Origin of the sequence: Pseudobutyrivibrio sp. YE44 (assembly GCF_900104335.1) — a bacterium.
Classification (GTDB): Bacteria; Bacillota; Clostridia; order Lachnospirales; family Lachnospiraceae; genus Pseudobutyrivibrio.
The window spans coordinates 1-230,686 of the sequence record NZ_FMXT01000002.1; the positions used below are offsets into that span (position 1 = coordinate 1).

At 40.1% G+C, this 230,686-nt stretch carries 196 protein-coding genes, 6 tRNA genes, 1 pseudogene and 1 riboswitch (1 of these 204 cut by a window edge); of the genes and pseudogenes, 25 read left to right on the plus strand and 178 right to left on the minus strand.

Annotated features, from left to right (window positions below; all coding sequences use genetic code 11):
- Window positions 1-1,126, plus strand: a 1,126-nt coding sequence (locus BLR54_RS04235) for an IS110 family RNA-guided transposase (protein WP_143008396.1), incomplete at its 5' end; no start/stop codon positions are given.
- 186 nt (window positions 1,127-1,312) lie between these two features.
- On the opposite strand, the gene BLR54_RS04240 is transcribed toward BLR54_RS04235, so the two are convergent.
- The 22 genes from BLR54_RS04240 to BLR54_RS04345 form a co-directional block, all read right to left on the minus strand.
- On the minus strand, window positions 1,313-1,648 hold the full coding sequence (locus tag BLR54_RS04240) for a helix-turn-helix transcriptional regulator (protein WP_090417318.1): 336 nt from the start codon (window positions 1,646-1,648) through the stop codon (window positions 1,313-1,315).
- Between the two features lie 308 nt (window positions 1,649-1,956).
- Window positions 1,957-4,593: a pyruvate, phosphate dikinase gene (gene ppdK, locus BLR54_RS04245; RefSeq protein WP_090417320.1), complete on the minus strand. Its 2,637-nt coding sequence runs from the start codon at window positions 4,591-4,593 to the stop codon at window positions 1,957-1,959.
- A gap of 208 nt (window positions 4,594-4,801) precedes the next feature.
- Window positions 4,802-6,151, minus strand: coding sequence for an accessory Sec system glycosylation chaperone GtfB (gtfB, locus tag BLR54_RS04250; RefSeq protein WP_090417323.1), 1,350 nt, complete (start codon window positions 6,149-6,151; stop codon window positions 4,802-4,804).
- Window positions 6,124-7,620, minus strand: coding sequence for an accessory Sec system glycosyltransferase GtfA (gene gtfA / locus BLR54_RS04255; protein ID WP_090417325.1), 1,497 nt, complete (start codon window positions 7,618-7,620; stop codon window positions 6,124-6,126). The genes gtfB and gtfA overlap by 28 nt, the downstream gene beginning before the upstream one ends.
- Window positions 7,621-7,633: 13 nt before the next feature.
- A complete protein-coding gene (gene secA2, locus BLR54_RS04260; protein WP_090417327.1) occupies window positions 7,634-9,982 on the minus strand; it encodes an accessory Sec system translocase SecA2 in 2,349 nt (782 codons plus the stop codon).
- A complete protein-coding gene (gene asp3 / locus BLR54_RS04265; protein WP_090417329.1) occupies window positions 9,979-10,422 on the minus strand; it encodes an accessory Sec system protein Asp3 in 444 nt (147 codons plus the stop codon). The genes secA2 and asp3 overlap by 4 nt, the downstream gene beginning before the upstream one ends.
- A gap of 19 nt (window positions 10,423-10,441) precedes the next feature.
- Window positions 10,442-12,061, minus strand: a complete 1,620-nt coding sequence (asp1, locus tag BLR54_RS04270) for an accessory Sec system protein Asp1 (protein ID WP_090417331.1) — start codon at window positions 12,059-12,061, stop codon at window positions 10,442-10,444.
- A gap of 49 nt (window positions 12,062-12,110) precedes the next feature.
- The gene (locus BLR54_RS04275; protein ID WP_143008397.1) at window positions 12,111-13,256 is read right to left on the minus strand and encodes a preprotein translocase subunit SecY; all 1,146 of its coding nucleotides are present in this window, start codon (window positions 13,254-13,256) and stop codon (window positions 12,111-12,113) included.
- A 117-nt stretch (window positions 13,257-13,373) separates the two neighbouring features.
- Window positions 13,374-13,940, minus strand: coding sequence for a manganese efflux pump (locus tag BLR54_RS04280; protein ID WP_090417335.1), 567 nt, complete (start codon window positions 13,938-13,940; stop codon window positions 13,374-13,376).
- A gap of 167 nt (window positions 13,941-14,107) precedes the next feature.
- Window positions 14,108-14,677: a TetR/AcrR family transcriptional regulator C-terminal domain-containing protein gene (locus BLR54_RS04285; RefSeq protein ID WP_090417338.1), complete on the minus strand. Its 570-nt coding sequence runs from the start codon at window positions 14,675-14,677 to the stop codon at window positions 14,108-14,110.
- A gap of 9 nt (window positions 14,678-14,686) precedes the next feature.
- Window positions 14,687-14,932: a hypothetical protein gene (locus tag BLR54_RS04290; RefSeq protein WP_090417341.1), complete on the minus strand. Its 246-nt coding sequence runs from the start codon at window positions 14,930-14,932 to the stop codon at window positions 14,687-14,689.
- 22 nt (window positions 14,933-14,954) lie between these two features.
- Window positions 14,955-15,524, minus strand: coding sequence for an HdeD family acid-resistance protein (locus BLR54_RS04295; RefSeq protein WP_090417343.1), 570 nt, complete (start codon window positions 15,522-15,524; stop codon window positions 14,955-14,957).
- Window positions 15,525-15,644: 120 nt separating this feature from the next.
- Window positions 15,645-16,532, minus strand: a complete 888-nt coding sequence (locus tag BLR54_RS04300) for a DegV family protein (RefSeq protein ID WP_090417345.1) — start codon at window positions 16,530-16,532, stop codon at window positions 15,645-15,647.
- A gap of 62 nt (window positions 16,533-16,594) precedes the next feature.
- Window positions 16,595-17,095, minus strand: a complete 501-nt coding sequence (locus tag BLR54_RS04305; RefSeq protein ID WP_330388139.1) for a Gx transporter family protein — start codon at window positions 17,093-17,095, stop codon at window positions 16,595-16,597.
- Window positions 17,096-17,118: 23 nt separating this feature from the next.
- Window positions 17,119-17,496: a NusG domain II-containing protein gene (locus BLR54_RS04310; protein ID WP_090417348.1), complete on the minus strand. Its 378-nt coding sequence runs from the start codon at window positions 17,494-17,496 to the stop codon at window positions 17,119-17,121.
- 2 nt (window positions 17,497-17,498) lie between these two features.
- Window positions 17,499-18,575, minus strand: coding sequence for an FAD:protein FMN transferase (locus BLR54_RS04315; protein WP_090417350.1), 1,077 nt, complete (start codon window positions 18,573-18,575; stop codon window positions 17,499-17,501).
- A 4-nt stretch (window positions 18,576-18,579) separates the two neighbouring features.
- On the minus strand, window positions 18,580-19,704 hold the full coding sequence (locus tag BLR54_RS04320) for an FMN-binding protein (RefSeq protein ID WP_090417352.1): 1,125 nt from the start codon (window positions 19,702-19,704) through the stop codon (window positions 18,580-18,582).
- Window position 19,705: 1 nt separating this feature from the next.
- A complete protein-coding gene (locus BLR54_RS04325) occupies window positions 19,706-20,863 on the minus strand; it encodes a hypothetical protein (protein WP_090417354.1) in 1,158 nt (385 codons plus the stop codon).
- A 223-nt stretch (window positions 20,864-21,086) separates the two neighbouring features.
- The gene (locus BLR54_RS04330) at window positions 21,087-22,607 is read right to left on the minus strand and encodes an alpha-N-arabinofuranosidase (RefSeq protein WP_090417356.1); all 1,521 of its coding nucleotides are present in this window, start codon (window positions 22,605-22,607) and stop codon (window positions 21,087-21,089) included.
- A 119-nt stretch (window positions 22,608-22,726) separates the two neighbouring features.
- Window positions 22,727-23,596, minus strand: coding sequence for a carbohydrate ABC transporter permease (locus BLR54_RS04335; protein WP_090417359.1), 870 nt, complete (start codon window positions 23,594-23,596; stop codon window positions 22,727-22,729).
- Window position 23,597: 1 nt separating this feature from the next.
- The gene (locus BLR54_RS04340; RefSeq protein WP_090418473.1) at window positions 23,598-24,494 is read right to left on the minus strand and encodes a carbohydrate ABC transporter permease; all 897 of its coding nucleotides are present in this window, start codon (window positions 24,492-24,494) and stop codon (window positions 23,598-23,600) included.
- 87 nt (window positions 24,495-24,581) lie between these two features.
- On the minus strand, window positions 24,582-26,006 hold the full coding sequence (locus BLR54_RS04345; protein WP_090417361.1) for an ABC transporter substrate-binding protein: 1,425 nt from the start codon (window positions 26,004-26,006) through the stop codon (window positions 24,582-24,584).
- A gap of 401 nt (window positions 26,007-26,407) precedes the next feature.
- Here BLR54_RS04345 and BLR54_RS04350 point away from each other — a divergent pair, with 401 nt between their 5' ends.
- The gene (locus tag BLR54_RS04350) at window positions 26,408-27,328 is read left to right on the plus strand and encodes an ArsR/SmtB family transcription factor (protein WP_090417363.1); all 921 of its coding nucleotides are present in this window, start codon (window positions 26,408-26,410) and stop codon (window positions 27,326-27,328) included.
- Window positions 27,329-27,477: 149 nt separating this feature from the next.
- Here the strand turns inward: BLR54_RS04350 and BLR54_RS04355 are convergent, their stop codons facing one another.
- The 6 genes from BLR54_RS04355 to hcp form a co-directional block, all read right to left on the minus strand.
- On the minus strand, window positions 27,478-27,726 hold the full coding sequence (locus BLR54_RS04355) for a DUF6171 family protein (RefSeq protein ID WP_090417365.1): 249 nt from the start codon (window positions 27,724-27,726) through the stop codon (window positions 27,478-27,480).
- Window positions 27,719-28,666: a glycoside hydrolase family 43 protein gene (locus BLR54_RS04360; protein ID WP_090417367.1), complete on the minus strand. Its 948-nt coding sequence runs from the start codon at window positions 28,664-28,666 to the stop codon at window positions 27,719-27,721. The genes BLR54_RS04355 and BLR54_RS04360 overlap by 8 nt, the downstream gene beginning before the upstream one ends.
- An 18-nt stretch (window positions 28,667-28,684) precedes the next feature.
- Entirely contained in the window at window positions 28,685-30,223 is a 1,539-nt protein-coding gene (locus BLR54_RS04365) for a glycoside hydrolase family 43 protein (protein WP_090417369.1), read from the minus strand.
- 143 nt (window positions 30,224-30,366) lie between these two features.
- The gene (locus tag BLR54_RS04370) at window positions 30,367-31,926 is read right to left on the minus strand and encodes a family 43 glycosylhydrolase (protein WP_090417371.1); all 1,560 of its coding nucleotides are present in this window, start codon (window positions 31,924-31,926) and stop codon (window positions 30,367-30,369) included.
- A gap of 168 nt (window positions 31,927-32,094) precedes the next feature.
- A complete protein-coding gene (locus BLR54_RS04375; protein ID WP_090417372.1) occupies window positions 32,095-32,685 on the minus strand; it encodes a hypothetical protein in 591 nt (196 codons plus the stop codon).
- An 11-nt stretch (window positions 32,686-32,696) separates the two neighbouring features.
- On the minus strand, window positions 32,697-34,337 hold the full coding sequence (hcp, locus tag BLR54_RS04380) for a hydroxylamine reductase (RefSeq protein ID WP_090417374.1): 1,641 nt from the start codon (window positions 34,335-34,337) through the stop codon (window positions 32,697-32,699).
- A gap of 132 nt (window positions 34,338-34,469) precedes the next feature.
- On the opposite strand from hcp, the gene BLR54_RS04385 reads away from it, so the two are divergent.
- Together BLR54_RS04385 and BLR54_RS04390 are read left to right on the plus strand one after the other, a co-directional pair.
- On the plus strand, window positions 34,470-35,150 hold the full coding sequence (locus BLR54_RS04385; RefSeq protein ID WP_090417376.1) for a Crp/Fnr family transcriptional regulator: 681 nt from the start codon (window positions 34,470-34,472) through the stop codon (window positions 35,148-35,150).
- On the plus strand, window positions 35,134-36,201 hold the full coding sequence (locus BLR54_RS04390; protein ID WP_090417378.1) for a PAS domain-containing protein: 1,068 nt from the start codon (window positions 35,134-35,136) through the stop codon (window positions 36,199-36,201). Before BLR54_RS04385 ends, BLR54_RS04390 begins: the two co-directional genes overlap by 17 nt.
- 117 nt (window positions 36,202-36,318) lie before the next feature.
- On the opposite strand, the gene BLR54_RS04395 is transcribed toward BLR54_RS04390, so the two are convergent.
- From BLR54_RS04395 to treP, 3 genes and pseudogenes are all read right to left on the minus strand, one after another.
- On the minus strand, window positions 36,319-36,819 hold the full coding sequence (locus tag BLR54_RS04395; protein ID WP_090417380.1) for a hypothetical protein: 501 nt from the start codon (window positions 36,817-36,819) through the stop codon (window positions 36,319-36,321).
- 80 nt (window positions 36,820-36,899) lie between these two features.
- Window positions 36,900-38,543, minus strand: coding sequence for an alpha,alpha-phosphotrehalase (gene treC / locus BLR54_RS04400; RefSeq protein ID WP_090417382.1), 1,644 nt, complete (start codon window positions 38,541-38,543; stop codon window positions 36,900-36,902).
- 9 nt (window positions 38,544-38,552) lie between these two features.
- A pseudogene (gene treP, locus BLR54_RS04405) lies at window positions 38,553-39,983 on the minus strand (PTS system trehalose-specific EIIBC component); the annotation flags it as partial.
- Window positions 39,984-40,197: 214 nt separating this feature from the next.
- Between treP and treR the strand changes: the two are divergent.
- Window positions 40,198-40,929, plus strand: a complete 732-nt coding sequence (treR, locus tag BLR54_RS04410; protein WP_090417386.1) for a trehalose operon repressor — start codon at window positions 40,198-40,200, stop codon at window positions 40,927-40,929.
- 46 nt (window positions 40,930-40,975) lie between these two features.
- Here treR and BLR54_RS04415 read toward each other — a convergent pair whose 3' ends face one another.
- The 11 genes from BLR54_RS04415 to BLR54_RS04465 form a co-directional block, all read right to left on the minus strand.
- Window positions 40,976-43,423, minus strand: coding sequence for a glycoside hydrolase family 16 protein (locus tag BLR54_RS04415; protein ID WP_090417388.1), 2,448 nt, complete (start codon window positions 43,421-43,423; stop codon window positions 40,976-40,978).
- Between the two features lie 91 nt (window positions 43,424-43,514).
- Window positions 43,515-44,948: a response regulator transcription factor gene (locus BLR54_RS04420; protein WP_090417390.1), complete on the minus strand. Its 1,434-nt coding sequence runs from the start codon at window positions 44,946-44,948 to the stop codon at window positions 43,515-43,517.
- A gap of 19 nt (window positions 44,949-44,967) precedes the next feature.
- Window positions 44,968-46,794 (minus strand): sensor histidine kinase, encoded by a 1,827-nt coding sequence (locus tag BLR54_RS04425; RefSeq protein WP_090417392.1) that lies wholly within the window; start codon window positions 46,792-46,794, stop codon window positions 44,968-44,970.
- Window positions 46,757-48,307: an extracellular solute-binding protein gene (locus BLR54_RS04430; protein WP_242871198.1), complete on the minus strand. Its 1,551-nt coding sequence runs from the start codon at window positions 48,305-48,307 to the stop codon at window positions 46,757-46,759. The genes BLR54_RS04425 and BLR54_RS04430 overlap by 38 nt, the downstream gene beginning before the upstream one ends.
- A 124-nt stretch (window positions 48,308-48,431) precedes the next feature.
- A complete protein-coding gene (locus BLR54_RS04435; RefSeq protein ID WP_090417396.1) occupies window positions 48,432-49,259 on the minus strand; it encodes a carbohydrate ABC transporter permease in 828 nt (275 codons plus the stop codon).
- Between the two features lie 3 nt (window positions 49,260-49,262).
- Window positions 49,263-50,159, minus strand: a complete 897-nt coding sequence (locus BLR54_RS04440) for a carbohydrate ABC transporter permease (protein ID WP_090418476.1) — start codon at window positions 50,157-50,159, stop codon at window positions 49,263-49,265.
- 94 nt (window positions 50,160-50,253) lie between these two features.
- Window positions 50,254-51,657, minus strand: a complete 1,404-nt coding sequence (locus tag BLR54_RS04445; RefSeq protein ID WP_090417398.1) for an ABC transporter substrate-binding protein — start codon at window positions 51,655-51,657, stop codon at window positions 50,254-50,256.
- Window positions 51,658-51,763: 106 nt separating this feature from the next.
- Window positions 51,764-54,844: a hypothetical protein gene (locus BLR54_RS04450; protein ID WP_090417402.1), complete on the minus strand. Its 3,081-nt coding sequence runs from the start codon at window positions 54,842-54,844 to the stop codon at window positions 51,764-51,766.
- 10 nt (window positions 54,845-54,854) lie between these two features.
- A complete protein-coding gene (locus tag BLR54_RS04455) occupies window positions 54,855-57,506 on the minus strand; it encodes a GH36-type glycosyl hydrolase domain-containing protein (RefSeq protein ID WP_090417404.1) in 2,652 nt (883 codons plus the stop codon).
- Between the two features lie 109 nt (window positions 57,507-57,615).
- Window positions 57,616-60,021, minus strand: a complete 2,406-nt coding sequence (locus tag BLR54_RS04460) for a glycoside hydrolase family 3 protein (protein WP_090417406.1) — start codon at window positions 60,019-60,021, stop codon at window positions 57,616-57,618.
- Between the two features lie 217 nt (window positions 60,022-60,238).
- Window positions 60,239-61,579 (minus strand): butyryl-CoA:acetate CoA-transferase, encoded by a 1,341-nt coding sequence (locus BLR54_RS04465; RefSeq protein ID WP_090417409.1) that lies wholly within the window; start codon window positions 61,577-61,579, stop codon window positions 60,239-60,241.
- An 827-nt stretch (window positions 61,580-62,406) separates the two neighbouring features.
- On the opposite strand from BLR54_RS04465, the gene BLR54_RS04470 reads away from it, so the two are divergent.
- Window positions 62,407-62,862, plus strand: a complete 456-nt coding sequence (locus BLR54_RS04470) for an acyl-CoA thioesterase (RefSeq protein ID WP_090417411.1) — start codon at window positions 62,407-62,409, stop codon at window positions 62,860-62,862.
- Window positions 62,863-63,051: 189 nt separating this feature from the next.
- Here BLR54_RS04470 and BLR54_RS04475 read toward each other — a convergent pair whose 3' ends face one another.
- Window positions 63,052-63,291 (minus strand): hypothetical protein, encoded by a 240-nt coding sequence (locus tag BLR54_RS04475; RefSeq protein ID WP_090417414.1) that lies wholly within the window; start codon window positions 63,289-63,291, stop codon window positions 63,052-63,054.
- 61 nt (window positions 63,292-63,352) lie between these two features.
- Window positions 63,353-65,692 carry an ATP-binding response regulator gene (locus BLR54_RS04480; RefSeq protein ID WP_090417416.1) on the minus strand — a complete coding sequence of 780 codons (2,340 nt, stop codon included), beginning with the start codon at window positions 65,690-65,692 and terminating at the stop codon, window positions 63,353-63,355.
- A 144-nt stretch (window positions 65,693-65,836) separates the two neighbouring features.
- On the opposite strand from BLR54_RS04480, the gene BLR54_RS04485 reads away from it, so the two are divergent.
- Window positions 65,837-66,784: a hypothetical protein gene (locus tag BLR54_RS04485; RefSeq protein ID WP_090417418.1), complete on the plus strand. Its 948-nt coding sequence runs from the start codon at window positions 65,837-65,839 to the stop codon at window positions 66,782-66,784.
- 8 nt (window positions 66,785-66,792) lie between these two features.
- The gene (locus tag BLR54_RS04490) at window positions 66,793-67,980 is read left to right on the plus strand and encodes a hypothetical protein (protein ID WP_090417420.1); all 1,188 of its coding nucleotides are present in this window, start codon (window positions 66,793-66,795) and stop codon (window positions 67,978-67,980) included.
- On the opposite strand, the gene BLR54_RS04495 is transcribed toward BLR54_RS04490, so the two are convergent.
- From BLR54_RS04495 to BLR54_RS04520, 6 genes are all read right to left on the minus strand, one after another.
- A complete protein-coding gene (locus BLR54_RS04495; RefSeq protein ID WP_090417422.1) occupies window positions 67,981-68,421 on the minus strand; it encodes a MarR family winged helix-turn-helix transcriptional regulator in 441 nt (146 codons plus the stop codon).
- Window positions 68,422-68,436: 15 nt separating this feature from the next.
- Window positions 68,437-68,748, minus strand: coding sequence for a thioredoxin (gene trxA / locus BLR54_RS04500; protein ID WP_090417424.1), 312 nt, complete (start codon window positions 68,746-68,748; stop codon window positions 68,437-68,439).
- A 39-nt stretch (window positions 68,749-68,787) separates the two neighbouring features.
- Window positions 68,788-69,648 (minus strand): NAD(P)/FAD-dependent oxidoreductase, encoded by an 861-nt coding sequence (locus BLR54_RS04505; protein ID WP_090417426.1) that lies wholly within the window; start codon window positions 69,646-69,648, stop codon window positions 68,788-68,790.
- Window positions 69,649-69,794: 146 nt separating this feature from the next.
- On the minus strand, window positions 69,795-71,999 hold the full coding sequence (locus BLR54_RS04510; protein ID WP_090417428.1) for a hypothetical protein: 2,205 nt from the start codon (window positions 71,997-71,999) through the stop codon (window positions 69,795-69,797).
- A 170-nt stretch (window positions 72,000-72,169) separates the two neighbouring features.
- Window positions 72,170-73,873, minus strand: a complete 1,704-nt coding sequence (locus tag BLR54_RS04515; RefSeq protein ID WP_090417430.1) for a methyl-accepting chemotaxis protein — start codon at window positions 73,871-73,873, stop codon at window positions 72,170-72,172.
- A gap of 173 nt (window positions 73,874-74,046) precedes the next feature.
- Complete coding sequence (locus tag BLR54_RS04520) at window positions 74,047-75,129, minus strand: PTS sugar transporter subunit IIC (RefSeq protein WP_090417432.1); 1,083 nt, start codon at window positions 75,127-75,129, stop codon at window positions 74,047-74,049.
- 228 nt (window positions 75,130-75,357) lie between these two features.
- On the opposite strand from BLR54_RS04520, the gene BLR54_RS04525 reads away from it, so the two are divergent.
- Window positions 75,358-76,173 carry a flagellin gene (locus BLR54_RS04525; protein ID WP_090417434.1) on the plus strand — a complete coding sequence of 272 codons (816 nt, stop codon included), beginning with the start codon at window positions 75,358-75,360 and terminating at the stop codon, window positions 76,171-76,173.
- Window positions 76,174-76,285: 112 nt separating this feature from the next.
- Here BLR54_RS04525 and BLR54_RS04530 read toward each other — a convergent pair whose 3' ends face one another.
- From BLR54_RS04530 to BLR54_RS04550, 5 genes are all read right to left on the minus strand, one after another.
- The gene (locus tag BLR54_RS04530; protein WP_090417436.1) at window positions 76,286-77,023 is read right to left on the minus strand and encodes an HAD family hydrolase; all 738 of its coding nucleotides are present in this window, start codon (window positions 77,021-77,023) and stop codon (window positions 76,286-76,288) included.
- A 112-nt stretch (window positions 77,024-77,135) separates the two neighbouring features.
- Window positions 77,136-77,867, minus strand: a complete 732-nt coding sequence (locus BLR54_RS04535; RefSeq protein ID WP_090417438.1) for a hypothetical protein — start codon at window positions 77,865-77,867, stop codon at window positions 77,136-77,138.
- 24 nt (window positions 77,868-77,891) lie between these two features.
- Complete coding sequence (locus tag BLR54_RS04540; protein WP_090417440.1) at window positions 77,892-78,884, minus strand: tRNA dihydrouridine synthase; 993 nt, start codon at window positions 78,882-78,884, stop codon at window positions 77,892-77,894.
- The gene (locus BLR54_RS04545; protein ID WP_090417442.1) at window positions 78,874-80,085 is read right to left on the minus strand and encodes a class I SAM-dependent rRNA methyltransferase; all 1,212 of its coding nucleotides are present in this window, start codon (window positions 80,083-80,085) and stop codon (window positions 78,874-78,876) included. The genes BLR54_RS04540 and BLR54_RS04545 overlap by 11 nt, the downstream gene beginning before the upstream one ends.
- Before the next feature lie 32 nt (window positions 80,086-80,117).
- Window positions 80,118-80,765: an HAD family hydrolase gene (locus tag BLR54_RS04550; protein WP_090417444.1), complete on the minus strand. Its 648-nt coding sequence runs from the start codon at window positions 80,763-80,765 to the stop codon at window positions 80,118-80,120.
- A gap of 245 nt (window positions 80,766-81,010) precedes the next feature.
- Between BLR54_RS04550 and BLR54_RS04555 the strand changes: the two genes are divergently transcribed.
- Window positions 81,011-81,877: a patatin-like phospholipase family protein gene (locus tag BLR54_RS04555; protein ID WP_090417446.1), complete on the plus strand. Its 867-nt coding sequence runs from the start codon at window positions 81,011-81,013 to the stop codon at window positions 81,875-81,877.
- Window positions 81,878-81,902: 25 nt separating this feature from the next.
- On the opposite strand, the gene BLR54_RS15185 is transcribed toward BLR54_RS04555, so the two are convergent.
- The 11 genes from BLR54_RS15185 to BLR54_RS04625 all read right to left on the minus strand — a co-directional run bounded on the left by BLR54_RS15185 (window position 81,903) and on the right by BLR54_RS04625 (window position 100,503).
- Window positions 81,903-85,937, minus strand: a complete 4,035-nt coding sequence (locus BLR54_RS15185) for a starch-binding protein (protein WP_143008398.1) — start codon at window positions 85,935-85,937, stop codon at window positions 81,903-81,905.
- 206 nt (window positions 85,938-86,143) lie between these two features.
- On the minus strand, window positions 86,144-87,406 hold the full coding sequence (locus BLR54_RS04580) for a sugar ABC transporter permease (RefSeq protein WP_207645274.1): 1,263 nt from the start codon (window positions 87,404-87,406) through the stop codon (window positions 86,144-86,146).
- Window positions 87,406-88,725: a carbohydrate ABC transporter permease gene (locus BLR54_RS04585; RefSeq protein ID WP_090417448.1), complete on the minus strand. Its 1,320-nt coding sequence runs from the start codon at window positions 88,723-88,725 to the stop codon at window positions 87,406-87,408. Before BLR54_RS04585 ends, BLR54_RS04580 begins: the two co-directional genes overlap by 1 nt.
- Window positions 88,726-88,736: 11 nt before the next feature.
- Window positions 88,737-89,996 carry an extracellular solute-binding protein gene (locus BLR54_RS04590; protein ID WP_090417450.1) on the minus strand — a complete coding sequence of 420 codons (1,260 nt, stop codon included), beginning with the start codon at window positions 89,994-89,996 and terminating at the stop codon, window positions 88,737-88,739.
- A gap of 251 nt (window positions 89,997-90,247) precedes the next feature.
- Complete coding sequence (locus tag BLR54_RS04595) at window positions 90,248-91,261, minus strand: LacI family DNA-binding transcriptional regulator (protein WP_176761849.1); 1,014 nt, start codon at window positions 91,259-91,261, stop codon at window positions 90,248-90,250.
- A gap of 76 nt (window positions 91,262-91,337) precedes the next feature.
- The gene (locus tag BLR54_RS04600; RefSeq protein ID WP_090417454.1) at window positions 91,338-93,593 is read right to left on the minus strand and encodes a glycoside hydrolase family 31 protein; all 2,256 of its coding nucleotides are present in this window, start codon (window positions 93,591-93,593) and stop codon (window positions 91,338-91,340) included.
- A 184-nt stretch (window positions 93,594-93,777) separates the two neighbouring features.
- Entirely contained in the window at window positions 93,778-95,547 is a 1,770-nt protein-coding gene (locus BLR54_RS04605) for a methyl-accepting chemotaxis protein (protein WP_176761850.1), read from the minus strand.
- 17 nt (window positions 95,548-95,564) lie between these two features.
- A complete protein-coding gene (locus BLR54_RS04610) occupies window positions 95,565-96,872 on the minus strand; it encodes an ABC transporter substrate-binding protein (protein ID WP_090417460.1) in 1,308 nt (435 codons plus the stop codon).
- Between the two features lie 375 nt (window positions 96,873-97,247).
- Entirely contained in the window at window positions 97,248-98,096 is an 849-nt protein-coding gene (locus tag BLR54_RS04615; protein WP_090417462.1) for a carbohydrate ABC transporter permease, read from the minus strand.
- Window positions 98,096-99,052, minus strand: a complete 957-nt coding sequence (locus BLR54_RS04620; RefSeq protein ID WP_090417464.1) for a carbohydrate ABC transporter permease — start codon at window positions 99,050-99,052, stop codon at window positions 98,096-98,098. Before BLR54_RS04620 ends, BLR54_RS04615 begins: the two co-directional genes overlap by 1 nt.
- A gap of 47 nt (window positions 99,053-99,099) precedes the next feature.
- Window positions 99,100-100,503, minus strand: coding sequence for an ABC transporter substrate-binding protein (locus BLR54_RS04625; RefSeq protein ID WP_090417466.1), 1,404 nt, complete (start codon window positions 100,501-100,503; stop codon window positions 99,100-99,102).
- A 393-nt stretch (window positions 100,504-100,896) separates the two neighbouring features.
- On the opposite strand from BLR54_RS04625, the gene BLR54_RS04630 reads away from it, so the two are divergent.
- Complete coding sequence (locus BLR54_RS04630; RefSeq protein ID WP_090417468.1) at window positions 100,897-101,670, plus strand: helix-turn-helix domain-containing protein; 774 nt, start codon at window positions 100,897-100,899, stop codon at window positions 101,668-101,670.
- A 153-nt stretch (window positions 101,671-101,823) separates the two neighbouring features.
- On the opposite strand, the gene BLR54_RS04635 is transcribed toward BLR54_RS04630, so the two are convergent.
- The gene (locus BLR54_RS04635) at window positions 101,824-104,535 is read right to left on the minus strand and encodes a GH36-type glycosyl hydrolase domain-containing protein (protein WP_090417470.1); all 2,712 of its coding nucleotides are present in this window, start codon (window positions 104,533-104,535) and stop codon (window positions 101,824-101,826) included.
- Between the two features lie 333 nt (window positions 104,536-104,868).
- On the opposite strand from BLR54_RS04635, the gene BLR54_RS04640 reads away from it, so the two are divergent.
- Window positions 104,869-105,513: a type I phosphoribosyltransferase gene (locus BLR54_RS04640; protein ID WP_090417472.1), complete on the plus strand. Its 645-nt coding sequence runs from the start codon at window positions 104,869-104,871 to the stop codon at window positions 105,511-105,513.
- A gap of 18 nt (window positions 105,514-105,531) precedes the next feature.
- The gene (locus BLR54_RS04645; protein ID WP_090417474.1) at window positions 105,532-106,278 is read left to right on the plus strand and encodes an SIMPL domain-containing protein; all 747 of its coding nucleotides are present in this window, start codon (window positions 105,532-105,534) and stop codon (window positions 106,276-106,278) included.
- Window positions 106,279-106,367: 89 nt separating this feature from the next.
- On the opposite strand, the gene BLR54_RS04650 is transcribed toward BLR54_RS04645, so the two are convergent.
- The 23 genes from BLR54_RS04650 to fmt form a co-directional block, all read right to left on the minus strand.
- Window positions 106,368-107,312, minus strand: a complete 945-nt coding sequence (locus BLR54_RS04650) for a phosphatase PAP2 family protein (RefSeq protein WP_090417477.1) — start codon at window positions 107,310-107,312, stop codon at window positions 106,368-106,370.
- 213 nt (window positions 107,313-107,525) lie between these two features.
- Window positions 107,526-107,753, minus strand: coding sequence for a hypothetical protein (locus BLR54_RS04655; protein ID WP_090417479.1), 228 nt, complete (start codon window positions 107,751-107,753; stop codon window positions 107,526-107,528).
- Window positions 107,754-107,762: 9 nt separating this feature from the next.
- On the minus strand, window positions 107,763-107,978 hold the full coding sequence (locus tag BLR54_RS04660; protein ID WP_090417481.1) for a DUF3791 domain-containing protein: 216 nt from the start codon (window positions 107,976-107,978) through the stop codon (window positions 107,763-107,765).
- 106 nt (window positions 107,979-108,084) lie between these two features.
- Complete coding sequence (locus BLR54_RS04665; RefSeq protein WP_176761851.1) at window positions 108,085-108,375, minus strand: helix-turn-helix domain-containing protein; 291 nt, start codon at window positions 108,373-108,375, stop codon at window positions 108,085-108,087.
- Window positions 108,372-108,719 carry a type II toxin-antitoxin system RelE/ParE family toxin gene (locus BLR54_RS04670; RefSeq protein WP_090417485.1) on the minus strand — a complete coding sequence of 116 codons (348 nt, stop codon included), beginning with the start codon at window positions 108,717-108,719 and terminating at the stop codon, window positions 108,372-108,374. Before BLR54_RS04670 ends, BLR54_RS04665 begins: the two co-directional genes overlap by 4 nt.
- A 169-nt stretch (window positions 108,720-108,888) precedes the next feature.
- A tRNA-Lys gene (locus BLR54_RS04675) sits at window positions 108,889-108,961 on the minus strand.
- 54 nt (window positions 108,962-109,015) lie between these two features.
- Window positions 109,016-109,087 (minus strand) — tRNA-Gln (locus BLR54_RS04680).
- Window positions 109,088-109,135: 48 nt separating this feature from the next.
- Window positions 109,136-109,209 (minus strand) — tRNA-His (locus tag BLR54_RS04685).
- 25 nt (window positions 109,210-109,234) lie between these two features.
- A tRNA-Arg gene (locus BLR54_RS04690) sits at window positions 109,235-109,308 on the minus strand.
- 26 nt (window positions 109,309-109,334) lie between these two features.
- Window positions 109,335-109,405 (minus strand) — tRNA-Gly (locus BLR54_RS04695).
- A gap of 21 nt (window positions 109,406-109,426) precedes the next feature.
- Window positions 109,427-109,501 (minus strand) — tRNA-Pro (locus BLR54_RS04700).
- Between the two features lie 162 nt (window positions 109,502-109,663).
- Window positions 109,664-110,020, minus strand: a complete 357-nt coding sequence (locus tag BLR54_RS04705; protein WP_090417487.1) for an ArsR/SmtB family transcription factor — start codon at window positions 110,018-110,020, stop codon at window positions 109,664-109,666.
- A gap of 94 nt (window positions 110,021-110,114) precedes the next feature.
- Window positions 110,115-111,986, minus strand: a complete 1,872-nt coding sequence (locus BLR54_RS04710; RefSeq protein WP_090417489.1) for a heavy metal translocating P-type ATPase — start codon at window positions 111,984-111,986, stop codon at window positions 110,115-110,117.
- Between the two features lie 56 nt (window positions 111,987-112,042).
- Entirely contained in the window at window positions 112,043-112,261 is a 219-nt protein-coding gene (locus BLR54_RS04715; RefSeq protein ID WP_090417491.1) for a cation transporter, read from the minus strand.
- A 93-nt stretch (window positions 112,262-112,354) separates the two neighbouring features.
- A complete protein-coding gene (locus BLR54_RS04720) occupies window positions 112,355-113,080 on the minus strand; it encodes a GDSL-type esterase/lipase family protein (protein ID WP_176761852.1) in 726 nt (241 codons plus the stop codon).
- Window positions 113,081-113,098: 18 nt separating this feature from the next.
- Complete coding sequence (locus tag BLR54_RS04725; protein WP_090417495.1) at window positions 113,099-113,749, minus strand: thiamine diphosphokinase; 651 nt, start codon at window positions 113,747-113,749, stop codon at window positions 113,099-113,101.
- A complete protein-coding gene (rpe, locus tag BLR54_RS04730) occupies window positions 113,746-114,399 on the minus strand; it encodes a ribulose-phosphate 3-epimerase (RefSeq protein WP_090417496.1) in 654 nt (217 codons plus the stop codon). Before rpe ends, BLR54_RS04725 begins: the two co-directional genes overlap by 4 nt.
- A 9-nt stretch (window positions 114,400-114,408) precedes the next feature.
- Window positions 114,409-115,296 carry a ribosome small subunit-dependent GTPase A gene (gene rsgA / locus BLR54_RS04735; RefSeq protein ID WP_090417498.1) on the minus strand — a complete coding sequence of 296 codons (888 nt, stop codon included), beginning with the start codon at window positions 115,294-115,296 and terminating at the stop codon, window positions 114,409-114,411.
- A 3-nt stretch (window positions 115,297-115,299) separates the two neighbouring features.
- Window positions 115,300-117,174: a Stk1 family PASTA domain-containing Ser/Thr kinase gene (gene pknB, locus BLR54_RS04740; RefSeq protein ID WP_090417500.1), complete on the minus strand. Its 1,875-nt coding sequence runs from the start codon at window positions 117,172-117,174 to the stop codon at window positions 115,300-115,302.
- Between the two features lie 27 nt (window positions 117,175-117,201).
- Window positions 117,202-117,921 (minus strand): Stp1/IreP family PP2C-type Ser/Thr phosphatase, encoded by a 720-nt coding sequence (locus tag BLR54_RS04745; RefSeq protein ID WP_090417502.1) that lies wholly within the window; start codon window positions 117,919-117,921, stop codon window positions 117,202-117,204.
- Window positions 117,921-118,985, minus strand: a complete 1,065-nt coding sequence (rlmN, locus tag BLR54_RS04750; RefSeq protein WP_090417504.1) for a dual-specificity RNA methyltransferase RlmN — start codon at window positions 118,983-118,985, stop codon at window positions 117,921-117,923. The genes BLR54_RS04745 and rlmN overlap by 1 nt, the downstream gene beginning before the upstream one ends.
- Window positions 118,964-120,235, minus strand: a complete 1,272-nt coding sequence (gene rsmB, locus BLR54_RS04755; RefSeq protein WP_090417506.1) for a 16S rRNA (cytosine(967)-C(5))-methyltransferase RsmB — start codon at window positions 120,233-120,235, stop codon at window positions 118,964-118,966. Before rsmB ends, rlmN begins: the two co-directional genes overlap by 22 nt.
- Entirely contained in the window at window positions 120,222-121,157 is a 936-nt protein-coding gene (fmt, locus tag BLR54_RS04760) for a methionyl-tRNA formyltransferase (protein WP_090417508.1), read from the minus strand. The genes rsmB and fmt overlap by 14 nt, the downstream gene beginning before the upstream one ends.
- A gap of 267 nt (window positions 121,158-121,424) precedes the next feature.
- On the opposite strand from fmt, the gene BLR54_RS04765 reads away from it, so the two are divergent.
- Genes BLR54_RS04765 through BLR54_RS04785 form a run of 5 tightly spaced genes read left to right on the plus strand, consistent with a single transcriptional unit; the run spans window position 121,425 to window position 126,278 of the window.
- A complete protein-coding gene (locus BLR54_RS04765) occupies window positions 121,425-122,366 on the plus strand; it encodes an ABC transporter ATP-binding protein (protein ID WP_090417510.1) in 942 nt (313 codons plus the stop codon).
- Entirely contained in the window at window positions 122,366-123,511 is a 1,146-nt protein-coding gene (locus tag BLR54_RS04770; protein ID WP_090417512.1) for an ABC transporter permease, read from the plus strand. Before BLR54_RS04765 ends, BLR54_RS04770 begins: the two co-directional genes overlap by 1 nt.
- Complete coding sequence (locus tag BLR54_RS04775) at window positions 123,498-124,661, plus strand: ABC transporter permease (RefSeq protein ID WP_090417514.1); 1,164 nt, start codon at window positions 123,498-123,500, stop codon at window positions 124,659-124,661. Before BLR54_RS04770 ends, BLR54_RS04775 begins: the two co-directional genes overlap by 14 nt.
- Window positions 124,651-125,646 (plus strand): sensor histidine kinase, encoded by a 996-nt coding sequence (locus tag BLR54_RS04780; protein ID WP_090417516.1) that lies wholly within the window; start codon window positions 124,651-124,653, stop codon window positions 125,644-125,646. The genes BLR54_RS04775 and BLR54_RS04780 overlap by 11 nt, the downstream gene beginning before the upstream one ends.
- Window positions 125,643-126,278, plus strand: a complete 636-nt coding sequence (locus BLR54_RS04785) for a response regulator (protein ID WP_090417518.1) — start codon at window positions 125,643-125,645, stop codon at window positions 126,276-126,278. The genes BLR54_RS04780 and BLR54_RS04785 overlap by 4 nt, the downstream gene beginning before the upstream one ends.
- A 99-nt stretch (window positions 126,279-126,377) precedes the next feature.
- Here the strand turns inward: BLR54_RS04785 and def are convergent, their stop codons facing one another.
- Together def and priA are read right to left on the minus strand one after the other, a co-directional pair.
- Entirely contained in the window at window positions 126,378-126,872 is a 495-nt protein-coding gene (def, locus tag BLR54_RS04790) for a peptide deformylase (protein WP_090417520.1), read from the minus strand.
- A gap of 49 nt (window positions 126,873-126,921) precedes the next feature.
- Window positions 126,922-129,153 (minus strand): replication restart helicase PriA, encoded by a 2,232-nt coding sequence (gene priA, locus BLR54_RS04795; protein WP_090417522.1) that lies wholly within the window; start codon window positions 129,151-129,153, stop codon window positions 126,922-126,924.
- An 88-nt stretch (window positions 129,154-129,241) separates the two neighbouring features.
- Between priA and pyrB the strand changes: the two genes are divergently transcribed.
- Both pyrB and BLR54_RS04805 read left to right on the plus strand, forming a co-directional pair.
- Window positions 129,242-130,156 (plus strand): aspartate carbamoyltransferase, encoded by a 915-nt coding sequence (gene pyrB, locus BLR54_RS04800; RefSeq protein ID WP_090417524.1) that lies wholly within the window; start codon window positions 129,242-129,244, stop codon window positions 130,154-130,156.
- 16 nt (window positions 130,157-130,172) lie between these two features.
- Window positions 130,173-130,610: an aspartate carbamoyltransferase regulatory subunit gene (locus BLR54_RS04805; RefSeq protein ID WP_090417526.1), complete on the plus strand. Its 438-nt coding sequence runs from the start codon at window positions 130,173-130,175 to the stop codon at window positions 130,608-130,610.
- 606 nt (window positions 130,611-131,216) lie between these two features.
- Here the strand turns inward: BLR54_RS04805 and prfA are convergent.
- From prfA to nrdR, 44 genes are all read right to left on the minus strand, one after another.
- Window positions 131,217-132,290, minus strand: coding sequence for a peptide chain release factor 1 (prfA, locus tag BLR54_RS04810; protein WP_090417528.1), 1,074 nt, complete (start codon window positions 132,288-132,290; stop codon window positions 131,217-131,219).
- Window positions 132,291-132,435: 145 nt separating this feature from the next.
- Window positions 132,436-133,266 carry a peptide chain release factor N(5)-glutamine methyltransferase gene (prmC, locus tag BLR54_RS04815; protein ID WP_090417530.1) on the minus strand — a complete coding sequence of 277 codons (831 nt, stop codon included), beginning with the start codon at window positions 133,264-133,266 and terminating at the stop codon, window positions 132,436-132,438.
- Window positions 133,267-134,196: a DUF1385 domain-containing protein gene (locus tag BLR54_RS04820; protein WP_090417533.1), complete on the minus strand. Its 930-nt coding sequence runs from the start codon at window positions 134,194-134,196 to the stop codon at window positions 133,267-133,269. It abuts the gene before it with no gap.
- 229 nt (window positions 134,197-134,425) lie between these two features.
- A complete protein-coding gene (gene rpmE, locus BLR54_RS04825) occupies window positions 134,426-134,632 on the minus strand; it encodes a 50S ribosomal protein L31 (RefSeq protein ID WP_028234873.1) in 207 nt (68 codons plus the stop codon).
- Between the two features lie 165 nt (window positions 134,633-134,797).
- Complete coding sequence (locus tag BLR54_RS04830) at window positions 134,798-135,634, minus strand: hypothetical protein (protein WP_090417535.1); 837 nt, start codon at window positions 135,632-135,634, stop codon at window positions 134,798-134,800.
- A 78-nt stretch (window positions 135,635-135,712) separates the two neighbouring features.
- Window positions 135,713-136,444: a hypothetical protein gene (locus BLR54_RS04835; protein ID WP_090417537.1), complete on the minus strand. Its 732-nt coding sequence runs from the start codon at window positions 136,442-136,444 to the stop codon at window positions 135,713-135,715.
- Window positions 136,445-136,497: 53 nt separating this feature from the next.
- Window positions 136,498-136,725 (minus strand): hypothetical protein, encoded by a 228-nt coding sequence (locus tag BLR54_RS04840; protein ID WP_090417540.1) that lies wholly within the window; start codon window positions 136,723-136,725, stop codon window positions 136,498-136,500.
- Window positions 136,726-136,945: 220 nt separating this feature from the next.
- Window positions 136,946-137,461, minus strand: coding sequence for a DUF4364 family protein (locus tag BLR54_RS04845; RefSeq protein WP_090417542.1), 516 nt, complete (start codon window positions 137,459-137,461; stop codon window positions 136,946-136,948).
- Window positions 137,462-137,504: 43 nt separating this feature from the next.
- Window positions 137,505-138,656: an NAD(P)-dependent malic enzyme gene (locus BLR54_RS04850; protein WP_090417543.1), complete on the minus strand. Its 1,152-nt coding sequence runs from the start codon at window positions 138,654-138,656 to the stop codon at window positions 137,505-137,507.
- A 70-nt stretch (window positions 138,657-138,726) separates the two neighbouring features.
- Complete coding sequence (gene rho, locus BLR54_RS04855; protein WP_090417545.1) at window positions 138,727-140,229, minus strand: transcription termination factor Rho; 1,503 nt, start codon at window positions 140,227-140,229, stop codon at window positions 138,727-138,729.
- Between the two features lie 164 nt (window positions 140,230-140,393).
- Window positions 140,394-142,049: a putative manganese-dependent inorganic diphosphatase gene (locus BLR54_RS04860; protein WP_090417547.1), complete on the minus strand. Its 1,656-nt coding sequence runs from the start codon at window positions 142,047-142,049 to the stop codon at window positions 140,394-140,396.
- Between the two features lie 28 nt (window positions 142,050-142,077).
- Window positions 142,078-142,779 carry a coiled-coil domain-containing protein gene (locus tag BLR54_RS04865; RefSeq protein WP_090417549.1) on the minus strand — a complete coding sequence of 234 codons (702 nt, stop codon included), beginning with the start codon at window positions 142,777-142,779 and terminating at the stop codon, window positions 142,078-142,080.
- Between the two features lie 36 nt (window positions 142,780-142,815).
- Window positions 142,816-144,213, minus strand: coding sequence for a glycine--tRNA ligase (locus BLR54_RS04870; RefSeq protein ID WP_090417553.1), 1,398 nt, complete (start codon window positions 144,211-144,213; stop codon window positions 142,816-142,818).
- 37 nt (window positions 144,214-144,250) lie between these two features.
- Window positions 144,251-145,039: a hypothetical protein gene (locus BLR54_RS04875; RefSeq protein ID WP_090417555.1), complete on the minus strand. Its 789-nt coding sequence runs from the start codon at window positions 145,037-145,039 to the stop codon at window positions 144,251-144,253.
- Entirely contained in the window at window positions 145,036-145,761 is a 726-nt protein-coding gene (gene recO, locus BLR54_RS04880) for a DNA repair protein RecO (RefSeq protein WP_090417557.1), read from the minus strand. The genes BLR54_RS04875 and recO overlap by 4 nt, the downstream gene beginning before the upstream one ends.
- A 3-nt stretch (window positions 145,762-145,764) precedes the next feature.
- Window positions 145,765-146,676, minus strand: coding sequence for a GTPase Era (era, locus tag BLR54_RS04885; RefSeq protein WP_090417560.1), 912 nt, complete (start codon window positions 146,674-146,676; stop codon window positions 145,765-145,767).
- A gap of 119 nt (window positions 146,677-146,795) precedes the next feature.
- Window positions 146,796-149,702 (minus strand): insulinase family protein, encoded by a 2,907-nt coding sequence (locus BLR54_RS04890; RefSeq protein ID WP_090417562.1) that lies wholly within the window; start codon window positions 149,700-149,702, stop codon window positions 146,796-146,798.
- An 18-nt stretch (window positions 149,703-149,720) separates the two neighbouring features.
- On the minus strand, window positions 149,721-150,590 hold the full coding sequence (locus tag BLR54_RS04895) for a mechanosensitive ion channel family protein (RefSeq protein WP_242871200.1): 870 nt from the start codon (window positions 150,588-150,590) through the stop codon (window positions 149,721-149,723).
- A 209-nt stretch (window positions 150,591-150,799) separates the two neighbouring features.
- Window positions 150,800-152,035: a DUF1015 domain-containing protein gene (locus BLR54_RS04900; RefSeq protein ID WP_090417564.1), complete on the minus strand. Its 1,236-nt coding sequence runs from the start codon at window positions 152,033-152,035 to the stop codon at window positions 150,800-150,802.
- A gap of 2 nt (window positions 152,036-152,037) precedes the next feature.
- Window positions 152,038-153,201: a phosphoglycerate dehydrogenase gene (locus BLR54_RS04905; protein WP_090417566.1), complete on the minus strand. Its 1,164-nt coding sequence runs from the start codon at window positions 153,199-153,201 to the stop codon at window positions 152,038-152,040.
- 111 nt (window positions 153,202-153,312) lie between these two features.
- Window positions 153,313-154,395 (minus strand): 3-phosphoserine/phosphohydroxythreonine transaminase, encoded by a 1,083-nt coding sequence (serC, locus tag BLR54_RS04910; protein ID WP_090417568.1) that lies wholly within the window; start codon window positions 154,393-154,395, stop codon window positions 153,313-153,315.
- Between the two features lie 68 nt (window positions 154,396-154,463).
- Window positions 154,464-156,134: a biosynthetic-type acetolactate synthase large subunit gene (ilvB, locus tag BLR54_RS04915; RefSeq protein WP_090417571.1), complete on the minus strand. Its 1,671-nt coding sequence runs from the start codon at window positions 156,132-156,134 to the stop codon at window positions 154,464-154,466.
- Window positions 156,135-156,288: 154 nt separating this feature from the next.
- Window positions 156,289-157,959: a dihydroxy-acid dehydratase gene (gene ilvD / locus BLR54_RS04920; protein ID WP_090417573.1), complete on the minus strand. Its 1,671-nt coding sequence runs from the start codon at window positions 157,957-157,959 to the stop codon at window positions 156,289-156,291.
- Between the two features lie 16 nt (window positions 157,960-157,975).
- The gene (gene leuB / locus BLR54_RS04925; RefSeq protein WP_090417575.1) at window positions 157,976-159,067 is read right to left on the minus strand and encodes a 3-isopropylmalate dehydrogenase; all 1,092 of its coding nucleotides are present in this window, start codon (window positions 159,065-159,067) and stop codon (window positions 157,976-157,978) included.
- Window positions 159,068-159,411: 344 nt separating this feature from the next.
- Window positions 159,412-160,260: an FKBP-type peptidyl-prolyl cis-trans isomerase gene (locus tag BLR54_RS04930; protein ID WP_090417577.1), complete on the minus strand. Its 849-nt coding sequence runs from the start codon at window positions 160,258-160,260 to the stop codon at window positions 159,412-159,414.
- A 175-nt stretch (window positions 160,261-160,435) separates the two neighbouring features.
- The gene (locus BLR54_RS04935) at window positions 160,436-161,005 is read right to left on the minus strand and encodes a cytidylate kinase-like family protein (RefSeq protein WP_090417579.1); all 570 of its coding nucleotides are present in this window, start codon (window positions 161,003-161,005) and stop codon (window positions 160,436-160,438) included.
- Between the two features lie 22 nt (window positions 161,006-161,027).
- Complete coding sequence (gene tsaA, locus BLR54_RS04940) at window positions 161,028-161,708, minus strand: tRNA (N6-threonylcarbamoyladenosine(37)-N6)-methyltransferase TrmO (protein ID WP_090417581.1); 681 nt, start codon at window positions 161,706-161,708, stop codon at window positions 161,028-161,030.
- A gap of 208 nt (window positions 161,709-161,916) precedes the next feature.
- On the minus strand, window positions 161,917-162,441 hold the full coding sequence (locus tag BLR54_RS04945; RefSeq protein ID WP_090417584.1) for an adenine phosphoribosyltransferase: 525 nt from the start codon (window positions 162,439-162,441) through the stop codon (window positions 161,917-161,919).
- Window positions 162,442-162,893: 452 nt separating this feature from the next.
- Entirely contained in the window at window positions 162,894-163,373 is a 480-nt protein-coding gene (locus tag BLR54_RS04950; RefSeq protein WP_090417586.1) for a DUF2691 family protein, read from the minus strand.
- The gene (locus BLR54_RS04955) at window positions 163,354-164,316 is read right to left on the minus strand and encodes a hypothetical protein (RefSeq protein ID WP_090417588.1); all 963 of its coding nucleotides are present in this window, start codon (window positions 164,314-164,316) and stop codon (window positions 163,354-163,356) included. Before BLR54_RS04955 ends, BLR54_RS04950 begins: the two co-directional genes overlap by 20 nt.
- A 267-nt stretch (window positions 164,317-164,583) precedes the next feature.
- Complete coding sequence (locus BLR54_RS04960) at window positions 164,584-166,089, minus strand: flagellin N-terminal helical domain-containing protein (protein WP_090417590.1); 1,506 nt, start codon at window positions 166,087-166,089, stop codon at window positions 164,584-164,586.
- A gap of 431 nt (window positions 166,090-166,520) precedes the next feature.
- On the minus strand, window positions 166,521-168,002 hold the full coding sequence (locus BLR54_RS04965; protein ID WP_090417592.1) for a flagellin N-terminal helical domain-containing protein: 1,482 nt from the start codon (window positions 168,000-168,002) through the stop codon (window positions 166,521-166,523).
- Between the two features lie 749 nt (window positions 168,003-168,751).
- Complete coding sequence (locus tag BLR54_RS04970; protein ID WP_090417594.1) at window positions 168,752-170,218, minus strand: flagellin N-terminal helical domain-containing protein; 1,467 nt, start codon at window positions 170,216-170,218, stop codon at window positions 168,752-168,754.
- A gap of 369 nt (window positions 170,219-170,587) precedes the next feature.
- Window positions 170,588-171,391, minus strand: a complete 804-nt coding sequence (locus tag BLR54_RS04975) for a metal ABC transporter permease (protein WP_090417596.1) — start codon at window positions 171,389-171,391, stop codon at window positions 170,588-170,590.
- Complete coding sequence (locus BLR54_RS04980) at window positions 171,384-172,124, minus strand: metal ABC transporter ATP-binding protein (RefSeq protein WP_090417597.1); 741 nt, start codon at window positions 172,122-172,124, stop codon at window positions 171,384-171,386. The genes BLR54_RS04975 and BLR54_RS04980 overlap by 8 nt, the downstream gene beginning before the upstream one ends.
- 16 nt (window positions 172,125-172,140) lie before the next feature.
- Window positions 172,141-173,193, minus strand: coding sequence for a metal ABC transporter substrate-binding protein (locus BLR54_RS04985; RefSeq protein WP_090417599.1), 1,053 nt, complete (start codon window positions 173,191-173,193; stop codon window positions 172,141-172,143).
- A 102-nt stretch (window positions 173,194-173,295) separates the two neighbouring features.
- Window positions 173,296-173,916: a ribosome biogenesis GTP-binding protein YihA/YsxC gene (gene yihA, locus BLR54_RS04990; RefSeq protein ID WP_090417601.1), complete on the minus strand. Its 621-nt coding sequence runs from the start codon at window positions 173,914-173,916 to the stop codon at window positions 173,296-173,298.
- A 2-nt stretch (window positions 173,917-173,918) separates the two neighbouring features.
- Window positions 173,919-175,208: an ATP-dependent Clp protease ATP-binding subunit ClpX gene (gene clpX, locus BLR54_RS04995; protein WP_090417603.1), complete on the minus strand. Its 1,290-nt coding sequence runs from the start codon at window positions 175,206-175,208 to the stop codon at window positions 173,919-173,921.
- Between the two features lie 54 nt (window positions 175,209-175,262).
- Complete coding sequence (gene clpP / locus BLR54_RS05000; protein ID WP_090417605.1) at window positions 175,263-175,847, minus strand: ATP-dependent Clp endopeptidase proteolytic subunit ClpP; 585 nt, start codon at window positions 175,845-175,847, stop codon at window positions 175,263-175,265.
- A gap of 181 nt (window positions 175,848-176,028) precedes the next feature.
- Window positions 176,029-177,360 carry a trigger factor gene (gene tig / locus BLR54_RS05005; protein WP_090417607.1) on the minus strand — a complete coding sequence of 444 codons (1,332 nt, stop codon included), beginning with the start codon at window positions 177,358-177,360 and terminating at the stop codon, window positions 176,029-176,031.
- 90 nt (window positions 177,361-177,450) lie between these two features.
- Window positions 177,451-177,897 carry a ribose 5-phosphate isomerase B gene (gene rpiB / locus BLR54_RS05010; protein ID WP_090417609.1) on the minus strand — a complete coding sequence of 149 codons (447 nt, stop codon included), beginning with the start codon at window positions 177,895-177,897 and terminating at the stop codon, window positions 177,451-177,453.
- Between the two features lie 75 nt (window positions 177,898-177,972).
- On the minus strand, window positions 177,973-178,512 hold the full coding sequence (locus tag BLR54_RS05015) for a YqeG family HAD IIIA-type phosphatase (RefSeq protein ID WP_090417611.1): 540 nt from the start codon (window positions 178,510-178,512) through the stop codon (window positions 177,973-177,975).
- Between the two features lie 119 nt (window positions 178,513-178,631).
- A complete protein-coding gene (locus BLR54_RS05020; RefSeq protein ID WP_090417613.1) occupies window positions 178,632-178,919 on the minus strand; it encodes a hypothetical protein in 288 nt (95 codons plus the stop codon).
- 123 nt (window positions 178,920-179,042) lie between these two features.
- A complete protein-coding gene (gene nrdR, locus BLR54_RS05025) occupies window positions 179,043-179,495 on the minus strand; it encodes a transcriptional regulator NrdR (protein WP_090417615.1) in 453 nt (150 codons plus the stop codon).
- Between the two features lie 243 nt (window positions 179,496-179,738).
- Between nrdR and BLR54_RS14820 the strand changes: the two genes are divergently transcribed.
- On the plus strand, window positions 179,739-180,977 hold the full coding sequence (locus BLR54_RS14820) for a hypothetical protein (protein ID WP_143008399.1): 1,239 nt from the start codon (window positions 179,739-179,741) through the stop codon (window positions 180,975-180,977).
- A 66-nt stretch (window positions 180,978-181,043) separates the two neighbouring features.
- On the opposite strand, the gene nifJ is transcribed toward BLR54_RS14820, so the two are convergent.
- On the minus strand, window positions 181,044-184,577 hold the full coding sequence (gene nifJ / locus BLR54_RS05040; RefSeq protein WP_090417621.1) for a pyruvate:ferredoxin (flavodoxin) oxidoreductase: 3,534 nt from the start codon (window positions 184,575-184,577) through the stop codon (window positions 181,044-181,046).
- A gap of 454 nt (window positions 184,578-185,031) precedes the next feature.
- Between nifJ and guaB the strand changes: the two genes are divergently transcribed.
- Window positions 185,032-186,489: an IMP dehydrogenase gene (gene guaB / locus BLR54_RS05045; RefSeq protein WP_090417623.1), complete on the plus strand. Its 1,458-nt coding sequence runs from the start codon at window positions 185,032-185,034 to the stop codon at window positions 186,487-186,489.
- 189 nt (window positions 186,490-186,678) lie between these two features.
- Here the strand turns inward: guaB and BLR54_RS05050 are convergent, their stop codons facing one another.
- Window positions 186,679-187,419, minus strand: a complete 741-nt coding sequence (locus tag BLR54_RS05050) for an N-acetylmuramoyl-L-alanine amidase family protein (protein ID WP_090417625.1) — start codon at window positions 187,417-187,419, stop codon at window positions 186,679-186,681.
- A 275-nt stretch (window positions 187,420-187,694) separates the two neighbouring features.
- Here BLR54_RS05050 and BLR54_RS05055 point away from each other — a divergent pair, with 275 nt between their 5' ends.
- Complete coding sequence (locus BLR54_RS05055; protein WP_090417627.1) at window positions 187,695-188,063, plus strand: desulfoferrodoxin family protein; 369 nt, start codon at window positions 187,695-187,697, stop codon at window positions 188,061-188,063.
- A 494-nt stretch (window positions 188,064-188,557) separates the two neighbouring features.
- On the opposite strand, the gene BLR54_RS05060 is transcribed toward BLR54_RS05055, so the two are convergent.
- The 19 genes from BLR54_RS05060 to BLR54_RS05150 all read right to left on the minus strand — a co-directional run bounded on the left by BLR54_RS05060 (window position 188,558) and on the right by BLR54_RS05150 (window position 207,975).
- A complete protein-coding gene (locus BLR54_RS05060; protein WP_090417632.1) occupies window positions 188,558-189,121 on the minus strand; it encodes a biotin transporter BioY in 564 nt (187 codons plus the stop codon).
- A gap of 6 nt (window positions 189,122-189,127) precedes the next feature.
- Window positions 189,128-190,717, minus strand: a complete 1,590-nt coding sequence (locus tag BLR54_RS05065) for a MutS-related protein (protein WP_176761853.1) — start codon at window positions 190,715-190,717, stop codon at window positions 189,128-189,130.
- 84 nt (window positions 190,718-190,801) lie between these two features.
- Window positions 190,802-192,259, minus strand: a complete 1,458-nt coding sequence (gene xylB, locus BLR54_RS05070) for a xylulokinase (RefSeq protein ID WP_090417637.1) — start codon at window positions 192,257-192,259, stop codon at window positions 190,802-190,804.
- Window positions 192,260-192,508: 249 nt separating this feature from the next.
- The gene (locus BLR54_RS05075; RefSeq protein ID WP_090417639.1) at window positions 192,509-193,993 is read right to left on the minus strand and encodes an L-fucose/L-arabinose isomerase family protein; all 1,485 of its coding nucleotides are present in this window, start codon (window positions 193,991-193,993) and stop codon (window positions 192,509-192,511) included.
- Window positions 193,994-194,203: 210 nt separating this feature from the next.
- Window positions 194,204-194,668 carry a 6,7-dimethyl-8-ribityllumazine synthase gene (ribH, locus tag BLR54_RS05080; protein ID WP_090417641.1) on the minus strand — a complete coding sequence of 155 codons (465 nt, stop codon included), beginning with the start codon at window positions 194,666-194,668 and terminating at the stop codon, window positions 194,204-194,206.
- Between the two features lie 2 nt (window positions 194,669-194,670).
- Entirely contained in the window at window positions 194,671-195,867 is a 1,197-nt protein-coding gene (locus tag BLR54_RS05085) for a bifunctional 3,4-dihydroxy-2-butanone-4-phosphate synthase/GTP cyclohydrolase II (protein ID WP_090417643.1), read from the minus strand.
- Complete coding sequence (gene ribE, locus BLR54_RS05090; RefSeq protein WP_090417645.1) at window positions 195,828-196,460, minus strand: riboflavin synthase; 633 nt, start codon at window positions 196,458-196,460, stop codon at window positions 195,828-195,830. The genes BLR54_RS05085 and ribE overlap by 40 nt, the downstream gene beginning before the upstream one ends.
- Entirely contained in the window at window positions 196,460-197,557 is a 1,098-nt protein-coding gene (gene ribD, locus BLR54_RS05095; RefSeq protein WP_090417647.1) for a bifunctional diaminohydroxyphosphoribosylaminopyrimidine deaminase/5-amino-6-(5-phosphoribosylamino)uracil reductase RibD, read from the minus strand. The genes ribE and ribD overlap by 1 nt, the downstream gene beginning before the upstream one ends.
- A 180-nt stretch (window positions 197,558-197,737) precedes the next feature.
- Window positions 197,738-197,852, minus strand: a riboswitch (FMN riboswitch).
- Between the two features lie 118 nt (window positions 197,853-197,970).
- Window positions 197,971-199,011 (minus strand): ATP-binding protein, encoded by a 1,041-nt coding sequence (locus BLR54_RS05100; RefSeq protein ID WP_090417649.1) that lies wholly within the window; start codon window positions 199,009-199,011, stop codon window positions 197,971-197,973.
- Between the two features lie 263 nt (window positions 199,012-199,274).
- Window positions 199,275-199,856 (minus strand): hypothetical protein, encoded by a 582-nt coding sequence (locus BLR54_RS05105; RefSeq protein ID WP_090417651.1) that lies wholly within the window; start codon window positions 199,854-199,856, stop codon window positions 199,275-199,277.
- 53 nt (window positions 199,857-199,909) lie between these two features.
- Complete coding sequence (locus BLR54_RS05110; protein WP_090417653.1) at window positions 199,910-200,926, minus strand: hypothetical protein; 1,017 nt, start codon at window positions 200,924-200,926, stop codon at window positions 199,910-199,912.
- Window positions 200,927-201,138: 212 nt separating this feature from the next.
- A complete protein-coding gene (locus tag BLR54_RS05115; protein ID WP_143008400.1) occupies window positions 201,139-201,735 on the minus strand; it encodes a hypothetical protein in 597 nt (198 codons plus the stop codon).
- Between the two features lie 14 nt (window positions 201,736-201,749).
- Window positions 201,750-202,142, minus strand: coding sequence for a hypothetical protein (locus BLR54_RS05120; RefSeq protein WP_090417657.1), 393 nt, complete (start codon window positions 202,140-202,142; stop codon window positions 201,750-201,752).
- Window positions 202,143-202,164: 22 nt separating this feature from the next.
- On the minus strand, window positions 202,165-203,652 hold the full coding sequence (locus BLR54_RS05125) for a hypothetical protein (RefSeq protein WP_090417671.1): 1,488 nt from the start codon (window positions 203,650-203,652) through the stop codon (window positions 202,165-202,167).
- Between the two features lie 110 nt (window positions 203,653-203,762).
- Complete coding sequence (locus tag BLR54_RS05130) at window positions 203,763-204,086, minus strand: hypothetical protein (RefSeq protein WP_090417673.1); 324 nt, start codon at window positions 204,084-204,086, stop codon at window positions 203,763-203,765.
- Window positions 204,087-204,314: 228 nt separating this feature from the next.
- The gene (locus BLR54_RS05135) at window positions 204,315-205,142 is read right to left on the minus strand and encodes an AraC family transcriptional regulator (protein WP_090417677.1); all 828 of its coding nucleotides are present in this window, start codon (window positions 205,140-205,142) and stop codon (window positions 204,315-204,317) included.
- Window positions 205,143-205,145: 3 nt separating this feature from the next.
- On the minus strand, window positions 205,146-205,892 hold the full coding sequence (locus BLR54_RS05140; protein WP_090417680.1) for a GNAT family N-acetyltransferase: 747 nt from the start codon (window positions 205,890-205,892) through the stop codon (window positions 205,146-205,148).
- A gap of 1 nt (window position 205,893) precedes the next feature.
- The gene (locus BLR54_RS05145) at window positions 205,894-206,595 is read right to left on the minus strand and encodes a zinc metallopeptidase (RefSeq protein ID WP_090417682.1); all 702 of its coding nucleotides are present in this window, start codon (window positions 206,593-206,595) and stop codon (window positions 205,894-205,896) included.
- A gap of 156 nt (window positions 206,596-206,751) precedes the next feature.
- Window positions 206,752-207,975 carry a DUF6273 domain-containing protein gene (locus BLR54_RS05150; protein WP_090417684.1) on the minus strand — a complete coding sequence of 408 codons (1,224 nt, stop codon included), beginning with the start codon at window positions 207,973-207,975 and terminating at the stop codon, window positions 206,752-206,754.
- Between the two features lie 308 nt (window positions 207,976-208,283).
- Here BLR54_RS05150 and BLR54_RS05155 point away from each other — a divergent pair, with 308 nt between their 5' ends.
- The gene (locus BLR54_RS05155; RefSeq protein ID WP_242871201.1) at window positions 208,284-208,988 is read left to right on the plus strand and encodes a hypothetical protein; all 705 of its coding nucleotides are present in this window, start codon (window positions 208,284-208,286) and stop codon (window positions 208,986-208,988) included.
- Window positions 208,989-209,164: 176 nt separating this feature from the next.
- On the opposite strand, the gene BLR54_RS05160 is transcribed toward BLR54_RS05155, so the two are convergent.
- From BLR54_RS05160 to BLR54_RS05260, 21 genes are all read right to left on the minus strand, one after another.
- Window positions 209,165-209,662, minus strand: a complete 498-nt coding sequence (locus tag BLR54_RS05160) for a shikimate kinase (RefSeq protein WP_090417685.1) — start codon at window positions 209,660-209,662, stop codon at window positions 209,165-209,167.
- A 131-nt stretch (window positions 209,663-209,793) separates the two neighbouring features.
- Window positions 209,794-210,834: an acyltransferase family protein gene (locus tag BLR54_RS05165; RefSeq protein ID WP_090417686.1), complete on the minus strand. Its 1,041-nt coding sequence runs from the start codon at window positions 210,832-210,834 to the stop codon at window positions 209,794-209,796.
- 101 nt (window positions 210,835-210,935) lie between these two features.
- Window positions 210,936-212,594 carry a GH25 family lysozyme gene (locus BLR54_RS05170; protein WP_090417687.1) on the minus strand — a complete coding sequence of 553 codons (1,659 nt, stop codon included), beginning with the start codon at window positions 212,592-212,594 and terminating at the stop codon, window positions 210,936-210,938.
- Between the two features lie 852 nt (window positions 212,595-213,446).
- The gene (locus BLR54_RS05175; RefSeq protein WP_090417688.1) at window positions 213,447-213,641 is read right to left on the minus strand and encodes a DUF6472 family protein; all 195 of its coding nucleotides are present in this window, start codon (window positions 213,639-213,641) and stop codon (window positions 213,447-213,449) included.
- Between the two features lie 33 nt (window positions 213,642-213,674).
- Entirely contained in the window at window positions 213,675-213,854 is a 180-nt protein-coding gene (locus BLR54_RS05180; protein ID WP_090417690.1) for a hypothetical protein, read from the minus strand.
- Between the two features lie 9 nt (window positions 213,855-213,863).
- Entirely contained in the window at window positions 213,864-214,340 is a 477-nt protein-coding gene (locus BLR54_RS05185) for a COG2426 family protein (RefSeq protein WP_090417691.1), read from the minus strand.
- A gap of 10 nt (window positions 214,341-214,350) precedes the next feature.
- Entirely contained in the window at window positions 214,351-215,409 is a 1,059-nt protein-coding gene (gene hisC, locus BLR54_RS05190) for a histidinol-phosphate transaminase (RefSeq protein ID WP_090417693.1), read from the minus strand.
- 51 nt (window positions 215,410-215,460) lie between these two features.
- Window positions 215,461-217,191, minus strand: a complete 1,731-nt coding sequence (locus tag BLR54_RS05195; RefSeq protein ID WP_176761854.1) for a L,D-transpeptidase family protein — start codon at window positions 217,189-217,191, stop codon at window positions 215,461-215,463.
- Window positions 217,192-217,295: 104 nt separating this feature from the next.
- Window positions 217,296-218,165 (minus strand): Hsp33 family molecular chaperone HslO, encoded by an 870-nt coding sequence (hslO, locus tag BLR54_RS05200; protein ID WP_090417708.1) that lies wholly within the window; start codon window positions 218,163-218,165, stop codon window positions 217,296-217,298.
- Complete coding sequence (locus BLR54_RS05205) at window positions 218,162-218,905, minus strand: class I SAM-dependent DNA methyltransferase (protein ID WP_090417711.1); 744 nt, start codon at window positions 218,903-218,905, stop codon at window positions 218,162-218,164. The genes hslO and BLR54_RS05205 overlap by 4 nt, the downstream gene beginning before the upstream one ends.
- Before the next feature lie 3 nt (window positions 218,906-218,908).
- On the minus strand, window positions 218,909-219,829 hold the full coding sequence (locus tag BLR54_RS05210) for a DUF6709 family protein (RefSeq protein ID WP_242871202.1): 921 nt from the start codon (window positions 219,827-219,829) through the stop codon (window positions 218,909-218,911).
- 140 nt (window positions 219,830-219,969) lie between these two features.
- A complete protein-coding gene (locus tag BLR54_RS05215) occupies window positions 219,970-220,914 on the minus strand; it encodes an alpha/beta fold hydrolase (protein ID WP_090417716.1) in 945 nt (314 codons plus the stop codon).
- Between the two features lie 727 nt (window positions 220,915-221,641).
- A complete protein-coding gene (gene atpC / locus BLR54_RS05220) occupies window positions 221,642-222,067 on the minus strand; it encodes an ATP synthase F1 subunit epsilon (RefSeq protein WP_090417719.1) in 426 nt (141 codons plus the stop codon).
- A gap of 3 nt (window positions 222,068-222,070) precedes the next feature.
- Window positions 222,071-223,468, minus strand: coding sequence for a F0F1 ATP synthase subunit beta (gene atpD / locus BLR54_RS05225; protein ID WP_090417722.1), 1,398 nt, complete (start codon window positions 223,466-223,468; stop codon window positions 222,071-222,073).
- A gap of 39 nt (window positions 223,469-223,507) precedes the next feature.
- Window positions 223,508-224,518: an ATP synthase F1 subunit gamma gene (atpG, locus tag BLR54_RS05230; protein ID WP_090417725.1), complete on the minus strand. Its 1,011-nt coding sequence runs from the start codon at window positions 224,516-224,518 to the stop codon at window positions 223,508-223,510.
- 3 nt (window positions 224,519-224,521) lie between these two features.
- A complete protein-coding gene (gene atpA, locus BLR54_RS05235; protein ID WP_090417728.1) occupies window positions 224,522-226,531 on the minus strand; it encodes a F0F1 ATP synthase subunit alpha in 2,010 nt (669 codons plus the stop codon).
- A gap of 2 nt (window positions 226,532-226,533) precedes the next feature.
- Complete coding sequence (atpF, locus tag BLR54_RS05240) at window positions 226,534-227,016, minus strand: F0F1 ATP synthase subunit B (RefSeq protein ID WP_090417731.1); 483 nt, start codon at window positions 227,014-227,016, stop codon at window positions 226,534-226,536.
- Window positions 227,017-227,030: 14 nt separating this feature from the next.
- The gene (gene atpE / locus BLR54_RS05245) at window positions 227,031-227,255 is read right to left on the minus strand and encodes an ATP synthase F0 subunit C (protein WP_028248524.1); all 225 of its coding nucleotides are present in this window, start codon (window positions 227,253-227,255) and stop codon (window positions 227,031-227,033) included.
- Between the two features lie 209 nt (window positions 227,256-227,464).
- Complete coding sequence (locus tag BLR54_RS05250) at window positions 227,465-228,151, minus strand: F0F1 ATP synthase subunit A (RefSeq protein ID WP_090417733.1); 687 nt, start codon at window positions 228,149-228,151, stop codon at window positions 227,465-227,467.
- Between the two features lie 253 nt (window positions 228,152-228,404).
- A complete protein-coding gene (locus BLR54_RS05255) occupies window positions 228,405-229,700 on the minus strand; it encodes an amidohydrolase family protein (protein ID WP_090417735.1) in 1,296 nt (431 codons plus the stop codon).
- Entirely contained in the window at window positions 229,700-229,966 is a 267-nt protein-coding gene (locus BLR54_RS05260) for a kinase to dihydroxyacetone kinase (RefSeq protein ID WP_090417736.1), read from the minus strand. The genes BLR54_RS05255 and BLR54_RS05260 overlap by 1 nt, the downstream gene beginning before the upstream one ends.
- Before the next feature lie 259 nt (window positions 229,967-230,225).
- Between BLR54_RS05260 and BLR54_RS05265 the strand changes: the two genes are divergently transcribed.
- Window positions 230,226-230,686, plus strand: partial view of a glutathione peroxidase gene (locus BLR54_RS05265; RefSeq protein ID WP_090417737.1) — the 5' portion only. 82 nt of this gene lie beyond the right edge of the window; the window shows 461 of its 543 coding nt (coding positions 1-461); its start codon is at window positions 230,226-230,228; the stop codon falls past the right edge of the window.

The window sequence follows — 230,686 nt, forward strand, 5'->3', positions numbered from 1 at the left end:
CATTCGTGCTAAACCATTTGAAATCCATCATAACCTGGATGAATTACATTCATTGGCGCTATATATAAAAAGTACTAATGAACAGCCTATTATTTTGATGGAGCCTACTAGTCACTATCATTATCCCATCTTAAAAGTCTTTCAAGAAGAACAACTTCCAGTATGCTTAATCAATCCGTACTTAATGAAAAAGTATGGTGATAATGAAATACGAAAAGCTAAGACAGATAAAAAAAATGCACTTCGTATTGCTCAGTATGCACTCGAAAAGGCTTATTCATTGACTCCATATGAATCAGCTGAACAAAAATATGATGATTTAAGATTTCTTTCGAGACAATACAAACAAAGAATATCTACATTAACTGTCGCTAAAGTTCAGCTACAAAATCTTCTTGATGAAACAATGCCTGGAATTACATCTATTCTCCCTCTTAAGAGCCGAGATCCAGAAAACTGTGTACTCTTGAGATTTATCAAACGATTCAAATCATTTGATGTAATCCGAAAGATGGGAAAAACAAGATTCTTAGAGAGCTATAAAGTATTAGTCAAAAAAACTACTGACCGATATGCTCTGTCCAAAGGTCTTGCAATCTATGAATTAGTAATAAATAGTGTAACCACTAGAGGCGAGAATCCACTATCATCTATTGTCCAAGAACAATGCGTTGACCTTGTTTCAACCGCTCAAACAGCAGCTGATGAAATCAACCTACAAATGAGAATCATTGCAGAAACTATTCCAGAATATAAAATCCTGCATGATATGCCTGGCGTTGGCGATAGATTAGGTCCAATCATTCTTGCAGAAATAGGAGATATTCGGCGCTTCCATAGTGGAAAAGCCTTAAATGCCTATGCAGGAAATGATGCCCCGCCATATCAATCTGGGCAATTCGAGAGCCGAAATCGTCACATCTCTAAACGTGGCAATCCGGCTCTACGAAAAGCTTGTTTTGAGGTTATGCAAGCTCTCAAACTATCCAAACCTCAAAACGACCCTGTCTATCTTTTCATGATAAAGAAAGAACAGGAAGGAAAGCCTTATAACGTAGCAAAAATGGCCGCCGTTAATAAGTTCCTCAGAATTTACTACGCTCGTGCTATGGAGCTATACAAGTAAATTCAATATCTTAATTATAAACTCATGATAATGACCTGCATAGGCAGGCCTTATTAAAGTCATGCTTTTTTCAAAAACTTGAACATATATTTATCATAAAAAAATCATTGACATACATTAGCAAGATTTGTCAATTTCACTGTCTTCTATTATAACTAATCCTCATACATCAAGAAATACCAAATCCTATATTAATCCCGCTATTCTCTGTTTCAGTACCCAGACAACATCCTCCTTATCTTTATCTCCAAGCTGATCAAAGATTCGATACAAAGAAATGTATCTATTAAATAAGATTTGTTCTTCAGATTGCTCTACATATTCTTCTAATAGAAGTTCTCGGACATCCACTTGGTAGATTCTAGAAAACTGAATAATCTCATCTGATGTTACCTGGCGTTCATTTGCTTCAATAGCTCTCAATGTTCTATCCGAGATATGCATATATTTAGCTGCTTCACTCTGAGAAAATCCTCGTTCTTCTCTTATCACTTTTAATTGATTTGCTGTAAATCGATTCATACCAAAACCTCCGACCACCGGAAGAAATCCTCCGGTTTTGAAAAAATCACCTTATTTTTCATGTCCTATTTTGAATAAATTTTAAAAATAAAAGTCCTATTTTGAAAGAATGGGACTTCAAAAATAGGACTGTTACTACCACACTTTTTTACATAAAAAATGTAGAGAGCCTTTCGACTCTCTACACTATAAATGCCTTTATTACAAGGTTTTTCGAGGTTTTGATTTTTCGATTTTTGCCTAAAAAACTAGGAAAATCGAGGTTCATCCGCTCGTGTTTTATCTTCCAAAAAGTAGATTTCTAAATACTACTTGTTAGCAATAGCAGCCTGTGCTGCAGCAAGTCTAGCGATTGGTACTCTGAATGGAGAGCATGATACATAGTCAAGACCAATCTTGTGGCAGAACTCTACTGAAGATGGGTCTCCACCGTGCTCACCGCAGATACCTACGTGAAGCTTTGGATTTACTGGCTTACCAAGCTTAATAGCTGTCTCCATAAGCTTACCAACACCTGTCTGGTCAAGCTTAGCAAATGGATCGTTCTCGAAGATCTTTGTGTCATAGTAAGCATTTAAGAACTTACCTGCATCATCACGAGAGAAACCAAATGTCATCTGTGTAAGGTCGTTTGTACCGAAGCAGAAGAAATCAGCCTCTGAAGCGATCTCATCAGCTGTAAGAGCAGCTCGTGGGATTTCGATCATTGTACCAACTTCGTACTCAAGCTTAGCGCCTGCAGCTGCGATTTCAGCATCAGCTGTCTCTACAACTACCTGCTTAACGTACTTAAGCTCCTTAACCTCACATACAAGTGGGATCATGATTTCAGGCTTAACATTCCAATCTGGATGAGCCTTCTGTACTTCAAGTGCTGCACGGATAACAGCCTTTGTCTGCATCTTAGCAATTGAAGGATATGTAACTGCAAGACGGCATCCTCTGTGACCCATCATTGGGTTGAACTCGTGGAGTGACTCGCAGATGTTCTTGATTTCTTCTACTGACTTATTCTTAGCCTTTGCAAGCTTCTCGATATCAGCATCCTCTGTAGGAACGAACTCGTGAAGTGGTGGATCAAGGAATCTGATTGTAACTGGGCATCCCTCAAGTGCTTCGTAAAGAGCCTTGAAGTCTCCCTGCTGGTAAGGAAGAATCTTCTCAAGAGCAACTTCTCTCTCTTCCTCTGTATCTGAGCAGATCATCTCACGGAATGCTGCAATTCTGTCAGCCTCGAAGAACATGTGCTCTGTACGGCAAAGACCGATACCTTCTGCACCAAGCTCTCTAGCCTTCTTAGCATCAGCTGGAGTATCTGCATTTGTTCTAACCTTAAGCTTTCTGAACTCATCAGCCCAAGCCATTACACGACCGAACTCGCCAGCGATAACAGCGTCAACTGTTGGGATGATACCAGCGTAGATGTTACCTGTTGTACCATCGATAGAGATTTCAGAACCCTCTGTAAATGTTGCGCCTGCAAGAGTGAACTTCTTGTTCTCCTCGTCCATGTTGATGTCGCCACAACCAGAAACGCAGCATGTACCCATACCACGAGCAACTACTGCAGCGTGTGATGTCATACCACCACGAACTGTAAGGATACCCTGTGCAGCCTTCATACCTGTGATATCTTCTGGAGATGTCTCAAGACGTACAAGAACTACCTTCTCACCTCTAGCAGCCCATGCCTCAGCATCGTCTGCTGTAAATACAACCTTACCACATGCAGCACCTGGAGAAGCGCCAAGACCCTTTCCAAGTGGAGTTGCAGCCTTAAGAGCAGCAGCCTCGAACTGTGGATGAAGAAGTGTATCAAGGTTACGTGGGTCGATCATTGCTACAGCCTCTTCTGGAGTCTTGTGTCCCTCATCAACAAGGTCGCAAGCAATCTTAAGAGCAGCTGGAGCTGTTCTCTTACCGTTACGGCACTGGAGCATGTAAAGCTTCTTGTTCTCTACTGTGAACTCCATATCCTGCATATCATGGTAGTGATTCTCAAGAGTCTCACATACCTTGATGAACTCTGCGTATGCCTCTGGGAACTCCTTCTCCATCTGAGCGATTGGCATTGGTGTACGAACACCAGCAACTACGTCCTCGCCCTGTGCGTTGATAAGGAACTCACCCATAAGCTTGTTCTCGCCTGTAGCTGGGTCACGAGTGAATGCAACACCAGTACCAGACTCATTGTTTAAGTTACCGAATACCATAGGCATTACGTTAACTGCTGTACCCCATGAATAAGGGATATCGTTATCTCTTCTATATACGTTAGCACGAGGATTATCCCATGAACGGAAAACAGCCTCGATAGCAAGCTTAAGCTGCTCTACTGGATCTGAAGGGAAGTCTGAACCAAGCTGATTCTTGTACTCAGCCTTGAACTGCTCAGCAAGTTCCTTAAGATCTGCTGCTGTAAGGTCAACGTCGAACTGAACACCCTTCTTTTCCTTCATCTGATCGATAAGCTGCTCGAAGTACTTCTTACCAACTTCCATAACAACATCTGAGAACATCTGAATGAAACGTCTGTAAGAATCATATACGAAACGCTCGAAAGCTGGATCTGGGTTTCCAGCGATCATTGCTGCTACTACTTCGTCATTAAGACCAAGGTTAAGGATTGTATCCATCATACCTGGCATAGATGCTCTTGCACCTGAACGAACTGAAACTAAAAGTGGATTCTTAAGATCGCCGAACTTCTTGCCGTTGATCTCTTCCATCTTCTTAACACCTTCCATAGCCTGAGCCATGATTTCATCATTGATTTTGCGACCATCCTCGTAGTACTGTGTACAAGCCTCTGTTGTGATTGTGAAGCCCTGAGGTACTGGAAGACCGATGCTTGTCATCTCAGCAAGGTTAGCACCCTTACCACCGAGAAGATTACGCATGCTCATGTCGCCTTCGCTAAACATATACACCCATTTGTTAGCCATTTTGATAATCCTCCTAAAATTAAATAACATTATTCTTTTCGGGCCCTCTGTGATACGGGGTTCAGAGAGTCCTTAACTATTTAAACACAAATTGTACACATATTCAAACAATACGGGGTTGTAATAACTACAGAAAAACAGCGGCCATTTTTGTGCAAAATTATCACAAAAATAACCGCTATTTACATAAATCCTCTACATAATTCACTTATATCACTTTGTAATCCGCCACACTAGCGGTTAACCCGTCCATTCGCTGCCTCTCCAGTGCTGCCTCCAAGGCCTCCTTATTACTTACCAAACTCTTTAATCTGTCTATCAGATTTTGATAGTCTTTTATGTCAAAAATATTCTCTCGAGAAGTGTATTCCGGACCATGACTAGTTTCGGAAAAAGCAAGTATCAATTGATTGTGAATGAATGCCGTTCTTGTTGCCTCCACAATCTCTCCCTCATGATTAATATCCAGGAAGAAATCACACTGAATAAACAATCGTTCCAAGGTGGCCGCCTTAATATTTGGATACATTATGACATTCTCATACTTTTCATGTGCTAAAAGCTGTCCCGACATTTCTGTAAGGGCTGTAACATGAAACTTAACTTCAGGAACAGCGGTGAGAATCTCCTTTAGCTTTTCCACATTTTCTGTATTGGTACAAATCAAGGCTTCAGGCTTTCCATGGTTCTGTTTTTTGAAGGAGTATATAAATCCTAATTCTGTAACCATATCCTTAGGAACCTTCAATGCCATAAGGGCTTCATAGGATGGACGATTTTGGACTATCACCCTGCTGCATCTGCTAGCTCTATTCTGTAAAATAACCTGCATATTTCCAGGTACAGTTCCTCTTGTTTGCTCCTGCCAAAACAGAATATCCTTTTTTCCTTCCGTAGCTGGCAAAGAATTGGAAACAAAAAACGGAACCGACAGAGAATTGAAATATATCGGACAGCTTACCCAACCCATATATCTAATAAAAAAGCTAACGAAATCTGTTCTGCTCTTGAATATTTGATGGGTACCTTCCCAGTCTAAAATAATATCTCCAGTAACAAAGTTTTCTACAACCACCTCTTGGCCTCTGCTGTTAAAATAGGCCTTTGTCACTTTTTTAGAATCTTTATTAAAGGCTGTTTTCGCATATAAAGCTCCATATTTGTTATAGTGCTCCGTTATTCTCACATTACCATCTTCATCAAGGAAATCCACCAGGCTCACTAACCTCTTGTGAGTAGGAGGCTGAAAGAAAATCCGCCCCCTTTCTTTCCCCTTGTCCTTAATGAGTCCACTGGTGTTATTTGCACTTATTTCCCAATAATCAGGCACCTTTATCTGATTGAAATACAGTGGCTTGCCTGGACAGCTACCATCATCAAAGTCTCCAAGGAAATACTCAAATACATTTGTCACATCCTCTGGGAGAAATCCGTCATCGTTAATTACAACGCAGTGACAATTACGTCCAGCATTTTTAAATGAGTCAAAAAGGTCCAGACTTCCTCTGTTAAAGTAATCAAATAATAAAACTACTTCTCCTCCACTAGATTTTTCCATTTTGCCTCCACCTCACTCTTAAGATAGCCTTTCGCCTTCTTGTAAGAATGATCGCTAAACTCTACAATATTGTCTTCAAGACAAAGCTTTTTTATAGCATTTACCATTCGCTCCTGTCGTCTTCCACGTTCCATTCCAATTGCGTATGGCAGCCTATATCCATTCTTTCCCTCATCAATAAAATTCTGATTTCCATATCGAACATCAAATCCGATGATAGGAAGTCCAGAGCCAATAGCCTCCATCAAGGTCAAACCGAAGCCCTCGCTAGTGGAAGCAGAAAGGTATGCCTCGTAATTCTGATAAAGCTCTGTTAAATCATGTTGCCCCATCAATCGTATATAGTCTTTCGCATTAAGCTTTTCGATTTGCTCCTTCAGGCTTTTTTCTGCACCACCCTTTCCGTAAATATCCAGTGTAATATCTGGAATATCTTCATGTGCCTTCGCCACTGCAGCCACAAGCCAATCCACATGCTTTTCAGTTGCAAGTCTTGAGGCGGTAATAAAGGAATGTTTCTTCCTTGGTTCACCGGGTTCCTTAAGTTCTTGCAGGCTTCCAACGGGTATCGTATATACGGTAGGACTTGCATCTAAATACTTTTCAAATTGATAAATCAAAAGCTTTCTTTGATCTTCCGTTGCCGTTATATAAAAGTCTATATGCTCATGCATTGAGAAGGTATACTCATAAAAATTATTCCAAAGGATGTAGTTCTCATCTGTAGCACCCTCACTGAAATGATCAGCGTGAATAACCACACCCACCCTGGCATCACCTGCATTCTCAAGGATGGCCTGTCCTTGACCTGTTGACCTGTCTATTATGATAATGTCATCTTTTGTAGGCTTTAAAAGTGCTGTCATATAGCCAATCAGCTCTTCCTTTGAACATATTATCTTGTCTGGAAATTTGTAGAGTACTGCCTCCCCATCGATTATTTCTTCATAGGCAGCTGAGCCATCTCTGTTAAAATACCTTCTCTGATAAAGATGAGCCCGACCATCTAATGGCGCATAGTATTCGCTAAACACTCTGCCGCTCATAAAATAATCTTTTCTCACCAAATATCCTGCTGAGACCATTTCAACGCGATGTATAAAATCCTCCTCCGTATTTACGAAGTAGATTCTATAAAAATTGTTTTCTCCCTCAAAAAGAAACTTTCCTATTTGTCCCTCTCTCTCAAAAGTATATTTCTGATTTCCAACTGCTTTTTTCAAATCCTCTAATGTGTAGCTTACAGGCTCTGGATCAAAGTCTGTGAAGAAGGTGTATAGCCATATAATCTCCTTATCCTCAAAGCCAATATTCCTTGTCATATCAATGAGATTATCTCTAGGAAACATATCTGTGAATATAAACTTTGCTTCTAGATTTAGGCTTCTCAAAACATTAGCTCTGTAGCTTTGGGCATACTCCACCCCAGAAGACGCCCAACCTATACCTAAGTTAAAGCTATAAATCATACGTACACCTCGATTAAGGAAGAATAATCTTCAGCTTATTCTTCTTATCCATACTCACTTCGCTAAGCAACACATTTCTTATGATATTTCGCTTAATGCGACTTTCCATCTTTCTGAAGGATTCCAGTGCCTCTCCCTGATATTCAAACATCAGGTTACGCTGGGCAGAGCTTCGTCCTGAAACCGCCCCTTGAAGCTGCTGAAGATAGTCAACCTGTTCAATCCACGCTTCATCAATAGCAGAAAGGGCTGATACACGAATAAAGTCCTTCATACCTTTCTCTGAACCTATCTGCTTTTGCTTTTCTTCCAAGGATTTCTCCACTCTGGCCTTTACATAAGCCTTGACCTTATTTTTATTATTCAACTTTAGATAGCCAATATCCTTTTCCATTTTGTAGGAAATATTATCAAGCATATATCTGTTGAACTCGGAAACAGTAAGCTTTTTATGTTCCTTCAGGAATTCATCCGTATTTTCCATGGCAATATCAATAAGCTTAGACCACTCAATGGAACCACCATCCAAAAGCATATCTCTGGTGTCGTACATAAGCTTTCTTTCCAGCTGGAGTACAACATCGTAATCCTTGGAATTCTTACGATTGGTTACACCCATTTCCTCATTGGTGCGCTGGGCTCCATTTACAATCTTTTTTATTTTCCTGTCTCTTATACGCTTATTGCCATCAATATATTTCTTAAGCTTCTCAGGGTCTGTACCCTTTTCAACAATATCATCCTCAAGAGAAACCAGGAAGCGACTGTAGCCTGGATCTCCCTGTCGACCTGCTCGACCTCTAGTCTGCCTCTCATCACGGATATTAAGCATTCGGCCAACACCAATAACAGCCAAGCCTCCCAATTCCTTTACACCAGGTCCAAGCTTTATATCAGTTCCTCGGCCTGCCATTGAGGTTGCCACCGTCATAGCTCCCATCTGACCTGCCTCTTTGATAATTTCAGCCTCCCAGAAGGCATTATTAGCATTTAGAACAGAGTGAGCCAAGCCCTCCTTTACCAAAAGATGAGATAGGATTTCCGTATCAGAAATCATGGTTGTAACTATTAGCACAGGCTGACCAGTTTCATGTTTTTTAACCGCCAGCTTAATAGCTGCCTCAAACTGTTTTTCCGAATCACTGAAAAACCAATCGGGACAATCCACTCGTTGTATAGGATTATTGGTAGGAATAACCACAACCTTCTTGCCATATACATCGTATAGCTCATCCTTGGCATCATAAATTGTTCCGCTCATGCCTGCCATCTTAGGGAACATAGAGAAGAAATTCTGATAAGTAATGGATGCCATGGAACGGTTTTCCTGAGTAATCTCCACCTTTTCCTTGCACTCTATAGCCTGATGCTGTCCGCCACGAAGCTTTACCCCCTTAAGGGCTCGACCTGAGCTGGCATCAATAAGGGTAACCTCATTGGATTCTGAAATCATGTACTCAGTACCCTTTTCAATAATCTTGTGAGCTCTAAGTGCCAAAATCAAATGTCTATATATTTCAAAGTATTCTGGGTCAAAGATATTGTCTATTCCAAAATAACTCTCGGCATACTCCAACCCCTTTTCCGTAAACCAAACACTCTTTTCTTCAATCTCGTAATCCACATCCTCCTGAAGAGTAGTTACGAAGAAATCCGCCATCTCATAAAGGTTTGATTGGACACGTGGTGCACCTGAAATAACAAGAGGTGTGCTGGCGCTATCCAGAAGAACAGAATCAGCCTCATCGATGATAATGAAATAGAAATCACGCATAAAACGTTCATCAGCTGACTTAACCAGGTTGTTTATAAGATAATCAAAACCTAAAGCCGAATGAGTGGTATATACGATATCTGAATTATAGATTTCCTTCTTTTCATCATTCTCGAATTTATCGTCAGCATCACGCTTAACACCAGCTGAAATAGTCAGTCCCATAAACTCATAGGCTGGTCCCATTTCTTCAGCGTCACGAAGAGCCAGGTATTCATTGTTTGTAACAAGAATTGCGCCCTTACCAGTAAGACCATTTAGATACATAGGACAGGTGGCTGTAAGAGTCTTACCCTCTCCTGTATTCATCTCTGCCAAATATCCATGATGCATGGCAATTCCTGCCAACAGCTGTACATCAAATGGGAACATCCCAAGCACTCGCTTATCAGCCTCGCACATGGCCGCAAAAGCCTCAGGCAGCATTTTGTCAGTACTCTCTCCAGCCTCAAAACGCTCCCTAAATTCCTTAGTCTTGGCCTTAAGCTCCTCGTCTGTAAGGGCTGCCATAGCATCCTTGTAGCTTTTGACCTTTCTAAGCTCCTTTTGAAGTTTCCTGATAATTCCCTTAGTTTTTTTTACCTTCATTTTTGTTTTTCTATTTCTTCAATAGTCACTGAATGATATGTAAACTCTTTCATACCTGCATTAATAAGCTGCATTTTATAACTATAGGTTTTTAACGGGCAGGAAAACTCCGCCTCCTTACCTCTCACAGTAAAATCTCCAGCCTCTCGCTCGTATCTATCCAGAAAAACCAATCTGATAAGGCATCCCTGATTATCTGGAGTCTCCACATTCACCTTTATTCGATACCGGCTTTCTCCATCGATTATAGGAAGACTTGGTTCGATTCTCTGAGCCTGATAATTGGTAAGGGAATACCACTGCTTTATAACTGTGCCAGGAGGCATAAGATCATTCTTAAAATGCACCTCGTTTCTGGCAACGAATTCAATCTCAGAGCCGTATAAATATGTGTCCGAGCTATATTCATTCCAAAAAATAGTCCAACTTGCTTTTTCCATTTATCTTTGTTCCTCCACCCTACTGACTATCAAGTACTGCACGTACATCCTTCCACTTTTCCAGAAGCTTTCTTGTGGTAAATTTCTGTGCAATATCATAAGAATAAACCTTTGCTTGGTTCCAGTTAGCAAGGGAATCAAGGAAATATTCCAGAGCTGCTGGTATCTGGTCAAATTCCTTTACCACAAAACCGTTGTACATATTTTGCATATACTGGGTTTCACGTCGGATAATCTGAGGAATCGCTGTACTTATACAGTTAATCTGCAGATACAAATCAGGATTGTGTCTCATATCAACCATGATTCTCTGCTCACGAATACACTTACTAACTGACAGCTCATCCACACACTGTTCAATAAAAAATCTAACAGGTATTTCCTCTTCTTCCTCTTCATCATCCAAATCATTTTCAGCAGTATCATCATCCACTTCTTCAGGGATAACAATTCTTCTGTCAAAACCTGCTTCTTCAAGTATTTCTGCAATCTTTTCCAACAATCTGTCTGGAAGATTGTACTCGGCGTTTCTTGTAAAGATGTGGACCATAGCATTTTCATTTTGAGGAAGATAGGTAGCCAACTGAATCATCAGCTCCTTAAATCTATCCTCTGGCAAACCGTCTATTGGTACCAAAATCTTTTGTACCGTAAGCTCACCACTAATACCAAAATCCATTCGAGAGTCATATGGAGAAATATCAATAATATTCTCAATTTCCTGCTCCATCTCTCGTTTAAGATATCTGGTAGTTGCCTCTGAATCTGTAATAATATAGCTAGCCTTTGCCACCAAATCCTTTGCGTCAAGATGATCCTTTATTCGATATCTATCCCCGTAAAAAGATAAAATACATTTCTTACGCCCAAGGAACTCCTTGGTTGCAAACATATTATTTTCATTTACGGCAATACAAAAAATATCATCTGGATCATCGTTGGCTAACAAGTGAGAGAACAATACCTCCCTAATAACCTCTCCCAGGTTATCGTAAGTCAGTGAACTGAAGGCTCTGGTTTCAGCTTCCTTTTCACCTTCAAAAACTAAAAATGTATTTGAGGCAGGATTAATCTCCACCCTTCCTGTATCTGCATATTCCCTAAGCTTTGCCGTGCCCTTTTCTGTGAGATAATCCGTAAATACCATCTGTCCATCCTGATAAACCTCTGTGGCAGATACAAAGCCCCTATCATCATAAATATTTCTACGAGAAACCTGTCCATCTCGGTACATTGCCACCTCAATAGGATTTCCCGCTTCACCAAATTCTATCTGGGCATATTTTTGATTATTAAGATATCCCACTACCACAAATGGCGTATATACGAATTCAATACCTTTAGGCCAATCCAAATTGTGGAAGGAAAAAACCACCGCCTTCTTTCTTTCCACCTCCTGAATGGCATCAAAAACAGACCAGTACTTTGCATGAAATACACCCTGTCGATGAAGGAAATGTCTAAAGTTTGGAGTGTGGCTCAAAAGTAGAATCTTGAAATCACTTTTTCCACTACGATGGAACATTTGCACCTGCTTTACAGTGTCATCAAACTCTGTATGCATTCTGCGAGTGTGCCAACTTTGCTCCAGCTCTTTCCACTTATTCTGTTGATACCAAGCAGGAATAAAATAAAGCATCCAATCCCCTTTCTGCTATAGCGGGAAAGCACAGTAATTATAATTTTTCCTAAATAAACGGAATATATGCGTCATAATCGATGACCGCTCTAAACTCTCTGTACAAATTACAATTAATACTAGCCATAGCAATCATAATAGACGGTAAACTCATAACCTCAGCAGGCACCACGCCTAATGTATGTAGATACAGAGGCCATGCCAAAAATGCTGCCATAAAGGTGGCAGAAAACAAGGCAATGCACGCCAATCTTCTAGCTATGAAAAATCTTGTTTTTCGTCCTGCCCTAAGACCAGTTATACTGTCTCCTGACTTTTGCAGTGATTCCGCCAAGTTTTTGGGGCTAATAAAAACAAAGGAGAACACCACTGTTATGATATACAAGGTAATAACATATACTATAATTCCAAGCACATGAGAGGTATCCATATTCTCCTGTGCCCAAGCTATATCAGCATTATCTGGAAAAAGCATAGCCAGAGCCTGACAGCCATAGGTAGGTATCATAAAGAAGGCTGACGTAAACATAACCGGCATCATACCAATAGGATTTAGCTTTATTGGAATATAGTTTTTGTCGGAGAAAATACTGTGAATAGAAATCCTTTGCATTGGAATTCTGTATTCACTGTTCTCAAAAATAATAGTGAAGAGCAAAGCCACTACAGAAATGGAACCAATAATTTTCAAATCATCCACAGGCACACTTCTACAGGTAATAACAACACTATCTAAAATATTTACGTAGATTAATGCTGTTTGCCCACCTACTCCATATTTGCTATTTCTAGTAGCCAGCCAAAGGATTAAAAATGCTCCTGTAACCATCTCTATACCAGAAACGAATTTTGCAAGAATAAGCTGCCAGCCACCATCATAAATATAAAGGGTTGATTGTACGGTGAAATAGGCTTGAACACTAGCCCAGATAAGCATCAAAAGAAGAGTTGCATTTGTTATCTTCTTAGGTGATGTGTGAGATTTGCTGTCTGCTCTTTTTACAGAAACCAGCATCTGAATAAATAGTGTAGAAAACATAAAAGGAGATATGCCAAGAGCAAGCAGACTTGTCTTGTACCTATCTCCACCAATTGTTTGCATAATTAAATCTGCCGACTTATCTCTAAAAGTCTCGTAAGCTGCTAAGTCGACACCATAAAGTGGCAGCTCTCGGCCCACTAGGTAAGCTGCCATTATAAAAAGCGTATATATTAGCTTTTGAAATAATGTTTTAGGAAAAAAATGTTTTTTCAAACTTCCGCCCCAATAAAAAGTTGAAACCTTAATTTTCTATAAACATCTAACATTATTTTAGCATAAAAACATTTCTATGCTTACACCCCATAACAATATTGCACCAGCCACATAGGCTATGGTCTTATTTTCAAATCCAAAATGAAGACCTGTATATAATCCCAATATTACCATCAAAATAGAAATAACAATGATAGTAATAACCAGTTGCCATATGGTAATGCCCACTAAAGCGCACACTCCACCAGCCACAGCTGTGTATAAACTTGACATAGCAATCATTCTAGTATACTCAAAAACCTTCAAGGTTTCCTTGAGATGCTCCTGAATAAACTCTCGCTTGATTGCCTTTGCAATAAGTCTTATACCAAGCAGCGCTAAAACGATTGCTGCAATTTCTTCGCCATATGCAATTGGGTCTGAAATATCCCCTCTTCTAACTAAAACTGTGCACAGGAAATATCCAGCAAAATAAAAGGCCAATTCCATAGCAGCCACCACTGCACAGGCTATAAGAAGGGTCTTCTTTTTTATGTGAGATACCATGGCACCTTGAATTTCCATGGCAGCGAATACATCAAGTAGTATTCCGGCTATAATCAGCACATTTTCCAACCAATTCATTTTATTATTATACTCCAATCCATCAATCTGAAATCTAAATTCGTAGATTTCTCACAATTTTAATGATAAAAAAACATACTCCTCATATGAATATTCAATCACCAAAAACTGTGGTTAGACAAGATACAAATTCTCATATATGTATGTCTTCTGTCACAATAGCCACATTATCTATGCTTTGTGACAACCTCAAGTAATGGATTATGGAAAATCTTTAAATATACATCAGTCAATTCCTGAACAGGTACAGTCATTCCATGCTTAATCCACTCAATTGTGACCCAACTAATAGAATGAGCTAAGAATTCAGCAACTAATTCTTCCTTAAGCCATGGATAAGGGGCGATTTTTGCCAAGCCTTCCACATCAATGTTTTTAGCCACAGCATTCTGTACACAACGTGAATAGATTTCATTGAAGGAATTTTGTCCCTCAAGCTGAGCAGCTCTGGTGTAGAAATCCTTTTCCTTTTCAAGGGCAGTCAAAATAAAGGTAACAGCCTCCTTAAGCATTCCATTGGAAAGGAATGGTTCCACCGGGGCAAAAAGCTCATTGACAGTTATCCACTCAAGTAGCTCGTATTTATCCTGAAAATGATTGTAGAAGGTTGGACGAATTACTCCAGCCCTGTCAGTTATTTCTTTAATTGTAATCTTTTCAATTGGTTTTTTAACAGCTAAAGCTTTAAGGCTTTCTGCTAAAACTGCATCAATTGGATTTTGTGTCTGATTGTTCATTCTAGCTCCTTAAGAATCCTCAAATTCTACTGTTACATAGAATCCTTTAGGGGTTTCCTTAATGTCAACCACCTTACCCTCGGTCTTTCCATCCTGAGTTTTCAGTCGCTCCAATGTTGTATAATTACCAGACATGGCATAAGACCTTCCCAATACATAATAATATGAATTAGAAAGAGCATATTCTGTAACTGGAAGAACCTCATCTACTTGTAGTAGACCTGTTCGTTCCATTTTAAATTCCATTTGTCTCATTAAATTTCCAAGCCTCTATAACTTAAATATCTTCTTCAGAAATAATAGTGGAATCAACCACAAGATTGCTTGCCTTTCTAACCTTATGCACGATTCCAATATCTGTAATTCCATCATACACAAGCATTACACCAATTAGCTGCGTTGCCAAAGATATAATTTTGAAGGATGCAACCACGCAAAGCACTCCAAGTGCAATATTAAAGCCAGCAATTACAAATGGAAGCCATGATCTTGGCGCATGAACCTTTACTGCCTCAACAGCAAGACCTAAATCCTGAATGCCATGTACCACAAGAACTACGCCGATTGCCATTGGAATAATTGAAAGAATCGCCTCTGGGGATTTGAAAATCCAAATTCCAATAATAGCTAGAACAGCACCCACCACTATTCCCATGGCGTTGAAACCGCGCTCGTATATCTGACCAATAATAATACCAACGCCAAGCAATATAACAATAGCGCCGATAATATTTCCGATTGTAGACAAGCTCTCTGCAGGACGCACCACTAAAAGAATACCAATAATAATGCTAACGACAGCTGATATTGTGATATTTAGTCTTAAGTCCTTGAGTTTCTCTTTCATAAAATTATCCTCCAATAATTAATAATAACACCTGTAGCCAATTCCGCCGAGGCTACAAATGATTACATGCAAGGAAAGTGCTGAGTCTACAACAATAGCCCCAACACTTTTAATCAAATCCTAATGTTCCTTCGCATTTCCCCAGAAAGCCACAGCAACTGTACCTGGGCCTGTGTGTGCACCAATAGTAGGTCCAATATCGAAAATACGAATCTTTTCTTTCATATTTGGGAATGCTTCCTCAAGCATGTCAGCCACATCTCTGGCATCCTCATAGCACACAGAATGTGTGATGAAGATGTTTCCATCGTAGCCGTCCCCATTTTCAATACGCTCTTTAACAGCTGCAAGAGCTGCCTTTTTAACAAGCTTCTTTCCTCGACATTTCTGTCTAGGAACTAGCTTTCCTTCGTCATTAATATTGAGAAGCGGACAAATGTTAAGAGCTGTACCAAACCAGCCAGACACTTTAGAGATTCTGCCGCCTCTAATAAAGAAGGTTAAATCTGTAGTAAAAAACCAGGTATTTTGATTTTGAATATGATTATCCACCCAGCTAACAAGCTTATCAAAATCGTAACCCTGATCACGAAGCTCTGCCATCTTATCTATGATAAGCGCATAGCCAGCTGAAGCAGTCAAGCTATCGATAACAACCACTCGTCTATCTGGGAATTCTTCCTTCATTTCATCTGCAGCAATTCTAGCAGAGTTGTAAACACCGGAAATACCGCTCGAAAGTGTAATGTGGATAATATCCTTTCCTTCCTTTAAGAAGGTTCTAAAATACTCAGAGAATTCATCTGCATTAACCTGAGATGTCTTTGTCATGGCACCATCTAACATAGCCTGATAAAAGTCTTTAGGACTTATAGACTTAAATAAGTCATCTCTGTAATGCTTGTCATCTAAGTAATAATGAAAGCAAATATACTCAACATTTTTTTCTTTTAAATACTCTTCTGTTGTGTCAACAGTAGAACAACAACTAATAACGTAATCTCCCATTTTTTATACCCATCTTCTCAAACAAAAAATCTAAATAACCTGATAAAGTATATCAAATTTTTCTATGCAAATGCAACCTTGGCCCTTCTGCAAATCATTGCTGAAATAAGGCCTATAACTATTCCTGACACTGTTCCTATTATCACCAAAACAGGTAAGTAATAAATCAATTTGCTGGTTTCCATTGCAAAAATAGCCACTATTATTTGGCCTACATTATGAAAAACGCCACCTAACACGCTGACACCAGTCATTGAAAGCTTCTTGCTTTTCTTTCCTATGAACATCATTAAAAAAGAAAGAAAGGCACCTGCGCTACTATATATAAGCATGGCGAAATTCCCAAAGGTTAGTCCCACAAGAAGAACTCTAACTAGAGAAAGCATAAAAGCATTTTTGGAACCTATGGTGTACAAAGCCACAACTATTACGATATTTGCCAAGCCAACCTTTGCTCCTGGGATTCCGATATTAAGAGGAAGAAGCACCTCCACATAGGATAAAACAAACGCCAATGCAATAAGTAGGCCTAAATACGCAATCTTTTTTGTGTTCATATTCATAATGTTATTCTCCTACGCCTGAACTACTGAGCAATAGCATCCACCTCAGATTCTTCGCCACCCTCAATGGATACAACAACCTTATGGGGAAGACATACTATGGATTCCCCGCTTAAACTAATTGGTCTATGCTTTGCGCATATCTTATCAGGACAGTTGGCATCAGAGATACTCGCCTGCCCATCCTTTATTATAAGCTCGTTGCTGCCATTTTCACCTGATGTTATAATGCATGTCCCATCTTCATTAAGTGGAAGTCGTTGAGTCTCTATACCATCTATGGTGATTACCACCATAGGATTATCACCTGTATTATATTTCTGCCAGAAACGCATTCCTATCATTATCGCAAATGCGATAACAAGAAGAGTGCCTATCAAAATAAAATCATTCTTCTTCATACTCACTTTATTATAACATTAAGCTTAGCATCCTTGTACTCAGATGAAAGTGAAAACTTATCTTTTATTCCTTCTGTAATGTAAACCTTGCCATCCTCTGTAATCATAATCATATCAAAGCCTTCATGTGTCTTCCAATATTCAGTGGCACCCTCTAAGCCTTTTACAAAAAGAGCTGTTGAGAGGCCATCACACATAAAGCCGTCTTTACCAACTATGCTCACTGAAACCAATCCATTTTTTGCTGGATAACCGTTTTCTGGATTAATAATATGCCAGTAGATTTCTCCATTCTCTTCAAAGTATCTCTCATAGCCACCCGAAGTAACGATAGCAATATCTTCAGACTCAAGAACGCCTATTATTCCTGTTTTACTATCATGAAAAGGACTTTTTATAGCTATCTTCCAAGGGCTTCCATCCTGCTTTGTGCCAATACACTGAACATTTCCCCCAAGATTTATAAGGGCTGAATCCACACCTTTTTCTTTGAAGAAATCGGAAAGCATTTGGCTAGTGTACCCCTTTGTAATACTACCTAAATCAATTTCCATGTTTTCAGGAAGAACAATATCAATGTAATCTTCTCCCTGATTCGATATTTCCACCTTTGAATAATCAACTGCCTGCAATAACTCTTTTATATCTTCATCTTCAGGTACCTTGTATTCACCTGTTGTAAAACCCCATTCCTTTAGCACAGGATATATTGTCAAATCCAGGGCTCCCTCGGTATCCTTGCAGATTTCCATTCCTCCCTCAAAAACTTTTGCACCATCGCCGGTAAGTCGACCAATACTATCCTTATTTATCTTACTTACCTCACTAGACTCCTCAGTAACAGAAAGCTGTTTTTCCAAAGCCTCCACCTTTTCCTGTGCCTCTGTCAGAAGTTCCTCATCCCCCTCAATCTGGATTTCCATCACTGTGTCCATGGCAAAAAAAGATGTGGAATTTATCTTGTTTAAGCTAACTTCCTGAGTTGGATTTTTACATCCCGAAAAAATCAGGGCGCAAAGTAACAATGCGCCCATAGATTTCATTTCTTTCTTTAATTTTTTCTCGTTAAAAGTAATCATTTATTTATTTCTTAGCCTGTTCTATTGCAGAAGCCACAGCAGATAAAAACCCTTCCGAAGAATATGTAGCTCCAGAAATAGTGTCCACTTCTGTGTCTCCAGCATCTAAAACTCGGCTAATCATCTCCTTGCCATCTACCTCAACATCAAAATATTCTTTGTCGTCGGTAAATTTCGTAATTACGATATCAGTAAGCTTACTATTTTCAATAGTTACTTCAACAGCTATTGTACCATTATTTCCCATTCCTTCGCCAGTATATACGCCATCTTTTAGGGAAGTTCCTTCTTCTGCAAATTCCTTTGAAACAGAAGTTATGGTTTCTGATTTATATACCACATCCTCTTTCTTAGATGATGCGTCAGCTTGGTTATAAATCACCGATACTAAAACCACTGAAGCCAAAAGCGAAATAGCAACTCCCACCAATTGTCTTCTTGGGATAATCTCATTAATCCCCTTATTAAACGCTTTCACACAACGACAGAAAAGATAGCTGATATAAATGAAGCTGTAAACAAAAATGGTAATATCATATCCTGCCGTCCCCTTTAAGGCAGGAGGTACCATCAGCATCATTACATGTATATACTGAAGACCATAAAAGACATACGCTAATCTTTGAAGCTTTTTCCAATTTCCGCCCTTCATTTTTCTTTTAACCGATGTAAAAGAGGTTACAAATAAAGGTATCATAATGGCAAACATCAAAGCAGATATAATAATAAATACCACAGTACTTATCTTCATATTTGAGCTGCCATTTTTCATCATTAAAAAGTATGACTTTGAATATGCAAGACCATGACCTATTCCAAGTATAGAAGCTATAATAGATAATTGGCTTCGAAGGGGCATAAATAGCTTCGCACCAAGACTTCTGTTTGGAAATGCACCAGCAAACATTACTATGATAAAAAATGCTCCCGTCAAACCACCTTTCGCAAGAATAGGTATCAACCAAAGATTTACCCATTCTGGCAAAGTAATTCCCAGCCACACAACTGCTACTGATACCAAAGCAATCAATGTTGCGATTATATAAAAGATATTAGCGTTTTTCTTTAGCTGCTCCGTAAATACGATAGTGAGCAATAAAGCTAGACAAAGAGAAACCAATATTGTCATATTATTTTACCTCTACAGAAAGATCCGCATAATTATCACTAGATACAGCTGCTGAGTATGTGCCCTCACCTGCAGCCTTTGCTTCAGAAAATGCATCCTTGTCAAACTCTACCTTGTCTGCATAATCTCCTTCATATACCACTGTTCTTACAGCTTCACGACCTTCGCCTACTGTGTAAGTAACTGTAACCTTAGGATTTCCCAAATCTGTTGGAACATTTTCAAGAGCCATACTATTTGAAGACTCATCAACCTTACCAGTTACCTTGGCATCCTTATATACAGGCTTTACATACACACCGTCAAAAGTATATACATATGAGTCGTTCTGATTGATAAAAGTTACAGAAACAATCTCCTCTTTTTCAAGCTTATCAAGCTCTGGAAGGTTATCAAACACCATACGAGGGTTATGGCTGTTGTCCGCAGAAATATTAAAAGCGATTTCATAAGGCTGTACCCAAATACTCTGTAAATGCTCCATACCAACTTTTAATCCAGACTTTGTTTCCAGGATAATTCCCTGGATGTTTCCATCAATCTTGAAATCTCCATCTTCTCTTGTGTTCTTTATATATGATGTAGAAGTTTCAATTACATCAAGCTGATAATCACCCCAGAAAACACCAGTCTCAAGCTGAGCATCAGCATCTGTTACTGTATCTGCCACTTCAAAATTTGTAGCTGAATAGGTTGCTACACCATCCTCAATTGAAACAACCTTGAACTGCTTTGGCTCTTCACCCTCATTCTTCACGAAGCTTTCATTAAGCTTTGCATATTCCTCAACCTGATCTGCAGGAACTGCCACGTTTACATTTTTAACACCTGTAATGTGATATCCATCAGCATTTGTTGTTTCATCAACAAAATCTGTCTCTTGATTTGGAAAAATCTCTGACTTTCCTGTTGTTGCTGATGTAACCGCATCAAAGGAATCAGTACTTGAAACATCTCCTGAATAAAACTCTGCATAAGAAAGAGTTGCTGTACCAAATACATACTCCACATTTGGATCAAGTGCACTGCTAGACTCAACCTTTTCTTCTGCAACCTCTACAGACTCTTCCTTCTGAACCTCAGAAGTATTCTTTGTGCCGCATCCAACCATAGATACAGCCATAGCTGATAATAATAAAGCTAATGCTTTTCTTCTCATAATAATATCCTCCTAATTATATGTAGTTTTATATAATCCTTGTTAGATTGCACTAACGCAATGAATCGTACCATTTTTTATAGAACAGGTCAATAAAGTAGAAATGATATTATTTCTCAATACAATCTTAACAACAAAATGCCCTAGGCCTATAAAGGCCTAGGGCATTTTTCAGAATAAAAATATGTAAAGGAAGTTTGAAAAAGAAAAGTAAGAAGGCAATTTACTTCTTGATTCTAATGCTTACAACAGAGCAAGCTGGAAGCTTGACAGTAAGGCCTTCAGCTGTCTTGCTGTAATCCTTGAATTCAGCTTCTTTAACAACCTCTGGTGCTTCAAAGGTGTTGTGCGCATTCATTGTGCCTGACACATAGACTGCCTCACATACATCATAAGAGCCGCCATCCTTTGTAAGCTGAATTTCTACATCCTCTGCTGCTTCAAGAGAGTTATTTGTAAGAGTGATGGTAATAACACCGCCCTCATCCTCTGAAACAGATTCGAATACCTTAGGAAGTTCATTCTTGTCCTTGCCAACTGTTCCATTATTAATAAGGCTAGAATCAAGAAGTGTTGCTCCCTGATGATGACGATACATTTTGAAGACGTAGTAAGTAGGGGTTTTTATCATCTTCTCGCCATCTGTAAGCATAACTGACTGAAGAACGTTAATAAGCTGAGCGATACATGCCATCTTAACTCTGTCAGAGTGCTTGTTGAAAATATTAAGGTTCATACCAGCTACAAGAGCATCACGCATTGTGTTCTGCTGATACAAGAAGCCTGGGTTTGTACCTGGCTCAACATCTGTCCAAATACCCCACTCATCAATCATCATACCGATCTTCTTATCTGGGTCATACTGATCCATAAGAGCGCCATGTTTATTGATAAGCTCTTCCATAAAGTAGCTTCTCTTAAGTGTCTGGTAAAATACCTCTTCAGTAAAGTCTGTTGCACTTCCCTTAAAGTTCCAATCATCCTCTGTCTCAGGAAGTGTGTAATAGTGAAGTGAAAGACCATCCATAAATCCATGGAAATGCTCAGGTGTGTGATCAAAGCAAGTCTTAAGCACTTCTTCTGTCCAATGATAGTCATCCACATTGGCACCACAGCAAATCTTGTTTATTGGCTTGTTGCCATTGTAATTTCTAACATAGGTCTGGTAACGTCTATATTCATCTGCATAGAACTGTGGACGCATATTTCCGCCGCAGCCCCAGTTCTCATTTCCAACTCCAAGATAATCAACTACCCATGGTTCCTCATGACCATTTTCTTTTCTAAGGTCTGCCATTGGTGACACACCGTTGAAAGTCATGTACTCTACCCACTCGCTCATTTCACGAACAGTGCCAGAACCCACATTGGCATTTACATATGTCTTACAACCAAGCTGTCGGCAAAGCTCGAAGAACTCGTGTGTACCAAAGCTGTTGTCTTCAACAACACCACCCCAGTGAGTGTTAATCATCTTCTTACGCTTTTCCTTTGGACCAATTCCATCCATCCAGTGATACTCGTCTGCAAAGCATCCACCTGGCCAGCGAAGCACTGGAATCTTCATTTCCTTAAGGGCTTCAACCACGTCTGTACGCATACCGTTTACATTTGGAATATCTGAGTTTTCTCCAACATATAAACCTTCATAGATACAACGGCCAAGGTGCTCTGAGAAATGACCATAGATTTCTGGAGCGATGGTGCTCTTTTTGTTTTCGTTATTGATTACTAATTTTGCCATTTGGCTATCCTCCAAGTTTTCTCATTCTAGCGGGAAAGCACAGCATTTAAAAATCGCCTTCGGCGATGGGCTGTGCTGTGGGAGATTATTTTTGAAGTCATGCTTCAAAAATAACCTCCTTATCCTTTTACAGCACCTGCTGTCATACCGTCAATAATGTATCTATTAAAGATTAAGAATATTACCAATATAGGTAAAATTCCGAACATCGAGCCTGCAATAAGTACATCGTAGTTGTTACCATAAGGTGTAAGAAGTGTGTTAAGTCCAATTGGAAGTGTAAACTTCTCTGCCCCCTTAAGTACAAGCAGTGGCCAAAGGATTGCATTCCAGCTACCCATAGCACAAAGGATACCCATTGATGCAAAGGCAGGCTTAGCGAGAGGTAAGATGATTCTCACTGAAATACTGTATTCATTACAACCATCAATACGTGCCGCATCAAGCAAATCCTTTGGTAAACCAGAAAGGTACTGCTTGAAGAAGAAAATTGTAGAAGCCCCACAGAGGCCAATTATGATTACGCCTGTATAGGTGTCAATCAACTTGAAAGCAATGATTTCCTTATAAAGTGGAAGCATAAGGATTTCAAAAGGTACCATCATTGTTGCAAGTACAATTGTGAATAACAGATTCTTAAATCTAAATTCATACATTGTAAGACCGTATGCAACAAAGTAGCAAATAAGCAGTGTCAAAACTACAGAAACAATTGTGATTAAAAGAGAATTCTTATACCACATAAAGTATTTCTGACTATCTGCATTACCACTAAACAAGTAAGTGTAGTTATTGAGATTCATAGTTGAAATGTCTAAATCTATAGCAAGACCTCTACGAATCAGCTGTGTTCCTGGTCTAAACGATGCAAGCAAGCCTGCAAAAACAGGGAACACAATTATCAAACTAAGGATAAGGAAAAAACCTGTTCCTAAAACTGTTCCAACTCTTCTTTGAGGAGTTGCAGCCATTGTCTTCTGCTTTGCCATATTACGACTCCTCCTTCTTAAAGGTTCCATTGAGGATTAACTGAGCAAAGTTGATGATGAGTGCAACTACAAGAAGTACTACACCAACAGCGCATGCATATCCCATATCATTCTTTTCAATTCCTCGCTTGTACAAGTAACCTACAATTGTAAGACCAATATTGTTTGGTGATGAGTTTCCTGCCCATAACATGTATGATTCAAGGAACATTGAAAGACCAGCATATACAGAAATTGTAAGTACATATACTGAAGTAGGTTTAAGGAGTGGCAAGGTTACAAATCTGAACTTCTGCCATCCTGAAGCACCATCAATATCAGCTGCCTCATATAATGAGGAATCAATTGACTTTAATCCAGCCAAGAAATAAAGCATATTTACTCCAGTCCATCTCCAGCAAGCTACAATCAAAAGAGCAAGCATACCTGACCAGCCCATCTTTAACCACTTGTAGGTTCCAAGGCCAAGGAAAGAAGAAATGATATTCATCTGACCTGTTGTATACTCTGTAAACATCAGTCTGAAAAGTGTACCTGAAATTACAACTGATGTAAGTGCTGGCATATAAAGAACTGCCTTCCATAATCCCTTAGCCTTAACAAGATGGCTGTCCATAAGAACAGCAAAAAGCATTGGGAATGGAATAAGAAGTACTAATGTAAAGAACATGTACTTGCAGCTGTTCATAACAGCAATATGAAATACATTATCTTTTAACAACTTTGCATAATTTGCAAATCCAATCCATTCTGAGGTAATTGCCCCTATATCCTGGAAACTCATAGTAAAAGCTGTGATAAGTGGGTATACCCAGAAGAAAAAGAAACTAAAAATAAAAGGAATCACAAAAACGTATGGTGCAACTTTTTGCGAATAAAATATCTTCTTAAATTTCATAAATGAAACTCCACTACTCTTCTTTAAAAGAGCAGCCTGCTTTTCAGCAGGCGCTCCAGTGTAATTTATATCCATATCATTTCCTCATTACTGTTCCATGTCAACTGCGTCTTGGCATTCCTTCAACGCATCCTCTACTGAGTAATCAGGATCTTCAAGAACCTGGTTGAGTGTAGTTGTACACATGTACTCGTTGATTGTTGGGCTGATAGATACAACTGAAATCTTACCAATGTTGTCCATTCCGATATCGTTTAATACATCGTATGGATAGTTGATGAAGAACTTGTTGTACTGGTTGTTGTCGTCATGTGCGAAAGCATCATCATCCCAAAGAGCTGCGTTACAAACATCAAATCCAAGTGTATCCCAGATATGCTGCTCACCTTCTGCTGACATCTTTGCCCAGCATGTGAACTCTGCTGCAAGTTCCTGGTTCTCAGACTGCTGTGTTACGACTGTACCTGTACCACCGATACCAACTGAGCACTTCTGACCAGCCTTGAATACAGGACACTTTGCAATATACCAGTTACCTGACTCCTCTGGCATGTAGTTTGTGAAACGTGACATGTACCACATAGCCTTAGGGAAGGAAACGATGTTTCTATCCATGATGTTCTGGAAACCAGCTTCAAGGTCTACGTGACCATCTGGAGAAACCTCTGCAAGACCGCTCTTTAACCAATCCTGCTGCATTGTAAGCATATCCTTTACAGAAGAAATGTTTACATTTGCTTTGCTATCAAAACCGCCTGTCCAATCATCACCATTCTCTGCCATTGCAAGCCAGAGCCAATCTGTTCCGCCTGTATCAACTGATGTCCAGTACTTGCCTTCTTCGTTAACAGCGGCTACATACTCTTCACCGAGCTTTGCGTAATCATCCCAAGTCTTAACTGCATCAATCTTAGCGATTGTATCTTCCTGTGAAAGACCTAAAGCTTCTGACATTGCAGCTACGTTATAGTACATTACTGTTGCACCTACGTGATATGGCGCGCCGTAATAATTTCCGTCTGAACCCTGGTATGTCTCCATTCTTGAAGTAACCATTGTATCAAGATAATCCTTTGCGTAGTCATTAAGTGGTACTAACCACTGATCAAGACCTTCAACTACGTTAGGGAACTGTCCAACCTCAACATCACAGATGTCTGGTGCTCCTGTTCCAGCCTCAAGAGCTGTAAGAAGCTTTGTATGCATATCACCATATGGATATGTTGTACATGTAATCTCGATTGTGTTATCTGGATGCTGCTTGTTCCACTCCTCAGCCATAACACCGTAGTGCTGTCCGTGAAGTTCTACGAATGTCCACATATCAAGGTGAGTTCCGTTTGGATCACCAAATGTGTTTGTTACTACCTCAGCTTCTGCTGACTCAGCAGCTTCCTCTTCTGTAGCTTCTGCATCTGGGTCAACGCCACCCTCTGATGCGCCCCCGCAACCAACGAATAAGCTAGCTGCCATTGATGTGCAAAGTAATGCACTAAGCAATTTCTTCTTCATTCTTCTCCTCCTTGTTTTAAAAAAGAAATGTGTTGTTTATCAGTTTCCAGAATCCCCAACTTCCAACTGAGGCTTGATAGTTGTAAGTTAAAGACGTTTCCGTGAAACTCATTAACGATTATGTAATTATAATAAGACGGGCAATTTACTAAGTCAATAATTATTTTAGATATTTCTAAACTATTTTGGTTATTCTTTTATTATACACAAATTGAACATAATTATTTTGGGTATTTTCACTAAATCGATACAGTTAACTCTAGATTAACTGTAAATAGTAACGTTATTTTTAGTTTTAATTAAAATATTCGATTGAAAAAGTCAAGGTTTTATTGACATACAATTACATTATTTTTATAATTGTATGTAATACTTTATCATACTAAAGAAGGAGCAGCAGGATGATACATATCACTTCTCTGGACGAAGGACTAGAACTATTTAAAGCCTTAGGCTCAGACGTGCGCATCCAGATTTTAAACATACTATTAGAAAACGACCACATGAGCATGAACCAGCTTGCTACACAGCTTAATCTTAGCAACGGCGCTCTCACAGGTCATATTAAGAAATTAGAAGAATGTGGACTTATTTCCACATCAAACGAATCAGCCAGTCACGGCAACTCAAAGATTTGTTCAGTTATTCAGGATAAAATCGTTGTTGAAATTGAAAAGCCACTAGATTTATCTAATGCCTTCACAACAGATATTAAGGTTGGACAGTTCTCAAAATACGATGTCTGCCCTACCTGTGGGCTTGCAAATTCCACAAATGTTATTGGTGAAATCGACGACGTTAGATACTTCAGCCATCCTGATCGTTTCAACGCCGACATCATGTGGTTTACAAAGGGATTTGTTGAATACTCCCTTCCAAACCTTATTCCTAGCAACAACAAAATCACTCAGATTTCCATCTCCTTTGAGATTTCCTCTGAGGCACCAGGCATCGACAACAACTGGCCTTCAGATATTAGCTTTTCATTAAATGGAACAAAGCTTGGAATGTGGACAAGCCCTGGAGATTTTGGTGGAGATATTCTTGGAATGTTCACCCCTGATTGGTGGCCACCAAACTGGAATCAGTATGGACTGTTAAAGCTTCTTGTTATTAACCGTCACGGTACCTTTATTGATGGTCTCCAGATTTCTGATGTTACCATTGATGACTTAAAGCTTAAGCAGGGACAGCCACTTGACTTTAGAATTTCAGTAGAGGATGATGCCGAGCACGTTGGCGGCCTTACCCTCTTCGGAAAGAGCTTCGGAAACTACGGACAAGATATCCGCGTATCCATGAACTATATGCCAATAAACTAAGAGCCTTTAGTTACGCTCACAAGGCACCGCCGGTTACGCCTACAAGCCATAGATATCTCCGCTCAACGAGAAATGTTTCTCTTGAGATACCTATGAGCTTGTTGACTACCGGCTTATCGTCAGATTGTGAACTACTAAAGGCTTTTACTTTACCAGCGTTTACGAGGACACCTAGATATCTTGGCCGTGGCGCGAAGCTCTACGTAGCATCCGCAGGCCATGCAGGTGCCTTCGTTGAGTTTTTCGCATTCCTTACAGACAGATAAGCGACGCTCGTACTCGTCGTCGCTTACCATATCCTCAAGTTTTAGTGCACTCTTATATTTTTCAATCATTGCTGTGTCTGCATCAATCATATCTCGAAGCAGACATCTGGTACAAACTCTGTTTTCAATCATAGTCAAATACTGGTCTTCCATTTACAAATTCAAATTTCATAAGCATGGCGTGACGATTAGGATTGTATAATGGGTCACCTACTATCTCTGTTTCTGTGCGGGCATGATATACCAATATATCATTTCCATCTTTATCCTTTGTAAAGGAGTTGTGACCCGGACCATATACCACATGCTCTGATGAAGACTTAAGTACAGGATATCTCTCCTTCTTCCAAGAGAGAGGGTCTAACAAATCACTATCCTCGTCAGCTGTAAGCATCCCCATGCAATAGTTAATTCCTGTGTCGCTGGCTGAATAGGTCATAAATATTTTGCCATCACGCTTGATAATGGCTGGACCTTCGTTAACCCAAAAGCCATGACGCTCCCAATCATAGTCAGGCGTAGTAAGAAGCACTTGGTCTGTAGCCAAAGTGTATCCATTTTCCATACGTGCTATATAAAGATTAGAGATTTGCTTTCCCACTCCAACCTTCTCTGCCCATATATAATACCACTGGCCCTTATTTTCAAAAACTGTGGCATCTAACGAGAATGCCTCAAAGGAAAACTCGTCCGTAGCAGCTCTTTGGATTTTACCTTTTTCAATCCATGGGTGCTTCATTGGATCAGGCCCCTGGCACTCTAATACGTATGGACGAAGCGCCCATATATCATCCACATCGCTGCCTGCAAAATATATATACCATTTACCAAAAAGATAATGAATCTCTGGAGCCCAAATATGCTTAGACATAGGACCACGGTCATGCTTGTGCCATACCTCTAGCTCCGGTGCATCCTTCAATCCCTCTAAGGTATCGCTGCAACGTAAAACTATCTTATCATATTCAGGTACCGAAGCGGTAAAATAATACTTTCCATCTGTATGCTTATAAACGTAAGGATCTGCACGCTGTAAAATCCACGGTTTATTATATTGAAAATTTTTGTCCATTATTTATAAATCTCCCTATTAATCATTTAAATATTTAACAGCCATAATTGTCTCATTCTCTCCTACAGCTGAAAATGTCATACAGTCAGTTCCTGCCTCGTCCTTCATCTGGCAAAATACTCCACTGTATTCTTTGTCTAAAAGCTTGATTTTCATGTAATAGCTTCCATCCTTCATTTCCCAAGTTCCAGTTATATCCTTGCCATCACAGCTTCCATCCTTGTTTAGATAAACTATGAAAGGATTTGCAATATCACTGGAAATATCAGTGCCTTGATTGATTACATAATATCTTCCAACAACTTGTTCTTTCTCATACCCTGATTCAGAAACAGTCTCCCCCTGAGTCTGGTAAGGAAGCTCGCATGGCCAGCCCTCTTCATTCATCAAAATCTGATGTACTCTAGGTGAATGTCCCTCTCCGCCATCATTAAAGCGTGTATGATACACCACATACTCTCGCCCATCCTTGTCGATAAAAGCAGAATTGTGACCAGTAGCCATATATGCCTTTTCAAGACTAGGTAGCTTATAGTTTCCAGAAAGCTTCAAGCCAAAATCCTGATGCATAGCACTCTTTTCAGGAAAGGCATCCTTCATATCAACATAATCTCCGTCTACGGTCTTAGAACGGAAAACTCTCATCTGATATCCACCATTACTGGTGAGGCCACCATAACTTACAAACAGATAATAGTAATCTGTGGTCTGATCATACATGATATAAGGTCCCTCGATGGAAATATGGCCTCCGCCAATTAACTTCTTACCAAAATAAGCATCCACTCTGTTTGCTTCATCAGCTTCAGGATGAATAACAAGCCCCGTTTCTGGGTCCAGCTCTAAAAGATAAATTCCACCAGACCAAGATCCATAGGTCATCCACATTCTGCCATCCTTATCATAGAAAACAGTTGGGTCAATGGCGTTTGGATAATCCTCGTAATTATAGGCACCGGCTTTTATATAGTGTTTTTTAGCATAGTCTTCATCCACATAATCAAGTACATCAGTGGCATCTATATTTTTGTTGGTAAAGCCTGAATATATAAGAGCCCCTTGCCATTCAAAGGGACCCTCAGGACTGTCACTGGTTCCAAAGCACAGGTTAGATGCATTGAAGGTACTGGTTGTGCAATAGTACATTACATATTTTCCCATTGCCTCGTTATAAATAACATCTGGTGCCCATACATGAGTCTTTCCATCATCGGTTTTAATTATGCTATCCTTGTTTCCAGAATATGCAAAGGCTTTGTCAGCCACTTCATATATCTGGCCATATACAGGATTAGTTTTGTTGTAGCCATCAGCAACCTTCTTCCAATTTAAAAGGTCATCACTTTTGGCGCAAGTCATATGTGAACCATAAATATAATACGTTCCATCTGCTTCTAATATGGATGGGTCATGGACAGAAACGCCCGAAGAAACGTCGCCTGTGGCAATGCCATCATAGCTTACCGTGTAGTTTTTAACTTTAGATTCAGAGCCTGAACAAGCCATAAGACCACCTGCCATAGAAACAGCTAAAACGCATGAAAGTATTCTTTTCATGCATTCTCCTCCTATAAAAATTGGTCCTAAGCATCAAGCCCCTTTATAAATGCTTAGACGAAAATAACTAGCCAATAAATTGGCTAGTTAAAATATATCAGAATTTATTTAATTTTACAATAATTATTTTAGCAATTTCTAAACTAATCTTCTACGCCCTTAATTTGGAAGGTTGAAGCAGCTTTGTCTTTGCCATCCGAAAGAGTCAGTTCTCCATCAACAAGCGTAAGATATTTTCCTGGCTGCGCCACACTCTCAAAACTAACAGCCTTTTTATCAGCTAATCCTTCCACTGTTTTGAATGTCTGGTTCTTAGCTGATTGTTCGCTGGCTTTTGTATCCTGACAGAGTGTTACCGTACCACCTGAATTCGTATTTACGTATAAGCCAGGCTTGTTCTCCGATTCAATAGAAACATAGGCTTCGTTTTCAGCGTCTGCCTTTCCTGGACGAATCACCCACTGACTATCTTTTGAATCCAAATCCTCAGAAGCCACAAGCTTAACATCCTTATATGGGTAGTCTGCATCAGCATTTGAATTCACAAAGCTTTCGTGAGCCACATAGCTTTTGCCATCAAGTGTAGCGATGCTACTCTTCTTTCCATCCAAGCCTGCTGCACTTTCCTCAAACATTTCTATAGAGCCATCCTCATTAAACTTTAGCTCCACCACACAAGCACATCTTCTAAAGCCACTGCCTGCAGGAAGAGAACCATTATGATATACAAAATAAGTCTTTCCCTTAAAATCGAATACAGCCATGTGATTTGTGTTTGAGGTGGCCGTTGGAGTCATAATCATCTGTGTCTTGCTCCACTTTCCAGAAATCAAATCATCTGTGGTAGCATATGCCATACACTCTCTCCACTGATGGGCAAAGAAAAGATAATATGGCCCCTCGTAGTTGCCCTGTCCATCGCTTCGTCTATAAATCCAAGGTGCTTCCGTGTAACTGTCTAAGCCTGCAGTTCGTGTGATTATATCGTCCTCTCCTGGTGTCTTGCCATTTGTAATTTTTCTGTCTCCATTGACATCCTTTACAGATATCATATCCTCATTGAGTTCGCACACGAAAAACATGCCATTACCCCAGGCAAGATAGCGATGCTCCACGCCCTCATCATCTGTCTCAATCCAAGCTGTTGGATCAATATCATTGAAAGTGCTGGTGTTAGGCTTTGTGACTGTGCTTTTCACAAGCGGCTCTCCAATATCTACAAACTGACCTGTCGGAGAATCGGAAACAGCAACTCCTATACACTGCTTTCCAGTCTTGTCCCAGCTGCAGTAATAAAGATAATACTTGTCCTTACCATCCGAAGGATCTTTGTGCTTCATAACCTGCGATGCCCAGGCACTAGTGTCGTTGCTATCCCACTTAACATCTGTCATGGACATTACCACACCCTCAGCAGTCCAGTTCACCATATCCTTTGAAGAATAGCAAAGATACTCTGGAATATTGTAGATTGATTTCTTAACCTCCTCATCTGTGGATGCATCGTGACCTGTGTAAAGATACACCGTGTCCCCATCCACAAGAACCGATGGGTCACCACCATACAGGATATTTTGATTGTCTGCTACCATAGGATTTCCCGTAGCGCATTTTTCCACACTCACTTCCTTTGGCGCTCCGCATCCTGTGACACTTACCCCCAATAACAAAGCTGCCCCAACAGCCAACATTCTTCTCCTCATAATTGCCCCCTTAGCATTACTTTAGAATTCTATAAACTATTTTAATATCATTTATATCATTCTTAAAAGGAGTTGGCAATAAAAAAGTACCCAGCGTCTGTTGCTAGGTACCTGATTCATCCTATAAACTCAATATCTATCCTTGGAACTTCTACTTCAACCAAGAGTCTACTTAGAAACTATTATGTTTTTCTTGAAATCACCAGAAATGTTAACTGATGTCTCAGATAATAATCCCTCCACAAAATCTTTAAGCAACTTAAAGTATATATCTCCATCTATACCAACAGCTTCAAAATAACCAGAATGAAGATCCATAGTTCTGATTATTTCAAAACTGCCATCGGAATTCTGATTTACCATTGTAGCCCTATCACATGGCATACCATCAAGCAGAATTTCTTGCAGTCTAATACAGATTTCCTCTGGACTATTTACTTCATCAAACTTCATTGATGAGCCTGTAGCCTTAACAGAAGTTTCAATCTTCCCTAATCTTGAAGGGCTATCCTTCATAATAGTTGCAACTATACCAGCAAATCTTTCTTCTGCTCCTTCAACCAGATTAGATAGAGAGGCATGAATATTGCCTAAATCCACAACCTCTTCTATTGGAGGAAACTCTTCAATAACATAATTCGTATTATCGATATTCCATCCCTCTGATTTTGATAAATCAGCAAGAGCATTTATCACCTTTTGCATAGTGATGATTCTATTGTACATTAGAGAATGTATAGGTCCTAAAAATGCACTCATCTTCTATCCTCCTAACCAATCAATGTCTTGATGTCGTCTTCAACATTTGTAATTCCAGCAATACCAAAATTCTCTACTAATACATTAGCTACATTTGGTGAAAGGAATGCTGGAAGTGTTGGTCCAAGGTGGATGTTCTTCACCCCAAGGTAAAGAAGCGCAAGAAGAACGATTACAGCCTTCTGCTCGTACCATGAGATGTTGTAAACAATTGGAAGATCATTTACATCATCAAGCTCAAACACTTCCTTAAGCTTAAGAGCAATAAGGGCAAGTGAATAAGAATCGTTACACTGACCTGCATCTAATACTCTTGGAATTCCTCCAATATCACCTAAATCAAGCTTGTTATATTTGTATTTAGCACAACCTGCTGTAAGGATTACAGTATCCTTTGGAAGAGCCTGTGCAAATTCTGAATAATAACTTCTGCTCTTAGCACGCCCATCACATCCAGCCATAACAACGAACTTCTTGATTGCACCGCTCTTTACAGCTTCTACAACTGTGTCTGCAAGAGCGAATACCTGCTCATGAGCAAAACCTCCAGTGATTGTACCAGTCTCAATTTCTGTTGGAGGCTGGCAAGTCTTTGCAAGCTCAATGATCTCAGAGAAATCCTTAATCTGGCCGTACTCTCCATCGATATGCTTGCAACCAGGATATCCTGTAGCTCCGGTTGTGAACATTCTATCCTTATAAGAATCGGCTGGTGGAACTATACAGTTTGTAGTCATAAGAATTGGTCCATTGAAGCTTGAAAATTCTTCCTTTTGCTTCCACCATGCATTACCGTAATTTCCTGCAAAATTATCATATTTCTTAAAGAATGGATAATAGTGAGCTGGAAGCATTTCTGAATGAGTATATACGTCCACACCTGTTCCCTTTGTCTGCTCTAAAAGCATTTCCAAATCCTTAAGATCATGACCTGAAATAAGAATACCAGGATTATTTCTTACACCAATATTTACCTGTGTGATTTCAGGATTTCCATATGCTGATGTATTTGCCTCATCAAGAAGAGCCATTCCATCAACACCATATTTTCCTGTTTCAAGTGTAAGTGTAACTAAATCATCTATTGAAAGACTATCATCAAGTGTTGCCGCAAGAGCTTTCTGCAAAAATGCATCTACTTCGGTATTATCCTTAAGAAGTGCGTTTGCATGCTTTGAATATGCAGCAAGCCCCTTAAGACCATATGTTATAAGTTCTCTTAATGAACGGATATCTTCATTTTCTGTTGAAAGAACACCTACTGTCTTTGCCTTTGCATCAAACTCATACTTGTTTCCATTCCATAAGGCAGCCTCAGGAAGACCAGCTTTAGCCTCATCACTGAGCTGAGCAAGTAACTCCTCTTTGATTTCCAAAGATTCTTCTACCTTTGCAGTTATTGCATCGTAATCAAAGTTTGCATTTGTAATTGTAGTAAATAGATTAACTGATACAAGATGGTTTACATTTTCTGATACTTCCTTACCCTCATTACGAAGTGCTGTAGTTACAGCAGAAAGTCCCTTCGTAACATACACTAATAAATCCTGTAAGTTAGCAACCTCTGGCTTCTTTCCACATACACCAGACATTGTGCAACCGCTACAACCAGCAGTTTCCTGACATTGATAACAAAACATTTTATTTTCCATTGTTCGACTCCTTTGAAACCTGTTTTTTGTTCATGCCTAGCACTATAATCCCAAATCAATATCAAAATAGTTGCAAATGCAACTCTTAGAATTGTATTATTAAGGTAGTATATGGATAGGCAGGTGAAAGCTATGAATACTGAAATCGCTTATAACAATGTGGAGCTTTTTGAGAATATCAAGAATGCAGACTTGGATAAACTACTAGTATGCATCCGTTCTTTCAAAAAGGATTATAAAAAAGGACAAACAATCTATATGGAAACAGACAATATTCCATATGTTGGCATTGTTCTATATGGAAGTGTACATATGATAAAAGAAGATATTTGGGGCAATAGTTCCCTGTTTACATTCTTTGGTCCAGGTGAATTATTTGGAGAAAGCTTTGCTGTTCAAAAGGATATTTCTTCATCTGTTATATTTAAGGCAGCTGAAGAAACCAAAGTTTTGTTTCTTGCAGCATCAAATATTATTCATAACTGCCCTAACGCCTGTGCTTTTCATAGCCAGATAGCAACAAACCTATTTCATTTACTCGGAATGAAGAATCAGAAATTCATTAATAAAATAGAAATTCTCTCCAAGGGCAGCATTAGGGAAAAGCTCTTAGCATACATTTCACAACTTGCCCAAGAACAGAATTCTAAATATGTGAACTCCCCTCTTTCAAGAGTTGCTCTCGCCGAATATTTGTCTGTAAATCGAAGCGCAATGATTCGTGAGCTCTCAAAAATGAGGGATGATGGAATTATAGATTTTGATAAAGATACGTTTATCGTGAAGGAAGTGAATTATGGAAAAAAGAATTGATAAAAAGTTGGATAATGCAGAAAAGGCTGTAGCTGAGACATTAAAAAATGAGAGCTATGGAATGGGTATCGGCTCAAAGGTAAAGGCTGCTCCATTAAAGAGACAAGACGGTGCTGATGAGCAATATCATATCCTTAAGCAGATTGAAAACCACCCTTTAAGTATTTTTGCACTTGAAAATGAGGCTATTTCAGAGGCACTTAAAGAACTAAGAAGTGCTATGGAAAACCGTGAAAATCTTATTCCAACCTTGGATAAAGCTAGAGAATTAGCAATTCATTATGCTGAAAAAGGTGACTTGCTCTATCCTCTTCTCAAACTTAAATATCATTTTGTAGGACCATCTGATGTAATGTGGTCAGTAGATGATGAAATTCGCGATGAGATGAAAACCCTTTCCAATAGTGCGAAAGATTTCCCTTCACTTTTAGACGATAATGACTGGAATGATAGACTCGATGCAGTTGTCACTAGAGCAGAAGAAATGATTTACAAAGAAGAGAATATTCTTCTTCCACTTTGCGCTAAGAATTTTTCTGAGGAAGAATGGCAGGATATCGCAAGAGATTTTGACGACTACAAGCCTTGCCTTATAGAAAAGCGTCCATTATGGGAAAAAGCTACTCCAAAGAAAAATATCAAGGACTTGGTGCAAACTGATGAAGAAATCAATCTTCCATCTGGGCACCTCACTCCATATCAGCTAGATGCCATGCTTAACACTATTCCTATAGAGCTTACTTTCGTTGATGAAAATGATATAAATAGATATTTTAATGACGGTGACGATATGAAGCTTTTCAAGCGACCGCTAACGGCTCTTGATAGAGAAGTTTACACTTGTCATCCACCTAAGTTTGACCCAATGGTCCGCTCTATTATTGCTGATTTCAAAGCTGGAACTAGAGACTGTATCGAAATATGGAGCAACCGTGATAACCAAGCTGTACTAATTAGATATATGGCGGTTCGCGATAAAAACCACAACTACGTAGGCACTCTTGAATGTGTACAGCCTATGGGCTTCGCGGAAAAACACTTCTCCAAATAAAAACAATAATAACCCTCCCCAAAAAATGCAATAAGGCGCCTGCTATTTCTAGCAGACGCCCTTGTCTTCATAATTTGATACTATACTGTTTTTACTATTACTTAAATGGCTAAGCCCCTACATAAAACGCTCCATAACCTCTGTTGTATGCATAGACAGAATGCCAGCTCCAAAGGCCTCCATTATTTCTGTGTAGCTATCGTCAATAAACATAATTTCATCCATGTTGAAGCCATCACGTTCTGCAATCATCTTCATAATCAGAACCTTTTTGTGGCGGCTCTCAGTAGAAATCAAATCTCCATGATGTTCGAACACACCTGGATAACATTCTCTCAAGCGATTGTACTTAGAATTATATTCAAAGGAATTGCTGCACTCAGTAAGTCCGTAAATCTTAACTCCCTGCTTAAAGTGCAAATCATCAATTAGATTCTTTACACCTCTAGGAGCCTGACATTTGATGTAAGCATTGTGATTAATGTTGTACTTAAGCCAATCCTCTGGACTCTCAAAACCAACTACACGCTTGCCCTCTTCGTTGTACATCTTAAGGCAAAGCAAAGTGTTGTCAACATCCCCAAATAGAACCTTAATCTTTTTAAGCTTTTCCTGCATGAGTGTCCCCCTTCGCAAAAAACTAGACAATTAACTCTATGATTAATTTTACACTTTTTAGGCCGAAGGTTGAAGTTTAATTATATTATTACCACAAGTAGCTCATAGGGTCTCAGTATTAATGATGATGCTAGATTAACCTTATTCTCACCATAATTGCTTATAAGCAACTTTCCCTTGGACAAATCTGATTCCAAAGAAATCTCTATATCATCTTCACCAAGATTTCCGTATACAAGAAGCTCTTGTCCATCAAGGCTTCGCTTAAAGCTTACAACCTGTTCTGGAACCTCTAAATCAAAGCTCACATCTCCATTTGAGATGATTTCATAGTCCTTTCTGAGAGCTATAAGCTTTTTATAAAATGCGAGAATTGAATCTTCATCGTCAACCTGCGACTCCACAGTAATTGCTTTACCAAACTTTGGAACTTGAATCCAAGGATTTCCTGTAGAGAAGCCATCATTATCAGAAGAATCCCACTGCATAGGCGTGCGACAGTTGTCTCTAGATCGCTGATTAATTATATCAAGTGCCTCTGTGCTGCTCTTCCCCTGTTCAAGAAGAATATTGTAATAATTAAGACTTTCCACATCCTTATACTGATTAATATCTGTGAAGTGAGTATTCAGCATGCCGATTTCTTCACCCTGATATACATAAGGAGTACCTCTCATAAGATGAATCAATCCGCCAAAAAGCTTTCCAGATTCCTTCCAATATTTATCCTCATTTCCAAAACGAGAGATAATTCTTGGCTGATCATGATTGGTTAGAAACAAAGCATTCCAACCATTTTTTGCTGTCATCTGTTCTTGCCAATCTTTAAAGAGCTTTTTAAAAGATATCTTGTCATAAGGCATAAGGGACCACTTGTCCCCATCCTTATAATCCACTTTAAGATGATGGAAACTAAAAGTCATTGCCAGTTCTTTTTCATCTGGATTTGAATACTTAATACAATTATCGATTGAGGTTGAAGACATTTCACCAACTGTTATCATATCTTCTATGCCTGTGTCTGCCACAAGCTCCTTAAGATATTCATGAACTCTAGGGCCATCCGTATAGAAACGTCTTCCATCTCCCTGGCTATCATCCTCTAAGGTATCAGGCTTTGAAATAAGATTTATTACATCAAATCTAAATCCGCTAACACCCTTAGACTTCCAGAAAAGAACAACATCTTTTAATTCTTTTCGAACCTTAGGATTCTCCCAGTTAAGATCTGCCTGAGTAACATCAAAGAGATGTAAATACCATTTACCTAGACTTGGAACATATTCCCAGGCATTTCCTCCAAATTTTGAAACCCAGTTTGTAGGTGGAGAATCAGGTTCCCCATCCACAAACTTGTAGTAATCTTGAAACTCTTTTTCCCCGGCCAAAGCTCGTTTAAACCATTGATGCTCGGTGGAAGTGTGATTAAACACCATATCAAGCATCACCCCGATACCGCGAACCTCAGCTTCTTTTGTTAAGTTTTCAAAATCTGCCATGGTTCCAAATCTTTCATCCACGGCTCTGTAGTCTGCAATATCATAACCATTATCTCTCTGAGGAGATACAAAGAATGGTGTAAGCCAGATATAATCGATACCTAATTCCTTAAGGTAATCAAGCTTTGCAGTGACTCCATTTAAGTCCCCCCAGCCATCTCCATTTGTATCATAAAATGATTTAGGATATATTTGATAAACTACTTTATCTTTGAAATTTAACATCTATTTTTATTCCTCTCTTGCTCCGTATAAATCTTCAGTTGTGAGCTTTTTCTTTCCTACAATTACAGTAAGTGCAAATGGTACAACTATAGATACAAGCATTGAAAGTGCAAACATTCCCATAAATCTGGTCTGAATTGATAAGATTCCAGGAATTCCACCAACACCAATTGAGTTGGCCATTACACCGCTACCAACAGAAATAATAGCTGCAATACATGAACCAATCATAGCGCTAATAAATGGGAATCCATATTTTACGTTAACACCAAACATAGCTGGCTCTGTAACACCAAGGTAACATGAAATACATGCTGGAATAGAAACCTCCTGAGACTTAGCATTCTTTTTCTGTAAGAAAATCATACCAAGAACAGCTGAACCCTGAGCAATATTTGAAAGTGCAATCATAGGCCAAAGAATGGTTCCGCCAAAATCAGCAACAAGCTGAGTATCGATTGCATTTGTCATGTGATGAAGTCCTGTAATAACGAGTGGAGCATAGAACATTCCAAACACACCAGCAAATAACCAGTTGAGTGAGCTTGTAAGTCCAGCGTGTACACCTGCTGAAATCCATGAACCAATCTTCCAACCAATAGGTCCAAGAATGAAGTGTGATGCCATAACTGCAAGTGTAAGTGAGAAGAATGGTACAACAATCATTGAAATAACCTTTGGGCAAATCTTGTTGAAAAATCTCTCAAGAAATACCAAACAGAAGCCTGCAAGAATTGCTGGAATAACCTGTGCCTGATAACCAATCATATTTACCTGTGCAAAACCAAAATCCCACTTTGGAATAGCATCAGCTGCTGCACCTGCAACACCATACGCATTGAGAAGCTGACCAGAAACAAGGGTACATCCAAGTACAATACCAAGAATCTGAGTTGTTCCCATCTTCTTTGTGATAGACCAACAAATACCTACTGGAAGCATGTGGAAAATAGCTTCACCAATCAGCCATAAGAAGCTGTGAACACCTGCCCAAAACTGAGACTGTGATACGATTGTTCCATTTCCAAAATCAATTTCACCAATAACGTTTCTGAAACCTAAAATCAAACCACCAACAACCAGGGCTGGAATGATAGGTGCAAATATCTCAGCGATTGCTGACATAATCTTCTGTAGCTGATTCTGATTCTGTGTAGCAGCTTTTTTCACCTGCTCCTTAGAAACACCTTCAACACCTGCAACTGCAGTGAAATCATTGTAAAACTCTTGAACCTCTTGGCCAATGATGACCTGAAACTGACCAGCCTGTGTGAAGGTTCCCTTTACCCCATGAATCTTTTCGATTGCTGGTACATCTGCTTTAGCAGGATCATTGAGAACGAATCTCAAACGTGTAACACAGTGTGAAACCGCTGCTATGTTACTCTTTCCGCCTACAAGTTTAAGCAACTGTTTGCTTTCCTCAGTAAACTTTCCCATGATAATCTCCTTTTTATAAACAACACATTTTCCTATACCTGTTTAAACAGGTCTTGATTATTTTATACCACACCTGTTTAAACAGGTCAACACTTTTCTTATTTGTTTAATATATCATTTAGAGATTGATGTGATAACGATTTGAATATGTACAATATATATGATACCCTTTTATTGTACTTGTTTAAACAAGTAGAGAGGGGATGTAATATTAATGCCTAAATCGAAGTACGAGAAAATATTTAGGGATATTAAAGAAAAAATTGAGTCTGAGGAATACGAGTATCAATCAATTCTTCCATCAGAAAATACACTTATCGGAGTGTATGATTGTTCAAGAAATACTGTTAGACGCGCCCTTTCACAGCTTGCAGAAATCGGATATGTGCAGGCTATAAATGGTGTTGGCGTCAGAGTAATATATCAACCTATAGGAAAAGCCAGCTTTGTCATTGGAGGCATCGAAACCTTTAGAGAATCTGCTGCTAGAAATAAGTTGAATAGCATCACAAAAGTTGTTCTTTTTGCAGAGATTGTCGCAGATAAAAGATTGTCACAGAAAACTGGGTTTGCTGAAGGAACTGAACTGTATTATATTCAAAGACTTCGTCTTTTAGATGGAAAGCCATGTATTTTGGATATAAACATGTTTGATAAAGCCTTGGTACCAGGTATTACAGAGGAAATAGCTAACAAATCCATATATGATTATATTGAGAACGATCTTCATATGGAAATTGGTATGAGCAAACGTAAAATGACGGTTGAGAAAGTCACTGAGATGGATGAAATGCATCTTTCACTTGGTGATTATAATTGTCTTGCGGTTGTAACCAGCCAGACCTTTAATGGAATGGGACTTATGTTTGAGTACACTCAATCTCGACATCTTCCAGAATATTTTTGCTTTATGGATACTGCAATAAGACAGGGTCGATTGAACTAAATCATAAAAGACTCTAGCCTCAATTATTGAGACTAGAGTCTTTTTCTTATCTAATCATTTCTGTTACCATCTCAGAATCAATTCTTCCATTCTGTCCCATAGGTGTATATCCATACATATAAGACACTGTGCTTCCATCAATTCCAACTGTACATGTATAAAGTCCTGGAACACCTGACACCTTTTCCATAACATGTCCTCCAAGCTCTGAAAGCGTTGGATTTGTCTTGTTAAAGCCACAGAATACAAGTGGAACCATTTCATCCTCATTTGCATATACATAGAAGGTAATTGTGCCATCCCCATTGTTTACGAAACCTTTTCCACTGCTTGGAATCTGTGGTTTCTGAACAGGCTGACTTTGATTTTCTTCCTGCACTGGAGGTTTTGTTGTGCCACTCTGTCCTGGAGTCCATGTACCATCTTCTTTATAAACTCTCACGTAATCCACAAGCATTTCTGCTGAGGTGAAATCTGAATCTGGTACTATGCCTCCATCAAACCATCCACCTACTGCAAGATTCATAATAATATAGAAATCCTGATCAAATGGTGCGGTGTCTGTTGGCGAGCCGGCTGAATACCACTGACTCTTAGGGATATTTGAGAAGCACTGTCCATCCACATACCACTTAATGCAATCTGGCTCCCAAACACAGCTATATACATGATAATCGTCATCAAAACTAGAACCATCAGGGAAGATATAATCTGCACCTGTATAAGTGTTGCCTGGCCACTGACCACCGTAATGAATTGTTCCACTTGATGAATTGGTAACTCTGCCTCTAGCTTCCATTACATCGATCTCACCAGAAGCTGCCCATGTTCCATAAATATCGTCATTAGGAAGAAGCCAAAGAGCTGGCCAAAGTCCCTTGCCTGCAGGAAGCTTTGCTCTGAAATCAATTCTTCCATATGTAAACTTTACTTTATCTTTTGAAATAATCTTTCCTGAAGAGTAATCTGCTGTTACCTTTGTCTGAGCTGGGTCTGTACATGTAAAGGTATGTGGCTGATGCTTTGCAACAAGATGAAGACTGCCATCTCCTACATAAACATTTTCTAAACTATCAGTATAGTATTCCTTTTCGTTATTTCCCCAGCCAGCGGTTCCTGGTTCTGATGGATCAAGAAGGAATCCTGTATTATAGCTCCAGCTATTCATATCTAGGCTGCTACCATTAAACTCATCGTTATAATAGAGTGTCCATCCCTCAAGGGCATTTGCATCGCTACCTGCTCCGCCTACCTGAATATTATCCATTGGTACATCCTCAGGACGGTAAGCATCTGGAGCCCCTACAAACTGATACTCCACATAGTTGTCATTGATTGCTCCATCCTTCTTGCTATTTTCTGGATAGCCAATACGAAGTCTAAAATCCTCTGTTACAGGCTGAAACCAAAGACCGTATACATAATCATCAAAGTAGCCCCACTGATTTTTTGAAGAAGACTTCACATATCCATTTCCCTGGTAAAACCAGCCACTACGAGAGCTGTCACCCAAATTCACCCAATCGTTTCCATCGTAATACTGAATAACAAAGTTATCTAATTCCTTGTTTGTTGGAAGTCCATCGTTATTGTTCTGACCAATATAAGGGAAAACCAAACCACAAGCTCCACTAGTTGAATCGGCAACAATTGTAGTTGAGCCATTTGGATAAAGTTTGTAATCACCTCTCTCAGTATCAGAATAAGTAATTGTATATACCGTATTTACGTTTTCATGATTCTTCAAGGCAAGCTTTACGTTGATAGAACCTTTGTCAGCCACCTTAATCCAATAACCATACTGCTCGATACCACAGTTATTGTCATAAATCCATCCACTATCAGGATTATCGAACATCTTTACATATTGACTATCATCTTCTCCAACACCCTTTACATAAACAACAAGACTGTCAGAATTTGTTCCAAAGCTTCCTCCATCTGAAATAGCATTTGGAAAAGCAATAAATCCTGTACCAGTTCTATTTGCTGAAATCACATCACCTGCAGTTGGTGCAAGAGCTGTGACTTTATCAACATTTGGCTTGTTAAGAATAAGATTATAATCCAATGTGACACTAGGATTTGATTTAGAATATAGTTGCACATATGTAGTCTCACTAACCTTGAACCAATATCCATTAAATCCGCTGTCTGACCAATGACCCCAATTACTGTTGTAAACAAACTCGTTAACAGAATCAATGTCAACCCATTGCCCATCAACCTTTACGTTAACAGCCAAATCATTTACTACGTCATTCCAGCTGCTCTCTCCCCCATTGAATACGGGCATCTGAAATCCATAGCTTGCCTCATTGATTCCTGATGCAGTAAGAGTCGGACCATCCTTATACTCCATAGATGAGATTTTGGATTTGTCCGACTCCTCAGCATGAACCTCATATGTTGTGGCTTGAATAGTACTTGTCACCGCAAGTGACGAAGCCATAAGACACATACAAAGCTTTAACATCTTTGTTCTTTTTAACATTTCTGTTTTCTCCTCCTTTGTTTAATATAGATTTATTTTAATCTCTACAAAAAGAGGAAACAGTGTATTATTTTTATAATGGTTTCATTTTTTATTTTTCCTTGGCAACTCTACCATTTTTCCTATACTCACTTGGCGACACACCTACATATGTCTTAAAGCTTTTCATGAAATGCTTCTCATTGTCATAGCCAACCCTTGTAGAAATCTCGTTGACTTTAAGCTCTGTTTCAATCAAAAGCTTTTTTGCCTCAGCCATTCGTAAGTCCTTTACGTAGTTTACAAAGTTTGTACCAGTATAGTTTTTAAACTCTGCAGAGAATAATGAGTAATTCATTGAAACCTGGTTGCTCACCACAGCCATATTCAGATCCTTGGCAAAGTTCGCATTTACGTATTCCAAGGCTGCCTTAATTTTCTCTTCAGTGGCATCCACCTGTGTACCGCTTTTAATAATTGCATTAGCTTCAACTATAAACTTCATAAAGGAAGCCTTGTAATTCTCTAGGCTAATCCATACAAAAGGATTGATTAACACATCATCAAACTCTCTCTTGTACACAGTGGTGTACTCTTTTGAAAACGCCTTAATAGCCTTTGTAAAATCCATAGGATTAATCTGACCTCTAGATGCTGCAAGAAATATACTTTCCCATTCTTTGATTAATTCTGAAAGTCTGTCTGTTCCCATAAGCTGAACCTTCGCCGAAATAGCTTTGCTGGAAATCAGTTTTTTTGCCTCATCAACTAACTCAGATTTTGGAGCCATCAAATCTGTATCTACTAGAGTTATCCCACGAAGAAATGCCTCTCCTCTACGATTTTTTGCCTGCTGGTAGGCAGTCTTAATATCCGCTCCCTTTGAAAAACAGTCACTTATCCCTATATATTTATCTGTAGGAAAACTTTTCCCATATCTTCTGCTTATGACAAATACATCCTGACCATCCACGTCATTAAGCACCACTCCATCAGAGCACTCTAAATGTAGCCTCTCTGCTGCAACCACCACCTGATATTCGCTTCCTACCACCTTGGTAAGCTTTCTAGAAAGCACTTCCATATTTTCTGGTGAGGCTTCCTTATCACTCAAAATGTATTTCAAAAGCTGCTTATCTATAGCCTCGGAGTTTTTCTCACTCTCTATGCGATGATTGATTTCATCCTCAAGCTTCTGCAATATTTCCTTTAGCTTTTCACGCTCTACAGGCTTAAGGATATACTCTCTTACCCCTTGTCGTAGCATTTCAACCGCATATGCGAAGTCATCGTAACCGCTGATTGCCACCGCCAAAGGAGGATTCTCAAGAGACTGAATCTCCTGAACCAATTCGATTCCATTCATCTTTGGCATTCTGATATCTGTGAAAATAACATCAATATCATTTTCCTTTAATATCTCCATTGCCGCTAAGCCATTGTTGCTTTCATATATTTTCTCAACAGGAACCCCGCTTCGCTTTATCATAGATGCAATTCCCTGTCTAATTAATTTTTCATCTTCAACCACAAGTACTGATTTCATAAGATTAACCCCTAATATATTATTGATATGCAGCCTCTATATTTATCTGCTTCATAGGAATAGTTACGCAAACCTTTGTATAGCAACCTTCCCTGGTAGATACAGTAATTCCGTATTCCTCTCCAAAGGCTATGTGTAGTCTGTCTTGAACATTCTTAAGACCTATTCCATTTCCTGATCCACCACCATCTGGAGCAAGGCCTGCTATCTTGTCTTCAAGCCTTTTCAACTCCTCTTCATTCATTCCTCGGCCATTGTCAGTGATTTCTATTCTACAATCCTGACCTTCCACAATCCCCTTAATATAGATTGTTGTATCATCAGCCAGTTCCTCAATTCCATGAATAATGGCATTTTCAATGATAGGCTGTAGCGACATCTTAGGTATCCTAAGTCTTTCGATTTCCTCTGGAATATTCAACGAAAGGAATATTTCGTAATCAAATCTAAGGTTAATAAGAGCCATATAGTTCTTAATGTATTCAAGCTCATCCGAAATGAAAACTGTTTTTGAAGTCCACTTCATGCTATAGCGAAGAAGCTTTCCAAGACTTGTAATGGCGTCGGAAATATCATATTCCTCCTGCATCTCCGCCATCATTTTTATAGACTCCAGCACGTTATAAATAAAATGAGCATTAATCTGATTTTGAAGAGCCTTTATCTGACTATCCTTTGCCAAAATCTCCCTGTCAATGTTCTGCTGCATCAGCTCCTGAATATTGTCTAACATTCGGTTAACCTGATGTGCCAACTCTCCCATTTCGTCCTCTCTACCAGATTCTATCGTTCGAACAGTAATATCGCCTTTACGAACTGTTCTTATAGTAGAAAGCACCTCATAAAATTTGCTTAAGACTTGGTTTACGATAGCATTAATAGCAAAGGTCAAAACTACAAGAATTATAATCATTCCAAACACAAAGCTATTTCTCTGGGCATATACCCCTTCCACGCTGGAAGAAATATCCTCTACTGAAACCAGTGTTCCAGATAATTCCTTAATATACATACAGGAAATTACACTCTTTTGTGCTCGGTCATAGTAGGTTCTTATTCCTGGCTCCTGCCCCTTTGATACTGCCATGTCCATTTCATCAGCTAAAGCCGTTGCAATGCTCTTAACTGTCTGATTATCTTTTCCACCAAAAATTGCGGTTCCATCCTCTGTAACAAAGCAGCTTGTTTCATCTGAAATATTCTCATATAGAGAAGGAAACATGGTCTGCATCTTCATATTGGCTTCGATAACTCCAATTTCACCATACTTTCTATGATAGATAGGTGTTATAAGAGCCAACATGGGTGTGTTATCAGAAGCCTCAAAAAGACTGTCTCTATAATTGAAAACCCAGCCGCCATTAGCTGCAGTTTCTACCCACTCCTGCTTTTCAAGTCGGCTATTATCAAATAGAACCGGCATAAGCTCCTGCACATTATCGTTTTTACAATAATATCTAACACCGCCCAAAACAGGGTTGTTATTAATAAGTCTTTCAAGGGCAGCTACATCATTATGATATATAGAAATCCACTGGGTGGTATCGTAGGTATTTCCCTGACTCGCATCAATCAGCACCTGGTTCATAGTCTGATTTGACAAGAAAAACTGGGTGGTCATATTTATAGAATCCACGTTGTTCTTAATACTATCCTGCCTACGAACCATGGTGGCATCCATGTAGGAAACATTTTCCTGTATGGTTGATTGCTCCATATTGTAAAACATGATTCCACTTAAAATAGCTATGGGAATCATAACAAATACAAGAATGATTCCCGTAAGCTTTGTATTCAATTTCATTCCTCTAATCGATTCCCAAACGATTTTTAGCTTCAAGGACATACCTGTATCTGTTCTCCTGTAATTGTTCAAAACCTAGCTCGTCTCTCTGGTTTTTATAATCTTCTAATATTTTGTCGAATTCCTGGTCTGAAGGTGCCAGCAGTAGCTCTTGAAGAGTGTCGCTCCATAGGTTATCAAGTTGACTGCTTATATAGGCATCCTCAGTATCAGCTGGAAAAATCACATCATACTGACCGGTGTAGGTAGCATATTTATAGGTCCACTTTTCCAACTGGGAAGTTGGTGATGTGTTCTCGGTTTTCCATTTAAGCTGCATAACATTATCTTGTAGCATCCAGTATGCATCATCAGCCCCATATATCTGATCATAAGATGTTCGGTCTTTATTTAGCAGCTGCAGCACCTCTGGCTTAATCACCTCTTTGCCATCAACAACATCGTAGGTGATTCCCTCCACTCCTAAATAAACCATTTTCTGACCTTCTTCAGAAATCATATAGTCCAAAAACTTTATGGTCTTTTCAGGATTCCTGCAGTTTTTCGAAATCATAGTTATGGTCCAACCACTAGCAGTGTTGGTTGGAAGAATATGGTCTTCCCCCTTTGAGTTCTTTGGCCCGTCTACCGCCATATAAATACTTCCAGGCGCCTTAGAATATAACTCCTTTTGCTGATCAGACATATCAGTATATTGATACATCATGCAAAAGTATCTTCCATCAGCAATTTTCTCTTCCATCTGAATTCGCTGGTCTGTAAAAACATCTGTAGTGATATATCCTTGTTGATTTAGACGTCTAAACATCTTCATCCACTTTATATACTCTGGGTCAGTGTTCCTATCATAAAGCTTCCCATCCTTTTCATAGGGAACCGCCAGAAAGTTTTGCATATATTTATCAAAGGATACATTTCCCATATCATCAAAGCTGTGGGCACCTACTGGAATCAAAGGCTTTCCGTTTACCTCTGGAAACATCTGCGTCGCCTGCTTCACGGCACTTTCAAAGCCCTCTATGGTGGTCATATCTGGACTTCCAATAGCCTCGTATATATCCTTTCTAACCAAAAAAGTCTGATTAGAACCGATGTTATCATGTTCTTTAACATCCTCTGGTGTTACCGACGAACAAGGATATCCATAGATATTTCCATCTCTTTGAGTGTAGAAATCCACTGCCTGTTTATCACATACCTGATAAAAGTATGTATCATATTCATCCGCCAATTCATTAATGGCATATACCATGTCCTTTTGAATCATTTCATTAACCTGTGGCTCCCACCATCCCAAGGTAATCAAATCGGGAAGAGCCCCTGATTTCATCAAAGCATTAAGCTTTTCTTCTTCATTTCCTTGAGGGGTAATGAAATTGATATTAACACCAGTTTTATCTGTAATAGCTCTTGAGACAGCATTACTTCCCCAACCGGTATTAAACCAAGAATAATTGATATACCAATCTAGAGTAACCTGTTGATCAGCACCAGAATTTTTATCAGAGTTTCCAGTTTGACCACACCCTACCGCTAGTGTTGACAATAGAATCATCGATATTGACTTTTTTAAAATTTTCCTTCTAGTTTCCATTTTTTCATTATACTGATTGCATCTTTTGGTTTCAACGAAAACAAGACTGGTGCAAGTTTTTGCTCCAGTCCGTTCTCTTTTGTTTTTATTCCTTGACGCCACCTGCAGATATACTGCTGATAATGTATTTAGAACAAAAGCTAAATACAATCATAATTGGCACTACTGATATAGCCACACCAAGATATATTGCGCCTTGGTTCTTCTGCAAGTCAGTTGCCGCATTAAGAGTAGAGATCATAACGGGTAATGTCATTTTCTTTGGGGTATTCAAAAGTATTAATGGTACCAGGTAACTGTTCCAATTTCCAATGAATGCACCAATGGACATTGTTGCAATTCCTGGAGACATAATAGGGAGAACAATTTTGTGAAAGGTTAGTATTTCTGAGGCCCCATCAATTCTTGCTGCTTCAAGCAACGCTTTTGATAATGTAGATTTCGTATATTGACGTAAGAAAAAGACAATACCAGGAGCTGCTATAGCTGGCACAATTAGTGGCACATAGGAATCAATAAGTCTAAGCTTCTGACAAAGGTTATAAAAACCAATGAGAGAAAGCTGTGAAGGTATCATCATAAAAACTACGATAACCTTGAACAATAAACTATTTCCCTTCCATTCATACATGGCCATGGCATAGGCTGTGATAGCAGAGAAATAAGCTGTTAAAAGGGTTGCAGGCACAGCTACCTTTAAACTGTTAAAGAAACCAGTAAAAAGATTTACATAATCAAATAATACTATCCAATTATCTCTAAGGCTGTGCCCTGGAATAAATGAAAAAGAATGAGTAATCTCAACTCCCGATCGTGTTGAATTGACAATCATAAGCCAAAAAGGAAGCAAGCAGGATAGAGCCAACGCAACGAGAGCTATATATAATATTCCTTTTTTAATTTTATTAGTCATACTCTATTCCTCCTTTCCTCCAATAAATTTAAACTCCATGACTGACACAATTAAAATTATGATAAACAGTGTGTACGCTATTGCAGATGCAAAGCCCACCTGATGTGTTTCAAATCCAAATTTGTAAAGGTACATAACAACAGTCTGAAGAGTTCCACCTGGTGCTCCTTGTGTGGAAGGACCACTGGCGCCACTCATTAAAAATGGCAAATCAAAAAGCTGTAATCCACCAATAAGTGATGTGACTGCTATGTACAAAAGGATTGGTCTTAAAAGTGGCAATGTAATCTTTCCAAAAGTGGTCCATCTTCCGGCCCCATCGATAGCAGCTGCCTCAAAGTAATCTGTAGGAATTCCCTGTACACCTGCCATCAGCATAATGAAAGAATTACCAAACCACATCCATGCTTGAATCACTGATATAACTGCCCATGCAGTCTTTGTATCTCCAAGCCAATTTACCTGCTGGTCAATCACACCAACAGCTAAAAGTATCTGGTTAAAGGTTCCATACTTCCAATCCAAAAGTGTTTTAAAAAGAAATGCAACTGAAGTTGCAGCAATAAGATTTGGCAAATAATAAACTGCTCTAAATACAGGAAGCCCTGTGATTTTATACTTAATATCTGAAAAGACCATGGTAAGCAAAAATGCCAAACCTAACTGAAGTACAATATTAAGGCTCCACATTTTTATAGTGTTACCAAGAGCTCGCCAGAAGAATTTATCTCCCACCACTCTCTTATAGTTTTCAATACCAATGAATGCTGGGTCACCATAACCCTTGTACTCTGTGAAACTAAGAAACAAAGTTCTCAAAACTGGATATACATTAAAAATAAAAAAGACGATGATGAATGGGAGCACAAACAGGTATGCCGCATTATTCCTATTCTTCATCAAATTCTTTATAGAAAAAGCTTTCATCATTTCCTCCCTTCATCACTCTATCATTAACCAGGGCCGGCCTTAGCCAGCCCCTGTTAACTTGGATTTATTCTCTTACTACTTCAATTTCTGGATATGTAGATTCAACTAAATCATAAAATTCATTAATAGCATCTTCTTTAGACATTGCACCTGTCTTTATGTTCGAAATAGCATTACCCCATGCATCGTTAATAATCTTGTCATATCGAGTTACCTTTGAATAATCGATGCCTGCAGCCTGCTCCTGCCAGAAGGCATAAAGCTTTTGATTTCCATATACAGGATTCTCATCATCCTTATGCTTTTCAAGAACTGAAATAAGTGAAACTGTGTCTCCCTCAGACTTTTCAATCCACCATTCTGCTGTTTCTTCATCAAGTGTTACCCACTTTAAGAAATCCCATGCAAGATCCTTGTGCTCTGAGTATGCTGAAATACCAATAAAAGTACCACCACCAAATCCATAGGCTGGACCTGAGCATACACCCCACTTACCAGAGGTTTCTCCAACATTGTCTCTAAGTGTGAGAACTCCCCAGCTAGGAAGACCAAATGCAAATACTTCTGTCTTATCAAGATCCTTTGTTGCTTCTTCAAAAGCATCAGCATCCCATACGTTTACAGAATCATCTGCGTAGTTCTGAATATCAGCTGTAAGAATAGGAACCTCTCCTGCCATAGCCTGATACCAAGGTGTAGACCACTGATTTGCATATGCAGTGTAATCATTCTTATAAAGGTCGATTACTAAATCCATGTAGTCTTTTCTTGCCTGTGCAACGTTAAGCTTGCCATCTACCACCCAAGCTGAATCACCTGAGAAATATGACATTTCAGCATCTGATGCGAAGATTCTGTAACCAGCATCCTTAAGTGTCTTTGCAGTATCAAGAAGTGTATTATAATCAGCAAAAAGCTTACCGATTTCTTCTGGATCATCTGTTCCGAAAACCTTCTCAGCAATATCTCTACGATAGTACATACCTGCTGGTGTAATCTGATAAGAGATAGCTCTCTGGATTCCATCACTATCCTGACCAACTTCCCATACATAATCTACAATCTGATCAGCATAATCCTGAGCATTGTATGGCGCCTGATTAAGATCCTCGAAGTATCCTGCGTCATAGAAATCCTCCAGCATCTGTGGCTCTCCAACGATAATGTCTGGTGTTGTCTGTCCACCATTTAAGGCTGTCTGAACCTTTGTGGCGTAATCTGCTGGCTCAATAACAACTGTCTCAATCTGAACATCGTGAGTCTCAGCATACTTCTCAGCAAAAGTCTGTAAATCCTTTGCAAGTGTCCATACAACCAGCTTCTCAGCATCTGCATTTCCAACTGTTGCTGAATCAACGTTATCGCCTTCTAAAGCGGAACCGCTGTCGCTACCATCGCTGCCGCAAGCCACCATAGAAAGTGTCATTGCTCCAACAAGAAGAGTAGCTAAAAGTTTTTTTACTTTCATTTTTTCTTCCTCCCAATATTATTGTTTTTCTTTGATTACTATTTCTGTAACCTTTGTTATATCTGAATTATAGAATTCGTATTGGACTGAAAAAATGATACTTTTTTTAGTTAGGTGTCATTTTTATAGTTATTGATTTTGCCTGACGATTTCTGATTTTTTCTGCAGCCTCACCAAGGATAGATTCGGCTTCAACACTAAGCCTCTCTCCCTCATTAAATTCCACAGTCATGCTTGTAATCCTGTAATCTCCTGGAATATAATTCTGCTTTTCATCAACCTCATAAACTACCTTTGTTTCTCCAAGCATGGTTGCCTCAACCGTATATTTATTATCAGCTTCCAAAAGAAGATACTCTGGAATAGCAGGCTCTGGAGCAAAACAAATCTCACCATCTTTATTAGATGTAAATAAATGTGCACCAAAAAACATAAGCTTCCACATGCTTATAAATTCAATTGTTGAGCCACTTAATCTGGCTACAAACCCCTTTCCGTGAATAGCCTTGTTAGGATTTTTTGAACTTGCAATAAAGGAAGAGTTTTCAAGGGTACTTCTTCCATAGGAATCCTTATCTAAAAATGGAATGGCTGCATCTTTGAAATCACTAAAGAATTCCTCATATAATCCACTACGTAATAGCTCTAACAAATACTTGTACTCCATGTGTAACCATATAGACTCATTTTCCAACCAACCTGGAGTGAAGGCTCTACATCTTCCCAACTCAAAGCTTGCTTCCTCTAAGGATGCATTAACCTTGTACATGGAAAGATTCGCGTCGTACAAATCGCTGTCTTTAATCTTTGAATAAATCTTTCTCTTATCATCCAAGCTACTGTTTAGCTTTAGATAACGAACTGGTCCCTCCAGGAAGTATGGTATTTTTACAAGACTAAAATGCTTTGGAACGATGCCCTTCTCTGTCTCCTCAAATTCGTCCACTTCATAGCTAAAGTATGCCATTGGTATTCCATCCCCAAGCTGAATAGCCTTGTGGATTCCCGCACCAAGTGTTCTATCAAAAGCTTCCAGATAGGTAACGAGCTTTTCGCTGGAAATAGTCTCTAAGTTACCTGAAAGATTTTCATATACTCTTGCTCTATATTCTTCCTTCAAGTCATTTCTCATATTCCAACGAGTAACGGCATCATACTCTTCTTTTTCTACTTCTGATAGATATGAAAGGAAATCTACAATCTCCTCCGGGAAGGCTAAATCTCTTTTACAATCCTTTAAGTTCGTAATTACGAATTTAACCATTCTTGCCAATTCATAGGTCTCATTCATAGAAGAACCAAGCATCCCTGGCAAACCATTTAAGGCATCATACCAACCAGGCTTACCACCTTCCATTTCAACCCCAAGACCTTCTGGGTCCAAAGTAGCAAACTTTATAGCGGAAAGAAGAATTAACTTTGCCATAAGAGACATTTCAACTTCTTTACCATTTTTATCCAAGGCATATCCAGCTTCTTTCAAAGCATTAGCTCTTTCTTCAAGATATTTGTACTGACGAACTCCATTCTTCGTATTTACGTATCTCTCACATCTAGGCTTAACCTTAACTGCAGCATCAAAAGCCTTCACTTTTGTATCAAAAAGTAGTTCATCCTTTTTATCCGGATAAATTTCAAGATAGTCTTCGATTAAATCAAGATTGTAAGTCCAGTGATCACTCCAATATCCCTCACCAAAATCTGCATTAACAGTTTCTATTGCCTGAGTCATAATGTCCTCAAACCTACGCTGGCAGCTTTCATTAAAGTCTCCACCACAAGATGAATCACCATCTACAATAGCTGCCACCAGTTCTCCTGGCGTAAATGGCTGAGATAGCTTTAAATCCTCCACAAGCTTTTCGCTTACCTGGTAACGCATTTGCTCTATCTTTAATGGGTTGTAGCCATCAAGCTGCAATAGGGAATAAAACATCTTTATATTGGTTGCTTCCACATAAGGGCTGAAAAATGTATCACATCGTCTGTTTTGATTTACATCTCTAAAATTCCCATTTCCCTGAGAATAGAACTCTGGCGTCATAGAAAAATAGTTGTAATCACGTTCAAGGTCACCGTGCTTTCTTGAATACACGTAAAAGGTATGATTATCTGTGAGCTTTATAGGCAATCCACCTCTAAGCACATTATCCATATATGTGTAACGACAATAATCATCAAAGGTCTTGTTTGCAGTTTTTGTAGCTACTCCTTCTGTTAATTCATCAGCAAGATTTATAGCCTCCGCAAACTTATCCTCAAAATAACTACTATTAATCTCTTTTGATAAAAAGTTGTTCAATATATCCTTATTTCTTACCTGGCCAATCATTTCATACAAGGTGAAAGTTTCGCCAGCTTCCAGCTCTTTAGACGCACCAAAGAAAGCACATGGTAACTCATTGGAGGTATTCTGATGCTTTCCATATAATTCCTTGAGAGATGTACTCTTAAATCCCTCAGGACTATCCAGTGATAAGTCGTAAGAAAATACCAGGTTTGGATCAACAATTACAGGAAGCTTTTCACCATTACCTAAGCATCCAAAAGCAAAGTTTCCTCCATCTATCTTTTGAACCTCTGCAGAATCCTCCATGCTTACACGCACACGATAATATGGACAATTGATATCTACATCCTCCACCTGCATCCACGCCTTGGTAGTCTGTGCCATCATCTTCAGGCTCTCCTGTCCAACTCCGTATGGAACAAGTGCTGGCATACCATCTAACACCTGAAGAGATTTGCTTTCGCTTCCTTCATTTGTAATTTCCACAACCCTCAAAAGAGCTCCTATAGATTCACCAGGAAGAGTTGTGTAGCTGACATTCACTTTCAACTGAAGCTCATTATTTTTATCTTCAAGAACTAAACCATTCATAAGAACAGTCATCTTGTTTTCTTCGCCAGCCTTGGCAAAGGGTTCATAAAAATCCTCTCCAGATTTTATAAAAGTTCTAAAACCAGTCTTATTTACAGTCTGATAAGCTGTGTGTGCAGGATAAAATTCCATAATTCCGTTGTCCTTATCCCTAACACCAAAGCTTACTACCCCTTGTCCTCGGTTCACGTAGTAACACCAGATAGGAGTACCCTTAATTCCTGCTATTCCAGGAAGAAAACTTGCAAAAGCACTCTTTCTTCCATAATCCTTTATCTCATCCTTTACATTAGAATTTATGTTCATACCATTCTCCTCACTTAAGCTCAATCTCTATAACATGATTTTTTTCATTCCAATTTAGAATCCAGTTTTCTGGGATTGTTACACTTTTACGCTGTGGCTCAACCTTACAGGTTCCATCAAGAATCACCTGCCCTAAGGTGTATTCCCCATAATTTAACTTTTTCTTGTTAATGTATCTAACAACAAAACTATGACCTCTAAAGGGAAGCTTTATTTCAGCTACACCATCCTTATCAAACTGCTCACTTAATAGCTTAGGCTCTATATGTAAATCACCAGCGCTACCTCGCACACCAAAAACCTGAGTAACCATTGTAAGTAAATACCAGCTTGCGGCCCCAGTTAGATAATTGTATAAGCCTCTTCCCTCACCATTGAAGTATTCAGGAATGCCTGGATATATTTTGCTTTTTTCAAAATTTGAAGCAGCCTTAAACAAGGTAATTAATGACTTATAACCCTGTTCAACAAAGCCTCTTTGATATAAGGCATTGCCATACATTACTGACATATGTGAAAACACCGCACCATTTTCCTTATCTCCATAAGAAAAACCAAACATACGCCCCAAGTCAGTTCTAAGCTCCTTAAAATCTGTGTTCAAAACATATCCACCAATTTTCTCTCTAAAAAGATACTTATCCGCAGCTTTGATTATTTCTAGCACAGAATCATTTTTTGCAGTGCCACTCATAATGGAAAATACCTGGCCTGTCAGCATCATCCTCACCTCATCACAAAAACATCCCTCGACCTTTCTTCCCAGATTGTCGTAATAACCGTTGTACCAGCCATTACCCTTGCCATCTTCCACCCATTCTTCCCTTCTAATGAGCTTCATCAGGTAATCGGATTTATGCTCTAATAACAAGGCAATCTTTTCTATATCCACAAGTTCTTTATCTCCAGATATTCCTGTAGCAATCTGTTCTTTGTATCTGTCTAAAACACTATTTCTTGCAATTGGGCTACTGAAAACCTCTAAGGAATCTTCATATAGAAGACTAAGCATCTCGGTAGCTATAGCCATTTGTGTAATACCACTTTTAGCCTTTAGGATTCGCAAATACGTAGCAATATCTTTTAGATTGCCAGCATAGCCACAGGTAAAGGCAACACTTTCTCCTCTATCAGCTGCCATATCTAATGCATCATTCCAATCTGCATTTCTAAGCTTTATTTGGTTATGCTCTCCCACATCGTAAAAAGCTGCAAGATTTTCAAGAAGGATGTGTTCAAACACCGTTCCAACAGGTGGTTTCTTCTGCTCTTTTTCACTAAAATATGTAATTTCCTGATTTAATATGTCCAAATCACCCGTCTGGTCCATATACAATTTAACTGTAAGAAATGGCCAAAAGCCGTGATCCATCCATACTCTTGATATTCCATTTCTATCAGCCTTAAACTCTCCTGGTTTACTACCGATGATTGTGGCATTTGTTCCATCTAATCTGACGCCCTTAAAGTTAGAAAGAATCATCTCTCTTACAACTTCAGAATTCATCAGCAACAAGGCCAAACAATCCTGCCACAGATCTCTCCACCCTCTTCCACCTTTTCCATAATCGTGATGTGGCAAGAAGGAGCATCCAAAAATTCTTCTCAATTCTGGCTGAAAACATATCCACTCCATATAATTATCAAAGGTTTGATTTCCAGTCTTAAAATGAATTGATGTTCTGTTATTCCAAAAATCCTTCACTTCATTAAAAACAGTATCAACCTGATTTTTATTTCTAATAAGACTTCTAACGGAATCCATGTGAGAAATATTCTCATCCTCCGCCAAGCCAATGACCAACTGATAAGTGACAGATTCCTGTGGCCCTATGGTCTTTTTTTCAAATCCCATAACCCCCACAGTCTCTTTTCCATTAACCTCATCACCTGGCTTTTTCCATATATCTGTTTTATCTGTTCCTTTAAGCAGACTCCTTGGTCTAAGATAAGTTCCTCCCTCACCAAGATACTTTTCTGCATCTGCAATAAAAGCTACTGGAAGCTTTCCTTCATCCTCACAGCCAAAAACAAAGTAGGTAACATCATTCTTCTGATGTCCACGTTCATCAAAGGAAAGTGTAGGCTTCATTACAACCCCATCCTGACAAATAACAGCACGGTTCAAAAGTGATGTAACATGTCTATGATCTCTTAAATTGTCAGCACTTCGGCCAAATAGAGGGATAGCCGCAACAGGCTGAAAGCTCACTGCTTTATCACTCTCATTTGTAACTGTAATCTGCATGATTTCTGCATTCTGATTTAGGAGAGGAAATATGGTTGTTGAAGCCTTAACACCTAGTTTTTCATTTGTGCGCTCCAAGGTTTGCCACATTCTTCCAGCCTTAAGGCTGCAAGAATCCTCTTTATCAGTAAATCGATTTGCTTCCTGCTCAGCAGATACTCCTGTAACCGACCACAAATCCTCGTTAAAAATCAAAAAGAAATTTCTAGTGTCCCTATCTGTGCTTAGGTTCATTATGCTTTTTGGACTAATCAAAAAATGATTATAATCTATTTTTGCGTCACCATTAAAATCTGGCGTCACTGCACTCTTTAGCCCCACAAGACTGGCTAAAGGCAAGTACAAACCACTTGTATGATTTGGATTGTTTAATTTAAAGCTACCGTTTTTATCAATAAATTCTATTCCTGACATAAGTTCCTCCCTTCTATAATCTGCTCTAATCTTATGGAAGGCAGGACACTAAAAAAAGGACACCTTTTTTAGACAGGTGTCCTTTTTTATAATTCGTATTTACGTTTTTCTAATCAAATTTGAGAATTGTGTTTAATATTGCTTTAGCACTGTTTTTGAGCTGCTGATGATCAAGCGCACCGAACTCATCTGCCGCCTTTAATCTCTCTGGGAATCCATTTCCCATCTTCAAATCATTTCCAGCATTAAGCTCCTTGTAATGCTCTCCTCTTGTCCACCAATCAGAAATAACCATACCCTCAAATCCCCATTCTTCTCTAAGGATTCCAGTTAACAAATCTCTACTTTCAGAAGCTCGTTCACCATTTATAGCATTATAAGAGCTCATAATTGTATATGGATGTTCTTTCTTAACAACGATTTCAAAAGCCTTTAAATATATCTCTCTAAGAGCTCGCTCTGATACTCTTGAATCACTGTGCTTTCTGTTGGTTTCCTTATTGTTGCAGGCAAAATGCTTCACAGAAACTCCCATATTATTCTTTTGGGTGCCATGCACAAGAGACGATGCCAAAATTCCTGTAAGAACTGGATCCTCGGAATAGTATTCAAAGTTTCTTCCGCACATTGGATTTCTATGAATATTAATTGCAGGAGCAAGCCACACGCAAAGATTGTTTTCCTTAAGCTCCTTTCCGCCTAAATCTCCCACCTCTTCAAGGATTTCTCTATTCCAGGTAGAAGCTAAAAGTGTTGAGCATGGTAGTGCCGTGGTAAGCACTCCTGTTTCAGGTGCTATTCTTACACCCGCTGGACCGTCAGCTGTAACAGCATTTGGAATACCATACTCTGGAAGATTTCCCATACCAAACACGTTTCCCACACCTGTGTTAGGCTGTCCACCAGTCAAATGCAATAAATCATTTAAAGAAAGCTGGTCAACGAATTCATCAAGTGTGATTTTTCCTTCTGCAACCTCTGAGAAAGGATGTGCACCTTCCTTGTAAGGATGCATAAGATAGTATCTTCCTCTTGCTCTTACCTCTGGAGTAAGTGCCTCTTCTGTTCCAGGCTCCATCTTTTGAATTACAGATTCATTAATATCCTTGTGCTGTCCCTGTGGCAAAGCTTCATAACTTCCATCAGAAAGCATTCTCTGCTTCAACTCAACTGGAGCAAGCTTATGACTAAGCTGCTCAATCACCTTATCTTCAGGATTGCTCCAGATTATAGGATCACCTACCAAAGTTGCAGAATCCTGTCCCAGGCTAAAGCTGTAATCACCCTTTTCAAGCACATAGGCAGCTTCCTTTATTTTTCCTAAATCATCAAAAGATGACATTCTATACATATCCATGGATAGAACCATTTCCTGGCTCTCACCTGGTGCCAAAAGCTTTGTTTTTGCAAAATCTCCAAGCTCTCTTGCAGGCTTCAAAAGCTTACCCTGAGGTGCACTATAATAAAGCTGCACTACCTTCTTTCCTGCCACTTTTCCTGTATTTGTTATCTTTACAGTAAAGTAAAATGTATCGTCCTCAAGACTCATAGACAGAAGCTTACTTTCAAAGGATGTGTAGCTAAGCCCATATCCAAATGGATAAACTATTTTGTCAGCCGCACCAGGAATAGTAAGGAAATATCTGTATCCTACATATATGTCCTCGTTATAATCCACATAATCAAAGGATTCATGGAAGCCTTCTGTGGATGGATAATCCTCAAGCTTTCCTGCAAAGGTATCCACCAAACATCCAGATGGATTCACCATTCCAAACAATACGTTTGTAGCAGCGTCACCACCTTCCATGCCGCCCTGTCCCATGTAAAGAGCCGCATTAATGCCCTCTTCCTTAAGCCATCTACAATCAATGATTCCACCAATATTAAGTACAGCAACCACTTTTTTAAAGCTTGCTTTTACAGTATCAATCATTGCTTTTTCTTCTGCTGTAAGATAAAAATCTCCCTCTGGAAAAATCTCAGCAGAAATCTTAGGTAAACTTGTTTCAGTTTCCCAAGGATTAAACTCATTGTCACACTCCACCTTACTTCTATCCCAGCCCTCGCCAGAATATCTATTAATAACTATGATAGCAGTATCTGAAAACTTCTTTGCACCCTCAACAAGTTCATCAGACAACTGTGGCTCAGAAGTCAGTCCAGGACTTCTTCCCTTATCATACTGCGCCTTTATATCTCCCTTATAAAAATCAATAAGTGGCTCATATACCTGTACTCCCTTAGCCTTCAGACCATCATAAAGGGAATGTACATACTTGCAATATACATCACCAGAACCACCGCCACCTTTAACATAATCTACAACCCCTTTTCCAAAAACCGCCACTGGTTGCTCTTTGGAAAGCGGAAGTGTGCCATCATTCTTAAGTAAAACCATACCTTCTTCTGCTGCTGTTCTAGATATGGCAATATGCTCATCACTTCCTGTAACTCTCCTATCACCATTCAGCGGCAAAGAAGGTTGATATAATAACCTAGCCCACTTTTGCATAATTATCCTCCTCATTTATGTCATTTTTATCCATTTTACCCCCACGTACAGAAGATAAACAGTGTTAAATTTTTATATCAGTGTCATTTTTGAATTAGAAAAACTAAGAGCCCCCAAGTAGGCATCAAGCTCTTATATCTCTCAAGCGAAGCTTTCTATGCTGAGCGGAGAGATATTAGGCTTGTAGCCGTAACTTAGGGGCTCGTGGATATTTAATTTACTTGTTTGATCTTCTCCAGATGTTCATCTTCTCAGCCTCTGCAATGAGCTCATCACGGAAGTCAGGATGTGCAATAGAGATAATTGCCTCTGCACGCTCCCACATAGAAAGACCCTTGAGACAAACCTTACCGTACTCTGTAACAAGATAATGTGTGTTAGCACGTGTATCTGTTACGATAGAGCCTTCTGCAAGTGTTGGACGGATACGGCTCTTAACTGTACCATCCTTTGTTGTGAAGGTAGATGAAAGGCAAACAAAGCTCTTTCCACCATTTGAAAGGTAAGCACCAAGTACGAAGTCAAGCTGTCCGCCTGCACCTGAGATGTGCTTTGTTCCAGCCGACTCAGCATTAATCTGACCAAATAAATCTACATCAACTGCGTTGTTGATTGAGATAAAGTTATCAAGTGCAGAAATCTGACGAATGTCGTTTGTATAATCAACTGGTGCACTCATAAGCTCTGGATTCTCATCCATGTAGTCGTACATCTTCTTTGTACCAGCACCGAAAGCATATGTCTGACGGAAACGGTCGATGTTCTTCTTAGCTCCTGTGATCTTGCCAGCCTTAGCAATATCAACGAATGCATCAACGTACATCTCTGTATGAACACCAAGATCCTTAAGGTCTGACTCAGCGATCATAGCACCAACTGTGTTTGGCATACCACCGATACCAAGCTGGAGACATGCACCGTTTGGAATCTCCTCAACGATAAGCTTTGCAACGGCCTTATCAACATCTGTAGGAGCTCCACCTGCACCCATCTCACCGATTGCTGGGTTCTCACCCTCAACAATAGCGTCAACCTTTGAAATATGAACGCCTTCCTCAAAGCCACCAAGACAACGAGGCATGTTCTCATTAACCTCTACGATGATGTGCTTTGACTTCTCAACTGCAGCCATAAGATGTGATGCGTTAGGACCGAAGTTGAAATATCCATGATTGTCCATTGGAGCAACCACAATCATAAGAACATCGTTTGGCTCAATATGCTCACGATAATATCTAGGAAGCTCAGAATATCTAATAGGAGCATAGAAAGAACAACCTCTAGCAATAAGCTTTCTCTCGATACCACCCATATGCCATGAGTTCCAGCAGAAATGCTCAGCTGCATCCTCACGATCAAAGATAGCTGGCTGCTTCATAAGAATACCACCACGAACCTTTACATCTCTAAGCTCGTCTGTGCGTGCAGCAAGTGCCTTATCAAGGGCGTCAGGTGTGCCTGTACACCAACCGTAATCAACCCAATCTCCACTCTTTACTACCTTTACAGCCTCTGCTGCAGTAGTAAGCTTTTTCTTGTACTCAGCTTGAAAATCCATAATAACCTCCGCTCGTTAAAAAATTATCAATTACACTCATTTTATCACTATTCCTCTTTCGCTTCAATTACTTTATTCACTATTCACAATTACAGGGTATATATTATCCCCAGCCCCGCCTGCCCCCGCAGCCCAGCCTTCGGTCCCGGCCCCGCCACCTTTCTATATGGTGAACAAAGCCAAAGAATTTGTATTTTCTAAATGCTACACTGCGCTTTTTTTATAGTAGGCGTCTTTTATATTCATTGCACTTTGGGCGCTACAGTATGCATTGCACAGACACACAATACACTTAGAAATGCTCACACTCAAGGTATATAACTATCAGTTGCTGGAATTTGGAGTGCGCTTAGTGGAATAAAAAATGTGTTTTGATATATATAGGCATGTGCCGCCACGGACGGCGGCACAAGTGCGATTTGCAACAGGACGTTGACATTGAGCACGGTGACTATATATACAAAACACATTTTTTTAATTCCACTTAGCAAATGGAGTATGGAAGCAACTGATAGTTATATACCTTGAGTGTGAGCATTATTTATGCTTATAAGTGTCTGTGCAATGCATACAGTAGCTTCAAAGTGCAACACCAAATAAAAGACACCTACTAAAAGCTCGTTTGTAGCATTAAGAAAATGCAAAATTCATTGTCAATCATGTTCACCATATAGAAAGGTGGCGGGGCCGGGACCGAAGGCTGGGCTGCGGGGGCAGGCAGGGCTGGGGACATAAATAGGCGTGGGTAACTGTGAATAGTGACATACATAAAGCGTAAATAGTGCTATAATAGGGGTAAGAAATTTCATCAGGAGGTATGTAAGACTATGGCAAAACAAGAAATTGAGATTGCTGGTGCTAAGAGGCAAGTTGAGATTACCCCTTTTGAGCATCACACTAAATTTCATGAGACAGATCAACAGGGAATCATTCATACGTCTAATTATGCTAATTGGATGGAGGATGCAAGAATGGATTTGATGGAACAGATGGGGCTTGGCTTCAAGCAGATGCTGGATATGGAAATCAGTTCCCCTGTTATTTCACAGACTATTGAGCATCGCAGCGCTATTCGCTTCGACGAAACAGTTATTATAGATACAAAGCTTCTTTCCTACGATGGTCATGAAATGGAGATTGCATATCGCATTTACGATAAGGCTACTGGAGAGGATCGTGCTGTGGCTAAGAGCCGCCACTGCTTCGTAAATAAAGCTGGTTCGCCAATTTCCATGAAACGTGCGTACCCAGAGCTAGACACAAAATTCTTCGAATTTAAATAACATGCAGTCTCCAAATTTTTCATGCTCCCGCAGGCCACCTTCCATACTCAAGCTAGGCAACTTTCCGCTTCGCGGCTCCCTCCTAGCTTGGCATGGAGCCTTCCTGCTCGCGCTTGCCTAGATTATGCGACTGCATATTAATAATAGCCAGCACATTTGTGCTGGCTATTGGCTTACTTAACGTATTTTTTATCCCTTGGCTCCGATTTCGGCAAGGAGTCTAATTAATTCCAAGTCAGATTCTTGGACTCTGAGATTGGTTTCGATGCGCTCTCCGCTTGCATCAGTAACTGCAATCTCAATGACTGTTCCAGGAGTCATTGCACGACCCTTTACGGCACTAAAAAATGGTACAAGCTTTGGATGATTTGCATTAAATGTCTCCGCTGCACTTCTTACTTTAAATAAATCTGCTGGATTAAATCCCATAGTAGTTATCTCCTTTATTATCTTTAACTATTTAGCATATATTTTACTTGGCTCTGAATAGTTAAATTATATATTTACGTATCAGCTTTCGCAACTCCTCTTCCTTGATAGGCTTTGCGATATAGTCCACAAATCCCAGGCGAACGTACTCCTCTTTTGCACCTACAACTGCGTTGGCTGTCTGCATAATAACAGGAGTATCTTTGTTTAGGTTTGTATCTAGCTTATCAAGAATCTGCTTCAGCTCTATACCATCCATACCAGGCATTAAATGGTCGATGAAGATTAAATCATACTTATTACGTTTAACCTTTTCTATGGCTTCAGCACCGCTTATTGCTGTATCTACCGTTAAATCTGTGTTGCTAAGCAATGCTGAGAAAACTCTAAGGTTAATGGCCACATCGTCCACCACAAGAATCTTGCCAAGTATATCAAAATTCTCATGACGGTCAGCCACACGTCGGTCACCATTAGGTCCCATTGAGAAGGTTCCACAAGGCTCCACAGATCTAATTTCCTGAGGGATTATCACTGTGAAGGAGCTTCCCTTTCCAAGCTCAGACTCTACATGTACGGTACCACCCATAAGCTCCACTAGTTGCTTTGTGATAGTAAGTCCAAGTCCGGTTCCCTCAATTCTCTTATTTTTAAACTCACCAACTCGTCTAAAGGAATCAAACAAGTATGGAATATTTTCCTTTGCAACACCTATTCCTGTGTCTGTGACAGTGGCAATAAGCATCAGCTTACCAGATTCAATCTTGCCTTGAATTGACAATGTCACACGACCTTCAGGAGTATACTTTACAGCATTGGTAAGTAGGTTTGTTATAACCTGAATTATTCGCTCCTTATCTCCTCTAAGTTTTGACGGAAGCACATCGCTCATATCAACCTCAAAGGAAAGTCTGCTTGCTTTTGCTCTAGGTCTGACCAAAGAATAACATTCTCTAACCATATCCATCAAATCATAATCCTCTGGAACAATATCTATCTTGCCGGCTGTAACCTTTGCAAGATCTAGCACCTCATTGACAATTCCAAGGAGATAATTACCTGCACTGTTTACATCTCTGGCGTACTCAAGAATATTGTCCTCTCTACTCTCTCGAAGAATCATCTTGTTCATGCCAAGGATTGCATTGATAGGTGTTCTCATTTCATGAGACATTCTTGTCATGAAAGCTGTGCTGGATTCATGGGCTTGAACTGCTGCAAACATCTCACGCTCGGTATCACGTATATCTCCCAAAGCTCTGATGTACGACATTGTAAGCAAGAACAGTAAGCCAATAATCAAATATAGAGCGTTCATAGTTGTAGGACGATATTTCTTGTAATCGTAAATCTGAATAACACCCATTATGATTGCGCCGATAAGTCCCACAAATTCCATCCAGTAAGATCTAACCTTACCCTGTATAAAATCAGGGATAACAGTGAGAAGATATACCAGCATTGTGAGTATGATTGCTAAAAATGCAATTGGTAGCAGGTTGCTAAGGTCTGTGTCATTGTAGAACTGGAGAAGAATTGCAACCATAACTGAGAATTCCTCCAGAACAACCACTACCATGTACAGCACTCGATATCGTCCTTCCTGAAGCTTGTCAAAATACATTGCCATAGCAATTGGTAGTAGTCCCAGACTCACATAGGTCATATAAGACAATAGCGAGAAATTTGGAACAAAGAATTGTCTACAGCTACTTTCAGCCAACGACCAAGTTCCTGCACAAATCATTGTCCAGCCGACATAGAACAATGAAATGGTCTTATTGTAGGCTATCTTTACATTTACACCGATTATGAAAGCGATAATTCCAAGAGTAACTAAGAACAATGTAAGTAATAAGGTATATCTTTCCCTATTATATACATTCATAATTATTCCAACCTGAGAACCTATATTGATTTCATCAATAACGCCGGAATAATTATTGTCACCCTTGAAAACAATCATTACGTCCTTGCCATCATCAGATGGATGAAGAGGAACAAATAGAACTGTTCCTGGACTGTTTTCTCCAAACAAACGAGTTTTCTTGGTAGTAAATTCGTAGCGAAGCTCCTCTCCCACATAAACCTTTACATCTTGCTTATTTGAGTTAAAGCTTAAATAACAATCTCTATCTGACCAGGTCTTGAGAGTATTTTTAATGACAAATTCATGAGAAACCTCTGGATTATATTGTCCTGGAACTGCAATAGGCTCCAGGCTTCCATCAACATGAATTCTTTCCCACCCCTCGTTGAAATGATCCAACTGCATGTCCGTGTAGGTTCTTTCATCAGGTAAGCTATACTCCCCAATAAAAACCAAGCTAATAATAAATAAAAACAGCAATATAGCAACTATAAATATTAGTCCATATAAAAAACTACTTGTCTTTTTCATGCCAGACTCCCGTAATATACATATTTTCAAGATATAGTATAAATTTTTAGGGTACAATAAACAACAAGTTACGAAAATCGTCACAAAATTTTAATATAATAAGCCTGTTTAGAACTATTGTCGGGCTTCAATGGGAGGCATTTTATGGCAAGTACAGAACAAATAGCAAAGGAATACTACGATAAAGGAACTAGTCTAATTCGCATTAACAGTCTAGAACTGGGAATAGACAACCTGAATATGGCCAAATCCATCTACGAAGAGCTGGGTGATTCCACCAACTATATCATGACTCTTCGAGGCTTAGCTATTGCCTACGGAATAATGGGCTACGACAGTAAGATGCTATATAAATGTCTTAACGCCTTTGACTATCTAGATAAGAATCAAATCAAAGGAGCCAAGCACTATTTCTACACTGTAATATGTAACCGCTATATGCTGCTTGGTGACTATGACAGTGCAGTTAATTATGGAAAAATGGCTATGCAGGATTTGGAGGATTATGGTACGGAATTCGAGAATACTCCTAATGGATATCTTGTGGTATGTCTTAATCTAGCCTACTCATACCTCCATATTCACCGTTTAGCAGAAGCTGAAACCTACATTAAGAGGGCAACAGAAATAGCTTTTAAAAATGACATTCACTATCACGATTTATCCTTATCGGTTTTAAGCGCAAACCTCCATTATCAACAGGGGGATATAGAATATGTACATCAGCATTTAGAAGAGTTTGGCGGCTTCATGAAAAGTCCGGAAATAACACTTCAGGATTATTTGGAGGATTTGACTCTTCTTATAGAAACCTTCTGTAGTATGAAGGAATATGACCGTGCTGAAGCAGTTGCACAAAACCTAGAGTCAAGTGCCACTATTTCCAATAATCCAGCTCTTAAACTGGAAACAGCAAAGCTTTATATGAAGGTGTATAAAATCAGTGGCAATACTGAAAAATATCATCAGGCCTGTGTAAAATATGCGGAAGAAGCCATTGCCTGCGATCAGGCCCAGGCTGCTGAGCACTTAGTTGAGATGGACACTTCAATTGCATTGTCTATTGCAGACACACCAACAGAATTAATATAATATTTTGTATGAATAAGAAAAAATTAGGGATAATAATAGTTGTGGTTCTAGCTCTGGCCATATTTGTAAAAGCAGAGCTCACTTACAATCCTACCGTAAGAATTTTGGCTTCTGTCATCGACTTTTCAGAGTCCACTTTGAACAGCCAGGATTACCTTGCCTACAACATCGATTTGAAGGATTTATTTAGAAATTACACAAACTCTGACATAAGCTATTCTGGCACAGCCTACATCAAAAAGTTAGAAGGCTTCCCATATTCTATCAGTGGAACAATAAAAGGAGAACGTTCTGCAGTTCAAAAGAAGTTTTCTTGCAAATCAGACTTGGATGTTTTGGTTATGAATGTAGGTAAAATGGAAGTATATGCCCAGGACCAAACCGTTTATCTTGTTATGCCAATGCTTGGGGATATTTCTTATGGTTTCAACACAGGAAATGACTTATTTCTTACAGCACCAAACCTAAACAACGATCTTAATAGAGATTGGTTCCATAAAAATAAGGGTAATATCTTCCATTTCGTCAGAAGTATAAAGATTGAAAAGTCCGATGCAAAATATATTGACGAGGATGGAACAGAAAGTTCAGAGTTCAATATCACCATTCCTCAGGGGCAGGGTGATTTCATTTGGGAATTGCTTGGAATGGACGCTCCAGACCATGATATTAAGTGCTCTATCTACCTTGATAGTCACAACCACACCAGAAAAATCACCTTTGATTTATCTCACAAAACACCAGGAGCCTACATTTCTGTGTTTGGAAACAACCTTAGCACCATTGAAATGTACGCCCCACTTCCTGATGGAGAGCAGGTCACTGCCACCATCAAACGAAATGGTGAAACAGACTACACTAATTCCTTCAGTGACAACATCACTTACACCAGCAACAATGGAAAAGCCTACACCATTGATTGCACCACTCTTCTAAATTACGTGGATGAAGGAATGAAAGTAGAAGTTTCAAACTTTGAAGTAAAAGAAAATGAAAAAGTCTTGGCCGAGGGTTACATGAAGGGCAAGGTTACAACTAAAGAAAATATGGGCGACGTTTTCAAAAACGCAGGCGTCGATTTATCAGATGTTACAGTCATAGATTGGAAGACAATAAAAAATGACACCGCCTCATTTATAGACGATGTCATTTCACAAGCTCGTGAAAATGTAAGTATTTTCAATCTCTTTGAATAATTACTCTTCTCGGGCACCACTTAAGAGCTTGTACAAAAGGTCATAAAGCTGTTGTACTTCCTCTGGTGCGAGATTAACACATTTGCCCATTTGAGCAGGTATTGAACATGCCTGCTCTTTTAATTTCTCTCCTTCAGGAGTAACAGTTATAATAAGGTTTCTCTCGTCATCCTTTGAACGACTTCTTGTAACATATCCCTTCTGTTCAAGCTTCTTTAAAACAGGTGTAAGTGTTCCTGAATCAAGAAACAGCTTATCCCCCAAAGCCTTTACAGTAATCTCTCCTTCTTCCCACAAAACCAGCAGGGTAATATACTGGGTATAAGTAAGATCCAAAGGATCCAAATAAGGCTTATATCTTCTAACTATTTCCTTTGAACAGGCATATAGCGGAAAACATAGCTGATTAGATATTCTTAAGCAATCGTATTTGGTAGACATCTTACTCACCTCAAATTAAATATTTTTTGATACGAATTCTTTTAATACATCCTTTGGAGCAAATCCAACATTCATATCAACTTTCTGACCATCCTTTAAAACAACTAAAGCTGGTATATTCATTATACCATATTCTCTAGCTAAATCAGGGTTTTCATCAGTATCAATGCTATAAAATTTAGCCTCAGAAGCCATTTCCTCTGAAACTTCCTCTAAAACTGGAGCAAGCATCTTACATGGGCCACACCATGTAGCATTGAAATCCAATACTGAGATTCCTGCCTTGTCCATTGAATTAAATTCCTCTGTTGTAATTTTCTTTACCATAATAAAACTCCTTTCCTAACCTCTATTGTTTTATTTGTCTTATTTATTTGACTGTAAATATGAAACAGCTGAAAGTGCCGCAACGTTTCCTTCGCCAGCTGCCTTAATGTACTGATATGGTGTACCTGTAATATCGCCACATGCAAACAATCCTTTAATATTTGTAGCCATGCTTCTATCCACCTGAACATGGTTTCCATCCATTGTAAGACCAGGTACAAGCTGAGATGGAGCAATCTGCTGTCTTAAGATAAAGATTCCATCTGCGCTAAGTGTATCCCCTTCTGTAACAAGTATTGATTTATCCTCCTGGCGATCAATTGACTTTGGTTTAACCTCTTTGATAACTTCAATATTTCCGCCAAGAGTTCCTGCGTATTCATACTGTGGAAGATAATAAACCTTCGCTGCTCTCTCTGCTAAGAATTCTGCCTCTGGCTCATCCTCTGGACTATATGCAAGGATGATTGCTGTTCTTCCATTATACAACGCCGCATCACAAGTTGCACAATAGCTAACGCCTCTTCCTAAGTTTTCCATTTCACCTGGGAATGGCTTCATGGCAGACATACCTGCTGCAACAATAACTGAGCTGGCCTCATAATCACTATTGTGGCCCTGAAGAGCAAAATACTGTCCCATAGAATATACAGCATTGATTTTATCTTCTGTAATTTCAACGCCCATATCAGTCACATGCTTCAAAAATGCTTTAGCCATTTCATCGCCTTTAACATCAGGTAATCCAAGATAGTTCTGAATTGTATGGGCCTTTGAAACTTTATCTGATGAATCCTTGCTTCCAATTAATAACACTGATTTATTTCTAACCTTTGCTGTAAGTGCAGCTTCTAAACCTGCAGGTCCTGTTCCTATTATAGCAATGTCGTATCTTTCCATAATTATAACACCTCCGACAATTAAATTGCACACAACCTTTTGATTAATTTGATTGTACACAATTAAATTTTGTTTGTCAACAGTATTTATTAGAAATAATAAAAAAGCGCTGGGACAATTAAATCCCAACGCTTAAGCTTTATAACTTAGCTGTTCTTTTTCTTGATAACAATACAAATAGCTGCGGATACTGCTGCAATGAATGCTGCAACAACACCCCAAATCCATGGACCTCTGCTTGTGTGCTTACCAGCAAGTGGATTCTCCTCATCCTGGATTTTTACTTCTTCTTTTGCTTCAATATTTGTTTCCTGCTTGATTTCCTCTTCTTCAGTAACCTCAGGTTCTAAATCATATACAGAATCAACTGTTGTAGCTCTCTTAGTAGAAGACTTTGTTGTTCTACCACTCTGTGGTGCAACTGTATCTTCCTCAAGAACCTGTTCCTTACCAGTGATGCTAGAGAAAGTCTCTACATCCCCTACTGGATACGACTTGTTGTCCCTATATGACTCATTGTTTGAGCTGTCATCACTTGCGCTTGAATAAGAAGATGATGACTGATTGCTTCCGCTATTGTTTGCTGAAGAATTCTTCTTAGTAAAGAGCTTTGTAATATCAAAGTGCTTTACTGCTGTGTTGATAGTGTTAACAAGCTTTTTACCTGTAACGTATGTCATCTCTCCAAGATATCCTGGAAGATCTGCCATAGACTTGATTGACTGCTTAACAATCATAGGACAATCAACCTTAACAACACCTGTGTCCATGCCAACCTCAACATAGTAATTGCTCTTTTTAGGTACTCCATTTTCGTCTGTGATAACCTGACCATTGGAATCTGTCTCATAGCCATAGGTTGAGTTCCAAGCCTCACAACCAACTGTTGAACAGTTGTGAGTAATGATATTGAAATAGCTGTTCTTAGCGAATGCATCAAGCATAACGTTAAGCTCCTGCTGTGTTGCCTCTCTCTCAATTACCTGGTTAGGACCCTGATCATAAGCATACTTCTGATTGAAAAGCTCACGGTTAATCCATACGCCACCTTCAGTTCTAACATTTGTAGCATAATCAACGAAGATTGCGAAATCCTTCTGAAGACTCTCCATGATTTCCTGCTGATGCTCGCGAACATATTCCTCGTCTACGTTCTCGCCTGTAGCAGCGCTCCAAAGCTTTGCAATATCTGCATCGTTGTGAGCGAAAATTCTGGTTGCTTCTGGAAGATATACGTTCTGAATGGCCTCGTTTGTATCAAGCATTCCGTAGTTTCCAATAGAAACATAATCACCACGGTTTAATGTAACAGTTCCTGCCTCACCAATTGTGTGGTTCTGTTCCTGATACATATCTTTTGCTGCCTCAGCCCTCTCAGCCTCGTTAGCATCTGTGATTTCATCAACTGTGCTTCTCCAAGAAACTACTGAACCATCTGGATTGTCACAAGCTTCATCAAGCTTTGCTTTGTATTCTGGATTTGTTACATAGTAGCCATAGAGATTGTCAATTGAAATCTCAAGATTGTCTACATAGCTAGTGTAAACAATATAAACATGACCATGTGTAGGATTTCCTGTAGACTCGTCATGACGTGCAACAAGTCTAACTGAACCTAATACACCACCTGCCATACCGCGCTCCCAAGGAGCTGTGTCATCAGCATCGTTAATTCCGTCACCATCTGTATCAAGCTTACATGGATCAGAATTGAGAACAACATATTCGATGCCATCCTCTGAAATAATGCTAACTTCCTGACCATTTAAAAGACCGTCACCATCTAAATCGTCAGTTGCCTGTACCTCTTCATAAGAAAGAGAACCGAAAGCCTTAGCTCCATCCTTTGTAAGGACTTCGCCATCACAAAGACGCTTTGTCATTAAATCAGAAATACCATCTTCATTAAAGTCTTCATTGTCCTTTGGCTCAAGAAGCTCACGCTCTGCGCGCTCCTTCTCAAGTCTTTCTTTTTCTTCCTGTTCCTTCTTTAAAAGTTCTTCCTCAGTAAGAAGCTCTTCTGTTTCCTCAGGATTCTCAGCTTCAACATCCTCTGATGCTTCCTCAGCCATTTCATCAGTCACTTCCTCAGTAACTTCCTCATCTGAAGCATCATCGTTTGTCTCTGTTGGCTCTGTCTCTGCTGTCTCAACTTCTGCTGCTTCGTTGCTTAACGCCTCAGCTGCAGGAGTCTGCTCAGCTACCTGGGAATCTATTGTTTCATTGCTAGGTTCTACATTTACTGTCTCGTCTGAATTGAGCTCTTCTGCATAAGAAGAGACTGGCACTAGTGAGCCTGCTGTAATAGCACCGGCAAGGGCAAGAGATGCCACTTTGTAATACTTTTTCACAATAACTTCCTCCCTATATAATATTACCGAAAAACATTATATCATATAACACTTTGTTAGAAAACTAATTTTTTATTTTCAGTTTCCTTTTGTTGAATAAACCCCGCAGCGCAAGCTGCGGGGCTTAATTATCAATATATCAAACTAGGTATCTTTAAATAATTACACTCTTATATCTTAAAGGAATCCTTAATGTTCTTTAATTCGTCAGAGTTTGCTTCTGTTTCTCCAACCACCTTAACAACACCATCAGAAAGTGTTGCCACATCTGTAGCCTTCTCAGCTACCGTTGTAACAGCATCAGCTGCTTCAGCAACGGTCTTTGAAATCTGTTCAACAGAATCAGAAATAGCTGTTGTAGATCCCTGCAACTCTGTGATTCTTTCTGAAATATGGTCCATGGTATCTGAAAAGCTTTCTGAATCAAGCTTGTAGTCATCAGCCATCTTTAAGAAGTTCTCATAATCATTGGCAATATCATTTTCTATGTACTGTAATGTTCTTGTAAGACATTCATTCATAGAAGAAACAGATTCCTGAACTTCTGCAACGATTTCCATAATACCTGCTACTGTATCGCTAGACTGAGTTGCCAATCCACCAATTTCTGTAGCAACAACGGCGAAGCCTCGTCCTGCCTCACCAGCTCTGGCTGCTTCAATGGAAGCATTAAGAGCAAGCAGGTTTGTCTGGCTTGCAATATCCTGAATTGAAGATGCCAACGAATTAATCTTTTCAACTGACTTTGATTTTTCCAGAGCTTCCTGTCCCTGTGCGTTGATTTCTTTGTATATTCTTTCTGTTTTTTCCTTGGCAGCTATTGTGTCATTATAAACATTATTTGCTTTCTTCTTGATTTCCTTAGCATTTTCAGCACCACTGGTAGCCTCATCTGCAATCATATCTGCATTGGCCTTAATGCTATTAGTCTTCTCACTTATTAAATCAGTGGTAGCACTAGTTTCCTCCATGCTAGCTGCAAGTTCCTCTGAAGTTGCAGAGTTATCAGCATTGGCAGAATCAATCTCCAAGGTAGTATCCTTAAGTCTAAGAGCATGGCCCTCCAAATCAACAGAAATACCTGCAATCTTGTTTACTATATCTTTCAGGCTTTCCTGCATATTTGAAACTGCACGGGCCATTACACCGGTCTCATCCTTGTTGCCTTCAATCTTTGTAACCTCTGTAGAGGTGAAATCTAACTGTCCTACTTTATCTACAACCTGTGTGATGATAGCAATCGGTCTAGTAATTCCTCTAGCTGCAATAATACCAATAAACAATACAACTGCAGCAACGATTAAAGAGAATACAAGTCCTAAATTTCTAATGGCATTAATTTCAGCCACAATATCTGTATCATCAGCTACACAAACTGAAACCCAACCTGACTCGTCGAGAACCTTAAAGGCACTATATTTCTTTACACCATTTTCATCCACATAACTGTAGATTCCACTGTGCTCATAATTTCCTGTAGGAATATCCTTTAACAGCTGATTAACAGAGGCATTGGTAACAATAGTTCCTACCTTCTCATCCTTCTTGTGGTAAATAAATTCACCTTTTTCATTTACTATATAGATGTAGCTTGAGCTTATACCATTAAGTCCTCTCCCTTCAAGGATAGGCTTAAGCACATCAAAGGTTACATTCTCAACACCCTTGTCCTTGATTTCAAGCTCTACAAGCTCCGCACTCATAGAAGCAAGATCCTTCATGTTATTCTCATTTACCGTTTGGATTGTTCGTTTAGCACTTGGAATAATATATCCAACATTAAGCATAAAGAATGCTACAATGGCGATAACAACCAGCGCTAAAATCTTCACATATATCGAGTGAATATTAAAGCTACCTTTTTCTGACTTCATGTACGAACTCCTCTCTCTTCTCTTAGAAAGCCTACCGTATCATTTAGAGTATAGTTGGTATGTATGGATATTTAATGAAAAAAGTGAGTAGTTTTTATTTAAAAAGGATGTACAGCAATAAAAAGAGGATTCTAGTCATCCGCTAGAATCCTTACTGATAATTATCATTTATTTTACTGTAGTTTTAAATCTCCGCTCTTAACCCAGCCCATCTGCTTGAGTCTATTATTAATAAATGGGCAAATGATTGCTGGAAGCACAAAACAAATTAAGATAAGTCCAGCCCAATCAAATGGTGTGATGGCGCCTCTCTTGCCAGCGGCAATATCATTGAGCCAACCGGTATATACACCAATCTGACCAACTAATCCGCAGGTACCCATTCCTGAAGAAACTGCGGCTCCGTTCATTTCCATCTTAAAGACGCAGGTTGCAATTGGACCTGTAATAGCCGAACAGAGAATAGGAGCAATCCAAATACGTGGATTCTTGATGATGTTTGGCATCTGAAGCATAGAAGTACCAATTCCCTGAGACACAAGACCTCCCCATTTATTCTCCTTAAAGCTCATGCATGCAAAACCTACCATCTGCGCACAACAGCCTGCAACTGCCGCTCCGCCAGCTAGTCCTGTAAGTGAAAGTGCGGCACAAATAGCTGCTGATGAAATAGGAAGTGTAAGTGCTATACCAACAATTACTGAAACAAGGATTCCCATCAAAAATGGCTGTTTTGTTGTAGCCCACATAATTAGTGTGCCAACCTTGCTTGCTGCTTGTCCTAATGCTGGAGCCCACCACTGTGCCAGGGCAATTCCCACACCAATAGTAACAAGTGGTGTAACAAGGATATCAATTTTTGTTTCCTTAGAGATAGCTTTTCCAACCTCTGTGGAAATAATTGCAATAAATAAAACTGCAAGTGGGCCACCTGCACCACCAAGTGCATTTGCAGCAAAGCCAACGCTAATTAGAGAGAATAAAACAAGGGGTGGTGCCTGAAGGGCAGAACCAATGGCAACAGCCATAGCTGGACCACTCATTGCGACAGCCAACCCTCCCACGGTATATTCAACACCTGCGATTGTAGCAACAGATGTGGTTAGGTAAGCAATGTGAAATTGAGCTCCAATAGTGTTGATAATAGTTCCAATTAGAAGTGAACAGAACAAGCCCTGAGCCATGGCCCCAAGGGCGTCTATTAAATATCTCTTTACTGATATTTCAATATTTTTTTTCTTTAAAAAACTGATCATATAATTATTCCTCCCGACAATCCAATATTTTAATGTAATTAGCATGCATATACAACAAAAGCTTTAGCTTCTTCTCTCGTCTTTATACATAAGCAACATTTCCCACCAACTTGGTTAGAGGTTCAAAAAATCTTCACATGACAATTTTTGAATATGATGTTATAATTTGATTATAAAATGCAGAACTATGATTATTAAATAACGTTTTAGAAGATTGGAGTGGTGGTAATGAAAATTCAATCTAATGTAAACACTGTAAAGTATCAGAATCATCTCAATAGCATGAAGGCTAATGAGACAAAGCATAACAAAGCAGCCAAGGAGCTTGCAACAGGAAAAAAGGTTAATACAGCCGCAGATGATGCAACTGCGCTTGCAATATCACAACAGATTATGAAGGAGGCTTCTTCTTTAAAGACTGGAAGCAACAATATTTCTTATGGAATTGGAGCTTTGAATGTTGCAGATGGAGCTATGGCTAATATTGGAGATTCTCTAGGTGACATTCAGCAGAACACTATTCGTGCTATGAATGGTCTTTATTCAGAAAGCGATAGAAATATCCTTCAAGAAGCAAATAGACAGTCTGTTGAAACCATAAATCATACTATTAATCAGGCAAAGTATAATGAAAAGAATCTTTTAGATGGATCTTCAGGTGATATTAATATCTACACCGGTGCTTCTAGTTCCACAATAAAAGAAATAGATGCAAAAGCCGCTATGGCTGACCTGGAAAATTTTGATATTTCAGGTAACCCAGACAAGATTTCAACAGATACAATCGATAAAGCATATTCTGATTTAAATAAGATGCGCAGTCAGGTTGGTGCAGAAACTAACGGTCTTGAATCAGCTTACAATGCAAATAACAACACCGTTGAAAATCTTACAGCTGCCCAGGCTAGGAAAGAAGATGCAGATTTTTATAAATCTGTAACAGACTATAAAAATAGCGGTGTTGTAGGTGCAGCCCAGAATATGACAATGAAGAATCAAATGGAAAGCCAGGAAAATTTGGTTAATAAATTGTTCCAAGGCTAATTTGAAATAGAAAATTTAATATGCTCCCCCTGGCCCAAGTTGGTAAAGCATTGGATGCTACCGACTTGGGTTTTATTGCGCTACCCACAATCCTAGGCTCTATATTATTTCACTATTCAATCTTCCTTATATCCCCATCATCAACAAACTTTACTTTATTGATGTCAGCCCCACAGCGCTTAAGATTATGATTGATTTCTCTTTTACTGCGGCTATAGGTGTTAAGATAAATAGCATCAAGGCCTACTGCTGCAGCCACACCTACATCAGCAAAGATTTCATTTCCAATCATTACTGATTCTGATTTCACAAGACTATGCTTGTCAATCAGCTGCTGCAAAAATGCTCCATCTGGCTTCTTTATTTCCATGTCGGAAGAAATAAAAATATCATCAAAATACTGGGTAAGTTCAGTATCCTCAAGCTCCTTTTCTGTAAACAGCCTTTGAGCGTTTGAAAGAAGATACACCTTCCCTCCAGCCTGTTTAATTGAAGCAAGAGTTTCCTTTACACCTTCATAACGAACTAGCTTATCCCTAGATTTTTCTCTGAAGGCTGTGCACAAGTCCTTCATCTGTTCATCCGAGCAAGGAGCATCAATCAGCTTTTGCCAAACCCACTGGATTTTAATTTCAGGATGCTTGCTGCCATTTCTTTCTGCAAGGGCTTCTGTCTCCTGCTTGCAAAGCTTACCATATTCCTTCTTTAAGACTTTATAATCATATTTGGTCCCAAAGTTTTTCTCTAAATACTCAGCCATAAACTTCCATAATTCAGGCTGATCCTCATCTGTATGAATATCAATTAATGTACCATATAAATCAAAAATATAGTTCTTGTATTTCATCATTCTCCACCTTTATTCTGTCTCTAATTCTAGTTTTTTAAATCAGGCTAGCTGCTTCTTAACTAGGCCTGTTCTATTTTTTACCATTATAATTGCTTCTTAAACTAGGCTACTCCTATTTTTTTAATCCATTTTTTATCACACAAAGCTTTTCCTTGCACTGGGTGCACTGCAATCTCTTGTTGCTTCCATGCCAGAACAATTCTGGATGCTTGGCATAGTTTACCTCCCAACGAATCAAAACAATTAAAGAGGTAAAGAACAAGCTCCAAGAAAAGAAATTTTTTACAAATAGCATTGGGGTAAACATCATAAAATGCCCCCAGTCGTAGATGCGACAATTTATGCAGCATCTATTCTTTAAGATAAATGTCTGGAAAGGACAGAAAAACATAATGCATAGATAATCACTTAAATAAAAGAATACTGTAAGCATCAGCATATCTGCCACGTCAATAAATTTAAAAAGGTACAAGGCTGCAAATACCGCATTAAAGGTCAGCCAAGCAAGCATCACTAGCCAAGCCTTTACATTCATATCCTGAACAAATTCAAGAAGCTCCAAGCGGGAATAGTTTTCCACTGGCTCGTACTCTTCTAGCTTGCCTTTTTTATAGGCCATGGATAAATCCTTATGTGGAAATATATGCTGAAGCATCATCACCATAAACACAAACCACAGCACATGAAGTGGACTTATTCCATACTCCACAATTCCAAAGGTGAACTCGTGAGTCATGAAGGAAAACAGCATTTCCTTGTTTGTAAGATACAAAACAAATATAAAAATGAACACAACAAGCCTGAATACAAAATTAATCAGTGCTCTTTTCATCATTCTAGTCATGGCCAACCTCCTTAAAGGATTGACTTACAAAAGTTCTTCAAATATTGATTTGTACTCTCCCACTTTATTAGCTTTTCTGATTTTCTTGATAGTCTTTTCTTCCTCAGGGAAAAGCTCTGCCCAAAAGCCCCAAAACTCCTTCAAGCGATGAAGCACAGGTTTTTCACCAGAAAGAATCTCTATATACTGCGATAGCAAATCATCATGGAAAGCTTTAAATCTTATCATGTCGATACAGCTACCTTCGCCATCAGTTATATTGCTCTTCTCCTGTAAGCCCCTCTCCTGATATGCTAAAGCAAGCTCAGGATTTGCTATAAGACCTCGGCCTAACATAACCCCATTAATCCCTGGGTATTTGTCAAAAGTAGTCTCTATATATTCAACCGTTTTGATTTCACCGTTAAACACCAATGGAGCCTTACTATGAGTAAGTGCATATTCAAAAAAATCCGGACGAATAGGTTCTCTATAAAAATCGGACTGGATACGAGGATGTATTGTCAGTTCTGAAATAGGATATTTATTATATATCTCCAATATCTCATAGAACTCTTCTGGCTCAGCCTTGCCAAGCCTTGTTTTGATAGAGATGACAGGTGCCTTAGCTCCCTTTGCAGCACACACCGAGTCCAAACCAGAAAAAATACCATCTAAAACTCGTTCCAAATCCTCCGGGTAATACAATAACCCTGACCCCTTTTTCTTTGCCACCACAGTTCCTGAGGGACATCCAAGGTTAAAGTTAATCTCTTTGAAACCAAGAGCGGCTATCTCGCCAGCAGCCCAAAGAAAATGCTCCGCATTATTGGTTAGTAGCTGTGGCACTGTGTTTGTCACATCATTCTTTTTAGGGTCAATTTCCTTAAACTCTCTAGTTGTAAACTTGTAGGTTGAATTTGGTGACAGGAAGGGAGTGAAATATTTATCCACTCCTCCATAATACTCAGCAAAGGTTCTTCTATATATACTGTCTGTTACGCCCTCTAAAGGAGCTAAATAAATCTTATTTTTCATCGCATACCTGGAAGGTTAAAAATTTCAAATAATAGCTTTCATCTGCTGCCCAAAGAATTGGATGATCCGGAGCCTGTGTCCTAAACTCCACTTGGCGCAGACGCTTATGAGCTGCCTGAGCAGCCTGTCCAATAATCTTTACAAATAAATCCTGAGTCATGAAATGAGAGCATGAACAGGTGGCAAGATATCCACCATCTTTTACCAGCTTCATGCCTTTCATATTGATTTCACGATAGCCCTTCATGGCATTCTTTGTAGCCTCGCGAGACTTTGTAAAGGCAGGTGGATCAAGGATTACAACATCATACTTTTCTCCAGCTTCAGCCAGCTTTGGAAGCTCATCTAAAACGTTCGCCTGACGGAATTTGACGGTTGAATCCAAACCGTTAAGCTTAGCATTTGCAGTAGCCTGTGCCACAGCAAAATCTGAAATATCAAGACCTGTAACCTCTGCTGCTCCTCCAAGACCTGCATTAAGAGCAAAGGTTCCCATATGTGTGAAGCAATCAAGGACACGCTTGTCCTTACACAGACGCTGAATGCTGAGACGATTGTATTTCTGATCAAGGAAGAAACCAGTCTTCTGACCGTTAACAACATCCACCATATAGTGAACACCATTTTCAATTATTTCAACATTGGTATCAAATTCTTCACCAATAAAGCCTTTATATGGAGCCAAGCCCTCTTTGGTGCGAACCTTGGCATCACTTCGCTCATAAACACCACGAACCTTATAGCCGTCTGCTGCCATAATTTCCTTAAGCATATCTACAATCTTAAGCTTCAGCTTATCAATACCAAGTGCAAGAGATTCCACCACCAGCACATCATCATATTTATCAATAACAAGTCCTGGAAGAAAATCTGCCTCGCCAAAAATCACTCTACAACAATTCATATCTACAGGAAGCAATACGCATTTACGATACTCCCAGGCATTTTTAACTCTCATATAAAGGAAATCATCGTCAATAAGCTGGTCCTTCTTGCGAGTCATCATGCGCACTCTGATTTTAGAGTTTGTATTAATAAAACCTCGCCCCATCATATATCCATCAAAATCATGAACTATTACAATGTCTCCATTTTCAAAGGAACCTAGCACATTATCAATTTCGTTATCAAAAATCCAAGCCCCACCAGCTTTTATTGTGCGACCTTCTCCTTTTTTAAGGGTTACAATTGCCTCTGCCATATATATCTCCTTTTCCCATATAGGGACGTTTCTTAAAATAATTTTTTTATATCCAATAATTTATCTACACGAGCATAGAGCATTTTCTTAAGCTCCTCATCTGGCTCTGTCAAATCAGGCACCATTACTACATTGCAGCCAGCTCTATAGGCACTGGTGCAACCATTAGGTGAATCCTCCACTGCAAGAGTGTTTTCTGGTGCCACCTTAAGCTCCTTGCAAGCATAGGCATAAATATCTGGTGCTGGCTTTCCGAATTCCACCATATCTGCACATACGATTGCATCAAAGTATTCAAACAAGCCAATACGTTTTGTATAGCGCTCTGCTCTATCCTTGTCATTGGCAGTAACCAATGCAACAAATACTCCGTTATCTCTAAGCCACTGCAAAATCTCCTTTGCCCCAGGCTTAAGTGGAATCCCATCCTTGAAGATTTCCTCCACCATCTGCTTACGATAATTTCTAACTGCCCAATAATCAAAATCAGGACCGTACCATTCCTTGAACTGCTCCACAGCATATGGCCTTCCCAAGGAACGCAAAATCAGCGGTTTTTCAGCACTCATTTCATATCCAAAATGAGCTAAGGATTTTGGCCACGCCTCCTGATAATATTTTTCTGTATCTGTAAGTGTTCCGTCCATATCAAACAGAACCGCATCGAATTTCTTTTCCATAATCACCTATCCTAGCTTTATTATCCCTGTGAATATTACCATTATATAGGCGTAATTACAAATTATCATAGAAGTGTTTCGGTTCTATGTTTTTTCCAGATAAAATCATTATTTTTATAAAAGCATCACAAGAATAATTCTTAAATATTTATAACTGTGAATAGAAGTTTTTGTAACATTTTTGAAATATTTGTCGATTAATGGTATAATCCCATTAATTGCTTTAGGAAAAGGAGAAAATGCTAATGAAAAAAGGACTAGTTATGGAAGGTGGAGCAATGCGTGGCATGTTCACCTGCGGCGTGATAGATGTATTAATGGAAAATAGCATTGAGTTCGACAGCGCCGTAGGAGTTTCTGCGGGTGCCACCTTTGGACTTAACTTCAAATCGAAGCAAATCGGAAGACCCCTTCGCTACAACAAGGTCTACTGTAATGATAAGCGCTATTGTAGTATCAAATCTTTAATTGAAACAGGTGATATCTACAATGTACCTTTCTGCTATGGCACTCTGCCATACGAATTGGATGTTTGGGATACAGAAACCTTCTACAACAATCCAATGGACTTTTTCTGTGTGGCTACAGATTTAAAGTCAGGAACTGCTGTATATCACAAGTGCAACAATGAGGATCACACACCAGAGGGCTCAGACCTTAAATGGATTCGTGCCTCTGCCTCTATGCCTGTTGTTTCACGACCTGTAGTGATTGGAAACAGACCATATTTAGATGGAGGAATGTCAGATTCCATCCCTCTCAAATTTATGGAAAGTCAGGGCTGCGACAAGATTCTTGTTATTGAAACACAGCCTGCTGATTATGTTAAGAAACCTCAAAAGCATATGTGGCTAATAAAGCTTAAGCTTGGAAAATTCCCAAACATGATCAAAACTATGGCTAATCGCTATAAAATGTACAACGAAGAAAAAGCTTATATTCGTTCTAAAGAAGAAGATGGCAACGTGTTTGTAATTCGACCAAATGCACCACTTAAAATCGGTGCCACAGAAAAAGACCCAACTGAACTTCAGAGGGTCTATGAACTTGGCCGTGCAGCCGCTATTTCAAATTTAGATTCATTAAAAAATTATCTGGGCTATGCATCATAGCCCAGATTTTTTATAGCTTTATTAATTACCATCCAAATCCAAATAATCTGCTTATCTGTTTTACAATCATGGTAACAACTTTTCTAACAACGTGTCTTACGACTTTTCTAAACTCCTCACGCTGCTTTTCATAATCATTCTGAGGCTTCTCTTCAGATGGCTTATCCTCTGATGGCTTTTCTGGCTCAACCTGAGGTTCATCTGGTGTAGTAGGCTCTGGATCTACCGGTGTGCTTGGCTCATCCGGAGTAGTAGGCTCTGGATCAACTGGTGTAGTTGGTTCTGGAGTACCTGGCTCAGATGGGTTGCCTGGCTCTGGGTCAACTGGTGTGGTTGGCTCTGGGTTGCTTGGCTCATCCGGTGTACTTGGTTCTGGATCAACTGGTGTAGAAGGATCTGGTGTAGTTGGTTCTGGATTAGTTGGCTCATCTGGTGTACTTGGTTCATCTGGCTCGCTTGGCTCAGATGGCTCTACAGATGGCTCCTCCTGCTTAAGCTCCTCCTCACTTGGTCTTACTGTTGTAAACCAAGAATTAACATCATCCTGCTGATAACCATTATTATTATTCACAATAATATGAACGCCATCCTTGAACAACTGATTTTCAGCTGCCCTTACCTCAAGTGGCTTGAATGCTGAAACAAAGCTCTTAAAGAAGTTTGCAAAGGCATTCTTAATTGTTTCAACCACCGACTGAGGCTCAGACTCTGTAGCCTGTGTATCCTCTGATGTTGTATCCTCTGAAACTGTTTCCTCTGTTGCAGCTTCCTCTGAAGCCTCTTCTGTCTCAGCTACATCTTCTTTAGCTTCCTCTGACTGAGCATCTGCTTCATCAGCATCCTTCTGCTCATCCTCAGACTCGGCATCTTCTAAATCTGTCTCGTCCTCAGTAAACTCTTCTTCAAGCTCTTCATCCTCAAGCTTTTCTTCATCTTCAAGCTTCTTCTCTTCCTCAAGCTCATCTTCTTCCTCTTCTTCAGAGAACAGGATGTCATTAGGAACAATTACTGAATACCAGCAGTTTCCAATGTGTGTCATTGACTTTCCTGGCCAACCGCCAAAGTATTCATGGTTTTCACCATCGGTCCATGCATAGATGTTAGCTCCCTCAAAGAAAGCATCATCCTCAAGTCTTACATAAATTCTTGTCTCATCTTCCTGAAGCTCAGGCTCATCCTGAATTGGTCTAACCTTAACTTCTGGCTCTGTCGATGGCTTTTCTGGCTCTGAAGGATTCTCAACATCCTCAGGTCTATCTGAAATCAATTCAACATTATCAATCTGACTTCCATCTCCATCGTTTGCAATAAGATGAAGTCCCTCATGACTTAATGCTTCTTCTTTTACACTTACTGAATACCAATTATTTCCAATATGCTGCATAGCTTTTCCTGGCCATCCACCAAAATACTCAGTGTTGTTACCATCGGTCCATGCATACATATTTACATTGTCCCAATCAGCTGTATTCTTGTAGTAAATCTTAACCTCTCCACTTTCAAGAGCTGTTTCTTCTTCAACTGGTCGTGTTGTAGGCTCCTTTGGAGGATCAAGCTCTGGATGAAGGTTCTTCTCTGCTTTGAAGCTAGGATCCTTTGTGAATTCTTCTGCTGCTTCCTTGCTGCTGAACTTATATTTTGCGCCAACAAAGTATACCTTCTTAAGGCTATCAGCCTTCATATCCTCAGTCTGTCTCTTCTCATCATCATTTTCAGGAAGATTATTGAAGATAATATTAAGATTTGAGCTTGGAGAAGCATTGATTGTCTTCTTCCACCAGCCATCACCTTCATCTTCGCAAGGCTGTCCTGGCCATCCGCCTAAGTCAACATCACCCCATGTGTAAACGCCAACTTTGTCCCAGCCTGCTGCATTGTAATAATGAACAGTAATTGAATCTGCTCCGATTCCTGTGGAAGCTTCTGCCTCTGCCATTGTCTCGTATGCTGAAACTAAGAAGTTTCCGTCGCTATCCTTATCCTCTGGTACAATATAAAGCTTTGAGTCATCTGTAATGGTGATGTTTTTTGTCTGACCACCCTCGCCATTGAAGATAATGTTGAAGGAATCAGCCCCCTGAAGCTTTACATCTGCTCGTACCCAGTAGCCTTCTTCAGTAGCACATGCCTTTCCTGGCCAACCTCCGAAAAGCTCCTTGAAGTTTGGCTCATCTGTCCATGCATAAGCATTAACTGTGGTCCATTCTTCTGTATTTAAGAAATAAACTGATTTTGTGACAATACCAAGGCTATCCTCAGCTTCTGCCTTTGAAAAATACAACTTATCGCTAACTGCGGTCATGTATTTTCCAGATTTCTTTGAAATAGCAAACTCTGAACTAACCTGACCATCATCACCCTTAAAAGTTACCTTGAATTCTTCTGATGGAACAGTGACTTTCCACCAGCTATAGCCCTGATTATCGCAATTATAAACAGTGCCATCAACATCAGCAGTAACAACAGACCAATTATCTGTATTGTGGAAAAAGAGCGTGGAATACTCTCCATCTGCTGGCTTGTCCAAAACAACTACTGACTTAGCTGGAACAGTACCTGTAATTTGACCGTCTGCTACCGAGAAGATGCCTTCCCTGCCTTCAACCGAGTCCATGTAAGTACCATCCAAAAGTGATGTCTCTGAATCAAGTGTATAATCATTTTCACTAGCATTAACTATTACAACTCCCTTGTTACCTCTTTCAATCATAAGGATTGAAGAGTTATTATTTGGATTGCGAAGGTTTTCACTTTCGCCCTCCATAGCTGTTCTAAATTTGTTAACAGCTACTACTTCTGGTGCCTTGTATAAATCACTTCCTGCTACGCCCATAAGATTGTTGCCCCAAGGATTATCCTGAGTGCTTCCATCTGGACGGCTGAAGAAAAGAGGTGTTCCATCAGCTCTAGCTGTAATGATTGCCCAACCAAGGATAACATCTCTATCATCTACTTCGTTGTAGCTACCATCATTTATATAGTTATCATGAGACTCTACCCATGTAACCAACTTGTTTGAATCAGCTACATATGTATTACCTGTAGAGGTATCATCAGAAATCTTGTAGCTTGCAATTCTCTTAGCAGAAACATTGCCTGAGCTTGCTGCATTTCTGATTGTTCCACCATAGTTACTTGCACAGGTTCCACCAAGCATATCCTGATATGCTGCCACACGTGAAGCATCACCATCGAGAACTTCACCATATACAAACAAATCAGCATAGTTCTTTGAACCATACGCATCAATAGCTGACTTCATGTTTGGATAGAAATCATTTCTATCCTCATCCCCTGCATACTCCTCTGCGACACCATCATCTGGAAGAGCAATATGCTTTGCTGTATCAATTCTGAAACCATCAGCACCACAATCGATACAATCCTCAAGAAATTCATAGAAATAATTCTGGAATCCTGGATTTTCTGTATCTACATCAGGAAGACCGCCCATGGCATCGTAAGTAACGGAAATACGATTGTCATATTTCATACCACCGTTGTCGCCGTTTTCTACCTTAGCACCAATGTGATAAAGGGCATCCTCTCCACCTGCTGCAGCCTTAAGGTCATCAGACACCTGATCATAAAGTGGTGTTGTATGATTTGGTGCAATATCCACAATGACACCAATACCATACTTGTCTGCTTCAGAGCACATAGCTTTAAACTCATCTCGTGAGCCAAGCTGATAATTACCTATTTTCCAATCTGTTGGCTGATAATGGTAGTACCATCTACCCTCATCCTCTGTAGAACCATAAAGAGCCATACCTGGATGAATTGCCAAACACTCATTAATTGGAGATGTTTGAACTGCTGTGTATCCAGCAGCTGCAATCTCAGGCATTTTCTCTTTGATAGTGTTAAAGTTCCAACAAAAAGCGTGTAAAATAGTGCCGTCGTGAATAGACGACCTAGTGACAGCAGATGCTGCCTGAACTTTGTCTAGCCCCCTGGTTGAAAAAGCTGACAAGTTGCTTACTGGCATACCAGCAAGCAAAGCAAGACTCAATCCCATGGAAAGAATCCGCTTCGACAATAGTGCCATTTTTTTCATTTCTGTGTAACCTCCCTAAAAAATCATAATGTGCTCTCCGGCCTATGGAGTAACGAGTTCTCTCTTTGCGCAATTAGTTGCGCATATGATTTTTAGAGCATTTCTTCCCCTATAACTATAAATATAAGTCTTTGCTTTTTAGGAGTCAATAGGATTATATTGTCTTCTCTTTGCGCAACCTTGCGCAACTCCACATTATTAGCTCATTATCCCTTTACTGAACCCGATAAACCTTCTACATAAAATTTCTGAAGCCAGATAAATAAAATTACAATTGGAATTGCTACTATTACTGCTCCAGCAGCAAACTGGGTGTAATATCTATCAATTCTTCTAAAATCTGTCAACCAATACAAACCAACTGCAACTGTATACGAGCTTTGCTTATCTCCAAAGAGCATACTTGGGAAGATATAATCTGACCAAGCAGCAAGGAAATTCACAAGTGCTGTATATACGATAATTGATTTTGATAAAGGCAATGTTATGTGTGTAAAGATTTGGAAGCGAGATGCTCCATCAATGATTGCAGCTTCATCCACCGCGCGAGGGATTGTATCAAAGAAGCCCTTACTTACGTGATATCCCATAGCAGCACCAGCCGCACTTACAATAATAAGGGCTACTAATGACTGATTTAAACCAAGGCCTTTAAGAATGTTGTATACCGCAATCAAAGACATAAAGCCTGGGAACAAACCAATAATCATCAGCACGTTCATAAATGCCTTGCGACCTCTAAACCTTGTACGGCTTAAAGTGAAGGATGTAGCAAGAATAATCAATGTGTTAAGCACACAACCAAATATTGCTACGATAAAGGTATTTACCCACCACTTGCCAAAAGGAATAACACTATCCTTTGCAAACAATTTTGTAAAATTAGAAAGTGTCAAATTCTTTGGGAAGAAGTATCCTACATAGTATCCCTGCTCAGCTCTAAGTGATGTAAGTACAATCCAAACAATAGGAAACATCCAGATAATTCCCATAATGGTAAGTGCAATATAGCCGGTATTTGTTTCATTTAGCTTCATAACAAAAACCAACGTCAGGAAAGCAAGGAGCAAGCCTGAATAATATCCAAAGCCTAAATCCTTATTAAGAAAGGCTGTTGCCAGCTTTCCCTTTTCCAAAATAGTTTTTGATGCAAAAAGCAAGAATAACTGAGTAGCTGTGTTAATAGCCTGTGTGCACTGCCATACTCTTGCTATTTTTTTTGAAAGGTTTGTAATACTTAATGCTAATAAAACAAAACCAAGTAACGTAAATACGATATTAGCAATCAAAACATAATTCAGAGCACTTCCTCCATTTGATACCATAAGTAGCCTTGCAACTGCGGGCATATTTTTATAGCCCTCAGTTGTTTTAGCATATGGAAGGAATAATGCAATGAACTGTAATAAACCAAAAACAATTGCCTTGCTTAAATACTTTATATTAAGTCCTATAACCGCCTTTTTCATCAGCTGAATCCCTCCTCATTCTTAAGCGAATTAGACCTTGAGAAGGATACCAAAGTAAAAATCGCAGAAATTACAAATATAATAATTCCAATGGTCGCAGCTAAATTGAAGTCATTACTGTCTTTTGTAAGCTTGTAAAGCCAAGTTACAAGGAGATCAGTCTTACCAGCACCCTTGTAGTAATCCAAGGTGTGTGGCTCTCCTCCTGTAAGGAAGAAAATCGTATTGAAATTATTAAAATTGCTAATTAAGTTTGAAATCAGATATGGTGTTGTTACGAACCACATATATGGAAAAGTAATCTTTCTAAACATTGTGATTGGTCCAGCGCCATCGATTCTAGCTGCCTCATAAAGCTCCCCTGGAATATTCATCAGGATACCGCTTACCATGAGCATTGTAACTGGGACACCAATCCAAAAATTAACTACTATAACCGAAAATCTTGCCCAGGTTGCATTAGATAAAAATGGAAGTGCAGCATTGGTAAAGCCCCACTGCTGAAGCAGTACATTGAATATTCCTTTTTCTCCAAGCATTGTTGCCACAACTCGAAGTGATATAAACCCTGGAATCGCCATAGTAAAAACAAATATGGTTCTCCAAAACTTTTTAAATTTAATTCCCTTGGAATTAATTATCATAGCAAGAATCATTCCACCAAAATAACAAGTAAAGGTGGCTGCAAAGCCCCAAATCAAAGTCCAACCAAGAACTGGCCAGAAGGTAGATGAAAGTCTATCTCCCGTAGATAATAGAGTGATGAAATTCTTGATTCCTACCCAATCAAATAAATTTCCAGGTGGTTGATGATCCTGGTCATAGTTGGTAAATGCCATAAGAATCATGTAAAGAAGAGGCATTACCGTAAACACCACAAGACCAACAACAGGAACGCTCAATAAGAAAAATCTTATGTTATTGTTCCCTAAACTTTTCACATCCTCAATAAAATTATTGTTATGTTTTCCTGCATTATATCTATCTCTTGCAGCTTTTCCCGAGGAAATAGAAAAAAGCCACATAGCCACAAAGGCCAAGGAAATAACAATTGTGATAACACCATAAAGTAAAATCAGCATTGAGTTATCACCAGCTGTCATTTCATAAATTCCAATTTCTTCATTAAAGGTCATTCCCTGCAGGTTGTCACCAAGAGTGATTAGCTGGGCAAGTCTCCTTGCCCCGCTAATTATCATGAAGAGAATGTATGACATTTCTAATAATAGAAAAATCAACCCTTTTAATACTTGTCCGTAGGCGATATTAGCCGCGCCACAGACTATATACGATAATTTTGTAAAAAACTCTTTTTTCATAAATTCAACTTCTATTCTGTAAGTGTTCCTGTAATACTATCAACTAATGAGTCCAACTGAGCCTGAAGATTTGATGATGTAATATCTCCATAATAGATTCCCTCTCCAAGGGCCTTCATTGGATCCCAGTAATCTCCCATTTTAGGAATGCTAGGCTGGTTTGTTGCATTTGCTGCCTGTTCATTAAGAGCCTTTGCTACAAAATCAGCTGCGATAGCATCGCTACCAGATAAGGATTCAAGCACAGGAATATCTCCCTGATTCTCATATCTTGTTAAGCAGTTCTCTGCATTTCCCATATACACTGCAAGCTGCTGTGCTGCAAGAGGGTACTGGGTATTAGACTTAACGGTGATTGTTTTGAAATCAACAAAGTTTGAAAGCTGAACTGTCTCACCACCAATAGTTGCCTTTGGAAGAGCTACTGCACCAAGCTTATCTCCAAGTGCCTCTCTAAACTCAGGAGCTGACCATGCACCAGAAGTGATTGCCGCAAGGTTGCCTGCCTTAAATTCAGAACCGCCTGCTCCATCTAAATCCTCGATGTACTTAGGATTCTTTACAAGATCAATGATATATTCTCCAGCCTGAACTCCTGCTTCGTTATTGAAAGTGCAATCTGTTGCATCCTTTCCATCCTCACCGAAAAGTGTACATCCCTTTCCAAGGAAGAACATTTCTGCGTACCAAGAATCTGTAATATGTGTGCTGAAATTATATTTTCCATCACCTAAATCCTTAGCCATGATTGTATCAAGACTTGTTACCTCATCTTCTGTCAAAAGATCCTTGTTGTAATACATAAAAAATGTATTAGGCGAAAATGGAACAGCATATGAAATCTCATCAACTGTTACTGCGTTGATTGCACTTTCAGGTAAGTCACTCTTAATCTCATCAAAATCCTTTGTGATAGGTAAGAGCAAACCCTTTGATGCTAAATCTGCAACACCGCCTGAAGGTGTATAGAAAATATCTGCTGCTGTATCTGCATCTGTTTCAAGTGCCTGTGGAGCTTCGTCAATTCCAACTACAGCAATTTCATAAGTGATGTTAAATTCCTCATGAATCTCATCAAACTTCTTAACCATAGCATCTGTGATTTCTACCTCTTCCTCAGGTACCCAGATTTTAAGTGTTACATCCTGGGTCTCACCTTCTGCTACTGAAGTCGATGCTGACTCTTTACTGTCACTTGCACCACAGCCCACCATAGTGCCGGTTACCATTGCAGCTGCAAATAAGGTAACCAAAAGTTTCTTCATTTTCATTTTGTTCCCTCCAAATTTCTTTAGGTTTTGCGTTTAACTCTTTCTTCTTCTTTTACTTCTTCTTATTCTTTGTTTTAATGGGTTTTCTTTAGGTTAATCGCTTTACTAAAATATAACTACTCAATAACCTACAGTCAAGACTTTTTTTCTTTTTGTAAAATTCCTATAAATCCTCCCATAGATTTTTTATTAAAAATGACAACAAAAAAAGAACCTATGCACACGCACAGGTTCCTTTCATTTTTGCCCTATTATTTATTTAGATCTAAAACAGACTGTCTCTCAATAAGTTGAACCGGAAGATGTGTATCCTCCGTATACTCTTTGTCCGCTTCAAGCACCTTAAACATTCCGTTAACTGCTTCACTTGCTTTCAAGGTGAAGCTTTGTGAAATGGTAGTAAGCTTCGGAGACATATATTCGCACTCCGGCAAATTATCAAAGCCAATAACCGAAATATCTTCTGGCACCTTAAGACCACATTGCTTTATTCCTTCAATAACGCCAAAGGCAACCACATCTGACATAGTGGCTACTGCTGTATATTTTTTCTTGGAAAGAACTATATCAAGACCTACACTTATAGCCTCCTGATATACTGTGTTAATGTTGAAAACGTCCTCTTCAGAAAACTCAATTCCTGCCTCTTCAAGAGCTGCCACAAAGCCCATGTATCTTTCCTTCAAAACACCAGAGCTACCAAAATCTGGCGTTACTAAGGCTATACTCTTATGCCCCTTTCCTACCAGATATCTAGCAGAGAGATAGCCACCTCTGTAATCATCAAGGCCGATATTTATAATCCCCTCCTCATTAGAGTAGGTATCAATAAATACAACTGGTGCGTCTAAAGCATTTCTAATATCTGCCACATCCTGTTGGGTCACCCCTAAGAAAAATGCGCCATCCACATTCCAAGAGGATAAAAGTGGAATAACCGAATGACAATCAGGAACACACCTGAGCATCAAGTAATAGTCTTTACTTCTAACGAAACGCTCTATTGACGCCACCATTCTGGCATAATAAGGATTCATCAAAAAGTCTTCCTCATCACCAATATAAGGCACAACAAGGCCTAAAATACGACTTTCTCGCTTTGCCAAAGATCGTGCCATAGCGTTTGGCTTATAGTCAACCTCTTTGATTATTCGTTCAATTCGTTCTCTGGTTTCTTGAGAAACCTTACCGTTATTTCCGTTTAAAACATTAGAAACTGTGGCCGTACTAACCCCAGCTAATGCTGCTATGTCCTTTAAATTCATTCTATACTCCATCCTTAGATTAAACGATTAACCTTAGTTAACTATAAGACATACTAGCGGAAAATGTCAATTATGGTTACGAAATTAACTCAGCAATCGCATCTTTTACTGCTAAATCAATATTGGCCCCGGCAAGCCACTGCTTAAGCTGCTCTTCTGTCTCACAGGTTCTTACAGCATCATAGGTGCGCTCTTTCATAAGAATATCCATCCAACCATACTCTAAAATCTTGAAGGCGCCTTCCTTAACATCATTTTTTTCCTTAACAGCACCCTTTATCTCACAGATATAGTCCTCCTGTACAGGGATTTCAGGGGATGTGTAGCATACCTGCTCGCCCTCTAAGCCTACAATCTGAATATCGTAAACACGTTTTTGTGGTATAAGGGATAATAGTCCTTCTACCCCTTTGATGGTAATCTTTGTAATCTTAGCTTCAGCATCATAGTGAGTTAAAATTTTTGTAGTTACAAACTCTCCATTCTCATAGTTATTTGTAACTCCATCATCTTCATATAGCTCAAATTCTCCGTCAGCACCAGCACCGATAAGCAGACGAATATGCTTAGGATTTGATACGTCATTGCCCTCATTAAGAGACAAAGGCACAATACCGCCCTCCTTTATTAATACAGGGATAGAATCTATGGTTCTATAAAGATTTCTTCTGCCACTTGTATAGCGGGTACCTGTAAAAATATCAAACCAAATACCATCTGGTATAAGCATATTTGTCTTGGCCCTACGAAGTCCTTTGTTTGTTCCCTCTGTGATTGCCCCTACTAAAAGGTTGTCACCAAAGAAATATTCATTTCTCACCTCATAGGCTGCCTTATTATCGTTTATACGATAATACATAGGTTCTAGAAGCATCTGACCTTCAGCATACATTTTATAATTCATAGAATAGATATAAGGAATCAGCTGATGACGGAGTCTCATAAACTCTCCCATCACCCTTCTATATGGCTCAGATACATTCCATGGCTCCTTGTTAAAGAATGGACTAGCGCTACTATGGAGACGCATAACTGGAGAGAATACACCAAATTGAATCCAGCGAATCAAACGCTCTTCATTCTTGTCGCCCATCATATGTCCACCAATGTCATGACTCCACCAACCATATCCAATATTTGATGATATAGCCGTAAAATATGGTTGAAAATCAAGACTCTTCCAAGATGAAACAGTATCGCCTGAAAATCCCACTGGATAACGATGACTTCCGACGCCTGCATAGCGCGAGAATACCATTCCACGTCTGCCAGCCCTATTGGAATCATGGTAATGATAGTGATTTAAAAGGAATAAAGGATCTACAGCATTTTCCTCTCCTGTTCCCTGCTGCCAGTCAATCCACCAGAAATCAACACCGTCTTCCTCATAAGGATTCATTACAAGCTCAAAATAAGCCTTTCTGAATTCCGCATTTGCGAAGTCAAACTCAATAGGTCGCTCGTCCCTTGGGTCCATTCCAAGTCTTTTTGCCATCTTTTCATATTGAGCTTCAAAGCCTCTGATACCGTCTGCAGGATGAAGGTTTAAAGTTGTAGCCAAGCCCCTTTCCTTAAGATTCTTTAGAAAGGCTTTGTAGTCTGGGAAAAGCTCCTTATTCCAGGTATAGCCTGTCCAACCTGTTCCATACTTTGGATCCACCTGTGTCACATGCCAATCCATATCCAGTACTGCAACTGAAAGAGGAATATTTTCCTCCTCTAGCTTATCCAAAAGCTCATTGTACTCTTCTGCTGAATATGCGTAGTATCTGCTCCACCAGTTACCAAGTGCATATCTTGGAAGCAATGGTGACTTTCCGCAAAGTGCAAAGAAATCCTTTAATCCTTCTCTATAATTCTTTCCATATCCAAAGAAATATAAATCCTTTCCCTTACCTTCTCTTGGTACAAATTCACCGTTAACAAGCTGTGCACTTTCGCTATCATCTATAACTGCAAAGCCTTTCTCTCCGAAAATACCATCCTCCAGACATATTCCACCATCTGCGTTATCGAGAGTTCTGGCTGCGCCATAAAGATTTCTATCTGAATTTCCATAAACAATGCTATAGTGCCAGGTTTCTCCAGTTTCCTTCACCTCAATTGTCAATCCATCTGTGGAGAATTCCTTACCATCGTATTTAAAAACCAAGTGCTCTGTTTCAATTATGAGATCTCCATCCTTATGATTGGTGGTATATTCCACCCTTGGAAAATCTCTATTAACAACCATCTGAGTAGGAGCGTCCACAAAATTATAGTCTTCCTGATACTCCATTCTAATCAGTCTGCTTGTAAGCACTGTAATTCTATACTTATATCCAATTGTCATTTTCGACCTCTTTCTAACATTAATAATACCGAGCTCGAACCTTTTGAAGTGGGGAATAAAAAAGAATTTTAGACAACAAAAGGTTTTCGCCTATAATAAGCGAAAACCTTTTTTTAACCCATGTGGGTATTATACGTGGGTGTTTTCAGAATTGCAACACCTATTTTTTTAGCTTTAAGAAAAATTACAAAGAAGTAAATTTCTGAGTTGTATCATTAAGCTGTTCTGTAACCTCGTTGTTCTTGTCCATCGCATCGAAAATCTTCTTGATACCAGAAACAATCTCTGTAGAATTCTCAGCACTCATGTTGATAGCAAGTGAGCTTTCCTGAACAGAATTTGTGATTGTATCAACAGCCTCAACCATAGCCTGCATAATCTCATTAAGACTATCAGCCTTCTCTGTAAATTCTGTAAGCATCTCGTTCATTACGTCCGCTGTATGTCCATACTTTTCACCAGTATCAACGAATTCATCATAGTCACCAATAACAGTTCCATTAATGAAATCAAGCACTTCCTGTGCATTTCTAGCAAGAGTATTAACAGCATCTGTAACTTCTTTTGCAATATCCTGAATTGTTGCAGCTGTCTGACGAGAGTTTGCAGCAAGGGAACTGATTTCATCAGCAACAACCGCAAAGCCCTTTCCTGCCTCACCAGCACGGGCAGCCTCAATAGAAGCATTAAGTGCTAACAGGTTGGTCTGGCTTGCAATATCAAGAATATCGTTTGTAAGATCACTAATCTGGCTAACCTTCTCTGAATCCTTAACTGATTTTTCAAGGGTTTCAGAAAGAGCAGACATCTTAACGCCAACGTCATTCTTCTTTGTGTTAACCTTAACCTGAAGTTCGTCAGCCTCAACCTTAATTTCGTTTGCTGTTCCAGAGCCTTCCTCAGCCTGATCTGTAATTCTTTGAGCTGCCTGCTTAACATCATCAACTCTTTCATTGATAGATTCAAGAATACCTACAACAGATTCCATATTAGCAGAAAGCTCTTCCAGTGCTGCAGAAGAATTTGTTACATTGTCATCTGCAATTCTAAGCTGTGAGTTGACCTCTTCGGAACTAGCCGTTAAGACAACTGTACCATCCTTAACATCCTTCATAATGCCCTGAAGAGTTTCAATAAACAGATTTATACCGTCTTTAATATATAGCAACTCTGATTTTGTCTTTGTATGAATACGTGCTGTAAGATCACCATCACCCTGCTGAATCTTTGCAATAATTGCATTAACTTCGTTACTAATAGATTTAATCTTTAAAACAATACTTCTATAGCTTACTAAGAAGTTCATAATGATAAGACATACAATGATTCCAGCGCCGATGATACCAGTGATTCTTCCCTTAGCTAGAAGATCATTCATTGAAACCTTAGTTGAAGCTGCATTCTCTGTAACAGCCTCATCCAAAATCTTTGTGGAATGAACGATAGCAACCTTCTGAATCTCTGCTTTATCGAAAAGCATTGCATAAGCATTTTCCTGATCACCTGCATCACTCTTTGCAATAGCATTATCAATGTATCCGCACATTCTTGTGAACTGAGCTGAAATTTCATCAAGCTGTGCTGTAGCTGCCTCGTTGTTATAGGCCGCGAAATCTTTTTTTAGATCAGCAATGTCCTGCTCAATATTTGACTTTGCCACCTCTATCTGAGGAAGAAGAGCTTCCTGTGTTTCAACAGAACCAGAAGCTATATATCCTGTTGCCTGATCATACATGGTCATAACATCAGTTTTAAGATTAGCCTCATGGGTGGTCAGCGCCATCATGGAATCAAACATCTCAATACTATTGGATGTGGAGGTTTGCATTGCCATCATAATGAGGTTGAGAACTATTACAAAGGATATCAGCATTCCTAAGTTGAGGGCTGTAATCTGAACTACGATTGAATTAAAACCGCTGACTTTAGCATTATCATTTTTTGTTTTACTCATAGTCTTCATCCCCCTTTCTATTGTTTAGCATACCAAGCAGCTAAGGTCTGATTTATATCTGCTTGGAATCCCGCAGAATCCGTCTCTCCAATAGCATATCGATAGAAGCAGTAACATAAGCCTCCGTCACCGTTTCCAATACCACTTGGAAGTTTCATCCAATGCCAATCTGAAGTTCTTCCTTCTGCAATATATGATGATAATACTGGAGCAAATGGATCTGCTGCCACATATTTGCAATCTGTAAATGGACTTACACAACCAGCATCCTCTACTAAAATCTTCTGTCCGGCATCACTTGCAACCCACTCTAAGAATGCCTCAGCTGCTTCTACGTTGCCTTCCTTAGCAACACCCCACCAAGAAGGAGCTGATGTAAGGATTGTGTTCATTCCTTCTTCAAAGGCATATGGAACCATACCAACCTCAAAGCTTCCTGCAGCCTTGTAATCCTCGCTTGAAGTCATTGAGGCTCCAATCCAAGAACCTTGGGTGACGAAAGCATATTTTCCTGCTGCAAATCCGCCTACCTCGTCATCATATGTGCCAGTTGTAAGAGTTTCAGGATTTGAATATTGGTAAAGTAAGCTTACCATTTCTGCGAAATGTTCAAATCTTGAAGGATCAACCTGTTTGTTTTCTGCTATCTGGTCAATATAGGTTGTATCATCTCTATCCAAACCCGAATCAATGTAGGTACCGAAAATATGGTTTCCTGCAGACCAGCCAAGGTTTTCTGGCTCAACAACACAATCTACAACTGCATATAATCCCAATTCGTCCTTACGAGCCTGCACTGCCTCAAAGGCTGCTCTCATTGAATCAGGACCGGTAATTGAGTTTGGATCCACGCCACATTTACTTAAAATATCTGCATTGTAAGCAAGACCTATAGCCTCTGTGGTATATGGGAAGCCAATGGTTCCGTATTCTGGATCAACATAGGCTCCAGAAGTTTTAGCGGCCCATGCCTGGTCACTCATATCCACCAGTAAACCTTCCCAGTTAGAGAATCCAGCTGCTTCACATGCTACTATATCAGGCATCTGATCAGATAAGTAATATCCTTTCAGCATGGCCTGAGCATCAACACTTGGCCCACTTGTGATTACCTCCACATGAACACCGGTTTCTGACTCATACTTACTAGCCAGAGCTAAAACCTGGTCATTAATCTCTGCCTTAATGTTCATCATGGTAATTGTTGTACCTGATGAATCAGCTTTCTTTTCTTCTGAAGACGCAGCTTCTTTCTTGCCGCATCCTGAAAGAATAAAAGCCATGGCAAGTGTCAAACATAGAAAAGTAGTGAATAGCCTCTTCATTTTTTGTGCCCTCCCTCAATATAATTAGGTGCATATTATTACTCAATAATTGTACGAAAGAGTAATTAAAAAACTGTGAACAAATTCTATAAAATTATGAACTTTACTTATATTTGCAGCCATTAAGTTTTTCATGCTCCCGCAGGCCATCTCCCATTGCCCTATGGACCCTCCCGCCGGTGTAGGTCCCTTCCATAGGGCATGGAGCTTATCTCCGTTCCACTCCGGTCGGTGCTAAGCAAAGGTCCACCGGACCTTTAGCACCCTGCTCGCGCTTGCCAAGTTCATGCGGCTGCAAAAAAATAACCAGCACTTTTTAAATGCTGGTTATCCAATATTATTTCTATATAATTTTACTTTACGCCTGTTGCGCGATTATTCCTTGACGCCGCCGAGGGCTACGCCGGCAATAATGAATTTAGAAAGGAATAAGTATGCAATGATAATTGGTACGATGGCTACTGTAATCATCATGTAAACCTTACCCATATCAAAGTTCATATAATCAGCACCACGAAGAGTAGCAATCAAGATTGGTACTGTAGCCTTTTCCTTAGACTGAAGGATAAGGGCTGGAACGAAGTAGTTATTCCATGAACCTACGAAGGTGAAAATTGCCTGTACTGCAACAGCTGGCTTCATAATTGGGAAGATGATTCTGTTGAAAATCTTCATCTCACCACAACCATCAATTCTTGCAGCCTCTACCAAAGAAAGCTGAAGGTTTGACTGAAGGTAGCTGTACATGAAGTAGAATACAGCTGGACTTGCGATTGATGGCAAGATAAGAGGAATTAATGTGTCATACATTCCCATATTTGTAATCAAACGAAGGAAACCAAGTGCTGTAACCTGTGTTGGCATTACAAGAATAATCATGATAAATGTAAATGCCACCTTCTTAAGCTTGAAATCGTAAACATAAAGTCCGTATGCAGTGAGGGCTGAGAAATAAGTACAAATTGCTGCACACAAGCTGGATACGATAACCGAGTTTAAAATACCCTTTGTCATAGGGAAGGTACCGTCATTTGCAACGTTCTTGAAGTTTGTAACAAGACTTCCCTTTGGAAGAGCTGAGAAGCCCTTCTGAAGCTCAGCATGTGAACATGTTGAGTTAATAATCAAAATGTAGAAGAAGAATAAACACATAAAGGCAAGGATAATAAGCACTAAATGTGCAATGAAACTTCTAGCTACGCCTGAAAAATCTTTTCTTGCCATTATTTTGCCTCCTTCTGAGCCTTACGAGCTCTTTTTGCTGCCTTCTTTGCAGCCTTTGCATCGTCATCTCCGTTTACCATCTTATAAACAAATAAGCAAAGGATACCGCTGACGATGAATAAGTATACTGATAATGCACCTGCACGACCATAATCTGGTGCTCTAAGAAGATTGTTCAACCACATAATCAATGTGTAGCTTGTACGGTTTGGATTACCCTGACCGTTTGTGAGAATCTGTGGTACGTCGAACATCTGTAAACCACCAATAAGTGATGTTATAAGTGTGTATGTCAAAATAGGTCTGATTAGTGGCAATGTAATATGGAAGAAGGACTGTCTTGGTGTACATCCATCAATTGAAGCAGCCTCGAAAATATCTGGGCTGATACCCATAATTGCAGCCATAAGCATGATTGTTGTGTTACCAAACCACATAAGGAAATTCATAAGTGCAACAAGAAGTCTTGTTCCAACTGGTGTACCCATGAAATCAATTGGCCCTTTTACAAGCCCAAGGGACATAAGAATGTTGTTTACAGGACCAGATGTTGAGAACAAGGTAAAGAACAACATTGCAAAAGCTGATGCCATAATTAGATTTGGTAAATATATCACCACCTTGAAGAACTGTTCGCAGCGGATTTTAAGTCGTACATCTACAAACCATGATGCAAGTAAAAGTGCGATAACAATCTGTGGAACAAATCCTAAAATCCAAAGGACAAAAGTGTTTCCCATATATGTGAAGAAATCTTTGCCCATCACATTGATATAGTTATCAAATCCCACGAAATTAGGTCCTACAATACGAAGACCTGAGCGGTAGTATTCAAAAAAGCTATACCTTATCGTGTCCAAAAGTGGTATCAATGAAAAAATGAAATAAGTCACAAAGAAAGGCAAAATAAAAAGGTAGCCATACTTTGCGCGGCTTATGCTTTTATTTTTTTTCATAAATTAATCTCCTTAAAATCGGGGCAGGCAGCGCCTGCCCCGTAATATTACTCTGGCCAATTGACAGCTGTGATATCTGGATATCTTTCCATGATAGCCTTTTCGAAGTTAGCCTTAGCTGTATCGAAGTCTACCTGACCCTGGAAGTAATCACCAAATGAGCTCTGGATAAGCTCTACGCAACCCTGATCATATGGTGAAAGTGTTGTCATAGAAATTGATGAAGCTGCTGGCTGGAAGTACTTGAATGGATTCTCGCCACCAAGGAACTCTGCTCCAAAGCTCTCATCCTCTGCGATTTCCTTCATACCAGACTGTGTATTTGTGAAATCAAGGTAATCCTTTGTAATCTTCATAAGGTTATCCTTGTTTCCTGTAACTGCAAGCATGATTTCCTTTACGTGCTCTGGGTTATCTGTTCCTGCACAACCGTGTACGAATGAACCACCCCAGTTGAATGCCTGAGGACCATCTGTAACAGCCCACTGTCCTTTATCACCATCCCAGTTAGGATTAAGAACGAAATCAATACCCCATGCTGGAAGTAAGAAACCAAATACCTTAGAGTTTGAACCCATTGACTTGTTCCAATCATCTGTCCACTGACCCTTGATGTTCTTGTCAAGAAGACCTGCGTCAAGCCAATCCTTTGAATCGTTGATCCAGTTGATGATCTGTGGATCTACGTTAATCTCTGTGCTACCTTCCTCAACCCATGGCTTAGAAATGCTGTTGCCATAAGCACGGAATGTATCTGCATATGTTGCAAGTGTGTAGTAACCCTTTGCCTTAAGTTCTTCGCCTGAAGCCTTCATTGTAGCCCAATCAGCTACCTTTGCATGAATCTCATCTGGATCATCTGTTCCAAATGTATCCTGTGCGATATCACGACGATATACGAAAAGACATGGGCAAGCCTGCCATGTAGAACCTCTCTGAACACCGTTAGCATCTGAAGCTACAGTCTTTGTGAAATCATACTGATCTGCTAAATCTGCATCTGGGTCAATGCCAAGGTCCTTAAGTGGAATAGCTACATCTGCCTCTGCATCTGTATACTTAACAACATAATCTGTCTCTGAAAGGAACATATCTACCTTGTCATCATCAGCTGCTGTTGCCTGGTTAAGAAGAGCCTCATCAAGCTTCTTCTGATATACACCATCCTGGTTAGGATTTACTGTCCAATGAATCTCTGTTCCATCTGTAAGATATGTAATTGTTCCATCCTCAGATGTCTTATCAACTTTATCGTAAACTGCTTCTACTCTTGTTCTGAACTCGTCATTCCAGCAGTAAATGTTGATAACCTTTCCTTCCTCACCTTCAGCTACATACGCGCTTGAACCATCTGCGCCAGAAGATGAACCACTACCTGCGTCTCCCCCGCAAGCTGTAAGTCCTGCTACCATAGAAAGGGCAAGCATAAGACTAACTACTTTCTTTTTCATTACGTTTTTCCTCCTTAAGAAATCTACATTTGAGATACATTTTCATATCTCCCTTAAACGTTTACTATATTAATAAATCAAGGTTTCTTCCTATATCAAATCCATTGCTAAAATAATAAATTCATGCTATTCTTTTATCGATTTAGTCCGTTGGTTGATTTCAAAAATATAGTCCGCTAGTTACGGCCACAAGCCTTTATACCTGTTACGCTCACAAGCCTAATGAATTCTCCGCTCATCCATAGAAGGATTCGCTTGAGAATTATTAGAGCTTGTTAGCTACAGGTATTAAATGCTTGTCCCCCTACTAGCTCACTAAAGCATATTAACAACCAACTCACCTAATAACTAAAGCGTATTAACGACATCAAACAATTTATAGAAGGAATAGTTATGGGAAGTTATAACAATAATTTATTACGTATAGACGACGAAGATGAGGCGATTGTGCATCGCCATCAGAATGCAGAACTTTTGTTTTATCAGCAGGTTGCAAAGGGAGATATTGAAGCGATTCGAGAGAATTGCGCAAAGCATGAATTTCTGAATCAGGCAGGCGTTGGATTACTTTCCAAGAATCCTCTTCAGAATTTGAAGTATCATTTTGTAGTTTCAGTGGCACTTATCTCCCGTCTCTGCGTCGACAACGGAATGGAGATGGAGAAATCCTATCGTTTATCTGATTACTACATTCAGCAGTTGGATGATATTAACTCTATCGAAAGAATGGAAGAACTCCATGACAAGATGGTTATGGATTACACCGGAAAGATGAAGATTATTCGTCAGAACGCAGGACTGTCTCGCCCTATGACCGAATGTATGAATTACATTTATTCTCATTTAAAGGAACGTATCACTGTAAAGGATTTGGCAGAGTACACCAGCAACTCCGCCAGCTACATTTCCAGACTTTTCAAGGATGAGCTTGGGGTGTCCACCAGTGATTATATTAGAACTGCAAAGCTTGAGGCTTCAAAGAATTTACTTAGATACAGCGACTACTCATTAGTGGATATTGCAAACTATTTTTCATTTACTTCACAGAGTCACTTCTGCCAGTTGTTCCAGAAGGAAACTGGGCTTACACCAAAAAAGTACCGCGAAAAATTCTACGGTACTCACTGGAAAGGAACTGAAGCTGACATTATGAAAATAACTGAATAATTATAAGCGCCATTCCTAGGTTTACATGCTCCCGCAGGGCACCCTCCGCACTCTCGCGAGGGTCCTCCCGCCGGCGTAGGTCCTCCCTCGCTCGGCACGGCACTCCCTGCTCGCGCCTGCCAAGACTACTGGGGCGCTTTTTTTATTCTTTATTTACCCTAATGTAACTTCAATTACGTTATTTTTATCGATGTTTTCAATTACGTCCCTAGCTACGACGACCTTAGAGTCGTTTACTGGGATTTCGCCACCATTGAGGGTAGCTGACACGACTTTGTACGAGCCAAAGTCAAGCTTTGATGGGTTCGTAATTACGATATTAAAGCGCTTTCCTGCGAAGTTCAGGTTAATTGAAGCTTCGCCATTTTCATCAAATTGATCCTTGAGAAGCGCTGGTGCAATGCAAAGGTCACCTGCTTCACCCTTCACACCGAAGACCTCTGTAATCATTGTAAGAAGGTACCAGCTTGCTGCTCCAGTAAGGTAAGGATACTTGCCTCTTCCCCTTGCATCAAAGTATTCAGGGATTCCTGGATACATGTGACTTGCATTAAAGTTCATTGACAAATCAGCAAGTGCCTTAAGGGATTTGTTTCCTTCTTTTGCAAAACCTCTTTGATAGAGGGCGTTGGCATACATTACTGACATGTGTGAGAATACTGCTCCATTCTCCTTTTCGCCATATGCAAAACCAAACATTCTTCCAAGATCACCCTTAATCTCATTAAAGTTTGTATTTAATCTGTAGCCACCAATTTCTTCTTTATAAAGATATCTATCAGCAGCCTTTGCTATGCTCTTGATTTGCTCATTAGTAGCAACATTTCCCATGATTGCAAACACCTGACCGGTAAGCATCATGCGAGTCTTTTCATCATCCTTGTCGTAGCACTCTACTCTGCGACAGCTGTCATCATAATAGCTGTTGAACCAGCCCTGGCCCTCATCCCCTGTAATCCACTCCTGATGGTTGAGATGATCTGTAAACCACTGAGACATTTCCATAAGCTTTGTAACCAAAGTAGAAACAGGAATTGAAATCTGCTTTCCTGAAAGATTTCCCTCTACCAACGAACAATACTTATTAAGCAACTCTGTCTTTGCCTCAACAGATTCATATACCTGAATGTAGGAATCAAGAAGAGTATTTAACTCTGCTGCAATCGATATTGTATCAATGCCCTCCTTCATAGCATAATCCTGAATAAGGATAGATAAATCCTTCAGATTACCTGCGTATGCATAAGAGAAAGCTACTGACTCGCCGTTAGTCTGGGCCATATCAAGGGCGTCATTCCAATCTGCTCCACGAAGTCTTAAGGTGTTGTGCTCACCAACCTCATAAAAGGCACAAAGGTTTTGAACCAAAAGATGCTCAATAATAGAGCCCTCGTATACTTCACCCTTATCTGTGTACTGAACATTTCCCTCTGTTTCAAACTTTTTATCCACCAAGGTACCACGTCTAACAATGGAATCCTTAAAGTAAGAAACCTTTTCCTTAAGAATCTCATAATCTCCAGACTGGTGAATGTATAAAAGCAGAGTTTTAAGTGGCCAATATGCATGATCCATCCAAACTCTGGCAATACCATTTCTATCAGCAATGAAATTTCCTAAGCCATCACCGATGATAGTTGCATTTGTTCCGTCCATACGAACGCCACCAAAGTTTGCCACTAGCATCTTTCTAACATCATCTGGCTCCATGAAAAGCAGCGCCAGACAATCCTGCCAAAGGTCACGCCATCCTCTTCCACCTCTACCATAGTCATGATATGGGAGGAAGGAACATCCATAAACTCGTCTAAGGAATGGCTGGAAGGCTACCCAGGCCATAAACTCATCGAAGTTCTTATCACCTGTATGGAAGTCAACATTCACCTTATCTGTCCAATACTTCTTAGTGTTTTCAAGTTCAATAGCTACAGCATCCTTTTTACTAAAACGTTTAAGAAGCTGTGGAATTTCCTTTTCATCCTCAGTTACCCCAATAAGGATTGTGTAGCTGATTTCCTCGCCAGGTCCAAGTGCAGTCTTGCCAAATTTGAGTGCACCCATGGCTTCCATACCATCGAAATGCTCGCCAGCTCCTACGCCTGCCTCCTGTCTATATACACTTCTTGGCTTTGTAAAGCTTCCTCCCTCACCAATAAAGGCTTCCACTGTAGGGAAGAAGGACTCTGGCATTTTGCCATTTTCATCAAGACCAAGAACAAAATATGTCTTGTTGTTTAATCTATGGCCCTTCTCATCAAAGGACATAGTAGGCTTTACAAGCACGCCTTCATCTATAGTAGAAATTCGGTGGAGCATTGATGTGACGTTTCTATGGTCACGAAGATTATCAGCAGATCTTCCAAAAATTGGAACAGCTGTTATGGGGGCGATAGTCTTCTGTCCATTAGAGTTGTTTCTGATTTTAACCTGCATGATTTCAACATTTACGTCAACTGGAACAAAGGAGGTTATTTCAGCAACTACATCATATTGGTTTGAAATTCTTGTAGCCTTGTGCCACATAAATCCAGCAGAAACACAGCTTTCGTCCTGCTCCATTGTGAATTTCTTACTCTCCTGCTCTGCAGAAGTGCCAACAGCTGACCATACATTTCCATTGTCCATGTATAGCCAGAAGTTACGGCCATTTTTATTATTATGGAGATTTTCCACACTAACTGGCTCCAGTAAAAAAGTCTCCTGGTTAACCATGGCATCGCCACCTAAGTTTGGGGTAACTGAGCACTTTAACCCTTTTTCTGAAGCAATAGGAAAATACAGATAGCTTGTATCCTCGGCCCTGCCGATTCTAAAGCTTCCCTTATTATCTAAAAATTCGATTTTACCTTGTGTAGTATTCAACATAGCTATCCCCTTAAAATATTGTTTATGTTAACAATTAATATACACACTTGGTGATTTTGTCACTATCAAAATCGTTTCAAAAAAATCAGATTCATTAACCTTGTTGGGGGGACTTAATTTTTCTATTATTAAATAATGTTACTATTCTCAGTACTCCAACATCATTCAGAATTGAACTCTTTCAGAGTTCCAACATTGTAACAAATAATTCACATTTTTTCTTATTTGAGTTGTGTTATACTACATGTAGGAGAATTATTCACATTGGCGGCTATTCATTCCCAATATCTTCTTTGATACTGGGCTCTGAGTAGTTTCAAAAAGGGGGTTATTATGCTAAAAGAGTATACGAAGATTCCTGCACCACTTAATTCTGAAGTGGCTCTAAAGATTATTCCTGGTCATTTCGCAACCAATCACTCACATATCACCAACTATATGGAAATTGGCACCATGAAAACCAGATGTAATGAGGCTCAGGGTGTTGCCCAGCTTTTGGCTATGCACTATTCTGTATCCACTCCAGTTGATACAATCGTGTGCGCCGACGATATGGAGGTTGTTGGAACCTTCCTGGCACAAGAGCTTACAAAGGCAGGTGTAGCAAACTACAATCAGCACAAGACTATCTATGTCACCTCTCCAGAGCTTACCTCTACAGGTCAAAGTATCTTCCGTGACAATATGCAGCTGACTGTTCGTGATAAAAATGTATTGTTACTCTTTGGTTCTCTTTCCACTGGTCGCACCTTGGAAAGTCTTGCAGAATGCGTAAAATACTATGGAGCTAAAATCAGTGGCGCCTGCGCTATTTTCTCTGCAGTTCGAAAAGTAGGTGATATTGAGATTACAGCAGTGTTCCATGACGAGGATATTCCAAACTACAACTCATATCCACTTCATGACTGCCCACTTTGCAAACAGGGAGTTAAAATTGACGCAATCGTAAATTCTTTTGGTTATTCAGAACTTAAATAAATATATAGAGGATTTGTTATGGAAAAGAAATGTAATTGGTTAACCGCACTAATAATTGGTCTTTGCATTGTTATCAGTTGTGTTGCACTTGCTTTTGGTCTTTCTCATTTCAGAGCAGAAAGCTCTCATGTGATTACAGCCACCGGAAGTGCCAGCGTTGATTTTGATGCAGATATTATTATCTGGAGGGGTTCTTTCTCAGCAACTGCCTACACTTCACAGGAAGCCTATAGCAAAATCAAAGGAGATGCTGACCTAGTTAAGAAATATCTTTCTGATAATGGAGTGACTGATGAAGAGGCTGTATTTAACTCAGTAGATATTGGAAGAACCTATGATGATGTTTATGATGAAAATGGAAACTACTCTGGTTCAGTACCAACAGGCTATCAACTTACACAGAGTATTACCATCACATCCTCTAACATTGATACTATAGAAAAAATATCAAGGGAGATTTCCACACTCCTTGACCAGGGTGTGGAGCTCACCTCTGAGTCCCCTGAATACTATTATTCAGGCCTTGATGACTTGAAGCTTGACCTTATCGACAAAGCCTCTGCAAACGCAAAGGAACGTATCGATATTATGGCCAAGAACACTGGTGCAAAGGTTGGGAAGCTTAACAACTCAACTCTTGGCGTTTTCCAAATCACCGCCAAGAACACAGGCACTAGCAGCTACTCCTACGACGGAGCCTTCGACACATCCTCAAAACACAAAACAGCATCTATCACCGTACGACTTGAATATGGATTGAAATAAACGAAAAGCCTTCAGACAAAAGTCTGGAGGCTTTTTTCAACTCTGTGTCTTTTAATAAATCCACGAACAACTTATCTAATTACAAATAATTATTCATTAACCCATTTTTTAATAAGCATTGGATACAATGCAACTGCAAATATCATCATAATACATCTTGCAACGAAGCTTCCCCAGTTATTTCCAAGCATTCCACAGAAAATTGCGCTGCCCATATATTCTTTCCAAGATAAGACAATCACTACGCCAATAAATCCAAGTATTGGAAGATTCTTTCCACCTTCTGGAATCTCGTAATGAACATAATGTCTCTCAATAAAGCTTCCTAGTACAAAACCTAAAAACATTCCAGCAGCCTTAAAGGTATCCTTCATCATTTTATAAGGATCTACAAGTAGTTCTCCATCCACATAATCCATAGGATATGGCTTCACCTGAATGTAAATAAGCACGACTACCACCAACACTATTCCAAGAATAGTTAGAATGTCCTTAGCTTTTTCATTTCCTTCAAGCTTTTCCTGAACCTTTGCGATGATGAACATTAATATTGCTGTTGCACCAAATCCCACTGCTACATCCTGTGGAGTATGCACGCCCAAGAAATTTCTAGAAAAACCAGTCAACGCCAATAAGACAATACATATAACCGCTACCCATCTTCTCTTTTTCCACTGCCACGCTGCTGTACCACCATAATGAATTGTCGCATTAGTGGTATGCCCACTTGGGAAGGAATAGCCTGTAGCTGCCACCTTGGAATCACCTGCAGGCTCAATTAAATCTGATCTAATCCATGGGCGGTACGCACATACTGTCAGCTTAATCACTCCGTTTAACAGCTCTCCACCGCTGTACCATGCTAAAAATCTATATCCCCATTTTTTACTAACGCACCAATATACAAAAAATGGAAGCATTGGCATTACATCTACTGCTATTTTAGAAAGCGCATTGAAAAACTCATCAAAAATGCCACCTGTTGCATTTCTCAAATCTTGTAACAATAATAAATATTGAATATCTAACTCCATACCTCTGCCCTCCACATACACTATTTAACAACTTCTATTTTCCGAGTTACTGATAACTCGTCTTCTTTTTTACTTACCAACATGGACATAGTATCACGCCAGATATCACACACATGTCACACACCACATATCTATTTCTAACTAGTTGGTGACAGTTTATCACAAACTGATTACAATCTGTCACCAGTAAAAAAATAGTCTTCATATAGAAGACTATTTTTCAAACAACTCCGGCTCTGTCTCTTTTAATATATCCGCAAGTACCTTATAGTCTAGATACTGCATTCCTTCCTTGCCTTGATTTATTTTATTTGAAAGCTTGCTGCCATAGTAGATAGCCATTGCTTTCTCCAAAGAAAGATTGTTTTCTTTTGCTATATAAGAAATTAATCGCTCTTCCAAGCTTTCCTGATATACCTGTTCTAGTACTTTATCGTCCATTATTTAACCTCAAATTTTAACACCTCTTGCATTTAAATAATCTGTAATGTCATCAATAACGTAAGCCGTGCTTTGAGTATGAATTATATCAAAATGTTTAACCAAATAATTATTTATGCAATCAACACTACTAAGCATAGAATAAACCTCGGAAGGTAGTTTGCCCCACTTATTAGCACAAGCATGAATCATATATATTACAAATGAAAAAGATTCTTGATTCATATATTTAATCTCCTCTGTCGAGTTTAACTCTTACATCAATAATACTATAACAGATTACTCAATAAAAGAAAAAGCCTTTAGAATCAACGATTCCAAAGGCTTTCTCCTATTGCTTTGCTGTTCTAGGTACAAGCTCTAACTTCAGCTGCATTCCCAAGCCTTCTGCAAGTCTTTTTACCATTGCAAGGCTAGGATTGCGTGTTCCATTCTCAATACGGCTAATATCAGCCTGTGTAATACCTGTTTTGGCTGAAAGATCCTTCTGTGTCATATGCTGATTAATTCGTGCATCAATCATTGCCTGAATAATATCATACTCAGCTTCAAGAGAATCATACTCTGCTTTGACCTCAGGGTTCTCTAATGCTTTTTCTTTATATTCTCTATAACTACTCATTTGCAATACCTCCGTTCATAATCGGCCTTATACTTCTTCGCTAGCTCAAGTTCTGCTTTTGGGGTCTTTTGAGTCTTCTTTACAAATCCATTAGTAAGAACAGCTTTCTGCCCAATAAAGAAGAAGTAGAACACTCTTGTAATATTTGAGCCTTGCTTGGTCCTAAGTTCAAATATTCCATCTCCCATAGGGCCAGAATGAGGCTCTCTGAGTTGAGGACCATTAGTTTCCAATAAATCAATAGTTCTTAGTGCTTTCGCATGCATTTTGGGTTCTAAAGAATCCAAAAATTCTTGTACAGGACATCGTCCTTCCTCCGTATCGTACAGCTCAATCTCGTACATTAATATAGATCCTTCCTATAATTATAATATGTTGTATAAGACATATTGTCAAGGCATCACCTTTATACCCTTTCAACAGTTCACACATATATAATTTTATTCATAAGCATGCCCCTATATATGTACACGAAAAAAGCCTCCAGACATAAGTCTGAAGGCTTTCATTTGCTGAGGCTGAGGAGGCTCGAACTCCCGACAACCTGATTAAAAGTCAGGTGCTCTACCAACTGAGCTACAACCCCATATTAAGTTTTGGTACAAGGCTTTGCCTAAAATAAAAAGGCATAGACTCGAAACTGGGCTAGCTGGATTCGAACCAGCGAATGCCAGAATCAAAATCTGGTGCCTTACCGCTTGGCGATAGCCCAACAAGGGAAATGACGCCCTATTTTAAAAAGTTGCTACTACCGCAACAGGGTGGGTAGAGGGGTTCGAACCCTCGACCTTCGGAACCACAATCCGACGCGCTAACCAGCTGTGCCACACCCACCATACTGATAATTAAACCGTATAAATGTGCCAGAAGGGATTCGAACCCCCGACCCACGGCTTAGAAGGCCGTTGCTCTATCCAGCTGAGCTACTGACACATATTCAAATGTTTTAGAAATTTAAAAGCGGGTGATGGGAATCGAACCCACGTATTCAGCTTGGAAGGCTGATGTTCTACCATTGAACCACACCCGCATATCTTTAAAATTTTCTAAGTCGGGGTGACAGGATTCGAACCTGCGACCCCCTGGTCCCAAACCAGGTGCTCTAGCCAAACTGAGCCACACCCCGATATGCGTTGTTCGCTTGTTTCTTTCGTATCTCTCTCGCGAACAAAAAGAAGTATATATGAGAACCAAGCTAATGTCAACACATTTTTCAAAATTTAATTGTTAGAATTTAATACAAAATATCTGATATTCCGACAATTCCTAAACGCCCTATTTTAAAGGCCTACTCCAATATATGAGAAAGCCCCTGAGCTATGATTGTAACCACATGCTCATCTGCCAAACTGTAATAAATCTGCTTTCCTTCACGACGGCTTTTTACAAGCTTATTTGTACGAAGAATCTGAAGCTGATGTGATACTGCTGACTGAGTCATACCAAGTGCTTCTGAAATATCACAAACGCATAATTCAGCCTCGAATAAAGCAATCAAAATTCTAACTCGTGTGCTATCTCCAAATACCTTAAAAAGCTCAGCAAGATCATACAAAGCATCCTCGTCTGGAAGCTCTGCTAAAACCTTATCCACTAAGTTTTTATGTACACACTGTTCATCACAGCATTCTGCATGTTTTATCATTATAAATATCCCAACCTTTTCTCAAAATAAATCATTGTGCTGACAAGCCTAAGTATACCTTTATTCTTGTCAGCAACAAACCTATATTATCAGTTTAAACGTTTTTCACACGAAGTGCACGTATTGCATTTAGAACAGCAATAACCATAACACCTACGTCTGCAAAAATAGCAAACCACATATTGGCTATACCAATTGCACCAAGTAGCAAACATCCAACCTTGATACCGATTGCAAAATAGATATTCTCATAAACTATTCTCATGCACTTTTTAGCAATGCCAATTGCCTTTGCAATCTTCTTTGGGTCGTCATCCATAAGCACCACATCTGCTGCCTCTATAGCCGCATCTGAACCAAGCGCACCCATAGCAACACCTATATCTGCCCTTGATAATACTGGCGCATCATTAATGCCATCTCCAACGAATATGAGCTGCTCCTTTGGAAGCTTGAATTCCAAAAGCTCTTCCACCTTTGTAACCTTGTCAGCAGGAAGAAGCTCCGAATAAACTTCATCTAAGCCCAAATCTGCTGCCACAATATCTGCCACCTGTTTTGAGTCTCCAGTAAGCATGACAGTCTTTTTCACTCCAGCCTTTTTCATTGCTGCAACAGCATCCTTAGAGGTAGCCTTTAATCTATCAGAAATAAGAATATATCCTTTATAAACTCCATCAATAGCTACATGAATTTCTGTACCTGGCTCGGCTATCGTATTTACGGATAAGCCAAGGCTAGCCATAAGCTTTTCATTTCCTGCAGCTACGCTTGTATCCCCGATATTCGCCTTAATTCCTGCTCCAGGAACCTCCTGCACATTTTTTACCCTTGTAGAGTCTATAGGACGTCCATAGGCCTCTTTTAGGCTTTTTGAGATAGGATGATTTGAAAAGGCCTCCACAACAGCTGCTGTCTCTAAAAGTTCAGCTTCTGAAATCCCCTCTGGTACAATCTTTGTCACTTCAAATACACCTTCTGTAAGTGTACCTGTTTTGTCCATAACCACATACTTGGCACGTGAAAGTAAATCCAGATAGTTGGAGCCCTTAACAAGCACGCCCTCGCGACTGGCTCCACCAATCCCTGCAAAGAAGGTAAGTGGAATGCTGATTACAAGTGCACATGGGCAGCTAATTACAAGGAAAGTAAGAGCCCTGTAAATCCACTGTGACCAATTTGGCTCAACCCCAATAATAAGGCTTAATATTGGCGGAATTACAGCTAACGCCAAGGCAGAATAACAAACTGCCGGTGTGTATACTCTGGCAAATTTTGAAATAAAGTTTTCTGGCTTTGACTTCTTTGAAGAAGCATTCTCCACCAGGTCTAAAATCTTTGAAGCTGTAGATTCCCCAAATTCCTTTGTTGTACGAATAGAAAGCACACCAGACATATTAATGCAGCCTGATATTACTTCATCACCGATTTTGGCCATTCTAGGCACGCTCTCGCCTGTAAGGGCGGCTGTATCCAAAGACGCACTACCATCGATAACCACACCATCAATTGGAATCTTTTCACCAGGTTGAACAATAATTGTGGTTCCAATTTCAACCTCATCTGGATCCACCTGAACCAGCTTTCCATCCTGCTTTATATTTGCAAAATCAGGTCTGATATCCATAAGTGCTGAAATATTCTTTCGGCTCTTTCCAACTGCATAAGACTGGAACAACTCTCCAATCTGATAAAACAGCATAACTGCCACACCCTCAGTGTATTCTCCAAGAGCCATAGCACCAACTGTTGCAACAGCCATTAGGAAATTCTCATCAAATACCTGCTTGTTCTTAATGCCCTTAAATGCCTTCTTTAAAATGTCGTAGCCAATAACAAAATATGGCACCAAGAACAGCAGGAATCTGAGAATGCTGCCCTCTTCAAGAGGAAGAACCAGCAACACGGCCATTAGCACCGCAGCTATTATTATTCTAATCAAAACCTTCTTTTGCTTCTTAGTCATGTCGTATACCTCAAATTAACTTTCCTGCGGGAGCATGTAAAACTTCCTTGCAAAAATTACAAATAAATTTCGCAGTCGTCCTCAACCTTTTTGCAGTTCTTAAGAACCTCAGCCATAACAGCCTTTACATCTGCGCCCTCTACGAACTCAACGTTCATCTTAAGAGCCATAAAATTTACATTAGCATCTGCTACACCAGCTGTATCCTTAGCTGCCTGCTCCATTTTATTTGCGCAGTTTGCGCAATCCACTTCAATCTTGTAAGTCTTCTTCATAATTTCCTCCTATGCTTTTCGCAATCCGATTTTATTAATTTGAACATTTGAATATCTGTTCATATGTTTAACTAAAATATAAACCTGTCGACCTTATTTGTCAACAGGTTTTGTAATATAATCACGTACAACATCTGAAATTAAGTCGTAGCCCTTAGCCTTGAAATGAACTCCATCTGTGTAAAGCTCATCTCTTCCTTCAGTGGCGGCAAATAAATCTATTATCTCCACTCCCATTTCCTGGGCAACCTTTTGCTGGCTATCTCCAAGCTCTCCAGTCACTACATCTGCCTGGATGCTATATTCAGCATGTCCGTTTTCATTTATAGCAAAGCAATATGGGCTTCGCATTAAATATACCACCGGCTTGCTATCTAGATTTTGATAACTAGCCAATAGCTTTTTAAGCCCCGCTTCATATTCCTCCTGATTCCAGTTGTAGGTTTTAGCATCGTTGGTTCCAAGCATCAAAACCACTATATCCGGATTTGATTCTAGGGATTCCTTATATTGTTCTGATTCTAAATAAGGTAAATCCCCTTTTGCTGATGCTGTAGCATTTCTAAGTCCAAAATTAGAAACCAAATAGCCTGTGCCAAGCTTTGTTTGGAGCTGAGAAGGATAACAATCAATCTCTCGAGTTTTAAGAACACCACTTCCGTAGGTAATGCTGTCTCCTGCACAGGTGATTCTAACTCTTGTATCCTTTCCTCCAAACATACCGGAGTTAAATAGCACCACAAATAATAAAACAAATGCAACTAGTAATATAATCATCTTTCTATGAAATAAACCTTTCAAAAAAGTATATTTATCCATAACAGCTTTCCCCATCGACTAATCCTTAGTCTCCATAACAATTAGATAGCCTTTTTTTATACTGATTTCACCAGTATCCTCTATAAGCTCATTGCTGACAGTTAAGGTATTAAAGCCCTCTATAGTCCCATCTGAAACAGGATACTTGAAGCCTTCCATATTTACCCCATCAGCTAAGCCTCCATAAGGGAATACAGAAACATATTTATAATCTAATGCTTTTTCAAGGGTTATAGACTGACCGCCCTCTATCATCTGAACACGATTTGTTCTATCCCAAAGATAAGCCTTACGCCCATTCTTTAAAGCCATGCCAAGAAGTGCAATATTTCCAAGGGTATGGTCCAACCTTCCACCTATGGCACCAAGGATAACTATATCCCCTGTGGAATTGTCAAAGGCATATTTCAAGGCTGCTTCCACATCAGTGTCATCCTTTACAGGATTCAACTTAACAACATTAATCCCCTGGGACACAAGCTCCTTATAAAGCTCTTCTCCTGCAGAATCAAAGTCACCAATAACTAAGTCTGGAACCAGCTTTGCTTCCTTTAAATGAAAATAGCCCTTGTCACAGGCTATTATCATTCGTTCCCTTTCAGGAACCTTAAGCATTATATTTTTAGTATATTCATCAAGCGGCATAGCGCCTACGATAAAGGTAATCATTTCATTTTCTCCAAGAGCGCCTCTGTATTGGCCTTTATATCCCCCTTGAACACTGCAGAGCCAGCCACGATGATATTTGCGCCAGCCTCTAACACCTGGTCGATAGTGTCCATATTAATACCACCATCCACCTCGATATCAAGCTTAAGATGCTTTTGTCTACAAAGCTCTGAAAGCTCTCTTACTTTATCCACAGTATATGGAATAAGGCTCTGACCACCGAAGCCTGGATTTACAGTCATAATAAGAACCATATCCACCTTATCCAAAACATGCTCGATAGCAGATATTGGAGTTGCTGGATTAAGGGCAACACCTGCCATAACTCCAGATTTCTTAATCAAATCGATTGTTGCATCAAGATGCTTTGTTGACTCAGCATGAACTGTGATAATATCTGCTCCTGCCTCAGCAAAATCCTTCACATAGCGCTCCGGATCCATAATCATAAGATGAACATCAAACAGTCTGTCGGTGTATTTACGGATTGTGTTTAGCACAGGCAAACCAAAGCTAATACTAGGTACATACAAACCATCCATTACATCGAAATGAACGTACTGCGCTCCCGCCTCATCAATAAGCTGAAGCTGCTCCTTAAGTATTCCAAAATCTGCTGATAAAATTGATGGTGCCAAACATCTTTCCATAGTTGTCTCCTACCTATATTTATTATTTTGCTGTTCTACCATTTCAAGATAAATCTGTAGATAGTTTTCATATCTACTTTGAGCAATTGTGCCTTTCTCCACTGCAGCCTTCACTCCACAGTCCGGCTCCTTGTGATGGGCACAGCCTGTAAATCTGCAATTGGCGGCGGGCTCGATAAACTCTGGGAATAAGGTATATAAATCTACTGGCTCAACTTTTGGAACAAACAACGATGAAAAGCCAGGTGTATCCATAATGTAAGTATCTTCCCCAAGATATAAAAGCTCTGAATGTCTGGTGGTGTGTTTTCCTCTTCCAATCTTTTCAGACACTTCACCAGTCTCCATGTTATGACCTTCTGTAAGAAGATTCACAATGGAGCTTTTTCCCACACCAGATGGCCCTGCCACTGTAGAGGTCTTGCCCTTAAGCACCTGCCTGATTGGGTCGATTCCTGCTTTTTCCTTGGCTGAAGTAAAGATTACCTTGTAGCCTGCTGCCTCATAGGTGCTTCGCATCTGGGCCTCAAAGCCATCATCTGCCAAATCATCCTTGTTGAAGCAGATTGTGATTGGGAGCTGCTGTTCTTCCATCATGCACAAGAATCTGTCTAAAAGATTAAGATTTGGCTCAGGGTTTTTAGTAGCAAAAATGAGCAATGCCTGATCCACATTTGCCACAGCAGGTCTGATAAGCTCAGACTTACGTGGTAGAAGCTTTACTACATTGCCCGTCTTTTCCTCTTCAGAAATGACATCGATTTCAACGTCATCTCCAACCAGAGGCTTTATTTTATCTTTTCTAAAGGCCCCTTTGGCCTTACATTCGTATATACCGGATTCTTCCACTTGAACGTAGTAGAATCCGGCAATACCTTTAATAATTTTTCCAATCATAAATTAGTTACTTGGTGTTCCCTTAACCTTCTGTGTAGAAGTCTCAGTAGCGTTTGGATTTGGAGCTTCAGTACCATCACCTGTGATGTACATTGGTGTGTAAGTAAGTGTTACAGTAAGCTCTGCAATTGAAACCTCTGAAATATTAATAGAACCATTCTTTGGAATTGTTCCTGATTTACCAATTTCAGCAATCTCATATGTACATTCACCATCGTATGGATTTGGAATGCTGTATGTATACTTAACTTCCTTTGGTCCCTTACTGATTACAAGAGTGATTGTAGAATTCTTTTCTACCATCTCACCTGCATTGATTGACTGGCTAATTACGCTACCTGAAGCAACATCATCAGAGAATTCCTGTGAAGTGCTTGTAACTGTAATGTTTGAATTTGATAATGTCTGAGTTGCCTCAGCCTGAGTTAATCCAACTACGCTTGGAACTGCAACCTTATCACCATCTGCTTCAGCTGAGCTGTCTTTGTTTTCAGTCTTCTGGGAGCTGCCACTGTCGCTAGAACCAGCTTCCTCTGTACCAGAAACTGTAAGTCTAAGTGTGTCGTTAAGAGAGAACTCCTTGCCCTCTGCCACTGACTGATTTGTAATAATGCCATCCTCAGCATCATTTGCTTCATAAGAAATAACTACGTTCTTTTCTGTAAGACCAATATCTTCAAGCTTGCCTAACGCTTCCTCATACTGAGTACCAACCACATTAATCATTGTGACCTTCTTAGAACCAAAGCTGAATAAGCCAGCCATGTTACCAACGATTGCAACAATAATAGCAACGATTGCAATAGCTGCTACGATACCAGAGATTGTAAGGATTCTGTCCATCTTTGACTCATCCTCGTACTCGTCATCATAGTCATCATCATAATCATCGTCATAGTACTCGTCATCGTAGTACTCATCTTCGTCATCATATTCATCCTCGAAGGTGAGAGCCTCTGCTGCACGTCTTGAAAGGCTCTGATCCTCCTCTGGAGTAACCTTCTGCATAACCTTTGTCTGACCCAAATCAGACTCAACGATTGTAACGAAATCCTCGTTAGGGCTAACAAGTGCTTTCTTTAAATCCATAAGCATATCTGAAATAGTAGGATAACGTCTATCAGCCTTTTTCATGGTAGCCTTAAGGATAATCTTTTCAAGTGAAATAGGAAGGTCTGGTGCATATGCGCTAGGTGCAACCATTTCCTCCTGAAGATGCTGAATAGCAATAGCTACTGTGTTGTCCCCATCAAATGGAACACGACCAGTAACCATTTCGTACATAACAATACCAAGTGAATAGATATCACTCTTGCCATCTACGAAGCCATTTCTAGCCTGCTCTGGAGAAGAATAATGAACTGATCCCATAAGGTCAGCATGGATAGTGTTAGAGCTTGCTGCTCTAGCGATACCAAAGTCAGTAACCTTAACCTTTCCTTCTGTAGAAATGATAATGTTCTGTGGCTTAATATCACGGTGAATGATGCCCTTCTGATGAGCTGCCTCGATACCACGACCAACCTGAATAGCGATACTGATAGCCTCTTTGAAATTAAGCTGGCCCTTCTTCTCGATGTAAGTCTTTAATGTGATACCCTCTACATATTCCATAACGATGAAATACATTCCATTTTCAGAACCTACATCATAGATATTTACAATATTTGGATGCTCTAAGCCTGCTGCAGACTGAGCCTCTGTTCTAAACTTAGCAACGAAGGTAGCATCCTCAGAAAACTCCTGCTTAAGGATTTTAATAGCTACCTCACGGCCAAGGATGTGATCCTTTGCACGGTAAACATCAGACATTCCGCCTGAACCAACTTTATCAATTATCTCATATCTATCTGCTATAAATACGCCTTGTGTAATCATGTATTCTCCTTTTACTAACTAAGATTTCTATTCTATAACAACAACTGAAATATTATCCTTACCACCATTACTATTTGCAAGTCGAATAAGTTTTTTAGCTCTGGCTTCCAATGAGCCATTGTCAGTAACGATAGAATAAATATCTCTATCTTCCACCATATTTGTAAGGCCGTCGGAGCAAAGTAAAATTCGCTCTCCGCCCTTTAAAACAACATCAAAATAGTCCGGACTAATTTTGGTTTCTGCACCAACAGCTCTGGTAATCATATTCTTTCGCTTGTCAGTGCGTGCATCATCCTCGTCAAGTTCGCCAGTTCGAACCAACTCTGCAACCACCGAGTGATCCTTGGTGATTTGCAAAAGCTTTGTGGAGGTGGCTACATAAAGCCTGCTGTCTCCAACATTTGCCACATAAAGATGTCCATCTATAACTGTAGCAATAACAAGTGTGGTGCCCATTCCCGCTTTGTTCGGATCGGTTTTAGATTCTGTATTTATTGTTTGGTTGGCTGATTGAATTGCCTGTTCAAGAAGCTTTACAGGCTCTGATTCTTTAGAATTTGTAATGCCATTTACTACCATTTCCACGCATTTGGCAGAAGCATAATCGCCTGCTAGCTCTCCGCCCATGCCGTCGGCAACGATATATAAATTAGGCAAATTACCAACTCCGCTGTCATTGACATAAACCGTGTCTTGGTTGACTTTTCGCTTTATGCCAACGTCAGTTATACCATAACTTATCATTAAATAGTCCCTTTCGAAGCGTCCATTTTACGCTTTCTCAATTGTCCACAGGCCCCGTCTATATCGCGACCCATTTCCCTTCTAATAGTAGCATTATTCACGTATTTTTCAATCTTTTTTTGGAAAGCGTAGGCCCTATCCATTGTAGGACTAACGAAATCTCTCTCCTTAATAGGGTTAACAGGAATAAGATTTACGTGACAATTCAGATGCCCTATAAGCTGTCCCAGCTCTGCTGCATCCTCATCTCTATCGTTGACTCCACCAACCAATGAATACTCGAAAGTTATTCGACGCCCGGTCTTTTTAAAGTAGTATTCGCAGGCATCAATCAATTCATGTATTTCATATTTATTTGCAATTGGCATCAGCTCCGCACGTTTCTGTTGATTTGGAGCATGAAGTGAAATGGCAAGTGTAATTGTCAAATCCTCCTCTGCCAGCTGCTTAATACGCGGCACTATTCCACAGGTGCTAACTGTAATATTTCTCTGGGAAATATTAAGGCCATTTTCATCTGATAGAAGTCGAACAAACTTAACTATATTGTCATAGTTGTCCATAGGCTCACCAGTGCCCATAACCACAAGATTGGAAACTCGCTCACCAGTGTCTCTTTGAATCATATAAATCTGGCCAAGCATTTCTGAAGGCGTCAGATTTCTGACCCAACCATCAAGGGTGGATGCACAGAATCGACATCCCATCTTGCAACCTACCTGAGAGCTGATGCAAACAGAATTGCCATGCTTATAGCTCATCCATACGCTCTCTACCATCTGACCATCATAAAGCTCAAACAAATACTTTCTGGTTCCGTCAATTTTTGAAATCTGACAATCAATTTGCTTTAGATTATGATAGTTGCAGCTGTTTGCAAGCTTTTCCTTAAGAGACTTTGGAATATTTTTCATTTCCTCATAGTCTAAGGCAAGATGCTGATGCATCCACTCATAAAGCTGCTTTGCCCTAAACTTTGGCTCCCCAAGCTCGTTGGTAACAAAATCCGTAAGCTCTGTTAAGTTTAAAGACCTAAGGTCAACTAATTCTTTTTCATTACACATATAAAAAATCCATCGTGCTCTTCATTTGGAAAGAGCTGTTTCATTTCTTTTATTTTAAACTCCTTATGTGATTGTAAGAAGTTTTCTACCTGATTTTCATTTTCTGACTTGTTGATGGTGCAAGTGCTATAGCACAGTGTGCCTCCATCCTTTACATACTCACATACAGTGTTTAAGATTTGCTGCTGTAAATCTTCAAGCTCTGTTAACGTCTCCTGACTTTGATTGTATTTAATGTCAGGCTTTTTTCTGATGATGCCAAGACCTGAGCATGGCAAATCAGCTATTACCACATCAAAGCCTGCAACTGCAGCCTCATCAGAAACTGTAGCATCCCACTGCTGGGCTGTGACATTTGTAGCTCCTGTGCGAGTGATGTTTTCCTGAATAAGGGCAACCTTTTGCTCTGTCAGGTCACGAGCAACAACCCTTCCTTCTGATGCAAGCTCGCCACAATGAAGAGCCTTGCCACCAGGTGCTGCACAAACATCGATGACGCTGTCATTCTTTTTTATATCTGCTAGCTGAGCCACCAGCTGTGAAGAATAATCCTGCACGTAGAAAAATCCTGCTTTAAACTCTGGAATGCTGTTTAAAGAATCATAATCTGATATATAAATGGCTGAAGGAACTGATTCGCATATACGAACTGTAATTCCCTGTGCCTTAAGCTTTTCTGCTAAAGCTTCTCGACTGATTTTGGAAGAATTAACTCTCACGCAAAGATCCTGCTGTTTGAAAAATCCTGCTGCAATCTCCTCTGCCTTATCCTTACCATAATCAGCGGTCCACTTATCCACAATCCACTGTGGAATGGAATACTTTATAGACAAATCCTTTATCTCTACTCCACCTTTGTCCCTGGCAATGCTTCGAAGCACTCCATTTACAAAGCCTGACAAACCAGCGAAGCCTCGCTTCTTAGCAAGCTTAACATATTCATTACAGGTGGCAGAATCAGGAACTGCATCCATATAATATATTTCAAAGACACCCATTCTCATCATTGTGCGAATGAGAGGCTTCATTTTCTTAGCCTTTGTCTTTGAATAGTGGTCGATGATGAAATCCAGTTCTAGCTTTCTTTCAACCACACCATTTACAAGGCGAGTGATGAAGGCTCTCTCGTTTTTTTCCAGGTAGCCATATTTATCCAATACAGCCTTTAGATATATATGAGAGAACTGGCCATGCTCCAATATTTCAACCAAAGTATCAGCTGATATTTCTCTGATATTAATCCCTGCCATTTACAAACCTCTTACCTGTCTCTAGCTGGTAACCTCTAAGGAAGTCTCCTGCTGGCATTCTCTTCTTACCCTCCAGCTGAAGCTCATTGATTTCAAGTGCTTGTGTGCCACAAGCTACTGTGAATCCATTCTTATCAACCTCAAGGATTGTGCCAGCCTCGCCAGCCTTATCTACAACTGTGGCCTTCCAGAACTTCATCTGCTTTCCATCGATAAATGAAAAAGCTGAAGGCCATGGATTAAGACCTCTAATAAGGCGTTCAATCTCTACCGCAGGCTTTGTCCAGTCTATATTTCCCATATCCTTAGAAATCATGCCTACGTGTGTAGCCTGTGATTCATCCTGAGGAACTGGTGTAATCTCACCTCTATCAAGAGCCTCGATAGTCTTAACAGCAAGCTTTCCACCATCAAGGGCAAGCTTATCAAAAAGGCTACCACCTGTTTCGTCTGCTGCAAGCTCAATCTCAGACTTAAGAAGCATATCTCCATCATCAAGACCTGGACCCATAAGCATAGTGGTGTTTCCTGAAACCTTTTCACCGTTAATAACTGCCCACTGAATTGGAGCTGCACCACGGTACTTTGGAAGAAGTGAACCGTGTACATTTACGCAGCCAAGACGTGGCATATCAAGAATCACCTTTGGAAGAATCTGACCAAAGGCTGCCACTACGAAAACATCTGCTTCGTAATTACGAAGATATTCCACAGACTCCTCAGCGCGAATCTTCACTGGCTGATAAACTGGGATATCATGCTCCATAGCAAACTCCTTTACAGGAGTAGGCTGAAGCTTTCCGCTACGTCCCTTTGGCTTGTCAGGTTGGCTCACCACAAGAATAACCTCATGTCCAGCTTCATATATAGCTTTAAGTGTCTCCACCGCAAAATCCGGTGTACCCATGAATACTACTTTCATTATCTATAGTCCTTTCAAACTAGTTAGATTGTGCTGGCCTTACACCAGCCCAAAGTCATACATAGTAAGTTTACCATTTTAGAACCCTTTTGTACAATTTCCCATTTCTTGAGAATACTTAACCCCAGTATGTCTTTAATCATATTGGCTTGTGACATTTGTCATCCCACATTTATGACACAGTTCACTGTAATTGTCCGCTTGCAATAGGTATTATAATCACAGAACAACAAACAGGAACACAAAATCTAAAAGGAGATTTGAAATATGAATACAAATATCGTTGCAATTGACAATTTAGTAAAGCGTTACGGAGAGAACGTAGCAGTAGATCACTTTTCATTACACGTTCAAGAAGGAGAAATCCTTGGACTCCTTGGACCAAACGGTTCAGGAAAAACAACAACTATCAATTGTCTCCTATCTCTTCTTCAATATGACAAGGGAACAGTTACCATCTTCGACAAGGAGATGCAACCAGAAGCCTACGACATCAAATCACAGATTGGTGTCGTTATGCAAAACGTAGCAGTAATCGATACATTGAATGTTTATGAAAATGTTGATTTCTTCTGTGGCCTCTACATCAGAGATAAGAAGCTTAGAAAGCAATACGTAGAAGAAGCCTTAGAATTCACCGGACTTACAGAATACAAAAAGTACAAGCCAAAGAAGCTTTCAGGTGGTTTGCTAAGACGACTTAACATCGCTTGCGGAATCGCTCACAAGCCAAAGCTTATTATCTTCGACGAGCCTACAGTTGCAGTTGATCCACAAAGCCGCAATGCCATCCTTGAGGGAATCAAAAAGATGAATCGTGATGGTGCCACAATCATCTACACCTCTCACTACATGGAAGAAGTTGAGGACCTTTGCACAAGAGTTGTCATTATGGACCACGGCAAAAACATTGCCAACGGAACCACTACAGAGCTAAAGTCTTCACTTATGAATAGAGAAACAATTCGCATTAATCTTCCAAATAAGTCCGAGGATATTATTAAAGGCTTAAAGGAAATCAACCACGTATATAAGATTAAGGAAGATGGTGATGATTTAGTCATCAAGTGTGATGGTGGCGAGCACAATCTTGTACATGTGCTTAGCTACCTTACAGACAACAACATTCCATTTGGACATGTTTCCACAGAACTTCCTACTTTAAACGATGTATTCCTTGAAATCACAGGAAAGGAGCTTAGAGACTAATGTTCGGAAGAATTTTCTTATACAACTTTAAAGCCATAATCCGTAACAAGTATATGGTGGGTTGGAACTTCCTGTTCCCTATAGTGCTTGCAACAGTTTTCTACTTAGGCTTCGGAAATCTTATTAAAGATGACCCAGACAACTTCGATACTACAGAAGTTGGATACGTAAATACGAATCAAGAAGATTCCAGCTTTGAAACTGTCCTAGAGGAATTGACAAAAGCTACTGACGATAATGTGGCTGTGCTTTCTTTACACAAATATGATTCTAAAGAAAAGGCTCTTAAAGCTATGACTTCAGAAGATGTTTTTGGATTCTATGTGGAATCTTCCGATGGGATTGAAACTATAGTTCCAAAGAACGGCTATCACGCAACAATCATGAATCAGATTGTAAGAGAATACGAAAACAAAAAAGGCGTAATAGAATCCATCGCTGCTGACCATCCTGAGAATATTGAGAAAGCAATGGATATGGTTACAGAAAACCTATCTGTAATGTCAGAATACGATTTTGGCAACAACACCTCGCCATACGTTCAATACTTCTTCGCACTGATTGCCATGTCCTCCCTCTTCAGCTCATGGATTAGCACAGCAATCCTTGAAGGCTTATGTGCCAATATGACAGAACAAGGAAAGCGCTTTGAATGCTCTCCTACCAGCAAGCTAATGGCAATTGTTTCTGGCATCTGTTCAGCAATAGTTCTGCAAGCTATTTCAAATGCAGTGGTTGTTGTGTATGTTCAAAAGATTTTAAAGATAAACCTTGGGGCTCCAATTTGGAACATTATTTTAATCACAACACTTGGCAGTGCCCTTGGTGTTTCCGCTGGTGTACTTATTGGTTCCTTTATCAAGAATCAGCATTTACTCATTGTTGTTCCACTTTGCTTCACAATGATCTGCTCCTTCTTCAGCGGCCTTATGTGGCATCAAATAAAGCAGTACGTTGAAACTATTTGCCCAATCTTTAACAGACTTAACCCAGCAGCCCTTTTGGTGGATTGTCTATACACAAGAGCCACCTACGGCAAAACAACAATGTACTACCAGGATATTACTATTATGAGCTGTATGGTGGTAGGATGTCTTATCATCAGCGCATTCCTTTTAAGGAGGAGAAAATATGTCAGTCTTTAATGCAATAATAAAATCATTAAAAGCAAACATCACCACCATCGTGGTTTACCTTACAATCTTTACAGTCTTTGGAAATATGCAGGCAAGAGCTACAGCTTCCACTCAGGAAGATGCTTTTGAAGAGGTAACTGTAAAGGTGGCTGTCACTGACAAGGATAACTCAGCCCTCAGTAAAGCCCTTGTAAATTATTTAGAAGAAACCCAAGAGGTTGTGGACCCAAAGACAGATGATCCTCAGGTTATGAACGACAATGTACGCTTCCTAATCTACGAGTATGCATTGATTATTCCAGAGGGATTTGAAGAAGATATTAAAGCTGGCAAAACTGAAAATGCTCTTTCCTACATTGCCCCTGGCACCACACTTTCCCAATACCTTTTAACAGAGAAGCTTAATGACTATTTAGAGGATATTGTGATATATTTAAATAGTGGTTACAGTGAGGATGAAGCAATTGCACTCACCCATGACCAGATGGTAAAGCTTAACGATACACAGGCCACATTAATTGATAAATCTGCAAAGAACCATCGTTCCTTCTACACAGGAATGTTCACCTTCAATGGCTACACACTGTTAATGCTTCTTTGCATCTGCTGCGCATGCACTCTCACCTTTATGAAGGATAGAGATGTAAGCAATCGTATTTCCGTTAGTGGTATGCACTTCTTCACAAGAAATGCAGCAACTATTTCAGCAGTATTCTTTATCGGTGCTGCCATCACAGGTGTGGTTATTATAGTAATAGCCCTTATGAGCAGGCAATATGCAAATGACAAGCTTTTCTACTACGCTTTAGATACCTTCAGCCTTATGTTTGTTGGTCTTGGCATGTCATATTTCATTTGCTCACTTACCTCCAACGAAAACCTTATAAACATGGTTGCAAACATGTTGGTACTATCTATGAGCTTCCTTTGTGGCGTGTTCGTAGATACCCAGTATCTATCAGCATCAATTGTAAAGGCAGCACACTTCATGCCTCTTTACTGGTACACCACAGCTATCAAATTTATAAACGATACACCAACAAACAGTATTATATGTAAGAAATTCGGAACTTATTTATTTATAGAAATCCTCTTTGCATTAGCGTTCTTTACAGCAGGGATGATCATTTCAAGGAAAAAGGAACAATATGCTATATGATGTTATTATCCGCTTTCTAGCGGCAACAGGATTAACACTACTTATAAATGCAAATGGCATTACGACTGGCTCAGTCGTAATGTCAATTTGCGTTTTTTTATTTTTGGAAATCGATGTTCTTATTTCAAACAAGCTTATTTCCAGACTGTTTTCAGCAATATCCTTCCTTGCCACCGCAAGCTACATTTTTTCAAGGAAGCCAGCTTCACTAGCTTTTTACTTATGCTTGGTTTTTCTGCTTGCTTGCTTCTATTACCTTTCAGTTTTCTTCTATGAAAAAATGACGGAATACAAATTCCAGCTTCATCGCACTCGTGATGACAGCATTGAGCTGGAGTCTGTTTTAAAGGATAAAAACAGACGCCTATTAGAGGAACAAGACCAACAGGTTCGCCTAGCCACTCTTTCAGAGCGAAACAGAATCGCCAGGGAAATCCATGACAATGTTGGACACCTTCTATCCCGTGCCATCCTTCTCCTTGGAGCTATCAACACTGTAAACAAGGATGAAAACCTTGAGCCACAGCTAAAGATGCTGGCAGACACCTTGGATGAATCCATGGCAAAGATGCGAAGCTCTGTTCATGATTTACATGACGACTCCATCGACCTAAAGAAAAACTTTGAAGATATAATTGGTGAGCTATCAAGCTTTAACGTAAATACGGAATTAGATTTAGATGGGAATTTACCTAAGAACGTACAACTTACCTTGATTGGAATTTTAAAGGAAGCTGTCACAAATATTGTTAAACATTCAAATGGGGATAGCGTCACCATCATCCTCCATCAGAATTACAGCTTCTGTACCCTTTCCATATACGATAATGGTACAATTACTCAAGAAACAAAGCTTAAAATTGGAACAGAAAATATTGACGGCATCGGGCTTAATAACATTAAACAAAGAGCCCTTTCCCTTGGAGGCGATGCCTATTTTTATACCAACGACGGATTTACTGTCTTTGCGAGGTTACCACTATGAAAAAGAAAATATTACTAATCGATGACGACGAACTAATCACAATGTCACTTGAAATGATCATCAATGCAGATGAAGACTTTCAAGTAATAGGAAAAGGAAATAGTGGCCGGGAGGCAGTGTCTCTCTATGAAGAGTTGAAACCAGACCTGCTTTTGATGGATATCCGAATGGCGGATATGAATGGACTTGAGGCTGCTGAGGAAATTCTGAAAAACCATAAGGATGCAACCATCCTGTTTTTAACAACCTTTTCCGACGACGAATACATCGTTAAGGCTCTAAAGCTTGGAGTTAAAGGCTATCTTTTAAAGCAGGATTACAAATCCCTTCCTGCCGCCCTACATGCAGCCATTGATGGCCAAAGTGTCTTTGGCGGAGCTGTGGTAGACAAGCTTCCAACGCTTATGGCTCAGTCTTCTGCGGGTGATGAATTCGATTATCGTAAATACGATATTTCAGAAAAGGAATACGAAGTCATTCAGTTAGTTGCTGACGGCTTTTCCAATAAAGAAATCTCCCAGAAGCTTTTCCTTTCAGAGGGAACAGTTAGAAACTATCTTTCATCTATTCTTGAAAAGCTTAATCTGAGAGACCGCACACAACTTGCAATCTTTTATTTGAAAAACAATTAAAAAAGAGCTGACACCTCATCAGTCAGCTCCGCTGCCAGCTTCCCCTCAAGGGGAAGCCTTATTATTCTTTTTTAACCTTCTTAATAATGAAGCAGTTTTTTATTCTTCCTCTTCTTCAATCTCTTCCATTAAATCCTCTACATCATAAAGCTGGCCTTCCACCTTTTCTGTGTAGATATGTCCATCAAGGTGATCAATCTCGTGAAGAAGTGCACGAGCCATAAGACCTTCACCTTCAACGATAAACTCTTCCATGTCCTCGTTTAAAGCCTTAACCTTTGCGTAGTTTGGACGAGTAACCTGGCCAGTCTTTCCTGGAACTGAAAGGCAGCCCTCGTTTCCTGTCTGCTCACCAGATGTTTCAAGAACCTCTGGATTAATAAGTGTAACTGGACCCTCTCCGATATCAATAACACAGATTCTTCTAAGAACTCCAACCTGAGGAGCTGCAAGACCAACGCCGTCTGCATCGTACATTGTGTCGTACATATCGTCTATAAGTGTTTTAAGACGTGGTGTCAAAAGCTTTACAGGCTTACACACCTTTAAAAGCACATCATCTTTGCCCCACTCTCTTATTTCTAATAATGCCATTTTTATTTTTCCTTTCTATTGTTTACACCTCATCAGTCAGCGTAAGCTTTTACAAGGTGTTAATTGGATCAAAATCAAACCAAGTACTGGTATTTCTATATTGCTTTTGCTCTAGCAAAAATTTATCAATGGTATCCTTAACTCTCACAAGCCTATCGTAGTCATCATCCTTGACATAAATCACTCGGCGATAAACATCCTTCAACTTGCCGATGTAAGCATCCTCTGGACCCATTATAACAATTTTTTCATCTGTTTGCCTTATTAATGATGCAATTATATCTGCCTGGGCCACAGCGTCCTTTTGGACCTCACAGCTCACCTGTATACCAAGGATATGTGAGCTTGGCGGATATGAAAGCAATCGTCTGAAGGCAATCTCCTGACCATAAAAGCTGTCATAATCCTGGGCCGCTGAAGTGACCACCGCGTAGTTGTCTGGCTGATAGGTCTGAATAACAGCCACCCCTGGCTCACTGCCTCTTCCTGCTCGGCCAACAGCCTGGGTAAGAAGCTGGAAGGTTCGCTCACCACTGTGATAATCACTTTCGTTTAGGGATATATCTGCAGCAACGATTCCCACCAAGGTTACATTAGCAAAATCATGCCCCTTAACAATCATCTGGGTGCCAATAAGCACATCTGCCTCGTGGGCTGCAAAGGCTGACAGGATTTCCTCATGGCCATCCTTGCCCTTTGTGGTGTCTGCATCCATTCGAAGCACCCTTGCCTGCGGGAAGGCTTGCTTCACCATTTCCTCTAAACGCTGGGTACCAGCTTTAAAGCTACCAATATATTTGCTGCCACAGCTTGGACAAGTCTTCGCTGCCACTGTGGTGTAGCCGCAATAATGACACTTCATACTGCCATCCTTGTGAAGATGCAATGCCACATCGCAATGAGGACATTTTAGCACATGGCCACAAGCCCTACAAGAAACAAATCCCATAAGGCCTCGTCTATTTAAAAACAGCATTATCTGCTGCTTTTTATTAAGTCTATCTGCCATAAGCTCCAGCAGGCGACGACTTAGCATAGAACGGTTTCCGCTGGAAAGTTCTGCTCTAAGGTCCACAATCTCAACAGATGCCATATCCTGACCCCTAGCACGGTTTGCAAGGGTAATTAAATCATATTCACCCGACTGAGCCCTGCTATAGGCCTCCAAGCTTGGAGTGGCCGAACCAAGAATCACTGATGCCCCTGCCAGCTTTGCTCTATAAACCGCAGTCTCCCTGGCGTGATATCTAGGAATAACCTCAGACTTGTAGCTAGGCTCATGCTCCTCGTCAATAATAATAAGACCAAGATTCTTAAATGGAGTAAACAGAGCCGAGCGTGGGCCCACCATAATACTAATATCCCCAGCCTTAGCCCTCTCAAACTGGTCGAAACGCTCACCCGGTGACATTCGGCTATTAAGGATGCTTACCTTGTCTCCAAATCTGGTATAAAAGCGCATAACTGTCTGGTAGGTAAGGGCAATCTCTGGGATAAGAACAATAACCTGCTGCCCCATCTGAATCACATGGTCCATAACGTCCATATAGACCTCTGTCTTGCCCGAACCGGTAACGCCGTGGATAAGATAGGTCTTACGCTTTCCCATGTCTATTTCAGCCTTAATCTTCTCAGCAGCAGCCTCCTGCTCTTCATTAAGGATTATGTGCTTCGCCTCAGCATCTTTATTGATATGAGGATTTCTAAAGGTACGAACAGACTCTACCTTTACAATCCCCTTTTTCTCTAAATCACGAATGTTTGCTGTAGGAATCTGAAGCTTTTTTGTGGCAAGCTCCCAATCAAGCACATCCACTGTAAGAAGCTCCTTTAAAAGACGCTCCTTACCCACTGCATGATTCTTTTTTGTAAGAAGCTCAGTCAATTCAATCTTTGCCTGCTCCAAGGATACATTCAAGCTGATTTCCTTTTTAAGCTTTTCATTTTCACGACGCTTAATAGGAATGACAGTCTTTAAAGCTTGATTCATGGTGGAACCATAGTTGCGCTTTAAAAAGGCAGCCAAAGAAATAAGCTGAGACTCTATTGCAATGCTATCTTTCATGATTCTGGCAATAGGCTTCAGCTTAGTAACATCGAACTCTGGCTTGTCATGAAGTCCCACCACATATCCTGTGATGGCGCGGTTTCCCTGACCAAAAGGAATAACCACCTGTACACCTTCAGTAACAGCCTCCTCAAGCTCATCTGGCACTATATATTCAAATGTCTTATCTAATCTCTCGTGAGAAATATCAATAATAATGTCTGCGTATTTCATGAAAAATATTTTAGCACAAAAGGGTTTCTTTTTGAATTCAATATGGTAGAATGTAGACAATTTGAAAATAATTAATGGGAGGATACCTATGCGTCATCTAATGAGCCCTCTAGATTTTTCTAGAGACGAGCTAGAGCAGCTTATGGACCTGGCGGATGATATCAAAAATCATCCAGATGCTTACAGCGAAAAGTGCCACGGCAAAAAGCTTGCTACCTGCTTCTACGAACCAAGTACTCGTACACGACTTTCTTTCGAAGCTGCCATGCTTAATCTTGGTGGTTCTGTCCTTGGTTTTTCATCGGCCGATTCCTCTTCCGCAGCGAAGGGCGAAAGTGTTTCCGATACTATTCGTGTTATTTCTTCTTACGCAGATATCTGCGCTATGCGTCATCCGAAAGAAGGCGCTCCACTTGTCGCATCTCAGCGATCTCTTATTCCAGTTATCAACGCCGGTGACGGTGGTCATCAGCATCCAACTCAAACTCTCACAGACCTATTTACCATTCGTAGCCTACGTGGCGAAATTAAAGACCTTACCATCGGACTTTGCGGTGACTTAAAGTTTGGACGTACCGTTCACTCTCTCATCAACGCTCTTGTTCGCTACCCTGGTATCAAGTTCGTGCTTATTTCACCAGAGGAATTGAGAGTTCCAGAATATATCCGTGAGGATGTGCTTGATAAAAATGGATACGAATACAAAGAAGTAGACAGCTTAGACGATGTAATGGGCGAGCTGGACATCCTCTACATGACACGTGTACAGCGTGAGCGTTTCTTCAACGAAGAGGATTACATTCGCTTAAAGGATTTCTTCATCCTGACACCTGAGAAAATGCGCTTAGCTAAAAAAGATATGATGGTGCTCCATCCGCTTCCACGTGTAAATGAAATCTCCGTGGACGTAGACGATGACCCAAGAGCAATGTACTTTAATCAAGCAAAATATGGTGTATATATCAGAATGGCATTGATACTCACACTGCTTGAACTGATATAGAAGGGAGCCTGAAAGTATGTTAAATATTAGTGGAATTCATCAAGGATTCGTATTAGACCACATTAAGGCCGGCGAATCAATGACAATATACAACGATTTGCATTTAGCCAACCTTGGTTGCGATTGCACCGTAGCCATGATTATGAATGCAAAGTCCAACAAGATGGGACGTAAGGACATTATCAAAATCGAATGTCCTATCGAGCGCGTTGACCTAGACATCCTAGGCTTCATCGACCACAACATCACCTGCAACATCATAAAGGATGATGCCATCGTTGAGAAGCGACAGCTCACTCTTCCACGTGAAATTAAAAACGTAATCTCTTGCAAAAACCCACGATGCATCAGCACCGTAGAACAGGGCCTAGACCAAATCTTCATCCTCACCGACGAAGAAAACGAAGTCTACCGCTGCAAATATTGCGAAGAGAAATACACCGGACACAAATAAACACACATATCCTCGGCGGTTCCTAGTATCTCTAGGGGCCGCTATTTTATTGTCCCTTTCTATATACTTAAATAGACCGCCCCGCTCTGTCCTAGTATCCTCCCCAGTTCTCATGCAGCATTAGAGCAAAATGTTAGATTTTCTTAAGCTGCTAGTGGAGCTTTATGTGAGTGTCCTTTCCTTGGTTTTGCACTTTGAAGCTACTGTATTTATTACTCAGACACTAGTAATTCTCATTAATTCTCCTATCAGCTATATACATATTAAGTGTCTTCATAAATCAGACACTTAATATGTATATAGTCTGATAGAGAATTACTTATAGTTAGTGTGTGTCTGAACAATACATACTGTAGCGATAAAAGTGCAAAGAATGGAAAGCACACTCACTAATAAAAAAAGCGACACGCAACTTTAGAAAATCAACATTTTGTGATTGTGCAGGAGAATGGGGATGATACTAGGACGGAGCGGGGCGGTCTTATTATGAAAAAAAGAAAGGGACAATAAAACGGGAAGACGCAGCCATTAGGATTGCCTTCGGCAATGGGGCTGCGTCGTGGCAAATCAAAAATGACCCTTGCGATTGCAAGGGCCATTTTTAATTTACTTATCGTTCATCTTCGCAAGCTTTGCAGCCTGGTCGGCTGCGATGAGGGCATCGAGGATTTCCTGGATGTCGCCGTCCATGATCTTGTCCAGCTTGTAAAGTGTAAGGTTGATGCGGTGATCGGTTACACGGCCCTGTGGGAAGTTGTAAGTACGAATCTTCTCGGCACGGTCACCTGTTCCGATCTGTGAGCGGCGCTCTGCTGCCTCAGCATCCTGCTGCTTCTGTAACTCTAAATCGTAGAGCTTTGCACGAAGGAGTGCGAAAGCCTTTTCCTTATTCTGAAGCTGTGACTTCTCGGTCTGGCTGTAGATTACAATGCCAGTTGGGTAGTGAGTAAGACGAACAGCTGAGTCTGTTGTGTTGACACACTGACCACCGTTACCAGAAGCACGCATAACGTCGATACGGATATCTTTTTCGTCAATCTGGATATCAACTTCCTCTGCCTCAGGCATAACTGCCACTGAACATGTAGAAGTCTGAATACGACCCTGTGACTCTGTCTCAGGGACACGCTGTACACGGTGTACACCTGACTCATACTTAAGGATTGAATATGCACCAGTTCCCTTAACCATGAACTCGATGTTCTTCATACCACCGATACCTGTCTCGTCTGCTTCAAGAAGCTCAACCTTCCATCCGCGTGACTCAACATAGTGTACGTACATACGATAAATCTCTGCTGCGAAAAGAGCTGCCTCTTCACCGCCGGCACCTGCACGAATTTCCACGATAACGTTCTTGTCATCGTTAGGGTCCTTTGGAAGGAGAAGGATCTTAAGCTCCTGCTCAAGACGCTCTACCTCAGCCTTTGACTCATTAAGTTCTTCCTTTGCAAGCTCCTTCATCTCTTCATCTGTCTCTTCCTCAAGAAGTGCAAGAGAATCCTCGATATTCTGCTTGTGAGCTGAATACTGCTTATATGCCTCTACGATTGGGGCAAGGTCTGACTGCTCCTTCATGAGCGCTCTAAAACGTGCATTATCATTTGCAACATCTGGCTCAGAAAGAAGGTTCATAACCTCTTCATATCTAAGTACTAAATCTTCTAATCTATCAAACATGCTAAAACCTCCATGTTATTTCATCTTGTCTGCAATTTATAATATCTATTTGCTCATCGTTAAAACTATACTCTCACAAATAGATATTATAAATTGCAGACCAAATACTCTAAAGTTACATCCATATTAAGAGCTTATTAGGACGCTACAAGTGACCCTTTACTACTCTATCGTTTTTCGCTAAGTCCTTAACGACTTCCACGTCTTTGAAACCCGCAGCCTCGAATAAGGCTTTTACGTCTGGGCCTTGGTCGTATCCAATTTCCACCAAAAGCCATCCACCTTCGCTGAGATACTCAGGTGCGTGGGCTGTGATTTCTCTATAAAAATACAAGCCATCTTCTGTTCCGTCAAGAGCAAGTCTTGGCTCATAATCTTTAACTTCTGTTTCAAGCTCCTCAATATCCTTTGAGCGGATATAAGGAGGATTTGATACTATGGCATTGAATCTGCCACTGACTGGCTGCCAAAGGTCTCCCTTTTCAAATACAACCTTTGCTCCAACGAGCCTGTTGCCATTTTCTCTGGCAACGGTAAGAGCTTCATCGGATATATCAACACCGATGCCTGAATAGCCCTGACCAAGCACAGCAAGAGAAATAATAACACATCCGCTGCCAGTACACAAATCCAAAATGTGACTGCCGCTTGGAATCACCTTTAAAGCCTCTTCTACCAAAGTTTCAGTGTCCTGTCTTGGGATGAGCACATTCTCATTTACCCAAAATGTAATTCCCATGAAATCCTGCTCGCCAGTGATGTGCTGTAAAGGAGTGTGGCTAGCTCTTTTTAATAATAAATCTTTATATTTGTATAAAGCTATTTCATCAATAACTTCGTTCTGCTTTAAGAAATAATCTGCTCTGCTAAGCTGTGTGACAAAAGACAGTAACAACCAAGCATCGATTTTTGCATCAGCAATATTCTCAGATTCTAATAAAAGTATTCCTTTTTCTAAAGCTTGTCTATATGTCATTTAGAAAGAACCCTCATTTTCCTCTTGGAACTTTTTCCAATCAAATATGGCTTCTACAGAAGCAATACCAACTTCTATCATATCATCGTCTGGCTCCATAACAGTCAAACGCTGTAGCCATAAGCCAGGCTTTGAAATCAAATCTACTACCGCATTTTCATAGCGGCCGGCTAAACGAATAAATTCGTAAGAAATACCTGCAATAATTGGAACCAAGAGCAATCTGGCACCAAGCTTAATCCAAGTATTATCAAACCGGATGAACATAAAAACAAAAACCGAAATTATAAATACAATAAAAATGAAACTTGTTCCGCATCTCTTATGGAATCTGGTAGAGCTTCGTACATTTTCAACGGTGAGAGGCTTTCCTGCTTCTACACAATTAATGCATTTATGCTCTGCACCATGATACATAAAGGTGCGCTTTATATCTTCCATTCTGGAAATAACCACAACATAACCAATAAAGATGGAAATTCTTATGATTCCCTCTATAAAGGCAATTAGTGCTTGCGAAGATATATACTTGTTCAACGCAAGCGATAAGAAATATGGCAACGCTAAGAATATTCCAAGTGCAAGGACAAAGGAAAGAACCAAGGTGCCTCCCATTTCTGCCTTTTCTTTTTTCTCAAGCTTTTTAAGCTCTTCCTCAGAAAGCTTTGACTTATCAACTGGATCATCCTCATCTTCAAAAAAAGATGCTGAATACATCAAAGTGCTAAGGCCAATCACCAAGGATTCTATGAATGAAACAACACCTCTGATGATTGGAAGCTTATGCCATATATTATTTGTGTCTTTTGTATTTTTAACGTCAACTGCTATCTCTTTATCAGGCTTTCTGACTGCTACGGCATATTTGTCACCGTTGCGCATCATAACACCCTCCATGACAGCTTGACCACCTATCCCTGAATATTTCACTATATACCCTCTATAATCATATAGTCCGCTGGTTACGCCTACAAGCCTTAGTATCTCTCCGCTCAGCTATAGAAAGCTTTGCTTGAGAAATCTAAGAGCTTGATGGCTACCAGCTCATCTATAATCCATAATAATTATCAAACCTATATACCTGAATTATTCAGGTTTACGTTTAATACGAAATAAAGGGCTGAGACGAATCTCAACCCTTAAAAGTCCATACGGATGACTACTTTGCGTCGATACCATACTTCTTGTTGAACTTGTCAATACGTCCACGAGCCTGTGTAGCTTTCTGCTGGCCTGTGTAGAATGGATGACACTTTGAACAAATTTCTACGTGGATGTTCTCCTTTGTAGAACCTGTTACGAATGTGTTACCGCAGTTGCAAGTAACTGTAGCCTGATAGTAATCTGGATGGATACCCTGTCTCATGATTTTCACCTCTCATTTAATAAATGTTTACAATTTCCAACTGTAAGTACTGCTAAAAACGCGAGGTCATCGCATTTCATCCCGATTAACAGCTCTATAACTATACCATGCATTTACACAAATTGCAATAGGGACTTTTTTCCCTACACCACCTTCTGTGTCATCCTAATCTTGACATTTATTTTGATTATATGAATCCTCGATGTTCTCAGCAGTAACATCATAAAACCATTTTAAACTCAAATTAGATTTCTTAGCTCCAACATATGATTCTTTTAACAATGAGTCAAATTCTTCTTTTGATATCAAATTTTCACTACTATCGTAGAAATACAAGCCGTCATTTACATTTTCTTGTTTATATCCTAACAACTGACTGGATAATGCATTGTCATTAATTGTCACTTTAAAATAACAAGTTTCTCCACCTTCGGCGCCCCAGAATTCTTTATCTTTTAGTATCAAAAATGACATTTCATCTTTGTCTCTGAAAATAACAATATTTTCTATAGATGAATCACTATGTAATCCATCGATTTCATTCTGTAATAACAAATCTGGCTCCGAGTAGTCATATGCAAAATTATCCAGATTCCATTCTTGAAGCCTGTTGTCTTCAGTACATTCGAATATTTTATTAGTAGAAAAATGTCCTGTACCAGCCCAACCTGAAACAATTATCTCTAAATATCCATCACCATCTAAGTCAGTTATTGCATTACCATAATCTTCGTATTCAATTAGCTCTCCATATGAAGATTTAATGGTTGAATCCTTTATTTCCCATACGCTTCTCTGATTATAAATAATATCATACTGTGTTAAATCTGTTGAGTCATACGGAGCTTTTTCTATTTCTTCAGCTTCCTGAAATTGCTCTTTTGATACTTTTTCTTCATTTTTCTGAATTTGCTCTTTGGGTTCTATCACTTCATTTTTTGAGCACCCATTTATAGACATTATTAAAAGTAAAGACAAAACTATATTTTTTTTCAAATACATATTAAACCTCATGTAAGAGCCATCCTCATTAAATTATCTTATAAATACAATTCTCCAAGGAAAGCATCATCCATACTATTATTCTTTTAATTCTATTTCTATAGGCGAACCCTCCGCGCCATATCCCGAGCGAAAATGCGTTAAGCCTTTTTCTTTTGTCCATTTGTATGAAAAATAATATCCGCTTTCTGTAAGCGTGTTATCATAATAAAAACTACAGGTTTCTTCATCGTTCTTTAGTTTCAGATGAAGTCCATCAATATTCTCATCCATATTTTTTTCTGAGCATACTAGTAATCCATCAGAAATAAATTGTTCTTCATCTGGAATATCCTCGCATTGAAGCAAAAGATATATGTCTTCATCTGTCACATAGAAAGTCCCAATATCAAATCTATCCAATACATCATAATAATATCTTTCTAGACAATCTTCATGCTGAATCGCTAAAGAATACACATCCCCATTATTATAACTTTTTATATATGACAACTTTACAGGTACTTCTGTGATATCCTCATTAAAGAATAGTTTAACAGCATACATATACTCTTTTTCACTAGCTTGAAAAAAGAACGGATTATTAGCAACTGGTATATATCCTTGGTTTAGCACATCTGATTTTTCTTCTTTTGGTGGTTGTATACTTAAATCTTTTTCATTGTCTTCGGACACAACATTGTTCAGACTGCATGATGTCTCTTCTTCCCCAATATTCTTGTATGATTTTGAGCATGCTATACAGAAAAAAGAAATCAGTATAAAAATACAAGAATACTTTATTATTTTAGCAGCTTTAAATAACTTCATTATACTACTGTCCTTTCAATGCATTCATAATGCAATATACCCCTACTTGTTTATCAATTTGCTTTAGGTAATGGCTCACTAATGTGCTCCATATGAAGCTGAGAACAATCACACAATTCTTCAAGATAAGAATATAGTAGACTTCCTATATTGGATTCTGTTGTATTCCTTTTATAATCAAGAATCTCTTTATTGAGAGAACATAATGCTCCCTGAACTCCAAGACCCTTTGTTATTTCATCAAAAATGTCTGCATCTATTGATATTAGTTGTTTATCCATCGGTTTTAATCCTCCCGAAAACCACAAGTTTAAAATAAGCAAAAATCTTTCCCATTCTATACTGATATCCTCTCCCAGCCAACACTTTGGCAAATAATGCTTAATTCTGGCAAATAAAATACGATTTTCTTTGCGAAATCCAGTAGTTCAATTTCCAATATAGTAAAAAAGGGGTCTAAGCCGAATTGGCTTAGACCCATAATAAATCAATATTAAGTTGCTACGACATCAATATATCCATGATTGCCATATACACATCGTCGCTGCGGACCTTCCAGTTGTTGCAGAGGGTTTCTGCTTGTTCCTTGGTGGCAACGTGGAAGGACAAGTCCATGGTTGGCACATCGTTTTCTGTGATGCGAAGCTGCACCACATAGCCGCCTCTGTCAGCCTTGAAATAGGTAGCCTTGTAGGAGTTTTCCTCCTTCATGGTGATGGAATTAGCTTTTAAATATTTGTTGATGTCTTTTGAAAGGGCTGGTGTGATTTTTTCCTTAAAAAGCTCCAAGGTCTTTCTGCCCTCTTCTGTGATGGCGTAAGTGGTGTTGTTGTGGTTGGTTCGAGATAGAACCAAGCCAGCATCCTCGTCATCACTAATGGCCTGCTGGGCCGTAAAATAATCTGTCAAATCTCCTTCAAGAAAGAAGTTTGTAATCTGGCTATTACTAAGAGGAAATCCGCTTCGTTGAAGTAATTCTAGTATAGTAATCTTGTAAATCAAATTTGGTTCCGCCATGGAATCCCCTCCTATTAAACTTGTAAATCTTTAAATAAAAAGCTTAAACTAAAGCTTTGATAGCGTTAGCTACAGCCACTGGTACACGAGGGTCGAAGGCTTCTGGAAGAATGAATTCATCAGAAAGCTGGTCGTCAGAAACAAGACTGGCAATAGTCTCTGCCGCTGCAAGCTTCATCTCCTCAGTGATTGCTGTGGCACGAGCCTCTAAAGCACCTCTGAAAATACCAGGGAAGGCCACAACGTTGTTTACCTGATTTGGGAAATCAGAACGTCCTGTACCAATAACTCTGGCACCTGCTGCCTTAGCCTCGTCTGGCATAATTTCTGGTGTTGGATTTGCCATAGCAAAGAGGATTGAATCCTTTGCCATTGAAGCAACCATTTCCTTAGAAACGATACCTGGTGCAGAAACACCTACGAAGATATCTGCTCCCACAAGAGCATCTGCAAGTGTTCCTTTTTTGTGAGAAAGGTTTGTCACCTTTGTCATTTCCTGCTGCATCCAGTTCAAATCTGGATAATCTGGACCAATGATACCCTGACGGTCGCACATTGTAACATCCTTAAAGCCGTATGTGAGAAGAAGCTTTGTAATAGCAATGCCGGCAGAACCTGCACCGTTAACTACAACCTTGCATTCTTCCTTTTTCTTTCCTACTACCTTAAGGGCGTTGATGATACCTGCTAAAACAACGATAGCTGTACCGTGCTGGTCATCATGGAAAACTGGAATGTCCAGTTCTTTCTTTAGTCGCTCCTCGATTTCAAAGCATCTAGGAGCTGAAATATCCTCAAGATTGATTCCTCCGAAGGTAGGTGCTATAGCCTTAACTGCAGCAACTATCTCGTCTGGATCCTGAGTATCTAAAACGATAGGGAACGCATTGACACCACCGAATTCTTTAAACAGTACACATTTACCTTCCATAACTGGAAGACCTGCAAGTGGTCCAATATTTCCAAGACCAAGTACTGCCGAACCATCAGAAACTACAGCAACGGTGTTTGCCTTAATAGTGTAGCTGTAAGCCTGTTCCTTGTCCTCAGCAATAATGCGACAAGGTGCCGCTACGCCTGGAGTATAAGCAATGGATAAGTCTTCTCTGGTTTTGACAGGTGCCTTTGCCACTGTCTCAATCTTTCCATTCCACTGCTTGTGTAAAAATACTGCTGTTTCGTCAATTGATGCCATTTCATTATCCTCCTTGTGTTCCCTCATTAATCACCCACGGTGACGGTGTACCCTTTTTATCTAGATATAACTAGATAACTCGTTTGCGAATAACCATGTCGATGTAATCGTCGTTGCACTTTGTATGTGCAAACATATTCAAGATTGTTTCGATAGCGTCCTCTTTACGAGCACTATTTATAGCTTTTCGCATTATTTCCATAGCATCAAGCTCTTTTCTTGAAAGCAGTAAATCCTCTCGTCTTGTGCCAGATGCTGTGATATCTATAGCTGGGAATATTCTCTTCTCTGAGAGCTTTCTATCAAGGATAAGCTCCATGTTACCTGTACCCTTGAACTCCTCGTATACAACGTCGTCCATCTTTGAACCTGTCTCTACAAGAGCTGTTGCAAGGATTGTAAGGCTACCGCCCTCTCTCATGTTACGAGCTGCACCGAAGAACTTCTTTGGCATATGAAGAGCTGCTGGATCAAGACCACCTGAAAGAGTACGACCTGATGGCTGTACTGTAAGGTTGTAAGCTCTGGCAAGTCTTGTGATAGAGTCAAGAAGGATCATAACATCCTGACCGTGCTCTACAAGACGCTTTGCTCTCTCAATAACCATTTCAGAAACACGTCTGTGATGCTCTGGGCTTTCATCGAAAGTAGAATATATAACCTCAACATTTTTGCTGTTTCTCATGGTGTCCTTCATATCGGTAACTTCCTCTGGACGCTCGTCAATGAGAAGGATGATAAGGTGCATATCTGGATGCGAGTAGTTAACAGATGTAGCAACCTCTTTTAAAAGTGTGGTCTTACCTGCCTTAGGCTGGGCAACAATCATACCACGCTGGCCCTTACCAATAGGGCTAACCAAATCAACAATACGCATAGCTACAGAACTGCGCTGACGCTCAAGACGAATTCTTTCATTTGGGAAGATTGGTGTAAGATCCTCAAAGTTTGGTCGTCTTGTGGCTGCTGCTGGGTCGTAGCCGTTGATTGTATCGATAATCATAAGAGCTGCGAACTTATCTGTTGGATTGTTAAAACGCTTCTTTCCAATGATGATATCGCCGGTCTTAAGATTGAACTTCTTAATCTGTGACTGAGATACATAAACATCCTCAGTGCCTGGCATATAGTTATCGCAACGGATGAAACCAAAACCGTCACTCATAACCTCTAAGATACCGCTGGCAGAAAGAAGTCCGTCCATAGGAATATCCTGAGGAAGGCCATCATTTCGCTCCACCCTCTCAGTCTTTTCCATTCTCTCAGCTCTCTCTGGGCGTTCTACACGCTCTACACGCTCTGCTCTTTCAGCTCTCTCTGGGCGTTCCACACGCTCAATTCTTCTAGGACGCTCTGCTCTTGGAGCTGACTCCTTAGCTTCCTTTACTTCTTTTGCTGGCGCTTCGCTAACTGCTGGATCTTTAGCTGCTGCTTCCTTTGCATCGATTTCGTCCTGAGCAAGCATAGCTTCGACTAAGTCAGCTTTTTTCATAGAGGATACGCCTTTTATCCCCCTAGCCTTCGCCAAGTCACGTAATACCGTAACTGCTAAACTCTCGTACTTTTCTCTCATTTAACTCTCCTTAATTTATTGTATAAAAAAATATTTACGTCATGGAATTAAAAGTCGAATCGACTATTGAATTAAACCTGATGATAAATGAATTATATACTCTGGTTAAGGCAAAAACAAGGACTTCAAAAATTTTTTACAAAAAATTTTTGAAGTCCTGCGTATTATTCTTGTAATGACTCCATAATAGGTGGAATCAACTGCTTCTTTCTTGAAACTACACCTTCAAGGATGTAGCTATCTTTCTCTACAGGCATTCTAAATGCATCTGCAATAATCTTGTCAGCTTCATCACCAACAAAGAGAAGCTCAGTGCTCTCATTGAGGATGTCAGTAAGCATTACGAATACAGCGTCAAGCTCAGAAGAACTCTGAAGTGACTTCATGTATGTCTTAATGCCATCCTTGATGTTGTTAAGCTGGCTCTTAGAAATTGAGCTAACCTGAGAAACACCAAAGTTGATATCTCCGCTTGAGAATACCTTGTAATCCTGGTGAAGAATCTGCTCTGGAGTCTTATCCTTGAAGTCGCTACCTGCCTCAAACATTGAAGTAGCAAGCTCTGTAATATCAACTCCTGCAATTTCAGCAAGCTTTCTACATCTTGACTCGTCACTACCTGTGCAGGTTGGTGAACGGAACATAAGTGTATCTGAAAGGATAGCTGAACAAAGAATTCCTGCGATTGGCTTTGGAATCTCGATTCCTCTCTCTTCAAACATAAGAGAAACGATTGTTGCTGTGGAACCTAAAGGCTGGTTTCTGAAATAAATTGGAGAAACAGTCTCAAGAGAACCAAGTCTGTGGTGATCGATGATTTCAAGTACCTCAGCCTGATCAAGGTTGTCAACGGCCTGTGACTTCTCGTTGTGATCCACAAGAATAATCTGCTTCTTCTGCATATTTAAGAGAAGTCGACGTGAAACCATTCCCACGTAATGTCTGTTTTCATCAAGGATTGGGAAATCTCGGTGACGAACAGACTTCATAATATCTCTAACATCATCTACATAGTCGTCTAATTCGAAGCTAACGAGGTCGTCTGTCTTCATGAACTGACGAACTGGCATTGACTGGTGAATAAGACGAGCAACTGTAAAGGTGTCGTATTCTGTTGTAATAACTACACACTGATTCTTTTCAGCAAGCTCTGCAACCTCTGGATCAACCTGGCTTGCGCCGCAAACGATAAGGCAGCTACATCCAGCCTCGATACAAATAAGCTGACGAGCTGTAATGTTACCGACGATTGCAAGATCATCTACGTTAATGTCATCCATCAAATCCTCACGGTTGCTAGATGCAATAACAACTGAACCCTTAACAAAGTAAGCATGTGGATTACCTGTAACAAGTGTTCCATTTAATGTGCTAATGATGTTGCTATACTGTGTTCTTGCACGTGAAAGGATGCTGTTGTCATATACATCCATGTAAGAATAAGCAATATCACCATTAACGATAACACCTTCCAATTTGCCAGTCTTACCAACAACTGGAAGTGTAGCAACATCGCGCTCAAGCATAAGCTCCCATGCTTTTTTAAGGGAGATATGGCCATCAACTGGCTCAAGGCGACGATATTCAATATCTGTAAGCTGTGCGCCTACGTCTGTAACTGTTTCTGGCTCTTCGATTCCGAAGCGCTCCAAAACATAACGGGTCTCCTCGTTGAGTTGACCCGCCTTTTTAGGCTCAAAAACTACTCCAGTACCATACTTTTTAGCAATTTGATTCTTAAGATAAGCGTATGCAATTGCTGCACATACACTATCTGTGTCTGGGTTTTTATGCCCAACAATATAGACCGAATTCGGCATATTTCCTCCGTAAATCTAAATGTATAACTTAAAATATTCCTATTGCAGCTAATAATGCTGCGATGCTCACTCCAAGAGAGAGAGCTACAAGTACAATAGCGGTAACTGAAAGCTTCTTTAATGAGCTGTAATGCTCAAGTTCTTTTAAAGCCTGCTCCTCACTATTGTCATGTTCCTTTAAGAGATCCTGAATCAAGCGATAAAGGTGAACTGACTCTGAATGAGTCTTTTCTGAAAGCTCGCTTTGAATGCTATCAAGACCTGCAGACACATTTCTGAGTGTATCCTGAAGATTTCTGTTATGTGTCTCATAGGACTCTTGATTATCGTTCACTTGGCCCTTAATGTCAAGTTCAAGTTGATCCATGTTGTTTTTTACAACCTGCATCATACGATCGACCTGAGTCTCTACGTCAGCTACAAGACCATCAGCTTCTTCCTGCTTTCTGTTAAGCTCCTCCTGGAGTTTAACGTTGATAGCTTCCTTTTCTCTAACTAAAGCTTCAAGCTCAGCTGCCTTCTGCTCTTTTGCAGCAATAAGCTGCTGAAGCTGTGTTGCCTTCTCACGGAAAGCATCAATTTGCTCAAGAAGCAAATCCTCTCCGTTGTCAATTTCGATAGATGTTACGCTAACAGTTGGAGCCTCTTCAGGTTCAACCTCAACTGGCTTCTCTGTATTTGTAATGTCTGTCTCCTCAAGATCAATCTGCTCTACATTAATGTTTTCCATAGCATTTTCTCCTTTTTTTATTTCCCCTTAATACATTTAGAATTCGAACTTATCTGCAAAGTATGCATCTAAGTCAGCAATAGCTACACGCTCCTGCTCCATTGAATCACGGTGACGAATTGTAACCATGTTGTCTTCCTCAGAATCGAAATCGTAAGTGATGCAGAATGGTGTTCCGATTTCGTCCATACGACGATATCTCTTACCAATTGTTCCTCTGTCATCAAATTCACAATTGTACTTCTTAGAAAGCTCTGCAAATACCTTCTCAGCACCCTCGTTAAGCTTCTTTGAAAGTGGAAGCACACCAATCTTTACAGGTGCAAGTGCTGGGTGGAATCGAAGAACTGTACGAACATCGCTCTTTCCATCCTTACCAACTTCTTCCTCGTCATAAGCTGCACAAAGGAATGCAAGAACTACACGGTCTGCACCAAGTGATGGCTCGATAACGTATGGAAGATACTTTTCATTTGTTTCATCATCGAAATATGTAAGATCCTGACCTGAAACATTCTGATGCTGTGTAAGGTCATAATCTGTACGGCTTGCGATACCCCAAAGCTCACCCCAACCAAATGGGAATAAGAACTCGATATCTGTTGTGCCTGTTGAGTAGAATGAAAGCTCCTCTGGATCGTGGTCACGAAGACGCATCTCATCCTCTTTCATGCCAAGGCTAAGGAGCCAATCACGGCAGAAGCCTCTCCAATACTGGAACCACTCGTCCTGTGTACCAGGCTTGCAGAAGAACTCAAGCTCCATCTGCTCAAACTCACGAGTACGGAAAGTAAAGTTACCAGGTGTGATTTCGTTACGGAAAGACTTACCAATCTGACCGATACCAAATGGAACCTTCTTACGTGATGTACGCTGAACGTTCTTAAAGTTTACAAAAATACCCTGAGCTGTCTCTGGACGAAGGTAAACTGTGTTCTTAGCGTCCTCTGTAACACCCTGGAAAGTCTTAAACATAAGGTTAAACTCACGAATATCTGTAAAGTTATGCTTACCACATGTAGGACATGGAACATTGTTGCTCTCGATAAATTCCTTCATCTCATCCTTTGTCCAGCCGTCAACTGAGCCCTTGAGCTCGATGTTGTTCTCTGCAGCAAAGTCCTCGATAATCTTGTCAGCTCTGAATCTCTCGTGACATTCCTTACAATCCATAAGTGGATCTGAGAATGAACCAAGGTGTCCAGATGCAATCCATGTCTGTGGGTTCATAAGGATAGCACAATCAACACCAACATTGTATGGATTCTGCTGAACGAACTTCTGCCACCAAGCCTTCTTTACGTTGTTCTTAAGCTCAACACCAAGATTTCCATAATCCCATGTGTTTGCAAGACCGCCGTAAATTTCAGAGCCTGCGTAAACGAAGCCTCTAGCCTTTGCAAGAGCTATAATTTTGTCCATTGTCTTTTCCATGTTCAATATTTCCTCTCGTTTCTATTGTTTATCTATTTTATTTAGCTGTGTAAATGATATAAACCAAATCGGTTGCATCACTATTCTCATCAGCCTGTTTAATATTAACTGTGGATGAATCTATGATTTCTGTAGATGGCTCTGAGACGTGAGTGATCTCTCCTGGAACCACAACAGTGCAGTTTTCTTTTACAATAGCCACATTACTATCAGCAAAAGTGGTTTCTGTATCTATTGTCTTACCTTCGGATTTCTTAGAATCAGCAACTACTGAAAATACCTCTTCGAAGTCATATCCCTCCGAAACAGCCCCTTCATAGTTACCAAAGTAAGTATCATAGGAAGTAAAAGCGCTGTAGGCCTTTGCGTCTGTATATGTGGTTTTGATGTAAGCCTGCTTTCCTCTGAAACGGATTTTGTTTAAGGTGACAGCCTTGCTTCCATAAGAATCGTTGAATTCCTTAATCAAATCCTTTGTGTAGCTTTTAAGCTCTGACTTAGAATAGGTATCTGTGTCAAAGTCTGTAACCTCTTCAAATACCACCTTGCCCGATTTATCAAAGGTAAGTGTGGAAACATCTGAAGCCCTACCTGAACCAATTATTGCTCCAAAAAGCTTTACAACTAAGAAAATAACAATAGCTAAAACTAAAGCACAAATCGCACCAAAGATAATGCGATTGCGCATAACCTCACGCTGTCTTTTCTTTCTTCTAGCCGCCTGAAGCTCCTTTGCGGCAACACCCTGTCTTGGTCTACCAGCTTTACTTTGGGTATTTCTCGAACGCATGCCTGTGCCAGAACCAACAGGTCTCTTCTGTGTCATAAAAATTCCTCACTTTTATATTTGTGCGACCTATAGTTTAATCTATAAGAAGACAAAATTCTAGTCAATTCTTCCTCAGTTTCATTATTCAGTACAAAAGTATACAACTTTTCTATCTTGGAGGAAACAATGAATTGCATTGCGTACAAGGTTGACGAGGAAATGTCCGTCCCTGCCTCCAGATTTGCACATTCTCTACAAATGGTTCCATGACGCTTTATAGAAAAAGCCGATAAGTTCTCTTTTTTGCCACAACACATGCAGCTAAAAACGTTTGGATATTCTCCATCTATGACCCAGGTTTTAAGGTCATATATATTTTTTAGAAGACGGTGGGAAAACTTTCCCGATTCCAATGCCTTCAAGCTTTGGTACAAAAGAGCAAGCCTTGGCCTTTCGTCCACTCCTTCAACAGATAAGAAATCTGCCACCTCCAGGAAATAAGAACCTAAGCAAACCTTGTCATAATCCATAACCAAATCCCTGAAGTAATTTGAAATATTGGCCTTACTTATATGGTAGGAATTGCGTCCCTCATAAGCTTCAAAGGTGCCGAAGCAAAAGGGAGAACAGGCTGCTACCAGTGGATTATTGGGACGTCTTGCCCCTTTTGCAAAGCCAGTGACTCTGCCGGATTCCTTGGTAAGAATAACCAATCGTCTATCAAATTCTCCCACATCTGAGCAACTCAGAACAATCCCTGTCAGGGTCACAAGTCCCATTAATTAAATGTCCTCTTTTTTGTATCCAAAATTCTTAAGCTCATAGTCGCTATCTCGCCAATCCTTTTTAACCTTAACAAAGAGCTTAAGATTAACCTTTGCATCTAAGAGCTTTTCTATCTCATATCTAGAGTTGGTGCCGATTTTCTTAATCATGGCGCCACCCTTTCCTATTATGATTCCCTTATGAGAAGTTTTCTCACATATAATAGTGGCCTCAATATCCCACATTGGTCTCTTGCCTGGGCGTTCCTTCATGGTGTCGATTGCAATTGCAATACCGTGTGGAACCTCATCATTGAGGGCATGAAGGGATTTCTCGCGAATGATTTCTGCTGTAATCTCGCGAAGGGTCTGATTTGTAACTGTCTCCTCATCATAGAAGGCTGGGCCCTCTGGAAGATGCTTGAAGATAGTGCTAAGCAAATCATCGCAGCCCTCTCCATGAAGTGCTGAAACTGGAACTACCTCAATGAAATCACAAAGATCCTTGAATGCCTGAATGGTTTCACCAACCTTTGCGCCGTCAGCCATATCAATCTTGTTGATTACAAGAATTACAGGGACCTCAACTGTAGCAAGAAGTTCTGCAATCTTCTTATCTCCAGCTCCAACCTTTGTATCAGGCTCAATAAGCCAAAGGATAAGGTCAACATCGTTGATGGTGCTCTTTGCGGCAGTCATCATGTACTCACCAAGCTTGTTCTTAGCCTGATGCATACCAGGTGTGTCAAGGAATACGATCTGGCCCACTTCACTGTCTGTGTACACAGTTTGAATTCTGTTTCTGGTGGTCTGTGGCTTGTTACTGGTGATGGCAATCTTCTGACCGATGATGTGGTTCATCAAAGTGCTCTTGCCCACATTTGGGCGGCCAACTATTGTAACGAAACCTGATTTAAAATTATCACTCATTCTAATACCTCTAGTCCGTTGGTTACGCCTACAAGCCTTATATCTCTCCATTCAGCTATAAAAAGCTTCATTTGAGAGATATAAGAGCTTGATGTCTACCAACTCACTTAAATAATTTACTAATACAATGACTCTATACTATTAAAAAGTCCCGAGTTCGATGTAATTGCATCTTCGTTTCCCACGACGCAGATGTTTTGCTGAGCGATGGCGGCATCGATTGGGGCAGCCAAGGCTCTAATATCCTCTGCCTCTGCATCTAAAACCTCGTTTCTAGTCTTTTGAAGGTCTTCATAGGTGATGCCTGACATGTAGCAGTTGAGGCCGCGTAAGCCACGCTGGTATGGTGTAAGCGGTGTATCCATTCCGCTGACAGTACCAATAATATACTTAGTCATGTCTCTCTCATCAGCATCAAAGCTTCTAAGATAATCTCCTGTTTCCTCAAACACCTTCAAGGTCTCGGTGAGGTTTGGGTCTCTGTAGGATACAAACACTAAATCACCCTGGCGGCTTGAATTCATGTTACAGCCGTAGGCCCCTCCCTGAACTCTAACCTTAATCCAGAAGTAATCGTAACCTAAAATGGTATTTAGGATACGGAAGGTGCCGTTGTATTCGTAGCCTGCTTTTGCAAAGTCTCCAGCCATTGCCACATATTGAATCTGCGAAGCATCCTTCAAGGCTTCTCTTACTTGATGAGGCTTGAATTCTGTCTTTTCGAATTCAAAGCGTTCCGTAGAAAGCTGTGGTTTGATATCAGTTACCAAACGGCGAGCCTGGCTGAGAACCTCAGCCTTTCCTGTAGAAGATACAATCAATCGTGAAGAGGAGAAAATTATCTCACACAATTTATTTAATCTAGAAATAATTTCTTCTTTCTTAGCATCAAAATTCTCTTCTAAGTCTACTAAGAAGCGGTAAAAGCTAACACCGCTTGCCAGCTCTGAATAGAAAGCCTTCTTTGAGAAGCCACAGCGAGCTCTCACGGCTGCCACCTGGTTTCCTCTAGAACTAAGCTGTGCCTCTAAGTGAGATTTCTCAGCTGTGATTAACTCTCTCAAACGATCCTCATCAGAGAAATCTGTATGAAGCATCATCTCAAGGGCTAAATCCTTGGCTGCATCAGCCTCATCATAAATGAACTTTGAACGAACCTCAAAGGTCATCTTGATTTCATCCTTTGAATGGAACACCTCGTGGATAGCTGTGTTTGTGGTGATTCCACCAGTGTGAAGATACATTTCGTTGGTGAAATCTGCGTATGAATAATGCTCTGTAGCCAAAAGACCAATAATTCTTTCCAGAAGAGCTGTGTAAGGAATCCATTCAGTACTCATATCACTAATATCAAATACCATATTAAAATAATGAATTCCGTTGGTGCTCACCTTGTGATGAAGGATTGTAGTGCCCTCTTCATCATATACTTCCAAGTCAATAGGACGAGCATTTCTGGTAAGGTCACTTCTTGAAAGCATCGGTATCTTAGCCAAATCTTCCTTTGAACTTGGAGTCTGCTGATATTCCTTAAGGTAGGCTGTGTGCTCTACTACTTCCTTAATCTCTGCTGGAGTCATGCTGGCCTTCTTTTCAGCCAAGCGTTTCTTAAGCTCTAAATCATCAGCGCTTGTCATACCCTGCTTTGGTCTGAGGGTGACAATTGATTTGTGATTATTTGATAAGAGATAATCATTGGCAATACTATCAAAGAGTCCGTTCTCAACTCTAGATTTAATTTTATCAAGCACCTCTACAGCATGTAGATGTAAGAATGGTCTGTTCTTGTCGTAGAGCCAGCTATCTAATAGCTGAAGACCAATTATAAGTCCCTTTGGAGCACTACCAAAGTCAAGCTCTCTAGCTCTAAACTGCTCACCATTTATGGAAGCATATAAAGTCTTTTTGTCGATACCCTTTTCAATCTCAGCTCTAAGAGTGTCTTCAATAATCTGAACGAAACGGTCTTTATCCTCTTCATTTGCACCTCTGGCAACGATGCTAAAGAACATCTGTCGCTGTGAGGATTCGAAGGAGCACTCTACATCTTCAGCTATATCTGCCTTGATAAGAGCCTCGTACAATGGAGCCCCCGGAGCGGAAACTAAAGCGTAATTTAATATATCAAATGCTCTGTACATATTAGGATCAAGTACATCACCAATACAAACATTGTAAGAAAGGAAGGTGTTACCCTCTGGATCCTGGTCAGCAGCTATAGGATAATCAAAAGTCTTATCTACTGGCTTATCAAAAGGCTTCTGCATCTGAATTTCAGAATCAACCTCAAGATAATCGTAGTATCTTAAATACTTTGTATCCAAGTATTCCAAAATATCATCTATATCTACATCGCCATATACGTAGATGTAGGAATTGCTAGGATGATAGTACTTGCTGTGGAATGCAAGGAAATCCTCGTAAGTAAGCTTAATAATATCCTTTGGATCACCACCTGACTCGATAGCGTAGGTAGTGTCTGGGAATAGTGAATTGAGAATCTGACGTGAAAGCACATCATCAGGTGATGAAAATGCCCCCTTCATCTCGTTGTATACTACACCGTTGATAGTCAGATCGCTGTTTTCATCTTCCATTTCATAATGCCAGCCCTCTTGCTCAAATATCTCACGATATTTGTAGATATTTGGATGGAAAACCGCATCCATGTAAACATCTATAAGATTCATATAGTCAGTGTCGTTGGTGCTGGCTATAGGATAAACTGTCTTGTCTGGATATGTAATTGCATTAAGGAAGGTATTGAGACTTCCCTTTACTAGCTCAACAAAAGGATCTTTAACTGGATATTTCTTGGAACCACAAAGTACTGTATGCTCTACAATGTGGGCTACACCAGTGGAATCCTTTGGTGGTGTTCTAAAACCTATATAAAAGACTTTGTTTGGGTCATCATTAGAGATGAAACAAATTCTTGCCTTTGTTTTCTTATGCTCAAAAATGAAGCCAAGGGAATCAAGGCCTTCAAGCTTTTCTTCTTTAAGTAGTTCGTATGACTTGTTCATTATATAATTTTCCTTCTTCTATTTAATATGTACATCAAGCTGATTAAAGCAGATTTCCACCCCAGCTTTATCAAATTCAGCTTTAATTTCTTCCAATACATCCCATTTTGTCTGCCAGAAGTACTCTGTTTCAATCCAAAATCTAAGGCCTACCTGAACAGCACTGTCTGCAAGCTCTGCAACGAAGACCTTTACAGGCTCTCCATCAATGCGATGATCCTGCTTTTCAGCAATTCTAAGCATAATCTCTTTTGCTTTTTTGATATCTGCATCGTAGCTAATGCCAACTGTCTCGTTGAACATTCGACGAGTCATGGCTGTGTTGTTGGTAAGTGTAGTAGCAGACAATGTACCGTTTGGTATCTGGACAGTACGACCATCAATCATTTTAAGAGTGGTGTAGATGATGTTGATTTTCTCAACTGTACCCTCCTGACCAGTGGCATGCTCAATAATGTAATCCCCAACTCTGAAAGGCTTCATAACCAGGATAAGGATACCACCTGCAAAATTGGAAAGTGCTCCCTGTAAGGCAAGACCGATAGTCACACCAATACCAGCCACACCTGCTGAAATAGAGGTGGTGGTAACTCCAAATAAACCTAAGATAATTGTAATAAGGATAATATAGAGAATCCATTTAAGTACTGACTCAAGAAAGGTCTCAACACCGGCATCCACATCCTTAAGGCTCATTGCCCTGTGGAATACCTTTATAATTCCCTTTATTACCTGAGTTCCAATGATGAATACGATTATAGAAAGCAGTACGCTCCAACCGAAACTCCAAAACTTTGGAATCATGGCCTCCAGCTGCTGCTGTAATACACCTTTTTGAATATCTTCTACAAGTTCTTCCGCTGTAACTGTCTCAAGTGTTGTGTCCACGAACCTATCCTCCCATGATTTAATCCGTAATATTATAGCATATAACTATAAAAATAACACCTAACATAAAAACGGCCCCTCTAGGTTTACATGCTCCCGCAGGCCACCTTCCATACTTCACTAGGCAACCTCCCCTTCGGGTTCCTTCCTAGCTTGTATGGAGCCTTCCTGCTCGCGCTCGCCTAGTATTTGAGGCCGTTTTATACAAACTATATTTTATGTATGAATAATCCACTACGTAGCTTAGGTTCAAACCAAGTAGACTTAGGTGGCATCAAAAGCCCTGCGTCAGCAACATCAAAGAGTTCCTGAATACTTGTAGGATACATTGCAAAGGCAACTTTACAGTCAGTGTTGCAGCGTCGTTCCAATTCTTCCAAGCCTCGAATACCTCCTACGAAGTCGATGCGTGCGTCAGTCTTTGGATCTTCAATGCCAAGAAGTGGCTCAAGAACTAGATTCTGAAGCAAGGATACATCCAAGCCCTCCACTGGGTCATCCACCAAAAGTTCTGGCTTCACCTTGCAAAGATACCAGGTATCCTCCAAAAGCATACTCCACTGTCCCTTTTCGGCTGGGCGTATTGGAGAATCAGAGGTTTCAACTATATCAACGATAGAATCAAGCTCCTCCAAAAGCTCCTCTGGAGCAAGTCCATTCAAATCCTTAACCACGCGATTGTAATCAAAAATCTTAAGCTCTTCATCTGGGAATAAAACTGACAGGAAGTAGTTAAAATCTTCTGTTCCTGTGTAGTCAGGATTTTCTTCTCTTCTCTTCAAGCCCACCTTTACTGCGCTTGCAGCACGATGGTGACCATCCGCAATATAGATGCTTTCCATCTTCTGGAAAGCTGTGAAAATCAATGCTTTGCTCATCATGTCATCAATAATCCAGCAGCGATGTCTTATTCCATCCTCTGCAGTAAAATCGTATAGAGCTGGACGAGTCTTTGTTTTCTCGATAATACCTGAAATAGTATCATCCGCCCTGTAGGCCAAAAAGATTGGACCTGTCTGGGCACTGCAGGTATCCACATGACGTATTCTATCCTGCTCCTTATCAGCTCTGGTATTCTCGTGCTTTTTGATAACACTATTCTGATAGTCGTCAATGGAAGCACAAGCCACAATACCTGTCTGCGAGCGACCGTCCATAGTAAGCTCATAAAGATAATAAAAGGCTTCATTGTCCTGAACAAATCTGCCTTCTTCTATCCACTGATTCAACATTTCAGCAGCCTTGTTATAAACAGCCTCCGAATACATATCTACATCCTCTGGAAACTGTGTTTCTGGTCTATCGATAGCCAAGAAGGATTTAGGCTGCTGCTTCACCTTCTCATAAGCTTCTTTTCGATTATAAACATCATAAGGAAGGGCTGCTATAATAGCAGCCTCTTCCTTTGATGGTCTTATTCCTTTAAACGGGATTATTCTCGCCATTCTTATTTAACCACCCTTACTTTAATTACCCCATCAACCTTCTTGATTTCTTCAACAACAGCATCAGAAAGCTTTGTTCCAAGATCAAGAAGTGTATATGCGTAGTCGCCACGGCTCTTGTTTGTCATATCTTCTACGTTTACATTTTCCTTACTAAGGATTGTTGTAAAGGAAGCGATAAGACCAGCCTTATTCTTGTGAAGAATTGCAACACGTGACTCTGCTGTGCAGACACCCATATCACAATCAGGATAGTTTACAGAGTGGCAAATATTACCGTTCTCCATGTAATCCATAACTTCCTTAACTGCCATTACTGCACAGTTATCCTCAGCCTCCTCTGTAGAAGCGCCAAGGTGAGGAGTACAGATAACTCCCTTCTTACCTGCTGTAGTAGGATTAGCGAAGTCTGTCACATAGTGACGAACCTTTCCTGCCTCGATTCCATCAAGAACAGCCTTTTCATCCACAAGAAGATCACGAGCAAAGTTAAGAATAACAACACCCTTCTTCATCATCTGAACAGCCTCTTTGTTGATCATACCCTTTGTTGCATCAAGAAGAGGAACGTGAACTGTAATGAAATCGCACTCTCTATAAATATCCTCCACGTTTGTTACGTGCTTTACGTTACGTGAAAGATTCCAAGCAGCATTTACTGAGATGTATGGGTCATAACCAAGAACTTCCATGCCAAGACGGTTTGCATCATTTGCAACCTTAACACCGATAGCTCCAAGACCGATAACACCAACCTTTTTACCAGCAATTTCTGTACCAGCAAAAGCCTTCTTAGCCTTCTCAGCTGTCTTTCCGATATTTTCGTCATTCTGATTATCAAGCACCCAGTTGATACCACCAACGATATCTCTAGAAGCAAGAAGCATTCCAGCAAAAACAAGCTCCTTAACACCGTTTGCGTTAGCACCTGGTGTATTGAAAACTACGATACCTTCATCAGCGCACTTATCAAGTGGAATGTTGTTGACACCAGCACCTGCTCTTGCGATACAAGCCAACTTATCACCAAGCTCCATATCGTGCATAGCAGCTGAACGAACTAAGCAAGCATCAGCTTCACCGATGTTTTCAACTTTCTTGTAGTCTGTTGAGAAGTTAACTAAACCTTTATCTGAAATTGGATTTAAGCAATTATATGTAAACATTTTAAACTCCTTACTCCGCCTGTCACACTCTCAAGCATCAGTTCTCTTTCTTCAGCTAACATGCTTCATTCAGAGAACTAATAGCTTGATAGCTACAGGCTCATTTAAATACTATGAATTTGCTTCTTCAAATGCCTTCATGAATTCCACGAGTTTTTCGACGCCCTCGATAGGCATTGCGTTGTAGATTGATGCACGCATACCACCAACAGTTCTGTGACCCTTAAGGTTTACAAAGCCTGCAGCTGTTGCTTCTTTTACAAACTTAGCATCAAGCTCTTCGTTGCCTGTTACGAAAGGAACGTTCATAAGTGAGCGGTCTTCCTTTCTAACTGTGCCCTTAAAAAGCTTTGAAGAATCAAGATAATCATAAAGAATCTTAGCCTTCTTCTCGTTGAGCTCCTTCATAGCTGAAAGTCCGCCATTCTTAAGAAGCCACTTGAACACCTTCCCGCAGATGTAGATATCATAGCAAGGTGGTGTGTTGTAAAGGCTGTCGTTGTCTGCCTGAGTCTTGTACTTAAGCATTGTTGGTGTGCCAGGAAGCACATCGTCACGGATAAGATCCTCACGGATGATTACGATAACCATACCTGCTGGTCCAACGTTCTTCTGAACACCACCGTAGATGATGCCGTACTTGCTTACATCAACTGGCTCAGAAAGAAAGCATGAGCTAACGTCTGCAACAAGGTCCTTACCCTTTGTATTTGGAAGAGTCTTGAACTTTGTGCCATAGATTGTGTTGTTTTCGCAGATGTAAACATAATCCATATCATCAGTGATAGGAAGGTCAGAACAATCTGGGATGTAGCTGAAGGTCTCATCTGCTGAGGATGCAAGCTCTACTGCCTCGCCATACATCTTAGCTTCCTGATATGCCTTCTTTGCCCACTGACCAGTGATGATATAGCCAGCCTTCTTATTCTTCATAAGGTTCATTGGAATTGCAGCAAACTGCTGGCTTGCTCCACCCTGAAGGAAAAGAACCTTGTAGTTATCAGGGATGTTCATAAGTGTTCTGATGTCTGCCTCAGCATCCTTGATGATTTCATCAAAAACCTTGGAACGGTGGCTCATCTCCATTACGGACATTCCACAGCCCTTATAATCAAGCATCTCATCAGCTGCTTCTCTAAGAACCTCCTCTGGTAATACTGCTGGTCCTGCACTAAAATTGAAAACTCTACTCATTACAAAAATTCTCCTTTCAAATCAAGCCTTCCCCTTGAGGGGAAGGTGGCCGAAGGCCGGATGAGGTGTTATTTTTCCTCAAAAAATTCGTTTATAGGTGCTCCCGGTGCTACCATTGGCCATACCTTGTCATCACTATCAATGATACAGTCAATAAGCACAGGCTTCTCGGATCGGAGTGCCTCCGAAAGCGCCGATTTAAACTCATCTTGAGTTGTAACTCTAATTCCGGTTGCGCCCATTGCTTCTGCAAGCTTTACATAGTCCACCCCATCGTCAAGAACGGTTGCAGAATAGCGCTTTCCATAGAAGAGAGTCTGCCACTGTCTAACCATTCCAAGAACGTGGTTGTTTACTACTATTTCAATGATTGGCAGCTTTTCACGTGAAGCTGTTGCCATCTCATTCATGTTCATTCTGAAGCAGCCATCACCTGCAAAGTTGATAACTGTCTTATCAGGATTTCCTGTCTTTGCGCCGATTGCAGCACCAAGACCATATCCCATTGTACCAAGACCACCTGATGTAAGAAGCTGATGTGGCTTCTTGTACTTGTAGAACTGAGCAGCCCACATTTGGTGCTGTCCTACCTCTGTGGTGATAATAGCATCGCCCTTTGTCTGGCGATAAGTCTCAGCCACAATATACTGACCTGAGAGACCTTCCTCTGGAGCCTTGAGAGGATTCTTTTCTGAAAGCTCCTTTACATGCTTCATCCAAGTTGCATGCTTCTGCTCTGGAAGAAGCTTGTTAAGTCTAGAAAGAATCTCCTTCACATCACCGATGATTGCATGATCAGTCATAATATTCTTATTAATCTCAGCTGGATCAACATCAAACTGAAGAATCTTTGCATTTGCTGCGAAAGTTGCAGGATTGCCCAAAACTCTGTCAGAAAATCTTGTACCCACTGCAATAAGCAAATCACACTCAGATACTGCAAGGTTTGATGCCTTTGAGCCGTGCATACCAAGCATACCTGTGTATCTTTCGTCTGTGCCGTTGAAGGCACCCTTTCCCATAAGGGAGTCGCATACTGGCGCATCCACCAAATCCACGAACTTCTTTAAATCCTTTGAAGCGTTTGCAAGAACTGCACCACCACCAACGAATACCACTGGCTTCTTAGCCTTCTTAATAAGCTTTACAGCTTCATTAAGAGCATCCTCAGTAATATCCTTCTTTACTCGGCCTGCTGGGATTGGCTTCATTGGCATGTATTCGCACTTGTTTGTTGGAGCAGTTATGTCCTTTGGCACATCAATAAGAACTGGGCCTGGACGACCGCTCTTTGCAATAAGGAAGGCACGACGAATAATCTCTGCCAAATCCTTTATATCCTTAACAATAAAGTTGTGCTTTGTGATAGGAATTGTGATACCTGCGATATCAATCTCCTGGAAGGAATCCTTGCCAAGAAGAGGCAAAGTAACATTGCAGGTGATTGCAACCATAGGAACTGAATCCATGTGAGCTGTAGCAATTCCTGTTACAAGGTTTGTTGCTCCAGGGCCACTTGTTGCAAAGCACACGCCAACCTTACCTGTTGCACGAGCATATCCATCTGCAGCATGAGCAGCCCCCTGCTCATGTGAGGTAAGAACATGATGAATTTCGTTGCTGTGCTTGTATAATTCATCATATAAATTTAAGATGGCTCCACCTGGATAACCGAATACTGTGTCAACCCCTTGTTCCTTTAAACACTCTATAATTATCTCTGATCCACTTAATAACATAATGTAAAAAACCTTTCTGTTCGTAGTCCGTCCGTTACGCCTACAAGCCTTAGTGTTTCTCCGCTCACCATGGAAAGGTTCGCTTGAGAAACCTAAGAGCTTGATGTCTACGGACTCTTCTATGAGCTGGTATGATACAAATATAACCAGCAGATTAAAGTTCCGGAGTACGTAAAATCGCACCTCTATTTCCTGAAGTTACCTGGGCTGCGTAACGACGCAGGTAGCCGCTAGTTACACGAGGTTCACGAGGCTGCCATTTAGCCTTACGTGCTGCAAGCTCTTCATCGCTAACCTTCAAGGTCATGGAATAATTTGGAATGTCGATTGCGATGATGTCGCCTTCCTCAACAAGAGCGATTGGTCCGCCAACAGCTGCCTCAGGTGAAACGTGTCCGATGGAAGCTCCACGGCTGGCGCCTGAGAAACGTCCATCTGTAATAAGAGCAACTGATGAGCCAAGTCCCATACCAGCAATAGCTGAGGTTGGGTTGAGCATCTCTCTCATACCAGGGCCACCCTTAGGGCCTTCGTAGCGGATAACCACCACATCGCCCTCTACAATCTTGCCGCCCTTGATAGCTGCGATTGCATCTTCCTCACTATCAAATACTCTTGCTGGGCCTTCGTGAACAAGCATCTCAGGAACAACAGCACTACGCTTTACAACTGATCCGTCTGGTGCAAGGTTTCCCTTAAGGACTGCAAGTCCACCGGTCTTTGTATATGGATTGTCCACAGGTCTGATAACCTCTGGATTTCTGTTTACCGCATTTGCGATATTCTCACCAACAGTCTTGCCTGTAACTGTCATGCAATCTGTGTTGAGAAGTCCGATATCTGCAAGCTCCTTCATAACTGCCCAAACACCGCCGGCCTCGTTAAGGTCTTCCATGTATGTAGGACCTGCTGGAGCAAGGTGACAAAGGTTTGGAGTCTTTTCTGAAATAGGATTTGCAAACTCGATATCAAAATCAAAGCCAATCTCGTGAGCAATTGCTGGAAGATGAAGCATTGAGTTTGTTGAGCAGCCAAGTGCCATATCAACTGTAAGAGCATTAAGAACAGCTTCCTTTGTCATAATCTGACGAGCTGTAATGCCCTTGTTGTACATATCCATAACAGCCATACCAGCATGCTTTGCAAGTCTGATTCTCTCTGAATAAACTGCTGGGATTGTTCCATTTCCTCTAAGACCCATACCAAGTGCCTCAGTCAGACAGTTCATAGAGTTTGCTGTGTACATACCTGAACAGCTTCCACATGTAGGACAAACATTTTCTACGAAGTTCTCAACCTCTTCCTCTGACATGTTGCCAGCTGCATGAGCACCAACTGCCTCAAACATAGAAGAAAGAGAACGCTTCTGACCACCAACATGACCTGCAAGCATTGGACCACCTGAAACAAAAACTGTAGGAAGGTCTAGTCTTGCTGCTGCCATAAGAAGACCTGGCACGTTCTTGTCACAGTTTGGAACCATTACAAGTGCATCAAACTGATGAGCAAGTGCCATACACTCTGTAGAATCTGCAATTAAATCTCTTGTTACAAGGGAATATTTCATTCCGATGTGTCCCATTGCGATACCATCACAAACTGCGATAGCTGGAAACACCACTGGAACACCTCCGGCCTCGGCTACGCCAAGCTTTACGGCATCCACGATTTTATCAATATTCATATGGCCTGGTACTATCTCATTGTATGAGGATACGATACCAACCATAGGCTTTTTCATTTCTTCCTGAGTAAAACCTAATGCATTAAACAAACTTCTTGCTGGAGCTTGCTGCATACCAGCTCTTGCATTGTCACTTCTCATATTAAACTCCTCCAAATTATAGTCTTTCTAATATCAAATTTCCCATTTCGACGGTTCCTACCTGCTGTACGGATGAGCCGTCGCGAGGCATGATATCGATGGTGCGGTAGCCGTCAGATAGCACTTTCTTTACGGCGTTTTCGATTGAGTCGGCCTCTGCATCCAAGTCGAAGCTGTAGCGGAGCATCATAGCAGCAGAAAGGATGGTAGCAATAGGATTTGCGATACCCTTTCCTGCAATATCTGGTGCGCTACCGCCTGATGGCTCGTAAAGACCAAACTTTGTATCATTAAGTGAAGCTGATGAAAGCATTCCGATTGAACCGGTAACCATGGATGCTTCATCACTTAAAATATCTCCAAACATGTTCTCTGTAAGGATAACGTCGAACTGACGAGGATCCTTTACAAGCTGCATGGCACAATTATCAACAAGCATGTGCTCGTATGTTACCTCTGGGTAATCCTTTGCAACCTCTTCAACGATTTTTCTCCAAAGACGAGATGAATCAAGAACGTTTGCTTTATCAACAGATGTAACCTTCTTACGACGCTTCATTGCAATATCAAAACCACGCTTTGCAATTCGACGAATCTCTGACTCGCTGTAGGTGAGGCTGTCTCGTGCAACAAGCTGTCCATCCTCTTCTACTGTGGAACGTTCTCCAAAATAGAGACCACCTGTCAGCTCTCTCATAATCATCATGTCGAAGCCGTCACCAATGATGTCGTCTCTAAGTGGACAAGCTTCCTTTAATTCCTCATAAAGGTATGCAGGACGAAGATTTGCAAAAAGATTAAGGCTCTTTCGAAGCTTCAAAAGACCTGCCTCAGGACGCTTATCAGCTGGAAGCTTATACCATGGACTGGTAGATGTGTTTCCGCCAATTGAACCCATTAAAACTGCGTCTGATGCAAGAGCCGCCTGAATCGCTTCCTCTGTAAGAGGTTCGCCGCAGGCGTCAATAGAACATCCTCCCATAAGAATTTCAGTGTAATTAAATGTATGTCCGAACTTTGCCCCAACGCCATCAAGAACCTTAATAGCCTCAGTAACAATTTCTGGACCAATTCCGTCGCCTCTAATTACGCCAATATTAAAATTCATAAGCATTCCTTCCCAAGCTCATCTGGTTTTGGCAAATCCCTGTAAAGTAAAGCTTTGACAGACAATTTGCTCAAATCCGAACTAAATTCTACTAATACTCTCTATTAGTAATTTTGTTTTTAACATTTTAGTACACTAAAGCGCGAAATTCAAGGTAGCAGAAGGCATTTTAACAACTTTGACAAAATAACCTAAATACTTCAAAAATATGTATGTAGAGTTGTTAAACTTCACCACTCTAAAGTGTTAAATACATGATATAAAAAAAGTTGCCACCAGCCTTTTTGCTCCTGGTAAAAAATACCATCACAAAAATCAGCTGGTAGCAACTATAATTAATAGAATTATTTCACTTCCACAAGCTCAATTGTAAAGTTAAGTTCTTTGCCAGCCATCTCATGGTTGGCATCAAGTGTAATTTCTGTATCGTTCTTAGCAACCACCTTTACTGGGAATGGTCTGCCGTATGGATCCTGCAAATATACCTGCTGATCTACCACTAAATCCTCTGAGCCAGGAAGCTGAGCTATCTCAAGTGTAATGACAGCGTCCTCGTCACGCTGACCGTAAGCTTCCTCTGGCATAAGGTGAATATCAACCTTATCACCAACTTCCATGTTTGCAACAGCTTTATCAAAGCCCTTAATCATCATGCCTGCGCCACAAACGAACTCAAGTGGCTCGCCTCTGTCATAAGATGAATCAAACTGTGTTCCATCGTTAAAGGTACCTCTGTAATGTGTACGACATGTCTTGCCAACATTCTTGCCCTCAAATTCTGACTCAGAGTGACATCCACCGCAACCAGAATGACCGCCACAGCTGTGACCATCCTCATGAGAGCCACATGTGTGACCTTCACCATGATGATTGCAATTAACACCTGTGTTGATAAGCTCGCCCTTAAGGTATGCCTCAACTGCTGCATCCACATCTCCTGATGCACCTGCGCAAAGCTCAATTCCATTTTCGCTGAGGGCTGCCTGAGCACCGCCGCCAATTCCACCACAAATAAGTACATCGATTGACTTGTTGCTAAGAAGAGATGCTAAAGCACCGTGTCCCTGTCCATCAGAACCGATAATCTCTGATGAAACCACCTTGCCATCCTCTACTTCAAAGACTTTAAACTGCTCTGTATGTCCAAAGTGCTGAAACACCTGTCCATTTTCGTATGTTACTGCTATTCTCATTTTTATACTCCTTCAAAACAAAATCTTGCTTATTATACCTGCTAAATAATGAGAATTCAATAACATAATCATTCACATCAGCCTTCCAGCCTTATGCCCTTGATTGAGCAGCATTTTGGTAGATAAAATAATCCCTCGAGAAATGTCTCGAGGGATTTGTATTTTATATAACATTCTATGCCTTTGCAAGAGCCTCTAACAACGCCACAACATCGTCATCTTCCATCTGACCAGAATTAATAATCAAATCAAAGTACTCAGATGAGCCCCATTTCTCTCCAGAATGAAGCTGGAAGAATTTTTCACGCTTCTTGTCGAACTTGCGCATAACTTCATCGGCTTTATCTTTTTCAATTCCTTCAACAGTGACTGCTCTATCTCTGCGATACTGGTCATCTGCTGTGATGAACACCTTAAGGCATTTTTTATCCTTCAAAATCTCGCTGGCACAGCGACCTACAAAGACACAACCTGGCTGTTCAGCGGCTTCGCGGATAATCTCCACCTCAGTGTTGAAAATCTTTTCCTCCATGGAAAGATTCTCGCCTGGAGCCCTAAAGAAAGCCTTAATAGGAGTCTGCTCATCCATTCCTGAAACCTGGTCATAAGATAATCCCATGCGCTTGCAGGTTTCGACAACTACACCGCGATCATACAAGCGATAGTTCAGTTTCTTTGCCAGTTTCTCAGCGATTCCGTGTCCACCACTACCATATTTACGTTCAATCGTAATGTAATCATACATAAAAGAGCCCCTCCTTACTGAATCAAACCTTTAGTTTCAATACATCAGTTACAACTAGCTTGTTATCCTTCCCTATAAATACTATATCATAGTCGTGAAACGCAAGTCTAAACTCTCTTTCTTTTTTTCGGTCATAAGCCGCTCTTGGATCCTGCTGCAACAGCTCTACTGCTGCATTTCGGACCTCTAGAGGAAATTTTTCCAAAAGATGTTCTGGAAACTCCACCTGCACCTGAGCTTCTTTGGAAAGAGAATCTGTAAAGCCTCCCCTGGCCTCTGGGTGAGCATCCGCATATGGAATATAGGGCTTGATGTCGTATATTGGTGTGCCATCAAGCATATCCACCCCTGAAACTATAAGCACTGGCCCCTGCTCTAGGGTCTCTTGAACCTCTAAAAGCTTCACCGAAGAAAGACCTATATTGTTTGGTCTAAAAGGTGCCCTTGTGGCAAACACCCCCATGTGTTTTTCACCACCAAGCCTTGGTGGTCTGACGGTGCCCCCTTCCAATGGCTTGTTCTTGGAAAAGCCCCACAGCAACCACAGATAGTCGTAATCTGTGATGCCCTCGATAAAGGTTGGGTTCCTGTACTCAGGAGTAAAAACTATGCGTCCTATTTCACTAACTAATCCACTTTGTCTAGGTATACCAAATTTTTGTGTAAATCCTGTGTTTATATGAGCTATCTCTTTTAATTCCATAAAATTATCACTAACTGCCAAGCCCGCTGGTTACAGCCACAAACATAAATACTGTTTTTCTCATCGTTTTCACTATACTCTCAAAAAACAGTATTTATATTTGTTGCTTACCAGCTCATTCTCAATTCCTATAATCTTTTATTAATCAAAAATGGGTAGCACATTTGACTCATGTACTACCCAAAAATATTGTCATACTAACGTTATTTTATTTTCCGTCGTAAGTTACTACTGATGCTACGTCGTACTTTGCGAGCTTTTCGCGTCCGTTGAGGCCCTTAAGCTCCATAAGGAATACGACTTTTGCAACTTCGCCACCAAGCTCCTCGATGAGCTGGCAAGCTGCCTCGATTGTACCGCCTGTAGCGATAAGGTCGTCAACTACAACAACCTTCTGACCTGGCTTAACTGAATCCTTATGCATCTCGATTGTAGCTGAACCGTACTCAAGGTCATAAGACTTCTCTACTGTCTCACATGGGAGCTTACCCTTCTTACGGATGAGCACAAATGGCTTGCCCATAGCGTATGCAAGTGGTGCACCGAAGATGAAACCACGGCTCTCTGCTCCTGCGATAATATCAAAATCAACACCTTCAAGAAGCTTCTTCATCTCATCAATAGCAAGCTTGAAGCCCTCAGCATCCTGAAGAACTGTTGTGACATCTCTAAACATAATACCTGGTTCTGGAAAATCCGGAATAGTTCTTACGTAGTCTTCTACTTTTTTCATTTAAAACTCCTTCTACATGTAAAGCACCATGTTTTTCCATTTTTGGAAGGTGCAAACTATAGTTGGATAAAAAGATATTATCCTTATCAATTATATAAGTTTTGGGCTTGTTTTACAAGTGGTGCTGATAGGTCATCAATCAGACTCCAAAATAATTGCAGTTAAAATCCAGAACTCTCGCATCATAAATATCTAGATTATTAAGTGTAGTAGTATTCATTATTACCTCCGGATTTACCCATTCATTATTTTTATCTTTCAAATAAGTAAGTGTCGAATCCTATTCCAATCTCTATGTCAGAATTACCTTCAAGACCTTTATAAGGCATCCCCCCGAAGTCAAATATTTGCGTTAATTCATCTTCATTATTGTAGTGATAAAACATATATCTAGTCCCACTGGAAATAAAAATGAAATAAATAATATACAAATTAATTCTACTATGATTTTCTTATTCTTCATTTATATACTTCTCAAGTGCAATAGCACTAACTCTTGATTTTTGAATACTACTGATTACTGAATCATCTCTGCTAATAACAATTGTTAAAGAACTATCCCATGCAATTATTTCCATCAAAGCCAAGGGATGTTGGATTGAAATTGGTAATTCCCATATATCAGAATTCCCCTCTGCAAAGGGAAGCTTTTGATTAAAGATTTTTTCATCATCTACGCTCTTATCAAATGCAGAAAAGACACCCCAAATCCACTGGAAGTTTTCTTGTTCAAGCAGTTCAGTAATTTTTTCTCCTGATAATATTACTGGTTTTCCTGAAAACAATTCACGAATCTCATCATTTTGAGGATAGCATTCATAGTCAGTCAGGAGCCAGTTATACTCTTTACATTTATCTATACTGATTGCATCAAATACACTTCTCAAATCAGTATAAAATTTTTCACCTTCACTAATCACTAATCCATTCATTTATACTTTCATCTACCCCTAAATATTCTTGTCTCTGATTTATAAAGCTTTCTATTTTCTCAGCAGAATAAACAACATAACCTAAGTCAGAAAATATTTTGTCGATATTGTCATCTTTATATTCTTTAGAAATTCCTTCTTTTTTTATTGAGTCCCATTCATATAAATAATACGTATATAAATAATCCTGGCTTCCATTCTGTTCACTTAAAAAGTAACATTCAACTTGAATATTCTGCAATAAATCCTCTGAAATATCATGAGATTCTATTTCTTGATGCTTTAAAAAATCCTCTAGTGACAAATAATAATACTTTCCATAATAAAAATGTCTCTTAACATTTGCATCAAGGTAGCTGTAGCGCATTTCACACATACCAGTATGTGTATAGCCAACATATTTCAAAAAACCTTTATCAGAAATCTGTATTATATTATTTAATTCATCCCCTACATCAAAATATAAAACTTGTAGTGACCCCTCAATATTTTTAAGAATATATTGTACATATTTTCCGTCGGAATAGTTTCCACTGACTGTTATCAGTAATTCTTTTTCACCATCATTGCCACAATCAATATATTTGCTTTGTATAGAGATTTCCTCATTAGTAGTGGCTAGCGATAAGTTGTCATCTAAAATATCGTTTATCTCGTTTAGAGTATATTTTTTTTCGCCAAATAGTTTTTCAAGATTGGGATCTGTTAGTCTAGTATTAGCACTTGAAAAGCTTGCCTCCTCATTGTTATTAATAAAGTTCTCGTACATATCCATAGATGATAGTGATTCATTGTGCTCTTTTCCTGAACCGTCATCGTTTATTATATTCTCGTTGTTCAATGTACCATTTTTATTATCTTCATTCTGATAGATATTCTTGTCACATGAACAAAACACAATGGTAATAAATAACGCTGTCACTATGAAAATTAGTCTTTTCATGAATTGATATCTCCATAAAACACAAAACTCACACTAATTAAACACTAATCATCCGCTGGAATATTACTAATCAAAGTACTTAAAGACTTGCAAAAGAAATTTTACGTAGAAACAATTTTTGAAACTTATTCTCACTACAAATATAACATATCAAGTATTATCCAGTAAAGAATACGGCCCCCCACTCTCCAAATAAAAATGGGGTCCCGAAGGACCCCAATTTGTGGATAGTACTAAATAAAGTACCGATGCGTTTGGCCACGCTAACTACTGGAGAAGTGAAAGAACACCCTGTGTAGACTGATTTGCTTGAGCGAGCATTGACTGGCCTGCCTGAGCAAGAATATTGTTCTTGCTGTATGTAACCATCTCATCAGCCATATCTGTATCACGGATACGTGATTCAGAAGCTTCTGTGTTCTCTACTACATTGTCAAGATTTGCGATTGAGTGCTCGAGTCTGTTCTGTATAGCACCAAGACCTGATCTTTGAGCTGATACCTTAGCAAGGGCGTCTGCGATTGAGTCGATTGCGTATGTTGCTGCCTTGCCTGTTGCATCAGAAACGTTAAGTCCCTGGATACCAAGTGCTGTTGCGCTCATGCATTCGATTGTAACACCAATCTTGTTTGTCATGTCGGCATCAGAACCAACGTGAAGATTGAATGACAAATCGTTCTGTACTGTTGCAGATCCCTTTGTGATTCTGAACTCTACCTTTGTCAGGTTGTCACCTGTTACCATTGTAGGTTTCAAAGCATCACTTACACCCTTTGTTGATGTAGCATCTGTAACAGTTATTGTCTGATCACCTAACTTAGCAGTTGGAATGTTGATAATTGAATCGCATCCAATTGATGAAGCCGCTCTAAGCTCGTTTGCCATAAGCTGATAAGCTTTTGAAGCTGTAATAACAGTTGCTGTCTTGTCGTCTACACCATCATCTGGTGCATTTCCGTCTTCTGTGCTGAATAATACAGCAACCTTACCGTTGTACTCAATTGTTGAGCCTTGGCTTGCAAACTTGTTAAGGTGTGTAGCCTTAACCTCTGATGTGTAAGCGTTTGTCTCTGTAGAAATAGTAAATGACTTACCATCAATCTTTACAACTTCACCTACTGTAAGATGAGGTGTTGCACTGCCGTCTGCTGAAGTTCCAAGTACAGTTAAAGCATTTGCTAACTGTTCCTCTACAGTATTACCCTGAACACCAATTGTGTACTTAACGCCACCAATTGTTACTGTGTCACCCATTGCAAGTGCGTTGATGGTGAAAGTAGCTGTTGTTGTGTTCTGTGTAAGTGTGCCTGCAAGACCTGCGTCATGAGCTGCAATAACTTGTGTCTTGGTGCCGTAGTCCCCCTTGAGAAGATAGGTCTCGTTGAACTTTGTCGTTTCAGAAACACGATCAATCTCAGTTGTAAGCTGTAAAATCTCATCCTGAATAGATGAGCGGTCACTTTCTGAGTTTGTTCCGTTTGCTGCCTGGACTGCCAACTCATTCATTCTCTGAAGCATTGAATGTACCTCTGTAAGGGCACCTTCGGCGGTCTGTACTGCTGAGATACCATCTGATGCATTTGTTGATGCTTGATCAAGACCTCGAATCTGCTTACGCATTTTCTCAGAAATTGAAAGACCTGCTGCATCGTCTGCTGCACGATTGATTCTAAAACCAGATGAAAGTTTCTCAGTAGATTTAGACTGAGCGTTTGTTGTAATTCCTAACATTCTTGAAGCATTAGCTGCCTGCATATTGTGTTGTACTACCATAATTTCTACCTCCTTGTAGATACTCTTGTGATTCCATTCATAAGAGATGCGATGAACGCATAACGTAAATTTAAAGTTTCAATGATTTGGAATGCCACATACTTTAGGCTGCATCCGTATCTATATAACAAGGGAGTGACCAACCTCCACATGCTATCAAAGGAAGAAATTGCACTTTCACTTGAACTTATAGTCTCAAATGAAAACGCCTAGTAGTATAACAGCTTTATTTAATTGTAAAGCTACGATTATGAAGGATAACAGGTTACTGTTTCCATCTACTTTAATTATCGGTGAGGACGGAAAAAACTTTAGAACAAAAATCAAAAAAGAGGACTTCCTCTAAGGAAGTCCCCTATTTTACTAGTATTTAAACTAGTCTGCGCGAAACGATTAACTGGAAACTAGCTAACTATAAGCTATATGCTAGATTATCCAAGGATTGATAATACGCCCTGTGTTGACTGGTTAGCCTGTGCAAGCATTGCCTGACCTGCCTGCTGAAGAATGTTATTCTTGCTGTAGTTAACCATTTCATCAGCCATATCTGTATCACGGATACGTGATTCAGAAGCATTTGTATTCTCAACTACGTTGTCTACGTTAGCGATTGTGTGCTCTAATCTGTTCTGGATAGCACCGAGTGAAGATCTCTGTGCAGATACCTTCGAAACAGCGTCAGCGATTGCATCGATAGCGTATGTAGCTGCTTTACCTGTTGCATCAGAAACGTTAAGTCCCTGAATACCAAGTGATGCAGAGCTCATGTCTGTGATTGTAACGCCAATCTTGTTTGTCATATCAGCGTCAGAACCAACGTGAAGGTTGAATGTAAGGTCATTCTGAACTGAAGCCTCTCCCTTTGTAAGGGTAAAGGTTACCTTATGACCCTCAACTGCACTAGGCAACTGATTGTTGTAAGTTGCTGATGCATAATTACCGTTTACACCATCACCATCGATAGCAGCCTTACTAGGAAGTGCGATAACCTCATCTGCACCAATTGAAGATGCTGAACGAAGTTCGTTTGCGATAAGCTCATAAGCCTTCTCTGCTGTAATAAGTGTAGCATCCTTCTCATCAACAGCATCTGATCCATCAGCCTTGTTGAATAATGTTACTGCCTTACCATTGTACTCAATTGTAGAACCTTCACTTGCGAAAAGATTAAGCTGTGTCATCGCAACTTCTGATGTGTCTGCATTAGTCTTATTAGCAATTGTGAATGACTTGCCATCAATCTTAACTACCTCGCCAATCTCTAAGTGCTTCTCAGCATCTTTGTCTGCGGATGTGCCAAGAACATCTAAAGCATTTTCAAGCTGAGTCTTTCCACCACCTGATGAAACACCGATTGTATACTTTGTTCCACCAATTGTGTAGGTGTCGCCCATTGCAAGCGCATTCATTGTAAATGTAGCCTTTGATGTGTTCTGTGTAAGTGTTCCTTCAAGACCTGCATCATGAGCTGCGATTTTGATTGTCTTTGTACCATAATCGCCCTTAAGAAGATAAGTCTCGTTGAACTTTGTTGTCTCAGCAACACGATCAATTTCAGTTGTAAGCTGATTAATTTCGTCCTGGATTGAAGAACGATCAGACTCACTGTTTGTTCCGTTAGCTGCCTGTACTGCCAACTCGTTCATTCTCTGAAGCATTGAGTGAACTTCTGTTAACGCACCTTCAGCTGTCTGCACTGCAGATACACCATCCTGAGCATTTGTAGATGCCTGATCAAGACCTCTAATCTGCTTGCGCATCTTCTCTGAAATTGAAAGACCAGCTGCGTCATCAGCTGCACGGTTAATCTTGTAACCAGATGCTAACTTCTCTGTTGACTTTGACTGATTTCCTGCTGTGATGTTGAGCATTCTTGAAGCATTGGATGCTTGCATATTGTGTTGTACTACCATAAAATTCTACCTCCTTGTAGATACTCCCGTTGGAATCCTTTCCTGGGAGATGTGACCGGGGTCAAAAGTTGTGAATAACAACTTTTGTGCCCTAGTAAGCTATGCTTACATTTCACATGTTAATAAATTACTAACCGTCACCCGGAAGCTAACCGAATGACTATCTATAATCAACACAGTACTCGCGCGGCATACTGCATGACTATCGAATAAAAAATAAACTAGTAGTAAACATAATTAGTATTTAATTGTAAAGTTGCAATTTGATAAATGGAATTAGAAACTTGAAATTATTCATCGATCCTTAACATCCTTGTTCTGTATCGAATAAGATATTTAAATGATGTTTGTAAATCTCAGATAATGAAGTCCTTTTCATTTATCTTTGGTGCCTTGGTGAGCTATAATAAATGTCCTTCTCACCCTTGCAACTAGTTTATCGGATGACTCTTTTTAAAACTTAACCCCTTTTTAGAAATTTTTTTATTATTTTTTTATTTCCTTCTAAATGCTGGTGTTAAGCTTGTGTTTTAGGCTTAATTTTTAGCCCCTTATCACCCTTGCAACTTATATATCGGAGGAAGTGTTATAAACTTAACCCCTAAATCAAAAAATTTTTATTTTATATTAAAATTATTTTAAACCCCAGAAAAAGGGCCCCCTTTCCTATAGGAAAGAAGCCCTTGAATTATGCTTTATATATCTAGTCACGCGATTAATTGGTTAATCCTTATTCAGTTTTGGTTTCACTACCCTAAAATAGAAAGTACTCCCTGGGTAGACTGGTTAGCCTGTGCAAGCATTGCCTGGCCTGCCTGTGTAAGAATATTATTCTTGCTGTAGTTAACCATTTCATCAGCCATATCTGTATCACGGATACGTGACTCAGATGCATTAGTGTTCTCAACTACGTTATCAACGTTAGCAATTGTATGCTCTAATCTGTTCTGGATAGCACCGAGTGAAGATCTCTGTGCAGATACCTTAGAAACAGCGTCTGCAATAGCGTCGATAGCATATGTTGCAGCCTTACCTGTAGCATCAGCTACATTAAGACCCTTAATACCAAGACCTGTAGAGCTCATATCATTAATTGTAACTCCAATCTTGTTTGTCATGTCAGCATCAGAACCAACATGAAGGTTAAATGTAAGATCATTCTGAACTTCAGCAGAACCCTTTGTAAGAGTAAATTCTACAGTCTTTCCATTTACATCAGAAGCAGTCTTGCCATTAGCCTGTGAAGCAGTAACTGATGTAGCTGCATCATTATCACCAATCTTAACAGTTGCGCCTGAAACCTGTGTTGTAGCACCAATGTTTGAAGCTGCCTTGAATTCGTTCAAAATGAGATTGTAAGCCTTCTCCTCTGTAATAAGAAGAGAATTGTTGTCATCAACACCATCTGATGGTGCTGCTCCAGTATCTGTGCTAAATAATGTTACAGACTTGCCATTGTACTCAATTGTAGAACCCTGTCCTGCAAATGTACCAATTTCATCATTCTTAACTTCTGATGTATCAGCATTTGTTGCACCTGCAATAGTAAATGACTTGCCATCAATCTTGATTACTTCGCCATTATCAAGGCTGCTTGCATCTAATAATGCAAGAGCATTTGAAAGCTGGTCAGATGGACTTGTACCAGAAACACCGATTGTGTACTTAGTTCCACCAATTGTGTAGCTATCGCCCATCTTGAGCTGCTGCATTGTGAAGGTAGCCTTCTGTGTGTTCTGAGTAAGTGTTCCATCAAGACCTGCATCATGAGCTGCAATCTTGATTGTCTTTGTGCCATAATCACCCTTAAGCAAATATGTCTCATTGAACTTTGTTGTCTCAGCAACACGATCGATTTCAGTTGTAAGCTGTTTAATTTCATCCTGGATTGAAGAACGATCTGTTTCACTGTTTGTTCCGTTAGCTGCCTGAACTGCAAGTTCATTCATTCTCTGGAGCATAGAGTGAACTTCTGTAAGAGCACCTTCAGCTGTCTGCACTGCAGATACACCATCCTGTGCATTTGTAGAAGCCTGATCAAGACCTCTGATCTGCTTACGCATCTTCTCTGAAATTGAAAGACCAGCTGCATCATCTGCTGCACGGTTAATCTTGTAACCAGAAGCTAACTTCTCTGTTGACTTTGCCTGGCTTCCAGAAGTGATGTTAAGCATTCTTGAAGCATTACTTGCCTGCATGTTGTGTTGTACTACCATAATGTTCTACCTCCTTGTAGAAAGCACCGAGAATCCATTCCCGGATGTGCGTGGCCAAACGCACTTTGTTGAATAGTTACGATAACCATCAGTACTCGCGTGGTATACTGCTTAGCTATCACGTTATAAAAAACGCATTCCAGACGCTCGCTCAAACATCTGTAACATTATAATAGCACCTTTTTCTGAAATTAACAGTTATTTCACTAAATGTTCATACTTTTAGGGTTAACTTTCTCTCAAAATTCACGACAAAGTCCCGAAAACATTACTATTTTCAAGGGTTTTTGCAAATTTTGCTTTTAAAAATAACTTTTTGAAGAAAATTGTTAGCAGAAAAAAAGCTCCAGCCAAAGCTGGAGCTCATCACTATCTGTCTTTTCCATATATATAAGTTGCAAAGTATATAACACTTGCTATGATTACAATCATAGGGCCTGTAGCCATGTCTGTAAAGTAAGAAACAAACAATCCCACAATACCCGAGAAAATACTAAATATCATAGAAAAGTATGTGTATTCTCTAAAGTTCTCCGAGATATTTCTGCTGCTGGCTGCTGGCAAGATAAGCAGCGCATTAATAAGAAGGATTCCCACCCACTTAATGCTGAGCATTACCAATAGTGCAATAAGCACGGCAAAGGCATCCTCAATCACACGTACGGAGATGCTGCGGCTCTTTGCAAGTGTTGCATGTATGCTGATAGCTGTAAGTCTGTTGATGCTGATGCACCAGAACACTAATATCACAGCAAATAAAACTACTAGCTGAATAATCTCCGCTACTGTAATGGAAAGAATATCTCCCACCAATATAGCTGAGTAGTTGCTGAAGCTTCCTCCTCTAGAAAGAATTGCAAGACCTAAGGCTGTAGCACAGCTAGCAAATACCGAAATCAAGGTATCTGAAGAACTAAGCCCCTTTCTACTTATATAATTAAGAAGAAGGGCAAAACATATTCCAAAGATAATCATTGAAACTGTGGTGTTGGCAATTCCCATAATGACACCTGCAGCTATACCTGTCAGAGCAGAATGTCCAAGTGCATCGCTAAAATATGCCATACGCTTTTGCACAATCATTGTGCCAACCATTCCAAACAATGGAGAAATCAAAAGGATTGCAATTGTAGCCCTAATCATAAAGGAGTAACTAAACATTTCACTAAACATTTGCTGCCCCCTTTCCAAATACTGATTTAAAAGCGTCTGTCTCATACACCAGTCTTGGTCTTCCAGCTGCTGTAACAGTCTTGTCTATGAGGATTACATTGTCTGCATACTTATATACATAATCCAAGTCATGGCTTACAAGAATGATAGCCAAGTCATGGGTCTCCTTCAGATATTTCATCTTTTCATAGAAGGCATCCATACCATTCTTATCAATTCCTGATACTGGCTCATCTAATAATAGAAGGTTTGGAGTATCATGAACTGCCATTGCAAGCAACACTCTCTGAAGCTGGCCGCCTGAAAGTGTACCTACAGGCTGATCAATAAGCTCTGCCACATCAAACTCTGCCAAGGCTTCACGAACATGGTCATGTTCTTTTTTACTATTAAAAAGAATAGGCACCTTTCCTGTAAATGACTGAAACAAATCATATACAGAAAGTGGAGTTGTTCTATCTATATTAATAGACTGTGGAACATAACCTATCTTTAGGCCTTCCATCTTCATATTCATTTTATTTTTGAACTGAATCTCTCCTGTATAAGGAACCTCTCCTAAGATAGCTCTAACAAGTGTAGACTTACCAGCACCATTTCTTCCAATCACTGCAGTCATCTGGCCACAGTGCACATGGAGATTAATGTTGCTAAGCACCTGCTGGTCACCAAAAGCTACCCCAAGGTCTACAAATTTTATACAGTGGAATCCACATGGAATAATTTTTTTCATTCTAATATCCTAAATCTTATAATGCATTCTTTATCTTAGCATAATTGCTATTCTGTACGGCTATGTACGAATCAGCGTCGTAATCACCGTGGACAAGAGTCTCTAGATATACTACTTTTGCGTCGGTTTGCTCTTCGATTAGGTCTCCCATGGATTTACCGTAGTCGTACTCTGCAAAGACAAGCTTAACATCGTGTTCTTTTATCTCGTTAATGAATTCGCTTACTTCTCCTGCGCTAACCTGGCGCTCCTCGTCTAAGTCCATGGTTGCCACCACGTTGGCACCTACAGACTGAGCTGTATATGCGAAGGCTTCATGAAGAATAGCTACATTGGAACCTGCCAAGGTTTTATCCAAGCCTTGTTTGTCTATGTCATTTTCTAGTTTCTGGCTATACTCAAAGAAATTCTTAGACATTGGAGTCTCTTCTCTGTTTGGGTTTGGCTCCATAAGGCCATTAGCTATAGATACAACCTGGCACTTGAAGAGGCGATCATCCATCCAGATGTGGCTGTTGGCGCCATGGTCGTGGTGGTGATGGTCTGACACCTCATCCACCACTTCGTGGTCCCCCTTCCCCTCAAGGTGAAGCCTTTCATCATCTTCTTCATGCTCATGTTCCTCATGATCATGTTCTTCCTCTTCTTCAATAAGAAGCGAGTCCATCCCAAAGATTCCGTTGGAATGCTCTATGTCTTCATATGTATCTATAATCTTAAGATCTGGATAGGCTTCCATAACATCATCAAGATAGCCTTCCATGCCACCGCCGTTTACCACCAACACATCAGCCTTTGAAAGGTTCTTCATATCCTCTGTGGTAAGGGTGTAGTCGTGAAGACAACCTGTGGTTGGCTGAGAAAGATTCTGTACTCTGTAGCCCTCCACTCCATCAAGGATGTTTAGTGTGGCAATGTATACAGGATTGCAGCTGGTCATCACGAGAATCTCGTCCTCGGAAGCCACCTGTTCGTTATTTAGTTTTACATAAAAAAATGTGCCGATACTGCACACCACGGTAATGGAGCATAGCAGTAGCAGCACAAATAAATATTTATTTTTTAACATAACACCTCACACATCGGGAAAGCAAGGCCCATGCAAATTGCCTTCGGCAATGGGCCTGCTGTGGCAGACGCGCAACTCCCACAAGTGGGACCCTCCCGTCTGCTAATCTAAATCATCTACATCTGTTAGAGATGCTTCATTTTCGATTACTTGGTCTAAGAAATCCTGGATAGTATCAAGGCCCTGCTTTGTTTGGGATGAGAAAGGAACGATGATGGTATCCTTTCCTGCACCGAGACCTTCACGAAGGATTTTAATTTGCTTATCAAGCTGGCTGCGCTTGATTTTGTCAGCCTTTGTGGCTATGACAATTGGGTCGTAGCCAACATAATCCATCCACTCAAACATCTGCTTGTCGTTGGCAGATGGTGCGTGTCGAATGTCTACTAAAAGGAACACGGCACGAATCATGTCTGAGGTATTGAGATAGGTCTCTATCATCTTGCCCCAAGCCTCGCGCTCCTTTTCAGATGCCTTAGCAAAGCCGTAGCCCGGCAAATCCACAACATAAATCTCATCGTTGATATTATAGAAATTTATGGTCTGGGTCTTGCCCGGCTGTGCTGATACTCTCGCAAGAGCTTTGCGGTTCATAACCGCATTTATGAGTGATGACTTGCCTACATTTGACTTACCAGCGAAGGCAACCTCTGGAAGGTCGTTCTTTGGCAAGGTGGATGTAGGCCCACACACTGTTTCTAGATTACATGAACGAATAACCATTATTATGCGCTCTTTTCCTGTTTATCTTCGATTGAAACAACACTTGCATCCTCATTATCCTTGTCGATAAGGAGGAGGTTGTTATCAACCATTTCTTTTGTAACTGTGATTTCTGTGATAGATTCATCAGATGGCACATGATACATGTGGTCCATCATAACTGACTCTACGATGGCGCGAAGACCACGAGCACCTGTCTTTCTCTCGATAGACTTCTTTGCTATCTCGCGAAGTGCATCATCCTCAAACTCAAGCTTAACACCATCCATCTTGAAAAGGGCCTGGTACTGCTTTGTAAGAGAATTCTTAGGCTCGCGAAGAATGCGAATCATATCATCCTCTGTAAGCTCGTTCAAGGATACATTGATTGGCACACGTCCAATAAACTCTGGAATAAGACCAAACTTAATGAAATCCTGTGGAAGTGCCTGCTGTAAAAGCTCATCTATCTTCTGATTGTTTTTATCCTTAACATCTGCGCCAAAACCGATAGCTGACACATTTGTACGCTGAGAAATAATCTTTTCAAGTCCCTCGAAGGCACCACCGCAAATAAAGAGAATGTTCTTTGTGTCGATGGCGATTGTCTCCTGCTGTGGGTGCTTACGTCCGCCCTGAGGTGGAACGTTTGCAACTGTTCCCTCGATAATCTTGAGGAGGGCCTGCTGTACACCTTCACCAGAAACGTCACGAGTAATTGAAACGTTCTCAGACTTCTTTGTAATTTTATCAATTTCGTCGATGTAGACGATACCGATTTCAGCTTTCTTAATATCGAACTCTGCTGCCTGGATGAGCTTGAGAAGGATATTCTCAACATCCTCACCTACATAACCAGCCTCTGTAAGTGTAGTAGCATCTGCGATTGCAAATGGAACACCAAGTACACGAGCCAATGTCTGTGCAAGTAATGTCTTACCAGAACCTGTAGGACCAAGCATAAGCACGTTACTCTTCTGAAGCTCTACATCAATATCAGCTGGGTTTGCCATAATACGCTTGTAGTGATTGTAAACTGCAACAGAGAGAACCTTCTTTGCCTCATCCTGACCAATAACATACTGATCAAGGAATGCCTTCATGTCTTCTGGCTTCTGAAGATTAATCTCGATTGAGTCTGCATCAGCTGCAGGAGCAAAATCATCAAGCTCTTCCATGATGATTTCCTGGCAGATGTCTACACACTCATCACAGATAAACGCACCATTTGGACCTGCAATAAGCTTACGAACCTGATTTTGAGTCTTGCCGCAGAAAGAGCAGCGAATTCTATCATCGTTTCTTGCCATAATAACCTCTAATAATCTTTAAATTTATAGTCCCCTAAAGAATATATCGTCGAAAAACTAATTCTTCTTAGTAATAATCTCGTCAATAAGACCGTAGTCAAGAGCTTCCTGAGCATCAAGCCAGTGATCACGCTCTGTATCTAAGCAAACCTGCTCGTAATCCTTACCTGTGTTTGCAGCGAGCATACGGTTTAACTTTTCTCTAGTCTTTAAAATGTTCTTTGCAGCGATTTCGATTTCAGTTGCCTGACCCTTTGCACCGCCAAGTGGCTGGTGAATCATAACCTCTGCATTTGGAAGTGCATATCTCTTGCCCTTCTGTCCACCTGCAAGAAGGAATGCTCCCATTGAAGCAGCCATACCAATACAGATAGTAGAAACATCGCACTTGATATACTGCATTGTATCGTATATAGCCATACCAGCAGTAACGCTACCGCCTGGGCTGTTGATGTAAAGATGAATATCCTTGCTAGGGTCTTCAGACTCAAGGAAAAGAAGCTGAGCAACTGTAAGAGAAGCTGTTGTCTCGTTAACCTCCTCGCCAAGGAATACGATTCTATCCTTTAATAATCTTGAGTAAATATCATAAGAACGCTCACCACGAGAATTCTGTTCAATGACATAAGGAATTGTTGCCATAAAATTATGCCTCCTTCAAATTGTAAAATAAGCCTGTGCCATTAGCTATTTAACAGCACAAGCCTATTATAATGTTTTTCAAACCCTAATTGTTGGATTTTACAAAATTTTAATACTTTTTAATGAAAACACCTCATCAGTCACCTTCGGTGACAGCTTCTCCTCAAGGAGAAGCCAGGTATTATTCAGCCTTAGCTTCTTCTTCAGCCTTCTTTGTAGCCTTCTTCTTAGCTGTTTCCTTAACGTTGTCCATGATAAGTGTGATTGCCTTCTCGATAGCAAGATCCTTCTTCATAGACTCCTTCTCGTTCTCGCCAACGAGGTTCTTAAGCTGCTCAAGCTCCATACCGTACTGCTTTGACATTTCCTCAAGCTTAGCATCGATATCAGCATCAGAAACCTCAATCTTCTCTTCCTTAGCGATTGCTTCAAGAACGAGTGAAGACTGTGTACGTGAAAGTGCGTCTGGACGAACCTGATCACGGAATGCATCCATTGTCATGCCTGTAAACTGCATGTACTGCTGAAGTGAAAGACCCTGCTGTGACATGTTGTTAGCGAAGTCGTTGATCATGTTCTCTACCTGGTAATCAAGCATAGCGTCTGGGATTTCCATCTCTGAATCCTCAACAATCTTTGCGATAGCTTCGTCTTCCTGTGCACGACGGCCTTCTGCCTTCTTATTGTTCTCAAGGCGCTCCTTAACAGATGCCTTGTACTCGTCAACTGTCTCAAACTCTGTTGTGTCAGCTACATACTCATCATCAAGCTTTGGAACATCCTTGCCCTTAACCTCGTGGATATGGCACTTGAAGATAGCTGCCTTACCAGCAAGATCATCTGCGTGATATTCCTCTGGGAATGTAACCTCAACCTCAACATCCTCACCAGCCTTGTGACCGATAAGCTGCTCTTCGAAACCAGGGATGAATGAACCTGAACCAAGCTCAAGGTCATAGTTCTCGCCCTTACCACCTTCGAATGCTACGCCATCAACAAAACCTTCGAAATCGATAACTGCTGTATCACCCTTAGAAGCCTTGCCAGTCTTTGTAACTGTACGAGCTGCTCTCTCAAGCTCAGCCTTGATTGTCTCGTTAACTTCCTTAGCTGTAACCTTTGAGTCAACCTTTGTTACAGAAACACCCTTGTACTTACCAAGCTTAACTTCTGGCTTAAGTGCAACTTCTGCTGTGTAGATGAAATCCTCACCCTTCTTAAGCTGTGTGATGTCAATCTTTGGCTGTGAAACGATATCAAGCTTAGACTCATCATAAGCCTGTGGATATGTTTCCTGCATAATAATATTAGCAGCGTCCTCATAGAAAATCTCTGCACCGTACATCTTCTCTACCATGTGCTGAGGAACCTTGCCCTTTCTAAAGCCAGGAACAGAAATGCTGTTCTTCTGCTTGTTATATGCCTTTGTAATAGCCTTGTCGAGCTCAGCTGCGTCAACTGTGACTGTAAGCTTTGCCATGTTCTTCTCAAGATTTTCTACCTGTACGTTCATTTACTAATATTCCTCCTCTAATTCATGTATAGGTACGACCTTATGGCCTATTAATTACGCATTTAAACATGCCAAAAAATTATAGCAGAACTATCTTTCATTTTCAATAGCTGAAATCATATCAATTCTTGTCTGGTGACGTCCGCCGCCCTCAAACTCAGCTTCTAAGAAGCTTTTTACAATATCCTTGGCAAGCTCAGACCCTACTATTCTTGCTCCAAAGGCAATCATATTTGCATTGTTGTGCTGACGAATCAAACGAGCTGTTGCTGTATCAGAGCAAACACCACAGCGGATTCCCTTCACCTTGTTTGCAGCAAGTGAAATTCCAACACCTGTACCGCAGATAAGAACTCCCAAATCAACCTCACCAGAAGCTACCATTTCAGCTGCCTTCTTACCATATTCTGGATAGTGACAGCTCTCTGTAGAATCTGTTCCGATGTTGATAACCTCGTGACCAAGAGATTCCATGTACTCCTTTATCTCAAACTTTAACTCTGGTGCTGCGTGATCATTTGCAATAACGATTTTCATTGTTCTTCTCCTTTATCTCATAAGATATATTCGTCCAAAGCCTTGGACCTATCTCATTATATTTGAAAGATTACTTTATTTAAGAGGTACTTTGTATATATCTTTACCGTACATTTTATATATTTTGTAACCTAGTAAAATAAAGGCTTCTAAAAATCTCTTCAATATAATCTGAGGCTCCTCTTTCCATTTTAAAACTGGCTTAACCATAACAGAACGAATGCCAGCTCTGTTGGCTCCCCATACATCTGTGAGAACCTGGTCTCCAACGAAGATTGTGTTAGTCTCGTCAGTTCCCATCTGCTCCATAGCCTTTTTGTAGCCTTTAGCACTAGGCTTGTTTGCCTTATAAATATAAGAACAATATGTAACAGCTTCCTTGAAGGTCTTCACACGAGGCTCCTTGTTATTAGATAGAAGCAACGCCTCAAAGCCAATGTCATGAAGCTCCTTAAAAAAGGCCTTAGCTCTATCGTCTGCCGGAGCATTGTGTGGCACCAAAGTGTTGTCTACGTCAAAGATAACACCACGGTATCCCTCCTCATAAAGCTTTTTAAAATCGATTGAATATGTGCTATTTACATAGTCTTTTGGATATAAATTTCTTTTACTCATAGGCTCGATTGTATCACAATCCCTTAATATAAGAAAGAGTTTTGATTTTTATGGTTTACAGAGGAGTTTTGGACAATATAAAAGACCTAGGAATTCCTAGGCCTTAATGGCTTGTTTTATTATAATGTAAAGTTTTCGGCGCCACGAACTGAAGGCTGCTGAGATTCCTTGTTCTGAACGAAGTACTGATAGCGATGAATTGCTGTATCTTCTTTCATATTGCTAACAGCCTTTTCCACCTGCTTCTTTGCAGCTATAAGACCTTCTCGGCTAAGCTCCACTGAAGCGGCTGGGCCCTGACCAAATGGTATCTTATCCTCAGAAGGGATAGGATTAAACTCTGGTCTGAATTTTACTTGATTATCTTCATAAAACCCATTGGATGGGCGAATTCCTGATACATTCATAACAAATCTTCTTTCTTAAACTTTTTCCGTTGGTATTATATTTATCGAGTCTAATTGGAAAAAGTTAACCCTTTTTAACTAGGCAATTTTACCCCTTAATAAAAATTGCCGTTGTAAATATGATTATTTATCAAGGACTCTCTTGAGCTCGTCCATAAATGTGTCTACATCCTTGAACTCTCTGTAGACTGATGCGAATCTAACATAAGCAACTGGGTCTACATTCTCAAGATGCTCCATAACAATCTCTCCAATACGAGTGCTTGGAATCTCTTTTTCTTCAAGAGAGAAAATCTCTGTCTCTATTTCGTCAACCACCTTTGAAATCTGAGCAGCTGACACAGGACGCTTTCTGCAGGCGATAAGAACACCCTTTTCGATCTTGGTTCTGTCATATGGCTCGCGATTGTTATCCTTTTTAATAACAATAAGTGGGATGGTCTCTACCTTTTCATAGGTTGTAAAACGCTTGCCACACTCAGGGCAAGAACGTCTACGTCTAATGCTTGTATTATCGTCCGCTGGTCTTGAGTCTATAACACTAGTGTCTTGGCTTCCGCAAAATGGGCACTTCATATTTCCCTCCACAAAATATAGTAACTTTCTCGTGTAGTTCCGTCTTCATTACGTCCACACCACAACATCTAGTGTTATTATATCAGTTTCGTTATATGAACACAACACTGGAAAAATGTAGTTATTTACTCAGAATTAGTATATAATATTCAAGTTCTGCTGTATAAATTGAAGGACAAATCAAAAAGAATAAAGCAATAAGCAATATATTCTTTTTATAAAAAGTAATAAAGGAGATTTTATATGCCACCAAGTCATCACTCATCAAGCAGCCATAGCTCTTACTCTGGCAGCCATAGTTCATTTTCTGGAAGTCATTCTTCCAGTTCACATAGTAGTCATTCCTGGAGCAGTTCAAGCTCACATAGTGGGAGTTCCCATTCAGGCTCATCTTCAAGCGGAGACTATTTTAGCATTTTATCGCTTTTTGATAATGATAGCTCTAGCTCATCTTCTTCATCTTATAGAACTAGAAACAATCAGCCAAGACATTACAGTGGTTCCACTCCAAGAATTTATCGCTGTGAGAATCACGACTATATTCACTACAATGAACCTTGGACCGATGAGGAAACAGGCAAAAAATATAAAGCCGGTTATTACGATGAAGATGGAGTATTTTACGAAGATATTGTTTTCTCGCAGTATGGCAAGATTTTAGCCACTACTACCGCTGTATGTAAATGTGACTATTGCGGTATGGACGACTCCCGTTCTTGGGCAGACCGCGAAAAACCTTGTAAACAATGTGGCGGTACAATGAGCCTTGTATCTCAGGTTGATGAGCTTAAGGATGAAGAGCCAGAAGAAAGCAATTATCGCTATAATGATAATGATGATAATTATGATTATCACAAGCCATATACCGAGGAGGATGCTGAGGTTGACGGTGTTAAAGCTATGTTTGTAGCCATAACTATAATAGTAGCGATTGCTGGTATGGCTATTACTTCTGCGGGTACACGCAATTCTTCTTATGATAATAATTATAATTATGATTACCTCACACGATACAAAGAAGACCCTGAATATCGTGAACTTATCGACACGCAGACAAAAATGTTTTTAACCCCATCAAATAATGAGACCGACACCAACGAATACAATATACCAGACCTTGGCACCACGATGTTCTTAAAAGAAGAAGACGGTAGCTTTGTATTAACCGATGAATCCGATTATAGTGACAATTTTGAAAATAGCGGTTACAAATCTTTACCAGCCGATGCAGATGGTAATTATTATGATAAAGATACAGATATGTATGTTTGGTTAAACGAAGATATTGATCCGCCACAGTTCCAATATTGGCTAGAAGGCTTGTCTTCACAATATGGTGATTATGGTTGGATGGAATATGATTCCTATGAAAATCGTTGGTACATTGAAACTGAAGAAGACAATTGGTTACCAATTGATGATGACACCTACGAAGAATACAAAGATCGTCTATGGCATATAGATTATGATTTCAATAATTAATTTTTTTCCATTCAAAAAGCCCCCGTGCAATGCACGGGGGCTTCTTTTATTTAGAAGTTTTAAATCTTATGAATAAAGATCTACGAGCTTCTTAAGGTGAGCGTAACGCTCCTTAGCTGTCTCCTCGTTAAGAGCGAAGAGTCTCTCAGCACGCTCTGGGAATGCCTTTGTAAGACGAGCATAACGTGTCTCGTTTGCAAGGAAGTCCTGATACTTGCTGTAGTCACCTTCCTTAGAAGTAAGAGTGAATGGATTCTTTCCTTCCTTCTTAAGGTCTGGGTTGAATGAGAAGAGGTTCCAGTAACCAGCCTCTACTGCCTTCTTCATCTCATCCTGGCAGTGGTTCATACCACCCTTAACACCGTGAAGCTCACATGGAGCGTATCCGATGATAAGTGAAGGTCCGTTGTAAGCCTCAGCCTCAGCAAGAACCTTAACAGCCTGAGCCATGTTAGCACCAAGTGCGATCTGAGCTACATATACATAACCGTATGACATAGCGATCTCAGAAAGAGACTTCTTAGACATCTCCTTACCTGATGCAGCGAACTGGCAAACTTCACCGATGTTAGAAGCCTTAGAAGCCTGTCCACCTGTGTTAGAGTACATCTCTGTATCGAATACCATAACGTTTACGTTCTCACCAGAAGCAAGTACGTGATCAAGACCGCCGAATCCGATATCGTATGCCCAACCGTCACCACCGAAGATCCATACAGACTTCTTAGCGAGGTAATCCTTAAGAGCATGTGCTGCCTTAGCGTCCTCAGAACCGTTCTTCTCGAGCTCAGCTACGAGTACGTCTGTTGCTGCACTGTTCTCACGTGTAGAGTTCATTGTCTCTTCGAACTTAGCAAATGCTGCCTTAAGCTCTGCAGAACCAGCCTCAGCTGCCTTCTTAGCAGACTCGATAGCGCGCTCGCGGAGGTACTTCTGTCCAACTTCCATACCTAAACCGTGCTGTGCGTTGTCCTCGAAGAGTGAGTTACACCATGCTGGACCCTTCTTAGAATCCTTGTTAACTGTGAATGGTGATGTAGCTGCAGGACCACCCCAAATTGAAGAACATCCTGTAGCGTTTGAAATATACATATGCTCACCGAAGAGCTGTGTAATAAGTCTTGCGTATGAAGTCTCTGCACAACCTGCACATGATCCTGAGAACTCAAGGAGTGGCTGATTGAACTGAGAACCCTTAACTGTAAGGTCAGAACCTGCTGCTTCCTTACGTCCAACGTTAGCAACTAAGTAGTTGAATACTGGCTGCTCGTCTGCCTCGTCTGCCTGTGGAACCATTGTGATAGCACCAACTGGACAAACTGTTGTACACTCACCACATCCCATACAGTCAAGTGGAGATACAGACATTGTGTACTTGAATTCTGAAGCCTTTGGCTTTGTATCAGCAAGCTTGATGTTTGCTGGAGCTGCCTTAACCTCATCCTCTGAAAGCATGTAAGGACGGATTGTAGCGTGTGAACATACGAATGCACACTGGTTACACTGGATACACTTCTCTGGATCCCATGTAGGAACTGTTACAGCTGTACCACGCTTCTCGTAAGCAGCAGCACCAAGCTCGAACTGTCCGTTTGGATTCTCTGTAAATGCAGATACTGGAAGTGAATCTCCATCCATCTTAGAAATAGGCTCAAGGAGGTTCTTAACCATCTTAACAACCTCTGGACGACCCTCAAGTGCTGGCTTAGCAGGATCTGCAGCTGGGTTCTTCCATGAATCTGGAACGTTAACCTTATGTACAGCATCTACACCAGCGTCGATAGCGTTGTAGTTCATGTTTACAACATCGTCACCCTTCTTGCCGTATGACTTCTTAGCAGCCTGCTTCATGTAATCAACAGCCTCATCGATAGGCATTACATCAGCGAGCTTGAAGAATGCTGACTGAAGGATTGTGTTTGTACGCTTACCCATACCAATTTCGATAGCCTTATCGATAGCATTGATTGTGTAAAGCTGGATGTTGTTATCAGCAATGTACTTCTTAGCCTCAGCGTTGAGCTTTGTCTCGAGCTCTTCGTCTGACCACTGGCAGTTGATCATGAATACACCGCCTGGCTTAACGTCCTGAACCATCTTCATGCCCTGTGTAACGTAAGCTGGGTTGTGGCAAGCTACGAAGTCTGCCTGATTGATATAGTATGGAGACTTGATTGGGTTGTCACCAAATCTCAAGTGAGAAATTGTAACACCACCAGTCTTCTTTGAATCATACTGGAAGTATGCCTGGATAAACTTATCTGTGTGATCACCGATGATCTTTGTAGAGTTCTTGTTAGCACCTACAGTACCATCACCACCGAGACCCCAGAACTTGCACTCCTTTGTACCAGGAGCTGATGTAATAGGAGCTGGCTTAACCTCTGGAAGTGAAAGGTTAGTAACATCATCAACGATACCGATTGTGAAACGGCTCTTAGGAGCGTCCTTCTCTAACTCCTTGTATACAGCGAATACTGATGAAGGAGGAGTATCCTTAGAACCAAGACCGTATCTACCACCGCAGATAACGATGTCGTTAAGACCTGCTTCACGAAGTGTTGTAGCAACATCAAGGTAAAGAGGATCTGCAAGAGCACCTGGCTCCTTTGTTCTGTCGAGGATAGCGATCTTCTTAACTGTCTTAGGAAGTGCCTCAACGAATGCCTTTGAAGACCATGGTCTGTAAAGACGAACCTTAAGTACACCAACCTTCTCGCCGTGTGCGTTGAGGTAATCAATAACCTCTTCTGCAACGTCGTTGATAGAACCCATAGCAACGATGACTCTATCTGCATCAGCAGCACCATAGTAGTTGAAAAGCTTGTAATCTGTACCAAGCTTTGCATTTACCTTGTCCATGTACTTCTGAACAACTGCTGGGAAGTTATCATAGTATGTGTTGCATGCTTCTCTGTGCTGGAAGAAAACGTCACCGTTTTCGTGAGAACCACGCATTGTAGGATGCTCTGGATTAAGTGCACGAGCACGGAACTCGTTGATTGCATCCATGTTAACCATCTCTTTAAGATCTGCATAATCCCACTTCTCGATCTTCTGGATTTCGTGTGATGTACGGAAACCATCGAAGAAGTTAAGTACAGGTACCTTACCCTCGATAGCTGCAAGGTGAGCTACAGGAGCAAGATCCATAACTTCCTGTGGATTTGTCTCAGCGAGCATAGCGAAACCTGTCTGACGGCAAGCATATACGTCTGAGTGATCACCAAAGATGTTAAGTGACTGTGTAGCAACACAACGTGCTGATACGTCGAATACACAAGGAAGCTGCTCAGCAGCGATCTTGTACATATTAGGGATCATAAGAAGAAGTCCCTGTGAAGCTGTGAATGTAGTTGTGAGTGCACCTGCACCAAGTGAACCGTGAACGGCACCTGCAGCACCTGCCTCAGACTCCATCTCTACAACCTTTACCTGATTTCCGAAAATATTCTCAAGGCCTGCTGCTGACCACTGGTCAACGAAATCGGCCATTGGGCTGGATGGTGTGATTGGGTAAATAGCAGCAACATCTGTAAACGCGTAAGCAACGTGTGCTGCAGCCTGGTTACCATCCATAGACTGTTTTGCTCTTGGCATTTCTAAATCCTCCTTATTATATGGGACATTTATAGTTACTAGAATGGGCTTTAATTTCTGCGAGTCCGGTATACATGAAGTAAACGAAATAACAGAAAAGCAAACCGGTGCCCATCCCCGCAATGTCGTGATTTTATAATAGAACTATTGATAATAAATTTCAATAAATCAAATGGGTTAAACTGTTCATTTTGAGGTACAAAATTGTTAAATCTTTTTGTTTTCTTAATTTCTTTGCTAAATTTTTAACAAAGTCCCTCTCTCACTAACAAATTCAAGCATTTTGTTTCCTCTGGCGGACAATTGTCTTTCTGAGAATTACATGTCAAAAAAGTCGTAAAAACTCAATCAAAAATCGGCAAATTTGTGAAAAAACTTTCATTGACATTGGCAAGTTTGTTAAATATAATTTTAAAAAATTTACAGTTCATAACAAAGAAAGCGAGGTTTCCCTATGGCATCGATTATCGGTGATGGTATTACTTTCGACGACGTCTTACTGGTTCCACAGTATTCGGAAGTTACACCAAATCTTATTGATCTTCACACAAATCTTACTAGAAAAATTAAACTTAACATTCCTATGATGAGTGCCGCTATGGACACTGTTACAGAGTCACGCATGGCAATCGCAATGGCTCGTCAGGGTGGTATTGGTATCATCCACAAAAACATGTCTATCGAGCAGCAGGCTGAAGAAGTAGACAAGGTTAAACGTTCTGAGAACGGCGTTATCACTGACCCATTCTTCCTTGGACCTGACAACACTCTTGCTGAAGCAAATGAGCTTATGGGCAAGTTCAGAATCTCAGGTGTTCCTATCACAAAGGAAGATGGCACATTAATCGGTATCATCACAAACCGTGACCTCAAATTCGAAACAGATTTCTCCAAGAAAATCAGCGAATCAATGACCTCTGAAGGTCTTGTTACAGCAAAGGAAGGCATCTCTTTAGAGGAAGCAAAGGAAATCCTTGGCAAGTCTCGTAAGGAAAAGCTTCCTATAGTAGATGACAACTTCAAGCTCAAGGGACTTATCACTATTAAAGATATTGAAAAGCAGATTAAGTATCCTAATGCAGCAAAGGATGACCAGGGTCGTCTTCTCTGTGGTGCTGGTGTTGGTATTACTGGAAACATGATGGAGCGTGTTCAGGCTCTTGTAGATGCTCAGGTAGATGTTATTGTTATGGACTCAGCTCACGGTCACTCAAAGAACATCATCGAAGCTGTTAAGAAGGTTAAGGCTGCTTATCCTGATCTTCAGGTTGTTGCTGGTAACATCGCAACAGGCGAAGCGACAAAGGCTCTTATTGAAGCTGGTGCTGACGCTGTTAAGGTTGGTATCGGACCTGGTTCTATCTGTACAACACGTGTTGTTGCAGGTATCGGTGTTCCTCAGATTTCAGCTATCATGGATTGCTACGCTGTCGCTAAGGAATACAATGTTCCAATCATCGCTGACGGTGGTATCAAGTACTCAGGCGATATGACAAAGGCTCTTGCAGCTGGTGGTTCAGTATGTATGATGGGTTCAATGTTCGCAGGCTGCGACGAAGCTCCTGGTTCTTTCGAGCTCTTCCAGGGACGTAAGTACAAGGTATACCGTGGTATGGGCTCTCTCGCTGCTATGGAAAACGGTTCAAAGGATCGTTACTTCCAGGAAGGTGCTAAGAAGCTTGTTCCAGAAGGCGTTGAAGGACGTGTTGCATACAAGGGAAGTCTTGAAGATGTTATCTTCCAGCTCATCGGTGGTATCCGTTCAGGTATGGGTTACTGTGGTTGCCCTACTATCCCAGAGCTTCAGGAGCGCGGCAAGTTCGTAAAGATTTCTGCTGCTTCCCTCAAGGAATCACACCCACATGATATTCACATCACAAAGGAAGCTCCTAACTACTCAGTAGAAGGATAATTCCAAGGATATAATATCGTTAAATAATGAAAGGGCACTTGCATATACCTAATAGTATTTTCAATATCGGTCAAGCCTATACTCATTGAAAATACTAAGATATATTGCAAGTGCCATATTTTTATTTGACGATTATTTTCCGTCTATTACTCTTCTACTGAGTTGGGTGGTCGACGGGAAGACTACAGATTACTTCTGAGTGAAGTAGCTGTCAACGCCGGCTGCTATGCCTTCTGCGAGAGTTTGCTGATATTCCTCGGTAGCAAGCTTTTCATCATCAGCTTCATTCTTTAGATTACCAACTCTTACTATCGCATTTGGTGACTTGCACCAATTAATTCCCATTACATCATCTGATTCAACAACAGAAGTCTTTATTCCATCAATCTTTGAGCCCAAGCTTCCAACAATAGTATCTGCTAAAAGACGGCATTCATTGTAGCCGCTGAAGTTGTATGGATTATCCTTTGTCTCGCAGGTAACCTTTACGCCTTCCTCCTTTTTGTTATCCCCACTGGAATATATACTCACGTAAATATCAGCAACCATAGTGTTGGCAACCATTGCTCTTTCCATGTTATTAATATCTACATCATTATAAGTCCTAACAAGCTCAACCTTGTAGCCCATATCCTTCAGCTGTTGTGCTGTCTTCACTGCAATCTTCAGATTAATATCGTATTCACGATTTCCAGTGAGAACACCTTCTGCGCCGACCATATCATCAGCAACCCAAGTCCAAGCTCCAGGTCCAATAGATTCTTTTTCAGCAGAATCAACTGCCTGGCATCCCGGATTAATCACAACAAGCTTCTGGCCAGCTGCTGAATCAGCGCCCTTGGCCTCAGCTGTTATTCCTGTAACAACAAAGGTAATAAAGAGGAGCATCACCATGCCCATAGCTCGTATCGCTTTTAAGTTCTTCTTCATAGATGAATCACTCCCTTCAATAGACTTTAGATGGTTATGCAGATAATCACATAATCCTACAAACTTATTATCGTTGTTTTCTGTGAAGATATTATGTATTTTATGAAGGATTTTAAATTAATTTCACAAATTAATTCTAGGATTAATTAATATAGGTTTTTGATTTTCATCAGAAAATCAAGAACCTATATAAACCTCAAATATATTGTGTTAAAATGAAGCTAAGTTATCTATGGGGATAATTGGGGAACTTTACAAGTAAAAGGAGGTAAGGTATGAAATTTTATGTATGTGAAACATGTGGCAACTTCGTAGGCATGATCAAGGAATCTGGTGCTCCTATGACCTGCTGTGGCCAGAAAATGAAAGAGCTTGTTCCTGGAACATCTGATGGCGCTGTTGAAAAGCATGTTCCAGTTTACACAGTTGATGGCAACAAAGTCACTGTTACAGTTGGCTCTGTAGAGCATCCTATGGTAGAAGAGCATTTCATTGAGTGGATTGCCCTCGAGACAGCTAAAGGTGCTCAGCGTAAAGTATTATCACCTGACTCAAAGCCATGTGCAGAATTTATGCTTACAGATGACGATTCTGTAGTTGCCGTATATGCTTACTGCAATTTACATGGTCTGTGGAAGGCATAAAGTATTTCTCAACATATATTGCTAATGATTCTTATAGGATTCTAGCTGCTGGCTAGAATCCTTTTTTACTTCCTAGATTTTGTTTTTTCTCATAGGTAGTAATATCGGGCATAGTTTTACTACCTAGATTTCATTTTCTCTCTCAGGCAGTAATTTGGTTCATGGTTTTACTGCCTAGATTTCTTTTTCTTTCTAAGGCAGTAATTTGGCTCATGGTTTTACTGCCTAGATTCCTTTTTCTTTCTAAGGCAGTAATTTAACTACTCTTTTTACTGCCTAAATTCCTTTTTTTCTCTCAGGCAGTAATCTAGCGCCTAGTTTTACTTCCTGCATAAGCAATCTTCATATCAGGTAGTAAGCAGCAGTAAGAATTCATCTATGAATACAAAAATGGCCTAAACAAACTTTGTTTAGGCCATTTTGATTTCTTGCTATTAAAAATAAAATCAAAAACCTATAGTTTTTTCTTCAGAAACTCAACAAGCTCCATAACCTTACTTAATAACTGGGCGAACTCGACGAGCTAATCCAAGGGCAAGAGCAAGCTTGATAAGATCTGGAATGATGAATGGGAACACGCACCAGCCGAGAGCGGTCATTGCTCCGATGGAACCGTTAGATTTAGAGTATACCTCCATGAACCAGAAGGTTCCGACTGCATAGCAAGCTGCAAGCCCTACAACCAAAGTGATTATCTCAATCACAAGTGAATGCTTAGTGAAGCTTGTTACAGCCCAATAGATAAGTCCTGTGATGATAAAACCAAGGATATATCCACCAGTGGTTCCAAGAAGGACTCCTACTCCCCCACTAAATCCTGCGAAAACTGGAGCACCAACAGCTCCAAGTAGAATGTAAACTAATATAGCAAGAGTACCTCGTTTGCCTCCAAGTAGAGAAAGCAATGCAAAAACTGCAAAGGTCTGTAATGTAAATGGCACAGCTGTTGGGATGCTTATCCATGAACATACCGCAATAAGAGCTGCCCCCAAAGCTATGTAAGCCATATCAATTGTTCTAACCCCGGTTTTTGTTGTAATAATTTCTGTGTTATCCATGATGTATTAACCCACCTTTCCTTTTTTAATATTCTCCTGTGCTTCTCTAATAACAATATCAGGATAATCCAAGCATCGCAATAAAGCAATTGCGTTGGCGCTTTTACTGATGCCCTCATGAATCCTGTAATCAAAGACAACCTCTTTGTCCTGAATCTGCGTATCGAAATAGTACTTTTCAAAATCACTGTCAGTGGCCAGCTCCATATCATGAGTTGCAACCATAGCAAGGCATCCTGTCTTTCCAATAAAATTTAGGATTGCTTTTGATGCTGCAATACGCTCTGCTGTGTTGGTGCCCTTAAAGATTTCATCGATTACAATGAGCATATCTTTGTTGTTTTCAACTTCCATAAGTATTCTCTGAACATACTTGGCTTCGCAAAGATAATAGCTATCTCCAGAAAGCACATCATCCCTTAGGGACATGCAAGTCATAACGCCGATATTTGAAACTGTAAACCTTGTGGCTGTGCAGGTATTGATAGTTCTGGCCATAATGGTGTTGATTGCCACAGCCTTCATAAAGGTGGACTTTCCTGAAGCATTGGGACCAGTAATGATTGCGTTTCCTGATAAATCAAAATCACAAGTAACTGGATTTGAAAGCAATGGATGTGCAAGACCTTCAGACTTTATTCCAAAAGAAGCTTTCTCAGGCTTGCACCACAATTCAATACTATTTCTATAAGAAAGAATAGCTATATCTGAATCCACCTTACCAATGAATTCAATTACCTTAAGCACGTCTTCCTGCTTGTTATCAATAGCTTTCATCACGTGATTACAAAGTACAATATCAATCAGAGTGATTCCATAAATATAATCCATAAGAAGAGCTGTCATATCTCCAAGCATCTTTGCATTGCCTCTGTTAAGCATGCTAGATGCCAATCTGTTTATACCCTTCAGGTTATTGACAGAGGCTTTCACATCCTCTGGGATATGCTTGGCATATTTTCCCTGCTTCATCAACCATTTTGCACAGTTGTAAGTCTGAATATAATATGACAGGGAGCCAATAATTACTTCGTATTTACGTTTTGCCGAAAAAGACATGACGATATTGATACATCCTACTATTGCAAGAGCTCCCAAGAATGCTGAATTCAATGTGAAGATATAAAGCCCTAAGAAAGCCACCATCAAAAGCTGTAAAAGGATTGCCACAAGAGTGCTTCCAATTTGTACAAGGTTGCTATCTTTGATTATTTCATATAGATAAAAGGCCTCTTGTCTCTTACCAAGAGTGTTAAGATGAAACTCCACATCAGACCTAAAATCAGCATCCTTTTCAAAAGCCTCTATTCTCTCTTCAAAATTCTCATCTTCTCCAAGAGAATGAAGTCTATCAAAAAGTACCTGTTCACCGATGAAACTGTTACAATGATTGATTCTGAGGAACACCTCATCCATTTCCAAATCATTCCATGTGATATCGTCTATCTGATTTTTGGTGTGCTTTCCTTTACTATCAAAAAGTCTTCTGATTTTATCAATTCTGGCAGAGCCGTCGTAATAAATATGACAATCTGTAAGTGGATTCTTTCCAAAATTTGATTTTATCTGTCGCTTAAGTTTGTTTTTATATATCATACAGTCATCTCCAATCTTGTCATAAAACAACATTATAACAAAAAAGCTTCCCTGAGTGGGAAGCTTTTTCATATGGATTGTTTTTTAGAAGAGTTCTTTAACTGTAGGATAAAGTTTCTTGAACTCCTGATATCTCTCTTCGTATTTACGAATCAACTCTGGATCTGGCTCAATTGTTGTCTTAACCTTTACAAGCTTCTCACATGCCTCTTCAACGGTAGCATACTCGCCGCAACCAACTGCTGCAAGAATAGCTCCACCAAGACCTGGGCCTTCCTCGTTCTCAAGGATATCAAGCTTAAGGTTCATAACTGAAGCGATAATCTGCTGCCATAATGGAGACTTTGCACCACCACCGCAAATCTTTGAACGCTCGATTACGATGCCCTGTGAACGTGCAACCTCAAGTGAGTCACGAAGACCAAAAGCAACACCTTCAAGAACAGCCTGTGTCATATCCTCACGGGTTGTGTCCATAGACATTCCAATGAACATAGCACGTGCATCTGGATTGTTGTGTGGGCTACGCTCTCCCATAAGATATGGAAGATAGAATACACGATTCTCACCAAGATTCTTAATACCAGCCTGCTCTGCTGGGTAATCCTTTGTCTTAAGGATTTCATCCATCCACCACTTGTTGCAAGATGCAGCTGAAAGCATACATCCCATAAGGTGATAGCCACCATCAGCGTGGTCAAATGAATGAAGCGCATTTGCAGGATCTACTGTAAAGTTCTTGCTAGAGATGAAGATTGTACCTGATGTACCAATTGAAAGATTGCACTTGCCCTCTCCAACTGTACCTGTACCAACTGCTGCAGCTGCATTGTCGCCTGCACCAGCGATAATCTTAACATCATTTGTAAAGCCAAGCTCTGAAGCAACTTCAGGCTTAATAGTACCAACTACTTCGTAGCTCTCATAAAGCTTTGGAAGCTGAGACTCAGATACCTTGCAGATATCCATCATCTCTTTGCTCCAGCAGCGATTCTTAACATCAAGAAGAAGCATACCGCTGGCATCTGAATAATCTGTACAGAAGCTTCCAGAAAGCTTGTAAGCAATGTAATCCTTAGGAAGCATAATCTTTGCAACCTTAGCCCAAAGCTCTGGTTCATTCTCCTGCATCCAAAGAATCTTTGGAGCTGTGAAACCAGCGAAAGCAATGTTTGCTGTGTACTGAGATAGCTTATCCTTTCCAATTACTGTATTGAGATACTCTGTCTCCTTGCCTGTACGGCCATCATTCCAAAGGATAGCTGGACGGATAACATTGTCATCTGCATCAAGTGTAACAAGACCATGCATCTGACCACCAAAGGAAATACCAGCAACCTTTGTCTTATCAACCTCTGAAGTAAGCTCCTTGATACCAGCTACTACCTGAGTCCACCAGTCCTCTGGCTTCTGCTCAGACCAACCTGGATGTGGGAAGCTGAGGTCATATTCTTTTGATACGATTTTCTCGATTTTTCCGTTACCTTCCATAAGAAGGAGCTTTACTGCGGATGTACCAAGATCAACACCTATGTAATACATAACTATAATCTCCTATTCATATAAATTAAAAGTGACTGACCCCTAGTCTTTCATGCTCCCGCAGGGCACCCCTCGCACTCGAGCTAGGCAACTTTCCGCTCAAACGTAAGCTTCGCTTACTAGAGCAACATTTTCCATCGTAATGCTCGGAAAATATTACTCCTTTTTCGCGGCTCCCTCCTAGCTCGGCACGATACTTCCCTGCTCGCGCTTGCGAAGATTGTGTGTCAGTCACTACCTTAGTTTAAATTATCTCCAAGGATTCTCTGTTGGATAACGAACACCTGCTGGCTGGTTGTATCCGATTTCATCCATCTCAACTCCGATGTACTTGAATACCTCGAAGAGTGACTTTCCGAAGTGTCCGAATGCAACAGCTCCGTGATGTGGGAATCCCTTCTCGATTAACCAGTGACGATAGAAGCGTCCCATCTCAGGGATTGCGAATACACCGATTGAACCGAATGACTTTGTACGAACATCAAGAACTTCACCCTGTGCAATGTAAGCGCGAAGCTTGTTGTCAGCTGTAGACTGTAGTCTGTAGAATGTGATTTCACCTGGAGCGATATCTCCTTCAAGTGTTCCGTTTGTAACCTCTACAGGAAGTGCTCTAGCCATGATCTTCTGGTTTCTCATCTCGCAGAATGCAAGCTTTCTAGAGCATGTATTTCCGCAGTGGAATCCCATGAATGTATCCTCAAGTGTGTAATCTGTCTTACCCTTGATTTCCTCGTTGTACATATCCTTTGGTACTGAGTTGTTGATATCGAGAAGTGTTACAACATCCTCTGATACAACTGTACCGATGAACTCTGAAAGACATCCGTAGATATCAACCTCGCATGATACAGGGATTCCTTCACCTGTAAGACGTGAGTTTACATAGCAAGGAACGAAACCAAACTGTGTCTGGAATGCAGGCCAGCACTTGCCAGCGATTGCTACGTATTTACGATATCCCTTGTGATCGCGAACCCAATCCTTAAGTGTAAGCTCGTACTGAGCAAGCTTCTCAAGAACCTCTGGCTTCTTGTTACCAGCGCCAAGCTCCTTCTCCATATCAGCAACAACTTCTGGAATACGGCTGTCACCAGCATGCTTGTTGAATGCTTCGAAAAGGTCAAGCTCTGAGTTCTCCTCGATTTCAACACCAAGGTTGTAAAGCTGCTTGATTGGTGCATTACAAGCAAGGAAGTTCATTGGTCTTGGACCAAAGCTGATAATCTTAAGATCTGAAAGTGCGATTACGGCACGAGCGATTGGCTCGAACTCATGAATCATATCTGCGCAATCCTCAGCATCACCTACTGGATACTCTGGGATATAAGCCTTTACATTACGAAGCTGAAGGTTGTAAGATGCGTTAAGCATACCGCAGTAAGCATCTCCTCTACCATCGAGAAGGCTATCACCTGACTCCTCAGCTGCTGCACAGAACATCTTAGGTCCGTCGAAGTGCTTAGCAAGAAGTGTCTCAGAGATTTCTGGACCAAAGTTTCCAAGGTATACGCAAAGTGCGTTACATCCAGCCTTCTTGATATCCTCAAGAGCCTGTACCATATGGATTTCGCTCTCAACGATACATACTGGACATTCATAAATATGCTCAGCGCCGTACTTCTTTGTATAAGCGGCGATAAGTGCCTTTCTTCTGTCTACTGATAAGCTTTCTGGAAAGCAGTCACGAGAAACTGCTACTACACCAATTTTTACATTTGGCATGTTGTTCATAGTTATTACCCTCCTTAAAAATACCGGCTCCTTTTATATATAAAATAAAGCCTCTAAAACGTTTTCTTTGATAGTGATATACTATCAAAAGAAAAGCATTAGAGACTTTTAAAAATTTACTACGTGATGGTTTATTTTTGACTTTCTTTTGTGAATTATGTCAAGAAAATGCCACTATTCATATTTATAATTGTTCAAGGATACAACGCATTACTGCATTTCTCTAATAAGATTAACCATTTCAATGGCGCCCTGTCCACATTCAAATCCTTTGTTTCCAGCCTTTGTTCCGGCACGCTCCACGGCCTGCTCAATGGTATCTGTTGTAAGGATTCCAAACATAACTGGGATTCCCGCATTCATGCTTACCTGAGCCACTCCCTTTGAAACCTCGGCACATACATAGTCGTAATGAGAGGTTGCACCTCTGATAACTGCACCAAGACAAATGACAGCGTCATATTTTTTACTTTCTGCCATCTTCTTTGCAATGAGCGGAATCTCAAAAGCTCCTGGCACCCATGCCACCTCAATGTCCTCATCTTTTACGTTTTCTCTTTTAAGGGCATCAATTGCTCCACCTAATAGCTTTGAAGTAATGAACTCGTTGAAACGGGCCACTACGATGCCGACTTTGATATCCTGTGATACTAAATTACCTTCATAAACTTTCATGATTATACCTCCAATATATGTCCCATGCGGGCCTTTTTTGTTTTTAAATAAAAGATATCGTATTTGTTTGCTTCTATTTCTATAGGAACCCTGCGGCTGATCTCCATTCCATAGTCCTCCAACTGATAAACCTTATCAGGGTTATTTGTAAGAAGCTCTAGAGAATGGATGCCAAGGTCTCTTAAAATCTGCGCCCCAGTGTAATACTCACGAAGATCCCCAGGGAAGCCAAGGGCAATGTTTGCATCCAATGTATCCATACCCTCATCCTGTAGCTTATATGCCCTCAGCTTGTTTACAAGTCCTATACCTCGTCCCTCTTGTCTCATATAAAGAAGAACTCCCCTACCTTCTGAGGCAATCTTTTTCATGGCAGCATCAAACTGCTGACCACAATCACATCTCAGTGAGCCAAACACATCACCTGTAAGACACTCAGAATGAACTCTGCAAAGCACATCTTCACCGTCACTGATGTCTCCCTTAACCAAGGCAACATGATGCTCACCATTGATTTTGTTGATATAGCAATGAGCCACGAACTCACCGTATTTTGTTGGCATCTTTGCGATGGATACACACTCCACCAGCTTGTCATAAACCTTGCGATATTCCACCAGTTGAGGAATTGTGATAAAGGTAATGCCCATATTCTCTGCTAACTTTCGCAAAGCTTCCCCTCGCATCATGCTTCCATCCTCTGCCATAATTTCACAGCAAAGGCCGCATTCCTTAAGACCTGCCAGCTTCATCAAATCCACGGTGGCCTCTGTGTGCCCCGGACGCTCTATTACACCTCCAGCCTTTGCCACAAGTGGGAACATGTGACCTGGACGTCTAAAATCCATAGGACTCACATCATCACTTACACAGCTTCTTGCTGTTAGACCACGCTCTGCCGCTGATATGCCCGTGGTTGTGTCAATGTGATCGATGGATATCGTAAATGCGGTTTCATGATTATCTGTGTTGTGCTTTACCATAGGTGGCAATGCTAGCTTGTAGGAAAGCTCTTCACTCATTGGCATACATATAAGACCTTTGCCCACTGATGCCATGAGATTTACATTTTCTGTGGTGGCAAACTCTGCTGCACAAATGAAATCTCCTTCGTTTTCTCGGCCTTCGTCATCCATAACCATGATGACTTTTCCATTTTTCAAATCATTAATAGCTCTTTCAATCGACTGTCGTTGCATGTGTTCTCCCTTTCTATAAATTGCTTTATATATTTACCAACAATATCGTTTTCAAGGTTTACCCTGTCTCCGATTTTCTTGTGTCCTAAAACTGTTTCCTTTAAGGTATGAGGGATGATACTGACCTTAAAGCTGTTTTTGCTTACTGCGGCAACCGTCAGGCTGATTCCATCTATAGTTATGGAACCTTTTTCAACAATTCCATCAAGAATCTTCGGCTCTGCCGTGATTTCAAACCATACTGCATTTCCATCCTGGTGGATACTTTTAATGGTTCCTATACCATCAATGTGTCCAGAAACAATGTGCCCTCCAAATCTACCATTGGCAGCCATAGCCCTCTCTAAATCCACCACACTTCCTGAAGTCAATGTGCCCAGACTAGACCTTGAAAAGGTTTCATTCATTACATCTGCTGAAAAACCTCTGGTGCTATGCTCCACCACCGTCAGGCACACTCCATTTACTGCTATGCTATCCCCTAGATGAATATCCTCAAGGATTTTCTTACACTGGATGAATATACGTTGCTGGTTACCACCTCTGGTGATTCGCTCAACCTTTCCCAGCTCCTCTACTATTCCTGTAAACATTAGTAAATCACCTCATTTTCTATGATCAAATCATCTCCTGCCCAAGTGGTGTTTATAGGATTCAGTCTGATTGCCTGGTTGATATCTGAAATGCCAAGACCTCCCACTGGGGATTTGCTATCACCTCCGAAAATTTTTGGCGCCATATGAATATGCACCTCATCGACAATTTGACTTTCTAAGGCACTGTAGTTGATGGTTCCTCCGCCTTCAAGCAAAACACTATCAATACCCATACTACCAAGCTCAGTCATAAGAGCCTTTAAATCAATTCCCTGCTTGGTTTTCGGTAATCTCAAAACCAAGCAGCCCCTTTTTTCATACTCAGCGACTCTTTCCTCATCCTCCGATGAGGTCGCCAGGATAGTCTTAATGCTACCTGCTGTTTGAACAATCTTTGAATCTAACGGAGTTCGTAAATACGAATCGCAGATTATTCTTATTGGATTAACAGTAGGCTCCTCCAATCGACAATCCAGCATAGGATTGTCCATGATTACCGTAGAGACACCCACCATAATTCCCGACAATCTATTACGAAGTCTATGAACATTTTCACGGGCTTCATCACCTGTTATCCACTTTGACTGACCGCTTGTTGTGGCTATCTTTCCATCAGCAGTCATAGCATATTTCATCACCACATAAGGAAGCTTAGTGGACATATATTTATTGAATACTCGGTTGAGATTTTTGCATTCCTTTTCGAGGATTCCCACCTCCACACGGATACCATTATCTCTGAGAATCTGGGCACCCTTTCCTGCCACCACAGGATTCACATCTAACGTTCCAATAACCACTTTTGCAATTCCATTTTCAATAATAGCCTCTGTGCAAGGTGGCGTTTTGCCATAATGACAACATGGCTCTAAGGTCACATACATGGTTGCACCTTTAGGATTATTTCCTTTTTCTTTGCAATCCTTTAGGGCATTTCGCTCCGCATGAAGCCCACCATACTTTTGGTGATACCCCTCACCTATAATCACACCATCCTTCACAATCACAGCCCCAACCATAGGATTCGGATTTACGAATCCGGCACCTAGCTTTGCAAGTTCTAGGGCTCGCTGCATGTAGGTTTTATCTTCCATAATTTTCCTCCCAAATAAAAAAGCCTTGGATTTCTCCAAGGCAAAAATGACTTCTTCCAAGGGAACTAGAAAATCCCCTTCAAGAATCTATAGTTTATCTCTAAATTTAAAGAGCTCTGAGATATATAATCTCAGAGCTAAAATAATTCTAAAATAAACCAGGTGCACAAAACCTGCACCTAACATCTTCTTTCATCCAGACTATACTGTCGGCTTCGGAATCACACCGAATCATGCCTTGCGGCTCGTGGGCTATACCACCGGTAGGGAATCACACCCTGCCCTGAAGATACTATTCAATTGAGTAGATTCTATACTAACCAATCTTTAAAGTCAACGGAACAATCCAATAATTTAATAATTTGTTTGACTGTATCAGCATAGAATGTAATATATAATCATTATCTTTTTTTCTATGAATAAAGTTCAATAACCTCAGCAAATCTTGGAAGTGACAACTCCACTAAACCACGTCCTGCAACAGAGATGATTCCCTTTTTCAAAAGACGTTCCCTATATCTAGGAAAGCTTGTGTTGGATATTTGAAGCTTATCACATATTTCAGATACACTAGTAGCTCCAGCTCCAATGACTCTAACTAGATCTCTATCCTTTACAGACAAGCCTTCCCAAATCTTCTTGTATACAAAGTCATCTAACAAATCATCGAACTTTGATAATATTTCATCCCATTGCATAGTATCATTATATTCATAGTAAAGCATCCCTAATGCTTGAAACGCAAAAGCATACCCTTTTGTAATCAATGCCATTTTATGTGCTTCTTCTGTTTCTAACTTGAAGATAGCTTTGTACTGTTTTGTAATCTGAAGAATGCTAAGTGGCTCCATATTAATCTTTGGAGTTCTAAGCAGAAATGTAAGAGCTGGATCATTTTGAATAGCATAAATATTTTCATATAATCCAGTCATCAACAAGTATATAGGATAATCCTTTCTTATGAATATCTGAAACTGGCTAGCAAAAAATTTCATATTTTCACTTGGCATTGCTTCATCTATTGTAATAAGAACTTTTTTATTTTTCTTTTTTAAAGAAGATAATATATCATCTATAATTCCTACATTATCCTGAGTCTGTCCTGTTCCATTTATTCCAACTCCAACATCTGCTACTGATACGCTGAATCCAGACTTTAATAAATTAGGGATTTTATTACACTCACCATATAATCTCTGCGCAAAATCTGCTATTAAATCCTGTGTCGAGTTCAAATCAACAACAACCCATTCATCTCTTTCTGAAAAATAATTTGCAATGGCTGTCATCAGTACAGTTTTTCCACTACCCCTGACACCTTCAATAAGATATGCCTGACTAATAGGATTATTAGCTTCAAAGGTGCTAACTATAGTATCTGTGTTTTCATATCTAGATATATATTCTCCTGGCTGCTTGCCAAATGTTAATGTAAATGGATTGTCTTTCTTCATAATCTATACCTCACTATATGGATTATTATCATACAACACATATTTTATCATAATTCATCATAATTTGCACTTTTTATCATAATCCATCATAATTTATCATAATTCGCATATTTTATCATAATCAATCATAATCTATCATAATCTATCATAATTCGCATATTTTATCATAATCCATCATAATTCGCATATTTTATCATAATCCATCATAAAAAATGACTACACCACCAGGTGTAGTCATCTCATTTTTTGCTCTATAGATTCAATTACTTTTTAATCGAGAAATCAAACTTATAGGATGGTTCAGGAGTCAAATATGTAACAGTTATCAAAATATTAGTCTCCCCATCCTCTAACGAATATATTTCCAGACATCTATCTGAAAAATGATTTAAAAAGCCATAAGAAGCTTTTGCTCCACTTATGCCAGAATTAGTGCAGGCCTCAACTTTTAAGTCCTTTAAATTATCCTTAACAACATCTTTTATTCTCACCTCTAAACCGTCAGGGGTGTAAGGTGTAATTGGGTTAGGCTCATCTTTATCAATATCAATAGAAATGGTTGCAACATCTTCTTTTTTATATGTGTACTGAGTAAGTTCTTCACCTTTTATTTTTTTTATTTCCTCTGCCCCCTCAGGCATATTGAAGGTGATTTCATAAGTATCGTCGCCTACAGTACACTTGGTCAGCTTTAAACCAGAATCGTCTACAATATCATTTTCCACTGCTGCTTCAGCCTGAATTGCTTTTTTATCCAGTGCCTTTTTACTCTTATCCCCACAGCCTGTAACTGTTGCCATAACAGCCATAGCTACACAAGCAAACGCAATTAATCTCTTTTTCATTATATTATCCTCTCTAGACTATATAATATATCCTTCAGCTTCCCCGCAAAAAATTACTCAGCAGCTACAGTTAAATTTGAATCAATGTCATATTCATCCTGACACTTTTCTGTTACATAAGCAGCTGCCTCTTCCAAAGACTCAAAACCTGGCATAGAAAACTTGTGGAATGAGCCGCCAGAAAACTTTTCGCCCACTGTGTATTCTACAAGTTCATTATAATTTAAGCCAATGTCCTTTGCATTGTAAGTGCATTCATTATCACCGTAGACAACAACATTTTTATAATTTGCAGAACGATAGACAGTTATAGTTTTTTCATTTCCTTCTTCAGGAGGAGTGATTTTAACATCTAACTTAATAAACAGATTAACCTTGTTTCCGTTGCCCTCCTTATTATTCATTACCATGGTGCCAACATGTTCTGAGCTTTCAAGCGCTAGCTTAGTACCAGCGAATTCCCATTTCTTTAATTCCTTCTCACATGCTTTTACAGCTTTTTCATACATATCATTAAGGGTTGTATCTGAAAGATGTGAAACTGAAGATACATACTCTCCAAGTCCCTCAACCTTGTACTCTTTTGTTGTCTCACTTGGAGCCTTGCCATAATTTTCAGCGCAATGTTCTCCAATTTTATCACCTAAAGATGAACCAAAGGTTACAGTGACAGTATCACCCTCAGAAAGTTTTTCATCCTTGTCTGCTGTAAAGATAACATTATCATAGATTTCATCCTTGCTTTTAACTTTGAGATTAGCTTCACCCTTACAATTTACGCCGGTGAAAGTTACTTCCAAATCCTCAAAAGGATCAAATGTATCTAACTTCTTCAAATCCTTAACTTCAAATTTCTGTTCAGAGCTCTTAACCCTTACACCATAATTATTCTTAAGGTAGTCAGCATCAATATTCCAAGTAAGGGTTACCTCATCGCCATTAGAAAGCCCAGTTGCACCTATCACCAATAATGCAACTAATGCAACTGCCACAACCGCAATGGCAATTATGATTAGCATTAGTAATTTCTTCTTAACAGAAGAGTCCTTTTTTGTTACTTCTTCATTCATATATTATCCTCCAAATGTTACTATACGTAGCGTATGTGATGTTTACGCGCACGTAAAAATAAGTATATAATTTATTAATTTATATGCCAATTTCGTAACATTTGACCCCATATACCACAGTGCAACATTATAGGGAATGATCATTTCATAAAAAAAGAGTAACTCCCCAAATATGGAAGTTACTCCTTATAAAAATATCTATTAAACATTTTTTATCGTGTCTTTACACGGCAATATATGCTGCACAAGACTCCCTCAACCACATAGAATAAAAGTATAATTTTTCTCATAATTTCATCACGATAAAAAACAGGCTGAAATGTCATCTCAAATAAAGACTGAGAATCAAATTCTGGTACAGTCTTCAATACATATGATGTAACTATCAAGAAAAGAATTAGCACTACAACCATCGCTCCAATAAGGCCAACACCGCCCTTATTCACCTCATTGCCCAATAAGGCAATAAAAAACATAACGCTAACCAGACATAGCACTATCTGCAATAAGCACAAAGCATAATACGCAACATCCATATCTCTTCCAACAAGGAATAATAGAAGAAATCGTAAGCCACCTTCAACAATACTCCAGAATCCTGTAAATACTACTGACATTTTTGCTGCATGCTTTAAATCCTGATTGTATAAATAATCTATCACTGCAAAAAGAATAATCCACAACACTACATCAACAGCCACTCTGCTATTAACAGTCTGAATTGCGATATCTCCAAATGTACCAAACAATCCAAACAGCAACCCCTGAATAACAATAAGAATCTCAATAATTGGTAATTTTGTTTTCATAAGCTCCACTCCTTTTATTTCCAACTATCCTTTTCTCTAACAACTCTAAATGTTGATGGTCGCTTCTTTAGGTATCTGATTTTAACTTTACCATGTTTACGACCACCTGCCTCATGATCCGAAATGTATCTAACATACTTTTTTCCGTCTACTACATATTCTATCTGATAATCAGTATGTCGTTTTACACGTCTTAATTCCACCATTCGATTATATCCTTCTTTACCAACAGGCTCATCATACCTTTCTTTTTTTCCTGTTAAACGGGCTGTGGTTATTCCCCATTTTTTCTTATCTTTTAATTGTCTATCTAAACATTCAATCCTTATGAAGAATAGAATAGCAGGAGTAAAAAACAACAACACAATTACAGCTCCTACTAATCTGCTACTTGTAGAAAAAATCATTAAAATCTCCTAAAAATTTATATTAATATAGAGTCTTATTTAAAACATCTGCGAATTTTGGTGCATAACTAGGTGTTTCCAAATATTCAGTAAAATCTATCATTTTCTGCAAAACATTTCCTGAATAATCACAAATAGCTACCCATCCAGAATCACCTGAATAAACAATGGGTTTATACATTAGCTTATCATTTTCATAATACAGGTATCCCTGATAATAGTCATTTTTATGTCTCTCATCAAGTGTGCTCAATATTGTATATTCCGACTTATCATCTACACCATCGCCAACTATTGATAAATATATTGCCTTTGCCTGTTCAGATGCTTGCTCTTGAGCTTTTACATTTGGATACTGATTCTTATAAGAATTAATTACTCCATAGTATTGTGTCTCTTGCATCCGCTTTCTATAGTCGCTATCACCTATCATTATAGTAACACGGTTAACAAATCCATCCGTCTCAAAAATCATCTTAGTATTATAAGAATTTGTTGTATTATCAATTAGTTGAGGTGCAGTAAGCAGAAATAATCCGGCATTAAAAGTTTTAAAAGCCTTCAAGTTATTTAGGTCTAATTGATTCGATAATTGCTTTCCACTTTTATCATATACATCTCCGTCCGAATCTATACTATCTACATCTAAACCTATAAACATTTGAGAGATATCCACAATCAAATCCCAACCTGTCTTTTCATCAACAATCGTCCAATTATTATTATTATTATTATTTATGTTTACTGGCACATCTACATAATAAACCTTTCCACCATAAATAATAGCAGTTTTATCCTGTGTAAACACTGCATTCATCTGGGTTTTAGATGCTTTTATTGCATCAACGTCCTTCATTGTTATAGTAACACCTTTTTCTCTAAGTGCACGCATTTCCTCATCAGAAGTACCTAGTTTTCTCATTGCAACATATACATCTTCATCCCAGTTAGAAATCTTTTTTGTGCTCCTATCTCTAAGGTTTACTCGCCATGATTGATTTTCATCTATAATATATTGCCCATCATGAAAAGCTTTTACTATTTCTGTCAGACATGCTTTCTGTATAGCTCTGTCAATAGAACAGTCAAACAGATTTCTAGTGGCTACCTCAATAGCATTAAAATCTAATCTTTTTTGCATAAGAGCATCATATATATCCTGACAACGCTGAGCTTCCTCGTCACAAGCTTTAGCTCTTAATTCATAATACCAAGCACATAATTCCCAAGTGTCATCATTTATCTTTGATCTCCACGATGCGGCTTCATCCTCAGCATTTTTCTTATCAGTCATAGCCTGTCGCTGTTGTGCAAAAATTTCTGGACCATCATAGATTTCATCACCTATTAACTTACGTAACTTTATACAATCAGCTATCATCTGATTATTAGATGACTTCACTTCACTGAATATTAATTTATAATCAGAAAACTGAGCCCTTAATGCATCATACGCTTTTCCTTTAAATGCATCATTATTAGAGTATGCATCCAAGGTTTTAGCTAACATTCCAAGATTATAATTGTCATTTATTAATTTTTTCTAATTTCCAATTCCTGAGCTTTTAATTTCTCAGGATATAGCTTATCTGTTTCTTTCACTTATATACTCCTTATGATTTAATAATCATCCTCTTTATTTTTCAAATCATATTCTCTCTCATCAAGCTCATCCAACTTCCTAGCAAAATGTGCCTGAAGTTCATCCCTAAACTCAAATAAATCGTTTTCAAGTTTACGCGATATTCGGAGTCTTTCTTCGTAAATATCTGCTATTCTAGAATCAGGTCTATAACTATTTATTACATTATTCAAATGACTTCTGTGCTCATAAATGTAAGATTCAAAATCATCATTTTCTCTATATAGATGACGTTCTAAATCGCGCAATGATTCTCTCTCCTTAGAAACAATTTCCAAAGAGTCTTCGTTATCCTTTTCCATAATTCCCTACCATAAAAAACTGCTAACAATTACATGAAGTATTCCCTGATACGGTGTAAGATTAGTGCTAGAAATTTAAGTGAAATATCTATATGAATACTACCTATAAAAGAAATTCTTAAAATATAGTCAATGAATTCTAACAAATAGAATCCATTACGTCAACTACAATTCCGTAAAATTGCCCACATAAAAAATGACTACGCCCTAAGACGTAGTCATCTCATTTTAATTGTTTTTTCTATATTCACTTGGAAGCATCCCATATTTATCTCTAAAGGCGTTAGAAAAGGCCTTTGAGTTTGGAAATCCATTTCCGAGAGCGATATCCACAATCTGTCCGCCTGTTTCCTCAAGCTCACGAACTGCATGTTCAAGGCGAATGCCAAGGAGATAATCCTTGAAGTTGATTCCAGCATGCTTTTGGAACATACGAGAAAGATATGAAGGCGAATAGTTAAACTGGTCAGCCATCATCTCCAACGAAAGTGGCTCAGAATAATGATCCTTCATATATCTGGTGATGCTTGACAGCTTCTTCAACTGCTTGTTACTCTTGACGATTTCCTCATTAACATTGAACTTACGATATTTTGTAACGAGGAGATATAAAAGCTCGTAGTAAAGGCTGAGAACCTGAAGCTTGTTTCCTTCTCCACCATTTGTGTAAATAAGATGCATCTCAGTTAAGAGAATGAACACACGATGGTCTGATTCTCTGTCACCGTGGGAAAACCAGATGAACTGATCATCTGTAAAATATTCTGCAAAAGTATCCTGAGGTATCTGAAGCACCACTGTCTTGTTTGGGTTTGGTGCCACGATACTGTGAACCTCGTTACTGTTAACAATTACAAATTCACCGTTTGTAAGTGGGAATTTCTTGTCGTGAAGAGTGAACTCCAGCTTTCCATTCCACACAGCAAAAATCTCGATTGAACGATGCCAATGCTTTTCACGAATATAGTTGCCATTTGCTCCCTCAAATTCAAATAACTTGAAAGGAAGCCCCGCATCAGTGACAACGACTTCGTGTTGGTAATCTTTTAAATCCATAACCTATATCTCCAAAACATATCTACAGTCTCCATCCTCTTGCATATACAAAAGGGTGAAGCCTAATTTTTCTAAAAGGCCTCTGCTGGCTTTGTTGTTTGGGTCGCAGCGAGCTATAAGACTGCTTAGCCCATATTCTTCCTTTGCCAGCCTGATTATTTCTGAGCAAACCTCGTAGGCCAAGCCCTGTCCCCATCTGTCGGAGGCGATGCAAAAGCCGAGCTCTGCTTGCCCTTCTTCCTGACAGGTTTCACGAACCTCAATGCCTGCTCTGCCAATCAGCCTGTTTGTTATTTTATCATAAATCAGCCACATTCCAAAATCATATAGCTTGTATATATATTCAATGTAATTGGCCTGATAATCCTTTTCCTTTTCGTATTCAAAAAGGGGCTCCATGTAATCTGTCATGTCAGGCTTTGCATAAAGCTCAAATAGGTCGTCCAAATCCTCCATGGAAAACTCTCTGATGTAAGTTCTGGCTGTATCTGAAATATCCCAAGGGATTCCCTTACATCTGCGGTAAACACGCTCGAATACATAGTCATCTATATCATCCACATCCATCAAAATATAATCACATCTTAACTGAGAACTATCATCATCGGAATAGGCCGCCACCGGCTGCCCCAGCCTAAGGCATTCATCAATAACAGCCTGGCTGTCAGAGAGGACCAAAGTCCCCTCATCATAGTCAGGCTGCAAATCCTTTAAATCATGAACTTTTAAGATGTGCTTTAGATAATTCACACTAGTCCCTTCTTCTTCCGTTTACAATAAGTACTAATCTGAGCAACTGAAGGATGGTTGTAAACAATGCTGCCACATAAGTCATAGCTGCTGCCTTAAGAACCTTTGTAGCACCCTTGTGCTCTTCTCCTTCAAGGATATTGTCCTGCTCAAGGATTCGAAGAGCTCTGGCACTTGCATCAAACTCTACAGGAAGAGTGATAAGCTGGAACACTACCACAAATGTGAATAGGAAGATTCCAAACTGAGCAAGCGGTGTAGAACCAATGAAAAGACCAACTAAAATAACTGGCCATGAAACCCATGAACCGATATTTGCAAGTGGCACTGATGCTGAACGAAGCTTGAGTGGAGCATATTCCTCCTGATGCTGAATCGCATGACCACACTCGTGAGCTGCAACACCAATAGCTGCCACGCTAGTACGTCCATAAACTGAATCAGAAAGTCTCAGCACCTTCTCCTTTGGAGAATAGTGATCTGTAAGATTTCCTCTAACTCTCTCAATTCTAACATCATAAATTCCTGCGGCGTGCAAAATATGCTCTGCCACCTGATTTGAAGTGATGCCCCTATAGTTCATCATCTTGTTGTATCTGTTGAAGGTTCCCCTAACATTAAGCGAAGCAATTCCGCTGACTAATGCACCAATGAGCACCAAAATAATTGTCCAATCAAAGCCATATCCATATCCGTAATACATGGCCCACCTCCTAATATAATGAATATTCAAAACTAATATTAGTATAATTCTATTGCCGCCAGATTACTAATAAAAAAATATAAAAGTTTTATTAAATAAAAAACATCCACAGCTTTTGGTGGCTGTGGATGGTGAAATTACTGTTCAATTCTATCTCTAGGTAACATCAACTCTGCAAGACATATTATACACCTTTCCGTTGGATTTTTTCATACGAACTGATAAAGTTGCAGTGCCTTTGCCAGTGGCAGTGATTATACCTTTCGAATCCACCGTGAACACTCCTGCATTTGAGGAGGTGTAGGTGACGGTGTAATCCTTTTCGGAGCTGTTTAGGTAGGCCATGTTGATGGCAGTTTGCGCCGTAGCTCCCGTGGACAGGGCTATGAAGGATTCATCCGGTAACATCACATTTCCTATGTTGGTTCCGTTGTTGGCATAGCTCTTTTTCTTTGTAGCTGTCTTTGTTGTAGATTGGGTTGTTGATGTAGTTGTAGTTTTGCTAGTGGTAGTGCTTGTTTTAGTCTCTGAGGATTTTGTATCTGATGTCTTTGTATCCTTAGAGTCTGTAGAGCTTGAGCTAGTTGCTTCCTCAGCTGCCTTCTTTTCATCATCTGTCTGACCAAGCTTAACTGTCATAGCTGGACGTATGGAATCTCCACCATAATAATAATCTCTATAAATTAGCTTATCAGAATCCTTTACAAACAAACCCATAACAGGATCATCGTGGGCATTTGTTCTAAGAGACCAGTATCCAAAGGAATCCACAGTCTTAATATTATCTCTATACTCTCTGAACTCATCAGCGGACATAAAGAAGATGTAATCTGCTGTGGTAGTCTGGCTGTTATAAACTGCAGTGCTTAAAGGATTCTTCGCCTTACCTGACAGGTAAGCCGCGTCAAGCTTAGTATCGTGATAATAATTGAGCAAGCAGTTTTTACCATCCTGCTCGGTGCTGGTGGTCTTTACAATCATTGCTCGCTCCGCTTCATTAAAGCTCTGTTTGTAAAAGATTTCATTGCACCAACCTCTCCAGAAATTATCAGACCAGCGAACATAGCCAGCTGTAGTTCCTGAAGTTGTATATAAATTGCTAATAGACTTTCGATAATTGGTAATTGAAATTGAAGAGATAGACTTTCTAGCAATCACATAAGCAGTTTTGGTTTTGTCATCATATTTAAGGATGGTCCAGTTCAGAAGGATTCCATCCAGGCGTCCCATGGTAATGTCGTCTCCCACCGCATAGGTTGCATCCTTGCTCTTAGATGAAGCTGCCTCTGATGTAATTGGGTTATACAGCAAAAGAAAGCCTGACAAAATTGCCATGCTTACTGAAAATAGTCTCTTTAGAATTTTAATTTGTTTTTTCATCTCAAAATGCTCCTATTTCTTATTTTTCCATAAGAACATTTTCCTCCCCTACAGGTTTATCCTTCTCATTTTTTTGCACGAGAAAAAACGAACCTTGATATAGCTTCAGATAATATTTCGGCAATAATTATTTTTATTTTATAGTTAATAATCACCAAATTTAGTCCAATTTTTCTTGGCAAAATACTGTTCAAATACACGTCTAAAATTTTTTCAAAAATAGCTACATTTTCCTACGTTTGGTAATTGTAAAACGGCGTTTTGCTTGCTATACTAATGAACAGTTTTTCGTTTATAAGGAGTACCACATGACTAAAAAAGATATGCTTAAAATGTTGCACGATGAAGAACCAATTTTGCGTGCAGAAATTACCGCTCTTTATTCTGTCCTTGACCACAAGCTTGGACTTCACGGTGCAGATGTACCAATCACCTTTGGTATGGATGAAAAGGCTTTAGGCTCGTATCTGCCACCTTCTTACGATGATGAAGAACAGTTCCAGTTCTCATTATTCTTTATTGGCTTTTGCTTGAATGAGCAGCTTTCAAAAACTGACAGAGTTAACCTCTACAAGCACGAATACGCTCACTACATGACAAGACATATTAATATTCCAGAACAGTACAACTGGCAGCCTGGCGTTCACGGCAGCGCTTGGAAATATTGCTGTTCACTTATCGGTGCCATTCCATCTGATTACTATGTGGAGGGCCAGAGCCTGAAAAAGGTAGACTACGATTCAGTACTTACTCGCCCAAGTGTGGACCACAACCAGGTTAGAATGCTTGATACTTATCGCACTCAGCGTATGTATAAAAATATGGAAAATTCCCAGATTAAATATGAAGTTGGCGATGAGGTAAATCATCCTAAGTTCGGAACTGGAATTGTGAAAGAAATTGAAAAGCAGCCAGCTTCTGTGAGACTTCACATTGCATTTGGAGATGAGATCAAGGTCATAGACCAGAAGTGGCTAGTGAAAACTGGATATAAAAAAGTAGCTGACAGATAATCTAAGTACTTTAGTCCGCTGGTTACATTTAGTCCGCTGGTTACGGTCACAAGCCTTATGATTTCTCCGCTCACCATAGAAAGGTTCGCTTGAGAAATATAAGAGCTTGTTACCTACCAGCTCATTAAAATAAGCTAGGATACATCCTTTTAGGATTATGTGTCCTAGCTACTTTTTTATTCCAGATTTTCTAATACGTGGGTGAGGGTGGCTTCGAGATCGAGGCCATGCTCGTCTACGGTTACATCGGCATATTTTTCGTACAATGGTACGCGTTCTTCATATAAAGACTTCAGGTTTTGGCCGTCTTTCAGGACAACACCGCGGCCCTTAAGGCTGCCAAGGCGGCTGTCGAGAGTTTCATAATCAAGCTTCAAATAAACGACAGTACCAATTTCCTTTAAATGTTCCATTGCTTCCTTGCCATAGATTACGCTACCGCCGGTAGCGATAACAGTCTTTGTAGAATCAATGTTGGCATTTACATCGTTTTCAATCTTAAGGAAACCATCTACACCATCCTGGGCAATAATCTCTTTAAGAAGTCGCTTCTCTCGCTTTTGAATCAGTAAATCAGCATCCACAAATTCATACCCCAATTCCTTAGCAAGCACAACCCCCAAAGTGCTCTTACCTACTCCTGGCATACCAATTAATACGATGTTTTCCTTCATGAACTCTTTTCCTTTCCTGTGCCATCATTTGAAGTCATTTCTGAAGCTCTAGCTCCCATCCTTTTGGGCCATCCCCCGGCCACAAAAGTTGAGAATCTAGTTCTCATCCTTTTGGGCCATATTATAACAAACTAGAAAGCTTTTTTCTTAATAAAGTTTGAAATTCTTCCACAAATTTCTGCAAGGATTAATGTAAGAAACAAAACAATGACAAAATCTATCATCACATTTCCTAATCCACCACACAGAGCAAAGTAAATCACTGCCATAACATGATGTATCAGAATCACCTGCCAGCTAATTTTTGACAAATATAAAATGATTTTTTTGACTGAATCACTAATAGTTCTTCCCACCGACCTTAAAGCAATGAACAATGAAAGAACTTGTATAAAGTAAAGCCCCTCAAGAGCATTTTGAGAGTAGTTTGCTCTCGGCAGAACAACACCTAACTTACTAAAAAGAATTATTAAGTAAACGGTCACACCACACATCCAAGCTCCTGCACTTAGCCAGTGAGGAATTGCTTTCTCTGCAATTAAATCCTTCAGAAGCATTCCAAGATAAAAATAGAAAAGTACAAATAGAGGATTCTCTATTGAATTCACCTTGAAGGGATTTCCTATAAGCATGAGTGCAAGATAAACTGCTCCAAGGACAATTAGTGTCACGTATCTTGACCATTTAGTCTTATAGCATAAAGCCAAAAGTGGAAACAACAAATAGCATATTACTATGCATGACATGAACCACTCTCCCACCAGATAAAAGTTGCTCTGATAGTTAGCCATTAAACCATCGATTCCAAATATCGTATATACGAAGCTAAGCTTTGGTGTTGACCGCCAAGGGCGCCACCTCAAAAGCACCACGCCTATTCCCATCATCAAAACATATGCTACATAGAAAGGAATCATCAAACTTTTGAAGCGTCTGACATAAAAATTTTTAGCTGACAACTGCTGCTCATTATTGTACATAAGAGCAAATCCTGAAATCATAAGCAAAAAGATACAGGCTGGTCTGACAAATATGGCGAAGGGCACACCCACATTAGTGTTATATACCCCAATTGCACCATAAGGCATACCTATATTTATAAAGTGATAACAGAATATAGCAAACACTCCAACTATTCTCAAAATATCATAACCAATTATTCTCTCTTTCAATTCAAGTACTCCTTATGTTGTAAATCAAGTTCCCATCCTTTTGGACCATATTATAACAAAAAAGCGGCTCCTTGGAGACCAAAGAGCCGCGAATTCTTAAATTATTTCTTTGTGTTTGTGTCAGCTTTTGGAGCTGGTGCTGAAGCAACTACAACACCTGTCTCGTTTGTCTGGTAGAGATTCTCACCAATCTGAACTACCTGATTAATAACAAGCTTTCCGTCTGCACCGAATACAAACTGATCATTTCCAATCTTTACAACTTGATTTACAACAATCTTGCCATCTGCTCCAGCGTAGTAAACACCATCCTTCTCCTGGATGACACCTGTTGACATTACGCCGTTAGCACCGAAGTAGTATGTTGCATCTCCAATTGTCTGGAAGCCTGTCTGCATCTTGCCGTCTGCTCCGAAGAAGTAGTTTGCTCCGTTAACTTTAACTAAACCAACCTGCATCTGACCAGCTTCGTTGAAGTAGTAAACACTCTTGTCAATTGGAACAAGACCTGAAACTCGATGAGCATCTGTTTGGTCTAAGTAGTAAGTGCCTGTAGCATCTGTCCACCATCCCTTGTAAAGCTTACCATTGTCGTTTGGATTGAACATATATGTAAGCTTGTTAAGCTCTATCCAGCCAACCTGACGGAAGCCCTGCTCGTTGAAGTAGTAAGTATCCTTGTCGATGGTATTAAGGCCTGTAACCATGTGACCATCTGTGGTGTCGAGATAACGAACACCAACAGCTGGATCTGACCACCAGCCAGTATAAAGCTTACCATTAGCAGCTGGGTCAAATAAGAAGGTGTTTCCACCAAGCTCTAACCAACCTGTCTGAAGCTGTGCTGCCTCGTTGAAGTAGTAAATTCCATCACCAATGGTATTAAGACCTGTAGCCGCATTACCTGTGCCAGGCATAAAGTAGTAAGCACCGGTCTCATCAGCGAACCATCCGAAGGTAACAATACCTGTGGCTGGATCCGTGTGATACTTAACTCCTCCAATATCTACCCAACCGAACTGTCTACGATAGTTGTTGAAGAAGAAGGTATTACCATTTCCTAAATCAAGCAAACCAACCTGAGGAATAAATGCAGTGTAATCCTTCGCAGCGATGTTCATATCAACTCTACCTGCGATTCCAGGAACTGCTCCGCCTGAAGAGTACTGCCAAATTGCCCATCCAGCAATATCGTTATGATCTGCATACTGAGCAATCCACTTATCATATGCAAGACCTGATGTAAAATGTGCCTTGTAGAAATTTGTGTATGTATAAAGGATTGGTGTATAACCAGCCTGAGCAATGATACTACAGAATGTGTTAGCAATTGCTGTACATGTGTTAGCATCAAGACCCTTCTGTGTCTTATCCTCGATATCAAATGCAACTGGGAAATTAATGTTGTATGGCTCAATCCACTGAAGCACCAATGCAGCTTCCTGTGCTGCTGCCTCAACAGTTGTAGCATAAGAATAAATATAGACACCTGTACGGATGCCAGCAGCCTGCGCACCTGTAACATTTGTAGCGAAATATGGATCAATTCCGCTCTTTGTACTACCGACCTTGATAAAGGTATAGCCTACCCCTGACTGTGCCACTGCAGCCCAGTTAATGCCACCCTGGTATTTCGACACGTCAATACCCTGGTTACCCGCAGCATTTGCTGTAATAGACACAGAAAAAGTCATTACAACTGCCAACGCAAACGCAGTGAATGACTTCGCTAAATTTCTCACCTTAAATAATTTTTTCACCTCATTACCTCCTAGAAAACTTCTGCGTTTATTCTATCATATTCCCCCACCCCTTTTCCCTAAATTTCTCTAAAATTTAGAAAAAAAACACAAAACCAACAACTTTCTGCCCCTACAGCCTCCACAACCCCTGTCAGCCCCGTGTTGGCACTTCTTTTTCGAACTTAAAATTGTCTCCCCACCCTGCCCGCGGCCGCCCTCCATATCTTTGCGAGCATGATTGACAAAGAATTTTGTATTTTCTTAATGCTACAAACGAGCTTTTAGTAGGTGTCTTTTAATTGGTGTTGCACTTTAAAGCTACTGTATGTATAGCTCAGACACTAGTTAGTTTAAATAATGCTCACCATCAGGGGCTATAACTATCAGTTGCTTCCATACTCCATTTGCTAAGTAAAATTAAAAAAGCAGGTTTTGAATGTATAGTCACCGTGGCACATTCAACATCGTGTCTCAAGTGACCACTGCAGCCGTCGTCCTAGCGGCTGCTGCCTATACATACAAAACCTGCTTTTTATTTTACTAAGCTCACTCCAAATTACAGCAACTGATAGTTATAGCCCCTGATGGTGAGCATTACTAAAGATAGTGTGTGTCTGAGCAGTGCATACTGTAGCGCATAAAGTGCAATGAATTTAAAAGACACCTACCATAAAGAAAGCGCAGTGTAGCATTTAGAAAATACAAATTCTTTGGCTTTGCCGCAAAGATATGGAGGGCGGCCGCGGGCAGGGAGGGGAGACAATACTAACTACATAAAGAAGTGCCAGCACGGGGCTCATAGAATATGGTAGGTTGTGGGGGCAGAATTTGGGGTATTAAAAAATCCCTCGTGGGTACGAGGGATTTGGGTTACATTTGGTGACGTACGACTTTGTATTCGTCTCCGTTGACGAAGTATGGGCATTCGCTGTAGTGGCCGGTTACGAGACGAACGTAGTCGTCTTCGTCCATATCCATCTCGCAGTAGTACTGCTCGTCTTCTTCGTCCCATACGAAGTTGTTGCAATATTCACAAGCCGTTTGGCCTTTGGTTTTCTTAGTCATAAGTTAGACCTCCAACAAACACAAGGATTAGCTTTAGACTATTAGCCAGCGGACAAGACCGCCTATAAGCACTGCAGCCATCATTGCCATAAGCATAATGGCGTATTGGTAATCCTGGTGGGCTTTGCCCCATTTAGTGTTTGAAATCAAAATATAAATTACAAGGCCAGCTAAAATTGCAGCCACGTTAATTAACATATTTGCTGTGTTCATTTAGAACTCCTAGAAAAGGAATGATTTGAGAAGTAATACAACCTTCATACCAGTTCCCATGATAATACCTGCAAGTACTACACCACACATAATTGCCTTAACGCTCTTCTTGAAATCCATGTCTAAGATTGAAGCAGCGAGAGTACCTGTCCAAGCACCTGTACCTGGAATTGGAATACCTACGAATAAGAATAAAGCCCAGTATAATCCTTTTCCAGCTTTTTCCTTAAGAGCCTCTCCACCCTTTTCTCCTTTTTCAAGACAGAAAGTAAAGAAACCACCAATGACCGGCTTATCTTTTCCCCACTCAAGAACTTTTCTTGCGAAGAAGAAAATAAAAGGAACTGGAAGCATGTTTCCGATGATACAAATTAAATAACTTGGTATAACTGGAAGGCCCATTCCGATAGCTGTTGGAACTGCTACTCTAAGTTCAACTAATGGTACCATTGAAATCAAAAAGACAATAATAAACTTCTTTAACATTAAAAAACTCCTAACTAATAATTTCTTTCAGCGCACTTACCAGCGTCTTCATCTCCTCATCTGTTCCGATGCTGATACGAAGATAGTCTGCTATGCGCTCAGGCTTTGAAAAGTGACGAACGAAAATGCCGCGCTTTTTCAATTCCTCAAATATATAAACAGCATCAGTAGATGCGTGCTTAGCAAAAATAAAGTTGCTCTTTGAATCTGGGAAAGTAAATCCTAGAGTTTTGAGCTCATTCTTTGTCCACTCACGAGTGGCAATAACATCCTCCACTCTGGCTTTGAAATATGCATCGTCATCAATAGATGCCACACCAGCCTTAAGAGTGATTGAATCCATGGTGTAGGAATTGAAGGAATACTTGCAATCTGATAAGAACTTAATAAGCTTTGGATTGCCCATAGCGTATCCAATACGATTTCCTGCCATAGCACGAGACTTAGAAAAAGTTCGAACTACAAGGACGTTATCGTATTTACGAATCAGCTCTTCACATGAATCCGAACCGAAGTCCACATATGCCTCATCAATAATAACTAAACACTCAGGATGAGCCTTTACGATATTCTCAAAGAACTCTACTGGTTCTGAAACACCTGTTGGCGCATTTGGATTTGGAATCACTATACCACCACAGGCCTCCTCGTAATCAGAAGAAACTATCTTGAAATCTGCATCAAGAGGCTTCTGAACATAAGGAATTCTAAACAACTCAGCCCAAACATCATAGAAAGAATATGTGATGTCTGGGAAAAGAATTGGCTTGTCTGAATTAAAGAAGGTTAAAAAGCTCATGGCAAGAACATCGTCTGAGCCAACCCCAACAAAAACCTGTGAAGAATCCAAACCGTGATACTTTGCAAGGGCATCAACTAAGATGCTGCAGGCAGGATCAGGGTATTTTCTAAGGTCGTTAATGTCGTAACCTGAAAGTACCTTCTGAACACCAGCACATGGTGGATAAGGATTTTCGTTAGTGTTAAGCTTGATTATCTTTGCCTGTTTTGGTTGCTCGCCTGGAGTGTAAGGAACTACTCTGCGAACGTTGTCTGTCCAACTTGCCATGCTTCTCCCTCTTATTAAGTCACTATACAACGGGTAACAAATCTAAATATATTAAGGTGCAACTGGCGCTGCCTCAGGTGGTACTGCACCATCCTGCTGCTGTGCTGCCTCTGCAGCGGCTGCTGCAGCTGCTGCAGCCTGCTCCTTTAAGGTCTGAAGTGTCTGTTCTGCATTAACCAAATCCTGGTAATTTGTAACGAGAGCCTTTTGCTCTTCTGTAAGAGAATTGTACTTTTCTCTAGCTGCCATAATCTTTGGCTCAGATTCAAGTGTAACAGTCTCTATGTCAGCAATAAGATGCATACAATCAATCTGAGGATTCTGAAGCTTGTAGTTCTGCTCCTCGGTATCGCCAGTGTAGAAAACAATAACTGGCCAACCAGCCTCTACAATTCCATAAATCTCTTCTGCCTTAGCCAAAGGAAGATTAACACATCCGTGGCTACCGCTTGTTTTGTAAAGAGTGCCGCCGAACTTTGAACGCCAGGTGGCATCGTGTAAGCCTTCGCCTAAGTTAAATGGCATCCAGAAATTAACATGAGACTCGTAGTTGTCTCCACGAAGTGTGGCATCCTTTTGCTTGTAAGCAATTGGGTACACACCTGTGTGGGTGCCGTGTCCCTTTGAGATATTACCAGAAACACAAGGTGTATCAAGAACCATATTTCCGTCCTTGTAAACATAAACATGCTGAGTTGTAAGATTAACCTCAACATAGGAATTACCATAGTCGTTTGCACCGTGGCTAGTTCCACGATAAAGATAGGTGAAGTCACGAGTAACATCCTCACCGGCCTTTAGGTCTGCAATGATGGCATCGATTTCGCCTTCGTAAGCAATTCTCCAACCAAAGGAACCAGCTGGCACTTCAACTAAGTCGCCCTCTGTAGTGGTGAATTGTTTTTTCTTACCGTAGGTGTCGTACTTAGCACCCATGGAATTAACGTATTCGCCAATGGCATCTCTATCAAACCTTACTTTGAAGTTGTCGTCCCAAGTAAAGAAGCTAGCCTTAGTATCAAGAGGAATATCCTCTGTGATTCCATCACCAAGATCGTAGTGAATGGTCACATCCATATAGCCGTTAAGCTTCTTTGCAGCTGCCTTGATGTTGGCATCGTCTGCCTTGACATTTGGCTTGTTGTAGCAAGTGCCATCAGCAAGATTGATGGTGGTGTCAAGATTTTCAACCGCGTAGATGATTGCTTCTTCAACGCCCTCTTGATCAATTCTGTCGCCGTAGAACTCTCCGATGATAACAAACTCAGAACCATCAAACTTGATATAAGCATCCTCTGATTCTGCTGTGGATTTTTGATTAGAGAAATCCAAGCTAGAAGCAACAGCCTTTACCTTTTCAGAATCGTAGGAATTGCCAGTAGCTGTGTAATACTCTGCAGGAATTATGAGGCGGCCAAGCCAGTTGAAGCCTGACTGCTTATCAAGCACATCCTGAACCTGAGAAACGTCATAGTTTACATCAACACCTAAATCTGCAGCACTGACCTCGTTAACTACCTTGCCATCAGCATCTTCAAAGGTGATGGTGTAGTTGTCAGCGTTTTCGAGGATTTTATCAAAGGTGCTCTGAGCATCTTTGAAGGATGCACCAACACCATTGACTGTGCTTCGAATATAAAAGTGTTTAGAGAAATATACACTTCCTATTAAATACACAAATAAAACAATGCCCGCTGTAATTCCAAGCTTAAGCATTGTTTCTTGATCTATGTAATACTTTTTAAACTTATTCTTATGAGCCTTCTTCTTAACTTTACTCATCGTCATTCCCTCTAAATTTAAAGTATACTCATTCCGAGAGATAGTTTACAGGAAACTATGGCACAAAATCCACTAAAGTTTTCTCCCCAGAACCCCTCAAATCATTAATTTTTCCTAAAGGCTTTTAGTTCCTCAATAGAAAACTCGTAGGCCTCATTACAAAACTGGCACTTAACCTCTACAGGCTTGCCGTCGCCAATAATTTCATCCATATCTTCTTTTCCAAGGGATGCCAAGCTTTTGATAACTCTATCTCTTGAACAATCGCACTTATAGCAAACTGGATAAGTCTCTTTGAAATCAAGTTCAAGACCTGCAAGTACTGTCTCAAGCATCTGCTCAGGAGTCTTTCCACTTGAAAGCATATCTGTAACAGATGGAAGTGTCTTAAGATTTTCTTCAAGCTGTGTAATAACCTCTTCTGGTGTGAAAGGCATAAGCTGGATGATAAAACCACCGGCACAGTTTACAGTGTTGTCCTTATTCATAAAAACACCAAGACCTACTGATGAAGGAATCTGTTCTGAAACAGCATAGTAATATGTTAAATCCTCAGCAATTTCTCCAGTCTGAAGCTCTACTGTTCCTACGTATGGCTCTTTCAAGCCCATGTCCTTGATAACACGCATAATACCAAGGTCGATGGCACCGCCAACGTCAAGCTTGCCGTTCTTTGGTGGCAAATCGACGATTGCTACGTTTGGGAAGCCCTTAACCTCGCCCTTGCTGTTTGAAGTGACTGTGATTCCCTTCATTGGGCCAGAACCCTGAATCTGAAGTGTAACAAGGTCATCCTCGCCCTTAAGCATTACACCCATCATTGAACCTGCAGAAAGCATACGTCCAAGGGCTGCTGTAACTATAGGTGATGTATTGTGACGTTCTCTTGCCTCTTCCACCATATCGTGACTGGTGATGGCAAAAGCTCTAATTGACTCGTTTGCTGCTGTTGCTCTAACTATATAATCGCTCATTTTGTTACCTCTCTTGCTATAAAATACAATCTATCGCTATCTGGCTTTGGCTCAGCCATTGTAGCTACATCAAGAACCTCTAAAAGGTCCAAACCACTTTCTTTGATTGCAGCCTTTATCTCTTCAACTTCAAAGGCATGCTGAAGGTGCTCCTCCTCATATCTATCGAAGGTACCCTCTTCATTTTCCTCGTATATTGTAAGGTAGTAAGCATTATCTCTGGTTTCTTCATCATAATCATTTTCCCAGATAAAGCTACCTTCCTCTCGATTTTCGGCAATAGTGCCGCAGCCAAGCTGCTTATAAAAATGCTCTGTCTTTACATCAAAGATAAAGAGCCCCTTTGGGTCAAGATAATTGTTGGCCAGCTTACATACTGTAAGCAATTCTTCGTAATTACGAAGATAGTTGAGGCTGTCACAAAGGCTTACCACTGCGCCAACAGTGCCGTAGAGTTCGAACTCACGCATATCCTGACATAGATAAAGGATTCCGTCGGAATCCTCGCGAGTCTGTGCCTCCATAAGCATATCATAGGAAACGTCTATGCCAATCATGTCGTAGCCTGCAGCCTTAAGCCTTCTGGTGATTTGGCCAGTGCCGCAGCCAAGATCACAAACAATCTCCATTGGCATTTGATATTTTTCAAATAGTGTCTTTATATTTTCTGTCCAGGTGTCGTAAGGCACATTGTCCATGTACCTATCATAAACACTGGCGAAACTTGTATAAGCTTCCATCAATTAAACCCTCTTAGATAAAAAGCTAGTAATCTTTCTAATAATATCGAAATCGTTTTGAATCTCTTCCACCTTGAGACGATTCTCCTCAGAGAAGCCCACAAGAATGTCGTGGTTAGCCTCCGCCAAGTAGTCCATAATACCGTCGATATCACTCTTTATGTTCTTTGGACATTTGATGTAATGTCTCTTTCCTGCAGTGATATAGAGAGTGTAGGTGATTGAGAAATGATGCCATAGGAATTTGTGCATAGTTGAATATTTGTATATCCAAATAATGGCATCAATTGGAACAATCGCCACACCGTAGCTACTGGTCTCTATAAAGTAATGCTCTGTAATGAACATATCCTCTGTAGCAAGCTGTGGAAGTGTTGCAAGCTCTTCCTCTGCCTCTGCAAGAATCTCTGCTGGCTTTCCATAGGCTCTTGTTTTTTGAACCGGAATAGATAGTACAGGAAAAGCTATAAAAATACAACAGATAATTATATTAAGTATGCTGTAAATTGCAAAAATCACAAAGAAAAACTCAAAGGACATGGAAATAAAGCCAGTGGCATCAGGTTCTGAGATGGTATAGGAAGAAACTGTAGAAAGAATCCCCTCCTCACTCCAGTTTAAATCTCTAGCAAGATTTGAAAGCAAAGCACGGGCTGCATCAGAATCGTACAGTACCTGTCCGTGGATGGTAAGCTTGTCGATGGTAGGTGCCCCCTGTTCGCAGGTGTCTGGATCAAGAAGTACGATTACACATTCTGAATTAATCATTGTGTAATAATAGTAGCCTCTAGTGCTATCCAACCATTTGCTAGTGTAGCCTGTAAAATATAAATCTGTTAATTTGAACTTTGCATATACTTCCTTGCTATTGTACAAATCGTAGAGACTGGTTTCTTCTTCAGCGTAGGTCTTTGGAAAAAGCATGTGAGTAACTGGAAATATAATAGATATTCCCAGTAAAATCACTAAAAATATGATAGGAGCATAAAGCCTATTTTTGTAGTATGTCTTTATTGATCTTGTAATAAGATGCTCCAGTGAATCCATATCTACCTCTGCGTAATTTATCTATGTTCTTCCAGCCATTTGTATATATCTTCGTAAACTGTTTCTCTATCTAGCTCATTTAAAATCTCATGTCTGTCACCATGATATAGCTTTAAGGTGACATCCTTTACTCCCGCCTTTTTGAATAAGTCGGCCGCGGCTCTTGTGCCCTCTCCCAGATTACCAACTGGGTCTGCATCACCGGATACAACCAGAAGTGGCATGCCTGCTCGCATCTTCGAAGCGCACTCCATGGTACATGCAAATTTTGTAGCCTCTACAAGGCCCTTATATGCGTTAAGAGTGAAGGTAAAGGTACACAAAGGATCGTGATAGTACTTTTCTACACTCTCCATATTTTTCGAAAGCCAAGAATTGGCGTAGTCCTTGCCATAGCAATCATAAAGCTTGTATGGTGCACTATATGTCATATCCCTAATCAGTGTGCTACGGTAATTCTTTCCCTTTATAAGTGAAAGTAAACCTATTGTAGCAAGGCCCATATTGCAAGCTCCAGCCTTCTCAAAGCCTGTACCCATAATGATGGCGCCACTCATTGCTTCGATATATGCTGCTTTTACCGAAAGGAACTTGCGAAGCATATATGAACCCATGGAATGACCAAGGATAAAATATTTCAAAGCAGGATAAGCCTTCCTGGTAAGGGAATAATGTGTATAGATATCCTCCACCATATCGTCAGAAGGATGAACCCCTGTCATGACTCCCAGCTCACTTTCATCTGCCACTGAATGTCCATGCCCAATATGATCATGGCCCACCACTACATATCCTTTTGTAGCAAGAAAAGTGGCAAACTCGTCGTATCTTTCAATATATTCTACCATTCCGTGAACCAACTGAATCACAGCAATTGGCTCCTGCTCAGGAAGCCATTTGCGGCAGTGAATCACCGAATGCCCATCCTTAGAATTAAACGTATATTCCTGCTGGGTAATCATAACATCTCCTCCAATACGTATCTCACACAAGTATTAATATTTTAGTGTATTTCCCACCTATATTCAATAATCTAGCGAAAGAGTTTTAATACTATTCACAGTCTATGTAAATTTAAGGACAGAGGAAACTCCAACTATGTAGATATAGGTGAATTTGAGCAAAATAATAGATTCTCTTAATGCTGTAAATGTTGCTTTTAGTGGGTGTCCTTTCATTGGTTTTGCGCTTTGAAGCTACTGTATGTATAGCTCAGACACTTGTAGGTTCTATTAATACTCCCCATCAGGGTATATAACTATCAGTTGCTTACATACTCCGTTTGCTAAGTAAAATTAAAAAAGCAAGTTTTGTATGTATAGTCACCGTGGCACATTCAACATCGTGTCTCAAGTGACCACTGCAGCCGCCTTCCTAGCGGCTGCTGCCTATACATGCAAAACCTGCTTTTTATTTTACTAAGCGCACTACAAACTCCAGCAACTGATAGTTATATATCCTGAGGGGGGGAGCATTACCGAAAATAGAGTGTGTCTGAGCTATACAAACTGTAGCGTACAAAGCGCAAAGGATTGAAAGAACACCCACAATAAAAAAAGCTACATACAGCATTTAGAGAATCATTATTTTGTGATTGAACCTATATCTAAATAGTTGGAGTTTCCTCTGTTCATAGATTATTAATTAGACTGTGAATAGTAAAAAAATCTTCCCCCGAAGGGGAAGATTTTAGATTTTGTACATATTCTTGGCGCCTGCGCCTTTGAGTCGTGCCATGGCACGAGCCATATTGTTTGTAGAAATCTGGTAGTCGATACGGCTCTGTTTCTGCTGGAGCTGCTCTTGGGCACGCTCCAGTGCTTCCTGAGCACGGAAGGTATCGATATCTTCTGGTCGCTCGCATGAGTAGGCTACGACTTCAACAGAGCCATCCTGCTCTACGGAAATAAGTCCATCAGATATGATTGCCTGTCTCATCTCACCATCCTCTGTTTTGAAGCGGATAGTTCCGATTTCCACAATACCTGTGAAAACCTCGTGATGATTAAGGACTGCAACCTCACCGTCAGCTCCTGGGAATACCAGAATCTCGCATTTACCATCATAGAAGATGCCATCGCAGGCAATTATTTTTAAATTAAATAATGATGCCATAGATTACTCCTTTGCTAGGTCGGCTGCCTTCTTCTTAACATCCTCAATAGTACCAACATTGAAGAATGCTGCTTCTGGATACTCGTCCATCTCACCATTTAAGATGGCCTTGAAACCACGAACTGTCTCTTTTACAGTAACGAACTGTCCCTTTACGCCTGTGAAGTTCTCAGCAACTGAGAATGGCTGTGAAAGGAAACGCTGTACCTTACGGGCACGATATACTGTAAGCTTATCCTCGTCTGAAAGCTCTTCCATACCAAGGATAGCGATAATATCCTGAAGTTCCTTGTACTTCTGAAGGATTTCCTGAACTCCACGAGCTACTGCATAGTGCTCCTCGCCAACAACGTCTGGCTCAAGGATACGTGATGTTGACTCAAGTGGATCAACAGCTGGGTAAATACCCTGCTCAACAATCTTACGAGAAAGAACTGTTGTAGCATCCAAGTGTGAGAAGGTTGTAGCTGGTGCTGGGTCAGTTAAATCATCAGCAGGTACGTATACGGCCTGAACTGATGTGATTGAACCGTTCTTTGTAGAAGCGATTCGTTCCTGAAGCTCACCAAGGTCGTTAGCAAGTGTAGGCTGATAACCTACGGCTGATGGCATACGACCAAGGAGGGCTGAAACCTCTGAACCTGCCTGTACAAAACGGAAAATATTATCAATGAACAAGAGCACGTCCTGATTCTTAACATCACGGAAATACTCTGCCATTGTAAGTCCTGTCTCAGCAACACGCATACGTGCTCCTGGTGGCTCATTCATCTGACCAAAGACAAGGGCTGTCTTGTCAAGAACTCCTGACTCTGCCATTTCTGTCCAAAGGTCATTACCTTCACGAGAACGCTCTCCAACACCTGTGAAAATTGAGTAACCGCCGCTCTCTGTAGCGATGTTGTGGATAAGCTCCTGGATAAGAACGGTCTTACCTACACCGGCACCACCGAAAAGTCCGACCTTACCACCCTTAGCGTAAGGTGCAAGAAGGTCGATAACCTTGATACCAGTCTCAAGCATCTCAACAACTGGGCTCTGATCCTCGAAGGTAGGTGGCTCACGATGAATGCTCCAATGCTCTTCATTGTCAAGCTTCTCACCCTTATCAAGGGTGTCACCAAGAACGTTGAAGAGACGTCCAAGAGTACACTCACCAACAGGAACAGTAATGCTCTCTCCTGTGGCAACAACCTCCATATCACGAGCAAGTCCCTCAGATGGTGCAAGTAAGATACATCTTACAACACCAAGACCGATGTGCTGAGAAACCTCCATTACTCGCTTTTCATCCCCTACCATAACGTAAAGGGCATCTCTAATAGCTGGCAGGTCATTCTCTGAAAATTCTACATCTACGACAGGTCCTGAAACCTGTACGATTTTTCCTTTTAATTTCATGTTAGTTCCTTTCCTAATGTAGAACTGCCTACAAAAAAATTACTTTTTTGCTTTCTTCTTTTTAAGTGCCTTAGCACCACTGATTACCTCAGTTATTTCCTGTGTAATAGCGGCCTGACGCACTCTGTTGTATTCAATAGATAATTCACGAAGAATCGCCTCTGCATTGTCTGTAGCTGACTGCATAGCCATCATTCTGGCATTTTCCTCACTGGCTGAACACTCAACAAGAGCTCCATAAATGAAGCCTGTAAAGTTGTTGTGAACCAGCTGCTCTAATACTGCCTTAAGGGATGGATAAAATGGCATCCATTTGTCTCCGCCCTTTGTAACGGCTTCGTACTCGTAGCTGTTGATTGAGTGAACGTGCTTAACACCAGATTTCATCTCCGTTGCTGCCTTACCTGTTCCCTCAACATCCTCTTGGATTTCCTTTACCTTCTCCTTAATGAACTTTTGAGTTCTAAGAGGGAGAAGACGCTCTACACAGGTTTCCTCTGTGACAGAATTTATCATCTTTGTGTAGATGATATCAATTCTGTCCAGCTCACCAGCATTGTATTTCTCAATCATATATTCAGAAATAACACGGGCTCTGTGCATTGATGGATTGTTTGATGAAAAACGGAAATCCTCGTCTACGTTGTAGCCGCCGTTGATGAAAAAGTTTCGTCCAACTTCACCAACCACGAACAAGGTGTACTCATTCTCGGACAAGTCCTTAATTCTATCAAGTGCTAATTTGATGGCATTGTGGTTGTAGGCACCAGCCATTCCCTTATCACCTGTGAAAACAATGAAACCACGATGCTTTACAGTCTCCTGCTCATCCTCCACACGGTTATCGAAATAGATGTGACGCATATCTGGAAGATGAACCAGGTTCTCAGCAAGTTCCTTTTGAACTGCCTCGAAGAAAGGCTCTGTATCAGCAAGCTTTTGCTTTGCCTTTCTAAGCTTCATTGAGGACATCATATACATGGCATTTGTAATCTTCATGGTATCCTGAATACTATTTATTCTATTCTGGATTTCTTTTGTACTTGCCATAGCTTACTCCTGATTGTTTTTAAACTCAGTAGCTGCCTCGATGATACTATCCTTCAACTCATCAGTCATATTCTTAGTTGTGCCAAGCTGAGTGATGATATCGCTGTGATTCTCATGGAAGAACTGAAGCATATCAAGTCTGAACTTCTTGATGGCATCAACCTGTAAATCACTGAAAATATGTGCATTTGCAGCCACAAGAATAATAACCTGTTCTGCCATTGAGAAAGGTCTGTTAAGAGGCTGCTTTAAAAGCTCCATAAGAGCACGTCCGTGAGCAAGCTGCTTCTTTGTTGCATCATCAAGATCTGATGAGAACTGTGTGAAGACTTCCATCTCACGATACTGAGCTAAGTCGATACGGATTGAACCTGCGGCCTTCTTCATAGCCTTTGTCTGAGCTGCACCACCTACACGGGATACTGAAAGACCTACGTTAACCGCTGGTCTCTGTCCTGCGTTGAACAACTGTGACTCAAGGAAGATCTGACCGTCAGTAATTGAGATTACGTTGGTAGGGATGTATGCTGACAAATCGCCTGCCTGTGTCTCAATAATAGGAAGGGCTGTAATAGAACCGCCTCCTGCCTCTGGGATAATTCTTGCTGAACGCTCAAGAAGTCTTGAGTGTAAGTAGAATACATCACCTGGGTATGCCTCACGTCCTGGAGAACGCTCAAGCAAAAGAGAAATAGCACGGTATGCAACAGCGTGCTTTGATAAATCATCGTAAACAATAAGTACATCCTTGCCTGAGTACATAAAATACTCTGCAAGAGCAGTACCTGAATAAGGTGCAATATACTGTAATGGAGCTGGGTCTGCTGCTGTGGCACTAACGATAATAGTGTAGTCCATAGCACCGTGCTCCTTAAGTGTATTAACAAGCTTTGCAATTGTAGAAGCCTTCTGGCCAATTGCAACATAAACACAGACTACATCCTTGCCTTTCTGGTTGATAATTGTATCTGTAGCAATGGATGTCTTACCTGTCTGTCTATCACCAATGATAAGCTCACGCTGACCACGGCCGATAGGGAACATTGAATCGATTGAAAGAAGACCTGTCTCCATTGGCTGGCTAACTGATTTTCTATCAACGATACTTGGAGCTGGGCACTCAACTGGTCTGAAGCCTTCTGCATCAATGTCGCCCATTCCATCAATTGGTGTACCAAGAGCATCAACAATTCTTCCAAGGAAGCCATCGCCAACAGGAATACCAGCCATCTTGCCAGTACGTACAACTCTTGAACCTTCTTTTATATCTACGTCACGGTCGAAAAGGATAATACCGATTTCATCACGGCGGATATCCTGAACCATACCCTTAACGCCACAATCAAAGATAACAATTTCGCCATAAAATGCGTGGTCGATACCATCTACGTTAACGATACCGTCACCAACCCACTTTACAACACCAACTTCCTTGTCCTTAACCTCAAAATCGTCGATGCTTGACTTAAGGATAGAAAGAATATTTTCATCTACTGTACTCTTCTGAACAGCCTCGCTGATTCGCTGAGAAAGCTGCTCAATACGGCTCTGCTCACTCCAGTCATATTCTCTTGAACCTACTGTAAGAACGAAACCACTCTTAAGAGAAGGCTCTTCTACCTTCTTAATAAGGATGTCTTCATTTCCATATTCCTTTGCAAGGAACTTTCTGATACCAGAAAGCTGCTCGTCTGTAGGCTCTGTAACATATTTAAGAGTTGCATACTCAATGTTCTCTCCCTGGTTTGCAAGGAAAGCCTTATAGTCTGCAACTATCTCACTGAAGGAATCAAAATCTCCGTTGTCGCAAAGTAGCTTCATAAAATCACGAATCTCACGTGGGAAGATTTTATCCACTACCATATGCTTCTTAGCTTCAGGCACAGTAGGATCCGCAAGCTCTTCGCCAATTGCTGGCACTACTTCAATGATAGACGCAGCATTCTGCAAGTGAGCCCCGGCATTTTTGATACTATGTAAATCGCTAATGTAATTAAAAGATTTATCTGTCAATGTTATTCACCTGCTTTATCAATAAAATCATCAAACAACTGGCTATCAATATCAGCCCCTGTCCTACTTCCAATAACCTTTGCTGTTGCCTCAACAACCATATCTGCAATTTCCTTCTTAGCGCTGGAAATAATCTTGTTCTTTTCGATTGTTGCCTCTGCAACTGCATTCTCATGGATGTTCTTTGCATCTTCATGAGCCTCTGCAATAATCTTCTGGTACTGACCATCAGCAGTTTTTCTAGCTTCAAGGATAATCTGCTTCTTCTCAGATTCAACTGATGCAAGCTTATCCTCATACTTTTTAACATACTCGTCAGCCTGTCTATTCTTTTCCTCGGCCTTGTCGTAGATTTCCTTTGCCTCTTCCTGGCGCTTTACAATGATATTGTCGATACGCTTGAAAAAGAAGAACTTAAATGCAACGCATAAAAGCAAAAGGTTTACGACAGTCCAGAGTATATTCCAAAATGAAACGTTAATCATATTATTCTATCCTCTTACTGTAACATTACGATAATCATAAGTGCGATAACGAAACCATAAATAGCTGTTGCCTCTGCAAGGGCACAACCTAAGATAAGGTTCTTCTGGATCTTACCTTCTGCCTCTGGCTGACGTGCGATACCTTCACATGCCTTACCTGTTGCAATACCGATACCGATACCTGCTCCAAGACCAGTAACAACTGCGATACCTGCTCCAATAGCTATAAGTGTGTTCATAAATTTTTCCTCCTGTTGTCCGTCAAACTCTTAAGTCCGCTCGTTACGTCCACAAGCCTTAGTGTTTCTACGCTCAACTAACATGTTTCGCTTAAGAAACCTAAGAGCTTGATGCCTACTCACTCAATCTAAACAAATAGACTAAATAGTTTGACTCACTCTCATTAATAAACTATATCTAAAAATTTCTTTTTTAACTTACTACGTGGTTACTCTACCGCTTCCTTAATATACAAAGATGTTAAGAACACGAAGACGTATGCCTGAAGAAGTCCATCAAATAAATCAAAGTAGATACTGAAAATTGCTGGAATAATTGGTGGGCATACAATCTTAAGTAATTCCATAATTACGAATGCACCAAGTACATTTCCGAAAAGTCGCATGCACAAAGACAATGGTCTTGTGAATACATCAAGAATATTGAATGGGGTTACGATTGCAACTGGCTCTGTAAAATTGTGCAACCACTTTCTAACACCATGCTGGTATATTCCTGCTCCCTCTACAAGGATGATACTCATAAGCGCTAAGGCTAATGTGACATTTAAATCCTTTGTAGGAGACTTGAATCCAATCAATCCGATTATATTTGATAAACCAATATATAAAAGGACTGTTGAAAGGTAACCAGTGTACTGCTTTGCTTCTTCGCCTAGCATTCCACCTACGATACCGGTTAGCTTTTCGTAAATAAACTCAGCACAGGCTTGTTTTTTACTAATGTTTTGTGTCTTTAATCCCGTAGTTAAGAAAATTGCTAAGGGAATAAGAATGGCCATTACAATCCAAGTAACAACAACCGATTCCATGACAGGAATTTCCATGCTGCCTATATGGAGGGTAAATACGGCTTCACAATTTAGCTCTTCTATAAGCTCTTCTGCTAAATTCAAGAAAACACCTCCTTAACTATATCAATATATAAGGCAAGACATTCTTGCCAAACATATCCCCTATTTTAGTCCTTCTGCACAAAAATGTAATATACAAATTAAGCAATGTGTATACAGCAAAAAGGCGCAGGTCCGTATGGTTTCACCATATACCCAAAAAAGTGTCCAGTCAATGCTGGACACTTTTATTTAACAAAAAATTCAATCCTTTTTAACAGGGGAATTTTCCTTATTTAATTAGTATAAAAAGGCCCTAAATTGTAGTGGATGTAAAGACCTTTTTACCCCTTACATACTTGTCTTTTATGATAGCATCTGCATCGTTGTAGCACATTCTTTCAATGCGCTCTCGAATAGACATATCTCTCATAGAAAACATCTTGCTATCGTCGATTACAACCGCATCGAACTCATAGCCCTTTTTAAAGGTTCCAACCTTTCCAAAATAGCTTCCGCCTCCAACAGTTGCAAGATAGAATACCTCTTCGAAGGTAAGTGGCTTAACCTCCTGATCCACAAGACGATAATACATCTTTGACGCCTGAAGGGTGATAAGCATTGTCTTTATCATGTTCATAGATGAACCTGCTGCCACATCAGTAGCAAGACCAATGTTTATACCAGCATCTAAGAACTTGCGAATAGGTGCAATACCTGAAGTAAGATTCATGTTTGAATCTGCGCAGTGGGCAATGTAAGCACCATGCTCCTTAAGGATACGCATCTCCTCTTCGCCTGAATGAACGCAGTGCGCCATGATTGTTGGACACTCTGGTGTACCCATGGTGTCGAACAGCTCATAAGCGTTGGCATAGCTTGTAGATTCTGGAACAAGCTCCTTAACCCAAGCTATCTCAGAAACATTCTCTGAAAGATGAGACTGAATTCGAAGATTTCTTTCCTTAGAAAGCTTTCCGATTCCTCGCATCAAATCATCTGAACAAGAAGGAATGAATCTTGGTGTAAGGATTGGCTTCGTATTTACGAATTTGCCATCAATAGCCTCAAGCCAATCAATAGTAGCCTGAAGAGATGCCTCAGCATCTTTCTCTTCCAAGTCAACGCCACCATTTCTATCCATGTTGACCTTGCCAACGTAGGTAATAAGCCCTGTTTCCTCAAGCTGATTCATAAGCTCGATGGTTGCCTCATTGTGCATAGTTCCGAAAACAACTGCACGAGAAGAGAAGCAACGCTTTAAATCGTCAGCAAAGTATTCATAAGCTTTCTTGGCATACTCAATATCGGCGTACTTTGCTTCCTCTGGGAAGGTGTAGGTAGAAAGCCATTCTAAAAGCTCAGCATCCATACCAATTCCACGGAAGCTGTACTGAGGAGCATGAACATGTAAATCTGTCATACCTGGGATAATCAAGCGCTCGCCATAATCATAAAGCTTTAAGTCTTTGTATTCCTCTGGCAAATCTGTGAAGGCCCCCTGACAGATTCCATCTACACATACAACATAGCCTCTATAATATGTAGTTATTCCGTGTGGACTCTCAGAGAAGGCAATGCCTCCTCGTAAAACAAAACTTGTTTCTTTCATTAACCCTGAAGACCTCTCGCCTGTCTATCCATATCTTCGATTACGATATCATAAATCTCGCCGAGGCTGCGACAATACTCAAGTACAAGCCATGGCTCGTTTGTGTGGTAGTGGATTTTAATAAGCTCCTCATCTCCTACCGCAAGAAGGCAATCCCCTTTGAAGTTCTCTGTGATGTAATCGTTGATTGCATCCTCATCAAGATCCTCTCCTTCAATAAGAAGCTGTGTATCATATCTAAATTCAATTGACTGCTCTGGTAACATTTATTTGTCCTCCATTATTTTTTGATAAAACTGGACGAGCTAAAAACTCGTCCGAACGAATATACTTTATCATATTAATTTAAAAATAGCGAGTCAGTTTTATCTAACTTATTTTTTTCATATTAAATTCTATGAAAAAATTTTTCAAAAAACTCTTGACGCATACAATTTAATTGTGTACAATTCAAGTATAAAATCAATTGCACACAATCAATTTCGTAAAACATTATAGTTACATTATATTAAGGAGGATACTAAAATGGGATTTTATGATTTAACAGTTGAGAAGACAAATGGCGAACAGCTTTCAATGAAGGACTTTGAGGGCAAGGTAGTTATGGTTGTAAACACAGCAACAGGTTGCGGCTTCACTCCTCACTACGAAGATATTGAGCGAATCTACGAAGCATATCATGAGCAGGGCTTTGAAGTAGTTGATGTACCATGCAACCAGTTCGCAGGCCAGACTCCTGGCAATGATGATGAGATTCATGAATTCTGTCAGCTTAACTACAATACACAGTTCCCTCAGATGAAAAAGGCTGATGTAAACGGCGAGAATGCCATCGAACTTTTCAAATATCTTAAGTCTCAGAAGGGCTTTGAAGGCTTCGGAAAGGGTGCTAAGGCACTTGCAATGTCTGCAATGCTCAAGACTATCGACAAGGATTATAAGAATAATCCTGAAATTAAATGGAACTTTACAAAATTCATTGTTGA

Bases quoted from the DNA above. Each gene is read 5' to 3' on its own strand.
- BLR54_RS14820 (WP_143008399.1), top strand. From the start codon at position 179,739: ATGCCACCAAGTCATCACTCATCAAGCAGCCATAGCTCTTACTCTGGC.
- BLR54_RS05210 (WP_242871202.1), bottom strand. From the start codon at position 219,829: ATGCTTTTTCCAAAGACCTACGCTGAAGAAGAAACCAGTCTCTACGAT.
- BLR54_RS05180 (WP_090417690.1), bottom strand. From the start codon at position 213,854: ATGAACACAGCAAATATGTTAATTAACGTGGCTGCAATTTTAGCTGGC.
- BLR54_RS04670 (WP_090417485.1), bottom strand. From the start codon at position 108,719: ATGTACGAGATTGAGCTGTACGATACGGAGGAAGGACGATGTCCTGTA.
- yihA (WP_090417601.1), bottom strand. From the start codon at position 173,916: ATGGTTATTCGTTCATGTAATCTAGAAACAGTGTGTGGGCCTACATCC.
- BLR54_RS04775 (WP_090417514.1), top strand. From the start codon at position 123,498: ATGTCAGTCTTTAATGCAATAATAAAATCATTAAAAGCAAACATCACC.
- BLR54_RS04605 (WP_176761850.1), bottom strand. From the start codon at position 95,547: ATGAGTAAAACAAAAAATGATAATGCTAAAGTCAGCGGTTTTAATTCA.
- rpmE (WP_028234873.1), bottom strand. From the start codon at position 134,632: ATGAGACAGGGTATCCATCCAGATTACTATCAGGCTACAGTTACTTGC.
- BLR54_RS05130 (WP_090417673.1), bottom strand. From the start codon at position 204,086: ATGGAAAAGGATAACGAAGACTCTTTGGAAATTGTTTCTAAGGAGAGA.
- BLR54_RS04350 (WP_090417363.1), top strand. From the start codon at position 26,408: ATGATACATATCACTTCTCTGGACGAAGGACTAGAACTATTTAAAGCC.
- leuB (WP_090417575.1), bottom strand. From the start codon at position 159,067: ATGAATTTTAATATTGGCGTAATTAGAGGCGACGGAATTGGTCCAGAA.
- BLR54_RS04745 (WP_090417502.1), bottom strand. From the start codon at position 117,921: ATGATAAGTTATGGTATAACTGACGTTGGCATAAAGCGAAAAGTCAAC.
- BLR54_RS04455 (WP_090417404.1), bottom strand. From the start codon at position 57,506: ATGTCAGGAATAGAATTTATTGATAAAAACGGTAGCTTTAAATTAAAC.
- BLR54_RS04875 (WP_090417555.1), bottom strand. From the start codon at position 145,039: ATGACACAGAAGAGACCTGTTGGTTCTGGCACAGGCATGCGTTCGAGA.
- BLR54_RS04930 (WP_090417577.1), bottom strand. From the start codon at position 160,260: ATGAGAATAGCAGTAACATACGAAAATGGACAGGTGTTTCAGCACTTT.
- BLR54_RS05185 (WP_090417691.1), bottom strand. From the start codon at position 214,340: ATGTTAAAGAAGTTTATTATTGTCTTTTTGATTTCAATGGTACCATTA.
- BLR54_RS04525 (WP_090417434.1), top strand. From the start codon at position 75,358: ATGAAAATTCAATCTAATGTAAACACTGTAAAGTATCAGAATCATCTC.
- BLR54_RS04935 (WP_090417579.1), bottom strand. From the start codon at position 161,005: ATGTATGATTACATTACGATTGAACGTAAATATGGTAGTGGTGGACAC.
- BLR54_RS04785 (WP_090417518.1), top strand. From the start codon at position 125,643: ATGAAAAAGAAAATATTACTAATCGATGACGACGAACTAATCACAATG.
- rlmN (WP_090417504.1), bottom strand. From the start codon at position 118,985: ATGTGTAATGAAAAAGAATTAGTTGACCTTAGGTCTTTAAACTTAACA.
- atpF (WP_090417731.1), bottom strand. From the start codon at position 227,016: ATGATTAACGTTTCATTTTGGAATATACTCTGGACTGTCGTAAACCTT.
- rsmB (WP_090417506.1), bottom strand. From the start codon at position 120,235: ATGGCAGGGATTAATATCAGAGAAATATCAGCTGATACTTTGGTTGAA.
- BLR54_RS04630 (WP_090417468.1), top strand. From the start codon at position 100,897: ATGGGAAGTTATAACAATAATTTATTACGTATAGACGACGAAGATGAG.
- rpiB (WP_090417609.1), bottom strand. From the start codon at position 177,897: ATGAAAATCGTTATTGCAAATGATCACGCAGCACCAGAGTTAAAGTTT.
- hslO (WP_090417708.1), bottom strand. From the start codon at position 218,165: ATGAGCGATTATATAGTTAGAGCAACAGCAGCAAACGAGTCAATTAGA.
- BLR54_RS04240 (WP_090417318.1), bottom strand. From the start codon at position 1,648: ATGAATCGATTTACAGCAAATCAATTAAAAGTGATAAGAGAAGAACGA.
- BLR54_RS04765 (WP_090417510.1), top strand. From the start codon at position 121,425: ATGAATACAAATATCGTTGCAATTGACAATTTAGTAAAGCGTTACGGA.
- recO (WP_090417557.1), bottom strand. From the start codon at position 145,761: ATGGGACTTGTGACCCTGACAGGGATTGTTCTGAGTTGCTCAGATGTG.
- BLR54_RS05120 (WP_090417657.1), bottom strand. From the start codon at position 202,142: ATGATTTTTTCTACAAGTAGCAGATTAGTAGGAGCTGTAATTGTGTTG.
- BLR54_RS04580 (WP_207645274.1), bottom strand. From the start codon at position 87,406: ATGAAAAAGGCGGTTATAGGACTTAATATAAAGTATTTAAGCAAGGCA.
- BLR54_RS04420 (WP_090417390.1), bottom strand. From the start codon at position 44,948: ATGAAATCAGTACTTGTGGTTGAAGATGAAAAATTAATTAGACAGGGA.
- BLR54_RS04515 (WP_090417430.1), bottom strand. From the start codon at position 73,873: ATGAAGTCAGAAAAAGGTAGCTTTAATATTCACTCGATATATGTGAAG.
- BLR54_RS04645 (WP_090417474.1), top strand. From the start codon at position 105,532: ATGGAAAAGAAATGTAATTGGTTAACCGCACTAATAATTGGTCTTTGC.
- asp1 (WP_090417331.1), bottom strand. From the start codon at position 12,061: ATGCTTTATTTTATTCCTGCTTGGTATCAACAGAATAAGTGGAAAGAG.
- BLR54_RS04950 (WP_090417586.1), bottom strand. From the start codon at position 163,373: ATGAATGGATTAGTGATTAGTGAAGGTGAAAAATTTTATACTGATTTG.
- BLR54_RS05060 (WP_090417632.1), bottom strand. From the start codon at position 189,121: ATGGATAACACAGAAATTATTACAACAAAAACCGGGGTTAGAACAATT.
- BLR54_RS04640 (WP_090417472.1), top strand. From the start codon at position 104,869: ATGCTAAAAGAGTATACGAAGATTCCTGCACCACTTAATTCTGAAGTG.
- BLR54_RS04705 (WP_090417487.1), bottom strand. From the start codon at position 110,020: ATGATAAAACATGCAGAATGCTGTGATGAACAGTGTGTACATAAAAAC.
- nrdR (WP_090417615.1), bottom strand. From the start codon at position 179,495: ATGAAGTGCCCATTTTGCGGAAGCCAAGACACTAGTGTTATAGACTCA.
- BLR54_RS04535 (WP_090417438.1), bottom strand. From the start codon at position 77,867: ATGACTAGAATGATGAAAAGAGCACTGATTAATTTTGTATTCAGGCTT.
- hcp (WP_090417374.1), bottom strand. From the start codon at position 34,337: ATGGAAAATAAAATGTTTTGTTATCAATGTCAGGAAACTGCTGGTTGT.
- BLR54_RS04555 (WP_090417446.1), top strand. From the start codon at position 81,011: ATGAAAAAAGGACTAGTTATGGAAGGTGGAGCAATGCGTGGCATGTTC.
- rsgA (WP_090417498.1), bottom strand. From the start codon at position 115,296: ATGATTGGAAAAATTATTAAAGGTATTGCCGGATTCTACTACGTTCAA.
- BLR54_RS04530 (WP_090417436.1), bottom strand. From the start codon at position 77,023: ATGATGAAATACAAGAACTATATTTTTGATTTATATGGTACATTAATT.
- BLR54_RS05020 (WP_090417613.1), bottom strand. From the start codon at position 178,919: ATGAATGTATCAGGAATTCGCCCATCCAATGGGTTTTATGAAGATAAT.
- BLR54_RS04545 (WP_090417442.1), bottom strand. From the start codon at position 80,085: ATGGCAGAGGCAATTGTAACCCTTAAAAAAGGAGAAGGTCGCACAATA.
- BLR54_RS04965 (WP_090417592.1), bottom strand. From the start codon at position 168,002: ATGGTAGTACAACACAATATGCAAGCATCCAATGCTTCAAGAATGCTC.
- BLR54_RS04475 (WP_090417414.1), bottom strand. From the start codon at position 63,291: ATGGGATTTAATCCAGCAGATTTATTTAAAGTAAGAAGTGCAGCGGAG.
- clpP (WP_090417605.1), bottom strand. From the start codon at position 175,847: ATGGCAACAATTCCTTATGTCATTGAACAGAATTCTCGTGGTGAGCGT.
- tig (WP_090417607.1), bottom strand. From the start codon at position 177,360: ATGAACGTACAGGTAGAAAATCTTGAGAAGAACATGGCAAAGCTTACA.
- ilvB (WP_090417571.1), bottom strand. From the start codon at position 156,134: ATGTTATTAAGTGGATCAGAGATAATTATAGAGTGTTTAAAGGAACAA.
- secA2 (WP_090417327.1), bottom strand. From the start codon at position 9,982: ATGAAGGTAAAAAAAACTAAGGGAATTATCAGGAAACTTCAAAAGGAG.
- BLR54_RS05055 (WP_090417627.1), top strand. From the start codon at position 187,695: ATGAAATTTTATGTATGTGAAACATGTGGCAACTTCGTAGGCATGATC.
- BLR54_RS04495 (WP_090417422.1), bottom strand. From the start codon at position 68,421: ATGTCTACCAAATACGATTGCTTAAGAATATCTAATCAGCTATGTTTT.
- BLR54_RS05075 (WP_090417639.1), bottom strand. From the start codon at position 193,993: ATGAACAACATGCCAAATGTAAAAATTGGTGTAGTAGCAGTTTCTCGT.
- BLR54_RS04505 (WP_090417426.1), bottom strand. From the start codon at position 69,648: ATGGAAAGATACGACATTGCTATAATAGGAACAGGACCTGCAGGTTTA.
- BLR54_RS04310 (WP_090417348.1), bottom strand. From the start codon at position 17,496: ATGAAGAAGAATGATTTTATTTTGATAGGCACTCTTCTTGTTATCGCA.
- BLR54_RS05175 (WP_090417688.1), bottom strand. From the start codon at position 213,641: ATGACTAAGAAAACCAAAGGCCAAACGGCTTGTGAATATTGCAACAAC.
- BLR54_RS04280 (WP_090417335.1), bottom strand. From the start codon at position 13,940: ATGAATTGGTTGGAAAATGTGCTGATTATAGCCGGAATACTACTTGAT.
- BLR54_RS04595 (WP_176761849.1), bottom strand. From the start codon at position 91,261: ATGAATTTAAAGGACATAGCAGCATTAGCTGGGGTTAGTACGGCCACA.
- BLR54_RS04340 (WP_090418473.1), bottom strand. From the start codon at position 24,494: ATGAAATTTAAGAAGATATTTTATTCGCAAAAAGTTGCACCATACGTT.
- BLR54_RS04460 (WP_090417406.1), bottom strand. From the start codon at position 60,021: ATGCAAAAGTGGGCTAGGTTATTATATCAACCTTCTTTGCCGCTGAAT.
- BLR54_RS04840 (WP_090417540.1), bottom strand. From the start codon at position 136,725: ATGGATAAACAACTAATATCAATAGATGCAGACATTTTTGATGAAATA.
- BLR54_RS04365 (WP_090417369.1), bottom strand. From the start codon at position 30,223: ATGAAAAGAATACTTTCATGCGTTTTAGCTGTTTCTATGGCAGGTGGT.
- BLR54_RS04860 (WP_090417547.1), bottom strand. From the start codon at position 142,049: ATGCCGAATTCGGTCTATATTGTTGGGCATAAAAACCCAGACACAGAT.
- ppdK (WP_090417320.1), bottom strand. From the start codon at position 4,593: ATGGCTAACAAATGGGTGTATATGTTTAGCGAAGGCGACATGAGCATG.
- BLR54_RS04955 (WP_090417588.1), bottom strand. From the start codon at position 164,316: ATGAAAAGACTAATTTTCATAGTGACAGCGTTATTTATTACCATTGTG.
- BLR54_RS04370 (WP_090417371.1), bottom strand. From the start codon at position 31,926: ATGAGGAGAAGAATGTTGGCTGTTGGGGCAGCTTTGTTATTGGGGGTA.
- BLR54_RS15185 (WP_143008398.1), bottom strand. From the start codon at position 85,937: ATGAAAAAAATGGCACTATTGTCGAAGCGGATTCTTTCCATGGGATTG.
- BLR54_RS04485 (WP_090417418.1), top strand. From the start codon at position 65,837: ATGGCAAGTACAGAACAAATAGCAAAGGAATACTACGATAAAGGAACT.
- BLR54_RS04715 (WP_090417491.1), bottom strand. From the start codon at position 112,261: ATGAAGAAGACTTACAAGATTGAAGTGGATTGCGCAAACTGCGCAAAT.
- BLR54_RS05160 (WP_090417685.1), bottom strand. From the start codon at position 209,662: ATGAAGGAAAACATCGTATTAATTGGTATGCCAGGAGTAGGTAAGAGC.
- BLR54_RS04390 (WP_090417378.1), top strand. From the start codon at position 35,134: ATGGAAAAAAGAATTGATAAAAAGTTGGATAATGCAGAAAAGGCTGTA.
- BLR54_RS05135 (WP_090417677.1), bottom strand. From the start codon at position 205,142: ATGGATTTAAAAGATTACCAACACGAAGTCGTTGTCACTGATGCGGGG.
- atpG (WP_090417725.1), bottom strand. From the start codon at position 224,518: ATGGCAAGTACAAAAGAAATCCAGAATAGAATAAATAGTATTCAGGAT.
- guaB (WP_090417623.1), top strand. From the start codon at position 185,032: ATGGCATCGATTATCGGTGATGGTATTACTTTCGACGACGTCTTACTG.
- BLR54_RS04425 (WP_090417392.1), bottom strand. From the start codon at position 46,794: ATGTCCTTGAAGCTAAAAATCGTTTGGGAATCGATTAGAGGAATGAAA.
- treR (WP_090417386.1), top strand. From the start codon at position 40,198: ATGCCTAAATCGAAGTACGAGAAAATATTTAGGGATATTAAAGAAAAA.
- BLR54_RS04970 (WP_090417594.1), bottom strand. From the start codon at position 170,218: ATGGTAGTACAACACAACATGCAGGCAAGTAATGCTTCAAGAATGCTT.
- BLR54_RS04620 (WP_090417464.1), bottom strand. From the start codon at position 99,052: ATGAAAAAAAATAAAAGCATAAGCCGCGCAAAGTATGGCTACCTTTTT.
- trxA (WP_090417424.1), bottom strand. From the start codon at position 68,748: ATGGTAAAGAAAATTACAACAGAGGAATTTAATTCAATGGACAAGGCA.
- BLR54_RS04835 (WP_090417537.1), bottom strand. From the start codon at position 136,444: ATGAAGTTATTTAAAGCTGCTAAAATAATAAAGTATTCTTGTATTTTT.
- BLR54_RS04655 (WP_090417479.1), bottom strand. From the start codon at position 107,753: ATGGACGATAAAGTACTAGAACAGGTATATCAGGAAAGCTTGGAAGAG.
- BLR54_RS04975 (WP_090417596.1), bottom strand. From the start codon at position 171,391: ATGTTTAGTGAAATGTTTAGTTACTCCTTTATGATTAGGGCTACAATT.
- BLR54_RS04360 (WP_090417367.1), bottom strand. From the start codon at position 28,666: ATGGACAAAAATTTTCAATATAATAAACCGTGGATTTTACAGCGTGCA.
- BLR54_RS04725 (WP_090417495.1), bottom strand. From the start codon at position 113,749: ATGATTACCTTTATCGTAGGCGCTATGCCGCTTGATGAATATACTAAA.
- BLR54_RS04585 (WP_090417448.1), bottom strand. From the start codon at position 88,725: ATGAAAAAAGAGTTTTTTACAAAATTATCGTATATAGTCTGTGGCGCG.
- BLR54_RS04445 (WP_090417398.1), bottom strand. From the start codon at position 51,657: ATGAAAGTAAAAAAACTTTTAGCTACTCTTCTTGTTGGAGCAATGACA.
- BLR54_RS04610 (WP_090417460.1), bottom strand. From the start codon at position 96,872: ATGAAGAGGCTATTCACTACTTTTCTATGTTTGACACTTGCCATGGCT.
- atpE (WP_028248524.1), bottom strand. From the start codon at position 227,255: ATGAACACACTTATAGCTATTGGAGCAGGTATCGCAGTTGTTACTGGT.
- BLR54_RS04330 (WP_090417356.1), bottom strand. From the start codon at position 22,607: ATGGCAAAATTAGTAATCAATAACGAAAACAAAAAGAGCACCATCGCT.
- BLR54_RS04780 (WP_090417516.1), top strand. From the start codon at position 124,651: ATGCTATATGATGTTATTATCCGCTTTCTAGCGGCAACAGGATTAACA.
- BLR54_RS05195 (WP_176761854.1), bottom strand. From the start codon at position 217,191: ATGAGTAAAGTTAAGAAGAAGGCTCATAAGAATAAGTTTAAAAAGTAT.
- nifJ (WP_090417621.1), bottom strand. From the start codon at position 184,577: ATGCCAAGAGCAAAACAGTCTATGGATGGTAACCAGGCTGCAGCACAC.
- rpe (WP_090417496.1), bottom strand. From the start codon at position 114,399: ATGGAAAGATGTTTGGCACCATCAATTTTATCAGCAGATTTTGGAATA.
- BLR54_RS04325 (WP_090417354.1), bottom strand. From the start codon at position 20,863: ATGAGAAGAAAAGCATTAGCTTTATTATTATCAGCTATGGCTGTATCT.
- BLR54_RS05205 (WP_090417711.1), bottom strand. From the start codon at position 218,905: ATGGAAGCTTATACAAGTTTCGCCAGTGTTTATGATAGGTACATGGAC.
- BLR54_RS04665 (WP_176761851.1), bottom strand. From the start codon at position 108,375: ATGAGTAGTTATAGAGAATATAAAGAAAAAGCATTAGAGAACCCTGAG.
- BLR54_RS05150 (WP_090417684.1), bottom strand. From the start codon at position 207,975: ATGAAAAAACAAATTAAAATTCTAAAGAGACTATTTTCAGTAAGCATG.
- priA (WP_090417522.1), bottom strand. From the start codon at position 129,153: ATGAAATACGCAGACATTATTATTGATATTTCTCACGAGAGATTAGAT.
- BLR54_RS04720 (WP_176761852.1), bottom strand. From the start codon at position 113,080: ATGGATAAATATACTTTTTTGAAAGGTTTATTTCATAGAAAGATGATT.
- BLR54_RS04590 (WP_090417450.1), bottom strand. From the start codon at position 89,996: ATGAAAATGAAGAAACTTTTGGTTACCTTATTTGCAGCTGCAATGGTA.
- BLR54_RS04550 (WP_090417444.1), bottom strand. From the start codon at position 80,765: ATGGAAAAGAAATTCGATGCGGTTCTGTTTGATATGGACGGAACACTT.
- BLR54_RS04435 (WP_090417396.1), bottom strand. From the start codon at position 49,259: ATGACTAATAAAATTAAAAAAGGAATATTATATATAGCTCTCGTTGCG.
- xylB (WP_090417637.1), bottom strand. From the start codon at position 192,259: ATGTATTACATAGGTGTTGATCTTGGTACATCCGCAGTAAAGCTCCTT.
- prfA (WP_090417528.1), bottom strand. From the start codon at position 132,290: ATGTTTGATAGATTAGAAGATTTAGTACTTAGATATGAAGAGGTTATG.
- BLR54_RS04660 (WP_090417481.1), bottom strand. From the start codon at position 107,978: ATGAATCAAGAATCTTTTTCATTTGTAATATATATGATTCATGCTTGT.
- prmC (WP_090417530.1), bottom strand. From the start codon at position 133,266: ATGACATATAGACAAGCTTTAGAAAAAGGAATACTTTTATTAGAATCT.
- BLR54_RS05145 (WP_090417682.1), bottom strand. From the start codon at position 206,595: ATGTATTACGGATATGGATATGGCTTTGATTGGACAATTATTTTGGTG.
- BLR54_RS05065 (WP_176761853.1), bottom strand. From the start codon at position 190,717: ATGATATATAAAAACAAACTTAAGCGACAGATAAAATCAAATTTTGGA.
- ilvD (WP_090417573.1), bottom strand. From the start codon at position 157,959: ATGAGAAGTGACAATGCAAGAGCTGGTATGCAGCAAGCTCCAGCAAGA.
- BLR54_RS04480 (WP_090417416.1), bottom strand. From the start codon at position 65,692: ATGAAAAAGACAAGTAGTTTTTTATATGGACTAATATTTATAGTTGCT.
- BLR54_RS05255 (WP_090417735.1), bottom strand. From the start codon at position 229,700: ATGAAAGAAACAAGTTTTGTTTTACGAGGAGGCATTGCCTTCTCTGAG.
- ribD (WP_090417647.1), bottom strand. From the start codon at position 197,557: ATGGAAGATAAAACCTACATGCAGCGAGCCCTAGAACTTGCAAAGCTA.
- atpD (WP_090417722.1), bottom strand. From the start codon at position 223,468: ATGAAATTAAAAGGAAAAATCGTACAGGTTTCAGGACCTGTCGTAGAT.
- BLR54_RS05155 (WP_242871201.1), top strand. From the start codon at position 208,284: ATGACTAAAAAAGATATGCTTAAAATGTTGCACGATGAAGAACCAATT.
- BLR54_RS04890 (WP_090417562.1), bottom strand. From the start codon at position 149,702: ATGAACAAGTCATACGAACTACTTAAAGAAGAAAAGCTTGAAGGCCTT.
- BLR54_RS05260 (WP_090417736.1), bottom strand. From the start codon at position 229,966: ATGTTACCAGAGCAGTCAATTGAATTTAGATATGATACACAGCTTCTT.
- BLR54_RS04865 (WP_090417549.1), bottom strand. From the start codon at position 142,779: ATGGAAAACATTAATGTAGAGCAGATTGATCTTGAGGAGACAGACATT.
- BLR54_RS04305 (WP_330388139.1), bottom strand. From the start codon at position 17,095: ATGAATATGAACACAAAAAAGATTGCGTATTTAGGCCTACTTATTGCA.
- BLR54_RS04470 (WP_090417411.1), top strand. From the start codon at position 62,407: ATGGCAAAACAAGAAATTGAGATTGCTGGTGCTAAGAGGCAAGTTGAG.
- BLR54_RS04395 (WP_090417380.1), bottom strand. From the start codon at position 36,819: ATGCAGGAAAAGCTTAAAAAGATTAAGGTTCTATTTGGGGATGTTGAC.
- BLR54_RS04345 (WP_090417361.1), bottom strand. From the start codon at position 26,006: ATGAAGAAGAAATTGCTTAGTGCATTACTTTGCACATCAATGGCAGCT.
- BLR54_RS04845 (WP_090417542.1), bottom strand. From the start codon at position 137,461: ATGGCGGAACCAAATTTGATTTACAAGATTACTATACTAGAATTACTT.
- BLR54_RS04600 (WP_090417454.1), bottom strand. From the start codon at position 93,593: ATGACAATTGGATATAAGTATAGAATTACAGTGCTTACAAGCAGACTG.
- BLR54_RS04300 (WP_090417345.1), bottom strand. From the start codon at position 16,532: ATGGGAGATTACGTTATTAGTTGTTGTTCTACTGTTGACACAACAGAA.
- BLR54_RS04520 (WP_090417432.1), bottom strand. From the start codon at position 75,129: ATGATCAGTTTTTTAAAGAAAAAAAATATTGAAATATCAGTAAAGAGA.
- BLR54_RS05125 (WP_090417671.1), bottom strand. From the start codon at position 203,652: ATGTTAGCTAAAACCTTGGATGCATACTCTAATAATGATGCATTTAAA.
- BLR54_RS04770 (WP_090417512.1), top strand. From the start codon at position 122,366: ATGTTCGGAAGAATTTTCTTATACAACTTTAAAGCCATAATCCGTAAC.
- serC (WP_090417568.1), bottom strand. From the start codon at position 154,395: ATGAGTAGAGTTTTCAATTTTAGTGCAGGACCAGCAGTATTACCAGAG.
- BLR54_RS04355 (WP_090417365.1), bottom strand. From the start codon at position 27,726: ATGATTGAAAACAGAGTTTGTACCAGATGTCTGCTTCGAGATATGATT.
- treC (WP_090417382.1), bottom strand. From the start codon at position 38,543: ATGTTAAATTTCAAAGATAAAGTAGTTTATCAAATATATCCTAAATCA.
- BLR54_RS04870 (WP_090417553.1), bottom strand. From the start codon at position 144,213: ATGGAAAAGACAATGGACAAAATTATAGCTCTTGCAAAGGCTAGAGGC.
- BLR54_RS04465 (WP_090417409.1), bottom strand. From the start codon at position 61,579: ATGGATTTTCAAGCTGAGTACAAGAAAAAGCTTACTACTGCAGCAGAG.
- pyrB (WP_090417524.1), top strand. From the start codon at position 129,242: ATGCGTCATCTAATGAGCCCTCTAGATTTTTCTAGAGACGAGCTAGAG.
- BLR54_RS05115 (WP_143008400.1), bottom strand. From the start codon at position 201,735: ATGAAAACAAAATTACCAATTATTGAGATTCTTATTGTTATTCAGGGG.
- BLR54_RS04980 (WP_090417597.1), bottom strand. From the start codon at position 172,124: ATGAAAAAAATTATTCCATGTGGATTCCACTGTATAAAATTTGTAGAC.
- BLR54_RS05100 (WP_090417649.1), bottom strand. From the start codon at position 199,011: ATGAAGAAAGACAATCCATTTACATTAACATTTGGCAAGCAGCCAGGA.
- BLR54_RS05050 (WP_090417625.1), bottom strand. From the start codon at position 187,419: ATGAAGAAGAACTTAAAAGCGATACGAGCTATGGGCATGGTGATGCTC.
- BLR54_RS04290 (WP_090417341.1), bottom strand. From the start codon at position 14,932: ATGAGACAAATGGAATTTAAAATGGAACGAACAGGTCTACTACAAGTA.
- hisC (WP_090417693.1), bottom strand. From the start codon at position 215,409: ATGGCAAGTTGGACAGACAACGTTCGCAGAGTAGTTCCTTACACTCCA.
- fmt (WP_090417508.1), bottom strand. From the start codon at position 121,157: ATGAAAGTAGTATTCATGGGTACACCGGATTTTGCGGTGGAGACACTT.
- BLR54_RS04415 (WP_090417388.1), bottom strand. From the start codon at position 43,423: ATGTTAAAAAGAACAAAGATGTTAAAGCTTTGTATGTGTCTTATGGCT.
- BLR54_RS04850 (WP_090417543.1), bottom strand. From the start codon at position 138,656: ATGGCATCAATTGACGAAACAGCAGTATTTTTACACAAGCAGTGGAAT.
- BLR54_RS04905 (WP_090417566.1), bottom strand. From the start codon at position 153,201: ATGTTTACATATAATTGCTTAAATCCAATTTCAGATAAAGGTTTAGTT.
- BLR54_RS05085 (WP_090417643.1), bottom strand. From the start codon at position 195,867: ATGCAACGACAGTCGATTGAAAGAGCTATTAATGATTTGAAAAATGGA.
- gtfA (WP_090417325.1), bottom strand. From the start codon at position 7,620: ATGATTTATAGCTTTAACTTAGGTATAGGTTGGGCGTCTTCTGGGGTG.
- BLR54_RS05110 (WP_090417653.1), bottom strand. From the start codon at position 200,926: ATGAATGAAGAAGTAACAAAAAAGGACTCTTCTGTTAAGAAGAAATTA.
- era (WP_090417560.1), bottom strand. From the start codon at position 146,676: ATGAGTGATAATTTTAAATCAGGTTTCGTTACAATAGTTGGCCGCCCA.
- BLR54_RS04635 (WP_090417470.1), bottom strand. From the start codon at position 104,535: ATGTTGAATACTACACAAGGTAAAATCGAATTTTTAGATAATAAGGGA.
- BLR54_RS04275 (WP_143008397.1), bottom strand. From the start codon at position 13,256: ATGGCAGCTTACCTAGTGGGCCGAGAGCTGCCACTTTATGGTGTCGAC.
- BLR54_RS04900 (WP_090417564.1), bottom strand. From the start codon at position 152,035: ATGGCGAGAATAATCCCGTTTAAAGGAATAAGACCATCAAAGGAAGAG.
- BLR54_RS04430 (WP_242871198.1), bottom strand. From the start codon at position 48,307: ATGATTCTATTGTCAACACTAGCGGTAGGGTGTGGTCAAACTGGAAAC.
- BLR54_RS05105 (WP_090417651.1), bottom strand. From the start codon at position 199,856: ATGAAAAAGAGATTAATTGCGTTTGCTTGTGTAGCTATGGCTGTTATG.
- BLR54_RS05215 (WP_090417716.1), bottom strand. From the start codon at position 220,914: ATGATTACCCAGCAGGAATATACGTTTAATTCTAAGGATGGGCATTCG.
- BLR54_RS04490 (WP_090417420.1), top strand. From the start codon at position 66,793: ATGAATAAGAAAAAATTAGGGATAATAATAGTTGTGGTTCTAGCTCTG.
- BLR54_RS04385 (WP_090417376.1), top strand. From the start codon at position 34,470: ATGAATACTGAAATCGCTTATAACAATGTGGAGCTTTTTGAGAATATC.
- rho (WP_090417545.1), bottom strand. From the start codon at position 140,229: ATGAGAGAAAAGTACGAGAGTTTAGCAGTTACGGTATTACGTGACTTG.
- BLR54_RS04375 (WP_090417372.1), bottom strand. From the start codon at position 32,685: ATGAGTGCATTTTTAGGACCTATACATTCTCTAATGTACAATAGAATC.
- atpC (WP_090417719.1), bottom strand. From the start codon at position 222,067: ATGGCATCATTATTTAATTTAAAAATAATTGCCTGCGATGGCATCTTC.
- ribH (WP_090417641.1), bottom strand. From the start codon at position 194,668: ATGAAAGTTTATGAAGGTAATTTAGTATCACAGGATATCAAAGTCGGC.
- BLR54_RS04830 (WP_090417535.1), bottom strand. From the start codon at position 135,634: ATGTATTTGAAAAAAAATATAGTTTTGTCTTTACTTTTAATAATGTCT.
- BLR54_RS04295 (WP_090417343.1), bottom strand. From the start codon at position 15,524: ATGAAAGAGAAACTCAAGGACTTAAGACTAAATATCACAATATCAGCT.
- asp3 (WP_090417329.1), bottom strand. From the start codon at position 10,422: ATGGAAAAAGCAAGTTGGACTATTTTTTGGAATGAATATAGCTCGGAC.
- BLR54_RS04650 (WP_090417477.1), bottom strand. From the start codon at position 107,312: ATGGAGTTAGATATTCAATATTTATTATTGTTACAAGATTTGAGAAAT.
- BLR54_RS04615 (WP_090417462.1), bottom strand. From the start codon at position 98,096: ATGGCAAGAAAAGATTTTTCAGGCGTAGCTAGAAGTTTCATTGCACAT.
- tsaA (WP_090417581.1), bottom strand. From the start codon at position 161,708: ATGGAATTAAAAGAGATAGCTCATATAAACACAGGATTTACACAAAAA.
- pknB (WP_090417500.1), bottom strand. From the start codon at position 117,174: ATGATTACACAAGGCGTATTTATAGCAGATAGATATGAGATAATTGAT.
- BLR54_RS05015 (WP_090417611.1), bottom strand. From the start codon at position 178,512: ATGAGTAAAAGAAATTTATATCCAAAAGACTATGTAAATAGCACATAT.
- BLR54_RS04440 (WP_090418476.1), bottom strand. From the start codon at position 50,159: ATGAAGAATAGGAATAATGCGGCATACCTGTTTGTGCTCCCATTCATC.
- BLR54_RS04625 (WP_090417466.1), bottom strand. From the start codon at position 100,503: ATGAAAAAGAAAGTAGTTAGTCTTATGCTTGCCCTTTCTATGGTAGCA.
- BLR54_RS04945 (WP_090417584.1), bottom strand. From the start codon at position 162,441: ATGAAAAAAGTAGAAGACTACGTAAGAACTATTCCGGATTTTCCAGAA.
- BLR54_RS04285 (WP_090417338.1), bottom strand. From the start codon at position 14,677: ATGAACAATCAGACACAAAATCCAATTGATGCAGTTTTAGCAGAAAGC.
- ribE (WP_090417645.1), bottom strand. From the start codon at position 196,460: ATGTTTACAGGAATAGTAGAGGAGCTGGGAAAGGTTGAGCGAATCACC.
- BLR54_RS04540 (WP_090417440.1), bottom strand. From the start codon at position 78,884: ATGAAAAATAAGATTTATTTAGCTCCTTTAGAGGGCGTAACAGACAGT.
- BLR54_RS04985 (WP_090417599.1), bottom strand. From the start codon at position 173,193: ATGTTAAAAAATAAATATTTATTTGTGCTGCTACTGCTATGCTCCATT.
- BLR54_RS04710 (WP_090417489.1), bottom strand. From the start codon at position 111,986: ATGACTAAGAAGCAAAAGAAGGTTTTGATTAGAATAATAATAGCTGCG.
- BLR54_RS04450 (WP_090417402.1), bottom strand. From the start codon at position 54,844: ATGAACATAAATTCTAATGTAAAGGATGAGATAAAGGATTATGGAAGA.
- def (WP_090417520.1), bottom strand. From the start codon at position 126,872: ATGGCATTATTAGAAATAAGAGAGTGGGGCAAAGATGATGTGCTTTTA.
- BLR54_RS04320 (WP_090417352.1), bottom strand. From the start codon at position 19,704: ATGACAATATTGGTTTCTCTTTGTCTAGCTTTATTGCTCACTATCGTA.
- BLR54_RS04315 (WP_090417350.1), bottom strand. From the start codon at position 18,575: ATGATTACTTTTAACGAGAAAAAATTAAAGAAAGAAATGAAATCTATG.
- BLR54_RS04960 (WP_090417590.1), bottom strand. From the start codon at position 166,089: ATGGTAGTACAACACAATATGCAGGCAGCTAATGCTTCAAGAATGTTA.
- BLR54_RS04335 (WP_090417359.1), bottom strand. From the start codon at position 23,596: ATGGCAAAGCAGAAGACAATGGCTGCAACTCCTCAAAGAAGAGTTGGA.
- gtfB (WP_090417323.1), bottom strand. From the start codon at position 6,151: ATGGAAAAATCTAGTGGAGGAGAAGTAGTTTTATTATTTGATTACTTT.
- BLR54_RS04805 (WP_090417526.1), top strand. From the start codon at position 130,173: ATGTTAAATATTAGTGGAATTCATCAAGGATTCGTATTAGACCACATT.